The following is a 196576-nucleotide window of genomic DNA, read 5'->3' as shown; positions in this document are numbered from 1 at the left end:
ACGCGGTCCCTAGCTAGGCGTCATGTTCGGGGGCCATCGACTTCGCGTCGAGTCGCCAGTGAATCCCTGACCACCTCAGCGTGGTGTGCGTGGGCAATGTGCGCATGGGCAATGTGATGACGCCCGGCGGCGGCGTCCACCCCGTTGCGCACACCACAACGCAGTTCGGCCGGCTAGATCGGGGTGAACGATGAGATCAGCCAGTTCCCATCGACTTTCGTGAGCCCGACCTTCACGGCGCTGGCCGCCTGCGCCGGCTCCGGGTTGTCGCGACTGGTCGTCGCCTGGTTCAGGTAGACCAACACCTCCGCGGTATCGGACTGCACGGCGATCGGAGCAGCGCGCACGACCGAGGCGGTGGCGCGGATGTCTTTCTGTTTGGCCGCGGGCGCCACGAACTTGTCGGCGAACTCGCTGTAGTACGTCAAGAAATCGCCGGTCAAGCGGGAACGCGCGTCGGCGAAGTCCTGATCCAAACTGTCTGGCGCATAAGACAACAACGCCACCGAACCGTCGGACGCCGCGTCGACCACCGTCGTGGACGCGGCGGCGATCCCATGATCCACGCGATACATGGCGAAATAGAGTGCCGCGGCAGAGCTCGCCGAAGCCAGCAGCACGCAGACGACCGCGATCGGTCGCCATCGCCGGGCAACGCGATGGATCCACCGCTCCCGGGGAGCGGCAGCCTCGTCGGCACCCTCATCGGCTACCGTCTGCTCGGCCTCGATCTCGCTGGCACAGTCGGCCTTTGACTCCTCGATATCAGCTTCGGCTGTTGTCGCGCTCACGGGACGAACTCCACTTTCGACATCTTGATCTGTCCCCCGTCTTTGACCATGGTGAGGCTCAAGCGCCAGTTCCGCGGCTGCTGATTGGCACCGGCCGAGTTGCTGACTGTGGTTGCCGTGCCGACGAGGACGACGGCGGAGTCCCCGTCCATCGACTGCACTGCCGAGGCCTTCGCAGTCGCCTTCGTCGTGGCTTTCGAGTCCTGCGCCGCTTTCACCAGATCTTCGGCGGTGGACTGGATGTCGTCCTTGAACTGACCGGTCGAGTTGTCGATGATCTGCTGGACGTTCTGCTGTGCCGTGGCGCTGTCGATCGACATCAGGGTGACGGCGGCCTGCGACGCGGCGGCCGCGAATTCCGCGCGGCGCTGCTGCTCACGGTCGGCCTGCTGGTGAGACCAGATCATGTATCCGCCGGCCGCCAGCAACGCACCGCTGACCAGGATGGCGATGCCGGCGAGCAACGTCGCGAGACGCGGACGCCATCTACGTTTTTCGCCCGCGTCCGACGGTTGGGCCTCGTCCTGGTCCTCGTCCTCATCGGCGGGGTCGGCGGTTTCAGCCTGATCCGGTGACTCCAGGTCGTCATCGCTCAGCTGCGAATTGACCTCGTCGGCCTCGTCGAGTTCGGCTGTCTCAGTTTCCTGGTCGGAGCGGCTGAGTAACCGCATAGTGCACCTCCGGTTGGTCTCGGCCAGTCGCGGATGGCACCAGTTACTGCGGTCGCCTCATGGCCGATGTGACTGCTGCCGCACGGTAGTGCGGCGACGGGCCGCGTCGGCGCCGCTGTCCCACCCAGCGGTCACCAGCGCGCCGATCACCAGTTCCGCAGCGAACACAACGCCCCTTTGGGGCCGGCAGCACGGTCGACGACGACTCCGTCGATGGCCAGTTCGCAACTCAGGGCGCGCGGAGATTGCGGAGCCAGCCCGGCGGTGCTGACGGTGACCATGGCCCATTTCATGGGGTCGGCGAGCGTGGTCTCGCGGATCCATGGCTTGCCCGGTTCCAGCGTGAGGTCGTCCTTGGGGCTGAACTCGTACGGGTTGTGGCTGTAGTCCGCCCACGTCGGTGGGTCGACCTCGCGGAAGTAGATGCCGACGGTCGTCGGCTCCTCGGCGGTGACGGTGTAGGTCACGCGGTGCAGCAACGGGCCCTCGTCCGCATGTGCCGGTGTCGCCAACGGAAGGCACGCACCGAGCGCGACGGCCAGCACCGCGCCCGCGCGGCGCCTCGACACCGCACCACGTGACGCGTCAGAGATCGCCACGAAGCCACCTGCTCGCGCCGTCACTGGACACACAAGTCAAGAAGAGCCCGTCGGGCGCCTGGGCGACGGAATTTTCGAAGCCGGTACATGGGGTGTTCTCCTCGCGAATGCCTTTCAGCGGCGGTGACCGGAAGTAACGCGGCTCGTACCGGCGCGGCGACCCGCAGAAGACCAGCCGGCCCCACGAGGTGGTGCCGAAGACGTAGTACGCCGTATCCCCACACGGCGCGCCGAGCACGACCCCGCCGACGATCCCGGGTACGCACGAGGGTTCACTGCATCCGGCAGGTTCTGCGCTCGCCGGGGCTGGGGCGGTCATCGCCCCCGCGACGAGCAGACCTGCCATGGCTGCCAACGGTATCCGCACGCACGACACTGTGGCACGGCCGAATCCGGCTGCCATCGCAATGCCCACTAGGTGGGAGGTTGTCCGTCAAAAGGCGCCAGAAGTTGGACAGTGAAGGCTTGCCACGGCGACCGCCGGCGGCCGGTGTACGGAGGAGTTTGGTGATGCGGGTGTCGACGGCATTCATTGGGGCAGGGGTGCTTACCGCCGCTGTGGTGGGCGGTTTGTGCAGCCCTGTCGCCGAGGCATCTCCGAGTAACTGGGGTCTCAACGGGACGTACATCGCCACGTCGAACGGTGAGTGGGCCAAGTCGAACGACATCTTCCACGACGAGGCCAGCATTCGTGGCACCTGGACGATCTCCACGACATGCAGTTACCCGAGCGAATGCACCGGCACGGTCGACACCGACTGGGGTTGGAGCGCACCGATATACAAGAAGAGCGGAGTCTGGTACGTCAAGAGGACGGTGGACAACTGGCAGACGTGCGGCGACGGCACCGCCGGCCCGGGTCTGCAGGTCTACCGCTTCTTCCCCTCGAACGAGAGCGCCACCGCAGTCGATCCGGCGTCGACCACCTTGGTGGGCGAGGATTCGACCACCGGCGTCAGCGGGTCGTGCGGCACCAGCAAGGTGGTGTTCATCACGATGCCGTTCAAACTCGTGAAAACGGCCTGACCGGACAGCTTTTCAGCTGTCCGGCCAGTTCCGGTACCGGCCCCCGCAATGGATCCCGTTGCGGGGGCTTTTCGGATCAGGTGGTGAACAGGTCCTGCCAGGTCTGCCCACCGGTGCGCGGTACGAGGTCGGACTGCCGGTACACCTTGCCGTCCGGGGTGGCGTACCGACCCGTCTGCGGATCGTAGGTGGCAATCGCAACCGATGGACCGGCAGATTCGCCTGGGCTGAACGCACTTGGCGCCACTGTCGGAGCATCCGGGCTCGGCGGTGCCTCAGCAGCCGGTGCCTCGGCCGGCGGTGCGGCAGGCGCCTCGGCAGGCGGCGGCGCCTCCCCCGGCGGCACCGCGGCCGGCGGACGTGGCGTGCCCTCTATGGGGCCGTGGATGAACTTGTCATGATCGACGCGGGAGTCCGGCGCGATCCCCTGAGCGAGCAGGTTGGGATCGATCGGGTAGGGGCCGAGGGCGTGCTGCCGCATCGACAATGGCTCGTAAGGTCGGTCACTGTCACAGATTTCGACTGTGGGAGCCCGTTTTCCAGGTTTCCCCATGCACGGGTAGTTACGGGCGCCGCGGACGCCGATCGGCGAATCCTGCGGCAGCTTGCAGTACAGCCCGTCGGGGGTATCGATGTCGGTGGTGTCCTCCGGAGACCGCCACGACGACGGCGGCAGGAACCCGACGGTGCACGCCGGCGGGTCGCCCATCGTAAGAGTGAAGTCTCCCAACGACATTCCGATTGGATTGTTCTTCGGCGCACCGTATGACTGCGTCGCCGAGATCGACGGCGGCAGAAGCACCAGTAGCTGCTCCAGCGACGGGTGGTAGGTCACCCCGACCTGGCCCAGACTGGTGAGGTTGGCCAGCAACAGCGGCAGCGTGGGTTTGACTTGATTGAACAAGCGGGAGGCTTCGTCTGCGGCTCCCGGCCCTTCCTTGAGCAGGGTGCGCACGTGCTGGTCGTCGTCGGCGACCTGCTTGGTGATTCCGGCCATGCTGCGAGCCCAGGTACGGATCGCATCGACCGATTCGGCCTGCCCGTCGAGAAGTGGCGCGCCGTCATCGATGAGCGCACGGGACTGATCGGACGCGGCGTTCGCCTCGGCGATCAGTCTCGACGACGAGTCCAGCAACGCCCCCATATCGTTTCCAGAGCCGTTGAAGGCCTTGAAGGTTTCATCGAGCAGTGGGCTGATCTTGTCCTTGGGGATGCTGCCCATGAGTGAACTGACCTGATCGAGCATCGGCCCGACGGCCTGGGGGATCGATGTGTTCGACGCCGGGATCAACGAGCCGTCGTGCAGATACGGTCCCGAGTCGTTGCGGGGTTGCAGATCGACGTACTGCTCGCCCACTGCCGACACGCTCAAGACCGCTGCGTGCAGGTCTGCGGGAATCTTGGGTGAAGTGTTCAGCGACAGTGTCGCTTCCGCTCCGTCCCGGGTGGGCCGCACCTCGGTGACCTTCCCCATCTGAACACCGCGATAGGTCACGTTCGAGAACTGGTAGAGCCCACCGGTTCCCGGCAGTTGCAGGGTCACCGTCATTCGCCCGATGCCCAGGAGGGTGGGGGCCTGCAGGTAGACGATGCCCATCAGGGCCACGCCGATCACCGACGCCACCGCGAAGATGGCCAGCTGGATTCGGACGAAACGGGTGAGCATCAGTTGCCTCCGTTCGGCGCTACAGGGTCAGAAGGCGCCACTGCCGCAGGCGGATCGGGCTGCGGTTCCGGTGCGGGCGCCGCGGCCTGGTCCACCGGGGCCGCCTGACCATTGGCCGGAGCCTGGTCGATCAGCGGCGGCACGGTGGCCACCGCGGCCGGTGGCGGCGTCAATGGCATGCCGAGCGGGTCCTTCGTGTAGTTGGCGAAGAAGGGGTCTCCGGGCGCCGGGGTGAGGGGCAGCCCCTCCTGGCCCCACCGGGTGCCCAGGAACAATCCCCGCTTCAGCCTCGGAATCGTGAAGTCGAAGGTGATGAACTGGTTGAGGTAGTCCCCGCGGATCGCCCGGTCGATGAAGTTCTGCGGGTAGGGATATGTCGGCGCGAATGCCAGCACGGTGCCCAGATTCGGGCCGACGTCGGCCAGCGCCTTTACCGTCGGTTCGAGGTTGCGCAGGTTGGTCAGCAGGTCGTCCCGGGTCGCGTTGACGAGATTGGTCGCGGTGTCGCTGAACTTCCCGAACTTCTCCAGCGCGGTGGTGATGCGCGGGCGTTCCTTGACCAGGACGTCCAGTGCCGGCGGTATCCGGTTCAACGCCGTGGTGATCACCTCCTGCTGTCCGGCCAGCGTGCCGGCCAGCAGGTTCAGTGCCGTGATGGAGGCGTTGATGTCGTCCCGCTGGTTGGCGAACATGCCGACGATGTCGTCGAGGCGGGTGAGTAGATCGCGGATCTTGTCTTCGCGGCCGCTCAGCGCGGCGTTGAATTCGGTGACCAGGTCACCGATCTTGCCGAGGCCTCCGCCGTTGACGAGCACAGACAGCGACGACAGGGTCTGTTCGGTCGACGGATATGTCGAAGTCTGGTTGAGCTCGAGGGTGGCGCCCGGGGCAAGCCGCCCGGACGGAGACTGCCCGAGCGGCGGATCGAGGGCGATGTGCATGGAGCCCAGGAGGCTGGTCTGCCCGACGGTGGCGATCGCGTTGACCGGAACGACGACGTCGGGCTTGACCGAGACCTCCACGTCCGCATGCCAGCCCTTGACCACCATGCGGGAGACGCTGCCCACGATGACGTCACCGATCATCACGGGCGAATTGGATTCCAGTGTCCCGATATTGGCGAGTTCGACGTGATAGACCGTCGCGTCCGGCCCGCGCCCCACGGTGCCGGGCAGGGGCAGGGAGTTCAGCCCGTGGAACGCACATCCGGTCAGCGTGGCCACCGAGCAGGCGGCTACCGCGGTCAGGCGCGTGAGCGACCGCCGAGTGATCATGGGGTGCCTCCTGGGGCGGGCGGTGCGGGGACCGGTGCAGCTTCGGCAGGAAGCAGCATGTCCCGCAATGTCTTCGGTGCTTGCACGGGCGGGTCCGAGACGATCGGTGATCCGGGATACGCCGCGGGCGAGGTATTCGCGGGCAGTCCGTTGGGTGCGTACGCACCAGGTGCCCCCGGGGTCGCACCCCATCCGGCCGGTGGCGCCATGTCATCGGCGCCGGTGTAGGCCGACACAGCAGGCGGTAGATCTTCGTACGGCTGCGGACGCCCGCCGGCCCCGCCCGGTGCCAGGTTGGGATCGGTGTACACCAGGTTCTCCGGGCTGGGCGACTTCTTCAGATAGGCGTTGAACGGCATCGGCATGTGGTTGAAGTTGAGCAGCGACAGGGCCGGTCCGAGGTACTGCGCGCACAACTTGCCCGATTCTGCTGCGGTGGCATTCTTGACCGCGCCGATCGCCGAGCACACCACAGACAACGGATCGGAGAAGTTCGCCAGCGAGAACGCGCCGACTGCGGTACCGCTGTCGGGGTTGTAGATGTTGTAGCCGTTGGCGATCGCGTTGGGCGCGACGTGCAGGACGTTCTCGAGCTTGGTCTTGTTGTCCACCAGATTCTGCGTGACGTTGGTCAGCCGCTCCAGCTGCTCGGCCGTCTGGTCACGGCTGCCTGCGACGAATCGCCGGACGTTGCCGACGGCGTCGGCCAGGTTCGTCAGGGCGCCGTCCAGATCGGAGCGGCTCCCGTCGACGACGCTGGTCACGTTCGCGAGATGGCCCTGGAATTCCACGATCTGGGCGTTGCTGTCCCGCAGCGCCGTCACGAAGACCTGCAGATTCTTGATGATGCCGACGACATCGCCGCTCCCCTGGCCCAGAATCTTTGCGACACCGGACAACTGGCTGATGGCCTCGTGCAGTTTCTCGCCGTTGCCGTCCATGGCTGCGGCGGCACTGTCGACAAAGCGGCTCAGCGAGGTGGCCGACGCTCCGTTGATCGGCCCCAGATCCGACGCCAACCGCATCAGCTGGTCCTTGACCTGGTCCCACTCGACGGGCACCGCGGTGCGTTCCACCCCGATCTGCGAACCGTCGGCCATCGTCGGACCGGCATCTTCATAGGCCGGGGTCAGCTGGACGTACCGGGCGGCAACGAGGTTCTGCGCCATGAGGATTGCCTTGGCATCGGCCGGGATCTTCACCCCACGATCGACGGCGAGGACCATCCGCGCCTGCCCACCGACCGGTTCGATGCTCTTGATGGAGCCGACCTTGACCCCGGCGACGCGAACCTCGTCACCCGGGTAGATCGCGGTGGCCGAGGTGAAGTACGCGGTGATGGTGGTCGGCTTGAAGACGGTCTGCCGGACGATCACCACCGTGCCGGCCAGCGCCAGCACGGCGAGCAGCACCAGCGCGACGCGGCTGATCCTCTTCCGGTTGCGGGCGATCATCGACTTCCTCCAGGAATGCCGTTGTAGGGGAAGGGGAATTCGGCGCGTGGGCCGGCATTGTCCGGTGGTTGTCCGGCGTTGGTACCGCGCCGGAATCCGAAGGCGTAGTCGAAGAACGGCTGGATGGTTTGCGCAGGATTGAGGTTCGAGACAAAGGCGTTGTAGTAGAAGCCGTTGTTCACCGATTCACCCTGGGTGACTTGGTATTTGGCCAGGCCCGCCAGTGCGCCCGCGATGTTGTCACGGTTCTTCTCGAGCATCGCGCTCACCGAGTTGAGCTGTTTGAGGGTGGGTGCGAGCTCTTCTTCGTTGTCGTGGACGAGTCCGGAGAGCTGCTGGGACAGCGCCGAGGTGTTGGCCAGCAGGTTGACGACCGCGTACCGGCGTTGGTCTAGCACCCCGGTCAACGCGTTCGCGTCCAGCAACAGCGTGTTGACCTGCTCGCTTCGCTTCGACAGGATGCCGGTCACATCGGCGGCGCTCTTGAGCAGATTGGACAGGGACTCGTTGCGGCTGTTCAGCGTTTCCGACAACCGGGACAGGCCTTCGAACGTGGGCCCCAGCTGCGGCGCCATCCGGTCGATGGTGTCCGACAACGTATCCAGGGACTGGGTGAGCGCCGCTGTGTCGGTGCCGGCCGTGTTGTTCGTGAAGTCGCCGACGGCGTTGGTCAACGAATACGGCGACGCCGTCCTGGTGATGGGGATCGTTTCCGAAGCGTGCATCGTGCCGGCGCCGGCCGGTTCCAGGGTCAGCATCCGGGCACCGAGCATCGTCCCGGTGCGGATGTGCGCCGTGGTGTCGGAACCGAGACGGACCTTGCTGTCGAGGGTGAAGGTCACCAACGCCTTCCCATGGCTCAGGCTGACATCGGTGACGAGGCCCTTGGTGACCCCGGAGATCTTGACGTCGTTACCGGTGGTGAGCCCACCTGCCTCGGCGAACAGTGCGTTGTATTTGACCGAAGTGGCCCATGACCACAGCGCCTGCGGCTGGAGACCGACCGCGATGATCATCGCGATCAGCACGATGCCGATGAGTCCGCTCCGGATGAGGTGCGATCCACGGTATTTCAGCATCAGGGCTCCCCACAGCGTCCGGAGTTCTGGATGATCCACGGGAAGTACGCGGTACGCCCCTGTAGGTCGGTGACGCGGACATTCATGCCACACACGTACTGGTTGATGAAGCTGCCGTAAGCGCCCAACCGGACCAGCTTGCGGTAGTTCTTGGGCGCGTTCTGCAACGACAGGTCCAGCCGCGCCATGTCATCCTCGTTGGAGAGCAACGGCGCCAGGCGGGTGAGTTGATCGACGGTGCCCGACAGCGGAGGCCGGGCCTGTGTCATCAAATCCGCCAGGGAGGCGGTGCCGTTGTCCAGGGCGTTGATCGCCTCTCCGATGGGATCGCGTTCCTGCGACAGACCCGTGATGAGTTGTTGCAGTTGCTCGACAGCACCCGAGAACTTGTCGCCGTCCTTGGCAACCGTTGCCACGGCGGTCTTCAGGTTGTCGATCAGTTGTTGCACGGTCTGTCCGTTGTCGGCGAGTGCCTGGGTGAACGAAGTCGTGTGGGCCATCAGCGATTCCACCGTGCCGCCCTGGCCCTGCAGGATCTGGATCAACGAGTTGGTCAGGGCGTTGACGTTCTGGGCGTTGAGCCCCTGGATGACGGGCTTGAGCCCGCCGAGGAGAAGGTCGAGATCCAGCGCCGGCTCGGTGCGCTCGACCGGTATCTGTGACCCGGGCGGCTGGAGCTTGGTCGAGCCGGGGCCCTCCAGCAGCTCCAGATACCGGTTGCCGACCAGGTCCAGATAGCGCACCGCGATCTTGGTGCCAGTCGTCATGACGACTTCGCGGTCCGCGTCGAAGCGCACCAGTACCTTGTTGTCAGGTTGCAGGACAACGTCATTGACCGTACCGACGCGGATACCGGCGACACGTACCGAGTCACCGGCCTTCAGGCTGGACGCATCGGTGAACATGGCCGAATAACCGTTCGTCGACCCGGTGCGGTACTGGCCCATGATCGCGAACAGCGCTCCGGTCAAGAGCAGCATCGTCAGTCCGAACACGCCGAACTTCACAGCGGTCCCGCGGCTGCGCGTCATCCCGGTTGTCCTATCTGGGCGGTGTTGCGTGGCGGGCCGTCGAGCGGGCCGTACAGCGCTTGCTTGAGTGCGTCGGAGTTCAACAGGATCCCCTGATTGCCGTACTGCGCGGGGTTGGCGTTGATATCGGTCACGATGAACGGCGGCCGCTGCTCGAAACCGACCTCGGGCAGGCCCTGGCACTGCGGGCCGCCGGTGGCGGCCACCTTCGGCAGGTTGCCCGGGTAGCGGTAGCGTTCGGTGCCCAGCAGGAACGAGTCCAGCAGCATGACGCCCGGCAACGGTGTCGGCGGACCGAGGGCCAACGGCTCCAAGCCCTTCAGCGCACAGTTGAGCGCCGGGTTGTACTGGTTGAGCAGGTTCGTGGTCGGCACCAGCAGTCGCATGGCGTCGGTCACCGCAGCACTGTTGGTCGCGACCACGTCGTTGCCGACATCGGCCAGCCCGATCGCGCTGACGAGCAACGCATCCAGATCGTTCCGTTGATCGAAGATCGTGTTGCTGAGCTGCGTCGAATTGCGGACGGTGTCCATCAACTGCGGTCCGGCGTCGGCGTACGCGTTGAACACCTGTGGTGCGACAGCCATCTCATGGCTCAGCGTGGGAAGGCTGGGGGCGATCTTGGCCAGCAGGGCGTCCAGATCGACCAGGGTCTGCCCCAGCTTGTCGCCGCGGCCATCGATCGCCTGGGCCATCGCACCCAGCGTCTCGTTCAGCTTTTCCGGCTGGATCTGCGCCAGCACCGACACCAACTGCTCGAACACCGTGTTGATCTCGACGGTGGTGTGGGTCGCGTCGAGGACCTGGCCGGCGTACATCGATTCCTGCGACGGTTCCGCCGGCGGGACGAGCTGGACGAACTTGGCGCCGAACACGGTGCTCGAGGCAATCTCCACCCCCGTGTTGACCGGAATCAGCTGCAGATCATCGGGATTCATCGCGAGCTTCAGGGCCGCCTGCCCGTCGGGCAGCATCTCGATCGAGACCACTTTGCCGACCTGTGCACCGTGCAGTTTGACCTTGGCGTCGGGATTCATCACCAGACCGGCGCGCGGAGAGATGACGGTCACCGACGCTGTGGGCGCGACCCCACCGCGGAACGCCACGATGGCGCCGACGATGATCGCGGCGATCACCACCACCGTGATCAGTCCGCTCAGTTGACGTTTAGCGTCACGCGACATCAGATACCTTCTCTAGCCGGAGAGGTTGAAGTTGCCGTTGGAGCCGTAGACGGCCAGCGAGATCAGCAGCGTGATCGAGACGACCACGATCAGCGACGTCCGCACCGCGTTTCCGACCGCCACTCCCACGCCGGCCGGGCCCCCGGTGGCGAAGAAGCCGTAGTAGGTGTGCACCAACAGGATCGCCAGCGCCATCAGCAGCGCCTGCAGGAAGGACCACAGCAGGTCGATCGGGTTGAGGAAGGTGCTGAAGTAGTGGCCGTACAGACCACCCGACTGCCCGAGCAGCACAACGGTGGTGAACTGGCTGGCCAGGAACGACAGGATCACCGCGATCGAGTACAGCGGCGTGATGGCGATCATCCCGGCCACGATGCGGGTGGACACCAGGTACTCGACCGGCCGGATGGCCATCGACTCCAAGGCGTCGACCTCTTCGTTGATCCGCATCGCGCCGAGCTGCGCGGTGACACCGGCACCGAAGGTGGCGGCCAGACCGATACCGGCGACGATGGGCGCCGAGATCCGGACATTGATGAAGGCCGCCAGGAACCCGGTGAGCGCTTCGATCCCGATGTTGCCCAGCGAGCTGTACCCCTGGATCGCCAGGACCCCGCCGGTGGCCAGGGTCAGGAACCCGACGATGACGACGGTTCCGCCGATCATCGCCAATGTTCCTGCGCCCATGCTGATTTCAGCGATCAGCCGGACGACTTCCTTGCGGTAGTGCGCAGCCGCGAACGGCACGCCCGCCAGGGCCCGACCGTAGAACAGGACATGGTCACCGATGCCGCTCAGCACCGCCCCGGGCCGTCGCACGGCGCGGGACAGTCGCGGGTAGGCCGACTGGAGTACCGCCGTCGATGCCGTCATCGGGTCGTCATCTGGATGCCGATGGCGGTGACCACCACGTTGACGACGAACAGTGCCATGAAGGCGTACACCACTGTTTCGTTGACGGCGTTGCCCACCGCTTTGGCACCTCCGCCCGAGACGGTCAGACCGCGGTAGCAGGCGACCAGGCCGGCGATCAGGCCGAACAACGCGGCCTTGACGCAGGAGATGATCACCTCGGGAACGCCGGTGAGCAGGGTGATGCCCGCTGCGAACGCACCGGGGTTGACGTCCTGGACGAACACCGAAAACAGGTATCCGCCAAGGATTCCGATGATCACGACGACGCTGTTGAGCAACAAGGCGACCAGCCCTGATGCGAGCATTCTGGGGGTCACCAGGCGCTGGATCGGGTTGATGCCCAGAACCTCCATGGCGTCGATCTCTTCACGCACGGTGCGGGACCCGAGGTCGGCACACATCGCGGTGGCCCCGGCGCCGGCCACGATCAGCACCGTCACCATCGGTCCGACCTGGGTCACGGCACCGAAGGCCGCACCCGCCCCGGAGAGGTCTGCCGCACCCAGCTCGCGAAGGAGGATGTTCAAGGTGAACGACACCAGCACGGTGAACGGGATCGCCACCAGGAGGGTCGGCGCCATCGACACCCGTGCCACGAACCAGGACTGGTCGAGGAATTCACGCCATTGGAAGGGTCTGCGAACCACGAATCTCGCGGCGTCCACCGACATGGCGAACAACCCACCCACCCCTTCGAGTGGGCCGGCGAGTTGTCGCTGCAGCATCGGATTCTCCGTTCTGTGTGTGAATCACGCGAGGGGTCGTATGACCCGGACCACTCGTCTCGACCGGGAACAATCGCAGTTAATTTCGGGGCTTGGCATGGCGTATCCCGCCTATCGGGAGACCGACGCGACGGGGAGCGGAAGCGTCTGTCGCCGGCCCCCGGAAGCACACCCGTGAGCAGATATGGCAACAAATTTCACTCACTGAGACTCAGGCCACATCACCGGCGCGAAGCGGTACACCATTTATGACAGCCCTCGACGGATAGGACCAGATGATGACCGACCGGGTGATCGACCGAGTGCGCGAGAACGCCGATCAACTACGCAGCCAGGGTCCCGAGGCGGAGAAGATCGGGAAGCTCACCGACGAGACGGTCAAGCTGATGAAGTCGGTGGGCAACATCCGGCTGCTGCAACCGAAGACCCACGGCGGCTTGGAGGTCCATCCGCGCGAGTTCGCCGAAACCGTGATGGCCACCGCGGCGCTCGACCCGGCCGCCGGCTGGATCAACGGTGTGGTGGGTGTCCATCCCTATCAGCTGGCGTACGCCGATCCCCGGGTCGCCGCCGAGATCTGGGCCGACGACGTCGACACCTGGGTCGCCTCGCCGTATGCGCCCCAGGGTGTGGCCACGCCCATTGAAGGGGGAGCTGGCGGCTACCTCCTTACCGGCCGCTGGCAGTTCAGCTCGGGCACCGACCATTGCGATTGGATCTTCCTGGGCGCCATGCTCGGCGGTGCGGACGGCAAGCCGTTGATGCCGCCGCAGATGCTGCACATGATCCTGCCGCGCCGGGACTACGAGATCGTCGAGGACTCGTGGAATGTCGTGGGCCTGCGCGGAACCGGCTCGAAGGACGTCATCGTCACCGATGCCTTCGTTCCCTCGTACCGGACGATGGACGCGACGAAGGTGATGGACGGTACGGCCCAGCGCGAGGCCGGGATGACCGACACCCTCTACCTGATGCCGTGGTCGACGATGTTCCCGCTCGGCATCAGTGCGGCGACGATCGGGATCGCCGAGGGCGCGCTGGCGGCCGCACTCGATTACCAGCGTGAACGGGTGAATGCCAGCGGAGTGGCGATCAAGGACGATCCGTACGTCATGTATGCGATCGGCGAGGCCGCCGCGGATATCAACGCCGCCCGCCAGGAGCTGTTGGCCAATGTCGACCGCATCTACGACCTCGTCGACTCGGGCGGGGACGTGTCTTTCGAGGACCGTGCCGCGGGCCGGCGCACCCAGGTCCGGGCGGTGTGGCGGGCCGTGTCAGCGGTCGACGAGATCTTCGCGCGCTGCGGCGGCAACGCCGCCCGGATGGACAAGCCGCTGCAGCGGTACTGGCGCGATGTCCACGTCGGGCAGGCGCACGCCATCCACGTTCCCGGCACGGTCTATCACGCCTCGGCCCTGAGCTCTCTGGGCGTGGACCCACAGGACCCGCTGCGCGCGATGATCTGAGAGACACCGACCGCATTCAGCGATTAGTGTGACAGCGCCCACACTGCTATGTTACAAACAGTCATATTCCTAATAGTCATACTTCGATTAGGCATGTAGCTCACGGTGGGAGGTTTCTGATGACAACGGCTGTCGAGAAGACGGGCGAGACGCCCAGCGCCGTCATCGACCGGATTTCCCTGGTCCTCGATGCCTTCGACGGGCCCGGATGTCTGACGCTGGCTCAGATCGTCCGCCGCACCGGCCTGCCGCGTTCGTCGGCGCACCGCATGCTCGAACGTCTCGTCCACCTGCGGTGGCTTCGCCGCGAGGGCCGCGATTACCAGCTGGGCATGCGACTGGTCGAGCTCGGATCGCTCGCGCTGCATCAGGACCGCATCCACCAGGCGGCGATTCCGCTCATGCGCGATCTGCACCGGGCTACCGGGCTGGTCGTCCACCTCGCGGTCCTCTGCGGCTCGGACGTGGTGTACCTGGAGAAGATCGGTGGTCAGATGGTGACCGCCATCCCGACCCGCGTCGGCGGACGCCAACCCGCGCATTGCACAGCGGTGGGCAAGGCGATACTGGCCGACAACCCGTCCGTCGAGATCAGCCTGACCTCACGCAAGACGCGGTTCTCGATCGCGACGGAACAGCAGTTGACCGCCGAGCTGGCCAAGACCCGCGCCCGCGGAGTGGCCTTCGAGCGCGAAGAATCGCTGCCGGGATTCGGTTGTGTGGCGGCGCCGATCGGCCCGGTCGGCGCCGCCGTCGCGGCAGTGTCGGTCTGCGGCCCAATGAACCGGATGACGTTCGACCAGCGGCTGACCGCACCGGTGCGGATGACGGCGATGGGCATCTGGCGCAGTGCGGAAGACGGTCCCGACCGTGCGGCGCCGACCTTGCAGCCGTTGCGTCCGCTGCGCGGTGGCCCCGCAGCACCCAGCCCCGCGGACCCGCGGACCGGGGCTACTCTGCAGCTGGTGTAGCCCGCCGATCATGGGCTGATTTGCGGCTTTCGGCGGCCACTCGCTTCTCGAATTCTTCCCAATATTCGGGTCCGGGCAACGGAATTCCCTCACCCACCTTCGGGAAATTCGCATCGGCGTCATCGAGGTCCTTGATCATCCTCAAGGTGAGTTCCCGCTCGGACGCGTAATACCGCTCCGCCCAATCCAGGGCGATCCGGGCGTAGGTCCATGTCGGATCGGCCGCGGCCCATCGTGCGCCCTTGGCGGCGTCCTGATGCATCTCATCGACGTAGGCGATGTGCTCCTCGAGCATCTGCTTGAGTGCCGTTGGGTCACTGAGGTGCCCCAGGGTCACCCGCATTATCGCGGCGTGCTTAAGCGTCGGAGGATCTGCCGGCGTATCCCGCGCCCATCGGGTGACGGCATCGAGACCGGTCTCGGTGATCTTGTACAAACGGCGGTTGCGCGGGCCGCTGTCATCTTCGCGAGAGGTCAGGAAGCCCATCTTCTCGAGCTTCTTCAGATCGGAGTAGATCTGACTGAAGGCCGGGCTGCCGTAGTAGTAGCGCACGCCGTAGTGGAGCCATTTGCGGATGTCATAGCCCGAGAGTTCGCGCTGGTAGGACAACATCCCGAGCAGCGCCCAACTATTGGCGGCTAGCGCCGGCGCGGCTGCTGACTCGGATTCTCCCACTACTTGAGCGTAACAACCGAGGTCACGCCGTGGTTACCCGTGAACCGCTGGCCGGGAGACTCCAGCGCTGCCGCATCGGCGATCACACCTTAATATCGCCGGGTGACCACCCCCGGCGGCCTGCAACGCAGGCTCGGGACAACTGACGCCGTCGTGATCGGCCTGGGGTCGATGGTGGGGGCGGGCATTTTCGCTGCTCTGGCCCCCGCGGCCGCCGCGGCCGGAAGCGCGCTGCTGATCGGCCTCGCAGTCGCGGCCGTCGTGGCCTACTGCAATGCGACGTCCTCGGCGCGACTCGCCGCGCGCTACCCGCAATCCGGCGGCACCTACGTCTACGGGCGTGAACGCCTCGGCGAGTTCTGGGGTTACACGGCCGGGTGGAGTTTCATCGTCGGCAAGACCGCGTCGTGTGCGGCGATGGCGCTGACGGTCGGGATGTACGTGTGGCCGCAGTGGGCGCATGCCGTCGCGGTGGCCGCGGTGGTGGCATTGACCGCGGTGAACTACACCGGAATCCAGAAGTCGGCATTGTTGACCCGCGTCATCGTCGCGTGCGTGCTGGCGGTCCTGGCCGCGGTGGTGGTGATCATCGCCGGGTCCGGCACCGCTGATTCCGCCCGCCTGGTGATCGGTGACGACACCGGTGCCGGCGGTGTACTGCAGGCCGCGGGGCTGCTGTTCTTCGCATTCGCCGGATACGCCCGGATCGCCACGCTGGGCGAAGAGGTCCGCGACCCGGCCCGCACCATTCCGCGTGCGATCCCGGTCGCACTGGGTATCGCGCTGGTGGTCTACGCGGTGGTCGCGGTCGCGGTGCTCTCCGTACTCGGCGGTTCCGGGTTGGCATCCGCACCCGCGCCGCTCGCCGATGCGGTCGCGGCGGCCGGCGCTCCGCAGTGGCAGCCGGTGGTGCGGGCCGGGGCCTCGGTGGCGGCACTCGGCTCGCTGCTGGCCCTGATCCTCGGGGTGTCGCGCACCACCCTGGCGATGGCCCGCGATCATCACCTGCCCCACTGGCTGGCCGCGGTTCATCCCCGGTTCGCCGTCCCGCACCGGGCCGAGGTGCTGGTCGGCATCATGGTGGCAGCGCTGGCCGCGGTGGCGGATCTTCGTGGGGCGATAGGGTTTTCGTCGTTCGCGGTGCTGCTGTACTACGCCATCGCGAATGTGTCGGCGTGGACGCTGCGGACCGAGAACCGGTGGTCCCGCGTGGCGCCGGCCGTGGGCCTGATCGGCTGCCTGGTGCTGGCCTTCTCACTGCCCCCGACCTCGGTGCTCACCGGGCTTGTCGTGGTCGCCGTCGGGGTGGCGATCTACGCCGTCCGGTCGTACACGACTCGAACCGGGCATAACTAGAGTGAATTTCAGGCGTGCTTCGCGGCGGGCACCTCGCCGAGCATGACCCCGCCGGCCTTCAGCCACGCACCGACCGTGCGCGGTGCGTCCCGGTTGGGGTTGTAGACGTCTTCCTCACTGGAGAACAAGTTGTCCCCGGCGTAGACGAGGCGGGTGACGTTGGGAAAGCCGAACTCACGCCCGGGCTCGGTCGGATGATCGAGGACATTCAGGATCTCCATCACGATCGCGCCGTTTTCCTCGTCATAGGCCACCCAGGTGTGTGGGAACCGCATGTGCGGGAACGGCGCCATCGTGGCGGTGATCCACTCCCTGACCGCCTCGCGGCCCTCGAAGACGCCGTAGGCGTGCTCGATGTAGGTGACGTCCTCGGTGAACAGGTCCGCGAACGGAGCCCAGTCGCCCGTCTTGGAGCAGGCCTCGACGGTCCTGGTGTAGTGATCGAGCGCGCCGGCCAGCTCATCACGGGTGAATTTCGGCATGCTGAGCCTCTCGCCTAAAACTAGAATGAATTTCAATTTTGAGTGACGTTACAGCGCAAGTGGACTGTGTTCTAGTGTGAGTTCGCCATCGACAGGGAGAAGCAGCGTTGCCGAGGATCTGGGAACCACGCCCCGCAGCGGAGCCCAGTTCGGAGCTCCAGCAGGAGCGGCGTGAGGCGATAGTGCGCGCAGCCGCGGTGCTGGGCGCACTGCGACCGGCCGAGCAGGTCCAGATGCAGGAGGTCGCGAAGTCGGCAGGGGTGGCGCTGGGCACGCTGTACCGGTACTTCCCATCCAAGACGCACCTGTTCCTTGCCGTGATGGCCGACCGGGTCGAGGGGATGCAGGACGGCATCCATCGCCGGTCCACCCCATCGGGAACGGCGGCCGACCGGGTCTTCGACGTACTGGAGCGGGCCACGCGCACGATGCTGCGCCAACCCCACCTGAGCGCCGCCATGCTCAACTCCCTCAACACCGCCGATGGGGCGGTGGTCGCCGAGGTGGGCAGGATCGACCAGCTGGTGCGCACCATGCTCTTGGACGCCTCCGGCGTGAACGAACCGAGCCCACAACAGATCTCATTGGTGCGCCTCGTCCAACAAACCTGGCACGGGATCCTGCAGTCCAGCCTGAACGGGCGCATGTCCGTCACCGAGGCGCAGGACAGCCTCAAGACGGCCTGCGCGCTTCTGCTCGCGCCGCTCTGAGCGGACCTCAGGCCGAACGGTTACGGAATGCTTCGACGGCGGTCGGCAGGGTCGGAAAGATCCGGTCGGTGCCGATCCGGTCGAGAAAGCCCGCGGCCACCAGATCGTCGCGCAGATCCGCCTTCACCCGGGCCATTGCGAACACGATGCCCCGGGCGGTCAGCTCCCGGCGCAACTGTTCCAGCGCGTCGACCGCGGTCAGGTCAGGATCGACGTTGGCCTCGGCGCTGTAGATGAACCATTCGACCTTGCCGGGGGCGTTCTCGAGCACGGCCAATGCACGCTCCCGGAAATCCTCGGCGTTGGCGAAGAACAGCGGGGCGTCGTAGCGGTAGACGACCAGCCCCGGAACCACCTGGGCGTCCGGATAGTCGTCAACGTCATGCATCCCGGCGACCCCGGGGACATAGCCGAGGACACTGTCGTGCGGGCGGGCGATCCGCCGCAGCGCGTCCATGAGCGACAGGGCGATCGCCACCAGCACTCCGTAGAGCACACCGAGGCCCAGCACCGCGACCGTGGTGGCCACCGCCAGGAACAGCTCGCTGCGCCGGAAGCGTGCCAGACGCCGGAACTCTGCCACGTCGATCAGCCGTAGGGCCGCGTAGACGACGAGTGCACCCAGCGCGGCCATCGGGAAGTGCTCCAGCAGGTCACGGCCGGCCAGCATGACCAACAGAACCGTCGCCAGCATCACCAACGAGTACAGCTGCGTGCGGCTGCCCACGGTGTCGCCCAGTGCGGTACGACTTCCGCTGGAACTGACCGGAAAGCCTTGCGTGACACCGGTCGTCAGGTTGCACACACCCAATGCCCGCAGTTCCGCGTTGGCGTCGATGGTCTCTCCCTTGCGCACCGCGAAGGTGCGGGCAGTCAGGGCGTTGTCGGAGAACGCGACAACCGCAATGCCGACCGCCGGGATCACCAGAGCCACCAGCTCCGTCATCGCGACCGGTGGAAGGGCGGGTTTCGGCAGCCCGGCGGGGATGCCGCCGACCACCCGAATCCCCTTGTCATCCAAGGAGAACAGCCACACCACAGCGGTCGCCGCCAGCACCGCGACCAGCGGGCCGGGGAACCGCGGCGAGATCCGGTACAGCACCAGCAGCAGTACCAGAACCGTGGCCGACAGCACGACCGTTGGTACGTGCACCGATTCGAGGCCGCTGACGAAAGAGCGGATCTGATCGACGAACTCGTCGCCGGTGACCTCGATGCCGCTGATCTTGCCGAGTTGGCCGCTGATCATGATGACGGCCACCCCGGTCATGTAGCCGACCAGGACCGGGCGCGACAGCAGGTCGGCCAGGAACCCGAGCCGACACAGACCGGCCACCAAGCAGATCGCTCCCACCAGCAGTGCCAGCACCGCCGACATCGCGGCGTAGCGCGCCGGGTCGCCGATGACCAGTGGAGCCAGCGCCGTGGCCGTCATCAGGGCCGTGGTGGATTCCGGCCCGACCGACAGTTGGCGTGAAGAACCCAGTAGCGCGTAGACCGCCATCGGGACCAGCGCGGCCCACAACCCCGCGACCGGCGGCAGGCCGGCCACGGTCGCATAGGCCATCACCTGCGGCACCAGGTACGCCGCGACCGTCACCCCGGCCAGCACGTCGCCGCGCAGCCAGGACCGCCGGTAGCCGGTGAACTGTTCCAGTCCGGGGACCCAACGCGCCACGTTCGGTTTCATCACGATTGATTGTTGCCGCAGTCCGCGTGCGCGGCAGCCGATCATGGTGTGTAGTCACATGCGTGATTCCGCTGAGTTGGAAGTACGTCGAGACCCGCAACGATGACGACTTCGTCGTCAACCCCGGGGAACGGCTCAATTGGTCGAGCACCATCGGTATCGGGGCCCAGCATGTGGTGGCCATGTTCGGCGCCACGTTCCTGGTCCCGGTGCTCACCGGTTTTCCGCCCGCGACCACGCTGTTGTTCTCCGGGATCGGCACCGTCCTGTTCTTGATCATCACCGGCAACCGGTTGCCGAGTTACCTGGGGTCGAGTTTCTCCGTGATCGCCCCGGTGACCGCGGCGGTGGCATCGCACGGAACCGGAAGTGCACTCGGCGGTTTGATCGCCGTCGGGGTGTTGTTGATCCTCATCGGCGCGGTGGTGCACCTCGTCGGTACCCACTGGATCGACGTCGCACTGCCGCCGGTGGTGACCGGGGCGATCGTCGCGCTGATCGGCTTCAACCTCGCTCCGGCCGCCAAGTCCAACTTCGAGAAGGGCCCCTTGGTCGGAATCGTGACGTTGGTGTTGCTGGTCGCCACGCTGGCCTTCTTCAAGGGCTTGATCGGCAGGCTGGCGATCTTCGGCGCGGTGCTGATCGGGTATCTGCTGGCGCTGGCCCTGGGCGACGTGGACACCGCGGCGATCGCGGCGGCACCGTGGCTGGGGCTGCCCGAGTTCCACACCCCGAGTTTCAACCTCGCGGTTCTGCCGCTGTTCCTACCCGCGGTGATCGCATTGGTCGCCGAGAACATCGGGCACGTCAAGTCGGTGGGGCAGATGACCGGGACCGACCTCGATCCGATGATCGGCCGCGCACTGGCCGCCGACGGTGTGGCCACCGTGCTGGCGGGTGCCGGTGGCGGCTCGGCCACCACCACCTACGCCGAGAACATCGGGGTGATGGCCGCCACCCGGGTCTACTCGACCGCGGCCTACTGGGTAGCCGCCGCAGTGGCGATCACATTGTCGTTGTGTCCCAAGGTCGGAGCGGCGATCTCAGCGATCCCTCCTGGCGTGCTCGGCGGGGCGACCATCGTGCTCTACGGCCTGGTCGGCATCCTGGGCGTGCGGATCTGGCTGACCAATCACGTGGACTTCTCCAAGCCGGTCAACCAGATGACCGCCGCCATTCCGCTGATCATCGGGATCGCGGACTTCACCTGGCAGCTCGGTTCTCTGACGTTCACCGGGATCGCGCTCGGCTCCATCGCCGCGCTACTGGTCTTTCACGGCATGAGGTTGTTGGAATACCTGGGGAACCTGGCACAACCTACTCGCCAAGCGCGTTGACCACACGGGTGAACACCGAGGGCAGCGCCGCCGACGCCGGGGTGATGCAGGCCCGCACCGGACCAAAACCGCTGCCGTGCAACAGGGCTGCGGTGAGCAACCGGTAGCGGCGGGTCAGCGCACGCCATTGCCGGTCATAGTCACCGGGCCGGTCCGCGCGTACACACCCCACGAGGAGTTCGGCCGCACCGAAGGCCAGGCCCATCCCCTCGCCGGTGAGCGCGTCGACGTAGCCTGCCGCATCGCCGACCAACAGCACCCGGCCCGCGCTCCGGTTACGGACCTTCTGCCGCAACGGTCCCGCGGCCCGGTCGTGGCCGTGCTCAAGTCCGTGAATCCGCTCGGCCAGCAACGGGAATGCCGCCAGGTGCTCGTCGAAGCCGCCGCGCGCCGAGGTCAGGATCGCCACCCCGACACAGTTCTCCCCGACCGGCGTCACGTACGCCTCGGCATCAGGGCCCCAGTACACCTCGACACAGTCCGACCACGGCGCGATCAGGATGTGGCGCCGAATTCCCCAGCGGCGTCGCCTGCCCTCACCGCCGCTCAATCCGAGCGCGCGGCGGATCGGTGAATGCAGGCCATCGGCGGCCGCAAGGTAGCGGGCCCGAAAACCGGCCGCGCTCACCGACGTCGAGTCCTGGGTCACCGGGCCCACCTCACCCTGGACCACCCGGACCCCGGCTTCGGACGCGGCCTCAGACAGTGCGGCATGCAGAACCGTACGACGCACTCCGCGGCCGGCGCCGTCGCGGAACCTGGCCTCAGCGGTGCGGTGGCCGTCCAGATAGCGGATGCCCCGAAAGGGTCGGCCCTCGGGTTGAGCGCCCAGGCGTTGCAACTGCCGGACCGAGTGCGGCATCAGGCCCTCACCGCAGGCCTTGTCGATCGGGCCCTGGCGGCGTTCCACCACCACGGCCTCCAACCCGGCACGCGCTGCGTGCACCGCGGTGGCCAGCCCGGCCGGGCCGCCACCTGCGACGAGCAAATCGATCACGTCAAACCTTGCAGTGCTTCGTTTTCCACGCGGATCCGGGCTCGCAGTAGCGCGGCGTTGGCCACCGTGAACACCAGGGCGGTGATCCACGCGCCGCCGGCCAACGGCAGTGCGGCCCCCTCGGTGACCACGGCCACGTAGTTCGGGTGCGGCAGCACGCGGTACGGACCGTCGACGACGCGCGTTGCGCCCGGCACCACCACGACCCTGGTGTTCCACTGCCTACCCAGCGTGGTGATGCACCACCACCGCAGCGCCTGGGCGGCGAGTACCACCACCACCATGATGCGGCCGAGCACGGGTGCCGCCCGGCGGCGACGTGCCTCCACCACCGCACCCACCAGCAGCGCGCTGTGCAGCGCCACCATCACCGGATAGTGGCCGGCCCCGAATTCCTTGCCGCCCTGGGCAATGCTCCACTTCAGGTTGCGTTTGGACACCACCAGTTCGAGGACCCGCTCGACGGCGACGAGGGTGATCAGCGCGGTGTATCTCTTGGCTGTCATCAGCGCCAACGCAGCAGGACGAGCTCCGAGCAGAACCCCGGCCCCATCGCCATCATCACCCCGGGTGTGTCCGATTCCGGCCGTTTACAGATGGTTTCACGTAGCACGTGCAGCACCGAGGATGACGACAGGTTGCCGACGTCGGCGAGCGACTGCCAGGTGAGATCCAGTGCGTCCTCAGGCAATCCGAGGGTTTCGATGATCGCCTCGATCACCTTCGGCCCACCGGGATGGCTCACCCAGGCGGATACGTCGTCGACGGATAGACCGTGATCGCCGAGGAACCCGGTGACGTCGTCACCGAGGTAGCGCCCCACGAAGCCCGGGACTTCAGCGCTCAGTACGATCTCGAAGCCATCGGAGCCGATGTCCCAGCCCATGGCGTGCAACGAGTCTGGGTACAGATGACTGCGGGAGTCCAGCACATCGGGTCCGGTCGGGTTGAGCCTATGGGCGCGTTGTTCACCGACCGCGACCACCGCGGCGGCTCCGTCGCCGAACAGTGCACCGGCCACCAGCGTCGGCATCGAGGGATTGTGTTTGCGGGTCAGCGAACACAATTCAACCGACACCAGGACCGCCACCTTGTCGGGCGCGCCACGCAGGTAGTCGTTGAGCCGCGCGATACCGGCGGCACCGGCCACACACCCCAATCCGAAGATCGGGATGCGGCGTACGTCGGGCCGCAGTCCCAGCCGTCCGGCGATGCGCGCGTCCAGGGACGGGACGGCGGCGCCGGTGACAGTCGTGGTGACGATCAGGTCGACGTCCTGCGGGCGCAGGCCGGCCTCATCCAGTGCCCCGGACAGCGCGGCGCAGCCCAGCTCGGTCGCATGCTCGATGAACAGGCTGTTGCTCTCACCGAAATCATCGAGATTCGCATATTTCTCGAGCGGCAGGACCAGATACCTGCTGTTCACTTTCGCGCTCTTGTGCAGGGCCCGCACCACGTCCTCGACCTCGGCGTATCCCGGCAGGTCCAGCAGGGCGCTGGTGACCTCGTCCTGGGTATACCGATATGGAGGCAGGACGGCATGGACGCCGGCAATCGTGCTGCGGCTGGGCATTCTCGCGACGTTAATTCCCATACCCGTATCACGGGGGCCTACGGTCGCCGGTTCAACGCTCCCTCGACCAATCCGGGTTCAGCCGCGGTGACGCTTGTCACGTGCCGGCACACCATTGGGGCCCTCGATCGACCGGGCGTACGTGCCGACGGTGAACGCGATCGCCGATCCCATGATCCCGAGCGCGCGGGCATCGACGTTGTCGATCGTGTCGCGGGCCGTGTGATTGTTGGGATCGAACGCCACCCCTGCCCGTCCGCCCCACAGCCTGGCCTGCACCTCGGTCTTGCGTTGCGACGCCCCGGTGGTCGTGCCGCCGATGGGCACACCGGCCTGCAGGAACGGGTGATAGTCGGTGTTGGCGCTGATCGGCATGTCCGCGGGCCGCGCCCCGGCCAGGTTGAGGTAACCGGCCATGGTCCTTTCGATACCGGCCGATCCTTCGGGGATCGGCTTGGGATCGGTGGCCTGGCCGGACTGGTCGCCGTCATAGGTGAAGAACCCGGCGTTGGGCGAGCCGACCATGTCGAAGTTCAGATACAGCGCGAGGTCGTCGAGCTGGTCCAGCGGGAGGTTCCGCACATACTGCGTCGACCCGTCCAACCCCATTTCCTCGGCGCCCCAGAACGCGAACCGCACCGCATTGCCCGCGTTCGGCGAACTGCCCAGCTGCAGCGCGGTTTCCAGAACGGCCGCCACCCCAGAGCCGTTGTCGTTGATGCCCGGACCGCCGCCGACGCTGTCGAGGTGCGCACCCACCAGCACCACATCGGACCCCGACCCGGTCTTGGTCTGCGCGGTCACATTGCGGGATTTGACCATCTCGGCCTTGCCGTCGAGGGTCAGGCGCACCGGCGCGCTCGTGCGTCGCAGCGCCGCGTCCGCGTTCTCGTCGATGACGCCGACCGGGACGGTGAGTTGTCGGTAATAGCCGGTGGTGAACAACCCGCCGGGAGGGGGCTGGTGCCCGCTGTTGACCACCAGCAGGCCCACCGCGCCCTTGGCCAGCGCGGTGTTCTGTTTTGCCACAACCGAACACCCGGTGTCGTCGACGACCGCGATGGCACCGGTGATGTCGACCGACCCGTAGTCGGTGGCCGCACATCCGGACGGCTTGCCCGGGCGCAGCGTCGGAGCATTCAGCCCGCCGGGTGCCGTCGTCACCAGCATCGACGCCTGGTCCACCCGGTACACGGTCCCGGACACGCTCAGCGCGGGGTTACCCCCACGCATCGTGCCCATCCGCTCGAACTCCGGCGTCTGTACATCAAAGCCTTTGTCCCGCAGAACTTCTGCTACATAGTCGACACTGGCGTCGTACCCGGGGCTGCCGACCGCCCGGTTTCCGTCATGACTGTCGGCGATCTCCTGGAGCTTGCGCAGGTGGGTGAACATGGCGTCGACCGTGATCTTGCCCGCCAGTTCCTGCGGCTCGACGGCCTTCGGCGATGACTGCGTCGAGCATCCCGCCAGTGCGGCACCGAGCAATATGACAGCGAGTCGACGTCCCGTCACTGCGCGGTGATCTGGTGCCGGGTACGGTCCGAACGAACCGGTAAACCGTTGCGGCCCCGCTGATCTTGGGCATACAACCCCACAGCGAATGCGACTCCCTCACCATGTATCTGCAATGCGTCCCGGTTCACGTGGTCAAGGGTATCGGTGTTCTTGTGATAGTTCGGGTCGAACGGTTGATCCACCTCGCCGGTCCACAATTTGGCCTCTTCGGCGTTCATCTTGTCCTCGGCACCGGAGAACAATCCGCCGGAGGGAATGCCCGCCATGGTGAACCCGTCATAGTCGGACCGACCGTCAAAACTGGTGTCGCGCGGCGTCTTTCCGGCATTTTGCAGATAGGACGCCAGGGTGCGCTCGATTCCCGCCGAACCCTCGGGGACCCGGGGGCGGCCCTGCTCCTCCAGAGGTGCGGACTGGTCGCCGTCGTAGGTGAAGTAGCCCGCGTTGGGCGAGCCGAGCATGTCGAAGTTCAGGTACATGGCAATGTCCTTGAGGGCTTCGGTGTCCAGGGATTCGACATAGTTGGTCGAACCGAGCAGACCTTCTTCCTCGGCTCCCCAGAACCCGAACCGCACCGCGTTGGCCACCTGTGGCGAATCGCCCAACTGCAGAGCGGTTTCCAGCACGGCGGCCACGCCGGAACCGTTGTCGTTGATGCCGGGGCCTTCGGGAACGCTGTCGAGATGGGCGCCGACCATGACCACGTCGGAGGTCGATCCGGTCTTGGTCTGGGCGATGATGTTGCGCGTGTGCTCGGTGCGCACGCCGGCGACGAGCTTGATCGTGGTGGGTCCGGGCGCGTTGCGCAGCCGGGTGCCCTCATCCTTGGTCACGCTGACCACCGGGATCTTCACGTCGGTGTCGCGACCCAGCGTGCCGCCCATCTTCTCGTCGTTGTTGGTGTTGACGACGATCATCGCGACCGCGCCACGCTCGGCGGCTGCGGCCTGCTTGTCCGCGAAGGGGCATGAGCCGCGATCGACCAGCACCACCGCACCGGCAACCGGGAGCCCGTCGTAGTCGGCGGCCTCACACCCCGGGGTGTCCTCCACCTTGGCCGGTACCAGCGGCGCGGACACCCCCGCTTGGTCGGTACCGATGGTGAACTCCAGCGGCTTGGCGCTGACGGCCTGGCCGCCGACGGTGACCTGGGGGTCCTCGGCGAACGGGAGTTTCACCTCGAACTCCGGGGTTTCCACGTCAAACCCCTTATCGCGCAGCGCGTTGGCCACGTAGTCGACACTCGCGTCGTACCCCGAGCTGCCCAGCGCCCGATTGCCCTTGTTGGCGTTGGCAATGTCCTGCAGCTTGCTCAGATGCCCCATCATGGCGTCGGCCGAGACCCGCTCACGCAACTGGTCGGCGAACTGCACCGCCGCCGGTGACGACTCCTGGGACTGCCGCCCGTCGGTCTGCAGTTCGGTCTTTGCATCACAGCCGGCCAGCCCCACGGTCAGCGCCAGCGCGCCCAGAACCGCCCCCGTCGAAGTACGTCGCATTGCACCCACGGTAGCGGCTCCCCCGAACTGCCTGGCGGATAAATCGGTTGCCTGGTGATTTGCTGTGCTGGCATGGTGTTCCCCGGCGCCGGCAGGGAGGCAGGCCGAGCGGGGTACCGCAACGTTTCTGCGTGTTGCCGCGGCGTCATGGCACAGGTAAAGGGCCTGAGGTTCGAATCCTCTCCTACAACCCCGATACCGTCGCCGGGATCACGCAGTCGACGGCCTTGCGGCCCGCATCCGCCGGTATGGGGATGTGACGCCCCGCCACCGATTGCGTCCGGCGGCGGTATCCCTTTGCCGCACAGACACATACACCGGAAGGAGGACACGACATGGGTATCTTCATGTTCAACCGAATCACTGTTTCCGCAGGCCAGTGCGCACTGGAGTACCGGGACGGCACGCTGGGTCGTGTCCTGCCCCCGGGCCGCCACCGCATTGATGTGGCGGCCTCGGTGGTGCGTGTCGAGATGCGTGAGCAGGTGCTGACGCTGGCCCCGCAGGAGGTGCTGACCTCGGATGCGGTGACGCTGCGTATCACCGTCGCACTGCAGTTCAAGGTCAGCGACGCCGTGGCCTACGTGGAGGCGGCGGCCGATCCGATGGCTGCGGTGTACCTGGCCGCGCAGATCGCACTGCGCGATCTCGTCGCGGCGGTGACCGCCGACGAGGTGATGCAGCGCGGCAACCGCATCGATGCCGGGGCGATCGCGGCGGCGGCCCGTGCTGCCGGTGCCCGTACCGGGGTCGAGGTGATCGACGCCTTCGTCAAGGACGTGATCATCCCGGCTGAGATCCGCGCCGCGGCCATGCAGCTGGTGACGGCCAAGGCCACCGGCGCGGCGAAGCTGGAAGCCGCCCGTGCCGAGACCGCGGCGCTGCGTGCGCTGGCCAACGCCGGCAAGCTGCTCGACGCCCACCCGGCGCTGGCTCAGCTGCAGCTGATCCAGCGGGTGCCGTACGGGTCGAAGGTGGTGCTGGCCCTGGGCAGTAACGATGCGATCTCAACGGATGTGGCGTCTGACCCGGAGTAATTCCGGGTCAGGCGTCACGCCTGTTCAGCACCACCGCGGCAGCAATGAATGCCACCGCCACCCACACCAGGAAATAGAACAGCGAGCCCAGCTCGCTCCACGACGTGTAATAGGTCGGGAACAACCACTCGACCTCAAGGAACCGGAACATGTTGGCGAACGGCAGCCACGGTCCGACCTTGGGGCCGGAGTTGGGCATGTTCCCCAGCAGCGGCTCGGCCACCAGCGGCCACAGCAGCAGGACCGCCACCGCACCGGCTGAAAATCGCACCAGCGCGCCGACGGCCACCCCGAGCACCGCGGCCAGCGCGGCGTACAACGCGAACCCGCCGGCCACCCGCCAGGTCGCCGGATTGGCCACCGACAGTTGGGTACCGACCACCGGGTCGGCGGCCATCCGGGCCACCAGCACCGATGCCAGCACCATGATCACCGCACACACCGAGGAGAACGCCGCGCACACCACCGCTTTGGCGGTCAGCACCTGTGTCCGGTTGGGCGTGGCCAGCAAGGTGGTGCGGATCAGCCCGCTGCGGTATTCGCCGGTCATCGTCATCGAGGACAACACCATCAGCACGGGAACCCCGAACACCGCGACACCGAGCGCGGCCTTGGACGGGGGCAGCCCGGTGTAGTGGTTCACCGTCATGCCCTGTATCGCTGCCAGGCCGAGGCTGAGCACCGCCACCCCGACCGTGGACCACAGCGGGGAGCGGGTGGTGGACAGTTTGATGCGCTCGGCGTCGAACGCGGCCAGCGCGCTCACGCCTGAGCCGCCCGGTAGTCGACCGCGTCATCGGTGAGTTTCAGATATGCCTCCTCCAGCGAGGCCTGCCGCTGGCTCAGCTCGTGCAGGGTGATGGTGTTGCGCGCGGCGAGGTCACCGATCACCTCGATGGCCGCGCCGTGCACCGCCAGCGCATCGCCGTCGGCGGCGGCCTCCACCTCGAACCCCGCGTCGGTGAGGACCTCGCGCAGTGTCTCCAGTTGTGGTGTGCGCACCCGCACGGTGTCGGCGGATGTCCCGCTGACGAATTCGCTCACCGTGGTCGAGGCGATCAACTTGCCCTGACCGATCACCACCAATCGATCGGCGGTGTTGGCCATTTCGGCCAGCAAGTGACTGGACACGAACACCGTGCGGCCCTCGGCGGCCAGACTGCGCATCAGGGTGCGCACCCAGTGGATGCCCTCGGGGTCCAGGCCGTTGACCGGTTCGTCGAACAGCAGCACCGGCGGATCACCCAGCAGCGCGGCGGCGATCCCCAACCGCTGGCTCATGCCCAGCGACAGCGTCCCGGCGTTGCGGTCCTCCACCGACGTCAGCCCGACCATCTCGAGCACCTCGTCCACCCGGGCCGGCGCAATCCGGTTGGCTGCCGCGATCCAGCGCAGGTGGTTGCGGGCTGAGCGGTTCGGATGGGCCTGACGGGCGTCGAGCAGGGCGCCGACCGTGCGCAGCGGATCCCGCAGTTCCCGGTACTTCTTGCCGTCGATGGTCGCGGACCCGGCGTTGGGATGGTCCAGTCCGAGGATCAGCCGCATCGTGGTGGTCTTGCCCGCACCGTTGGGCCCGAGGAATCCGGTCACCACGCCTGGTTCGACGGTGAACGTCAGATCGTCGACGGCGCGGTGGGTCCCGTAGAGCTTCGTCAGCCCGGCCAGTTCGATCATGGCTCCCATGGTGTCAGCGCCACCTCACGTGTCGGGGCCTGCCTGCGCCACCACCATATCGGCGACCGCCCGCATACCGGCGGCGTTCGGGTGCAGCGGGGCGGGCCGGCCCGGCCATGGCAAACCGGGCCGCGTGGTCCATGGCTGGGCCGACCAGGCATGGTGCGGCAGGCTGGCCTGCGCGGCGCGAACCCAACCGCAGCCAGTTTCAGCCGCAGCCTTTCCGGTGAGTCGTTCCAGCGTGGCCGCGACGTGTCGTCCGAGTTCCACGTCGGCCTCCGACAGCGGCGTGGCCGCGACGCCCTGCGGCGGTAGCAGCGTCAGATAGTCCACGAACAGCACCCGGGCCGCAGGAGCGCGTTGCCGGATCTCACGCCCCACCGTCACCAGCGAGTCGGCCACCTGCGTCAACGCCGTCTCACGCGCGCCGGGATCCAGCAGGCCGCGAAGGAACGACCCCACCAGCGGCAGGGACCGGGTGAACCGCGGCAGCGCAGCCGCCATCAACTGGGGCACATAGCCGGCGTCATTGCCGCCGATCGTGACCGTGACCAGAACCTCAGACCCGTCGAGCGCGCCGATCTGCGGCGCCGCACCGTTCTGAGGCTCATGCAGTATGTGCGCGGTGGTGGCCCCCGAGTAGGTCACGTCCACCAGGTCGAGCCCGAGTCGGGCCGCCGCCAGATGCGGGTAGTTGCGTGCCGAGCGACCCGCCTGCCACGGGGCACCCGGAGCGGACGGTTTGATGCCCGGCCCGGCAGCCATCGAACTGCCCAGGGCGACATAGCGCTTCATAACACCGCTCCCCCGCATCGAGCCTGCGCCCAGATCGCGATTTTGTTCATTTTCACGATCTCAACGCAGACTCGGCGCACTCACTGCCGCCTCGGCGCGAAATCACAGCGCCGGGCTCGACGCCTGTGCCCAGAATCGCTTCGGGATACGCCCCGCCTGACGCGCCAGATATCCGGCGGTGACGGCTGCCGACATCGCGGCGGCCATGGTCGGCGGGTCGGAGGCACGAGTGACGGCGGTGGCCAACAGCACGGCGTCACAACCCAATTCCATCGCCATCGCGGCATCCGAGGCCGTGCCGATCCCGGCATCGAGCACCACCGGCACCCCGGCCTGCTCGACGATCATCTCGATGTTGTGCGGGTTGGAGATGCCCAGACCGGTGCCGATCGGCGAGCCCAGCGGCATCACCGCGGCACAGCCGGTGTCCTCCAGCCGGCGGGCCAGCACGGGGTCGTCGTTGGTGTAGGGCAGCACGATGAACCCGTCATCGACCAATTGCTCTGCGGCCTTGACCAATTCGATGGCGTCGGGCAACAGCGTGCGCTCGTCGGCGATGACTTCGAGTTTGACCATGTCGGTGCCCAGCGCCTCGCGGGCCAGCTGCGCGGTCAGCACAGCCTCGGCGGCACCGCGACAGCCCGCGGTGTTCGGCAGCGCCGCGATGCCGAGCCGGTTGAGCAGGTCGAGCACCCCGGTACCGGTCTCGGCGTCAACCCGCCGCATCGCCACGGTCGTCAACTCTGTCCCCGAGGCCACCAGAGCCTCTTCCAGCACCGCCAGATTCGGCGCGCCGCCGGTTCCCATGATCAGCCGGGAGCCGAACTCCCGGCCGCCGATCCGCAGAACTGAATCACCCACCCTGCACCGCCGTCACGACCTCCACCCGGGCTCCGTCGGACAGGGTCCGATCCCATTCCGAGCGGGGCAGCACCGTCCAGTCCAGCGCGACGGCGATGCCCTTCTCGGGGAAGCCCCGGGTTTCCAGCAGTCCCTCGACGGTGGTCTGCTCGTCCACCTCGAGGGTCTCGTTGTTGACCGTGATGGTGATCATTTCGCTCCCACGCCTACCTCGAGTTCAGCCGCGATCCGCTCAGCGGTCCACGGCGCCAACAGAAATCCGTTGCGGCCGTGTCCGACGGCCACCAGCGTGCGCTCGTCGACACGTTCGACGATCGGCAGGCCGTCCGGTGTCATGGGCCGCAGCCCCGCCGCCGTCTCGGCCAGTTCGTACTCGCCCAGCGCCGGCATCACCGCGCAGGCGTCCTCGAGCAGATCACGCACCCCGCTGACCACCGGCGCGGTGTCGCGGCCGTGCTCGTACTGGGTGGCGCCGACCACCACGCCCTCGGCACGCGGCACCAGGTACACCGGCCGCCCGTGCACGCGGGCCCGGATCACCCGCTGCGGCACCGGCATACAGCCCTTACGCCACCGCAGCCGCAGCACCTCGCCCTTCACCGGACGCACCGGCAGGCCCGGCAGGAGCTTCGGGGCGTCGATCCCGTTGGCAACCACCCGCACGTCCGCTTCGACATCGGCCAGATCCTCGACGGGCCCGGCCCAGCGCACGGCCAGTCGCTCGCAGTGCGCGGCCAGCCCGTCGACTACGGCGCGGTTGTCCACGGCGAGTTCGGTGGTGGCCCGGAACCCGTGCCGGATGCCTTGGGCCAGCAGGGGCTCCACGTCACGGGCAGCCGTGATCAGTTCGACGGGCTGCCCCTGGGCCGACAGCCATTCGGCGACGGTACGCAGGTCGGCCACGTCGGCCCGGTCGACGGCGACGACGAGTGACTCACGCGCGGTGACCACCTCGGGCGCCAGCCCGTCGAGGAATCCCGAGTGCCACAGCTTCAGTGATTCCAGGCCGATCTGCAGTATCTGTTCCTCGCCCGGCCAGCCTTCGCTGTGCGGGGCCAGCATTCCGCCGGCCACCCACGACGCGCCGCGCTCACGCGTGCAGTGCAGCCGCACGGTCCAGCCGTCCAGCGCCGCCCGCCGTGCCACCGACAGCCCGATCACACCGCCGCCGATGACGGCAAGTGTTCGCGCCATACCTGCTCCCTTCGCCGGCATGACCCGGATCAGGTGTGACGGTCAGGGCCGGTCCGGATGCCCACTCTCAGCCCCTCGTCCCCGGGGCTCCCGTATTGCCAGTCCAGGGTACTCGGGCGGAACCGGCTACCGTCGCGGTGTGGAATCACCCGCCGACCGTCTGCAGCGCGCCACCCTGTACCTGTGCACCGATGCCCGCCGCGAGCGTGGTGACCTGGCCGAATTCGCCGATGCCGCGCTGGCCGGCGGGGTTGACCTGATCCAGCTGCGGGACAAGGGCTCGGCCGGGGACAAGCAGTTCGGGCCGCTGGAGGCCCGTCAGGAACTCGAGGCGCTGGAGATCCTGGCCGACGCGGCCCGCCGCCACGGTGCGTTGCTGGCGGTCAACGACCGGGCCGACATCGCCCTGGCGGCCGGGGCCGACGTACTGCACCTCGGCCAGGACGATCTGCCGCTGGACATCGCCCGCGGCATCATCGGCGAGCGTCCGGTGATCGGCCGCTCCACCCATGACGCCGGGCAGGCCGCCGCCGCGATCGATGAGCAGGTGGACTACTTCTGCGTCGGCCCGTGCTGGCCCACCCCGACCAAACCCGGCCGGTCCGCACCGGGCCTGGACCTGGTGCGCTCGACGGCCGCGTTGAACCCGGCCAAGCCGTGGTTCGCGATCGGCGGGATCGATCAGCAGCGACTGCCCGAGGTGCTGGCCGCCGGCGCCCGGCGCATCGTGGTGGTCCGCGCGATCACCGCCGCCGAGGATCCCCGGGCGGCGGCCGCGGAATTGAAGGATGCGGTCACTCAGGCTCGTTGAGGGCCTAGTGATGCCGGTTGTGCTCCAGCGGCAGGGACGCCGTCACCGCCCGCAGCTGCTGCCAGCTCGCGGCGAACCCGGGATGCAGCGGCAACTCGGCCACCTCGTCCTCGGCCACCCAGCGCAGCTCCGAACTCTCCCGGTTGGGGATGGTCTCCAGCGGCTCGGGGACGTCGGCGATCACCGTCGTGTAGGACCAGTGCGTGCCGCCGATACCGGCCACCTCGGCCGTCACCACGGTGGTCCGCACGGTGAGCTGCTCGGCCGTCACCCCGGCTTCCTCGTGGGCTTCGCGGACCGCGGCCTGCTCGGCGGTCTCATGACTGTCGCGGGCACCGCCGGGCAACGCCCACGTTCCGCCCTGATGACTCCACGGGGCCCGGTGTTGCAGCAGCACCGCCGCCGATCCGCCCGGCCACGGTGCCCGCAGCAGCAGGCCGGCCGCACCGTGGCGCCCCCAGTACCGGGCGCCGTTGTCGGAGAACACCCAGCCGTCACCGTCGCCACGCACCCGTACAGGATAAGGAACGTCGCGAGTTTCGGTGGGTGCCAATTTCTCAGCGAGCCTAAGCGCGGCGCTCTTAGAATTTTTTTATAGTGGTGGGACGCCCCGTTTGTACCGAAACTAAATGAGGTCCGTGCGCAGGTGACTGTGGAGTTGGCACATCCCTCGACCGAACCACTCGCGTCCCGGTCGCCGACCACTCCTGCCCACCCGCGCTGGTGGTTTCTGTGGACCACTCCCGGACGCATCCTGACGATCGGGCTCGTGTTGTCGGCCCTCGTGCTCGCCAGCGCGTTCGCGACGTCCACCACGATCAACGACCGCCAGCAGGCATTGACCACGGTGCTCGACCACACCGAGCCGCTGGCGTTCGCGGCCGGCCAGCTCTACACCACGCTGTCGGTCGCCGACGCCGCCGCTGCCACGGCCTTCATCGCCGGAGCCGAACCCCGCGACGTGCGCCAGCGGTACGAGCAGGCCATCACCGACGCCTCGGTGGCGGTGACGCGGGCATCGAGTGGGTTGACCGACGAAGCGCTGGTGCAGCTGCTCGGCCGGATCAACGCACGGCTCGCCGTCTACACGGGCCTGGTGGAGACCGCACGGACCAACAACCGGGCCGGCAACCCGGTGGGTTCGTCGTATCTGTCGGAAGCCTCGGCGCTGATGCAGTCGCAGATCCTGCCCGACGCGCAACGCCTGTACGAGGAGACCTCGGCACGGGTGGACGCCGAGACGACGGCCTCCACCCGGATCCCGACCGCGGTGATGTTGGTGGTGCTGGCCACGTTGATGTTCGGCGCGTTCGCCAACCGCTGGCTGGCCCGCCGGACCCGGCGACGGGTGAACATCGGTTTCGTGGCGGGCGGCATGGCCGTGCTGATCATGCTGATCTGGGTGACCACAGCTCTGGTGATCTCGACGTCGGACAGCCGCAACGCCAAGGACACCGCCGCCGAATCCCTCAAGACCGTGACCAACCTCGCCATCACCGCCCAGCAGGCCCGGGCCGACGAGACGCTGGCCCTGATCCGGCGCGGCGACGAGAACCTGCGCAAGCAGTCCTACTACCAGCGCATCGAGGCCATGCAGCAACAGCTCGCGCAGTATCTGGCCCGTGACACCCGCATCGACAAGAGCGATCTGACGGGTGCCGAAGACCTGCTCACCAAGTGGCGTGCGGCCGATGACCGGATCAACGCCTACATCGCGGTGGGCAATTATCAGGCCGCGACGCAGGTGGCGCTGGGCACCGGCGAGGACGATTCCACCTCGGCCTTCGACAAGCTCGACGACGCGTTGTCCAAGGGCATCGAGCAGAGCCGCAGCCAGTTGCGCAACGACATCGCCAATGCCCGCCGGGTGCTGTCCGGCGCGACCGTGGGTGCCGCCCTGCTCAGCGTGGCCGCGGCGCTGGCGGTGGCGCTGGGCCTGTGGCCTCGACTGAGTGAGTACCGCTGATGAGGAAGATGAAGAAGACGTTGGCCGTCCTGACCGCGGCCCTGGCGGTCGCCGGGTGCAGTCAGAGCGCGCCGGCCCTGACGTTGCCGACGATGACGCTGGCGCCGCCCAGCCCGGCCGGCATGCAGGAACTCGCCCCCCAACCGGTGCGGGTGCCGGAGCCGGAGACCGACCAGTGCAACCGCACCGCGAGTCTGCGGCCGTTCAGCAATCAGGCCGACGCCGACGCGGCAGTGGCCAAGATCCGCGACCGCGGACGGCTGGTCGTCGGCCTCGACATCGGCAGCAACCTGTTCTCCTTCCGGGATCCGATCACCGGTCAGATCAACGGGTTCGACGTGGACATCGCCGGGGAGGTCGCGCGCGACATCTTCGGCACGCCGTCACAGGTCGAGTACCGCATCCTGTCCTCGGCCGACCGCATCACCGCCCTGCAGAACAATCAGGTCGACATCGTGGTCAAGACCATGACGATCACCTGCGAGCGCCGCAAGGAGGTGAACTTCTCCACGGTGTATTTCATGGCCCACCAACGCATCCTGGCCGCGCGTGACTCCAACATCTCGCAGGCCTCCGACCTCTCGGGCAAGCGGGTGTGCGTGGTGGACGGCACCACGTCGCTCAAACGGATCCAGCAGATCAGCCCGTCACCGATCATCGTCTCGGTGGTGACCTGGGCCGACTGCCTGGTGGCGCTGCAGCAGCGCCAGGCCGACGCGGTCAGCACCGACGATTCGATCCTGGCCGGGCTGGTGGCGCAGGATCCGTACCTGCACATCGTCGGCCCGAGCCTCAATGAAGAGCCCTACGGCATCGGGTTGAACCTGGAGAACACGCCGCTGGTCCGGGTCGTCAATGCGACGCTGGAGCGCATCCGCCGCGACGGCACCTGGAACACGTTGTACCGCAAGTGGTTGACGGTCCTGGGTCCGGCGCCCTCTCCCCCGGTCGCGAGGTATGTCGACTGATGAAGAAGCCCGACGACACTGAGCTCCCCGAAACCCCCGACACTGCGGGCGGTCCCGGGACACAGCCGGCGAGCCTGGAAGACCTCGACATGGATTCGCAGTCGACCATGCGGCCCATGGCGACCCAGGCGGTGTTCCGCCCGGAGTTCGACGATTCCGACGACGGTACGTTCGGCGGCGGCGATACCGAACCGCAGAACCTCGCCACGATCGCCACCCGGATACTCTCGCCGATCCGCAGACTGGGCGGCGGGCTGGTCGAGATCGCGCGGGTGCCCGAGCGGGATCCGTTGACGGCGTTGATGACCAACCCGGTGGTGGCCGAGCAGAAGCGGTTCTGCTGGAACTGCGGCAAGCCGGTCGGCAGGTCCTCGTCCGACGGGCACGCCCTGTCGGAGGGCTGGTGCCCGCACTGCGGCAGCGCGTACTCGTTCCTGCCGCAGCTGTCCCCGGGCGAGATCGTCGCCGACCAGTACGAGATCAAGGGCTGCATCGCCCACGGTGGATTGGGCTGGGTGTACCTGGCCTTCGACCACAACGTGAACGAACGTCCGGTCGTGCTCAAAGGCCTGGTGCATTCCGGTGACGCCGAGGCCCAGGTGATCGCGATGGCCGAGCGCCAGTTCCTGGCCGAGGTGACGCACCCGGGAATCGTGAAGATCTACAACTTCGTCGAACACGATGACAAGCACGGCAACCCGGTCGGCTACATCGTGATGGAGTACGTCGGCGGAACATCGCTCAAACAGGCCAGGGGCACCCGACTTCCGGTCGCCGAGGCGATCGGCTACATGCTCGAGATCCTGCCCGCGCTGGGCTATCTGCATTCGATCGGGCTGGCCTACAACGACCTCAAGCCCGAGAACATCATGATCACCGAGGAACAGCTCAAGCTGATCGACCTCGGTGCGGTATCGAAGCTCAACTCCTACGGATACCTGTACGGCACACCGGGATTCCAGGCCCCCGAGATCGTGCGCACCGGGCCGACGGTGGCCACCGACATCTACACCGTGGGACGCACGCTGGCGGCGCTGACGATGAACCTGCGGACCCGGCGGGGTCGCTACGTCCTGGGGCTGCCGTCCGAGGATCCGGTGCTCGACACCTACGATTCCTTCGGCCGGTTCCTGCGCCGCGCCATCGATCCCGATCCGCGGCGGCGGTTCCGCAGCGCCGAGGAGATGTCGTCGCAGCTGCTCGGTGTGCTGCGTGAGGTGGTGGCGGCCGACACCGGGATCCCCCGCCCCGGTCTGTCGACCGTGTTCAGCCCGTCCCGGTCGACTTTCGGAGTCGATCTGCTGGTCGCCCACACCGATGTTTATGTTGACGGGCAGGTGCATTCGGAGAAGCTGACGGCGCAGGAGATCGTGCGGGCGCTGCCCGTACCCCTGGTTGATCGCACCGATGTCGGGGCCCCGATGCTGGTCGCCAGCGTGCTCAGCCAACCCGTTCATACCCTGGACCAGTTGCGCGCGGCGCGGCACGGCGCCATCGACTCCGAAGGTGTGGACCTGTCCGAATCGGTGGAGCTGCCGCTGATGGAGGCGCGCGCCCTGCTCGATCTGGGTGACGTCGCCAAGGCCACCCGCAAGCTCGACGACCTGGCCACCTGGGCCGGCTGGCGCTGGCAACTGGTCTGGTTCCGCGCGGTGGCCGAGATGCTGTCGGCAGACTATGACTCGGCGACAAAGCATTTCACCGAGGTGCTGGACACGCTGCCCGGGGAGCTGGCGCCCAAGCTGGCGTTGGCGGCGACGGCCGAGCTGGCCGGCACCGCCGACGAGCTCAAGTTCTACAACACGGTGTGGAGCACCGACAACGGCGTGATCTCGGCCGGTTTCGGATTGGCCCGCGCCGAGTCGGTTGCCGGAACACGGGACAAGGCGGTCGAAACCCTCGACGAAGTTCCGCCCACCTCGCGGCATTTCACCACAGCCCGGCTGACCAGCGCGGTCACCCTCCTGTCCGGCCGGTCCACCGGCGAGATCACCGAACAGAACATCCGCGATGCGGCCCGACGCGTGGAGGCACTTCCCGATTCGGAGCCGCGCGTGCTGCAGATCAGGGCGTTGGTACTGGGCACCGCGATGGACTGGCTGGCCGACAACTCGGCGAGCAGCAATCACATCCTGGGATTCCCGTTCACCGAGCACGGTCTCAAGCTGGGCGTCGAGGCGTCACTGCGTGCGCTGGCCCGGGTCGCCCCAACGCAGTCGCACCGCTACGCACTGATCGACCTGGCCAACAGTGTGCGGCCGATGAGCACGTTCTGAGTTCCTCAGCGGTGATAGCGGTCCCGCAGTTGCGGGTCGGATTCCCACCAGAGTGCGGAAGCGCCGGTAGCGCGCTGCTCCTCGACTCCGGCGTCGATCTCGGCGTCCACCTCGGCGGCGTGCCTGCGCTCATGCGAGCCCAGCGCCCGCATCAACACCATGATGAACGGGATGCCCAGCACATCGCCCAGAATCCACAGCACGCCGGCGCCCAGCGTCTGGTCGTCGCGCAGGGAGGGCCCCCAATCCCGGTGCAGCGCAGAGTAATAGTCGTAGGCGATCAGCGGCCCCAGCCACAGCACCAGACCGAGGACGCCGTCGCCCAGACCCTCGGCGACGCTGATACCGATGGACAGCAGGGGCGAGTACCGCCGCGGAACGGGATCCGACTGCAAACGGGTGTAGAAGTAACAGAAACCTATGGCGGACAACGCGATGTTGGTCAGATCCGCGATCACCGGGTTGACCAGCGAGGCGACGTACCACGGAGTCAGGTAGAGCAGCCACGGCGTCGCCAGCATCAGCACCGACGTCACCGGCGGTGACAGCACCACCCGGGCGACCCGCGACCCGAGCATCGCGTCGAGTTGCGCGCGGGCATTCGGGCTCGAGGCCTCGCGAACAGCGGTCACCGGCTGGCCCAGCGCCAGCAGGAACGGCACCACGTACAGCAACAGCAGCACCTGCAGTGCCCGCACCCAGAACAAGACCGGGGCGTACACCCCAACGGGACCCTGGGTGGCCAGCAGCCACCACACCAGGCCGGCGCCGAAGCACCAGGCCTGGAGCCGCCCCGCACCAGCGATGCCCCGGGCGCGCCGATGGCACAGGTAGTAGCCCACCCCGATAACGAGGATCAGCAGGAGAGCCGCCCCAGACACAGCGTGAACGTACGCCGCGAACCTGGCAGCATTCCGCCAGGTCATTGTGCTGGCGTTGTGAGGCCTGCGGTCAGACCCTCTGGGCGTGAGCGCTTTGTCGTTGTCCGGGTTCCAACACCGCTGGTTCTTCCTGTGTGCACTGGTTGCCGTCGGAATGCTCGCCCTCTACGTTCAGCGGTACCGGGCGAAACGCATCCCCGTGCTCAGGTTCGCCAACATGGATGTGCTGACTGCGGTCGCCCCTTCGAGGGTGCAGCGACTGCGGCACGTGCCCGCGGCCCTGCTGCTGATCTCTCTTCTGCTGCTGACCATCGCCCTGGCCGACCCGACGCGCGATCACCTGATACCGCGCAATCGTGCGGTGGTCATGCTGGTCATCGATGTCTCAGAGTCGATGGCGGCCGACGACGTCGCCCCCAACCGGCTGGCGGCCGCCAAGGAGGCGGGCAAGAAGTTCGTCGACGGACTCAACCCGAGCGTCAACCTCGGGTTGATCGCATTCGCCGGTACCGCCACGTTGTTGGTACCACCGACGACCAAGCGGGCTCCGATGAAAGCCGCGATCGACAAGCTCGAACCGGCCGAACGCACCGCGACCGGCGAGGGCATCTACACCGCACTGCAGGCGATCGCGACGGTCAGCGGGGTGATCGGCGGAGGTGACGGCCCGCCGCCCGCACGGATCGTGCTGGAGTCCGACGGCAAGGAAACCGTGCCGCTGGACCCCGACCAGCCACGAGGGGCGTTCGCCGCCGCACGCGCCGCCAAGGCCCAAGGAGTCCCGATCTCGGTAATCTCCTTCGGCACCCCCAACGGCTACGTCACCCTCAACGACCAGAAAATCGCAGTACCCGTCGACGACCAAACCTTGCAGGAGATCAGCAAGCTCTCCGGAGACGGCCGGGTGTTCCACGCCGACACCATCGGCTCCCTGGAGGAGGTGTACAGCACGTTGCAGCAGCAGATCGGGTTCCAACTGGTCCCTGCCGATGCCAGTGCCGGATGGATCATTCTCGCCACCCTGACGCTGGCCGCCGCGGCTGTCGCCGGGCTCGCGCTCAATCGGCGGTTGCCGGGCTGATCCCGGTCAGACCAAGGCCGCGCTGGCCCGCGCGATCGCCAGCTCCTCATTGGTCGGCACCACCAGCACCGTCACCGCCGAGTCCGGTGTCGAGATCCGTCGGGCTTCGGGTGACCGCAACGCGTTGAGTTCCTCGTCGATCTCGATCCCCAGCCCGGTCAGCCCGGCCAGCGCGTCGCGGCGTACCCCGGCGTCGTTCTCGCCGACTCCCGCGGTGAAGCTGATGACATCGGCGCGGCCCAGCACCGCCAGGTACGCACCGACATACTTGCGGAGCCGGTGGATGTAGACGTCGTAAGCCAATTGTGCGTTCTGATCGCCGGATTCGATCCGGGCGCGCAATTTGCGGAAGTCGTTCTCGCCGCCGAGGCCACGCACCCCCGACTGGCGGTTGAGCATCGTGTCGACGTCCTCGACACTCATGCCGGCCTCGCCGCACAGATACATGATGATGCCCGGGTCGACGTCGCCGCTGCGGGTGCCCATCACCAGGCCCTCCATCGGCGTCAGGCCCATCGACGTGTCCACCGGCCTGCCACCGGCGATCGCCGATGCCGACGCACCGTTACCCAGATGCAGGACAATCTGATTCAGCGACTCGTAGGGCGTACCGAGGAACGCGGCGGCCTGCCGGCTGACGTACTCGTGCGAGGTGCCGTGGAAACCGTAACGCCGGATACCCCAGCGCTCGGCGACCTCGCGATCGATGGCGTAGGTCGCCGCGGCCTGGGGGAGGTTGTGGAAGAACGCGGTGTCGAACACGGCCACATGCGGCAGGTCGGGCAGCAGCTTGCGCGCCACTTCGATACCCAGGATCGCCGGCGGATTGTGCAGCGGGGCAAGTGGAGACAGCTCTTCGAGCTTGGCCACCAGCGTGTCGTCGATGACGGTCGGCCGGTAGAAGGCGGTCCCGCCGTGCACCACCCGGTGACCGACCGCGGACAGTCCCAGCGTGGCGATGTGCAGGCCCTGGGCGGCGAGCGCCTCGTGCGCCGCGTGCAGCGCGGCCTCATGATCGGGCACCTGCGCCGAGCCGATCTGCTCGATGATGCCGTCGGCCAGGAACTCCCCTGAATCCGGTTTGACCACCGCGTATTTCAGCGACGACGAACCGGAATTGAGCACCAGAACCGTCATGAGTTTCCTTGCGCCTGAATCGCCGTGATCGCCACGGTGTTGACGATGTCCTCCACGAGCGCCCCTCGAGACAGATCGTTGACCGGCTTGTTCAAACCCTGCAGCACCGGGCCGATCGCGATGGCGCCGGCACTGCGTTGCACCGCCTTGTAGGTGTTGTTGCCGGTGTTGAGGTCCGGGAAGATCAGGACGGTAGCGCGCCCGGCCACTGGCGAATCGGGCATCTTGGTCGCCGCCACCGACGGCTCCACCGCGGCGTCGTACTGGATCGGCCCCTCCACCAACAGGTCCGGCTCCCGCTGGCGCACCAGTTCGGTTGCGGCCCGGACCTTGTCGACGTCGGCACCGGTACCCGAGGTGCCCGTCGAGTAGGACAGCATGGCCACCCGCGGATCGATGCCGAACTGCGCGGCGGTGCGTGCCGAGGAGATCGCGATGTCGGCAAGTTGTTCGGAGGTCGGGTCGGGCACGATCGCGCAGTCGCCGTAGGCCAACACCCGGTCGGCCAGGCACATCAGGAAGATGCTCGACACCGTCGAGATTCCCGGCGCGGTGCGGATGATCTCGAAGGCCGGACGCACGGTGTGCGCCGTGGTGTGTGCGGCACCCGACACCATGCCGTCGACCATCTCGTTGTGCACCAGCATCGTGCCGAAGTACGAGACGTCATGGATGATCTCGCGGGCCTGCTCGACCGTCACACCCTTCTTGCGGCGCAGTTCGGCGTACTGCTCGGCGAACTGGTCGCACAATGCGCTGGTGCGCGGATCGAGCACCACGGCCGCATCGATGTTCACCCCGAGTTCCGCTGCGCGGGAACGGATCTGGCTTTCCTCACCGAGGATGGTCAGCTCGGCCACCTCGTGCTGCAGCAACCGGCCCGCGGCCTTGAGGATGCGGTCGTCGGTGCCTTCGGGTAGCACGATGCGCCTGCGGTCGGAGCGGGCCTGGTCGAGCAGCTGGTAGGTGAACATCTGCGGCGTGGTGACCGCGGGGATCGGGATGCTCAACTGTGCGATCAGATCGTTGACGTCGACGTGCTTGTCCATCAGCGCCAGCGCGGTGTCGATCTTGCGCTGCGATTTCGCCGTGACCCGGCCGCGAGCGCCTGCGACCCGGCTTGCGGTCTCGAAGGTGCCGTACTTGGTGGCCACGATGGGCAGCCGCAGCCCGAGCCCTTCCACCAGCGACGCGACGGCCGGGTGCAGATCGAGGCCGCCGTTGAGGATGATGCAGGACAGTGACGGAAAGCCTTCTGCCGCATGAGCACTCACGACTGCCAGCACCACGTCGGACCGGTCACCCGGGGTCACCACCGCGACGCCCTCGGTCAGCCGCTCCAGGCAGTGCTCGGCGGTCATACCGGCGACCATCACGCCCATCGCCTCACGGGACAGCAGCTCAGGATCCCCGGCGATCATCGTGCCGTCGACCGCCACCTTCAGTTCGGCGACCGACGGGGCGACCAGCAACGGCTCCTCGGGAAGCACGTAGGCGGGCGGGCCGAGCGGTTTGAGGGCCTCGGCCACCGCGGTCAACTGGGCCGGGTCGCACCGGTTGGCGACCACCGCCGCGGCGTGCGCATGCTGGTGGTTCAACTCGGCCAGGCACACCTCGACCACGTGGGCAACCTCGTCGGGCGTGCGGTCGGCGGCCTTGACCGCGAGCACCACGGGCGCGCCGAGGTTGACCGCGATGCGCGCGTTCATGCTCAGCTCGCTGGGGGTGGCGACGTCGGTGTAGTCACTGCCGACGATCAGCACGGCGTCGCACTTCTCGGCCACGCGATGGAACCGGTCGACGATTTCGGCGATCGCGACGTCGGGGTCCTCGTGCACCTGCTGGTAGCTGACGCCGACGCAGTCGTCGTAACTCAGCCCCGCGGTGGTGCCGGCCAGCAGCAATTCGAGGATGTAATCGCGATCCTCACCCAGGCGCGTGATGGGCCGGAATACGCCCACCCTGGGTACGGTCGCAGCAAGCCGATGCAGCATCCCGAGTGCGATGGTCGACTTGCCGGTATCACCTTCTGGTGACGCAATGTAGATCGCGGTAGCGACGACTGCCTCCGGCACTGATACAGCTTCCCTCATCAGGGTTTGGACGGCCAGATGCTCTGCTTTTTGCTCAGCGCAGCTGACGCAGCGCATCGGCGAATTCGGTGCAGAACCAGTCCACATCCGACAAAGAGAATACCAGGGGGGGTCTCACCTTCAGCACACTGCCCTGTGTCCCGCAAACCGAGATGAGTACGCGCCGGTCGCGCATCGCGTTGACCAGATCGTGGGCGCCGGCCCGATCGGGGGTCAATAGATCAGGGTCGGTCACCATCTCGATCCCGACGTACAGCCCGGCGCCACGGACATCGCCGACGCGCGGGTTCTCGGCGGCCACCCCGGTGAGCTCGTCACGCAAGACGGTGCCGACCTTGGCCGCGTTGGCCATCAGCTGCTCGTCCTCGATGACGTCGAGCACCGCGCCCGCCGCGGCCATCGACACCGGATTGCCGCCGAAGGTGTTGAAGTACGGCACCTCGCGGGCGAACGCCTCGAGCACCTCACTGCGGGCGGCCATCGCCGCCACCGGCAACCCGTTGGCCATCGGCTTGCCCATGGTTACCAGGTCGGGCACGACGCCGTGGCGGGTGAAACCCCACATCGCCTCCCCGGTGCGGCCGAAACCGGGTTGCACCTCGTCGGCGATGAACACCCCGCCGGCCGCGCGCACCGCCGCCACCGCCGGCGCCAGCACCGCGGGGTCGGGGTAGATGCCGTCGGAAGAGAAGAAGGTGTCGACGATCAGGCAGCTCAGCCCGTGACCGGCCGCCTTCAGATCAGTGATCGCGGCGTCGACATCGGCCAGGAACCGGCCGGCCACATCGTCGCCCGAGCGGTAGCTGTCCGGCGCGGCCACGGCGCGCACATGCGGACCGATGCTGGTGGCGCCGCCGATCGACGGTGAAATCGCCGTCACTGCTTCGGTATTGCCGTGGTACGCATCGCGGGTGACGATCACACCGCGTGCCCCGGTACACATCTGGGCGACCCGCAGGGCCAGATCGTTGGCCTCCGAGCCGGTGCAGGCATACATCACCCGGTCGACTTCTCCTGGGAGCGTGGCCAACAACCGTTCCGAGTACTCCACGATGCCGTCGTGCAGGTATCGGGTGTGGGTGTTGAGCGTCTCGGCCTGGCGGGTGATGGCGGCGACCACGCGCGGGTGACAGTGCCCGACGCTGACGACGTTGTTGTACGCGTCGAGGTAACGCTCGCCGTCCGCGTCGAACAGGTGGCTGCCGCTGCCCCGGACCAGGTGTACCGGCCGTTCGTAGAACAGCCGGTACGCCGGGCCCAGCAGGTGCGAGCGGGCCTCGATCAGCCTTTCGATATCAGGATCGGTCGCCAGACCCCCCGAATAGCTGTTGGAGTCCATGATGTTCGAGAAACCCATGGCACTCGCATTCCTTTCACTAACCGCCGGCGCGGCCCGCCGCTAACGTTCGTGCGCTTCCTCCAACACTGTGCGCCCCAGATCGGAATAGCGTTGCGGATCCCTGAATTTCAGGAACAGCGCCCACAGCACCCCACCGATTCCGGCGATGCCGACAACATACGGGATCGACGTGAAGATCCAGTCCGAAGCGGCTGAACCCGCAGCGAACGACGCGTTCTTGGCGAGCAGGTAGATGACGTAGAGCATGCCGACCCCGCCCAGCAGCGGCGCCAGGAACGTGGTGAACCAGTTCGCGGTCTCCGGATGCCGCTTCTGCACGTGGAAGAACGAGATCACGGAGAATGCCGCCAGGGCCTGCACGATCATGATTGCCGTGGTGCCCAGCAAGGCCATCAGGCCGTAGAGCCCGGTGTAGGGGTCACGCCCGGTGATGTCGAAGAACAGCACCAACGCGGTCGCGAATCCGGTCTGTACGAATCCGGCGATGTGCGGTGAGCCGTGCACCGGATGGGTGGCGCCGATGGTCTTGCGCATGCCCGGGATGACGTTCTCCCGCCCGAGGGCGTACAGGTAGCGGGCGGCGCAGTTGTGAAACGCCATGCCGCACGCGAATGAGCCGGTCATCAACAGGATCTTGAACAGGTCCACGGCCCACTCACCGAGATGCTGCCGCACCGGGGTGAAGAAGATATCGCCCGCGGTGGTCGAATCCTGCGCCAGCGCAATCGCATTCTGCGGACCGGTGCCGACGATGGCCAGCCACGAAACGATGATGTAGAACGCGCCGATGCCGACGACCGAGCAGATCACCGCAATCGGGATGATCTTCTTGGGGTTTCGGGACTCCTCGCCGTACATGGCGCTGGACTCGAAGCCCACCCACGACCAGAACGCGAAGAACAGGCCGACGCCGGCCGATCCGGCGACGGTGATCATGCTGCCGTCGACACCGGCCACCTCACCGGAGAGACTCTGGAAACCGTTGAGCGGGTTGAGCGATCCCAGCGACCAGCCCTGCGGACCGCCGCCGGTGAACACCACGGACAGCGCCATCATGGCGAGCATGATGATCTCGGTGATCAGGAACACCCCGAGCACTTTCGCCGCCAGATTGATGTCGAAGTAGGTCAGCACGGCGTTCACGGCCAGCATCACCACGGCGAAGATGACCCACGGCACGTCGATGTTGAAGAACGACTTGAACAGATCGTTGCCGAAGAACGAGAAGATGCCGATCAGCGACGCCTCGAACACCATGTAGGCCAGCGCGGTGAGGAATCCCGCACCCAGGCCGACGACGCGTCCCAGGCCGTGCGAGATATATCCGTAGAAGGCGCCGGTGGCGGTGATGTGCTTGCTCATCGCCGCATAGCCGATGGCGAACAGGGTCAGCACGATGGTGGCGACGAAGTACCCGGCGGGCGCGTAGGCGCCGTTGCCGAAGCCTACCGCGATCGGCACGTTGCCGACCATGGCGGTGATGGGAGCGGCCGTGGCGACCGCCATGAACAGCACGCCGACCAGTCCCACGGCGTTGGGTTTGAGGCGTTGGATAGAGGTGCCGGACGGGGCCGGCGGATCGATGATCTCGCTCATTGCGGGTCCTAACTGAAGGACGGTTTTCGGACCACTATTTGGTCTGATTGTTTGGTGTCGACGACGGCTTTGTAGTGCGACGCAGCACATTGTTATCCCGCCCAGATCATCGGGCAACTCGAAACTTGTTGCGGGTCAAGCGCTTTGTTGCCGTTATGTTTCGAACCTGGGAGTCGTGCAACGAGCAGGTTAATCGGTGGGTTTTGGTCTGCTCTCGGGCGTCGATTTGGTCCACACTCGGAACATGTCCCTGACATCCGGCGGCCCCGTCGCCGAGGACGTGCGTCGACGCATCCTGTCCATGTTGGCCCTGGGCACCCTGCGCCCCGGCTCGCGACTGGGCACCGAGCGTGAGATGGCGGAGAGCTTCGCGGTGTCGCGATCCACCCTGCGCAGCGCGCTGCTGCCGTTGAGCCAGGCCGGTGTGCTGGAGCGCCGGACCGGGCGCAACGGCGGCACGTTCGTGCGGGCCGACGTCGTGGAACGCAACGCAGCGGAGTTGGCCGGGCTTCCTGCCCGGCTGCGCAGCAGCGGTCACAGCAGCGCCACCCGGGTCCTGGCGACCGATCGCAGACCGGCCACCCAGGTGGAGTCGCGTGCGCTCGAAATCGCCGATGGCGCAGAGATATTCACGGTCCGTCGGTTGCGCTACGCCGACGGTGTGCCGCTGTCGGTGGACCTGTCCTGCTTCGTGGCCGAGCGCATGGAGGACCTGCTGGAACAACCGCTCGGCGGTTCGCTCTATGAGTTGGTGCGGGTGCGGTACGGCCTGACGCCCGCTGTCACCACCGAGACCATCGAAGTGGTCAGCGCCAGCCCTCGCGAGGCGCAATGGCTCGGCATCGCCCAACGCAAGCCACTATTGGCGATCACGCGCATCACGCGCGACAGCAGTGGCGAGCCATTCGAGTACGCCTCCGACCTGTTCCGCGCCGACCGGGTCCGGCTCACAGCGACGAGCCATGGCGCGGTCGGCGCGGTGCAGCGCTCAGTGAGCAGCGCCTGAGCCGCCCAACTCAGCCCAGCTTGCGCAGCCGGGGCTCCAGGTCCTTCTTGAACAGGTCGAGGAACCGGCGCTGATCGTGCCCGGGCGCGTGGAACACCAGGTGGTTCAGGCCCCACTCGACGTACTGGCCCACCTTCTCGACCGCCTCGTCGGGATCCGACGCGACGATCCAACGCTTGGCGACCTGCTCGATGGGCAGGGCGTCGGCGGCCTTCTCCATCTCGATCGGGTCCTCGATCGAGTGCTTCTGCTCGGGCGTCAGCGACAGCGGCGCCCAGAATCGGGTGTTCTCCAGGGCCAGCTTGGGGTCGGGATCGTAGGAGATCTTGATCTCGATCATCCGGTCGATGTTCTCGGCATTGCGCCCGGCGGCCTCGGCGCCTTCCTTCACGGCGGGGATGAGCTTGTCCTTGTACAGCTCCGCACCCTTGCCGGAGGTGCAGATGAAGCCGTCACCCGCGCGGCCCGCGTACTTGGCCACCACCGGCCCGCCCGCGGCGATGTACACCGGGATGCCGCCCTCGGGCACGTCGTAGATCGAGGCGCCCTTGAGCTTGTAGTACTCGCCGTCGAAATCGACGCGGTCACCCACCCACAGCTCGCGCATGAGCTTCACCGACTCGCGCAGCCGCGCGAAACGCTCCTTGAACTCCGGCCACTCCCCGATGTAGCCGGTGGCGATCTCGTTGAGCGCCTCACCGGTGCCCACCCCGAGGAAGATCCGGCCCGGGTACAGGCAGCCCATGGTCGCGAACGCCTGCGCGATCACCGCCGGGTTGTACCGGAACGTGGGCGTGAGCACCGATGTGCCCAGCACCAGCCGCTCGGTCCGCTCGCCCACCGCCGTCATCCAGGCCAGTGAGAACGGTGCGTGCCCGCCCTCGTGGCGCCAGGGCTGGAAATGGTCGCTGACCGTCGCACTGTCCATTCCCGCCGCTTCGGCCAGCACTGCCAGCTCGACGAGTTCACGCGGGGCAAACTGCTCCGCCGATGCCTTGTATCCCAGTTTCAGTTCAGCCACGGTTCGTTTCTACTCCTACGCCTAAACTCGCGACATGGCAGCAGCCCTGACCGCGATCACCGAGCATGTGCACTTCGCACAAACCGACTTGGTCAACTGGACGCTGGTGACCGACGGAAACCGGGTCATGCTGATCGACGCGGGGTTCCCGGGGCAGCGCGAGGACGTCATCGGCTCGGTCCGCCAACTGGGGTTCACGGTCGACGACATCGCCGCCGTCCTGCTGACCCACGCCCACATCGACCACTTCGGAACCGCCATCTGGCTGGCGAAAAACCATGGCACACCGGTCTTTTGCCATTCCACCGAGCTCGGGCACACCAAGCGTGAGTATCTCGAGCAGGCCGCGCCGGCCGATGTGGTGCGCAACATCTGGCAGCCCCGCTGGCTGAAGTGGGCGGCCACCATCACCGCCAAGGGCGGGATGAACCACGCCGGCATCCCGACCGCGCGGGCGCTGACCGACAACGAAGATCTCCCGGGCAATCCGGTGCCGGTTCCCACCCCGGGGCACACCGGCGGACACTGTTCCTTCATCGTCGACGGGGTTCTGGTCAGCGGCGACGCCCTGGTCACCGGACATCCCCTGCTGCGGCACACCGGCCCGACGCTGCTGCCGGCCCTGTTCAACCACGACGAGGAGGGCTGCCTGACCAGCCTGAAGACGCTGGCGGCAGTCGATGCCGAGGTGATGCTGCCCGGACACGGCCCGCTGTGGCGCGGATCGATCGCCGACGCCGCCTCCGCCGCGGCGGCCCGGCACGCCTAGTGCTGCAAGATGCGGTACCCCAGCAGGAAGAACCCGGTCAGGCACAGGCCGCAGGCCAGCACGATCGTCGGCATCAGGACCAACTGATCGAGCTCGTCTGGGTCGAACACCTCGTCGTCGTACACCGACCCGAACAGCACCTTGGCAAACGTAGTCCGGCGAAAAGCGTGCATCCGTCGTTGTGATTCCGCCGAGTCCGCCCGACGACCGATGAACAGCCGCAAAGCCACCCCGGTCGCGAACACCACCGCAGCCGCTGCCAGCAGCAGCGATCCCACGATTACCTGCAGACTCGGCATCGCAGGCCAGCCTAGCCGCTAACCGCCCCACCGCTGCGCTATCAGCCGGTGGGAGCGCAAACGGTCCTCGTGCCGGTGCGTCACCGAGGTGATGACGAGTTCGTCCGCCCCGCTCACCCGTTGGAGGGCCGCCAGCCGCGCGGCCACCTGATCGGGGTCTCCGACGAATTGCGTTGCGGTACGGTCCCGGACCACCTCCAGCTGTTCGTCGGACAGCGGTCCGCAGTCGGCCGGATCCGGGTAGGGAATCGCGCCGCCGCCGGCCCGGATCGAGTACACCCAGTGGCCGTAGCTGGACGCCAGATACCGCGCGGTGGCTTCATCCTCGGCCACCACCACGTCGGCCGATACCGCCACGTACGGCTCGGACAGGTACTCCGACGGGGTGAATCCGTTGCGGTACACCTCGATTGCCTCCAGCGCGGTGGCCGGGGTGATGTGATAACTCGCCACGAACGGCAGCCCACGCGCGGCGGCGACGCGGGCGCTCTGTCCCTTGCTGCTGCCGAACACCCACGGGGTCAGGCCGGCGCCGGCGCCGGGCACGGCTGTGCCCAGCTCGTAGCGGCCGGCGAGCATGGCCAGGATGTCATCCAGCTGTTCGGCGAAATCCGGTGTGACGGCTTCGGGTTGCTGCAACACCGCCATCCGGGACCGCACCTGCGGGTCCCGCATCAGCGCGCTGACATCGTACGGAGCCGGGACCACCACTCCGTCGACCTCGTGCCACTCCCTCGGCGGCCGTGGCTCACGGGGTTTGTCCCGCACCGCTTCGGCGCGTTTCTGCCCCGAGCGGCCCACCCCCAGATCGATCCGGCCGGGATGGAACGCGGTCAGTGTGCCGAAGCTCTCCACCACGGCGACGGCGGTCGTGTGGCCGAGTTGCACGGCGGCGGTGCCGACCCTGATCCGTTCGGTGGCCGCGGCGATCTGCCCCACCAGAACGGCGGGTGACGAGCTGGCCACCGATACGAAATGATGCTCGGCGACCCAATACCGTTGAAAGCCCCACTGTTCGGCGCGCTGAGCCAGGTCGACGGTATTGCGCAGTGCGGTCACCGCGTCGCTGCCGGCACTGATGGGAGCCAGGTCGAGAATCGATAGCGGCACCGTCATGTGCCGTCCTCCCTCGACAGCTCCTTCTCGAAGGCGATCGGACAGACCGCCCCCTCCCCCTCAGCCGGCATCGGGGCGATCAGCCGGCGGTAGCCCGCCGAGTCGTAGAGCGCTTCAGCCTCGGGCTGGAGGTGACCCGTCGTCAGATAGACCCGCCGGTACCCGCGTGCGGCGATCTCGCTTTCGAGGTGGGCCAGCAGCACCCTGGCGTATCCCCGCTGCCGATAGCGACTGTCGGTCCAGATGCGTTTGAGCTCGGCGGTGTCGGCGTCGAATCGGGTGAATGCCCCGCCGGTCACCGGCACGCCGTCGAGCACCCCGATGTACAGGCCACCGCCGGGCGGGGCGAACTCGTCGGCGGACTTCCCGCGCAGCCAAACCATCATCTGTTCGGGTGTTCCGCCGTAGCGCCCCGAGTACTCCACCGACAACTCGGCCAGCAGCGGGGCGGCCAGTGGATCATCCAGGCCGACCGCGGCAAACCGCACACCACTCACGGGGGCTGACTTAACCACCGTTCCGACATTCACGCCTGCTTCAACGCACAGTGCCGGCCGGGATATGCCCACAGGCTCAGCCTGAACAAAACCCTGCCGAGCCGCTCATTTCCTGGCGAGGTAGTAGTAGTTCGCCGGGTCCTGCTCGATCTCGGTGACTTCCACATCGGTGAATCCAGCGTCGGTCAGCATCGACACGGCCAACTGCCTGCCCCACATCGTCCCCAGCCCGGCGCCTCCCAGGCCGAGCGAGACCGACATGCAGTGCGTCAGCGAAACCGCGTAGCGATACGTGCTCATCGCGGCGCCGATGTTGTCCTCCAGCCGGCTGGAAGCCTTGATGTCGGCCATCACCAGGACTCCCCCCGGCCGCAGGGAGCGATGGATGTTCTCCAGTACCCGAGCCGGCTGCGCCTGGTCGTGGATCGCGTCGAAGGCGGTGACGAGGTCGTACGCCGCGGTCTGGTCCAGGTCGGCCAGGTCGGCAGGCAGGAACGAGACATTGGTCAAACCACGTTGCGCCGCATCGGCGGCCCCGGTGCCGACCGCTTCCGCCGAGAAGTCGATACCGGTGAATCGGCTGGCCGGATAGGCCCGGGCCATCAGGCCGATCGCGTACCCACTGCCACATCCGAAATCGGCGACGTCGATTCCGCTCTCGAGCCGTCGCGGAAGGCCATCGACCAATGGCAGCACGGAACTGAGCAGGGCGGCGTCGAAAACCTCTCCACTGCGTTCGGCCATCACGGTGTGGAAGCGCGGATAGTCGTCATAGCTCAGACCGCCCCCGTCGCGGAAGCAGCCGAGGATCTTCTGTTCGACTTCGCACATCAGCGGGACGTACTGGGCCAGGCGCGCCAGATTGCCCAGGCCGGCGTCGCGCGTCAGCGCCGCGGCACGGTGACCGGGCAACCGATACGTCGAGGACTCCGCGTCGTAGTCGACCACCCGCGCCGCGGCCATCCCGCCGAGCCATTCACGGACGTAGCGTTCGTCGAGGCCGGCTGCGTCGGCGATCTCGGCGCTGGTTGCCGACGGCAGGTTCGCCATCGCGTCGAACAGCCCGGTCTGATGGCCGAGGCTCATCAGCAGGACCAGGCCCGCGCTGTCGATCGCCGAGGTCATCCGTTCGGAGAAGTCTTCAACCGTCTCGGTAACTGCCTGCTGGTCAGTGCCATTCACCATCACGCCCGCCCAGACTACGCGGCCTCGGCCACCCCCTTCCGCGCAAAACTTGACACGTGTAAAGTTCGCCGCCATGGACAACATCAGGGGCAAGACCATCGCGATCACCGGCGCCGCGCGCGGCATCGGTTACGCCACTGCCAAGGCCCTGCTGGCCCGGGGCGCCCGCGTCGTGATCGGCGACCGTGACGTGGCGCTTCAGGAGGCGGCTGTCGTCGAGTTGGGCAAGCTCGGCCCGGTGTCCGGCTACCCGCTCGACGTCACCGACCGCGAATCGTTCGCGACGTTCCTGGACAAGGCCCGCACCGACGGCGGCGGGCACATCGATGTGCTGATCAACAACGCCGGCGTCATGCCGATCGGCCCGTTCCTGGAGCAGTCCGAGCAGGCGATCCGGTCATCCATCGAGGTCAACGTCTACGGCGTGCTCACCGGTTGCCAGTTGGCATTGCCCGAGATGGTGAAGCGCCGCAGCGGCCACGTGATCAACATCGCGTCGCTGTCGGGACTGATCCCCCTGCCCGGCCAGGTGGTCTACGTCGGCGCGAAGTACGCCGTGGTCGGACTGACCACCGCGCTGGCCGACGAAATGGCCCCGCACGGAGTGGACGTGTCGGTGGTCATGCCGCCGTTCACCAATACCGATCTGATCGCGGGCACCAAGTCCAGCGGGGCGATCAAGCCGGTCGAGCCCGAGGACATCGCCGCCGCGATCATCAAGACGCTCGACAAGCCGAAGACCCACGTGTCGGTGCCGCCGCCCCTGCGTTTCACCGCGCAGGCCGCCCAGATGCTGCCGCCCAAGGGCCGGCGCTGGATGAACAAGAAGCTGGGCCTGGACAGCGTGTTCCTTGAGTTCGACGCCGCCAAGCGCAAGAGCTACGAGGACCGGGCCCAGTCAGCCCGGGGCGTCATCGACTCCGACGGGAAGACCTAGCCGAAGGTCGGCAGCTCGGCTCCGTGACGGTAGCCCTCGATCACATCGAGGGCGCCGTCGAGCAATTCCTCATGGGTGAATTCGTAGCGCTCGACGCTGCCGACGAACACCACCCGCACGATCTCGCCGTCCTCGGCCGCATCCAGCCACAGTGAGGTCACCGCGAGGCCGTCCTGGACCTGAGCCCCGGACGGCTCGTAGAACCACACGGCGTAGTCGTCGTCCGACTGTTCCTCGTCGAACTCCCAGCCGCGCTGCGTGATTCGCTCGTCGAACTCGGCCAGATCGGCGACCACAGCGTCGGGGATGTCCGCCAGTTCGTCGACGGACTCCGCCGACACCCGGTTCACACTCCGGACGGCCTGCCGCTTGCGGCGGCGGGCCTTCTTCTCGTCGGATCCGCGTGACACGGGCTAGCCCAGCGCCTGGTCCAGGTCGGCGATCAGGTCCTCGGTGCCTTCCAGACCGACGGAGATGCGGACCACGCCGTCGCCGAGCCCGATGGCCGCGCGCCCCTCCGGGCCCATGGCCCGGTGTGTGGTGGTGGCCGGATGGGTGATCAGGGACTTGGCATCGCCCAGGTTGTTGGAGATGTCGATGACGCGCAGCTTGTCGAGCACCTCGAAGGCGCGGTCCTTGCCGCCGTCCAGCTCGAAGGTGACCACGGTGCCGCCGCCGCGCATCTGCCGCTGGGCCAGGTCGTACTGCGGATGCGACTCCAGGAACGGGTATTTCACCCAGTTCACGCCGGCCTTGGACTCCAGGAACTCAGCCACAATGTGCGCCGAACGGTTCGAGTAATCCACCCGGACCGCAAGCGTCTCAAGGCCTTTCAGCAACGTCCAGGCATTGAAGGCGCTGATCGCCGGGCCGGTGTGACGCATGAGCTTCTGCACCGGACCGTCGATGAACTCCTTGTCACCGAGGATCGCCCCGCCGAGCACCCGGCCCTGACCGTCGATGTGCTTGGTGCCGGAGTACACCACCACATCCGCACCGAGCGGCATGCCCTGCTGCAGAAGCGGAGTGGCAAAGACGTTGTCCAGCACCACCTTTGCGCCGGCAGCATGCGCCAGCTCGGACACCGCGGCGATATCCACCAGGGACTGCATCGGGTTGGACGGCGTCTCGAAGAAGACCGCCTGGGTCGGGACCGACAGTGCCTCTTCCCACTGCGAGAGGTCGTCACCGTCGACGAACACCGTCTCCACGCCCCAACGCGGCAGGATCTCGCTACACACCACGAAGCACGACCCGAACAGGCTGCGGGCGGCCACCAGGCGGTCGCCGGCCCCCAACAACGCCCCCAACGCGGTGAATACCGCCGCCATGCCGGTGGCAGTGGCGAAGCACGCGGGTGCACCCTCGATCAGGCGCAAGCGCTCCTCGAACATCGAGATGGTCGGGTTGCCGTAGCGCGAATACACGAAGCGGTCGATCTCGCCGGTGAACGCCTTCTCGGCCGCAGCGGCGGTCTCGTAGACGTAGCCCGAGGTCAGGTACATCGCCTCGGCGGTTTCCTCGAACTCCGACCGCAGCAGACCGCCGCGCACACCGATGGTGGCCTGGCTGACGCCCTCGGGCAGCGCAGCCGGGATCCGGACAGATGGGATGTCGGTCATGCGGCTCTCAGCTCTGTTTCCAAGGCAGACCGACGGCCTTCCAGCCGGTACCGCCGCGGTGGCGGTGCTCGTCGAGATTGCCCTCGAATCCGTCGAGGATGTTGTAGGACGGCCCGATGCCCGCCGCGGTGGCGGCCTCGGCAGCGCCGATCGAACGGTTGCCGGAGCGACACAGGAAAACCACCGGCCGTTCGCCCGGCGTCACGCCGGAGGCCTGAAGATCGTCGACGAACGCATCGTTATGGCTGCCGTCGTTCCGGTTCCATTCCACGTAGACCACGTCACGCTCGAGGGTGGACAGATCCGGCACGCCGACGAAGCGCCATTCGGCGTCGGTACGACAATCCACCAGCACGGCCTCGGAATTCTCACTCAGAAGTTTCCAGGCCTCCTCAGGCGTGATGTCTCCTGCATAGCTCACGGGCGTGAGTCTCCCATACTCGAACAGACGCGCCATTGGCCGTCCTCACGCACGAACGACGTCTCGGTGTTCACCTTGGCGTCGGGGGTGTTACCGAAGTGGTAGACCACCGTCGCGGTGGCCCGATCCCCCTCGACCTTGACCTCCGTCACGTCGTCCACATACCTGGCGCCCTGCCTGGCCACCGAATCACGCTGCCGGGCAATGAAATCTGCCTCGGCCCCACGCTGGACGGTGCAGGTGTAGTCCGAGAATTCGCCGAAGTTCTCCCGCTGCAGCGCGTCATTCTGGCCGACCGCCGCGAGGCTCACCTTCTGCTCCTCGCTGCGCCCGTCGGTGCCGAAGACGTTGAGCAGAACGACAACGATCACCACGAGCACAATGACGGCCAACGCCCCCAGGAACGGCGCCATCGTGGGCCGATCGGATTGCGAAAACTCGGTGCCTTCTGTGTCCTCAGCCATATCCCGACCTACCACAGCTTGCGCAGCGCGGTGCCGACGCGGCGGGCACGGTCACGGGCGATGATCACGTCAGGCGCGGTGGCCAACGCGACCCCGAGGCGGCGAGGAGCGTCGGATTCGCCCGGGCGACCGAACAGCCGCACATCGCTCTCCGACGTGGCAAGCGCTTCGGCCAGCACCGTGCTGATGTCGGCCGACGGCTCGCCGGCGTCGGCCCCACCGTAGGTGACCTCGGCAGCCGCCGGGGAGATCATGATGGTGTCCACCGCCAGGCCCAGGATCGCCCTGGCATGCATCTCGAACTCCGACAACCGCTGCGACCGGAGCGTCACCAGCCCGCTGTCGTGCGGACGGATCCGCACATCGGAGAAGTACACGTCATCGCCCTGAACCAGCAGCTCAACCCCGAAAACCCCGCGACCGCCCAGTGAGTTGACGATCCGCGCGGAGATCGACTTCGCGGCATCGAGCGCCGCCGGCGACAGCGGCTGAGGCTGCCAGGACTCCAGCACGTCGCTCCCCACCTGCCGGTGCCCGATCGGCTCGCAGAACTGCACGCCGGGCCCGGTCGGACCGGTGGTGCGCACAGTCAGCATCGTGATCTCGTATTCGACCTCGACGACGGACTCGGCCAGCACCCGGTTCTGAGCGATGTGTCCGGCGGTGGTGGCACGCTGCCAGGCCGGCTCGACGTCGTCGGGACGGAGCAGCACCGACTCGCCGTCGCGCTGGGCGCCCATCACCGGCTTGACCACCAGCGGGAAGCCGGCATGCTCGGCCACCGCGGTCAGCTCCTCGACCGACCCGGCGAACCAGAACGGCACCGTAGGCAGGCCCAGCTCGTCCGATGCCAGCCGGCGCAGCCCCTCCCGGTCCTGGCTGAGCCGGATGCTGCGCGGGGCCGGCAGAACCTCGATGTCGCCCCGCTCGGCCACGGCGACCAATGCGTCGGCGGCGATGACGCCCGACTCGGCCACCACGTAACGCGGCTTCTCCCGCTCGATCAGCGCGGTGAGTTCCTCGGCGTCGTTCATCTTGATCACCGCCGAGCGGTCCGCGACGCTGTGTGCGGGCGCGTAGTACCGGTCGGCGGCCACCACGACGCCGCCCAGCCGCTGGAACGCCAGCGCGAGCTCACGGCTCAGGTCACCCGAACCCAGCAGCAGCACTGTCGCCGCAGGGTCCGTGGGCTTACCGGCGCCGGCTTCTGATCCGTCGTTCGCGGCCTCGGCCGGAGCATCTTCGGCGCCGTCGACCTGATCGTCTGTCAGGTCATCGGTCTGCGCGTCCTCAATCGATTCACTCATCGCACGCACCAGCCTGCCAGATCGTCACCCGACTCGATGGTCGATATAGCACCAACGCCAACTCTCGCCGGGTTCCGCCGAACGCATGACCGGATGACCGCTCTGCTGAAAGTGCTTGGTGGCATGCTGATGCGGGCTCGAGTCACAGCAACCGACGTGGCCGCAGGCCAGGCACATCCGAAGATGCGCCCAGTTGTTCTCGCCGTCTTCCTCGCATTCCTGGCAGCGACCGGGGGTCAACGGTTGCGGCTCGTCGACCGCTGCCTCGAGATGTTCGCAGGTGCGAGGCGCCGGATTCTGCTCCCGTCGGCGTGATCTCCTCAACATGTTGATCAAGGATAGGCACGGCACACGAAGGAGGAACGACAACGTGGGTGCCTCACTCCTGGCGGCACTGGTCGCCGCAATTCTGCTGGCCGCCGTGGCCCGCCGCTTCGACGTCTCGGCACCGCTGGCGCTGGTGGTGGCCGGGCTGGCCAGCAGCGCGATACCGGGCTTCGACGACGTGCACCTGGATCCCGACCTGGTGCTCTTCGTGATCCTGCCGCCGCTGCTGTGGTCGGCGGGACTGGAGAGCAGCTACCTGGCGATGCGCAAGAACGTCAGGACGATCGGGCTGTTGGCGATCGGTCTGCCGTTGGCCACGACAGTGGTCGTCGGCGTGGTCGCGTTTCACACCGTGCCCGAGCTCACCATCGCCGCCGCACTCACCCTGGGCGCCATCGTGGCGCCGCCCGACGCCGTGTCGGCGACCGCAGTCGGCCGCCGGCTCGGGCTGCCGCGCCGCATCATGACGCTGCTCGGCGGGGAGAGCCTGCTCAACGACGCCACCGCGCTCACCGCGTACAAGGTGGCGCTGGCAGCCGCAATAGGCGCATCGGCCACCTGGGCACGCGGTCTCGGCACCTTTGCCCTGGCCGCAGTCGGCGGTGTGGTGGTCGGCGTCACGCTGGGCATGGTGGTGCACTACATCCGGACCAGGCTCGACGATCCGCTGGTGGAGAGCGCCATCGGCCTGGTGGCACCTTTCACGATCTACCTCGTGGCCGAAGAAGTGCACGGCTCCGGGGTGATCGCCGTGGTGGTGGCGGCATTGCTGCTGGGACAGCGCGAGACCGACGCCGGCTACGCGACCCGGCTACAGGACTCTGCGGTGTGGAAGGCATTGCAGCTGGTGCTCGAGTCGTTCGCCTTCTTCCTGATCGGGCTGCAACTGCCCAAGGTGATCGGCGAACTCACCGGGATCTCGGCGGCCACCCTGGCGATCTCGTCGGCGGCGGTGCTCACGTCGGTGATCATGGTGCGGATCATCTGGGTGTACTGCTTCGCCTATCTGCCGCGGCTGCTGTCCAAGAAGGTGCGGGCCCGTGAACCGATGCCGACCCCGGGGCAGGTGTTCATCCTGGCTTGGGCGGGCATGCGCGGGGTCGTCTCGCTCGCCGCGGCGTTCGCCGTCCCGGCCACGACGCTGTCCGGTGACCCGTTCCCCGGCCGCCCGCAGTTGGTGTTCCTGACCTTCGTCGTCGTGGTCGGCACGCTGTTGCTGCACGGTTTGACGCTGCCGTGGTTCATCAGGGTGCTCGGGGTGCAGGGCAACGAGGAGCATGCCGACGCGATCGCAACCGCGGCCGCACAGGACCGGGCGGCCCGGGCCGCCGCGGCCCGGCTCGACGAACTGCTCTCCGAACAAACCCCCGGCAGTGACGTACCCGAACGCGCCGGCGAGATCCTGCGGGCCTGGAATACCCGGCGCCGCAATGCCGCCTGGGAACGGCTGGGCCGCGGCGAAGACGACATCGGAGAGAGCCCCGCCTCAGCCTTCCGCCGTCTACGGTTGGAAATGCTTGCCGCCGAACGGCAGACATTCATCGCCGAGCGCGATGCCGGGCACATCGACGATGAAGTACTGCGCACCGTGCTGCGCGGTCTCGATCTGGAAGAGGCGACACTGAACCGTGATTAGGCGTTTGGCGTGGCTGGCCGTACTGGTCGTGGTCGTCTCCGGCGGACTGCTGGGCCTGCTGAGCGGAGGCGACGCCGCCTCCCAGTCGCCGGTCGCCGTTCCGTCCGACGCCGAATCGGCCCGGGCCGACGCCCTGCGGGCCGATTTCCCCGGCGGAGATCAGGTTCCGGCGATCCTGGTGGTGACCCGTACCGACGGCGGTGAGCTCACCATGGCCGACGTCGACGCCACCGCCGATGCGCGCCACCGGATGACCGGTTCGCCCGGACCGCCCGTGGTGGTCGCCGACGACGGCAAGGCGGCAGTGGCCACGGTGCCGTTGAAGGCCGACCTGTCCGGTTTCGGTCTCAACGACGCGGTGAAGGATCTGCGCGCGACCGCTGCCAGCGGCTTGCCGCCCGGGCTGCGGGCCGAGATCACCGGTGGCCCGGCGTTCGGTGCCGACATTGCCAATTCGTTTGCCGGAGCGAACATCACATTGCTCGCGGTGACCGCGACCGTGGTGGCGCTGCTGCTCATCATCACCTACCGCTCGCCGGTGCTGTGGCTGGTGCCGCTGCTGGTGATCGCTTTCGCCGACCGTGTCGGCGCCGTCGTCGGGACCGCGGTGGCCTCCGGATTCGGCCTCAGCCCGGACGGTTCGACATCGGGCATCACGAGCGTGCTCGTATTCGGTGCGGGCACCAACTATGCGTTGCTGTTGATTTCGCGGTACCGGGAGGAGCTCGGGCGCACCGAGCAGCACCGCGAAGCCCTGGTGGTTGCGGTACGTGCCGCCGCCCCGGCGATCGTGGCGAGTAACGCCACCGTGGTGCTGGCCCTGCTGACCCTGCTGTTCGCCTCCGCACCGAGCAACCGCAGCCTCGGCGTGCAGGCCGCATCGGGCCTGGTGGTCGCCGCGATCTTCGTCCTTGTCGTGTTGCCGCCGCTGCTCGCCCTGTGCGGCAAGCGGTTGTTCTGGCCCTTCATCCCCAAGGTCGGCGCCACGCCGCTGACGGAAAGCGGTGTCTGGCACCGGATTGCGGACTCCGTGGCGCGCAAGCCCGCCCGCGTCGCGGTGGCCTCGCTGGCCGGCCTGGCCGTGCTGTGCACCGCCCTGCTGGCCACGCCGATCGGGCTGACCCAGACCGAGCAGTTCCGGGTGCAGGCCGAATCGGTGACCGGATACCAGACACTGGCCGCGCATTTCCCGAGCGGCCTGACCGACCCCACTCGCGTCATCGCCTCCACCGCCAAGGCAGGTGAGGTACAGCGGGCGATCACCGACACCCCCGGCGTCGTCTCCGCCAACCCCGCCGGTCAGTCGCAGACCGGGCTGACACAGTGGTCCGTGGTGCTCAAGGCCGAACCCGCCTCCGATGAGGCGTTCGAAACCATTGACGCGCTGCGTGATTCGGTCCGGTCCGCCGACCCGACCGCGGTCGTGGGCGGGTCCGACGCCCAGGCCAGGGATGCCGCCGCGGCAGCCAAGCGCGACCGGCTCGTGGTGATCCCGGCGATCCTGGCGGTGGTTCTGGCAGTGCTCTACGTGCTGCTGCGCTCGGCGTTCGCACCACTGGTGCTGGTCGGGGTCACCGTGCTCAGCGCGCTGGCCGCACTCGGCCTGGGCGGCTGGGCCAGCGTGCATTTGTTCGGCTTCCCGGCACTGGACAACAGCACCCCGCTGTTCGCGTTCCTGTTCCTGGTGGCGCTCGGAGTGGACTACACGATCTTCCTGGTGACGCGGGCCCGCGAGGAGACCCCGGAATACGGCACACGCCAAGGCATCGTGCGCGCGGTGTCGGCCACCGGCGCGGTGATCACCAGTGCCGGTGTGGTGCTGGCGGCGGTGTTCTGCGTGCTGGGCGTACTGCCGCTGATCGTGCTGACGCAGCTGGGCATCATCGTCGGACTGGGCATCCTGCTCGACACGTTCGTGGTGCGCACGGTGATCATCCCGGCGCTGTTCACGTTGATCGGCCCGCGGATCTGGTGGCCGGGCCTGAACGCCGAGCACTAGGGCTGCCTACCATGTCGCACGTGGAGGAGTTGACGCTGCCGACCAAGCTCGGCCGGCTCCGGGTTCAGGTCACAGGTCAGGGTGAGGCGATCCTGTTCTGGCCGAGCCTGTTGATGACGGGCGACATGTGGGCCGCGCAGGCAGCCGAGTTCGGCACCACCTACCGGGTCATCGTGGTCGACCCACCCGGCCACGGCGGCAGCGAAAAGCTGACCGCGCCATTCAGTTTCGCCGACTGCGCAGATACCGTCGCCGACATCCTCGACGGCGTGGGGGTCGAACGCACGCATTTCGTCGGCAACTCGTGGGGCGGAATGATCGGCGGGACATTCGCGGCGCTGTACCCGAACCGCATCGGCCGGGCCGTGTTGATGAACTGCACAGCGTCGGCTGCCGGCCGGCGTCAACGGTTCGAATACGGGCTGCTGCTCCGCGCGGCAAAAGTGCTCAACGGCATTCGCGGCCCCCTCACCCGGTCAGTGCTCAAGGCGTTCCTGGGGCCGACATCGATGCGGGTACGCCCGGAAGTCGTCGCATTCGTCGGCGACGCCGCGCACCGGGTCGACATCGACTCGAGCGCATGGGCGGTGCAAAGCGTGGTGCCGCGACGCCCGGATCAGCGGGCCCTGCTCTCACAGGTACGAACCCCGGTGCTCGTGGTCGCCGGCGCCGAGGACGCGACGTTCCCCCTCTCCGAGACCAAGGCCATGGCCGATTCCATCCCCGGCGCCGAGTTCGTAGTTCTCGACGGCGTCGCACACCTGGCCGCCCTGGAGAATCCCGCCCTCGCCAATACGCTGATCAGGGACTTCCTCGGGCGCGCGTAGCGTCGAAGCATGACTGAGCCGGTCACCCTGCCCCTGCACATGCGGCGCAACGCCTTCGACCCGACGTCCGATCTGAGCGAGATCCGCGAGACCGACGGCGTACGCACCGTCATCAGCGCGCTCGGCAACCCGGTGCACCTGATCACCCGCCACGAGGACGTCAAGGCGGTGCTCAGTGACCACGAACGGTTCTCCAACAGCAGGCCACCGGGCTTCACCCTGCCCGGGGCGCCCGAGATGTCCGAAGAGGAGCTGGCCAGCGCACGGGCCGGCAACCTGCTGGGCCTCGACCCACCCGAGCACCAACGGTTGCGCCGCATGCTCACCGCCGAGTTCACCATCCGCCGGATGAAGCGACTCGAACCGCGCATCGTCGAGATCGTCGCCGCCCGGCTCGATGCGATGGCCGCGGCCGGCCCACCGTCGGATCTGGTGGCCGACTTCGCGCTCCCCATCCCGTCGCTGGTGATCTGCGAACTGCTCGGGGTGCCCTACGAGGACCGAGACGACTTCCAGCACCGCTCGACGCTCCAGCTCGACCTGTCCCTGCCCATCGCGGAACGCCTTGCGCTGCAACAGCAGAGCCGTGACTACATGCGCGGCCTCGTCGAACGGGCCCGCCACGCCCCAGGCGAGGACATCCTGGGCATGCTGATCCGCGACCACGGCGCCGAGTTGTCCGACGACGAACTCGTCGGCATCGCCGGGCTGCTGCTGCTCGCCGGACACGAAACCACGTCGAACATGCTGGGCCTGGGCGCCCTCGCACTGTTGCGCCACCCCGAACAGCTGGCCGCGATGCGCGACGACCCGGAAGCCGTCGGCCCCGCCGTCGAGGAACTCCTTCGTTGGCTGTCCATCGTGCAGAACGCCATCCCCCGCTTCACCACCACCGACGTCGAGGTGGCCGGCGTGCGGATTGGCGCGGGCGAGTTGGTCTTCGCCTCACTGCCCGCAGGCAACCGGGACCCCAACTTCATCGACAGCCCTGACGTGCTCGACATCCGCCGCGGCGCACCCGGACATCTGGCCTTCGGCCATGGCGTGCACCACTGCCTCGGCGCCCCGCTGGCCCGCATGGAGATGCGGATCGCCTTCCCGGCCCTGCTGCGGCGATTCCCCACCTTGACGCTCGCGGAACCGTTCGAAGCGGTGCAGTACCGGTCTTTTCACTTCATCTACGGGTTGAAATCGTTGGCGGTAACGTGGTGAATGCCATGAAAGTAGAAGCAGATCAGGACGCCTGCATCGCATCGGGCAACTGCGTGATGATCTCTGACGTCATCTTCGACCAGGACGAGGACGGTGTGGTCGAAGTCCTCGTCGACGAAGTGCCCGACGATCAGATCGACCAGGCGCGCCAGGCCGTCAAGCTGTGCCCCGCGTCGGCATTGAAGCTCACCGGGGAGTGAAGCGGGCGATACCGCTCAGAAGGGTGGGGGTGGTCCGTATTTTTCGGCGAGCCAGGCTTGGTATTGGCGTTCGATGTCGAGGTCGGTGTTGAGTTCGGCGCGTAGGCATCGTTCGGCGTTGATCCGGTCTCGGCGGTCCTGCTCGCGGGTTTGGCGGCGGGTCGGCATCCTCGCGCCCCGGTTCGGGTGGTGGGCCGGCGGTTCGGGAAGGTTCAGCTCCCCAGTGGGTTGCGCGAGGGTCGGGAACATGCCGGCGCCGTGCGGTTCGGTGACATAGGTGTGCCCCGTCGGTGCGGTGAATTCGACGGTGCCATCGGGCAATTGACGGTCCGACCAGCCCGCGCAGAACGTCTTGACCAAGTGGTGGGCGCGGCAGTAGAGCTTGTTGTTCGACGGATGCGTGGGCCCCAGCGGATAGGGCATCGTGTGGTCGATGTCGCAGCGCTCGACCGGGGCATCGCAGCCCGGGAAGCGGCACGTCAGGTCCCGCCAGCGGATAAACTCCGAGAGCGCCACCGATGGGCGATAGCCAGGCTCAGACCCATCAGACGCATCACCCGGCTCGCTGGGTTGGTCCGGCCCGGCCGGCACGTGCAGCGGCTTGATCTTCGCCGTGGCCGCGAGGTCACGCACCGACTCGGCGGGCAGGATCCCATGCCCCGGTAGATATCCCGGATCATCCGAGCTGCCATCGACGGTAGCCCGATCGGCCAGCACATGAACCACCGCCGCATCGGCCGCGGCCCGCTTCTGCGCCGCGGGGCACTCGTCACGACCACACCGGCAGGGCAGTTGGGATTCCAATCGGGCCAACGGCCCCACCGCATCCGCGCGGCGCTGCTCACGGGTCCGCGGATCGTGCTCACACACCGTCGCCGCCAGCGCGTTCAGGCGTTGATCCAACGCTGCCCCGTCGACGGCATCCAGGTTGGCCCACACCGTCGCCTTGCCCGGGCTGCCCGCCTCGATCTGCACGAACCGCTCCTCAGCCACATCCGGCGGCACCCGCACCCCATTCGGATCCAGCTTGGCGATCCACTGATCCACCCGATCGCGCAACTGCCGCTGCGAGAACCGCATCCATCTGTGTGCCCGCGCCGCCAGTTCGGCATCCAACCCGGCCCACACCGCTTGGTCCACGATGCCGGTGCGGGCAATGATCGTGCACACCACCCGATAGTCGATATCCCCGACCGCGAACCGTGCCGCCACCAACGGCAGCTTGTCCCGCAACACCCGGGCATGGTGAACCTGGGTACCGGCCCGACCCCGACTGATCCGCAACGCCGCCGACACCTCCGCGGCCACTTCTTCGAACGGATCAGTCCGCCACAAAATGCTTTCGACCAACTCCTGTTCCCGCAGGCTGTCCAACGCCCCGATCGCTGCCAACCGGCCCGCGATCGCCACCGACTCCGCCCGCGCCCTGGCACTGATCCTGTCGATCAGCTCCACATCCGACACGGTCTCGAACATACGTTCGAGTATGCCACCACCCACCGACAACCGTGGGCGATCACCCCTCGGGCTGTGCGGGATGCTCTCGCTCGCCATGCAGGTCGATCACCCCGGCCCGGATCAGGATCAGCACACTGACGGCGAGCACCCAGAGCGGGAACGCCAGAACTATCCACATGCTGACATCGCCGGCGATCAGAAGGCCCAGTGCGACAAGGTAAGTCGTGTACACCAGCGGACGTGGCATCAGACCCGTCTTCAACCAGATCGTCGCCAGCGACATCATGAACACCGCCGCCATTCGGACGCCGTAGGTCTTACTCAGCGCCATCAACACCATCTGTCCGAACGTGGCGACGTGGCTGTAGGCGGTGGCGTCGGTGATCCCCGCCCGGCTGGCGATCAACCCGGCACCGACGGCCGATGAAACGAACATCATCGCCAGAAACAGGATTCCGCTGCCGAGGAACACCGACGAGAAGAACCGGTCCTCGTAGCGGCCGAAGCCGTCACGCACCACCCCGATGAACCACAGGAACGCGATACCGGCGAACGGCATCAACACCGACGCGACCCGCAGTCGAGTAGTTGCGCCGTCGACCCATTGCGAACCGGGCTCGGCCCCTTCGGGCAACGCGGTGCGGATCAATACGAGGGCCGCACCGAACAGCAGCGCGAACAACACGCCGGCGAACGCTGCTGCACGCGGCGTCGACAGGCGGTGCAACTGAAGTGGCGTGGTCACCGCGTCATCGTGACACGGCTCAGGGCTGGCCGGGCAACAATCTGAGCATCAGTCCATGGGCCTCGGCCAGCAGATTCTCGTCCGGGTCACGCAGTTCGGCGTTCACGAATGCCTTGCGCCCCTCGGACTCACGCACCCAACCGCGGGCGGTCAGCACCGTGTCGATCGGCGTCACCTTGCGGTAGTCCACATGCAGGAAAGCCGTGCGGCTGATCGGCCGGCCCGCCGCGTGGATCACCATGCCGAACACCGAGTCGAACAGCAACGGCAGCACACCACCGTGCACCGCATAGTTGCCGCCGACGTGGAACCGGCTGAACTGCACGTGCAATTCGACGCCCTCGGGCTCGAACTTCGACATGGTCCACGGCGCCATCAGCAAGCTGCCCGCACCTGGCAGGGACGGCACCCGGTTGGCCGGGCCCACACCCTCCGCCGCCTCGTACGGGTCGAGCAGTTTGACGAGTTCCTCGGCCCGGTTGGCCGCGTCGTCCCAGGTGTCGCTGTCAGGGTCGGCCGATACCGCGAGATCCTGGACGCGACGCATCGCGGTCAGGAACCGCCCGAATCCGGGACCCGGGTCGGCGGCTTCGAAAACCGGGAAACCGCCGTGCTGTTCGAAGACCGATGGTTCGTCGCTCACTTGGCGGCCAAGATGTCACGTCGCACGATCGTCTGCTCGCGGCCCGGACCCACGCCGATGCACGAAACATGGGCGCCGGCAAGCTCTTCCAGCCGCAGCACGTAGTCCTGCGCCTTGGCGGGCAGATCAGAGAACTCACGCGCGGCCGAGATGTCCTCCCACCAACCGGGCAGCTCCTCGTAGATCGGCTCGGCGCGGTGAATGTCGGACTGCGTCATGGGCATCTCGTTGGTGCGCTTGCCGTCGACCTTGTAGCCGACGCACACCGGCACGGTCTCCAAGCTGGACAGCACGTCGAGCTTGGTCAGGAAGTAGTCGGTGATGCCGTTGACCCGGGTCGCATAGCGCGCGATCACCGCGTCGAACCAGCCGCAGCGCCGGGCCCGGCCGGTGGTCACGCCGACCTCGCCGCCGGTCTTGGCCAGGTAGGCGCCGTGCTCGTCGAACAGCTCCGTCGGGAACGGACCGGACCCGACACGAGTGGTGTAGGCCTTGAGGATTCCGAGCACCGTGGTGATCCGCGTCGGCCCGATCCCGGAACCGACCGCAGCGCCGCCGGCCGTCGGATTCGACGAGGTGACGAACGGGTACGTGCCGTGGTCGACGTCGAGCAGGGTGCCCTGCGACCCCTCCAGCAGCACGGTCTCGCCGCTTTCCAGCGCCTGGTTCAGCAGCAGCCTGGAATCGGCGATGCGGTGTTTGAAGCCTTCGGCCTGGGCGAGCAGATTCTCGACCACCTCGGCCGGTTCGAGCGCCTTGCGGTTGTAGATCTTGACCAGCACCTGGTTCTTGAATTCCAGTGCGCCCTCGATCTTCTCGGCCAGCAACTGCTCGTCGAGCACGTCGGCGACCCGGATGCCGATGCGGGCGATCTTGTCCTGGTAGCAGGGACCGATGCCGCGTCCGGTGGTGCCGATCTTCTTGCTGCCCGCGTATCGCTCCACGACCTTGTCGATGGCGACGTGATACGGCATCAGCAGATGCGCGTCGGCGGAGATCAGCAGGCCCGAGGTGTCGACGCCGCGATCTTCCAGCCCCTTGAGCTCGGTGAGCAGCACACCCGGATCGACCACCACGCCGTTACCGATGACGTTGGTGACCCCTGGTGTCAGGATGCCCGAGGGGATCAGGTGCAGTGCGAAGTTCTCCCCCGTGGGCAGGACGACGGTATGCCCGGCGTTGTTACCCCCCTGGTACCGAACGACCCACTGCACGCGTCCACCGAGCAGATCGGTGGCTTTACCTTTGCCCTCGTCGCCCCACTGGGCGCCGATGAGGACGATTGCCGGCATGGCGTAATCTCCCGCCTAATCTTCCGCACTAATGTGATGCAGCCGGTAGGTCACCTTATCCCAGCTCACGCCAGGAACACATTTGTCTGACCACAAGGAGCAGTTTTGACCACCTCCGACGGGGTTGCGGTGGTCGGCACGGCGCGTGTTCCGCGCCCGCTCCGCGGCCTGCCGAGGGTCGATGTCGACGACCTCGGAACGCACCGCAGACTGGTCGTGACCGGCGGCGAAGCCGATCTGGCCGCCGTTCTGACCGCGCTGCTGCGCACCGATCGGCTCGACGTCGAGGTCGCGGCGGCCACCGGCAGTTGGTCGGCGCGCCGCGCACTTCGCGCCCCGGCCCGGCGTGTCCCACTGATCCGCGACGAGACGGGAACAGTGCTGGTAAGCGCGGCGCAATGGCACGGGGCCGACAGTGCGCCGCTGCAGGGCGAAGCCATCGTCGACGACGTCGTGCTGTTCGACGGCGAGGCACCGGGCGTCCGGGTCGAGCCCACGCTGGACATGCCGGGCCTGCGCGCGAGCGTGCTGTCGGACCGTGGCCGGCCCCAGCGCTGGGTTGCCGGACGCGCCGCGCAGCTGGGCACGCCGGGTGCGCAGGTGATCCGCGACGGGGTGTCCGCGCCGCGGACGGTACGGCGCTCGACGTTCTACCGGCACACCGAGGGTTGGCTGCGAGTCGGCTGATCGACCAACACTGCAGGTAGCGTCGAATCGTGAACATCCGCCCGCTGCATCAATCGGTACGGCCGAGCCCGGTATTCCTGGCCGTCGTCGCGCTCACTGTGGCCGGTGGAGTGCTGGCCTGGCTCGCCGGTATGGAGCGCACGACGCTGTCCTACGTCGGCGTCTTCATCCTGGTCATCGCGGGCTGGTTGGTGTCCCTGTGCCTGCATGAATTCGGCCACGCCTTCACCGCATGGCGGTTCGGTGACCACGACGTCGCGGTACGCGGGTATCTGACGCTGAACCCGCTCAAGTACTCGCATCCGCTGCTGTCGCTGGGGTTGCCGGCGCTGTTTATCGCGCTGGGCGGCATCGGTTTGCCCGGCGGGGCCGTCTACGTCCGCACCTCGTGGATGACGGCCCGACAGAAAACCCTGGTCAGCCTGGCCGGCCCGGCCGCGAACCTGGTACTGGCGGTGATCCTGCTGGCCGTCACCCGGATCTTCTTCGACTCGGCCCACGCGGTCTTCTGGTCCGGGCTGGCCTTCCTGGGATTTCTGCAGGTCACCGCGCTCGTACTGAACCTGCTGCCGATCCCCGGGCTGGACGGCTACGGCGCACTGGAACCACACCTGAGCCTCGACACCCAACGAGCGGTGGCGCCCGCAAAGCAGTGGGGTTTCCTCATCCTGATGGTCCTGCTGTTCACGCCCACGCTCAACCGCTGGTTCTTCTCGGTGGTCTTCTGGTTCGTCGACCTCTCGGGAGTACCGAGCCAACTGGTGTCGTGGGGCAGCGCGCTGACCCGGTTCTGGTCCGCCTGGCTCTGACGCATCGTCGCCGACGGTGGCCTCGCCACTTGCCACATATGCGTATTTCCGCATATATTTCGGGGCATGGGTGCCGGCCACGATCACAGCCACAGCAGCGATACCCGCGTCAGCAGGATGATCCTCGCCGCGGTGATCCTCAGCGCGTTCTTCGTCCTCGAGCTGGTCACCGCACTGCTGATCAACTCGATCGCACTGCTCGCCGACGCCGGCCACATGCTGACCGACCTGGTCGCCATGTTCATGGGATTGACCGCGGTACTGCTGGCGAAGCGCGGTAGCTCATCGCCGGCCCGCACCTACGGCTGGCACCGAGCAGAGGTTTTCACCGCCGTGGCCAATGCCGCCCTCCTGCTGGGAGTGGCGGGCTTCATCCTCTACGAGGCCTTCGAACGCCTCGGCGATGCTCCCGACGTTCCCGGCGTGCCCATGATCGTCGTGGCCCTGGCGGGCCTGGCCGCCAACGCCGTCGTCGTGATGATGCTGCGGTCGCACTCCAAGGACAGCCTGGCCGTCAAGGGCGCCTACATGGAGGTCGTGGCCGACACCGTCGGCAGCATCGGAGTCCTGGTCGCCGGCATCGTCACCGTCACCACCGGCTGGCCCTACGCCGACGTGGTGGTCGCGGTCCTGGTGGCCCTGTGGGTGCTGCCCCGGGCCATCGCGTTGGCCCGCGCCGCGCTGCGGATTCTCAGCGAATCCTCTCCGCAGCACATCGACGTCGAGGAACTCCGAGCTGCGCTCGAATCGGTGGACGGTGTGACCGAGGTGCACGATCTGCACGTGTGGACACTGGTCCCCGGGAAGGACATGGTCACCGCGCACCTGACCAGCAATGCCGACGCCGTCCGAGTGCTCGACGACGCACGCGCGGTACTCAACGCCCGGGGCCTGGCTCACGCCACCGTGCAGGTGGAACCGCCCGAATCAGCAGACGACTGCTCGTGCGAGGCGAAGGACTGAGGCTCAGGCCAGGCCGAGCTCGGCCCGCGCCGACGGATCGCAGTCGTCGAGCAGATCCAGGCACCGCTGGAACTCGTCGGTCTCGCCGATGTCGTCGGCGGCCCGGGCCAGCGAGGCCACGCACCGCAGGAATCCCTGGTTCGGCTCATGGGCGAACGGCACCGGGCCGAACCCCTTCCAGCCGTTGCGGCGCAACTGATCCAGCCCGCGGTGATAACCGGTGCGGGCGTACGCGTATGCGGTGACGGCCTTGTCATCGGCGAGCGCCTTCTCGGCCAGTACCGCCCAGGCGATCGACGCCGACGGGTGGGCGGCGGCCACCACGGCCGCCTTCTCCCCCGCAGCCAATTCGTCCTCGGCCTCAGGGTCCCCTGGAAGGAAGACCGGTTCCGGCCCCAACAAATCACCCATCCGTGTCATGGGCCTATTGTGCACCGACCGATAAGCTCCACCGGTACCGACGTACGGGGAGGACCGCACCAGGGATGTCGAACCCAACGGGACCTGACGAGGACCGCACCGACCACAGCGACACACCGACCGAGAAGGTCGAGTTGCCGAACATGTCCGAGGTGACCGAACCGGCCACCGAGATTTTCGGCTCAGCCGACGAAGTCACCGGGGAAGTGCACCTCAACGAAGAGCGACGATTCACCGCACCGTCCGGATTCGACGGGTCCACGCAGAAGATCGACACCCCTCCCGACCCGGAGACCGAGATCTTCGCGCCGCCCGACGAGGGCGATACCGTCGCCGCCGAGGCGCCTAAAGGTGCTGCCCCACAAGTCATTCCGCCGCGCGAAGAACCAGATCAGGAGCCACAGCCCGCTGCCCGCCGCAGCTGGGGGTGGGTGGTCGCAGTCATATTGGTGATCGCGGCCCTGGTAGCCATCGCAGTACTCGGCACCGTCCTGCTGACCCGCACATCGTCGACGGCCGCCTCCCAGGACGACGACGTCCGCACGACGATCCAGAACTTCGACTCAGCCATCCAGCGCGGCGACCTGGCCGCCCTGCGGTCGATCACCTGCGGCACCACCCGCGACAACTACGTCAAATACGACCAGAAGGCCTGGGATGAAACCCACGCCCGGGTGGAGGCCGCCAAGCAGTACCCCGTGGTGGCCAGCATCGACCAGGTGGTCGTCAACGGCGACCACGCCGAAGCCAACGTCACCAGCTTCATGGCCTTTGCCCCGCAAACGCGATCCACCCGCAGCTTCGACCTCCAGTTCCGCGACAATCAGTGGAAGATCTGCCAGGCGCCCACCGGTTGACCTGATCGGGTGACGCTGCGCGGACGCAAGCTCTGGCTCCGCCTGGCCACCTAACCGCCGGTGACGCTACGCCCGGCGCTGTGCAGGTCGTTGCAGGCCTCGATGACGCGCTCGGACATCGACGCCTCGGCCTTCTTCAGGTAGCTGCGCGGGTCGTACACCTTCTTGTTGCCGACCTCGCCGTCGACCTTGAGCACCCCGTCGTAGTTGGTGAACATGTGCGCGGCCAGCGGACGGGTGAAGGCGTACTGGGTGTCGGTGTCGACGTTCATCTTCACCACACCGTATTTGAGGGAATCTTCGATCTCGGACTTCAACGAACCCGACCCGCCGTGGAAGACGAAGTCGAAAGGCTTTGCATCACTGGGCAATCCGAGCTTGGCGGCGGCCACCCGCTGCCCCTCGGCCAGCACGTCGGGCTTGAGCACCACGTTGCCGGGCTTGTACACGCCGTGCACGTTGCCGAACGTCGCGGCCAGCAGGTACGCCCCCTGCTCACCGGCGCCGAGCGCGTCGATGGTCTTCTCGAAGTCCTCCGAGGAGGTGTAGAGCTTCTCGTTGATCTCGGCCTCGACGCCGTCCTCTTCACCGCCGACCACGCCGATCTCGACCTCGAGGATGATCTTGGCCGCCGCCGCGAGCTTCAGCAGCTCCTGGGCGATGGTCAGGTTCTCGTCGATCGGGACAGCCGAGCCGTCCCACATGTGCGACTGGAACAACGGATTGCGGCCGGCGGCGACTCGCTCGGCGGAGATGGCCAGCAACGGCCGCACATACGTGTCCAGCTTGTCCTTCGGACAGTGATCGGTGTGCAGGGCCACCGTGATCGGGTACTTGTCGGCGATCACGTGGGCGAACTCCGCCAGCGCGACGGCGCCCGTCACCATGTCCTTGACGCCGAGCCCGGAGCCGAACTCCGCCCCACCGGTCGAGAACTGGATGATGCCGTCGCTGCCCGCGTCGGCGAAACCCTTGATGGCGGCGTTGATCGTTTCCGACGACGTGCAGTTGATGGCCGGGAATGCGAAGGAGTGCTCCTTGGCCCGGCCCAGCATCTCGGCATAGACCTCAGGCGTGGCGATCGGCATGGCTTGTCCTTCTATCTTGTCGCGGGTTGTCGCAGGTGAAGACCGGTGGTGGGACCCAGGTACCCTAGGGAGTCGTGATCGACATCGCCCTCCCTGAGGCTACGACCAATCTGGCGCTCATGCCGGATTTCATGGATCCGGTGCACCTCATCGGATCCTTCGGCACCTGGGCCCTGGTGGGCATCCTGGTCGTCGTCTTCGTCGAGTCCGGGGTGTTGTTCCCAGTCCTGCCGGGTGACTCGTTGCTGTTCGTCGCGGGCATGCTCGCGGCAGGCACTGCCGCCCAGGGAACGGCGGTCAACGCCAACTTCGAACTCTGGCAACTGCTGGTGTTCATCCCGGTGGCGGCGATCCTCGGCGGCCAGGTCGGCTACTTCATCGGCCGGTTCATCGGTGTCGAGATGTTCAAGCCCGACGCCCGGATTCTGAAGCAGAAGTACCTCGACGAGGCCCACGCCTTCTTCGAGCAGCGCGGTCCGTTCGCGATCGTCATCGCCCGTTTCGTGCCGATCGTGCGGACCCTGGCACCCATCGTCGCCGGCGCCGCCAAGATGCGTTATTCGGTGTTCACGACGTTCAACGTCCTGGGCGCGATCGTGTGGGGCGTCGGCCTCGTGCTGCTCGGCTACTGGCTGGGCCAGTTCGAGATCATCCAGAAGCTGCTGGAGCCGATCTTCATCCTGATCGTCGTCGCCTCGGTGGCACCGATGTTCATCGAGTGGTTCAAGCGCCGCCGCGCCGCGAAGAAGTCCGCCGAGCAGGTCTAACCACCGAGTACATCGAAGACCTCCCGCAAGCCGGTGAGCGTGTGTGCCGGTAGAAAGTGATCGCACAGCGGCAAGGCTGCCGCCATCGACCCGGCCAGGGGCGCATATCCCGGTGCCGCCGCCCGCGGGTTGAGCCACACCACCAGGTGTGCCCGCCGGCGCAACCGGACCATCTCGCGCCGCAGTAGTTCGGGCGGGTCCGAATCCCAGCCGTCGGAGGCGATCACCACCACGGCACCGCGCAACGCATGACCGTGCGGACCGCTCAACAACGCACCGATCGACCGGGCCAGGCGCGTACCGCCGTAGCGGTCGGCCACCTTCTCGTTGGCCCGGGCCAACGACACCTCGGCAGACCGGTGCGACAGCACGGCGGTGAGCCGGGTGAGCGTGGTCGCGAACGCGAACACCTCAGGTCCGGTCCGCCGGTGGACCGCCGCCGCGCGCATCAGATGCAGATACACCGCGGCATACGGCTGCATCGATCCGCTGACGTCGCACACCAGCACCACCCGCCGGGGGCGGAGCCGGGCCAGTGTCCTGGCCACCCGCAACGGCTCCCAACCGGTGGTCCGGGAGGCCCTGATGGTTTCCCTGAGGTCGACGCGCCGGCCGGCCGGGTGACGGCGCCGCCGCAGCGTACGGCGGTGCGGCCAGCGGGCTTCCGTGCTTTCCAGCCAGGCTCCGATCCGTCTCAGTTCGTCGGTGTCGAACCGATCGAACGGTTCGTCAGCCCGCGCGGCCATCCAGCTTGGCATCAGCTCGGGCAATGCACTGCCCTCCGGCGCCCCGGTCGCCGCGGCGACGGACGCCGGCCTGGTCGTCCACGGCAATTCGTCGTCGTCGATGGCCTCACCGTCCTCGGGCCTCGGGTTCTGAGCGGGCGCGGTCGACGACAACGCCGACCGCTTGAGACCCGGCGGATCCAGGCCGACCACGGCGTCGGCGAAAACCGCGTCGAACACGGCGTCAAAGGCAGGCAGATCCTCGACACGGGTGACGAGTGCGAGCCGCGCCGCCCAGTACAGCCGAGACCGGGCAGCGGGCACCAGCTCGTGCATCGCCTGGACCAGGGTTGAGGGACCGACGGCGGACACCGTCAACCCGCCCACGCGAAGCCGGTCGACCAGCGCGACGGCGAACGCCGCCAGGTCGACCCCGCGTAGCAGGGACGACGTCACCGGCGAGCGTGCCTGGCCATCCGCAGGCGGCCGATCGTGAACACCAGGGCCGCAAGCAGAAAGGCACCGGCGACTCGCGGGCCATATCGCTTGAGTGCGCTGCCGCCGGCCAGATCCAGCAGATCGATCGGCTGGGGTTCGGGAGTGGCGGCCGCTACGGGCGTGTCGGCGGGCTTCACCGGAGCTTTCTGGCCGGCGAGCTTGGCCTCCAGCGACTCGACGAACTGGCCCAGCAGTTTCTCCGAAACGTCCTGCAGCATGCCGCTGCCGAACTGCGCGAGCTTGCCCACGACCTTGAGGTCGGTGTCGACGGTGACGCGGGTGGCCTGCCCCGCGTCGTGCAACCGGGCGGTCACGGTGGCGGCGGCATTGCCGGTACCCCGCGCTTCCTTGCCCAACGCATCGATGACGGCCCGATGCTCGTCGCGGTTCTGCTCGACGAAGTGGACCTTGCCGGTGAACTCACTGGTGACCGGGCCGACCTTGATCTTCACCTTGCCCAAGGTGTCCTCGCCCTCGTGACCGGTCAGCTGTGCGCCCGGCATCAGGGGGACCACCTGCTCGAGGTCGGTGAGCAGGTCCCAGGCCTCGTCGACGGGCACGCTGACGGTGAACTCGTTGGCGATCTTCATAGGGCGCTTCCTCTCAGTTCCAGCAGTGCGTCACGGAGCAGTCCCGTGTCGTCGGGGGTCTTGGCCAGGGCCCCGAGGGTCTCCAATGCGGCGGGGTCCACCAGGTCACCGACTCCCAATGTCACCAGGGCGGCCACCCAGTCGATGATCTCGGCGATACCTGGCGGCTTGTCGAGGTCGAGATCCCTTGCTGCGCCGACGAATTGGGCAGCCCGCTCGATGAGCGGGTCGGTGGCACCGGGCACCGTGCGGCGGACGATCGCGACGGCGTGGGCGCGCTGCGGGTATTCGATCCAGTGGTAGAGGCAGCGACGGCGCAACGCATCGTGCAGATCGCGGCTGCGGTTCGACGTCAGCACCACGATGGGCGGTCGCTCGGCGACAAAGGTACCCAACTCGGGCACGGTGACCGCCGCCTCGCCGAGGAACTCCAGCAGCAGCGCCTCGAATTCGTCATCGGCCCGGTCGATCTCGTCGACCAGCAGCACCGGCGGCCGCGGTCCGCGGTGCCGCACGCATTGCAGGATCGGCCGGTCCATGAGGTAGGCCTCGGTGTAGAGGTGTGCCTCGTCGAGCTGTTCGCCGCCGCGAGCTTCGGCCAACCGGATGGACAGCAGCTGGCGCTGGTAGTTCCAGTCGTAGAGGGCCTCGCTCGTGGTCAGCCCTTCGTAACACTGCAGCCTGACCAGTGGGGTATCCAACACGGCCGCCAGCGTTTTGGCCGCGGTGGTCTTGCCGACGCCCGGCTCGCCCTCCAGCAACAGCGGGCGTCCCATCGTCACGGCGAGATAGATGGCTGTCGCGGTGCCTTCACCGAGCAGGTAATCGCTGGCGTCGAACCGCCGCACCACATCCTCGACGCAGGAGAAGACCGGGTCAGTGTTCATGCGCCGCGGAGCCCGCCGACCCTGATGCCTTCGATGACCTCGGCGACGATCGAAACAGCGATCTCGGCCGGGGTTTTCGCGCCGATCGCCAGGCCGACCGGGGTGTGCACGCTGGCACGTTCGGCTTCCGTCAATTCCAGTCCGTCCAGGATGGACGCCCCGCGCACCCGGCTGGCGACCAGCCCGATGTAGCCGACCCCGGCGTCCAGCGCGGCCCGGATCACCTGGCCTTCGGGACCACCGAGACTGGCGATCACGACGGCGGTGGCATCCCCGGGGTCGGAGCCGGGATCGTCGAGCCGCCGCACCTCATAGCCGAGGATCGCGCACAGCTCGACCATGGCGTCGGCGATCGGTGTGCCACCGAAGATCTGTACCAGCGGCGCGGGCACCTCGGGCGCCAGGAAGATCTCCAACGCGCCGCCGGACAGACAGGGATTGACGACCACGCAGGCACCCGGGGCCTCCGGGAAATGCACATCGCCGTCGGGTAACACGCGCAGAAGTACACTCTCGCCCACCTGCAGCGCCCCCAGCGCTGCCTTGCGGACCGAGTTCTGAGCGCAATGTCCGCCGACGAACCCCTCGATTGTGCCGTCGGCCAACAGGATCGCCTCATCCCCGGAATGTACCGAGGTGGGCTGCTGCGCGCGCACCACCGTCGCATGCACGAATGGCGTTCGTGCCCGGCGAAGTTGCGCGACGCGCTCACTCAAAGTCATCTGCACTCCATCTAGATGGGCGGCCTGGCCCGCCCCTGCATGGCTTCCCACACCCGCGACGGGGTCAGCGGCATGTCCGCGTGCCGAACCCCGAACGGCGCCAACGCATCCACCACGGCATTCACCACGGCGGGCGGTGAGCCCACCGTCGCGGACTCGCCGATGCCCTTGGCTCCGATCGGGTGGTGCGGCGACGGGGTGACGGTGTGCCCGGTCTCGAAGTGCGGCACCTCCATCGCGGTGGGGATGAGGTAGTCCATCAACGATCCGCCCAGGCAGTTGCCGTCTTCGTCGAAGGCGATCATCTCCATCAAGGCCATGCCGATGCCGTCGACCAGACCGCCGTGCACCTGCCCCTCGATGATCATCGGGTTGATCCGGGTGCCGCAGTCATCGACCGCGAGGAACCGGCGCACCTTGACCACGGCGGTACCCGGGTCGACGTCGACGACGCAGAAGTACGCCCCGTAGGGATAGGTGAGATTCTCCGGGTTGTAACAGATCTGGGCGTCCAGACCGCCCTCGATCCCCTCCGGAAGATCGCCCGCACCGTGGGCGCGCATCGCGATGTCGGCGATGGTGACCGACGCCGTCGGATCGCCCCTGACGTGGAAGCTCCCCTTGTCCCATTCCAGGTCGGCGACCGAGGCCTCCAGCATCCCGGACGCGATGATCTTGGCCTTGTCACGGACCTTGCGCGCGACGAGCGCGGCCGCCGCGCCCGACACCGGTGTCGACCGGCTGCCGTAGGTGCCCAGGCCGAACGGGGTCTGGTCGGTGTCGCCGTGCACGACATCGATGTCCTCGGGCGGGATCCCCAGTTCCTCGGCCACGATCTGGGCGAAGGTCGTCTCGTGGCCCTGTCCCTGGGTCTGAACACTCAACCGCACCACAGCTTTTCCGGTCGGGTGCACCCGCAGTTCGCAGCCGTCGGCCATGCCGAGACCGAGGATGTCCATGTCCTTGCGCGGGCCGGCGCCCACGGCCTCGGTGAAGAACGACATGCCGATGCCCATGAGTTCTCCACGCTCGCGCTTCTCCCGTTGTTCGGCGCGCAGGCCCTCGTAACCGATCATCTCCATCGCGAGCCGCATCGTCTTCTCGTACTCGCCGGAGTCGTACACCCAGCCGGTCTTGGATTTGTACGGGAACTGCTCGGGTTTCAACAGGTTTCGCAGCCGCAGCTCCGCCGGATCCATCTTGAGTTCATAGGCCAGGCAGTCCACCAGACGCTCGACGAAGTACACCGCCTCGGTGATGCGGAACGAGCAGGCATAGGCCACGCCGCCGGGCGCTTTGTTGGTGTACACCGCGGTCATGTGGCAGTAGGCCGCCTCGATGTCGTAGCTGCCGGTGAACACGCCGAAGAAACCCGCGGGGTATTTCACCGGGGCCGCGGTGCCGTTGAAGGCACCGTGGTCGGCCAGCACGTTGGACCGGATCGCCAGGATCTTGCCGTCGGCGGTCGCGGCGATCTCACCGACCATGATGTAATCCCGCGCAAACCCTGTGCTGGTGAGGTTTTCGCTGCGGTCCTCCATCCATTTGACCGGCTTGCCCAGCAGCAGTGACCCGACGATGGCACAGACGTAGCCGGGATAGATCGGCACCTTGTTACCGAACCCGCCACCGATGTCCGGCGAGATCACCCGGATCTTGTGCTCGGGTAGGCCGGCGACGAGCGCGTACAAGGTGCGGTGCGCGTGCGGGGCCTGGGAAGTGCACCACAGGGTGAGCTTGCCGGTCACGGGATCCAGATCGGCGACCGCACCGCAGGTTTCCATCGGTGCGGGGTGCACACGCGGGTAGACGATCTCCTGTTTGACCACCACATCGGCTTTGGCGAACGCCGCGTCGGTGGCCGCGGCATCCCCGGTCTGCCAGTCGAAGCAGTGATTGTCCGTCTTGCCGTCGAGGTCGGTGCGGATCACCGGGGCGTCCGCGTCCAGTGCGTGACGGGCGTCGATCACCGGGTCCAGCGGGTCGTAGTCGACGTCGATGAGTTCCAGGGCATCCCGGGCCGAGTACCGATCCTCGGCGACCACGAAGGCCACCTCCTGTCCCTGGAAGCGGACCTTGTCGGTGGCCAGCACGGCCTGTACGTCGTTGGACAGCGTCGGCATCCAGGCCAGGCCCTTCTCGGCCAGGTCGGCACCGGTGACCACTGCATGGACCTTCGGATGTGCCTGCGCCGCAGTCACATCGATGCCGGCGATCCTGGCGTGCGCGTATGGCGAGCGCAGAATGGCCAGATGCAGCATGCCGGGGAGCGTGACATCGTCGACGTAGGTGCCGCGGCCCCGGATGAATCGCGGGTCCTCCTTGCGCAGCATCCGGCCGTGACCGCAGGGTTTCGCGTCGTTGGTTGCGGTGTCCTCGGGTCGGCTGACCGGGTTCTCCAGCGTCGTCATGCCTTCGCCTCCTCGCGAGCGTGCCGCGCGGCCCACAACACGGATCGCACGATCGTGGTGTAGCCGGTACAGCGGCAGATCTGACCCGAGATGGCCTCGCGGATCTCATCTTCGGTCGGGTCCGGGTTGCGATCGAGCAGCGCGCGGGCGGTGATCATCATGCCCGGGGTGCAGAACCCGCATTGCAGTCCATGGCACTGCATGAACCCTTCCTGCACCGGATCGAGATGGCCGTCGACCTCCATGCCCTCGACCGTGCGGATCGCATGCCCGGAGGCCATCGCCGCCAGCATGGTGCAGGATTTCACCGGTTCGCCGTCGACATCGACGACACACGTGCCGCAGTTGGACGTGTCGCAGCCCCAGTGGGTCCCGGTCAGCCCCAACTGGTCGCGCAGGAAGTGCACCAGCAGCATCCGCGGTTCGATCTCGGCGCTGACCGCTTCGCCGTTGACCGTCATGTTGACCTGCATGGTTAATTCCCTTCCAGCGCAGGGGCGTTGCGTACCCGCTCCACGGAGGCGCGCAGCGTGCGGATGGTCAGTTCGGACGCCAGATGACGCTTGTAGTCAGCGCTGCCGCGCATGTCGCTGACCGGGGCGCAGGCCTGTGCGGCGGCCGCACCCGCGTCGGCGAAGGTCTCCTCGACGGGGGGTCTGCCCACCAACGAGTCCGATAATGCACGGAGAGCGTCCCAGTCGGCGTTCACCGCGGTCAGACCGACGCGGGCGGCCGCGATCGAACCATTGTCCAGCGTGACCTGGACGCCGGCGGCGGTGACGGCCCAGTCCCCCACGCGGCGTTCGACTTTCGCGTATGCGCTGGAGGTGCGGTGGCGCACCGGGATCCGGACCTCGATCAGCATCTCGTTGTGGGCCAGCGCGGTCTCGTAGGGCCCCACGAGGAAGTCGTCGATGGGGATCTCCCGGTCTCCGGCCGGTCCGTGGGCCAGGCATACCGCCGAGAGGACCCTGCATACGGTGCTCAGGTCCTCGGCCGGGTCGGCCTGGCAGAGCGAGCCGCCGAGGGTGCCGCGATTGCGCACGACGGGGTCGGCGATCACCCGTTCGGCGTCACGGAAGATCGGGCACATCGCCGCCAACCGATCGGACTCCAGCACCTGGCGGTGCCGAGCCATCGCCCCGATGCGGACCAGGGTGGGATCGGCGACGATATAGCCGAGCTCGGCGGCGAGGTCGTTGATGTCGACGAGATACTCGGGGTTGGCGATGCGCAGTTTCATCATCGGCAGCAGGCTGTGCCCGCCGGCGACGATCCTGGCGTCCTCGCCCAACCGGTCCAGCAGTCCGACCGCGTGGTCGACGCTGGTGGCGCGTTCGTACTCAAAGGGGCCGGGAACTTGCATGTGAGCCAGCTCACACCCTGCTGACGCGGGCGTCAACAGCCAGTTAAGCGATTACTTAACTGGCCGGCAGCACCCGGCGTTCGCCCTGCTCATGGTGGATACGACCGCCGGTCTGGGCCAGCGGTCGCCCGCCGCCTCCCCAGCGCTGGGCGATGATCTCGGCAGCGATGGACACCGCCGTCTCCTCAGGGGTCCGGCCGCCGAGGTCCAGCCCGATCGGGCTGGACAACCTGGCCAGCTCGGCCTCGGTGAGCCCGGCATCACGCAGCCGGGCCAACCGGTCCTCGTGGGTTCGCCGCGATCCCATCGCGCCGATGTAAGCGGCCGCGGGCAATCGCAGCGCCACCTCGAGCAGGGGCACGTCGAACTTGGGGTCATGGGTCAGCACGCAGATCACCGTGCGGGCATCGATCGAGCCTGCCTCAGCCTGGGCGGTCAGGTACCGGTGCGGCCAGTCCACCACCACCTCGTCGGCGGTCGGGAACCGCGCCGAGGTGGCGAACACCGGGCGGGCGTCGCACACCGTAACCCGGTAACCCAGGAACGCGCCCTGCTGGGCGACGGCTGCCGCGAAGTCGATCGCGCCGAACACCAGCATCCGGGGCCGCGGGGCGTGGCTCGCGACGAAGACCTCCATGCCCTCACCCCGGCGCTGACCGTCGGGACCATAGGTCAGCACCTCACTGCGCCCCGCCGCCAGCAGCCCACGGGCGTCGTCGGTGACCGCGGCGTCCGCGCGCGGCGACCCCAGCGAGCCGTCCGAGGCGTCTCGATGCACCACCAGCCGCCTGCCGACCCACGACGCGTCGGGATGGGCGATGACCATGGCCACCGCGACCGGTATGTGCGCGTCGATGTCCTCGGCGATGGCACTCAACTGATGAAACGTCTTCTGCGACACCGGTTCCACGAACACGTCGAGGATGCCGCCGCACGTGAGGCCGACCTCGAAGGCGTCGTCGTCACTGACCCCATAGCGCTGCAGCACCGGGGTGCCACTCGCCATCACCTCGGTGGCCAGTTCGTACACCGCTCCCTCGACGCAGCCGCCCGACACCGACCCGGCGACGGTTCCGTCGGGAGCGACCACCATCGCCGCACCCGCAGGGCGCGGTGCCGACCGAAATGTGCGCACCACAGTCCCGACACCTGCGGTGTCACCTGCACGCCACACCGCTAACAAGGTGCTCAGCACATCTCTCACGGTTTCAATCTAGAGCGTGCCGGGCCACTCCGTTACAAGGATCTCGGCACCGCCTGCGGCGCGACTCAACCGCACGTCCCTTTCGTTCGACGCGTTCTAGGCTTCAATCGTGACACCCGCGCAGCTGCGTGCGTTTTCGGCGGTCGTCCGGCTGGGCTCGGTGCGGGCCGCGGCCGAGGAACTGGGTATGTCCGATGCCGGGATCTCGATGCACGTCGCCCAACTGCGCAAGGAACTCGACGATCCGCTGTTCACCCGCACCGCGGCCGGCCTGGCCTTCACCCCGGGCGGCCTGCGCCTGGCAAGCCGCGCCGTCGAGATCCTCGGCTTGCAGCAGCAGACGGCCATCGAGGTGACCGAGGCTGCGCACGGTCGACGGCTGTTGCGCATCGCGGCATCCAGCGCGTTCGCCGAACACGCGGCACCGGGGCTCATCGAGCTGTTCTCCTCACGCGCCGACGACCTTTCGGTCGAGCTGAGTGTCCACCCGGCCAGCCGCTTCGCCGACCTGATCGCCACCCGTGCGATCGACATCGCGCTGGGCCCGCCACCGGAGGGCGATGACGCCACGCTCGCCGTGCGCGCATTCCTGAAGTACCAGATCATCACGGTGACCAGCCCGGACAGCCCGCTGGCCGGACGGTCGCCGAGCCCGGGTCAGTTGCGGGACCAGCAATGGACGCTCGGCCCGGCCGGCGGCAGCGTCGACGGTGAGATCGCCACCATGTTGCGACACCTCGCGATCCCCGAGGCCCGGCAGCGAATCTTCCAGAGCGATGCGGCCGCACTGGAGGAAGTGCACCGGGTCGGCGGGGTGATGCCGACGATCGGGTTCGCCGTGGCCGCCGACCTGACCAGCGGCAGGCTTGCACAGGTCAAGGGTCCGGGCCTGCAGATCGCCGGGGAGTGGTTTGCCTCGACCCTGCCCGCGGCGGCCCGTCAGCCGGCGGTGTCCGAACTGGTGCGGTTCATCACGACCCCGCGTTGCACCCAGGCCATGATCCGGGGAACAGGGGTGGGTGTCACCAGGTTCCGGCCCAAGGTCCACGTGACCCTGTGGAGCTGACTGACTGAACGCCGAGTGGCCAGTTATTACACGGCTCTTCGCCGACAGCGTGCAATAACTGGCCATTCGCGCCAATTGGCTACCCCAGGCCGAAGGCCTGGGCCAGTTCACGGAGCGCCGGACGCGGATCCGCCATCGGGTTGTCACCGAGCACCTGCAGCACGACGTGATCGGCACCGGCGTCCAGATGAGCGGTCACCGCCTTGGCCGCACTGTCGACCGATCCCATCCCGACCACGGCACGGGCCAGCCGGTCGGATCCGCCGCGTACCAGATCGGACTCGTCAAAACCCTGACGCAGCCACGAGTTCCGGTAGTTCGGCAGACCGCTGTAGACATCCAGGTGCGCGTGCGCGCGGCGAAGTTGATCGTCATCGGTTGATCCGATGGCCACCGCCTGTTCGGAGACGATCCATTTCTCCGGGCCGAGGATGTCGCGGGTGACGCGGGTCTGCTCGGGCGTCACCAGGTACGGGTGGGCGCCATCGGCATGGGTGCCGGACAACTCGATCATCTTGGGGCCCAGCGCGGCCAGCAGCCGCGGCGGGCGGCCGACGCCCGGCTCGATCTGTTCGGGGACCGCAGCCATCCGGTCCAGATAGTCGCGCATGGTGGCCAGTGGTTTCTGATAGACGCCACCCAGACCGTGTTCGACCAACGGCCCGTGGCTGACACCGAGACCGAGCACGAACCGGCCCGGGTACAGCGCGGTGAGGGTGCGCGCACCGGTCTCGGCCGCACTGGGCACCCGGACGTGAATGTTGGCGATGCCGGTGCCCACCACCAGACGCTGAGTCGCGGCCAGGAAAGCCGCCGACTGCGTCAGGCATTCCTTACCGGTGACCTCGGGCAGGAACAACGAGCCGAAGCCGAGTGCCTCGATCTCTCGGGCGACCTCCTGCGCATCCGGCATCGACCAGGTTTCGCTGGCCCACCACACCCCGATCCGGGACGGAAAATCGATCCTGGCTCGCTGCGCCTGGGTCAAGTCCTACTCCTCGCCGTCTGCGGCCAGCGTGTGCGCGGCCTCCATCAACATCCAACCCGACACCTGAACCGACAGGTCACGTTCGGGGATCGCCGAGGCGTTGACCGCGCCGTCGACGAACTGCGCCTGCTGGCCTTCGGCCCCGGGCACCTCGGCGGTCTGCTCCCAGAACGCTCCGAACAGCGGCAGCCCATCGACGGTCTGGCGGTTGTCCCAGGCGGCCTGCGCTGATTTGAGGACGAGCGATCGGGCCGTCTCGCGCGCGGCGCGATCGTCGGCCGTATCCCCCGGCAAGGTACTCGCCACGAGCGCCAGGTACCGCGCCGTGATGCCGTTGAACAGCCCCCCGTCGCCGCCGCCGGCGCCTTTGATAACTCCGTCGGTGGCCATCTCCTTGTCCACCGCGGCCACCAGGCGGCGCACCCGCTCGGCGTGCCGGGCATCCTCGGTGCGCACCGCGAGTTCGACCTCCAGCCCGAGCACCACGCCTTGGCAGTAGGTGTATTGAGCGCGCACCATCGAACCGGCCTTGATGCCGTCGAACACCAGGTGCGTTTCCGGATCGATCAGGGTGTCATCGATCCAGTCGGCCATCTGCTGGGCCCGGCGCAGCCGGTCGTCATAGCGGGCCAGAAAGATCCCTGCCGGACCATTGGCCGGAGCGTTGAAGAACTGATCCTGTTTGCGCCACGGGATGCCGCCGCCGTCCTCGGGTACCCAGGCGTCGACGAACTGCGCGCATAACTTCTTGAGCGCGTGGGGTTTCTCGACCCCGACCAGCCGGCTGGCCCGTTCGAGGGCAAGCGCCAGCCAGGCCATGTCGTCGTAGTAGTTGTTGGTCCAGGACAGGTTGTTGCGGATGTGGTGCGCCCGGATCTGCCGTTCGATGCGGGTTATCCGCTCGGGCTGCGGATCACGCACCTGAGCGTCGACCAGAGTGTCCAGCAAATGCGCCTGCCACCAGTAGTGCCAGGTTCCGAACTTGCGGTACTTCTTGGTCGCCGGCCAGGCCACCACACCGAGTTGGGTACCCGGCAGACCCCAGAGCTTCGTCAGGTGTCGTTGGGTGATCGCAGCTTCGGCGCTGGCCGCACGGTTGGCCCATAGCTGATCCATGCTGACGATCCTGCCTTACCAGGCCGCCGAATTGTCGGCATGTCGAGCAGTTTCCGCGCGTGCATCGTCCTACCAGGCCCGCGAGAAATCCGCGTGGCGAGCGATCCATGCGTGCATGACGATTCCGGCGGCAACGCCTGCGTTGATGCTGCGGGTCGACCCGAACTGCGCGATGGATACCGTCACCGCCGCCCCGGCCTGCGCCTCCGGGGTGATGCCCGGGCCTTCCTGACCGAAAATCAGCAGGCAATCGCGGGGTAGTTCGGTCTGTTCCAGCCGCACGGCGCCGGGCACGTTGTCCACTGCGACGACGGTCAGCCCGGCGTCGGCGGCGAAGGACAACAATTCGGCGGTGGTGTCGTGGTGACAGAGCCGCTGATAGCGGTCGGTGACCATGGCGCCGCGCCGGTTCCACCGGCGCCGTCCGACGATGTGCACGGTGTCGACGGCGAAGGCGTTGGCGGTGCGCACCACGGCACCGATGTTGGCGTCGTTGCCGAAGTTCTCGATCGCGATGTGCAGCGGGTGCCGCCGCTGGTCGATGTCGGCGATGATCGCCGCCCGGGTCCAATACCGGTAGGCATCAACGACATTGCGGGTATCTCCGTCGCGCAGCAGCTCGGGGTCATAACGCGCGGCTTCTTCCCCAGAGGGCAGCGGGCCCTCCCAGGGCCCCACTCCGGGGGACTCTCCCCATTCGGTGGGGCCGACGGCCTCAGCCACCGGTGGTCCACAGGGCCGCGTGGGTGCCGATCACCGAAACCGACGCATACAGCAACGCCGCGTTCATCTCTCCCTGGGTGCACAGCGACGCCCGGACGTTCACCGCCTCACGCGAGGCCTCCGGCAGGAGCAGCAGCGACGAGCCGTACACCGTGCAGGCATGGCTGAGTCCCGGGGGCGGCAGCGTCGGGCCTGCCACCACCATCAGCGGGCCGCCACGCGCCGCCGAATCCTCCGCATAACGCTTTGCCGCACCATCGATTTCGAGGCCGAGCAGCATGGAGCCCTTGCCATTGAAGGCCGTGGGGTCACCGATCGCCGTCGGCGCCAACTGTCCGCCGTCGGCACTGAATGCATCGACGCTGGAGGTCTTGACGGTGACGCCGGTGTCGTTGACGCTGGTGGGCAGCATGCCCACCGGAAAGGCCGCCGGGTAGGCCACTGTGGTACCCGGGATGCGCTCGCGCGGCGAGTACACATAGATCCCGCGCACCTGGTTCTGTTCGCGTTGCGGCCCCAAGCAGACTGTGCCGCTGAGCTTGTCGGGCGCCGGCGCGGACAGCGGCCGGATACCCAGGTTGGTGATGTCGTCGCAGCCGTGCAGCGCGTCGGCCTCGATCGGGTGCGCGAGGGCACCGTACAGACCGAACCGGATGTCCTCTGGTTTGGCGTGGGCATCGCCAGATGCGGTGCCCTCGACGTCGACCAGTACATGTTCGGAGTCGAACCGCAGATCCGACACCTTCAGGCGCCAGCCGAGGATGTCCAACGATTCCCCGAGTGCGGCGGTCGACGCTTCATACGTGCGGCCCGGTTGATCGGATGCGCAGCCCGCGGTGACGGCGAGAAGTACCGCCATCACCGCCGCGATCAGCGCCCGCACCGGCACAAGAATTCTGTTCTAAGTTCTCCCACGACCTTTTCCCACTGCTTTTGTCATGGCGCGCACCAGGTTTCGTGGAACCATCCGGCCCCCGGTGGTGAGCACCTTGTACTGCAGGCCGGGCACGATGACCACCTTGCCGGCGGCCACGTCGGCCAGGCAGTCGCGCACCACGTCCTCGACCTGCAGCCACAGGAACGACGGTGTGCCCGCCATGTCGATGCCCGCGCGGGCATGAAACTCGGTGTGGACGAACCCCGGGCACAGCGCGTGTACGCCAACCCTGGTGCCGCCCAGTCCGTTCGCCAGCCCCTCGGTGAACGAGACGACCCAGGCCTTGGAGGCCGAATATGTCGATCCGCGGCCGGGCACCAGCCCGGCGACACTGGCCACGTTGATGACGGTGCCGCTGCCCGCCTCGATCATCGCCGGCAGCGCGGCGTGCGTCAGCTCCATCACCGCGGTGACGTTGACATCCAGTTGGGCCTGCAATTGGGCGAGATCGGCGGTCCAGAACTCACCGGAGGTACCGAAGCCGGCGTTGTTCACCAACACCTGCACACCGGCGCGCAACCGGTCGGCGACCTTGGCCCGGTCGGGGGCGCACGCCAGGTCGGCGGGAAGCACTTCGACGTCTACGCCGGCCTCGTCGTGCAGTTCGGCAGCGAGTTGTTCCAGCCGGGCGCCGTCCCGCGCCACGAGGACGAGGTCATAGCCGTCGCGCGCGTACCGGCGGGCGAACCCGGCACCGAGGCCCGAGGTTGGTCCAGTGATCAGCGCGACGGGGCGAGGCATGCCGACAGGTTACTGAACTGTTCCGGTGCGCTGGCTAGCGCTGGTAGTGCGGTGCGTGACGGCCGTTGCGTGCCGGCGGCGGGGTCCGACGGACCGCATCCGGACGGCCGGGCTCCTGGCGCGGCTGGGTGTAGCGGCTCACGTCACCACGTCCGGGTGCCGCGTCAGCCCGGCCCGGAGGCAGCTCCCGACGCCCGGCGGGGGTCGGCGCCAACGGGCGGCTGGGCGAGCCTGCGCGACGTGCCAGCGCAGCTTGGCTGCCCTGACCCGACTGCGGTGCCACACCGTTCTGCGGAACCGGCGGCAGTACCCGCAGCAGGTCGTTGAACTGACGCACAGTGCGCAGCCCCTCGTCCCATTGGGCGCGGGTACTCGTGACCGGCATGCTGACGAGCGTCCAGTTCTGCTCGTTCCACATGATCTCGGCGCAATCGGGAGCGGTGTGGGCGAACGTGACCATCCGGCGGTCGCAGGCGCGGCGAGCGGCGTCGAGGTTGGTGGAGTACACCATCCGCGGACCGATCGCGCCGAGCAGCCAGATGTCGCTCTCCCGGGGCTCCTTGATGCCCTTGAGTCGCAGATCGACGACGACGTTCGTGCCGACCTTGCGGTGCAGCGCGATCACCGTTGCCACTTCTTCGATGTCAAAGATGAACACCGCCTCGCCACGGATCTGGCCGAGCACGACGTTCTTGGCCGTGACGTCACCGACGGTCGACATCACCCCGCGCTTCCAGCGCTTGAGGATCTCGTGCGACTCGTGCTCGTAATCGAAGCCATGCGACTTCGCCCACGACTTCCGGCGCCGTCCCAACCCACGTCGACGGTCGATGTCGACGTACAGCAATACGGCCGCACCCACGAAACAGAGTGCGGACAGCGTGAACCAGAGCGGGACCATCGGGCATAGCCTACTTGTTGACGGCGGGAATGCCTCCACCTTGTGAGGTCACAACCCGATTACTGGTGATCAGAGCGCCGTGACCGGGACTCTTCGAGGTACGTGACGATCGCGTTTGTGAGCCCTCGCCTGGCGACATCGAGGTCTGTATATGTGCCGAGTTGCCGCTCAGAGGTGATACCGCGCATCGCGCCGGGGATGAACGAGGCAACTTCACGTACCCGCTCGGGGTCCACGTCGAGGTCGGCAAAGGCCTGCTGACAGGTCTGCAGCCAGCTGTGCCCCCATGACGACAGCTCGGCGGCGGTCTTCGGATAGAGCCGTTCGAGTTCGGCATGGTCCCGTGGCAGCGCCGCGCGCAGATTCTCGATCGCCCGCGAATCGCTGGCGGTCAACCCGTCATAGAGCAGGTCGATGATGCCGGCGACGCGCTCACGCAGCGGCGCGCTGTCGTGACGGTGGCTCAGCATGCCCGCACGGCGCTCGGCGGTGCGCTGCAGGACCGCAGCCCAGAACCCGTCGATATCGCCGAACTGGTATTTCACCGCACCCCAGGTGGCGCCGATGTCTTTGGCGATCCGGTTGGCCGAGACCGCCCCCGGATCGCCGGTTGCCAGCGCCTTGCGCGCGGCCTCCAACATGCTCTCCCGGGTGGCTTCACCGCGCCGATTGGTTCGGCGCGCGCTCACCTCGGTCATCTCAGGAGATTACCTCAATTTCACAGAACCCTCTTTCAAAGTTTCACAGAACCTCCTACGATTCGCGTCATGGCAAAACCACCGTTGTCGATGAAACCGACGGGATGGTTCCAGGTCGCCTGGTCGGACCAGGTCAGCGTGGGTGCGGTGCACGCCATGAAGTACTTCGGCGAGGAGATGGTCGCCTGGCGCGCCGAATCCGGGGCCGTCACCGTCATGAACGCCTACTGCGAGCACCTCGGCGCGCACCTCGGCTTCGGCGGTCACGTCGTCGGCGAGACCATCCAGTGCCCGTTCCACGGCTGGCAATGGAATGCCGAGGGCCGCAACGTCTGCATCCCGTACCAGGACCGGCCCAACCGCGGCCGCCGGATGCGCACCTACCCCGTCGTCGAACGCAACGAGGCCATCTATGTCTGGCACGACATCGAAGGGCGTGAGCCGTTCTTCGAAGCGCCGGATGTGTTCGCGTCCTTCGGTGACGGCAGCACCGCCGCCGACTACTACCCCCAGCAGCGGTTGTTCCGCGGGGGGCTCGAGCTGCATCCGCAGTACGTGCTGGAGAACGGCGTCGACTTCGCGCACTTCAAATTCGTGCACCAGACCCCGATCGTGCCGGTGTTCACCCGCCACGACTTCGCCGCGCCGATCTCCTACGTCGACTTCACCATCACGTTCGAGGGCGACGATCAACAGTCGATCGATGATGTGCGCAGCGGCGTCGAGGCGATCAACGGCGGTCTGGGCATCGCGGTGACCAAGAGCTGGGGAATGATCGACAACCGCACCATCTCGGCGGTCACCCCCGTCGACGATTCGACCTCCGACGTGCGGTTCACGGTCTACATCGGCCGAACCCCCGGCAAGGACAGTCCCCGGGCTGCCCAGCGCGCCACCGATTTCGGCGACGAGGTGATCCGCCAGTTCACCCAGGACATCCACATCTGGTCACATCAGCGCTACTCCGATCCTCCGGCGCTGGCCACCGCCGAGTACGAGGGCTTCACCGCAATCCGCAAGTGGGCCATGCAGTTCTATCCAGACGGTCGGGGCGGTAGTGCCGCAGACCTGTCGCTTATACGGAAGGCAGACACCCTATGACCGAGAAGATCCGCGTTTTCCAGGTGGCGACCGGCAACGTCGGCACCGAGATGATCAAGCGCATCGGCAAGCGACCCGACCTGGAACTTGTCGGATTGCATTGCTACACAACGGAAAAGGTGGGCCGCGATGCCGGTGAGATCGCCGGCATCGATCCGATCGGGGTGACCGCGACGGGCTCGATCGACGAGATCATCGCCGCCAAGCCTGACGTATTGACGTTCCACGGTGTCTTTCCGGATGAGGACCTCTACGTGAAAGTCCTTGAGGCCGGGATCAACATCGTCACCACCGCCGACTGGATCACCGGCTGGCACCGCGACACCAACCACCCGCATCCGTCCGGCAAGCCGGTGTCTCAGCTGCTGGCCGAGGCGTGCGCGAAGGGTGGGTCGACGTTCTACGGCACCGGGATGAACCCCGGCGTCAACCAGATCCTGGGCGTGGTGTGCTCGGCCGACGTCGCCGAGATCGAGAACGTCACCACCATCGAATCCGTCGATGTGTCATGCCATCACAGCAAGGACACCTGGATCGAGGTCGGCTACGGCCTGCCCGTCGACGATCCGTCGATCCCGGCCAAATTGGAGAAGTACACCCGGGTCTTCGCCGACAGCGTGCTGATGATGGCCGACTGCTTCGGGCTGGAACTCGACGAGGTCAAGTTCAGCTACGAGCTCGGCGCCTGCACCAAGGATGTCGACCTGGGCTGGTACACGCTGCCCAAGGGATCGCTGGGCGGCAACTACATCAAGTACCAGGGCATGGTCGACGGAGTGCCGCGCGTCGAAACCCACCTGGAATGGCAGATGACCCCGCACACCGATCCGAGCTGGGATATCAAGGGCTGCTACATCACCCAGATCAAGGGCGATCCGTGCGTTTACAACAAGCACATGATCTTCCCGAAACCCGGTGTGGACCTGTCCGATCCGGCCTCGTTCGCCTCGATCGGCATGACCGTGACCGGCCTGCCCGCACTCAACGCCATCGCGTCGGTGGTCAAAGCACCGCCGGGACTGTTGACGAGCGCCGACGTGCCGCTGCGCGGATTCGCCGGCAGGTTCAACATCTGACGGCTGGGAACATCGCGGCCGCGAGCTCCAGAATCTCCGGGCGGTCCGCGGGCAGAAGAAATCCGGCCTCGATTGTCCGGTCAAGCGCATCGGTGAAGCGGTCGAGATATTCGTCGACGCCGTCGGGGTAGAGCTCGCACAGCCTCGCGGCGTCGAACACCTCGCCCGACCCGAAAAGGAAGGACATGTGGCTCTCGTCCTTCGCGAGTCCCGACGTCCGCGCGATCGGGACATCGACCCACGGCGTGCGGACTCCGCCCTCGGCGAGCCCGTTCGCATCCAGGACGAGTCCCGGCGGGTCGCCTCCGGTCAAGGCGATCGGCGGTGCGCTCGGCGCGGGAGTGCCGGTGTGAACCCAGGTATTGAGTGCGGCGATCGCGGCCTGCAGCGCATAGTGATGTTGGGGAGCGAAGTTGATGTAGTACGACAGTCGCGTGCCCATCAGCTCATTTGTGGGTGCGTACGCCGCGACGATGTCGGCCAACGGCGTGGACCCGTCATCGATGAAACCGACGCGGATGGTGTAGTTGTCAGCGTGCGCGGTCCCCGGCACCTCCCAGGCCCGCAGAAACTCGTTGTCCGCCTGCCGCGCAGCGTGATAGCCCACGCGGAAGCCCCCGACGATATCCGTCTCGGCGAGCACGGTGAGCACTGGAACACGCAGATCCGGGCGGAAGGGCACGGCCACATCCGACCTGGCCTCGTCGAAGACGTCGGTGTCGTCGAGGGGTGCGGCGCTGCCGAATCGCGAATGCACCAGAAAGCCGTCATACGTGGCGGCGCTCGGGTCCACGGCGTTGACGTACGTCGTCAGGAATGCCGCGGATTGCGACTCACCCACCGCCAGAACGGTCTCCGGGCGCAGACCGTGGATCGCGCCATCGCGGATCAGACGGCCGATCTGGGTGAAGATGTCGTAGGCGAAGGCGTCTCCCGGGTGGTTTAGCTCGGAATAGCGCTGCGGGTCTTGTGCTTTCAATGACATCTCGGCGCCGACAAGGCTCGTTCCGCCCTGGATGCCGACCTGTTGGACCGAGACCGCCACGTAGGTGTAGCCCGCACGGGCGATCTCCCGATGCGCCATGAACCAGACCGCGGGCGCGTCGATCCCGCCGCTGACATTCAGCCACTCGACGATCACGGTGCCGTTGGAGTTCGCCGCATCCGTGGGCGAGATGACGACGATGCGGGTGGTGTAGTCCGCCTCGGACGGCACGGTGTCCGAATAGGACCTGGCCGTTCCGGACACGAAGAACTCCTCGGCGCCGTAACCCAGGTCGGCCAGGCGATAGGCACCGAGGAGCAGATTGGGTTTACCGGGGACCTTGGTGATCACCCGCCCATCTTTGCGCGAGCGGAAACAAAAGTGCCCAATTCCGATGGGAATTGGGCACTTTTGTGTCTTCCGTCAGGCTGGCTCAGCCCAGAACGAGGCTTTCGCCATCCGCGCTGACGTTGACCGGCACCACATCACCGTCGTGCACCTCGCCGGCCAGCAGCATCTTCGCCAACTGGTCGCCGATGGCCTGCTGCACCAGGCGGCGCAGCGGACGGGCACCGTAGAGCGGGTCGAAACCACGCTCTGCCAGCCAGGTCTTGGCGGGCAGCGACACCTCGAGGGTGAGCCGGCGCTGCGCCAGCCGCTTCTGCAGCTGTTGCAGCTGGATGTCGACGATCGACACCAGCTGCTCGGGGTTGAGCGCGTCGAACATGATCACGTCGTCGAGCCGGTTGATGAACTCCGGCTTGAACGCCGCCCGCACCGCGGCCATCACCTGCTCCTCTGTGCCACCGGCACCCAGGTTGGAGGTCAGGATCAGGATCGTGTTGCGGAAGTCGACCGTGCGACCTTGGCCGTCGGTCAACCGGCCCTCGTCGAGCACCTGCAGCAGCACGTCGAACACGTCCGGGTGCGCCTTCTCGATCTCGTCGAACAGGACCACCGTGTAGGGACGCCGGCGCACGGCCTCGGTCAGCTGACCACCCTGGTCGTAGCCGATGTACCCCGGAGGCGCACCGACCAGCCGAGCCACCGAGTGCTTCTCGCCGTACTCGCTCATGTCGATGCGGACCATCGCACGCTCGTCGTCGAACAGGAACTCCGCCAACGCTTTTGCGAGCTCGGTCTTACCGACACCGGTCGGGCCCAGGAACATGAACGAACCTGTCGGCCGGTTGGGGTCGGCCACCCCGGCCCGGCTGCGGCGCACCGCATCCGACACCGCGGTCACCGCCGCCTTCTGGCCGATGACGCGCTTGCCCAGCTCCTCCTCCATGCGCAGCAGCTTGGCGGTCTCGCCTTCGAGCATCCGGCCGGCGGGAATGCCGGTCCACGCCTCGACCACGTCGGCGATGTCGTCGGGGCCGACCTCCTCCTTGAGCATCACGTTCTCGCGAGCCTCGGCAACGGGCAGCGCGGCGTCGAGCTTCTTCTCGACCTCGGGGATACGCCCGTAGCGCAGCTCTGCGGCCTTGGCCAGGTCGCCGTCGCGCTCGGCCCGGTCGGCCTCACCGCGCAAGGTGTCCAGTTGCTCCTTGAACTCACGGACGATGTCGATGGCGCCCTTCTCGTTCTGCCAACGAGTCGTGAGCTCCGCGAGCTTCTCCTTGTAGTCGGCCAGCTCACCGCGCAGCTTCTCCAGCCGGTCCTTCGACGCGTCGTCCTCTTCCTTGGACAGCGCCATCTCCTCGATCTCGAGGCGACGGACCAGCCGCTCGACCTCGTCGATCTCGACAGGCCGGGAGTCGATCTCCATGCGCAGCCGGGACGCGGCCTCGTCGACCAGGTCGATGGCCTTGTCCGGCAGGAACCGGCTGGTGATGTAACGGTCACTCAACGTCGCCGCGGCGACCAGCGCGGAGTCGGTGATGCGCACGCCGTGATGCACCTCGTAGCGGTCCTTGAGGCCGCGCAGGATGCCGACGGTGTCCTCGACAGACGGCTCGCCGACGAGCACCTGCTGGAAGCGACGTTCCAGAGCGGCGTCCTTCTCGATGTACTTCCGGTACTCCTCGAGGGTCGTCGCGCCAACCAGTCGCAGCTCACCGCGGGCCAGCATAGGCTTGATCATGTTGCCCGCGTCCATCGCGGACTCGCCGGTGGCACCGGCGCCCACGATGGTGTGCAGCTCATCGATGAACGTGATGACCTGGCCGGCCGAGTTCTTGATGTCGTCGAGGACAGCCTTGAGGCGTTCCTCGAATTCACCGCGGTACTTGGCACCGGCCACCATGGACCCGAGGTCCAGGCTGATGACGGTCTTGTCTCGCAGGCTTTCCGGCACATCACCCGCGACGATGCGCTGGGCCAGGCCCTCGACGATCGCGGTCTTGCCGACGCCGGGCTCGCCGATGAGCACCGGGTTGTTCTTGGTGCGGCGGCTCAGGACCTGTACGACACGACGGATCTCGGTGTCGCGGCCGATGACCGGATCGAGCTTGCCCTCACGCGCGGCGGCGGTCAGGTCGGTGGAGTACTTCTCCAACGCCTGGTAGCTGCCCTCGGGGTCGGGGCTTGTGACGCGCGCGCTGCCGCGCACCTTGGTGAACGCCTCACGCAGCGCCTGCGGCGACGCGCCATGGCCCGTCAGCAGCTTGGCTACCTCGGAATTTCCGGTGGCCAGGCCGACCATCAGGTGCTCGGTGGAGACGTACTCGTCGTCCATCTCGGTGGCGAGGTGCTGCGCCGTCGTGATCGCGGTGATCGACTCGGGCGACAGCTGCGGCTGCGAGCTGGATCCACTCGCACTCGGCAGGCGACCGACTATGCGCTCGGCTTCTGCGCGAATGGTTGCGGGCTCAACTCCGACCGCCTCCAGCAGTGGTGCGGCGATACCGTCGTTCTGCGTCAGCAACGCCATCAACAAATGGGCGGGGGTGATCTGCGGATTGCCTGCGGCGGTCGCCGCCTGCAACGCCGAGGTCAGCGCCGCCTGGGTCTTCGTGGTCGGGTTGAACGAGTCCACGACACCTCCCCTTCTGTGTCTATCCACGGCCATTTCGGCTACGTGGAAAATGCTTGTCGCGATGTACAACGTAGTCAAGGTTGAGTCTGTTCCGCTCAACTTTAAAAATTTTTCCCGGGCAGACTTGGTCGCGTGCACATCGCCCTCGTCGCCGCATCCGCTCCCAGCCACATGTACCCGCATTTGGCGGTGGTTCACGAGTTGACGCGCCGCGGCCATCGGGTGAGTTACCTGGTCAGCGGCCACCTGAGCGGGCTGGTTCGCCCGACCGGCGCCGACGTCATCGCCTGCACCTCGGTGCTGCCGGGGGCGCCCGGCGCGCCGGAGTCCTTCGCCGAAGCCGACCCGGTGGCCGGCATGCGGATGTTCCTCGACGAGGCGGTGCATGTCCTGCCGCAGGTTCACGCGGCCCTCGACGCCGACCGACCCGACCTCATGCTCTACGACATCGGCGGCATGGCCGGCCCGGTGGCTGCGGAGCAATGGGGCGTGCCGTCAGCTCAGCTGTCCCCGAGCGAGGTGGCCTGGGAGGGCTACCACGACGACATGGCCGAGATACTCGATCCCATTCTCAACAGCCCAAGCGGCCTGGCCTACCGCCAGATGTTCGATGACTGGCTCACCGATTCGCGATCAGGGTTGACGTTCGACGACGTAACCGGTGTGCCGCGACGTTGTCTGGCACTGATCCCCCGCGTCATGCAACGGAACGCCGACCGGGTCGGTGACCGCTACCGGTTCGTGGGGCCGTGCATCGATCCACGTCGCGCAGGTCCGCGTGACTGGACCCCGCCGAACGGCGACGGCCCGCTGGCCCTACTCGCCTTCGGCACTGCCTACACGGAACGAGCCGATGTATACCGCAACGTGATCGAGGCACTGAACGGACAGGGTTGGCGGCTGGTGCTGTCCACCGGCCGCGCCAAGGCCGACGATCTGGGCCCGGTACCTGATTGGGTTCAGCTGCGTGAATCCGTTCCCCAGCCGGCAGTGCTGCAATTGGCCGACTGTTTCATCACCCACGCCGGCATGGGTTCGTGCACCGAGGGGTTGTGGTTCGGGGTGCCGATGGTGGCGATTCCGCAGGCCGTCGATCAGCCGGCCAACGGCGCGCGCCTGGAGACGATCGGCGTCGGCCGTCACCTGTCGGACCTTCGGCCCGGTGCGGACGAGATCCGCGACGCCGTACTCGGTGTCGTGGCCGATCGACAGATCCGGCGCAACCTCGACACCATCCGCGCGGAGATCCACGCTCACGGCGGGCCGGGACATGCCGCCAACGCAGTTGAGGACATCGCGGCCGGATATTGGTGAGCGTTGCTAGGTTTTGCTCATGACGGAAAGCTGGGGCTCGGTTTTCGCCGAACTCATCCCGCTGGCACTGGTGGTGGCGCTGTCGCCGCTGTCCATCATTCCGGCGGTGCTCGTGCTGCACACACCGCGTCCCCGGCCGACGGGCCTGTCCTTTCTCGCCGGGTGGTTTCTCGGCCTGGCCGCGCTGACCGCGATCTTCGTCGGCGTGTCCGGCCTGTTCGGCCGGCTCGACGAACCTCCGACGTGGGCGTCGTGGTTACGCATCGCGGTCGGCGTCGCCTTGATCGCCTTCGGCGCGTATCGCTTTCTCACCCGGGCAAAGTCAGAGCACAGCCCCAAGTGGATGGCTAGCCTGAGCAAGCTGACGCCCGTGAAGGCCGGAGCTGCCGGCGCCGTACTCACCGTGGTGAACCCCAAGGTGCTGTTCATCTGTGCGGCAGCAGGATTAGCCATCGGTAGCGCCGGCCTCGGTCAACCCGGGGTGTGGGCAGCGGGGCTCTACTACGTGGCGTTCGCGGGGTCGACGGTGGCCCTGCCGATCCTCGCTTACGCGGTATCGGGTGATCGTCTCGATCCCACACTGGCCCGACTCAAGGAATGGATGGAACGCAACCACGCAGTCTTGGTTGCGGCGATTCTCGTGGCGATCGGCCTCCTCGTGCTCTACAAGGGAATTCACGCCCTATAGACGACGTTTTCGGCGCGGATCGGGCTACGGTGTGCGCATGTCCGAATCCGGTTTCGGTGATTTCGAATTCGAGCGGAAGTTCTTTGTCCGCGAATTGCCCGCGGTGGCAGCATCAGATCCGATGCCTGCCCTCATCGTGCAGGCATATCTGTTCGCATCCGATGGATACGCGGTGCGCGTCCGGGTACAAGGGCCTGCGCCCGCAGAATTGGATGCCACTCCCGCCGAGCTCGTAGAAGCCTTGGGCGACGAATCGCTGGGGACCATGACCGCCAAAGGTCCTGCCGTCGGCGGCACCCGCTACGAGGCCGAACGCGAACTCGATCCATCGGTCGCGGGGCAGATCGTCGGCCGATCGGAACATGTCGTCGCGAAGATTCGCTACTCGATATGGCTGGGCGAGGACGGCTGGATCATCGACCAATTCCTTGGGCGAAACGCACCACTACTGCTCTCCGAAGTCGAGCGCGGCGGCCCGGTGGTCGATCTCGCCATTCCCTCTTTCTGCGCTTCCGAGGTATCCGAGGATGACCGGTTCCGCAACGAATACCTGGCGCACTTTCCATTCGGCACCTGGGCCGACGAGTATCGGCTTGAGCTCGACCGCCGCGGCCCTACCTTTGTGGATACCTTGGGCCAGAATCAGTTCGAGGGCACCTGAATTCACGCGCCGTAGGGCTGCTGCGGGCCGCGGCCCTGGCTGGCGGCGTAGTGCATCGCATTCTGCACCGTGCCGAGCATGCCCTGGTAGACAGCGATCTGGTGGTTGGCTTCGTCGTAAACTTCACGAGCCGGCCCAGGCGCCGGCCGGATATTCGTACCGCGCTGGCGCTGGTAGATCTCAATGACCCGCTCGCACCTGGCTCCTTCGGCTGCCAGCTGATCGTAGGGCGCTTCGAAGAGACGATATTTCGGCCAACGAATCCAGAACAATTCGGAGTCGATGTACAGCCGCGCCCCGTTCAGCAGCCAACTGATCCCCCGCGGCTGACGGAATCAAGGCGATAGCAACGAACACCACGGCAATGACGGCGGATATCGCCAGACCGACAACCAAGTACGTAACGAAGCTCTTGGGTTCATGTGATGCGTCAGCGAGCACTTGGTCGACCATCTTCTGGCTTCTCACCTGTGGATTCTCGGAGTGGACCGATGCATCGAGACGGCGTTTACCGCGCTCGGGAAGTGACAGCGTTCATCGCATTGACCACCGTGGTGATCCAGCCACGCAGAGCCGCGATTTGGGCGTCAAAGTCACCGCGTCGCCCTCGGCCGTCGCTGTCGCGTCGCTGTTCCAGAACGAAAATGATGCGCCAGCACCGCTCCGCCTCTGCTTTGAGGTCAGCATAGGGCGCCTGCCACAGCTGCTGGGCCGGCCATTGCGACCTGAACTGCACCGACTCGGTCCTGAGCCGTACTTCCTGCGCCCCCAACTGAGCGGACCCTCTCCGACCGACCCAAAAGTGCATCAGTGCAAAGGTCGTGCCGATCACAGCGAAGAAGGTCAACACGCCGAACCATTCCCCGGGAGTACTCGGCAGACGCCCCCGCGCCACAAACTCCACCGTCAGCGTGTCCCCTCGCACGACCACAGCCTAGCCAGGAAGTTCCGGTCACCTGGGGGGTTGGCCCTACCTCAAACCAGGTTCGTGGCGGACATTGCTGCGCCACATGACGGTCGGACTTCCGCTGTTCGGTTGAGGAGAACTCACGCGCCATACCGCGGCGCCTCCTTGCGAGATCGCGTGACTAATCGCCTGGAGTACGGCGCCACGCTTAGCCCGACCACCGCGCCCAGAATGCCGGCGAGTCGGTGCGGACAGCGGTTCGATCGCTCCATCCAGCGCCAGCATGCCGAGCGCCTACAGGGCCCTGGTCTCCGACCAGCAGCACTGACCGCCTAGAGCTCCGGCAGCCCCAGCTCCGCGGCATCCGCCGTGAGGTAGCGGGTCACCGTCGGCGCGAGCAGTCGCACGACCTCTTCACCGTCGAGGGTCGCCATCGGCGGCACCGCCATCACGTAACGCAGCATCGCGGTGCCGACCAGGTTGGATGCGGCGAGCATGGCCCGCAGTCGGGCCTGCTCGCCACCGCCGAGCACGCCTGACACCGCGGCGAGCACGTAATCCTGCATGAACGTTCGAAATGCCACGTGCGCATCGGAATTCGATGTTGCCGACTGCAACATGACCCGCATGCTGGCTGCGGTGTCGGGTGTCTCCCACATCTTCAGGTAGACGCGGACCATGCGCTCGCCGATCTCCTCGGCCGGCCCTTCCAAGGCAGCCACCAGCACGTCGGGATCCAGGATCAGGCGCAGCGATTCCCGGAACAGGTCGGCCTTCGAGCCGAACAGGTAGAGCACCATCGACGCGTCGACGTGCGCATCCGAAGCTATGGCCCGAAGCGTCGTCTTCTCGTATCCCTCGGCCGCGAAGCGCTGCTTGGCCGCGGCCAGCACAGCGTCGCGGGAGACCGGGTCACCCTGGCGACGCCCGCGCCGCGTGACGGTTTTCCCAGGTGAAGCCATACATCGACACTATCATTTCAATGACTGTTGAAAACCGGACTCATCAGGCTTACCCTCACACCAACCGATTAATTCAACATCGGATGAAAAGAGGGAACATGCTCTCGACACAGAGCCCCACGCCCGTCCACCACGCGGCACCCGAACACGAACCACCCGCCGCCCTGCGTGCGGCAGGCATCGTCACCGTGCTGACCATCGCGATCGCCATCGTCGCCATCGCGTTCGCCCTTCCCGCCTCGCGGTCCAAGCCCCACGACATACCGATCGGCGCCGCGGGACCCCAGGCCGCCACCAGTCAGATCGCCGAGCGCCTGGAACAGCAGGCCCCAGGCGCTTTCAAGGTGACCTATTACCCCGGCGAGGACGCCCTGCGCGAGGCGATCCTCAACCGAAACGTCTATGGCGGCATAGCGTTCGGCCCGGAGGGCCCGACCCTGCTGACCGCCACCGGTGGCAGTCCCGCCGTCGCGCAACTGCTCACCCAGATCGGCAACGGCATCGCCACACACTCGGGGGTTGCCCTGCACACCGAGGACCTGGCCCCGCCCACCACCCAGGATCCGCGCGGAACCGGCCTGGCCGCCTCCGCCCTGCCGATCACGCTGGCCGGGATGCTGCCGGCCAGCGCGCTGGTGCTGATACTGCGGCGCGAGGTGTGGACCCGCCTGACCGCCACGATCGTGTTCGCCGCGGTCGCAGGCACCACCGTCGCGGCCCTGCTCCAGTACGTATTCGGCTCGATCGACTCGAACTTCTGGGGCGTGGCCGCGGGCCTGACGCTGGGAATCGCGGCGACCGGTTTGTTCATGCTCGGCCTGGGCTCGATGTTCGGCAAGGTCGGCCTGGCCGCGGGCGCCGCACTGGCCCTGTTGCTGGGCAACCCGCTGTCCGGGCTGACGTCCGCACCGGAGGTGCTGCCCACCGGCTGGGGCCAGCTCGGGCAGCTGTTGCCCCAGGGCGCCACCGCCACGCTGCTGCGATCCACCGCATACTTCGGCGGCGCGGGCGCGGACCTGGCGATCATCGTGCTCAGTTGCTGGGCCCTCGCCGGGGTGACGTTGGTGATCATCGCAGGATTGCGGCGGCCTGAGCGCACCACGCCTAGACTGCGACTCCGTGGGACTCGATGACCGTCAAGCACTGGAGACGCTCCAGCACGCTGTCGACCCCGAGCAGGGCTCCGCGACGCTGATCCGCAACTTCTACACCCGGTGGTTCGCCACCGACCTCTCGGCCCGCGATCTGTTCCCTCCCGACATGGACAGCCAGCGCGATGTCTTTGCCCGCGCCCTGACCTGGCTGTTCGGGGAGTTGATCGCCCAGCGCGCCGAGGAGCCGGTGGCATTCCTGGCTCAGCTCGGCAGAGATCACCGCAAATACGGTGTGACGCAGAGCCATTACGACTCCATGCAGGATGCGCTCTACAACGCATTGCGCGGTCACCTCGAGTCCGAATGGGACGAACGACTGGCCGAGGCCGCCCACGATGCCGTGGCCCTGATCATCGGGGTGATGCGCGGGGCGGCCGATGCCGAGGACTCCCCCGCCTACTGCGACGGCACCGTCATCGAGCACCACCGGGTCACCCGCGACGTCTCGGTGATCCGGCTGCAACTCGACCAGCCGCTGTTCTACCACCCCGGCCAGTACGTCACCGTCCAGGTGCCGCAGTGGCCGCGCCGGTGGCGCTATCTGAGCCCGGCCGTCCCCGCCGACCGGTCCGGGGGCATCGAGTTCCACATCCGGTCGGTCCCCGGCGGCATGGTGAGCACCGCGATCGTCGCCGAGACCAAGATCGGGGACCGCTGGCGCCTGTCCAGCCCGCACGGCGGATTGCACGTCGACCGCGACGGCGAGGACGTGCTGATGGTGGCGGGCAGCACGGGCCTGGCCCCACTGCGCAACATCATCATGGACATGTCGCTGCACGGCGAGAATCCGCGTGTGCACCTGTTTTTCGGTGGCCGTTATCCGTGCGACCTGTACGACCTGAAGACGCTGTGGCACATCGCTTCCACGAATCCGTGGCTGTCGGTGACCCCGGTGTCCGAATACAGCACCGATCCGCCCTGGGCGGGCCAGTATCCCAACGTTCAGCCGCCGCGCGGCCTGCACGTCCGGCAAACCGGAACCCTGGCCGAAGTGGTGACCAGGTACGGCAACTGGGGCGATCGGCAGATCCTCGTCTGCGGCGGCCCGGACATGGTCACCGTCACCAAAGCCGCCCTGGTCGAGCGGGGAGCGCCGGCCGACCGCATCCAGCACGACCCGCTGACCCGCTGACCCGTGCCAGACTGGCGCCATGGCCGAGGTTCAACCCGTCACCCTGCATGACCCCTCGTCGTCGCTGACCGCCACCTACGTTCCGGAGGCGGGGATGATCTGCACCTCGCTGGCGGACAAGGACACCGACGTCGAATACCTGGGCCAGCGGCGCGGGCTGCAGGCTTACCTCACCGACGGTAAGACGATGGGAATCCCGATCCTCTACCCGTGGGCAAATCGCTTGAGCGCCAACGAGTACCGCGTCGACGACACCGCGGTGCACTTGACCCCCGGGGTCAACGGCGTCCGCGCCGACGCGCACGGGGCGCCGATGCACGGCGTGCTCGCCGCCAATCCGGACTGGCAGGTGATCGAGAAGTCCGAGAACACACTGGCAGCCGCACTGGACTGGGGCGCCGAACCGGGCCTGCTGGCGACGTTCCCGTTCCCCCACCGCCTGACCATGGCGGTGACGCTGGCCGATCGGACCCTCACCGTGTCCACGACGGTGGCGCCGACCGCCGAGCAGCCGGTGCCGCTGTGCTACGGCTACCACCCGTACGTGATGATTCCCGATGTGCCCCGCCAAGATTGGCAGCTACAGACCCCGACCATGCGGCATCTACTCGTGGATGACCGGGGCCTGCCCACCGGCGAATCCCGGGAGTGGCCGGGTGGGGCGAGACGCCTGGGCACCACCGAACTCGACGACGGTTTCGACGACGTGCCCCGGGGTGCTGTGTTCACACTGTCCGGTGGCGGCCACCGGGTCGACGTCACCTTCGACGAGGGTTATACCGCCGCACAGCTTTTCGCGCCGGGCAGCGACAACGTGGTGGGCATCGAGCCGATGGCCGCACCCACCGACGCGTTGCGCCGGGGGAAATACATGATGGCCGCCCCCGGAAATCCGGAGACGGCCACCTTTTCGATCAGAGTCGGCTAACGCGCGCCTCGGCTACGGCCTATGTCGCCGCCGAGCGGCTCCGGGCTGCCACAGCACCACCGCTTTGGATGCCACCGAAACGTCGCGGCGCTGATCACTGAGTTGTTCGACCTGCTGGGTCAGCTCGGAAACCCGTGTGCGCAACGCATCAACCTGATTGGTCAGCTCGATGATGCGCTTGATCCCGGCGAGGTTGACGCCCTCGTCCTGTGACAACCGCTGCACCTCACGGAGCAGGTCGACGTCACGCTCGGAGTAGCGGCGCCCGCCGCCGGAACTGCGCTGCGGGCTGACCAGGCCGAGCCGGTCGTATGTGCGCAGGGTCTGCGCGTGCATACCGGCCAGCTCGGCGGCCACCGAGATCAAAAACGTGCGGGCTTCGTCTTTGCGCTGACTCATATGTTGCCTGCCCATCCGGCCCGCGGATCGAATCCGCTGGCTCGTTCGGCTTTCGCATATGCCTCCAGCGCCTCTGCCGCTTCACCTTCCAGGTTCGGCGGCACCGCGACCTTCACCGTGACCAGCAGGTCACCGTGGCCGCCGGAGCGTTTGGGCACCCCGCGTCCGCGCACCCGCAGGATCCGGCCGTCGGAGGTGCCCTTGGGCACCCGCACACCGACCTTGCCGTCCAGGGTGGGAACGGAAAGCGTTGTCCCCAGAGCCAACTCGTGGAAGCTGACCGGAACGCTGACGGTCAGGTCGTCGCCGTCACGCCCGAACACCTTGTCCGGACGCACATGCACGGTGACGTAGAGGTCGCCCGAGGGCGCACCCCTTAGCCCGGCTTCACCCTGGCCGGCCAGCCTGATGCGCTGACCGTCCTCGACACCCGGTGGGATCCGCACGTTGATCGTGCGGGTCCGGGTGGTGACGCCGGTGCCCTGACATTCGTCGCAGGGGTGCTCGATGATCGAGCCGCTGCCCCGGCATTCGGTGCAGGGCTCGGAGAATCCGAACGCCCCCTGGTTGCGGTTGACCACACCCGAGCCGTTGCAGTTCGGGCACACCTTGGGGCTGGTGCCCGGCCGCGCACCGCTGCCATGGCAGTTGGTGCACGGTGCCGGGCTGGTCAGCCGCAGCGGCATGGCCACGCCCTTCGTGGCTTCCAGGAAGGACAACTCAGTTTCGGTTTCCAGGTCGTTGCCCCGACGCGGCCGGCTCGGGCGCGGTTGTGCACCACGCCCGAACAGCCCGCCGAAGAGGTCACCGATGTTTGCGCCGCCACTCTGGCCGGCAGCGTCGAACAGGTCGCCCAGGTTGAATTCGGCTCCGTCGGAACCGAATCCGCCACTGAAGTTCCCGCCCGGGTTGAACCGACGCCCACCCCCGGCGAACAGCCGGCGGGTCTCGTCATACTCCTTGCGCTTCGCGGGGTCCGACAGAACACTGTTCGCCTCGGAAACCGCCTTGAACCGCTCGGCCGCTCCCGCATCAGGATTGCGGTCGGGATGCAGTTCGGAGGCCAGTTTCCGGTAGGCCTTCTTGATCTCGTCGGCGCTGGCGTCAGAGGAGACGCCGAGTTCTTTATAGAAGTCCTTCTCGACCCACTCGCGTTGGGCCATGCGCCACCTCCTTACCTCTTCTCTCTAGTTGGATGGACTAATTGTCTGATTCTGCGGCCTGATCGCCGGTGGCGTCAGTGTTATCTGCCGTCTGTGCACCAGCTTCGGCCTCGGGCACCGTGTCGACCACGCCGACGAGGGCGTGCCGGATCACCTGGTCACCGATCTTGTAGCCCCGGCGCATCACGGTCCCGACCACGGGATGAGTGCCCTCCCCCTCGTGCTGCACAGCCTCGTGCAGCGACGGGTCGAACTCGTCACCCTCCACGCCGAATCCGGAAAGACCCTGTCCTTCAAGGGCACCGACGAGCTTGTCGGCGACCGACTTGAGCGGTCCGGATTCCAGGTCACCGTGGCTGCGGGCGCGGTCCAGGTCGTCGAGGACACCCAGCAACTGAGTGATGACGCCCGCCTTGGCCCGGTCAGCCGTGACCTGCTGATCACGCAGAGCCCGTTTGCGGTAGTTGTCGTATTCGGCCTTCACGCGTTGCAGCGTGGCCTTGAGCTCGGCAACCTCGTCGCTCTCGCTCGCCGACTCTCCAGCGGCGGAGGCGGCCGACGCCGGCCCACCTGGGGCCGGCGCCTGCTCACGAACCTCACCGGTGTCGGGATCGATGCGCCGTTTGTCGGTGATGGTCACCGGCTCGTGCGAATCGTTCTCGCTCACTTGGTCTCCTGGTCGTCGTCGACAACCTCGGCGTCCACCACGTTGTCGTCCGCGGCGGCCGAAGCACCGTCTCCACCGGCGGCCTGCTCGGCCTGGGTGGCCTCGTAGATCGCCTGGCCGAGACCCTGGGACTCGACACCGAGCTTCTCCATGGCCGCCTTGATCGCCGAGATGTCGGTGCCTTCCAGCGCCGACTTGGCCTCGGCGATGGCACCGTCGACCTTGGCCAAGGTGTCCTCGGGAACCTTCGATCCGCCTTCAGCCTCGCGCTGCTCCTTGACGAACTTCTCCGTCTGGTAGACCAGCGACTCGGCCTGGTTGCGGACGTCGGCCTCTTCGCGACGCTTCTTGTCCTCCTCGGCGTGCGCCTCGGCGTCCTTGATCATCCGGTCGATCTCTTCCTTGGACAGGCCGGAGCCTTCCTGGATCTTGATCGTGTTTTCCTTGCCGGTGCCCTTGTCCTTGGCGGTGACGTGCACGATGCCGTTGGCGTCGATGTCGAAGGTGACCTCGATCTGCGGGACACCGCGGGGGGCCGGCGGGATACCGGTCAGCTCGAAGGAACCGAGCAGCTTGTTGTGCGCGGCGATTTCACGCTCACCCTGGAAGACCTGGATCTGCACCGACGGCTGGTTGTCGTCAGCGGTGGTGAAGGTCTCCGACCGCTTGGTCGGGATGGTGGTGTTGCGCTCGATCAGCTTGGTCATCACGCCACCCTTGGTTTCGATACCGAGGGACAGCGGGGTGACGTCAAGCAGCAGAACGTCTTTCACCTCGCCCTTGAGCACGCCGGCCTGCAGCGCAGCGCCCACCGCGACAACCTCGTCGGGGTTGACGCCCTTGTTGGGCTCCTTGCCGCCGGTCATTTCCTTGACCAGCTCGGTGACCGCGGGCATACGGGTCGAGCCACCCACCAGAACCACGTGGTCGATCTCGCCGACGGAGATGCCGGCGTCCTTGATCACCGACTGGAACGGCTGACGGGTGCGGTCGAGCAGATCCTGAGTGATCTTCTGGAACTCGGCGCGGGTCAGCTGCTCGTCGAGGAACAGCGGGTTCTTGTCGGCGTCGACGGTGATGTAAGGCAGGTTGATCGAGGTGCTCTGCGAGGAGCTGAGTTCGATCTTGGCCTTCTCCGCGGCTTCGCGCAGCCGCTGCATCGCCATCTTGTCCTTGGTCAGGTCGATGCCGCTGGTGGCCTTGAACTTGTCGACCAGCCACTCGACGATCCGGTCGTCCCAGTCGTCGCCACCGAGGTGGTTGTCACCGGAGGTGGCTCGCACCTCGACGACACCGTCGCCGATCTCCAGCAGCGAGACGTCGAACGTACCGCCACCGAGGTCGAAGACCAGGATGGTCTGTTCCTTGCTGCCCTTGTCCAGGCCGTAGGCCAGGGCGGCCGCGGTGGGCTCGTTGACGATGCGCAGGACGTTGAGGCCGGCGATCTGGCCGGCTTCCTTGGTGGCCTGGCGCTGGGCGTCGTTGAAGTACGCGGGCACGGTGATGACGGCGTCGGTGATGTCCTCACCGAGGTACGCCTCGGCGTCGCGCTTGAGCTTCTGCAGCACGCGAGCGCTGATTTCCTGCGCCGTGTAGTTCTTGCCGTCGATCTCGACGGTCCAATCGGTGCCCATGTGACGCTTGACCGAACGGATGGTCCGGTCGACGTTGGTCACCGCCTGGTTCTTGGCGGGCTGACCGACCAGCACCTCGCCGTTGCGCGCGAACGCGACGACGGACGGAGTGGTCCGGGAGCCCTCGGAGTTCGCGACGACGACGGGGTCGCCGCCTTCCAGGACCGCGACGCATGAGTTGGTGGTCCCGAGGTCGATGCCGACCGCACGAGCCATGGTGTTGCCTCCTGTTAGAGATAAGGGGTCTGAGCGGACTGCGCTCAAGCTTGCTCCGGGTAGGCATAGATTGTCAACCCATACTTGAGTCTGTATCGCTCAACTTGCTGTCGATGTGGTCAACGGGGGTTTCCGCGGTTTTGTTCCCAGACGCTGTAGGAAACCCGGTTATCTTGCCGGATCGTCATCAAGCTGTCGGCGGGGCAGCGCCACTAGCCCAGACATGTGGGCGGACGTGAAGCGGCGCTTCACACTCCACAGCGCCAGCCGGGGGCCGGACTGCCCGCTGGTGCTGCGTCTGGCGCGCGCCGGCGGCGACCGAGGAGGTTCGGTCAACTCAATTCGCTCGCCAGACTGTCCAACTACTATTTGAGGCGAGATTCGGGAACAACCGGGATGGGTTTTTGGAGGATCTCGTGACAGCCGAAGCGCCCTTACTGCATGGACTTGAGGCCCGCCGTCCGTTCCCGGCGCGCCAAGGCCCCAAGGGCAATCTGGTCTACAAGCTGTTGACTACCACCGATCACAAGTTGATCGGCATCATGTACTGCGTCGCCTGCTTCATCTTCTTCTTCATCGGCGGTCTGATGGCGCTGCTCATGCGCGCCGAGCTGGCGGCCCCCGGCTTGCAGTTCCTGTCCAATGAGCAGTACAACCAGCTGTTCACCATGCACGGCACGGCGATGCTGCTGTTCTACGCCACCCCGATCGTGTTCGGGTTCGCCAACCTGGTGCTGCCGCTGCAGATCGGTGCGCCCGACGTGGCGTTCCCGCGGCTGAACGCATTGTCGTTCTGGCTGTTCCTGTTGGGCGCGACGATCGCGCTCGCCGGGTTCATCACCCCGGGGGGCGCCGCCGACTTCGGCTGGACCGCCTACTCGCCGCTGACCGACGCGATCCACTCACCGGGCGCGGGCGGTGACCTGTGGATCCTGGGCCTGGCAGTCGGCGGCCTGGGCACCATCCTCGGTGGCGTCAACATGGTCACCACCGTGGTCTGCATGCGGGCGCCGGGCATGACGATGTTCCGGATGCCGATCTTCACCTGGAACATCCTGGTGACCTCCATCCTGGTGCTGATCGCATTCCCGATCCTGACCGCCGCGCTGTTCGGCCTCGCCGCCGACCGCCACCTGGGCGCACACGTCTACGACCCGTCCAACGGCGGCCCGATCCTGTGGCAGCACCTGTTCTGGTTCTTCGGCCACCCCGAGGTGTACATCATCGCGCTGCCGTTCTTCGGCATCGTGAGCGAGATCTTCCCGGTGTTCTCGCGTAAGCCGCTCTTCGGCTACACCACGCTGGTGTATGCGACGTTCAGCATCGCCGCCTTATCGATGGCGGTGTGGGCGCACCACATGTTCGCCACCGGTGCCGTGCTACTGCCGTTCTTCAGCTTCATGACGTTCCTGATCGCGGTGCCGACCGGTATCAAGTTCTTCAACTGGATCGGAACGATGTGGAAGGGTCAGTTGACGTTCGAGACGCCGATGCTGTTCTCGGTCGGCTTCCTGGTCACCTTCCTGCTGGGTGGCCTGTCGGGCGTGATGCTGGCCAGCCCGCCGATCGACTTCCATGTCACCGACTCGTATTTCGTCGTCGCGCACTTCCACTACGTGCTCTTCGGCACCATCGTCTTCGCCACCTACGCGGGCATCTACTTCTGGTTCCCGAAGATGACCGGACGTCTGCTCGATGAACGCCTGGGCAAGCTGCACTTCTGGCTGACCTTCATCGGCTTCCACACCACGTTCCTGGTGCAGCACTGGTTGGGCGCCGAGGGGATGCCGCGCCGCTACGCCGACTACCTGCCCAGCGACGGCTTCACCACGCTCAACGTGATCTCCACGATCGGATCGTTCATCCTGGGTGTCTCGGTCCTGCCGTTCGTGTGGAACGTGTTCAAGAGCTGGCGTTACGGCGAGCCGGTGACGGTCGATGACCCCTGGGGTTACGGCAACTCGCTGGAGTGGGCGACCTCTTGCCCGCCGCCGCGGCACAACTTCACCGAGCTGCCCCGGATCCGTTCGGAGCGACCGGCGTTCGAGCTGCATTACCCGCACATGGTCGAGCGGATGCGTTCCGAGGCCCACGTGGGCCGGGACCATCATCGGGTGAACGTCGAGGCCGAGCTCCATTTCAGCTGATGGGTCGAATCACCGACGAGTTCGATGACTTCCCACAGCGATTTCTTTTGGGGATGGGCGTGGTGCTGCCGGGCAGGTGCTTCTCGCGGGTCATCGCCGCTGTACTCGCCCCCGCCCCGACCGGGTACCGTGCCCCATAATCAAATGCCGCCGGCAGCCCGACAACGTCGTGACATCCGGCGCGGACCTTCGCCCCCACGGGCGCAAGCAGCCACTCGAGGGGGATCGACCGGCGATGTCAGACGAGATGACGACGACCCAACCGAACGTGCCCGAGGACAAGCCTGCGAAGCACGGCTACCAGCGCCGGGCTTTCAGATGGGCCACCCCCGTCGGCGACATCGCCATTGCCATCCGCACCCCGCGCAACCCCCGCCCGCTCGTGCCGAAGCGCTACGACCCCTTCGGAATCGCCGATCGCGCGCTCGATGCCGCGAAGACCAGCATGAAGCTGGCCGCCTGGGGTGAGGAACAGCTGGCCACCCTGGTGAAGAACCGGCTGGAGGCCATCGATTCGGCAGCGACTTCCAGGCCGGTGACGATCGCCACGCCCGAGGAACCGACGTCGGAATCGCTCAACAACAAGATGGACCGGTTGCTGGACCGCGCCCTGGACCAGAGCACCACCGGCAGCCAGGTCGAGCTCTACCACCGCCTGCTCGACCAGTTGGTCGCCGACGAAGCACGGATCATCGGCGCACTGTCGGAGGGCGCGGCTTCGCCGCTGGTCAACGTCTATACCTGGACCCGGGCCCGGACCCCGGGGCAGGCCGTTCTGGAGAACGCCTGCCTGATCGGTCGCACCGCCAATGTGGCGTTGCCTGCCATGGTCCCGCAGTACGTCGGCCATCTGCTGTCACTGGGTCTGGTTGAGACCGGTCCAGAGGATCCGTCGCAGAAAGCGGAGTACGAGGTGCTCATGGCGGAGCCCATGGTGTTGCGGGCGATCAAGAGTGCGTCGCGCGGTCCCCTCACGGCCCGGGTGGACAAGCTGACCCTCACGCTGTCAGGCCTGGGTCGTGGCCTGTGGGAGGCCGCGGTGCAACGGGACGGTTCGTAACCGCATGAGCGGCAGCGAGACATTTCTCGCGATCCAGACCTGGCAGGAGATCAAGGCAGATTTCGGCGTCAATTGGCTGATTTATCTGTCCATGCCGTTCGTCGCCGCCTTCGTCGGGTGGAGCACCAAGATCGTCGCGCTGGAGATGCTGTACCGGCCGATGGAGTTCAAGGGCATCGGCCTGTTCGGTTGGCAGGGCATCGTGCCTCGCCGCGCGGGCAAGGTCGGGTCCAAGACCATTGAGCTGCTCACCCAGAACCTTCTGAAACCCGAAGAGCTGCTGGAGAAGGTCGACGCCAGAGAGGCCGTCGACACTTTGCGCGAGCCGCTGACCCAGGCAGTCGACGAGATCTCCCGCGACATCGCCGAGCAGATCCGCCCCGGGCTGTGGGATTCGCTGCCCGATGCAGCGCGTAAGGCGATCATGTCGCGCGTCCACGAACAGACGCCGAAGATCGTGGAGAAGATGCTCAACGAGATGCGGTCGGACCTGAACCGGTTCGTCGACATCCAGTACCTGGCGGTCACGACGCTGGTCCGGAACAAGGACAAGCTCAACAAGCTGATGCGCGGGCTCGGCGACAACGCGATGGCCTTCGTGCGTCGCAGCGGAATCTATTTCGGGCTCGCGATCGGCGTGGTCCAGATGGTCGCGTGGGCGTTGTTCCAGAATCCGTGGATCATGCCGGCCTTCGGCTTCGGCGTCGGCCTCATCAGTGACTACATCGCGCTCAACATGTTGTTCCGGCCCGTGCAGCCGACGAAGTACCTCGGCTTCATCCCGTTCCAGGGGTTGCTGCATGCCGAGCGCGACAAGATCACCGCGGACTACGCGCGGATCCTCGCCGAGGACCTGTTCTCACCCGAGATCCTGTTCGACGGCGTGCTACGCGGCCCGGGCTCCGACAAGCTGTTCGCGCTGGTGGGCAAGGAGGTCGAAGCAGCCATCGATGCGCAGACCGGCATCGCGACCCCGCTGGTCAAGTTCGCCGTCGGCACGCAGCGCTACAACGCCTTCAAGGACAACATGGTGAAGATGGTGCTCGAACGGCTCCCCACCACGATGGTCGAGGCCCAGGACTACGCCATGCATGCGCTGGACCTGGAGAAGACCATCATCGACAAGATGGGGCAGCTCACCAACGAGGAGTACGAGTCGATCCTGCGGCCGGTCTTCAAGGACGACGAACCGACCATGATCGCCGTCGGCGCAATCCTCGGCGGCGTCGTCGGCGAAATCCAGGTGCAGGTCATCGAGCACTTCGGCAATGACCCCGAGGCCATCGCGCTGCGCACCCTTCTGCATCACTAGCGATCCCCGGCCGGACCACTGCCGCCGGCCAGCAGGTCGCGGGACTGCAGAGCCAGCCAGAGTTGGGCGATGTCCGCGGTATCGGACAAGCGGGCGCCGGTGAGCTCCTCGACCTTGTGCACGCGGTAGAGCACGGTCTGCCGATGGACGTTCATCGCGGCCGCCGTGCGCTGCCACGACCGTTGGTTGGCCAGGAACGCCTCCAGCGTCTCGACGAGGCCGGTCCGGTGCTGGGCGTCATGCTCGATCACCGGACCGAGCCAGCGTTCCACCATCGCCCGGGCGTCCTCGACACCGCCCATGCCCACCCACGATGTAGCGGTGCCGTAGCGCACGACGGGATCCCCGGTCCGCTGCGCGGTACCCAGCGCCCACGTCGCCTCGCGGGCGGATTCGGCCGAACGGGCCACGGTCTTGATCACCCGGCCCGCACCGACCCTGGCCGTCGGCCCCAGTGAGGCGGCGATCGCCTCGACCGCATCATCGGATGCCGGCACCACGGCATGGGCGACTCCCGACCGGAACGCCGACACATGGGGAATTCGGCGGCGCCACAACGCCACGTGCAGATCCCGCAACCGCCGTTCGTCATCACACGTGACCGAGACGAACATCGATGTCGCCGGGTCCAGCCCCGAGGACACCAGCTGACGACGCCCGACCCGTTGATCCATCCGCCCGTCGATGAGCTGCGCGGTGAGCTCGGCACCCGAGCGCCGGGCGTGTTCGAGCGCGAGGTGGGTCTGGGACAACTCCAGCGCGACGACAGTTGCGGCGTGCTGTATCAGCACACCGTCGAGCGCGGCACCGCCTTCGCGGATGACGGCCAGCACCGCGTCGTCGTGCGTGGGCACCTCCCCGACCAGAACCTCGGCGCCGCCGTCGGTGAGGACCGATCGTGCTCCGGCGGCCAGTGTGCCCTGCGACGCCGTCCGCACCGTCTCTTTCACGTCGTCCGACGGGTGCGGGCCGTCAGGGTGATAAGCGTCTCCGGTGACCCGGTCGCACACGTACACCGCGCATTTCAGTTCCTTTGTCAGGGCGTCGGCGATGCGTGATCGCCCCGCATCGCCTGTGGTGGAGTGGCGCAGCGCGTCATAGATGCGTGCCGTCTGCATCAGCCGCTGGGACTGCTCGAGCAGGGTGGCCTCGGCGACGGCGCGCGAGATCGCCACGAACGGCATCGGATAACGAATCCACAGCACCGGCAACTCGAGACGCTCGCTGGCGCGGGTGAACCGCTGGGTCAGTCGCGGGCAGAACATGTCCTCGCCGATGGCCAGTCCGCTGGCCCCCACGCGATGGAGTTCCTCGAGCAGATTCTCCTGGTCGTCCGCCGCTGCCGGGAACGACATGCCGTTGGTCATGAGCAGTTCCCCGGCGCTGACCCACTGCCACGGCTCGGGCAGATCCGACGTGTGGGTCCAGGTCACCTGTCGATCCAGTCCGGACTTGCCGGAATGCAGTCGCAGCTGCAGGTGCGGCATGTCCAGCAATTCGCGCACCGTGATACTCACATGCCAACCGTATCGACTCGACGACACATCGGGTAGCGCCATCAGCCAGATCCGAACAGCCCGACCCGATTACGGATTGCCCACCAGGGCTGCATCCCTGGCCTTGCGATGGGCCTGCGGCCCGAATACCGCGTACAGCGTGGCGGCCACGATACCGCCGGCCAGCCAGGACAGATCCAGTCCGCCCAGCGCGCGGGCTCCGAAGCCCTGCATGACGCCTGTGGTCCCGTACATGAACATCCAGGTGGACACGATGCCGGCCGCGAAACACCCCATCGTCACCCAGTTCACATCGGGCAACCGCGGTGACCCGATCGGGTCGAACAGTCGCTGCGAATCGAGACGGCCCTTCTCGATGAAGAAGTAGTGCACCAGCATGATGCCCGCCCAGCTCGCCACCCACGCCACGATTGAGGCCAGCCAGGTGTCGAGCACGGCGGCAAGGCTGGACTGGAAGATGAAGAAGACGATGGCAAACAGAGCCAACACACCGACGAACACGTTCAGCTTCCGTCGGTGCACCTTGATATCGAGGGCCTGAGCGGATACGGAGAACGAGTAGATGTTGAGGATGTTCGTCGCGATCGGACCATGAATCACCAAGAACAGCACCGGTATCGCCAAGGCACCGTAATTCTCCACGATCAGCTTGCCCGGATCGACCGAACCATTCGTCGTCGCCAGACTCGCCCCCAGTACGCCGAGCCAGACCACCGGGATGAACTGGCCCAGCACGCTGGCCAGATACAACCGACGCTTCGGCACCGTGGTGCTGACGAACCGCGAGTAATCACACGCGTAGGCGAACCAGGTGATTCCCCAACCAATTCCGATCACCGTCATCACCGCGGACATGGCTGCGACGCGTTCGCCGCCGTGCAGCACGTGGCCGGCGGGCCCGGCGTACGACCAGTCGATCGGTAGGTGAACCCACGCCACCACCGACATCAGCACCAGCACCGCCAGGGTCGGTGGAACCGTCCACCGCTCGAACCTGGCGATGGTCCGATAGCCGAACCAGGCGATGGTCACCTGGATGGTCATGACCGCCGCGGCGACCAGGATCTTGGCCGTGATGTTCGGCGCGTCCGGATCGACCAAACCGAGGCGGCCCAGCAGTGCCATCACCAGATCCAGCACGATCCAGGTGTTGACCGCACACCAGCCCACGGCAAGCGCCGCCTGGATGGCGGCCGGCACATAGGCGCCACGTCGGCCGAATGCGGCCCGGGACAACACCATCCCCGTGACACCGGCCTGTTGGCCCATCACCACGAACACGCCGAACAGCGCCATCCCGACGACGTTCCCGGCGATCAGGACGATCAGTGTGTCACGCAACCCAAGGCCGAGCCCGATGCCGAGCGCGCCCAGCACCCAGTTGATGGGCGCGATATTGGCGCCGGCCCAGATCCAGAACTGCCCTGAAACTCGTTTGGTGCGGACCGATTCGGGGATCGGTTGGAGAATCTCTTCGAACTCGTGGATATCGGCCTGCGTGGTGGTTGTCACGGTGATCAGCGTGCGCTCTCGGTCGCGAGCGCAGGCTGCAACTCTTCGACTTGGCGTGCCTGCCACAGCTTGATCAGGCCGAGGTAGATGAAGAACGTCGCAACCGTCCCCACGATCCACGCCGTATCGATGCCACCGATCTTGCTGGCAACCACGCCCTGATAGAACGCCGTTGACATGAACGGGATTTGGACGACGAAGCCGAGGAAGTAGCTGAGCACCGCCGGGACATTGAAGGCACCGTAGCCACTCTTCGGATCGCTGAACGAGGCCGGGTCGTAATGCCCCTTCTTCACCACGTAGTAGTCGATCAGGTTGACGATGCTCCACGGAATCAGCAGATAGATCAGGATGCTGATGAAGTTGGAGTACTGCACGAGGAAGTCGTCAGAAAATCCGATGGCGGCGACGAAGACCACTACCGCGATCGCTGTCGCGGTGATGTTCCTGGCCGAGGACTTCGGCGACCACTTCAGTTTGAAGGCCTGGATACAGGTCAGAGTGCACAGCGACGATCCGTACATGTTGATGACGCCGGCGTCGATCGCGCCGAAGAAGAACACGAGCATCACGAACACGAACAGTGGGCCGGGCATGATGTGCGACAGACTGGCCAGTTGGGCATCGGATCCCAGGCCCGCAACGAGGAGCGCACCGACGATCATCGCTCCGGCAGCGCCGAGGAGCGTGCCGAAGTACGTGTACCAGAAAGCGGAACGGGGGGTGGTGGACGACGGCAGATAGCGTGAGTAGTCCGAGACATAGGGCGCGTAGGAAAGCTGCCAGATCCCGGCAACCGATGCCATGCCCAGGAAGCCGGTCCAGTTGAAGGCGCCACCGCCGCCACCACCGATGTCGCCGACGCCACCATGCACCGCAGCGACTGCGGTGTAGCCGAGGGTGAACAGCAGGGCGAGACCCGAGAGCCAGACCATCACCCGGTTCATCCGCAGAATGAGCTGGTAGCCGACCACCACGGTGACCAGGGTGAGACCCGTGCTGACGGCAAGCGCCACAACGGCATTCAGCGATGGGAAGACCGCCAGCAGGGTCTGCTGTGCCAATATCATCAGGGAGACGATCCAGCCGACATAGGCAAGGATGACGACGACGATCACCAGCAGCGACCCGTACATCCCGAACTGGGCGCGCGCCTGAATCATCTGCGGTACACCGAGGCCCGACCCCTGCACCGAGTGCAGCGCCATGAACACCGCGCCCACGACGCTACCGAGAAGGATCGCGATGATCGTGGATGTGACGTCCAGCTTGAAGATCGTCGGTCCCAGAAGACCCGTGACCACGGCCAGCGGGATGATCTGGACGGTAAACCAGAACGAGAAAAGGTGCCTCACCTTTCCGGTGCGCTGCGATTCCGGCACCGGCTGGATGGTCAGATACTCGACCCTCGGGGCACTGTCATGCGACATGAGATACGTCCTTGTCTGGTGGGTATCGGGCCGGATCAGCGGATCGTGAAGCCGCGGTCGACGACGCTCTCGAGCATGTCCACATAGGTGTCCATGTCATCGCGCGCCGGCCGTGGTGCGGCGTCGTAGGGCATGGCAGCTTTCACGGCCGGGCTGAGGAAGTAGGCCCCCGCCGCCAGGACGGTCAGCGCTTCGAACTGGTCCGGCTGCTCGGCGGACAGGCTGTCCAGCGCAGCTTCGGGATCCTTGCCTGCGCTGGAGTCCAGCGCCGCGGTGAGCGCGCCGACGAGGTCGGGCCGGTAACCCAGGACCTGGTCGAGCAGCGCGCCGGACACCTCCGCGGTGGTGGCCGACGGCATGGTGTCACTTGCGGGGATGAGGGTCTCGGCCAGAGTGGCAAACACCTGGCGCTGTTCGGAATTGAGCATGACGGTCCTCAGAATGCAGTCGGGATGCTGGAGCGGGTCTCGGCCAGATGCCGCATGGACCGCAGGGCGACCGCCATGATGGTGGCGGTGGGATTCATACCGGTCGACGTGACCATGGTGCTGCCGTCCACGATGAACAGGTTCGGGACGTCATGTGTGCGGCACCATTCGTCGACGACGGAGGTGGCCGGGTCGGTGCCCATCTTCGTGGTGCCCAGCAAGTGCCAGGCACTGTGCCGAACCACCGGAACCGGGTGCACGTCAACGGCTCCGGCGGCCTCGTGGGCCTCGACCGCCCGCGCGACGTTGAACTCGAGCATGCGCTGGCAGTTCTCGCCGATCTCGTAGTGGATCTTGGCCGCGGGGATGCCGTCGGAGTCGGTGACATCGGGATCCAGTGTCACGGTGTTGGATTCGTCGGGCAGGTCCTCGGTGGTGATGCCCCATTCGGTGTAGCGACCGAAGGTGCTCGCCAGCCGCGGATGGAAGTTGGCGCCGAAGCCGTCGCGCCAGTTGTCGCCGGGCTCCCACAACGTCTGGGCCAGCGGGCCACCGGTCGGCATCAGGTTCCACTTCGCACCGCGCACGAATCCGCGGTCGGTGTCGGTCTCGTAGAACTGCAGGGACTGAATGGCCTGGCCGGCCGGGCCGAGCCAGGTCTCCATGTCTTCGTCGTATGCGCCGTAGACCGAGGCGTAGGGGTGCGTCATCAGCCGCTTGCCGACCAGGCCCGACGAATTGGCCAGGCCGCCCTCGGCCGAGTTCAGCAGCAGCCGGGGCGTGCCGATTCCGTTGGCCGCCACCACGGTCACCCGCGCGGCCTGATGCTGCAGCATGCCGTCGCGGTCGATGTACTCGGCACCGGTCGCCAGTCCGCGGTCGTTCGTGGTGATTCGGCTGACCCGGGCTCCGGTGACCAGCTGCACCCCGAGCTTGATCGCGTCGCGCCAGTGGGTGATGTCGGTACTGGCCTTGGCGCCGACGGGGCAGCCGGATTCGCAGGCGCCGTAGCGCATGCAGGCTTCCTGGTTCTTGTACTTGCGCGAGGCGATGGCGTTCGGCGCGGGCCACCAGTGCCAGCCCAGCTTGTTCATTCCCTTGGCCGCGACGAGGCCGTACTTGCCGATCGGCAGCGGGGGCAGCGGGAAGGTGTGCGGGTCCGGATAGGCTGGGTCGCCTTCCAGTCCGGACGCCCCGATGTGGTGGGTGACCTCGTCCAAGAACGGCCGCAGATCCTCGTAGGTGAACGGCCAGTCCTCGGCGACGCCGTCGAGGGTCTTGACCCGGAAGTCTGACGGCATGGGGCGCACCCAGTGTCCGGAGAACATGATGGTGCTGCCGCCCACACCGTTGAACATCAACGGTTCGACGGGGCTCTCAGTGCTGTCGATCGGATAGTCGGCGGAATTCTGCCGCACGTTGGGGCTGGCATTCCACTGCTTGAGGCGGGTGAGCTCCCACTCCGGCTTGCCGGCGGTGAAGTCGTCGGGCAGGTTCCAGTCGCCCTGCTCAAGGCAGACGACCTTGAGTCCGTGGCGGGCCAGTTCGAGGGCCGCCACCCCGCCGGAGGCTCCGGCCCCCACGATCAGGACGTCGGGTTCGTCATGGATTTCTCGGGTGTTCACTCGTCGCACTCCAGGTCAGATGGGCTGCTGTGCGAATAATGATGCGTGCGTCACACCTTGGAGGGCGAGAATTGATCCGCACAAAGTGCAGGACCCGCCTTGTGCAGGCGCACAAACACTGTCAACGCCCTGTCAGTTTGGGCTGATCAGCCGCCTCAACGGGACATGTGCTGTAACCGGCGGGCCGCAATGGCGACCGCCAGGGTGGTCAACTGCCCGGGTTCGTCGAGGTCGACCTCGAGCAGCCGGGCCACCTGGTCGAGCCGGTAGTAGAGGGACTGCCTGCGGATGTGCAGGCGTTTGGCGGCCTCCGCCTTGCTACCCGCGCACGCGATCAGCACTTCCAGGGTGCGGACCAGCTCGCTCCCCTTGGCTCCGTCGCTGCGTTCCAGCGCGCCGATCTGGTCGTCGACGAATTGGCGCATGGCATCGGCGTCACCGTGGTGGGCCAACAGCCGCTCCAGCACGAGTGCCTGCACGCCGATCACCGGGCCGGCCTCCCTCAGCCCCTGACCGAGCCGCAGCGTCTCACGCGCCTCCACCATGGCCCTGGGCAGCAGGTCGATCTCGCCCACCACACGACTAGCTGTGGCGCACAGACGGTTTCGTGGAAGTCGGGCAACGCGCGCGGCCTCGCGCACGGCATCGAGGACTTCGGTCGACGGCACCCCGGCGGGCATGGCCAACACGCCGCACAACAGACCGTCGACGAGGCCGAAGATGCCGTGGCCGACCTGACCCATCAGGGCATCCGCCACCGAGGCAACCGATTCGACGCGCTCCGGGTCGATCGCGACGCATACGTAGCGTTGGCCCGTCGTCGCGATGCCCGCCGCGCGCAGCCGCGATTCCAGCGCGCTGTGTTCGACGGGTTGATTCGCCACCAGCTGATCGAGCACCAGCTGCTGCGCCCGGAGCGTGCCCGCGATGCCCGTCTGCTCCCGCATCAGGCACAGCCCCAGCACCGTGGGCGCACGGTCGAGCACGGCGGCGCAGAGCAGTTCGGGTACGCCCTGCGGATCCACCGACAGCCGGCCCCAAGCCGTTCCGTCGACCATGACCGGCACCTCGGAGCGCTCGGCACCGGCGCCGTCGCCGGCACTGGACTCGACCATGACGCGTCCCGCATAGTCGCTCAGCCGGGCCGACGTCCCGAGCATCGAGGCGACCTGATCGATCAGTTCATTCAGGGTCGCGCCCCGGGCCAGCGCTTCCGACAGCGCCCGCGACGTCTCGTCGGCGTAGCGCAACCGCGAGACCGAACGATTGATCAGCTCACTGTTGACCGCCTCGGCCACCTCGGTGAACCGAAGGGTCGGCGCCAGCTCGACCACCGTGAACCCCAGCGGCAGCGCCTCCTCGACCATCTCCGGCGGTACTTGCGCGAATGTCCTTCCGACCTCGAAGAACAGCCCGGCCACGCCTCGCTCGGCCAATCGCCGGACGTACAGCCGGCGACCGGCCTCGCCCACATCGATGAGGCCGACGCCGTTGGTCAACAGCACTTCATCGCCGCGCAGCAGGCCCGCGATGTCGTAGAGGTCGGTGGAATGAACCCAGCGCACGGGGTGATCGAGGTTGTCGCCACCGCTGAGCACGGCGGGGCCGGCCGACTGCAACGACGGGTGCGCCAGCACGTCTCTCACGGTCAAGGACATACGACAGTATGACCTATGACAGCCGCTAAACGTATGACAATACGTCTGTTGTCGCGGGGCAGGCAGCGGGGCATTCTGGTCCACACGGGACCAAGGAACGTGCGCGCCGGCCAAACCGGCACCAACCGCTCCGACCAAATATGTTGCAGCACAATCTAATTACCACCAATAGAGGAAGATTGACATGACCACACTCGTCACCGGCGGCCGCGGCTTCGTCGGCCGTCACCTGGTGGACCAACTGCTCGCCGGCGGCGAACGCGTCATCATGTACAACCGCGACTACTCCGTCGACCCCCGCGACGGGGTAGTCCCGGTGCTTGGCGAACTGTTCGACATCCCGCGCCTGACCGAAACCCTCCGCACCTACGAGGTGGACCGCATCATCCACACCGCCGGGCAGAGCCACCCGGCGATCTCGATCGAGCTGCCGGTCACCACCTTCGCGGCGAATGCCGATGGCACGCTTGCGGTGTACGAAGCGGCCCGGATGACCGGCGTCCGTCGCATCGTGTTTTTCTCCTCGGAGTGCGCCCTGGGCAACATCACCGAGGCCGGCCCGGTCACCGAAGACATCAAGCCGGCCCCCACCACCGTCTACGGCGTGACCAAAGTGGCGGGCGAGTTGCTGGGCAGCACGTACAACTCGCTCTACGACATGGAAATCGTGTCGCTGCGCATCACCGAGGTGTACGGGCCGGGCCTGTGGATGCCCAGCCTGCTCGGCGACATGATCCGGGCCGGACTGCGCGGCGAGACCTTCGCCCTCGAATCCGGTGGTGATCACGGGTTCCAGTTCGTCTACGTCGACGATGTCGCCACCGCTGCCCGGCTGGCGTCCACCACCGCCAACCTGACCCAGCAGGCCTACTTCGTCTCGGGCGGCGACCGCATGACCGTCTTCGAAACCGCCGACCTGCTGAAGAAGTTCCTGCCCGATGCCCGGTTCGAGATCGGCCCGGGCTACCTGCCCGACTGGGACCGCCAGGTCCAGTTCGATCTGGGCCGGTCGGAGCGCGACCTCGGCTACGTGCCGGCCTGGACGCTGGAGAAGGGCCTGGAGAAGCAGATCGAGTGGATCCGGGCGACCGAGAAGCTGTGACGGACCGAGACGAAAAGGACACGCACATGGGTGAGATGACAGGCCGCATTGCCCTGGTGAGCGGAGCCTCCTCAGGCATCGGGCTGGCCACCGCCGCCACCCTGGCCCGCGAAGGTGCCGACGTGGCGGTGCTGGCCCGGCCGCAGGACGATTTGTCCGAGGCCGTCCGGCTCGTCGAAGGACACGGCAGGCGCGCCCTGCCGGTCAGCGTCGACGTGCGGGATTCGGCCGCGGTGCGCGCGGCGTTCGACCGGGTCGAGGCCGAGTTGGGTCCCATCGACGCCGTGCTCAACAACGCCGGAATATCCCGCGTCGCGCCGCTTGTCGAGACCACCGACGAGGCCCTCGACGATCTGATGTCGATCAACGTGGCCGGGTCGTTTTACGTGCTGCGCGAGGCGGCCCGCGTCATGCAGCCCCGGGGCGCCGGCGCGATCGTCAACACCGGCTCCGAACTCGCGCTCATGGGCCAGCCCGGTTTCGTCGCCTACACCGCGACCAAGGGCGCCATCGTGGCGATGACCCGCAGTGCCGCAGCGGAACTGGCGTCCTGGGGCATCCGGGTCAACTCCGTGTGTCCCGGCACCACCCGCACTCCGCTGCTCATGGTCGAGTTCGAGGACAGCGCCGACGCCGAGGCCGAGATCGCCGAGATCGAGTCCAGCGTCGCAGTCGGACGGTTCGGTGAACCGCAGGAGATCGCCGAGGCCGTGGTGTTCCTGCTGTCCGACCGCGCCAGCTACGCCGTCGGCACCCACCTCGTCGTCGACGGCGGACGCTCGAGCTGCATTCCCGCCGGCAACATCGGCGTCTCCCACAACAACTGACCTACAAGGAGTTTGACTATGGCTGAGCAGAAGCCCCGGATGTACCGGGACATGACGTGGTCGGAGATCGCCGAGGCGGCCCGCGCCGACATCCCGGTCGCCATCCCGATCGGTTCGACCGAACAGCACGGCCACCACCTGCCGGTCTGCACCGACTGGCTCATCCCCGAGAAGCTGCTGGAGGAGGCCAGCCGTCGGACCGACCTGGTCGTCGGCCAGTTCGTTCCGTTCGGCTATCGCAGCCGACCGGGTAGCGGTGGTGGACAACATATCCCAGGCACCCTGTCGCTGCGGGCCACCACTTACATCGCGCTGCTCGAGGACATCCTCAGTGAGCTGAAGCGGGCCGGGTTCCGCAACATCGTGCTGTACAACTGGCACTACGAGAACAGTGGCTTCATCTACGAGCCGGCGTTCCTGATCTCCGAGAAGCACCCGGAACTGAAGATCCTGGTGATGGAGGACGCCAACCCCGATTTCACCGTGGACCGCCAGCAGGCCATCTGGCCCGAGGGCTTCCCCGGTCTGGCGCTCGAGCATGCCGCGGTCATCGAGACCTCGCTGCTGCTGCACCACGCACCGCACCTGGTGCGGACCGAGCACATCAAGGCAGATGCACCCGAGCGGGTCGTCAACCACGATGTGCTGCCGATCGACACCCGGATGTCCACGGCCAGCGGTGTTTTGTCGTCTCCTGAGGCGGCCACCGCCGAGAAGGGCAAGATGCTCACCGAGTGGATGGTCGACCGGTTGGTGGCGATCTTGGATGAGGAGTTCGGGGACCGCCGCTGATTTCCTTTGTCCCCTCGCGCCGCGAGCGACCGTGCCTGTACGCCAACACGCCGTAGATTGCGTACTTTTACGGTCGCTCGCGTTGCTTGATTGGTGTGCGGGCGCTGACCACCACAACGCCGAGGATTGCTGCCACATACTGACCGCAATCCTCGGCGTTGTTGATCGCCTGCCTGAGCAGACCCCGGCGCAGCGTGCTGTCGGCCTCAATATTCCTTCAACACAGCGTCATCCAACGCCGTTCACCGGCAAAGGCAGCCGTGATGCGGCGCGAGCGTGCGCGGCGTGCTACCTCAGTGTGTCGGGCAGCAGACATGCACGCTCGCGGGTCTCATCCTCAGCCGTGCAGGTGAAGCGGCGCGCCGGACACAGCCATCAGCGCCTCTCCCAATGCCTCGTTCTGGGTGGGGTGGGCATGCACGAATCGTGCGGCCTCGTCGGCCTTCACACCCAGGTTGTACAGCATCTGGGCCTCACCGATCAGTTCCGAGACCCCGTGGCCGATCATGTGCACACCCGCCACCGCGCCGGCCGGGTCGACGACGAGCTTGATCGCGCCGGACGCCTTGAGGATCTGGCTGCGCCCGTTGCCGGCCAGGTCGTAGGTGACGGTTTCCACGCCGTCGCCGTAGCGTTCCCGCGCCGCCTCCTCGGTGAGCCCCACCGAGGCGATCTCAGGGTTGCAGTACGTGACCCGTGGGATACCGAGGTCCGCGACGGGCTGAGGGTTGCGGCCGGCGATCTGCTCGGCGACGAAGATGCCCTGCTGAAATGCCCGGTGCGCCAACTGGAGTCCACCGACGATGTCGCCGATCGCGTAGACGCTCGGCACGCTGGTACGCAGCGCGTCATCCGTCACCACGAACCCACCGTCGAGGGTCACTCCGGCCTCGTCGAGCCCGAGATCGGCGGTACGCGGGGCCCGGCCGACGGCAACCAGCAGCACATCGGCGGACAACTCGTCGCCGGATTCCAGGGTCACTCGCACGTCGCCGTGATCGGTGGCGACCGCGGTGACGCGGGCTCCGGTCTTGGCGGTGATGCGGCGGCGACGGAACAGCCGCTCCAGATAGGTGGAAATGGCGGCGTCCTCGTTGGGCACCAGCCGTGGCAGCGCTTCGACGATGGTCACCTTGGTGCCGAACGAAGCCCAGAGACTGGCGAATTCGACGCCGATCACGCCGCCACCGAGGATGATCGCCGATTCGGGGATGGTCTCCAGTTCCAGGGCCTGATCGCTGGTGAGCACCCGCTCGGAGGGCGCGATGAGTCCAGGGAGCTTCGGCGCCGATCCGGTGGCCAGCACGATCGATTTGCCGGTGATGGTGGTGCCGTCCACCTCGACGGTGGTGGGCCCGGTCAGCCGGCCGCGGCCGTTGACGACGGTGATACCCAGGGCGTCGATCAGCCCGGACAGTCCCTTGTGCAGCCGTGACACCACGGTGTTCTTGAAGCCGTGCAGCTTCTCCGGGTCGATGCTGTCGAAGGTCGCGTTGACCCCGAATTGTGCAGCGGTGCGCGCGCTGTCGGCGACCTCGGCCGCATGCAGCAGGGCCTTGGTCGGGATGCACCCGCGGTGCAGGCAGGTTCCGCCAACCTGGGCCTCGTCGATCAAGATGACCGACAAGCCGAGCTGGGTCGCGCGGATCGCGGCCGCGTACCCGCCAGGGCCGCCGCCGAGGATGACGATATCTGCTGTGCTCACGAGACGCTCCTTGAAAGTTCGATAGCGGTACGGGCCTGGGTGTAGAGCCACCCCGCTCGGTAGGACGAACGCACCAGCGGGCCGGACATCACTCCGAGGAAACCGATCTCGCGGGCGATGCCGTCGAGTTCGGTGAATTCATCTGGGGTGACCCAGCGTTCGATGGGGTGGTGCCGCGGTGTGGGCCGCAGGTACTGGGTGATGGTGACCAGTTGGCAGCCGGCAGCGTGCAGATCCCGCAGGGCAGCCACGATCTCCTCGGTGGTCTCCCCCATGCCGAGGATCAGGTTCGACTTGGTGATCAGGTCTTGACTGCGGGCCCGCTCGATCACTGCGAGCGAGCGTTCATAATCGAAGCCCGGCCGGATCCGGCGGAAGATACGCGGCACGGTTTCCAGATTGTGCGCGAGCACTTCCGGTGCCGCATCGAAGACTTCGTCGAGTTGTTCGGGAGTACCGGTGAAATCCGGGATGAGCAGTTCGACGCCGGTGCCCGGGCATGCCGCGTGGATCTGCCGCACGGTCTCCGCGTACAACCAGGCGCCGCCGTCGGGCAGGTCGTCGCGTGCCACCCCGGTGACGGTGGCGTAGCGCAGCTGCATGTCGGCCACGGATTCGGCCACGCGCCGCGGTTCATCCCGGTCCAGCGGCTCGGGGCGGCCGGTGGCGATCTGGCAGAAGTCGCAGCGCCGTGTGCACTGGTCACCGCCGATCAGGAAGGTCGCCTCCCGGGCTTCCCAGCATTCGAAGATGTTGGGGCAGCCCGCTTCCTGACACACCGTGTGCAGGTCGTTGCGCTGCACCAGGGAGGCCAGCTCACGGTATTCCGGGCCCGTCCGCAGCTGGGTCTTCATCCAGGCCGGTTTGCGTTCGACCGGGGTCTGCGCGTTGCGGACCTCAAGTCGCAGGAGCCGGCGGCCTTCCGGGGTGACGGTCATTTCCTCAGCATTCGACGATGTTGACAGCGACGTTGACAGCCAGCCCACCCATGGATGTCTCCTTGTACTTGGAGCTCATGTCCATTCCGGTGGCACGCATGGTCTCGATGACCTGGTCCAGGCTCACCCGGTGGGTGCCGTCGCCGCGCAGCGCCATGCGGGCCGCATTGATCGCCTTACCCGCCGAGATGGCATTTCGTTCGATGCACGGGATCTGCACCAGGCCACCGATCGGATCGCACGTGAGGCCGAGGCTGTGTTCCATGGCGATCTCGGCGGCGTTCTCCACCTGTTGCGGTGTGCCACCCAGGATTTCGGCCAGACCTCCGGCAGCCATCGACGCCGCCGAGCCCACCTCACCCTGACAACCGACCTCGGCACCCGAGATCGAGGCCCGCTCCTTGTACAGCGATCCGATGGCCCCGGCGGTCAGCAGGAAGCGGACGGTGGTGTCGTCCGGGTCGGCGATTCCGGCCGGGGTGTAGCGCAACGCGTAGTGCAGAACCGCCGGGATGATCCCGGCCGCACCGTTGGTGGGCGCCGTCACGATCCGTCCGCCCGACGCGTTCTCCTCGTTGACGGCCAGCGCCACGAGGTTCACCCAGTCCTCGGCGAAAGCCGGGTCACGCTGCGGGTCTTCGGCATTGAGCCGCACGAACCAGTCCCTGGCGCGCCGCCGGACCTGCAGGTTGCCGGGCAGATAGCCGTCGCGGGCCATCCCGTTGGCCTGGCACGCGACCATCACGTCGCGGATGTGCAGGAGGCGTTCCCGCACGTCGGCTTCGCTTCGGTTCACGCATTCCTGCCGCATCATCGCCTGGCTCACCGACAGCCCGTCCCGTTCGGTCAGGGCCAGCAACTCCGCGGCCGAACGGAAGGAACCGGTGGCATCTGCTCCCGCCCCTTCCCGCTGGGCTGGTGCGCTTTCAGTGACGACGAAACCGCCACCGACCGAGAAGTACGTCTCGCGGTACGCGACGTCACCACCGGCCGAAAACGCCGTCAGCGTCATGGCATTCGGGTGCTGGGCGAGCTGCCGGCCCGGCTCCAGATGCATATCGGATTCGGTCAGCGCGATGACGATCCGGCCGGCGAACAGGATCTTCCCGTCGGCGCGAATGGTCGCCAGCCGCCGTTCCATCTCGTCGGTCTCGATCGTCTCGGGCCGATAGCCCTCGAGACCCAAGAGGATGGCGGGCATCGTGCCGTGCCCGGCACCGGTCGCTGCCAGCGAGCCGAACAGATCCACCCTGACCTCGGCGACACGATCGACCATGTCGCGCCCGGCAAGTTCGTCGACGAACATGCCGGCCGCCCGCATCGGGCCGACGGTGTGTGAGCTCGACGGGCCGATCCCCACCGAGAACAGGTCGAACACGCTGACCGGCATGGCTACAGCTCCGGGTACAGCGGGAACTGCTCGGCCAGCGTACGAACCTGCGCCGCAAGCTGTTCGGTGTCGGCATCGGCCTCGGCGATCAGCGCGGCGGCGATGACGTCGGCGACGCGCGCGAAGTCCACGTCACCGAACCCGCGAGCGGCCAGCGCCGGGGTGCCGATGCGCAGCCCGGAGGTGACCATCGGCGGCCGCGGATCGAAGGGCACCGCGTTGCGGTTCACGGTGATGCCGACGGCGTCGAGCCGGTCCTCGGCTTGCTGCCCGTCGATCGCGGCGTTACGCAGATCCACCAGCACCAGGTGCACGTCGGTGCCGCCGGTGAGGACTGTGATTCCCGCTTCCTTCACGTCGGGCCGGCTCAGCCGCTCCGCCAGGATCCGCGCACCGCGCAGGACCCGCTGTTGGCGTTCGGCGAACTCCGGCTGGGCAGCCATCTTGAATCCGACCGCCTTGGCCGCGATGACGTGCTCCAGCGGTCCGCCCTGTTGGCCGGGGAACACCGCGGAGTTGATCTTCTTGGCGATGTCGGCCTCGTTGGTGAGGATGACGCCGCCCCGGGGCCCGCCCAGAGTCTTGTGCGTCGTGGAGGTCACGACGTGGGCGTGCGGCACCGGCGACGGGTGCAGACCGGCGGCGACGAGGCCCGCGAAGTGAGCCATGTCGACCATCAGGTAGGCACCGACCTCGTCGGCGATCTCACGGAACCGGGCGAAATCCAGCTGCCGCGGGTAGGCCGACCATCCGGCGATGATCAGCTGCGGCTTGTGCTCGCGCGCCGCCTCGGCAACGGCATCCATGTCGATGAGGAAGTCCTCCTTGGACACCCCGTACGCGGCGACGTTGTACAGCTTGCCGGAGAAGTTCAGCCGCATGCCGTGGGTCAGGTGCCCACCGCAGTCCAGGGACAGGCCGAGAATCGTGTCGCCCGGCTTGATCAGCGCGTGCATGACCGCGGCGTTGGCCTGGGCACCCGAATGTGGTTGCACATTGGCGAATTCCGCCCCGAACAACGACTTCACCCGGTCGATGGCGAGCCGTTCGACCACGTCGATGTGTTCGCAGCCGCCGTAGTAGCGCCGGCCCGGATACCCTTCGGCGTACTTGTTGGTCAGCACCGAGCCCTGGGCCTGCATGACCGCGAGCGGTGCATGGTTCTCCGAGGCGATCATCTCCAGGCCCAACCGCTGCCGGTGCAGCTCGTCGCCGATCGCCGAGTAGATCTCGGGATCGAAGTCGGCCAGGCGTTCGTCGAGGATGCTCATGGCTAGGCCTCGCTCTTCTCTGTGTACTCGGCTGCGGTCAACAGGTTTCCCGCCTCGGTCGCCTGGACCTCGAACAGCCAGCCCGATCCGTACGGATCAGAGGTGACCAGGGCGGGATCGTCGACGGCTGCGGTGTTGACTGCCGTGACGGTGCCGCTCACGGGCGGATACAGCTCGGACACGGTCTTGGTGGATTCCACCTCACCGCAGCTTTCGCCCGCGGTGATGGTCGACCCGACCTCGGGCAGGTCGAGGAATACCAGGTCACCGAGCGCGGCGGCGGCGACCGAGGTGATGCCGACCTTGACCGGGGTGTCCGACAGTGCGGCGCCCGGGGCGATCAGCACCCATTCGTGTTCCTCGGTGTAGCTACGGTCATCGGGGATTGTCTGATTCGTCATGTCGGGGGTCCTTTCAGCTGCGGCGGTAGAACGGGGCGGGGGTGACTTCGAACTGCTCTTTGTTGCCGCGGATGTCGACCTGCAGCACAGTTCCGGGTTCGGCCAGACCCGTGTCGAGGTAGGCCAGTGCAATCGGGTAACCAAGGGTCGGCGACAACGCGCCTGACGTCACCATTCCCACCGCGGCCCCGTCGTTCTCGACGGTGTAACCGGCCCGGGCCGCGCGACGGGTTGCGCCCTTCAGCCCGACCAGGACGCGCGAGACCGGCTGCTCGGAAAGTCCTTGCAGCGCCTCACGTCCGATGAACTCCTTACCCAGGCGGACCACCTTGCCGAGGCCCGCCGCATACGGGTTGAGCTCGCGGGTGAGCTCGTGTCCGTAGAGCGCCATCCCGGCCTCGAGCCGCAAGGTGTCGCGGCAGGCCAGACCCGCAGGCAGCCCGCCGACCTCGCTGGTCGCGGCCAGCAAGGACCGCCACAACGCCACGGCCTGCGCGTTGGGCACGTAGAGCTCGAAGCCGTCCTCGCCGGTGTAGCCGGTACGCGCCAACAGCACATCGATGCCGTCGACCTGTGCCGCGGTCACCGCGTAGTACTTGAGGTGCGCGACCAGTTCCAGCTGCTCGTCCGGCACCAGTGAGCTCACGATGCCTTCCGCTGCGGGCCCCTGAACTGCGATCAGTGCGGTACTGGTGGACTGGTCGTCGACGTCGGCGTCGAATTGTGCCGCGCGTCCGGCCAATTCGCGTGCCACGGTCGGGGCGTTCGCGGCGTTGGCGACCACCAGGAAGCGGTCGTCGCCGAGCCGGTACACCACCAGATCGTCGATGACCCCGCCGTCGGCGTCGCACATGAGCGAGTACTTGGCCCGGCCGATAACGATCTTGGACGCCTCGCCGACCAGCGCGAAGTCCAGCGCCTCGGCGGCCCGGGGTCCGGTGACGGAGATTTCGCCCATGTGGGACAGGTCGAACAGCCCGGCAGTCTCACGGACCGCCTTGTGCTCGGCCAGTTCACTGCCGTACTTCAGCGGCATTGCCCACCCGGCGAAGTCGGTGAATGCGGCGCCCAGTCCCCGATGTTCGTCGAGCAGCGGGGAAGCCGGGGTGTTGTTGTCGGTCATGCAAAAACCTCCTGAAGGCTATCGGCGATGTCGGTCTGGAACGCCTCGGGTGCAGGGCACGAGCAGGCGAGATTGCGGTCGCCGTGCACGCCGTCGATGCGGCGAACCGGTGGCCAGTACTTGTTGAGCCGCAGGGACGCAACGGGATACGCCGCGTACTGCCTGCTGTAAGGCAGGCCCCACTCGGCGTCGGTGACCTGTTCTGCGGTGTGCGGGGCCTGCCGCAGCGGGCTGTCCTCGAGCGCCCACTCCCCCGAGCCGACGCGGCTGATCTCGTCGTGGATGCTGATCATCGCCGCGATGAACCGGTCCAGTTCGGCCAGGTCCTCGGATTCGGTGGGCTCCACCATGAGCGTTCCGCTGACCGGGAAGGACAGTGTCGGAGCGTGGAAACCGTAGTCGATCAACCGCTTTGCGACGTCCTCCGCGGTCACTCCGGTGCGCTTGGTGATCTCCCGGAGGTCGAGGATGCACTCGTGCGCGACCAACCCGGTCTCCCCGGTGTAGAGCACCGGGTAATGCCCGGTCAACGACTTCGCGAGGTAGTTGGCGCCCAGCACCGCGGCCTTGGTGGCCGCGGTCAATCCGTCCGGACCCATCAGCGCCAGGTAGGCCCAGGTGATCGGCAGAATGCCGGCCGAACCGTAGTTGGCCGCCGAAACCGGCGCCGGGCCGTCCTGCAGCGGGTCGCCGGGCAGGAACGGTGCCAGATGGGCGCGGACCGCGACGGGCCCGACGCCCGGGCCACCGCCACCGTGCGGGATGCAGAACGTCTTGTGCAGGTTGAGATGTGAGACGTCGCCGCCGAACTCGCCCGGTTTGGCCAGCCCCACCAGTGCGTTCAGGTTGGCGCCGTCGACGTAGACCTGCCCGCCGGCGCGGTGGACGAGATCGCACACGGTGCGGACATCGGTTTCGTACACACCGTGGGTGGACGGGTAGGTGAGCATGATCGCCGCGACCTGTCCGTCGTGGCCGGCCAGCTTGGCCTCCAGGTCATCGTGGTCGATGTTGCCGTTGGCGGCCGTCTTCACAACGACCACCCGCATCCCGGCCAGGACCGCCGAGGCCGCATTGGTGCCGTGTGCGGACTGCGGGATGAGGCAGACGTCGCGGTGGTCCTCGCCGCGCGACCGGTGGTAGCCGTTGATCGCCAGCAGGCCGGCGAGCTCACCCTGAGATCCGGCGTTGGGCTGCAACGAAACCCGGTCGTAGCCGGTGATCTCGGCCAGCCAGGTTTCCAGGTTGCCGATCAGCTCGACGTAACCCGCGGTCTGCTCGGCCGGCGCGTACGGGTGGATACCGGCGAACCCGGGCCAGCTGATCGGCTCCATCTCGGCAGCGGCGTTGAGCTTCATGGTGCAGGATCCGAGCGGAATCATGGTGCGGTCCAGTGCCAGATCCCGGTCCGAGAGCTCCCGCAGGAAACGCAGCATCGCCGTTTCCGACCGGTGCGAATGAAACACGGGGTGCTGCAGGTACTCCGAGGTGCGCAGCAGGTCGGCGGGCAGCGCGAACAGATGATCGGCGGCTGCCGGCGATGCACCGAACACGTCGAGCACGCGCCCGACGACCTCGTCGGTGGTGCACTCGTCGCAGGAGATGCCGACGTGGTCGGCGTCGACCAGCCGCAGGTTGATACCGACCCGGTCGGCCGCCGCCACGATCTCGTGAGCGGTGCCCGGGGCACGCACCAGCACGGTGTCGAAGAACCCGTCGTGGACGATCTCGCGACCGGCGGCCCGCAGACCGTCGGCCAGCGCGGCGGCGTGCCGGTGGACGCGGGTTGCGATGGCGCGCAACCCTTCCGGTCCGTGGTAGGCGGCATACATGGCGGCGACGTTGGCCAGCAATGCCTGCGCAGTGCAGATGTTGCTGGTCGCCTTGTCGCGGCGGATGTGCTGCTCACGGGTCTGCAGTGCCAGCCGGTAGGCGGGCTTGCCGTCGACATCGACCGATACGCCGACCAGGCGGCCGGGCAGCATGCGTTCCAAACCGGACCGCACCGCCATGTACCCGGCGTGGGGTCCGCCGAAGAACAGCGGCACACCGAATCGCTGAGCCGAGCCGACCGCGATGTCCGCGCCCTGCTCGCCGGGGGCCGTGATCAGGGTCAGCGACAGCAGGTCGGCGGCGACCGTGGTGAGCATGCCGCGTTCGCCCGCCGCGGCGATGAGCGGGGCGAGGTCACGGACCAGTCCGCTCGCACCCGGGGACTGGAAGACCACACCGAAGGCGTCACCGTCCGGCAGCGCCTCGGTCAGATCGGCGACCACGACCTCGATGCCGACGGCCTCGGCCCGCCCGCGCACCACCGCGAGCGTCTGCGGCAGGCAATCGGCGTCCAGAACCACACGGTTGGAGGACACCGTCTTGTTGGCCCGTCGCATCAACAGCATCGCCTCCACCACCGCGGTGGCCTCATCCAGCAGCGATGCACCGGCCACCGGCAACGCGGTGAGGTCTTCGATCAACGTCTGGAAGGTGAGCAGCGCCTCCAGTCGGCCCTGCGAGATCTCCGGCTGGTACGGCGTGTAGGCGGTGTACCAGGCAGGCGACTCGAGCATGTTGCGGCGCAGGACAGCGGGAGTGATGGTGTCGGAATACCCCAGACCGATCATCTGAATCCGCTGTTGATTGCGGTCGGCCAGCTCGCGCAGCGCCGCGAGCACCTGCTGTTCGGACCGCGCGGCGGGCAGCCGCAAGTCTTCGGGGCAGCGGATCTGCTGCGGCACCGCGCTGTCGATCAACTCATCGGTGGTTGCGAACCCGAGAACATCCAGCATGTGCCGCTCGCCCACACGGTCGGGGCCGATGTGTCGGTCGCGAAAAGAGCTGTCGTCGTTGACAATTGCGGTGCACTCAGGCATGAGGTGACTCCGGTTTCGGGCATCGCGATTACACGATGCGTCGTGAAGTGACACCTCCCCGCTCTGTCCTGAAACCTGAGAGCTTTAGCGCGTTGCGCTTGTCCCCTTCGGTAAGCGCGATAGCGCTGTTCTCCAGAGTTGTCTCGACACTGCGGTATTGGGCCTGAGAGATTCCCGGGGAGGAGTTGCTCCTACGGCGCCTCCGGAATCGGAGGTTCTCCCACAATGCGTCAACGACGTATTGAGTTATGTGACGGATGCTACTCGATTACGGCGCTGTGGCCGCAACTTCTCCGTTGACGGGCAGATTTGACACCCGTCCAGCGACCATGAGCGACACGATGTCGAACACCACGGTGGCCGCTGCCACGGTCGTGATCTCGGCATGGTCGTAGGCGGGGGCCACCTCGACGACGTCGGCGCCGACGATGTTGAGCCCGGACATCTTGCGCAGCATCTTCAGCAGTTCGCGCGAGGTGAGGCCACCGGCTTCGGGAGTGCCGGTGCCCGGGGCGAAGGCCGGGTCGAGCACGTCGATGTCGATCGACAGGTACACCGGGAGGTCGTCGACCCGGCGGCGCACCACGTCGACGGCCGCGTCCGTGCCGATCACGTCGAGGTCACCGGCCCGGATGATCTTGAACCCCATGCGGGCGTCGTCGTCGAGGTCGATCTGGTCGTAGATCGGGCCGCGGATGCCGACGTGGATCGAGTGATCCTCGATGAGCAGCCCTTCCTCGAACGCCCGCCGGAAGATCGTGCCGTGGGTGACCGGGGCGTTGAAGTAGGTGTCCCAGGTGTCCAGGTGGGCGTCGAAGTGGACCAGCGCGACGGGACCGTGCTTGGCGTGCAGGGCACGCAGGTTCGGCAGCGCGATGGTGTGGTCACCGCCGATCGACACGATCCGGCGGTCGCCGCCGGCCAGGATGTCGGAGGCATGATCCTGGATCTGCTGGCAGGCCTCGGCGATGTTGTACGGCGTGACCGCGACGTCACCGGCGTCGACCACCTGCACATGGTCGAGCGGCGCTACGCCGAGTTCGACGTGATAGCCGGGGCGAAGCGTGCGCGCGGCCTGGCGGACGGCCATCGGACCGAACCGGGCACCGGGCCGGTAGGAGGTGCCGCCGTCGAAGGGCACGCCGAGGATCGCGATGTCATAGTCGGACACCTCGTGGATGTCGGCGATCCGGGCGAAGGTGCCCTTCCCGGCGTAGCGGGGGACCTTGGTGGCGGGCAGTGCGCCGATGATGCCGTTCTGCGTGCTCATCTGTGGTTTCCAGCCTTTCGACTCGCCGGTTTGTTGAGAGTCAGCATCACTCCCGGCGCACACCCGTAGCGAGCAGATAATGCCCAAACACTGACGAGTCACTTTGAGCAATTGCACAATCACTATCGTCAGAGCCGCACGTCAGCCATTGATCGATGGAGGTCCGCGATGCGTCTGTCCACCCGTAACCAGCTCACCGGCACGGTCACCGAGGTCACGATCGGCGCCGTCATGGCGACCGTGAAGGTCAAGCTCGACGGCGGTGACCAGATCGTCACGGCCTCCATCACGAAGGAGGCCGTCGAGGAGCTGGGCCTGGCGCTGGGCACCGCGGCGACGGAGCTGGTCAAGTCCACCGAGGTGATGCTCGGCGTCGACTGACGTCGGGGAATACCCGCCTAGCTCACGCGCACCCGCAGGTCTCCCCCACCCGCAGCGTGGGCACCAGGCCGTCCCCGGCAACCGGGGCATCCCCGAGCAACAGGCCGAGCGCCTGGCGCGCCAACGCATCGACGGGTTGTTGCACCGCGGTGAGCCGCAACTGCCCGTAGTCGACGGCGCCGCCGTCGAAACCGACCACCCCGATGTCGCCGGGCACCCGCAGTCCCGCATCGCTGATCGCCCGGATCGTGGCGGCCGACTGTCCGTAGGTGCCCACCACAAACGCGCGAGGGACGTGGTCTGCGCGACGCAGAAACTCGCCGACCGCGGCGTACGCGCCGGCAGGGGTGAGATCGGTCCGGATGAGCGGGAGATCCTGACCCACGGCGGAGGCGACGCCCTCGAACCGTTGTTGCACGGTTTCGCGGTCACCGTGCTGGACATCGTCCTCGGTGAAACCGCCGACGAACGCGATGTCACGACAACCATGGACATCCAGGAGGTGCCGGGTGACGAGTTCGCCGGCATTCACGTGATCAACCCCGACGATGTCGGCTTCCACCTCACCGCGGATGTTGTGCATCCACACCACCGGAATACGTTCCTGCCGACAGAGATTCGCCGTTTTCGGAGCGTTCGCGGCACCGACCACCAGCAGTCCGTCGACACCGACCTCGGAGAACGCGGCGGCGAACTCAAGTTCCCGCTCGGGGTCGTAACCGGTGTTACCGATCAAGGTCAGATGGTCGCGCGCCCGGGCTTCGATCTCGATCCGCCCCACGAACTCGCCGAACAGAGGCAACGTGAGGTCGGGGACCAACAGGCCGATCTGCCGCCATCGCCGCGACCGGCGCAGCGCCCTGGCCCGCACATCGGGCCGGTAGTTCAGCTCGTCGATCGCACTGATCACCTTGGCCCGCAATAATTCTGACACCGGACGCGGACCGTTGTTGAGCACGTAGCTCACCACCGCCGTCGAGGTGCCGGCGCGGCTGGCCACATCTGCCAGTGTCGGACGTTTCCCACTCACAACGGCTGGACCCTCCGCTCGTCGATGACCGCTCGAAAGAGTTTCAATCACCTCGATTGTGACGGTTCCGCCCACGCTTCGCTTGCCTCACGCTAATCGATTAGAACCGTAACGAGGAGGACCCGTGGTTGTAACCGGACGTTGGTGGAGTGACTGACATGGCATTCGTACGTCCCAGTGGAGTCAGCTACCTCGATCCCGAACTTGTCCACGACAGCTACATCCTGTTCACCGGCGCCGACGGAACGACCCGGGTGATCAACCTCAACGGCACCGTGGTGCACGAGTGGCCGTATGCCGGTGTTCCACCGCGCATTCTGGACCCTGCGCTCAACGGCGGGCGCCTCGGCGACGTCGGGGTGCAACTGTCCGACAGCGGAGACGCTCGTGGCGGCATCTACGCCAACGGCACCGTCGGCCAACTCGACTGGAACGGCGAGGTCGTCTGGGAGTGGGGCACTCAGGCACCTGGTGGCGCGGCCCGGCAGAACCACGACTGGGAGCTGCTGCCCAACGGCAATCGCCTGATCCTGGTCACCGTTCCCCGGGTGGTAACCGCTCTCGGCGAGCACACCGTGGGTGATCAGGGACTCTACGAGGTCACACCCGACGGCCAGATCGTCTGGCAGTGGCTGGCCGGGGACCACCTCGATGAGTTCGGATTCTCCGAGGCGGGTTGGGATGCCCTGCGCCAGACCGTCGCCCGCGACCCCGACGATCCCTGGGGTTATCTGGAGATGAACAGCGCCAAGCCCCTCGGACCCAACCGGTGGTACATCGACGATCCGGACTCGGTCTTCCACCCCGACAACATCCTGATCAGCTTCCGCAAGGCCAACATCATCGCGCTGATCGACAAGTCGTCCGGAACCATCGCCTGGCAGCTGGGGCCCTACTACGACGCCGAGCCCGGCGCCCAGCACCAGCGGATCAACGTGCACAAGGTCCCACGTCCGGTCGATCAGACCTCCGGGCAGCACAACCCGCACATGATCGCCGCGGGCCTTCCCGGGGAAGGCAACATCCTGGTGTTCGACAACCAGGGCGGCGCCGGGTACCCGGCCGCATCGCTGGGTATCTACGCCGGATCCAGAATTCTCGAAATCGACCCCGTCACCAAGGAAATCGTGTGGCAATACACCGCTGAAGACTCGGGTCTGCCGTCCTGGACCTTCTTCAGTTCGTTCGTCAGCAATGCCCAGCGGCTTCCCAACGGCAACACCTTGATCACCGAAGGGATGCAGGGGCGGCTGTTCCAGGTCACGCCCGACGGCGATGTGGTGTGGGAGTACCACAGCCCGTACCAGGGCTACGGCGTGGCCGGTGAGCCCGAGGTCAAGCAGACCAGGGTGCCCGGGGTCGACCGGCTCACCCAGACCGCGCTGGTGTACCGGTCGCAGGCCGTGCCGTTCGACTGGGTGCCCGCGGGTACCTCGCGCGAACCGCTGCGCGCAGTAGGCACCGAAGCGGGAAGCCATCCATGACAGCCGGTTTGGCGGTCCGGGCACCGGCCGCGAGCGCGCGCCGATACCCGGGCCCGGCCCGGGTGCGGTCGGCGTTCGCGCGGTTGGGTGTCCTGGGTTGGACGGTCGCCGGCCTTGGGATCGCCGCGGCGTTGTGGTCGCTGATCGTGGCGACCGGACGGTTCCCGCGGCAGCTGTTCCCGAGCGTGCCCGAGATCCTCGCAGCCGGGCAGACCCTGTGGACCGAGGGCCTGCTGGCCGACGACATCGTCGCCAGTTTGCGCAGGGCGGCAGTCGGTTTCGCGATCGGTGCCGCCGCCGGGATCGTCGTCGCGGTGTTCACCGCGACCACCAAGCCGGGGCGCAACCTGCTGCAACCTGTGCTCCGGGTGTTCTCGCCGATCCCGACGATCGGCCTTGTCCCCTTGGCGATCCTGTGGTTCGGGCTCGGCGAGAACAGCAAGCTGCTGGTGATAGCACTCGGCGTCTTCGTCCCGGTGTGGATCAACAGCCACTCTGGTTTGGCGAGCACACCGGTCGACTATCTGAAGGCTGCCCGGTGTCTGGGTGCCGGCCGCTGGCAGACGTTGTCCAAGGTGGTGCTGCCCGAAGCCGCCCCCGACATCGCATCGGGTCTGCGGGTGGGGGCTGCGATGGCCTTCGTGCTCATCGTGGTGGCCGAGATGACCGGCACCACCGCGGGTATCGGGTACCGGATCTCCCAGGCGCAGCTCTTCTCCCAGGCCGACCGGCTGATCTTCTGCCTGATCATCCTTGGCATCGTCGGCGCGCTGTGCGACCTGCTGGTCGCCTCGGTCACGTCCCCGTTCACCCGTTGGGCTCAAGAGGAGCGCTGATGGCCATCCAGACCCACGACCTCGTGGTGCAGTTCCCCGGCAAGCAGGAGCCGACGCTCAAGGGCATTTCCCTGACCATTCCCGACGGGTCGTTCTCCGTCCTCGTCGGCGCCTCGGGCAGCGGCAAATCGACACTGCTGCACTGTCTGGCCGGGCTCATCACCGCGACCGCAGGATCGGTGACCGACAGTGACGAGGCGGTCACCGCACCGCATCCCCGGCGCGGCGTCGCCTTCCAACGCGATGTGCTGTTCCCGTGGATGTCGGTCGCCGACAACATCGACTTCGCCCTGACCGCCCGGCGGCTGTCAAAACCTGAGCGCCGGGACAAGATTCACGAACTGCTGGACTTGGTGGGCCTGCGGGACGAGGTGGCCACCCAGCGCCCCGGTGAGCTGTCCGGCGGTATGCGGCAACGGGTCAGCATCGCCCGCGTGCTGGCCGGGGAGCCGACGGTGATGCTGATGGACGAACCGTTCGCAGCGCTCGATGCACTCACCCGGCTGCGCATGCAGGATCTGCTGATCGATCTGTGGACGCGGTTGAACCGCACGATCGTCTTCGTCACGCACGACATCGACGAGGCGATCCGGCTCGGCGACACCGTCAGCGTGCTGCGCGACGGGCAGATCGCCGATCAGATCACCAACCCGTTGAGTCGCCCCCGGCCGGCCGACGCGCTGGCAGATCAACCCGGCTACAGCGAGATCCGCAAGACCCTGCACCACCAGCTCGGTATCGACCACGCCGTCCACTGATCCCCCACCCCCACAAAGGAACCCATACCGTGAAGACTCCTCTTCGGCGTATCGTCGCCGCAGCAGTTGCCGCTGCCGCACTCACTGTGGCAGCCACCGCGTGCACCGACTCGGGTACCGCGAACGCCGATCAGCTGACCGTCGGATTCGTCGTCGACCCGTCCTGGGCACAGATCCCCGTCGCCGCCGACACCGGCCTGTTCGGCAAGCACAACGTGAACGTCAAGGTGGTGAACTTCCAGTCCGGCGTGGAGGCACTGCAGGCCGCGGCCGCCGGTCAGGTCGACATCACCACCGCGGCCGATGTGCCGACCTCGGCCGCGCTGACCCGCACCCCCACCTTGCGGGTGATCGCCGACGGTTCCCGCTGGGAAGGCTCGCGTATCGTCGCCCGGCGCAGCGCGGGCATCAACACCGTCGCGGATCTGGCCGGCAAGTCGATCGGCACTCCGCTGGGCACGAGTGCTGCCTACTTCGTGTCGAACGCCTTGGCGCAGAACAACATCAAGGCCGAGCTGGTCCAGGTCGCGCCGTCGGCGATCGTCACCGCCGCCACCCGGCGCAATGTCGACGCCGTGTCGATCTTCCAGCCCTACCAGGCGCAGACCATCAAGGCCCTCGGCGACGACGCCGTGGCGCTGACCGGCGGAACCTACAACCAGCACAGCCTGTTCGTCGCCACCGAATCGGCCGTCTCGACCAAGGGCACGGCGATCACCGCCTTCCTCGCCGCACTCGGTGACGCCGGCACTGCCCTGTCCCAGCACGACAAGGCCGCCACCGACGCCGTCGCCAAGGCCACCCAGCTGGACCCCGAACTGTTGGGCACCGTGCTCGACGAGTTCGACTTCACCCTTCAGCTGAAGCCGGACCTGGCCGCCAAGCTGGCCGAACTGGGCGCGTGGGCCAAGACGCAGAAGTCCATCGACCCGGGCACGCAACTGCCCGACTACGCAAAGTTCCTCGACAACCAGTTCCTGCCGCAGTCGGCCCCGTAGGCACGGAGCCGATGACGGAAACACCGCCTTCCGGTAGTGCAGCGGTCGACACAATGGCAGCCATGACCAGAAATCGCCTACTAGCCGCTGCGGCCGCGCTCACCGGCTGTACGACAGCCACCCAACCCGGGCTGCATCCCGGGCAGTTACTCACCGCACGGCCGCTGACCACCACCGCCGCGCTGCCCAGCGGTGAGACCCGGTTGATCACCTACGTCTCCGACGATGCGCACGGCCAACCCATCGTGGTGTCAGGCACCGTGGCCGTCCCGAAGTCGCCGCCGCCCGAGGGCGGCTGGCCGGTGATCTCCTGGGCCCACGGCACCACCGGCTACGCCGACACCTGCGCCCCCTCGGTCGATACGCCCGACGGTCTGGCCCACGACTACCTCGGACCGGTGACCACGATGCTCGACACCTGGGTGGCGCGCGGCTACGCCGTCGTCCAAACCGACTACCAGGGGCTGGGCACCCCCGGCGGGCATCCCTACGTCGACGGCACCAGCGAGGCGAACACCGTCACCGACATCGTGCGGGCGGCCCGCGAACTGAACTCCGGCATCGGCACGGACTGGGTTGCCATCGGCCACAGCCAGGGCGGGCAGGCCGCGCTGTTCACCGCGCAGGATGGTGGGCAGCGCGCACCCGAACTCGATCTGAAAGGCGCGGCGGCACTCGCACCCGGCGGGGTGGGGATGAGCCAGGCAGTCGACTTTGCACGCTCCGGAAGTCCGGAAGCCGTTGGAACACAAGCTTTCCTACCACTGCTGGTACTCGGCGCCGCCGTGGTCGATCCGGCCATCGAGCCGGATGAGATCTTCACACCGCAAGCGCAGCCCTTGTTGACCGCGGCCCGCACTGCGTGCATCGGTCAGATCCGCGCCGTCGCACCGGTGCCGTCGGCACAGGTCTTCGCGGCGGATGCGAATGTGACCCCGCTGCAGGACTACCTCGGCCGCCAAGATCCGACCCGCCTCAGCCCGGGGGTACCGGTCTTGATCGGGCAGGGCACCGCCGACACCGCGGTTACCCAACCTGGTGTCGACGCACTGGCAAAAGCCCTGTGCGACAAGGACGTCGCAGTCGACTACCGGGTGTATGCCGGCCAGGACCACCGTGGCGTCATCGGCGCCTCACTACCGGACGTACAGGACTTTGTGAACACCGTGATGGCCGGGAAAACGGTCAGCACCTGTCCACGCTGACACCTACCTACAGTGCCCGAGCCCGCTGGTCACGCAACCGCAGCAGTGCCGTCCCGAACGCGCCGACCACCACCAGGTCAGAGGCCACCCCGCTGCTGACCGTCGCCAGCAGCCACCCGGCGACGCCGGTGGCCAGGACGAACGGCGGCAGCCACTCGAACACCTGCGACCATGACGGCACCGGATGGTGGGTGTGCGCAGCGTCCTTGGCGCGGGCGTACTCGGGATAGAACTCGGTGACGGCCACCGCGAAGAACAGCGCGGCCAGCTGAAGAATCCACCCGGTCCAGAAGTTGTCGGTGCTGCCGTAGACCACATCGCCGAGGAAGCCGACCGAGGCCGAGAAGCCGAATGCCGCCGCCCACACGGCGGTCACCACCATGTTGGTGCGCTTGAACAGCGGCGTGTCCCAATGGTCCGGCGGGGTGACGTCGCGCGCGTACGCCGTCGTGTACGGCCGGCCGATCATCAGGCTGACCAGGGCGAAAATCGCCAACGAGGCGTTCGTGATCTCCCCCGACCACATCTCCAGCCACGTCTTCTGCCCTCTGGAGGCCACCAGGCCGACGACGGCCAGCACCACGAAGAAGGCCACGCCGAGCATCTCGAGCACGTGCACCGGAATGTTGCGGCGACGGTCCAGTGCCAGCACCAGCAGCGAGAATCCGAGCGCACCCCACACGGCGATCTCGTAGCGGCCGGGACCGGCAAGGATCGCCATCAGAGCCCACGGCACGATTCCGGACAGCGGGGAGTCCAGAAACGCATCGAGGGCTTTTCCGGGCACGCGACGACGGTAGGGGACGCGGCTGGGAAAATCCCAAGACTTCAGGTTCCCCGGAGGCGGACCATGGAGTCATGGCCTCCGACCTGGAAACCCGTGTCGACGAGATCGCCCCGGACATCTACCGGCTGTCCACCTGGATACCCGGGATCACCGAGCACGGCTTCACCTTCAACCAGTTCCTGCTGACCGGAGACGAACCGTTCCTGTTCCATACCGGTCAGCGGTTCCTGTTCCCGCAGGTCTCCGCTGCCATCGATCGGGTCCTGCCGCTGGCCCGGCTGCGCTGGATCTCGTTCGGGCACCTGGAAGCCGACGAGTGTGGCGCGGTCAACCAGTTCCTGGCGGCCGCACCGCATGCCGAGGTGATCCACGGACCGCTGGCCATCATGTTGTCGCTGAACGACATGTGCGACCGTCCTCCCGTCACCGCGCCCGCGGAGACCCCGCACGACGTCGGCGGACACCGCCTGCGCTTCATCGCCACACCGCACGTGCCGCACAATTGGGAAGCCGGGCTGTGGTTCGACGAGGCGACGTCGACGCTGCTCGCCGGCGACCTGTTCACCCACACCGGCCAGTGTCCGGCCCTCACCGAGTCTGATTGTGTGGCACCGGCATTGGAAGCCGAGGCGCTGTTCCAGGCCACCGGCCTGACCACGAATCTGATGCCCACTTTGGCCCAGCTCGCCGAGCTGAACCCCACCACCTTGGCGATCATGCACGGCGCGTCGTACCACGGCGACGGGGCCGGGCAGCTGCGCGCGCTGGCCGACGGTTACACAGGGTTTTTCGGCGCGTCATAACCCGCCCTGATTACGGGCGATGCGTAGCCTTGGCGCGGTGAAGGCGTGGCAACCGGTGGGCGCCCTGCTGGCTGTGGGTGTGCTGTTGTCGGGCTGCCAATCGAGTATCGAAGGCACCCCGAGCACCAGCCCGCAATCACCGACCGAGCCCAGTTTCCCGACCGCGCGGCCCTCGCCGAGCACCACCGCCGCGGCCCCGCCCAGCAGCTCCCATGCGCCGTCCGGCGCCACCCCGCTGCAGCCGGAGAACGGGTACGTCTTCATCGAGACCAAATCGGGGCGGACCCGCTGCCAGCTGTCCAAGCAGGATGTCGGCTGCGAATCGGACTTCACCAATGCACCGGTGATCGACGGCGAGCACGCGAACGGCATCAGGCTCACCCCGGATGGCCAGATCAAGTGGGTAGTGGGCAACCTCGGTGACATTCCGGTGGTCACCCTCGACTACCGCACGTACAGCGCGGTGGGCTGGACCATCGATGCGCGCGAGGACGGTACCCGCATCAGCAATGACCGCAGCGGGCACGGAATGGTCGTCGCTGTCGAAGGGGTGAAAACCTTCTAGAGCTTCTAGAGTTGGTCAATGACTATCGCTCAGCGGGAGCGTGCCGCCCTGGTCGAGTCCATGCGCGCCGCGGGCCCTGATGCGCCCACCCTCTGTGAGGGCTGGACTGCCCGTGACCTGGCCGCCCATCTCGTCGTGCGCGAGCGTCGACTCGACGCCGCCCCCGGCATCCTGGTGCCTCAGCTCGCGGGCTACACCGAGCGCGTGCAGCAGAAGGTCACCGAAAGCACCGAATGGGGCGACCTGGTGGACCAGATCGCTGCGGGCCCTCCGCTGTACTCCCCGTTCAAGCTGTTGGACCCGTTGGTCAATGTGGCCGAGATGTTCATTCACAACGAGGATGTGCGCCGGGCCCAACCAAACTGGGAGCCAAGGGATCTCGACAGTGCGACGGTATCCGCGCTGTCGCGCGGGATCGCCGCGATGGCCCGGATGTCGATGGGCAGATCCCCGGCCCGGGTGGCATTGACCACCCCCGCGGGCAAGACGCTGGCCACCGTCGGCGCCGGTCCGGCGGTGACGGTGACCGGGGAGCCGGGCGAGCTGCTGTTGTTCGCCGCGGGCCGAGAGCCGGCCCGCGTGACGTTCGCGGGCGACGACGATGCCGTCGCCGCGCTGCGCGCCGCCCGTCGCGGACTGTAAAACACCAGGCAGTCCCCCGCTTTACTCCTTCTTGATCATGCGTTGAATCGCCACCCCGACGATTAGCGCGTGAGTACGCTTTCATCGGTGGAACTGGAGGTTTTGGGACCTCTTCAGGTCCGATTGGACGGTGCGACCGTCGTGATACCGGGCGCGAAGCCGCGCGCCATCCTCACGATGCTCGGTCTGCACGGTGGTGCGGTGGTACCCGCCGACGTGCTCATGGAATTGCTCTGGGGCGACGATCCGCCACGCACCGCCGCCAAGGCCCTACAGACCCATATCTCCGCATTGCGTCACGCCCTCGGCGACGGCTTCGTGCTGACCGAGGGCATCGGGTGGCGTCTGAACACGGCCGAGACTGATGCCTCGCGATACAAGTCGCTCACCAAATCGGGCCGGGACGCCTTCAGCTCCGGTGACACCAGCGGTGCGGTGGCCCGGTTCGATGAGGCGGTAACCCTGTGGCGGGGAATCCCGGAACTGCCCGACGGCCGGCCGGGAGCATCCGAGAAGACCCGGTGGATCGAGAGCCACGCCGCACTGATCGAGGACCGGGCCGATGCACTCCTTGCGACTGGCCGTGCCGCGGAGATCATCGGCGATCTCGAAGCTGCCGTTGCGGATGCGCCGTTGCGCGAAAGACGTTGGGGCCAACTGATGCTCGCGCTGTACCGTGCCGGCAGGCAAGGTGAGGCGCTCGGCGCCTATCGACGGGCCCGCTCGCTGTTGGCCGATGAGCTCGGAGTCGACCCCGGACCCGAGCTTCGGCGGCTGGAGGCCGCGATCGTCGCCCAGGATGCCGAGCTCGAGGTCCCTGCGACGCAACATGTTCCGTCAGTGACGCGGGCAGTGACCTTCCTGCTGACGGATATCGAGGGGTCGACCGCCGCGTGGGAGGCAGACGCCGATGCCATGGCGCTCGCCCTGGCGCGGCACGACGAGCTCGTCGAACAGGTTGTCACATCGCGCGGCGGACGGCTGATCAAGACGCGTGGCGAGGGTGATGCCACATTCTCGGTCTTCGACCGCCCGTCAGCGGCCGCGGCCGCCGCGATCGAGTTGCAGGACGCGATCTTCCACGAGCCGTGGGAGCTGGCCGAGCCGATGCGCATCCGTGTGTCGCTGCACACCGGCGAGGCCGAGCTCCGTGACGGCGACTACTTCGGTCGCGCCGTCAACCGCGCCGCCCGGCTGCGGTCGCAGGCCTCGGGCGGTCAGATCCTGTGTTCGGGTGCGACTGCAGAGCTGGTCATCGATTCCTTGTCCGACGACGTTGTGCTCGCCGATCTGGGCATGCACCAGTTGAAGAACCTGGCACGGCCCGAGCACATCTTCGAGCTCCGCCTCCAGACCGCCGAAAGCTCACCGCCGACAGGTGATACGCCGATCGAGCGGCCGGCGATGCCCGCGGTGCTCGGCGGGCCCGGCCCGTTCGTCGGGCGTGGTCGTGAGCTCGCAGAACTTCTCGCCGCCTGGCAGTCGGCGCTCACCGGTGGCACGGCCGCGGTCCTGATCGCGGGCGAACCAGGTGTGGGCAAGACCCGCCTGGCCGGCGAATGGTGCCGGCAGGCCTATGAGCAGGGCGCGGTCGTGCTGTACGGCCGTTCCGACGAGGACCTCGGTGCCCCCTACCAGCCGTTCGCGGAAGCCCTGCGCACACTCGTGCCCTGCGTCGGCACGAACCAGCTGCGCGGAATGCGTGGCATCGAGGCATTACTGCCCCTGGTTCCCGGTCTGACCGACGTCCTCCCCGATCTCGCCGCACCGCCCCACGGCGACCCGGACACCGAACGCTATGCACTGTTCGATGCCGTGGTGGCGCTGCTGGGCATCGCCTCGGTCGACGTACCCATCGTCCTGGTACTCGACGACCTGCACTGGGCGGCCAAGCCCACCCTGCTGCTGCTTCGCCACCTCCTTCGCTTCGGCGAGCACGCCCGAGTGCAGATCATCGGCACGTACCGCAGTACCGACCTCGACCGTTCACACCCGCTGGCGGCGATGCTCGCCGACCTTCACCGCGATGGCAGCGCCAACCGCATTACCCTGGGCGGCCTCGACGAGAACGACGTCAGCACTTACGTTGCCGAGGCCGGATACCACGACGAAGAGTTGGCCCGCGCGTTGGCGTCGGTCACCGGTGGCAACCCGTTCTTCCTCATCGAGGCATTGCGCCATGTGGACGAGAGCGGTGGGCACTGGGACCCGAGCACCCTGCCGCAGGGTGTCCGGGAAGCCGTGAGCCGCAGACTCTCCCGGCTTCCGGTTGAGACGAACAAGGCACTGGCCGCGGCAGCGGTCGTCGGCAGCCAGTTCGCCCTAGAACTGGTCGAGCACGTGGTCGGCCAGGATCTGGTCGACGCGTTCGACGAGGCATGCCAGGCCGGCATCGTCATCGAGGAGCCAGGTGGGCTCTACCGCTTCAACCACGCCATCGTCCGGCAATCGCTGCTCGCCGAACTGGCATCCGTGCGGCGCATGCGGCTGCACCAGCGGATCGCCACAACGTTGGAGACGATGCCGGGCGCCGATGACGAGCTGCTGGCTGAACTGGCCCACCACTACTTCGAATGTGCTTGGGCGGGAAACGCGGTCAAGGCCGTCGAGTACTGCCGGCGCGCTGCGGACCAGGCGATGGCGCGACTGGCATACGAGGGCGCCGCCGACCTCTACGACCGTGCCCTGCACGCGCTGGAGGAACTCGACGACGAGTTGCCTGACCGCGACGAACTGCGCGTCGAGCTTCTGGTGGCGCGCTGTGAGGCGCTGCTGGCTGCGGGCGATGTGACGTCGGCGGCGGGTGTGGTCACGCAACTGAAAGAGGGAACGCGTGATTCAGCCCGTCTCGCGGCATGGGCCACGTGCTTCGACGGCCAACTCTCGATGCTCGTCGATCCCGAGCACTTGGACGAGATCGAATCCTCGGTGGCGGCCGCCGCCGCAACGCTGGCCGAATTAAACGACCCCGCAGGGGAAGCCAAAGCCCACACAGTTCGGGCGGGGTGCCTGGCACGCCTCGGGCGCGTCGCCGACTGCGAAGTCGCGTTGGACAACGCGCTCACCGCAGCACGCCAGGCGCATGAGCACCGCTTGGTGAACGCGGTGCTTGTAGGCGCCCCGTTGGCCGCGCTGTGGGGGCCCAATCCGGTTCCGCGTGCGGGCGGGCGGTGCCTTGACGTGGTGCGTCTGCTGCGGATCACCACCGATTCCCCCGCAGTAGAAGCGACGTCGACGCGCTGCCAAGCGGTCCTGGAGGCGTTCCGCGGGCGGGCCGCTGCCGCCCGGCGGATGATCGACTCCGCGCGACGCACGGTCACCGAACTGGGACTGCGCCATGCGCTTCTAGAAGTCGAGCACTTCGCCGGCATCGTCGAGTTGGTGCTCGACGATCCTGACGCAGCCGAGCTGCATCTTCGCCTGGCCTACAACGGCTTCCGCCGGATGGGCCTCGACGCAGACGCCGCCGAGACAGCCGCGCTGTTGGCCCGTGCTTGCCTCTTGCTGGATCGAGACGTTGAGGCCGACGAACTGTGTTCGGAGAGTGAGCGACTGGCGGGGCACGCTCTGAAGGCGTCGATCACCTGGCGGACGGTCCGGGCACAGCTGTTGGCCCGCCGCGGCGCGCACGATGAGGCCCGGCGGGTGGCCGAGGAGGCCGTAGCCATTGCCGAGCGCACCGACGCGTTGGTCGATCACGGTGACGCGCGCCTTGCCTTGGCAACCGTCCTGGGTGACGCCGGCGACGTTGCCGGCGCACGGGCCGCCGCCGAGCGTGCAGCCGAGCTGTACGAGCTCAAAGGAGCTGTGGCACTGGTCGAAAAGGCGCGCGACCATCTCGGTATGCCGGTGCACCCGGCTCCCCCGGCTGCACCCGCTCAGCCCGAAGCGCCGGTCGAGATTCACACCGCGGCCATCGAAGCGACCGAACGTGCTACGGCACTTGTCGAGGCCGGGGCGTGGGACGAATTCGAGCGGATGTTTGCACCCGAAGGATCAGTAGAGAGTCGGCGCAAGCTCGTCGGCTTCGAGCGGACCGCATTCACACCATACGAAGTGATGCACCAGACGCGGTGCGACCTCGAGAGCGGGGTCATGCGGGCAGATTTTGTCATCTCTGCCGTACGCGGCGAGCAATTCGCAATCGCACGGGTGAGCATAGGCACCGCTGATGAAAGTCCTGGTGCGCCGGAGGACGAGTTTCTACAGCTGTATGGCATCGACGAGGAAGGTCGAATCGCCCTGCAGATTTGGTTCGACCTCGACGACATGGATGCCGCACTCGCCGAACTCGACGCCCAGTACGCGCGATTCGAGCAAGAACGTTCGCGAGCGTCATTGGAGAACAGCGCGACCCAGATCAACGATCGGATCAATCAGCTGTTCGCCGCCGGCCGTTGGGACGAAATCGGTCCGCTGTTCGCCGACGGAGTCTGGATCGATGATCGGCGGCGGGGAATCCGCGGAGAGCACCACGGCCGCGCCGGCGCACTCCGCAACATCCGCGCGGTCGCCGACTTGGGCGCCGTGAACATCTCGACAACAACTCTTGCGGTGCGGGGCCAACATCTGTGCCTCAGCCATGCAAATGTCTACGGGCGCGACGGTTTCGACGCAGAATCGCTCAACGTAACCGAGGTAGTTGACGGGTTGGTCGAGACCGTCGTCGCTTTCGACGTCGACGACCTCGACGCCGCCATCGCGGATCTCGACGCTCGATACGTCGCCGGTGAAGCGGCGCCTTGTTCGGAAACATGGTCCGCCATCGCGCGGGCCCTTGCTGCATTCAACAGGCGCGAAATGCCCGAGTTCATGCCGGACTGGGTCAACATCGATCACCGGCGAGCGAGAGGGTTCGCGCCCGGCGACCTGACCGCATACATACGTGCCACGTGGGATCTCGCGCCGGACGTCAGCATCTACGCCGAGGCAGTTCTTCGGCTCAGCAGCCTTGGAGCGGTCTTCACTCACGCGGTCAGCGGTAGGTCGCAAGACGGCTTCGATGCCGAATGGCGGGAAATCTGCCTTGCGAACGTCGAAGGCAACCTGCTCAGCCGCATCGAGATGTTCGACGAGGCCGACCTCGACGCCGCGCTGGCTCGCTTCGATGAACTCAGTCGGTCTGCCCCGAAGCTGGAGAACACGGCAAATCGCAGGTACGAACTTCTCCAGAATTACTTGGCGGACCGTGATTTGGATGCGATAGCGACCATGTTGGCCGACGACTTCTGCGGCGACGATCGTCGTCAGTTCGTAGGCTCCGGAGTCCGGCACGGTCGGGTTGCCGCGCTCGAAGACGCACGCGCGGCCGGCGACATCGGCGTCGGGAATACGGCGGCAACCGTCGTTGCCACGCGCGGTGAGCGCCTCGTGCTCAGGCGCTCCCGCTACGAAGTCGGCGACGAACAGGCCGACGCGTTCCAGGTCAACGTCCTCGAAGTCGTCGTCGTGGATGCCGACGAGCGCATCTCCGCTCTAGTCACCTTCGACCCCGACGACCTCGACGCCGCCTTCGCAGAGCTCGACGCTCGATACCTCGCCGGTGAAGCCGCACCGCATGCGCAGACGTGGTTGCGCACCATGCAGGTTTTTGCCGCGCTCAACCGGCGCGAACTTTTCCCGACCACGCCAGATTGGGTGAACATCGATCATCGGCGGGGGACCCCAGTCGCACCCGGCGAGATGCCTGCGTTGCTAAGCGCCGCATGGACTTTCACGTCTGACCTGAGCCACTTCGTCGACATGGTGCATCGGCTCAACAATCTTGGAGCGGTCTACACCTATATGGCGCACGAAACCTCCCAAGACGGTTTCCACGCCGAGTGGCGAGCGATCAGCGTGATCACGTTCGAAGGAGATCTGGTCAACCGCTGCGAAGTCTTCGACGAGGAAGACCTCGACGCTGCGCTGGCGCGGTTCGAAGAGCTGCTTCCGCCGGTTCGACGTCTCGGGAACACCGCGAGCCGGACATACGACAAGTTCAACGCGTATCTCGCGGGCCGCGACTGGGATGCCATGGCGGCGATGATCGCCGACGATGCCCTCAGCGACGATCGCCGTCGGGTCATCAACAGCGGTATCCAACGCGGTCGGGACGCCCAGATCGCGAATCTGCACGCCGTCGTCGGCCTCGGGGTCAAGAACTCGGAGTCGGTCGTGGTCGCGACCCGCGGGGACCACCTCGCGCTCACTCGTGTTCGCGTATCGGGTGGCCGGCACCGGCCTGAAGCGTTCGGCATCGAGCTGCTGACCATCATCGGAACCCGCACCGACAACAGGATCACGACCAGCGTCTTGTTCGACCCCGACGACTTTGACGCTGCTTCCACCGAACTCGAGGCTCGCTATCTTGCCGGCGAAGCAGCGCCGCATGCACATTCGTGGTCGGCGGTCGTGGGCGCATATGCTGCGCTCAACCGGCGCGAAATGCCCCCGACAACCGCCGATCATGTGAGCGTCGACCACCGGCGAGTGACATCATTCGCACCCGGCGATATCAAGGACTACACCCGCCGCGCCTGGGACCAGATTCCGGACATCAGCTTCCGCATCGAGGCCGTACATCGGTTGAACGATCGCGGCGCAGTCGTAACCCATGCGTTGCACGGAACTTCGCGGGAGGGTTTCGAGGCGGAGTGGCGCGAGATCCACCTCATGACCCTCGAAGGCGAGCTGTTCAACTGCAGCGAGATGTTCGACGAGGAAGACCTGGACGCTGCGCTCACGCGATTCGACGAACTCAGTCGGCCGACGCCGCACCTCGAGAATGCGGCAAGTCAAGTAGACCAACGATTCTGGGGGTATTTCCCGGATCGGACCTGGCACGCCATGGCCGAAATTCTGACGGAAGACTTTTCCCTTGACGATCGTCGTCAGACGTTGAACGCGGGCCTTCGAAAAGGCCGGGAGACCGAAATCGAGAACGTCAAGGTCATCGCTGATGTCACCGAGCGCGTAGAGGTGACGGCGAATGTCATCGCAACCCGCGGCGAACGCCTTGCCCTTCGTCGTCTTCGCTTCTCCGGGCAAGACCAACAGCCCGACTCGTTCTATACCGAGATGATCGGCATCGTCGAGATCGATGCCAATAGTCAACTAGCGGCTCACGTCGTGTTCGATCCCGACGACATCGACTCCGCCTTCGCAGAACTCGACGCGCGATACCTCGCCGGTGAGGCCGCTGCGCACGCGCGCACATGGTCGGTCATCACAGGCGCCCAAGCAGCGTTCAAACGGCACGAGATTCCCGCGACAACGCCGAACATGCCGTACATCGATCATCGACCGGTCCTGTCGGTCGATGCGGTCGATCTGGCCACATTTGTCGGTGTCGCGTGGGCCGTCATCCCAGAACCCAGCGTCTGCATCGAGGCAGTACATCGGCTGACCGAACTCGGAGCCGTCGTTACCCAGGTGCTGAAAGGAACCTCGCGAGAGGACTTTGACGGTGAATGGCGGCTGATCGACCTTTTCACAGTCGAAGGCAACCTGATCAGCCGCTGTGAAGTGTTCGACGAGTCCGACCTCGACGCCGCGCTCACCCGCTTCGACGAGCTGAGTCACCCGACAACGCCCACTTGAGATCGCCGATAGGCTGGCCCCGTGGACTTCCGTGTGTTCGTCGAACCCCAGCAAGGCGCTACCTACTCCGATCAGCTCGCGGTCGCCCGCGCAGCCGAAGCTCTCGGTTATTCGGCGTTCTTCAGGTCCGACCACTACCTGGCGATGAGCGGCGACGGCCTACCCGGGCCGACCGACTCCTGGGTGACGCTGGCCGGCATCGCACGCGAAACCTCGACGATCCGGCTGGGCACGATGGTCACCTCGGCCACCTTCCGCCACCCCGGACCGTTGGCTATCTCCGTAGCACAGGTCGACGAAATGAGCGGTGGCCGTGTCGAATTGGGCCTCGGCGCCGGCTGGTTCGAGGCCGAACACCAGGCCTACGCCATCCCGTTCCCGCCACTGGGTGAGCGTTTCGACCGGCTCGAAGAGCAGCTGCGCATCCTCACCGGCCTGTGGGACACCCCCGTCGGCGAGACGTTCGACTTCGCGGGCAAGCACTACACGGTCGTCGACTCACCGGCGCTGCCCAAGCCCACCCAGGCTCCGCACCCGCCGATCGTCATCGGTGGCATGGGGGCCAAGCGCACACCGGCACTCGCCGCCGAGTTCGCCTCTGAGTTCAATGTGCCGTTCGTACCGCTGGACCTCCTCAAGACGCAGTTCGCGCGGGTCTCCGACGCGGTGACCGCGGCTGGACGAGCAGCGGACTCCCTGACCTACTCGGCGGCGTTCGTGGTGTGCGCGGGCCGCGACGAAGCGCAGATCACCAAACGGGCCGCGGCGATCAACCGCGAGGTGGACGAGCTGCGCAGCAATTCGCCGCTGGTCGGCACACCCGCCGAGATCGTCGACAAGCTGGGGCCGTTCTTGGAGGCCGGGGTGCAGCGGGTCTACCTGCAGATGCTCGACCAGTCCGATCTCGATCACATCGAGCTGTTCGCCAGCGATGTCATCCGTCAGCTGAGCTGACCGAGGCCCGCTGGAGGGCCGGGCATAGTATCGGTGCCCGTGACCGGTGACGACGATCAAGGGCGGCCTCCCGAGGTGCCCTGGCATCATTCGACGCCGGCGGTTGCCGGGGCCAGCGCGGCGGCCCTCGCCGTGATCGGCCTGGTGGTGTGGATGGCGATCGCGCTGACGGGCTCCGGCGGCCCCGAGGACGCACCGATAGATTTCGTCCCACCCAGCTTTGCGTCGACTTCGGTGAAGACCTCGAAGTCCACCACGACCCGGACCACCACCAGTCGGCTTCCGGTGACCACCGAGTTCGGCGTGCCGGGCGAGTCCGACACCACGACGACGTCGCCCTCGGACACCTCCGGGACCTCGACCACGTCCGAGACTTCGCCCACCTCGACGACCACGACAACTACCACGACCACTACGACCACGACGACGGAGTCGAGCAGCGCCGGTTACGGCGAGTACCCGACCACGACGCACAGCAGGCCCCGCACCAACGTGACACGCACGCTGTATCCGGCACCTGGCGGCTGAACCCGCCTACCATCGGCGCGTGTCGAACTATTACGACGACGACGAGCCCACCCAATACGCCCCGAGCTACGGCGAGTACTCCGAGCCTTCCGCGCCGCCCACTCCCGAGCCCGTTCCCTGGTACCGCAAGCCCGCCGCACTGATCGGCATGGGCGCCGGGGGCACAGTCATCGCGGCGCTGGTCATCTATGCCCTGGTGCAGCTGTTCTCGTCAGACTCCCCGTCGACGTCCACGACAACCACCACGTCGACCACACCGACAACCACCACATCGGTCGTCACCACGGCGCCGGTGGTTCCCGCACCCACTCAAACCGTCACCGAGACCGTGGCGCCGACCACCACGACGGTCGAGGAGACCACCACGACCACAACCACAACAACCACCGAGACCACCACCACGACCACGACGACCGCGCCGACAACAACCACCACGACAACTGCGCCGGTGACGACGACAACGCCTGCGGGTAATCCCTAGCCTGACGCGGCGCAGCTGGTTATCCACATGTCCTCGAAATGCTGCTGGCCGCCGTCGCAGCTCTCCAGAAGTATCGAGTCGGTGGACGTTGACGATGTGCTTCGCCAACAGGATGGGGTGATCTCGCGCCGGCAGGCGTTGGACGCGGGCCTGCAAGAGCACGAGATCCGGCGACTACTCAGACGCAATCAGTGGGCGCGGGTCCACGTGGGCGTGTACGTCGATCACACCGGACCACTGACGTGGTCGCAACGCGCTTGGGCAGCAGTGCTTTACGCGGCTCCGGCTGCACTGTGCTTCGATTCTGCCCTTGGAGCCGACGCGTTGCCCATCCATGTAGCCGTCGCGCAACAGCGCGCGATGTTGGCTGAACCGGCGGGAGTCCGCATTCACCACCTTGCGAACCTTCAGGCGCGGGTGCTGTGGAACGTCAGCCCACCGCGGATGCGCTACGACGAAGCCGCGCTCGATGTCGCGTGCCGCGCCGCGTCCGAACTCAATGCCATCGCGGTCCTGGCCAACGCCTGCCAATCGCGGCGAACCACTGCGCATCGGCTGCTGCAAGTGCTCGATTCTCGGGCACGGGTACGCCATCGCCGGTGGTTACGCGCGGTATTGGTCGATATCGCCGACGGCACCTGCTCGGTTCTCGAGCATGGCTATCTCGTTCGCGTCGAGCGCGCGCATGGTCTACCCAAGGCAAAGCGGCAGAAGCGGGCCGCGTCATCCATCGGTGTCTGCTATCGCGATGCCGAGTACGGCGAACAGCTCATCGTCGAGCTCGACGGCCGGGTCTACCACGATTCGACGACCAGGCGGGATGCGGATTTCAACGGGATCTCGACGCCGCCGTCGACGGCCGTTCGACAGTCAGGCTCTCCTACGGGCAAGTCTTCGACCGGCCGTGTCAGACCGCGAGCAAGATCGCTCAGGTGCTGCAGCGGCACGGGCTCGCAGTGGCCGGCCACCCGTGTGGGCCGCGGTGTGAGTTCACTCGACTCGACCGCGCCGCATAGTCGTCAACACCGAGGATTCCAGTCAACATCAAGCAGGAATCCTCGGTTTAAGTCCGTATCAGGGTGACGGCGCCACCGATGTGGGTGTGGGCTCTGGCGCCTTGGTCGGCTCTGGCGAATGCGTGGGCTCTGGCGAATGTGTGGGCTCAACCGTCGGCTCAGGGGTATGTGTGGGCTCCGGCGAAGGTGAAGGAGTCGGCGACGGGCTTGGTTCCGGCGTGGGCGACGGCGACGGACTCGGCGAAGGCGACGGCTCAGACACCGGCGGCTTGAACGTCGGGATCGGCAACTGCGGGAGCGTCACCGGCGGAAACACCAATGGCGGCACCGGAATCGGCGGGATCGCGACAGGCACAGGCACAGGCACTGGAGCGGGCGCCGGCGCGGCCGGTCGAGGCTGAGGCTGGGGCGCCTGTGGGGCCGGGGCAAGCGGCGCGGTCTGACGACTCTGCACCAACCGTGGCGCAGCTGCGGGCTGCGGCGCGGATTGCGCGGGCGCGCCAGGGCCTGGCCACGACGGATCGCGCACCACCACGGTCCGGGTCGGCGGTGCGGGCGCGGCCTGGACCAACGGGGACTCGGCCGGAACCGTCTGCGGCGCCGCAAGGCTGGATCCGGTCGCGGCGGCATCGAGGCGGTCGGCCCGTGCCGACAACACCATGCCGACCGTGCCGACGACGGCCAGGAACACCGCCGCGTACGCCACCACTCCCCCGCGCCGATACCAGCGAACACGTGCGGCAGCGGGCGGCAAAGGCGGCTCGGAGAACACGAACTCCGGCCGGGCCGAGTCGTCGGTCACCGATGCCGGGACGAACTCGGCGACCTCAGCCGATGAGTCAGACACCGACCACGCCAGAGCAGATGCCGCGATCGTCCCGGTGCCGAGGACGGGAGCAGACGCGTACGCCACCTGCGTCGCGGTCTCGTCGGCACCGCGTCGGCCCAGCAGCGCAGCCCCGACTGCCGCGATCACCTGGGCCTGCGGCACGGTGCTGACCGGCAATCGGAAAGCATCGGAAAGATGTTGGGTGACAAGGGGTATCCGCGCTCCGCCACCGACCGTCACCAGAGCAGCCAGCTGCGCCGGGTGAATACCGTTGCGGCGCAGCAGGTCCAGCAGAGCCTCGATCACGCCGCCCAGCGGCTGATCCACAACCGCGTCCAGCTCAGGGCGGGTAAGTCTGATCGCGCCCGCAGGACCGGCCAGGCTGGTGGCGCTCTCATCGCTCAGCCGTTCCTTGGCGGCCCGGCACTGTTCGCGCAGCCGGCCCAATGCGGCCACCCCTGCGGTCCCGGCCGGTTCGGCATCCAGGTCGCTCAGGACGTGTCGCAGCACTTCCTGGTCGATCAGATCGCCGGAGAAGTCCTGGTATCGCACCGTCTGCCCGATGGTCGCGTACCCCGCCCCAGCGTCGGCAAGCGTCAGGCTGGTGCCGGAACCGCCGAAATCGCACAGGGCGACGACGCCGCGGGCGGGCAGACCCGGATGCGACTGGATGGCCGTCAACGCCGCGACCGAATCGGGAACCACCCGAACGCCGGGCATCGCGCGACGCACGGAATCGAATGCCGCAGGGCTCCAATGCGCGGGCACCGCCACAACCGACACATTGGGCCGATGCGTCGGGCTGGTCTCACGCGTCAGCGCCTCGACGGCGCCGGCCAGTAACCGTTCCGCGTGATGGGTCGAACCGTCGGCGGCGACCAGCGGCACCGGGTCGCCGACCCGTTCGACGAATCCGCCGATGACCGAGCCGTCACCGAGTGCGGACACCGCCCGCCGCACCAGCGGCGCATGATCGGCGATCGCCACCAGATTGGTCGCCCCCACGGACAACCCCAGGCAATCACGCATACCTGTATGTCGACGGAGAGCCCTGATTCGTTAGTGGCGCGACGAGTACTCGGCGACCAGCGCCTCGGCACTGCGCACCGCGGCCCGGCAGGCCCGCGTCGTAAATGGATCGTTGAGCGGATGATCGGCCCGCCGCCGCCAGCGCTGCGCCGCCGCGAAGGCCGAGCGAGGCCCGTCGAACGGGGCGTCGGGTTGCAGTCCCAGCCGGCTTGCCGCATCGGTACCCGAGCCGCCGATGATGCGGCGCAGTGAGGCCATTTCGTCCTCGTTCAGCGTCGTGGGCCGCGAGCGCAACAGGCTGAGCAGCCGCAGCTCCTCGAAGGCGTGCGTATCGGCGAGCAGCGGATCGATGTCGGCAAGGATGTACGGCGTCGCATAGATGGGATTCGCCTGCACGAACTGCCGCAACGACAAAAGAGCCGTATGTGCCTTGAGCAGCTCCGAACGTTGCGCGAACTGCTGGTCGATCACGTCGCGCAGCGCGATCAGGCCGCTGCGTTCCAGCAGTTCGTCGGCCAGGGCGACGGAGTCGGACACCCCGGCGTGCATCACCGCGATCGAGATTCGGATGCCGAACATGCCGAACCGGTCCAGCAGCGCGGCGCGGGTGGCAGCGTCGACCGGCAGTGCACTGTCCTCGCGCACGAACCGGTCCACCGAAAGCATCGCCTTCGTCAGATCAGCGGGCTCGATACTCGCGAGCTTCTGCAGCGCGACGAATTCGCTCTGCCGCAGGGTGCGGGCGGTCAGCGCGAGCAGTCCGGACACCGGGACGACGGCCTGGCAGATCCCGGTCTTGTCCATCTCCTCGGTGAACCGCTTGGCCACGTCCTTGGCCGACATCATCGCGTCGATGCGGCCGGCACCGATCTCATCGGCCCGGGAGGCCACTCCGATCACGCCGAGTGCGCCCGACGACCCGCCGACAAGCTCGCCGATCTGCTTGAGCAGGGCGATGTCGGCGGCGTTGAGCGTGCGCAACAGGAAGACCACCGCGTCGACGCGGGGCACGCCGTCCTCGGGGACGAGTAGCCGGTGGGTCCGCATCGACACGTCTCGCGACAGCGACGAGGTTCCCGGGGTGTCGATGATCGTGGTGTCGATGAGCTCGGCGGCGGGCCACTCGACGTCGAGGTCCACTACGTCTTCGGGATTGAGCCCGGCGAAGCTGAAGGTGAGACCGCGATCATGTGGATCCCGCGCGATCGGCACGTTGGCACGCCGCCCGCCACGGTGATTGGCGGTCACCTTGGGGGTGGGCCCGTGCCGGAACCAGGTGACGATGCGGGTCGCCTCGGTGGCATCGGTGGGCGCGATGTCCTCCCCGACCAGCGCGTTGACGAGCGTCGACTTGCCGGCCTTGAGCGTGCCGGCCAGCGCGATACGGATCGGCTGGTTGAGCCGGCGCCCGATGCGGTCGAGCTCGTTGTACACGTCGGGCCGATTGCGATAGGCCGGGTCACCTCGGTACGCCTTGATGGTGCCGCTCAGAATCGAACGCACCTGATCCGCCGTGCTCACGCTGCGGAGTCCAACCTTTCGCCGCCAGTCAACCCTTCGAGCTTAAAGCGTGCCGAACACGGTTGAATGTTCACCGAGGCGATCACGCGGTCAGCCTCTCGGTCCGCCGGCACGGAGGTGCAGCACATGGAAACTGCGAGCAGAGTCAGTTCCGACACATGGCGGACAGCCACCTGGTCGGTACCGCTGGTGTTCCAGTTGGTGCTGACACTCTTCCTGGCGACCACTTGGGCGGCGGGAAAGTGGGTGTTGGTCGGCGACCCGCACCGGACAATGATGTCGGCCGGGGCTGCGACGTCAACTGTGGTTGCCCTCGTGATGAGCATCGTGCTCTTCAAAGCTCGGTCTTCGCGTTTGCGCGGCGTCGGCCTAGCCGTCGCCGGCTCGGCGGCAGCGGTGTTGATCGGTTGGCTGGTCGCTGCATTCTGGATCTACGAATGACGGACAACCCCGCGCCGACCAAGTTCGGCCCCCTCAGCTTCGTCGCGGCTCTCGTCACCAGCCTCATATTCGAATTCGCCGCTGTGACAATGGGATACTTCGTGATCTTTCTGCTCTACTTTGTCTTGCCCGCACTCCTGATCGTGGCCGCAATCGGGGGCCTGTTCTACTTCTCGGGCGGCAAGACAACGCAGGTCGGCCTCGGAATGCTGATCGGCTGCCTGGCAGCTCCGTTGACCGCGACGATCGCGGCCATCGTCCTCGCTGTCTCCTAGGCCGGAGCCTAGGCGCCCTCGGCCGCGAGATTCGTGGCGTGGTGGACGACCTGTTTGAGGATGTTCTGCTGACGTTCCAGTTCCGCGACGCGGGTATTGCGTTCGTTTTCTTCGATCTTCGCGGCCATCAGGGTGGCCTGTAGCGATTCGTTGAGCGAGCGCGTGGTCTGGTTGGCGATCCCGCGGTAGTGGTCGCGCAGTTGACGTTGGATGCCTTTGAGCCGGTCCCGAGATTCCTTGCCGACGACGAACGCCACGTCGTCGACGAATTTGCGGGTGTTGGTCTTGGCCTCACCGCGCACCCGGAGCATGCGGTTCTCCATGTCCTCCTTGTAGGCCTTGCGGCCCAGAACCAGGCCGGCGCCGAGGGACAACGGATTGAACATGCCCAGCCCCGCGAAGGAGGTGAGCATGCCGAACATCAGCACACCGCCGTAGGAGCCGCGCATGCCGGTGATGACCTTGTGCCCAGCCTTGATCGGCTTGGCCTCCAGGCGGGCCAGCGATTTCATCTCGCCGAATCCAGCGCCCATATCGCGGGCGTCGATCTGCGGCAGTTGCACCGCCTCCAAACCGGCCTCGGTGAAAGTGCGAGCCACCTCGGCCGCGAGGGCCTCGGCCCGCTGGTACGCCCATACGAAGTTGTCGCCGACCGCGATGGCCACCGCTTCTTCCAGTTCCGCGCCGATCTCGGCCCAGTGCAGGGTGGGGTCGCCGGAGTCGATGACCTTCTCGGTGTGTGCGGTGATATTGCGGAACCGGTGGCGCAGATCGTGATCGACGTCGGCGGTCAGATCGGCGATACCGTCATTGAGCACCTGCTGCCACAGTGCCGTCTGCTGCAAGGCCTCCTGGGCTTCCTCCTTGCGCCGTTCCAGGTCCGCGGTCAGCCGCTCGCGTTCGCCCGGATCGTTGAAGGCCGATAGCTCGGAATCCACCGCCAACAGAAGATGCTCTGCGGCCGAATGGATTTCAGCCACCACCTGATCGCGAATGCGATCGTTCTCGCGCGAGAGCACGCGGTCGGACAGGAACTTCACGATGGCCGGGAAGTTCGACTCCTCGTTGAGTTCCTTGTCGTTGAGTTGGATGGCATGACTGCGCAGCACCGAAGACACCGGAGTGACCGGGGTCGTTATCCCGGCCCGTTGCAGATGACGGGCGTTGGCGCCGACGATTTCCCGCCAGTGCGGATACAGGTCGGTCTTGGTCGCGACAATCGTTGCCACGGGGCAGATTTCGATCGCCTGCCGGATGAAGATCATCTCTGGCTCGGTGAATTCCTGGCTGGTGTCACTCACCATCAGCAGTGCGTCCGCATCGGGCAGCAGCCCCAGCGTGGACGACAGGTGGGGCTGCCCATGCCCGCCCACACCCGGGGTGTCGATGAATGCGAGCCCGCCTTTGAGCAACGGGCTGGGCGCGGTCACCTCGACACGCAGCACCTCACGGCCGCTGGCTTCGGGCGCCCGGCGCAGATCCTTGGTCAGGTCCGAGGGCGAAATGCTGATCAGCTCGGGTTCGGCGCCGTCGGGTCGCGCCACCACAAGCCGCGCCGTGGGCTGGTCGCCGTAGGAGACCACGGTGGCCAGCACGGTGCTTTCGTCGTCGCCGACGCGGGCCACCGGGACGTTGAGCAGCGAGTTGAGCAACTGGCTCTTGCCCTGTTTGAGCTGACCGGCGATGACCACCCGGATCTGCGGATCGTTGATCCGCACATTGGCCACTTTCAGCCGTTCCACGAGATCGCCACGATCCCGCGCGGCGGCGATCTTGGTGGTGTGGTCGATGAGCTCGACGATCACCTTGACCTTGCGGGGGTCAGTCGGTTGCGTCGGTTGGGTCATGGAAGTTCCCTCCTGCGGAATCCACCGTAAGCGCACGAACGGGGCGGGGACTCCCCAGGTGTGGGAGTCCCCGCCCGTCGCTGACTGGTGCGGATCAGAACCCGTGGAAACCGACGTCGTTGTGCGACGAGGTGTCCAGGTGGGTGTTGGTGTGGGTCTCAGGCGCGAAGCTGCTGTTGAGCCCGCCCACCTGGTGCACGGAGTCGTCGGTCACCGAGCTGTGCACGGAGCTGGAGCTGTGCACCGAGCTGTCCTCGTGGATCGAGTTGTCGGTGACCGAGTGGTCGGACAGCGAGGTGTTGGTCGAGGTGGTGGTCGAGCTGGTGGTCGTCGTCGAGCTGTGCACCGACGAGTCGATCACGCTGCTGTTGCCGCTGCCCACGTCGTGACCGGCGGTGGTCTGGTTGCCACCGACAGCGTGGTTGGAGCTGTCGCTGATCACGATGCTGCCCGCGTTGCCGCCGTCGCCGCCGCTGGCGTGTCCGCCACCGATGCCGAGCAGGCCGCCGCCACCGCTGGCGCTGGCGCCACCGCCATGACCGCCGCTCATGTCGACATCGCTGATCACCGGTCCGTCGTTGCCGGAGATGACATTGCCGCCGGCGTGCTGCGAGCTGTCCTGGATGGCATTGCCCTCACCCACGTTGACGTGGGAACCCGAACCTGCCCAGACATCGCCGTTGTTGACGGTGTTGCCGTGGCCCAGCACGGCGCCGTCGCCGGTGACGATGGGACCGCTGGAGTGACCGGTGTTGACGACGGCCCCGTCGGTGGCGGTGTTGGTGGTGGTGGTCTTGTTGCCCAGCGTGATGTCACCGAAGCCCAGGTTGAACGCGCCCTGCTGAGCGTTGGCGCCCGCGTCCTGGTTGGGGCTCATGATCGGGGTGTTGTTGTGGCTGGCCAGATCCGTGGAGTTGCCGCTCATGAAATCGGTGTTGGTCTCCGGCGCGAACGTCGGCTGAGAGGTGAAGGCCGTCTGCGGGGAGAACGGGGAGCCGATGCTGTGGTAGTCGGCCACGGCTCGCTGCAGCCCGTACACCGGGTCGCCGTTCCCCAACGCGATGCCGGCCGGAGCGGCCGATGCCGCCACGGAGGCGAGCTGGGCGGCCGACACGTTGGGCAGGCCCGCGTCCCGAAGTGCGCTCTCGGGATTGGCGACGTAGGCCGCCGCGGCGGCCGGGCTGCGGAAGAGCTCGAGGATGAAGTCGATCAGAGTGGTCATGTCTCCAACCTTTCGGATGTTTCTGGGAGTTTCTGGTGAGTCCCCCCGCCGGGCTGTCCGGCGATCTGGAGACAACGTTATGGATTCGCCGCAGCCGCAACAAGCGCACGACCACTTGGGTCGTGCGCTTGTTGGAACGCTGGGGCAGATCAGTCGAAGATGTCGAATCCGCCACCACTGTCGGTGTGGTGTTGGTCGTCGACGATGGGCTGGGCCCAGCCGTCAGCCTGCATCGCATCGACGACCGGTGCATCCTCGATGACAGGTTCGTTGAGCTGCAGAGATACGTCATCGAACGGCTGATTGACGAGGCCGGGATCGTCGATGGCCGACGCAGAGGACACGAGGTGGTCCAGGGAGCCCGACTGATCGATGACCTGGCCGGCCGTCGAGTCCCAGGCATCGTCGGGGGAATCGAGCGGCACGTGATCGCCGAAGGCGTCGAACGCCGCCGTCGCCGCACCGCTGGCCCAGACGTTGCCGCCCGGGTCGGCCGCACCGAGATCGCCGAACCCCGTGTTCGTGCCGGTCATGGACAGCGACTCTGACACGACGGGAATCAGGTTGTTGACGTCCGCGCTGGTCACATCGGTCAGATGGGCATCGGCAATGGCCTGGGCCGGATCGGCGGCATAGTGGGCAGCGGCATCGGGGTCGCGTACCAGCGACATCACAAAGTCCAGCAATGTGTTCGCCATGCTCCACCTCCTCAACAGTTCGATTTGAATGTTAGCCAGCTGTGAGGGTGCTGGGATCGGTGCCGAACCCACCCCTGCCCGCCCGCCATTAGGGGGGTGAACATTAGGGGATCGACGCCACTAGGGGATCAATCACGGGCTCTGGCGGTCTCAGCCGTTAGGGTGAGGTTCGGCCGAGACAACAGGAGTGACGCCTGATGACCGACTCACTGGGGTTGTCGATCGGGATGACCAACCTGGTGGCAGCCCGCGAGGGCCGCCAACCGGTGATCCGCCGATCGATCCTCACCCTGCACAACGACCGTGCCCCCGACGTGGGCGAGTACACCGGCAGCGGGTTGCCGCTGGCCGGCTTCGTGGAACGGGTGGGCGACCCGGTTCCCCTGGTCGCCGCCGACGGGTCCCAGCACCGCGGCGAGCTGGTGCTGGCCGAGGCGTTGGCCGCGATGGCCCGCCTGGCCGGTGGCGGTGCGCCGGTGGTGATCGCCGTCCCGGCGCACTGGGGTCCGAGCACCGTCGGCGCCTTGCGCGATGTACTGCCTCGTTATCCCGGGCTGGCCCCCAATGGCACCGCGCCAGGCCTGGTGCCGGACTCTCTGACCGCGCTGGCGGCCCTGCAGGCCGATCCGGGGCTGCCCGCCGACGGCGTCGTGGTGTTGTGCGATTTCGGCGGCAGCGGCACGAGCGTGACACTGGCCGACGCCGGTGCGGCGTTCGCCACCATCGGTCCGACCGTGCGCTATCCCGATTTCTCCGGCGACCTGATCGACCAGGCCCTGCTGAACCATGTGCTCAGCGGGGTCGCGTCGGCCAACGATGCCGACCCGGCGGGCACCGCGGCCGTCGGATCGCTGGCCCGGCTGCGGGCTGAATGCCGTCAGGCCAAAGAGCAGTTGTCCGCCAACACCGCCACCGTGATCCGCACCGAGCTGCCGGGATTCAACTCCGATGTCCGGGTGACCCGCCCCGAACTCGAGCAACTCGTGTCCGCGCCGTTGGCGGGCCTGCTGGATGTCATCGAAGACACGTTGCAGCGCAACAACATTGCGCTGTCGAGTGTGACCGCGGTGGCGACTGTGGGCGGCGGTGCGGCGATTCCTCTTGTTACCCAGCGGCTGTCGGAACGGTTGCGGGCAGCGGTCGCCACCACCGCACGCCCGCAGTTCGACGTCGCGGCCGGGGCAGCGCTGGTCGCCGAGCGGGTCGTCGACGCGGGCGCGCCGACGGGGATGGCCCCCATGGTGGCGGCTGCCGACGCGCCGACGGGTTTGGCTCCCGAGGTGGCCGCCGCCGATTTACCGACCGGGATGGCCCCGACGAGTCAGGCTCCGGCCGCCGACGCGGGGAATGTCGGCGCCCTGGCCTGGTCGCAGGACGACGCGCCCGGCAACGAGCCGGTGCCGTACGCGGGCGGCGACTACCAGACTCCCGCGGGCACGACGGCGGCGCGACCGTCCGTCGAGTTCAGCCACGACGAGGAGATGTTCGACGCCGGTCCGGCGCCGCTGGCCTGGTACAAACGCCCGCCGATCCTGTTCGGGGCCGCAGCCGCGGCCGCTCTGTTGGCTGCGGGCGGCCTCGCGGTGACCTTGACGAGCACCACCGGTGATTCCACGCCCGTGACTGAGACCAGCACCACCTATTCGATGGGCCCGTCTCCGGAGGGGCCGCCGCCTGAGCCGGTCACCACCGTGACCGAGGGCCCCGACGGGGTCAAGACGACCACGGTCGTGGTTCCGCCACCGCCACCGCCGGAGACGACGACGTCGGCACCGGAAACCACCACCACGACCAGTCCGACCACAACCACCACGACAACGACGACCACCACAACGACTACGACAACGCCGCCGACGACAACGACCACCACGACGCAACCGCCGACGACGACCACGCAGCCCCCGACGACAACGAAGCCGCCGACCACCACCCAGCCGCCGGTCACGACCACTGCGGCGGCCGAGGGTGCCGACGACGGCGTCTCCTAGGCAGTCACCATGACCGCCCCGGCACCGGAGTCCGTTCCGGAGCTTCCGTTGGCTGCCCGATCGGCGATCGCTGCGGTGTTGGCCGACCCGACCGCACCGGTCAAGCTGCTGCTGTCCGGCGGGATCGGAACCGGGAAGAGCACGGTGCTCGCCGCGGTCCGCACCGCACTGCGCGAGGCCGACCGTGTTGTGTTGACCCGTGCGCCCCGGCCGGACGACGCACCTGAGGCGGCGTTCGTCGTCGACGACGCACATCTGCTCGGTGACAGCGAAATCGGCTTTCTCACAGAGAAAGTCGCCGATCCAGCGTCGACCGTCGTGGTGGCGAGCGAGCCGTTGACACATCGCCCGCCGTTGGTCACGTTGGCCACCACGCTGGAGCGGGAGAACCCGGTGGCACGCCTCGGGCCCATACCGACAGCCGAGGTGGGTCGGCTTCTGAGCACGGCGCTGGGAGCCCCGGCCACCCAGGAGACCGTCAGATCGGTGTTGGCCGCGACAGCCGGATTGCCATTTCTGTTGCAGGCGGCCGCGGATGCGGTCGATGCGCCGGCCGATGCGGCCCGGTTCGCGTTGCTGCAGCGGTTGCGTCGGGTTGACGACGACACTCGCGATGCGCTGCTGATCCTGTCGCTGAGTCACGATCTCGGTCCCGACGACGTCGCGGCGGCGCTGCGGTTGACCGGCGCCGAGGCGTCGGTCCTGGTGGATCGGGCCCGGGCCGGCGGGTTGGTGGAGCCGTCGCATGACCGGCGGTTCGTGCGGATGGTTCACGAGTCACTCGCCCAGATCGCCGGCGCCGCCCGCCACCACGAGATCGAAACCTCCCTTCTCGCTTCGCAACTCGAGCTGTCCACATTGTCGGCCGACCTCGCGGTGGGGCTGGCCGAGCACGGATTACGCGACGATCGGCTGGCCGAGGCGCTCGCCGAACACGCCGCCCACAGCCGCGCCCGGCCCGCGCGGGCGGCCCGCCTCTACCGCGCCGCGGTCACGGCCGGCGCGGCGGCGGTGAGCACCCGCCTGGCCGATGCCCTGGCACTGGCCGGGGACTGCACCACCGCGGCGCGGATGGCCGACGAACTGCTCGGCTCCGAGGACCCGGCCGAACGGGCCACCGGTGTGCGGGTCGCGGCCAGTGTCGCCATGCACGACGGCGGCGCCGCCCAGGCCGCCGACCTGTTCCGGTGGCTCGGCCCGTATCCGGATGTCCTGGTCAGTTCGGCGAGCACGACGGCGTTTCTCGCGGCCGGCGACGGCGAGGCCGCGCGGGCATCGGCAGGCACAGAGGCGGCCGGGCCGCCCACCTCGACCGCACGGGCGGCCCGCAGCCTGGCCGAAGGTTTGGTGTTGTCGCTGGATCAGCCGTTCTCCGTGACCGTGGCCCGGCTGGGACAGGCCGTCACGACCGAATATCAGGCCGGTGGCGTCGCTCCCGATACGCCGGCGGCGTTGGTGACGCTGGCGGCGCTGCACGGTGGCGACTCGGTGCGGGCGCGCAGTGTGATCAGCCGCGCAGTGCGTGCGGGCGGAAAAGACGAGGCCTTCAGCGCGGCTCGGCACCGCTTGCTGTTGGGCTGGGTCAAGATGCAGGACGGTCAGCTCGGTGCGGCCGGCGCGGACGCTGCCGCCGCCGAGGCGGGTGAGGATCTGCACCGGCGCGACGCGTTGTGGGCCGCCGCGCTGCGTACCGCGATCGCCCGGCGCAGCGGTGACAGCGGCGCGGTACAGAAGTATTGGTATGCCGCGGTGGAAGTCCTGGCTGAGTATTCGATCGACCTGTTCTCGCTGCTGCCGCTGGGCGAGTTGTGGGTGGCCGGTGCCCGCATGCGTCAGGTCGACCGGTTGGAGCACACGCTGGCCGAGGCGTGGAATCTGCTTGCGGCCCTCGGTAATCCGGTGTTGTGGTCGGTGCCGCTGCACTGGGCGGGTGTGCATGCCGGGATTCTGGCCAATTCCCCCGGCGCGGTCGCCCCGCATGGGCAGGCATTGACGGCCGCGGCCGGGCAGAGCGCCTTCGCCCGGGCGCTGGCCAATGGCGGGCGGACCTGGTTGCGGGTGCTGGCCAACCACGTCGACATCGACGAGGTGACGGCCGCTGCGCGGGCGCTGTCCCAGTTCGGCCTCACCTGGGATGGCACCCGGCTGGCCAGCCAGGCCGCGCTGCAGACCCCTGACGCCCGGGTGTCGCAGGCGATGCTGCAGCTGGCCCGCGATCTCAAGCAGACCAGTGCGGTCGAGGAAGTCGAGGTTGCTTCAGGCGCCCCGGTCGCCGCCTCGACGCAGGCCGCACCGACGCCGTCGTCGACCAAGTTGTCCGATCGCGAGCGTGAGGTAGCCGAACTGCTGCTGCTCGGGATGCCCTACCGCGATATCGGCAGTCAGCTGTTCATCTCGGCCAAGACTGTCGAGCACCATGTCGCCCGCATTCGACGACGCCTCGGCGCTGAGTCCCGCTCGGAGATGATCTCGATGTTGCGGGCGATGTTGGCGCCCCGGGGCTAGAAGGCGTGGTGCCGCGGATTGCTGTCAACATGTGGCAGCCATCCGCGGCGTAGTGCTATTCGTCAATGCCCTTGGCGGCCTTGGCGTCGGAACGTGGCGCCATCGCCGGGAGGGTTGAGACCCGTACCACAGTTACCTCAAAGTTAGGTAAGCCTCGGTAGCGGTGAGAAACACCTAAATGTCACTATGAGCTGAAGGAAGCTAAGTTACCCACGGGTAACTATGCCTAAGTTACCGGCTGGTAACTCGCGAAATGGAGGCGTTTCTGTGGGGAGTCTCGAACACACCCTGACTCTGTCACGGCTGATTATCGGTGTGCTCGCCACGCTCGTCGTTTTGGCGTTCGCCGCCAAGCGCGTGCTGTGGCTGACCAAGCTGATCAGCTCGGGACAGAAGGTCGGCGACGAGCGTGGCCGCAAGGACCATCTGGTCCAGCGCTTCCTGAACCAGAACAAGGAAGTCTTCGCGCAGTCGAAGCTTCTGAAGTGGTCGATCCCCGGTATCGCGCACTTCTTCACCATGTGGGGCTTCTTCGTCCTCGCCACGGTGTACCTCGAGGCCTACGGGGTGCTGTTCAACCCCGAGTTCCACATCCCGTTCGTCGGCCGCTGGGCGGTGCTGGGCTTCCTTCAGGACTTCTTCGCCGTCGCCGTGCTGGCCGGCATCATCGTCTTCGCGATCATCCGTATCCGTAAGAACCCCGAGCAACTGGGCCGCGAGTCCCGCTTCTACGGCTCGCACAACGGCGGCGCCTGGACGATCCTCATCATGATCTTCCTGGTCATCGCGACCTACGCGGTGTTCCGTGGTGCGGCCGTCAACGTGCTGGGCGAGAACTTCCCCTACCAGTCCGGCGCCTTCTTCTCCGACGGCATGGCCGCGCTGCTGGCTCCGCTGGGCCACACCGCCAACGTCTGGCTGGAGAGCCTGGCACTGCTCGCCCACCTCGGCGTCATGCTGGCCTTCCTGCTGATCGTGCTGCACTCCAAGCACCTTCACATCGGCCTGGCCCCGATCAACGTCACCTTCAAGCGTCTGCCCGACGGCCTCGGCCCGCTGCTGCCGATGGAGTACAAGGGCGAGAAGATCGACTTCGAGGATCCCGCTGAAGACGCGGTGTTCGGCAAGGGCCGCATCGAGGACTTCACCTGGAAGGCCAACCTCGACATGGCGACCTGTACCGAGTGCGGTCGCTGCCAGTCGCAGTGCCCGGCCTGGAACACGGGTAAGCCGCTGTCTCCCAAGCTCGTGATGATGAACCTGCGCGATCACCTGTTCGCCAAGGCTCCCTACATCATCGAGGGCAAGCCGATGCCCGAGGACGGCTCGGTCGACTTCGCCAAGCTGGGCGACAGCCTGCACGGGCACGGCGTGCCCGAAGACGGCTTCGCCCGCATCGAGGGCTCCGGCCCCGAACAGGCGCTGCGCCCGCTGGTCGGCACTGCCGAGCAGGGCGGCGTCATCGACCCCGACGTGCTGTGGTCCTGCACCAACTGCGGTGCCTGCGTCGAGCAGTGCCCGGTGGACATCGAGCACATCGACCACATCGTCGACATGCGCCGCTACCAGGTCATGGTCGAGTCGGAGTTCCCCGGTGAGCTCGGCGTGCTGTTCAAGAACCTGGAGCTCAAGGGCAACCCCTGGGGCCAGAACGCCAAGGACCGCACCAACTGGATCGACGAGGTCGACTTCGACGTGCCGGTCTACGGCGAGGACGTCGAGAGCTTCGACGGCTTCGAGTACCTGTTCTGGGTCGGCTGCGCCGGCGCCTACGAGGATCGCGCCAAGAAGACCACCAAGGCCGTCGCCGAACTGCTCGCCGCCTCCGGCGTGAAGTTCCTGGTCCTGGGCACCGGTGAGACCTGCACGGGTGACTCGGCTCGCCGCTCCGGCAACGAGTTCCTGTTCCAGCAGCTGGCCGCGCAGAACGTCGAGACCATCAACGAGCTGTTCGAGGGTGTCGAGACGGTCGACCGCAAGATCGTGGTGACCTGCCCGCACTGCTTCAACACCATCGGTCGCGAGTACCCGCAGCTTGGCGCCAACTACACCGTGGTGCACCACACGCAGCTGCTCAACCGTCTGGTCCGGGATAAGAAGCTCGTGCCGGTCAAGTCCACCGGTGGCCCCGAGGTCACCTACCACGACCCGTGCTTCCTGGGCCGCCACAACAAGGTCTACGAGGCTCCGCGTGAGCTGGTCGAGGCCTCCGGCGTGACGCTGAAGGAAATGCCCCGCCACGCCGACCGCGGCCTGTGCTGTGGTGCCGGTGGCGCGCGCATGTGGATGGAAGAGCACATCGGTAAGCGCGTCAACGTGGAGCGCACCGAAGAGGCGATGGACACCGCCTCGACCATCGCGACCGGCTGCCCGTTCTGCCGCGTGATGATCACCGACGGTGTCGACGACGTGGCCGCTGCCCGCAATGTCGAGAAGGCCGAAGTGCTCGACGTGGCCCAGCTGCTGTTGAACTCGCTGGACAAGAGCGCCATCAAGCTGCCCGAGAAGGGCACGGCGGCAAAGGAATCCGAGAAGCGGGCCGAGGCACGCGCCGAAGCGGAGGCCAAGGCCGAAGCTGCGGCACCGGCACCCGCGGTCGCCGAGGAAGCCGCCCCGGCGGCTGAGGCGGCACCTGCTGCCTCAGCATCGGTAGCGACTGCCACCAAGCCGGTCACCGGGTTGGGTATGGCTGGTGCCGCGAAGCGTCCGGGTGCGAAGAAGGCTGCGGCTCCGGCCGCTTCGGCTGCCCCGGCTGCCGAAGCACCTGCCGCTCCGGCTGCCCCGGTCAAGGGTCTGGGCATCGCTGGTGGCGCGAAGCGTCCGGGCGCCAAGAAGACTGCTGCTCCGGCCGCGTCGGCCGCTCCCGCTCCCGCCGCTGAAGCTCCCGCCGCCCCGGCTGCGCCTGCGGCCCCGGTGAAGGGTCTGGGCATGGCGACCGGCGCGAAGCGTCCGGGTGCCAAGAAGGCAGCTGCTCCGGCGGCACCGACCGCCGCTGCGGCTCCGGCTGCTGAAGCTCCCGCCGCACCGGCAGAACCGGCCAAGCCGGAACCGCCGGTCGTGGGCCTGGGCATCGCCGCGGGCGCCCGTCGTCCGGGGGCCAAGAAGGCCGCCCAGGCTGCGCCCGCAGCTCCGGCCGCCCCGGCGGCACCTGCTGCCGAGCCGACGCCGGAACCGGCAGCGGAGACGCCCGCCGAGCCTGCCAAGCCGGAACCTCCGGTCGTCGGCCTGGGCATGAAGGCCGGCGTCAAGCGTCCCGGTAAGCGCTGAGCACGTCCCTAACGCACCGAACGGCCATCTCCATCACGGAGGTGGCCGTTCGGCGTATCGGGATCAGCTCTTGGCGCCGTAGGGCGGGGCCTTCACCGGAGGCACGGCGACCACCGGGGCGATCGTGCCGGTGTAGGTGACGGTCGTGGTCTCACCGAGGGTCATCGATCCGCCGGAGACGACGGTTGCCGGACCTTCCGGTGCGCCGCCAAACGTCGCGGCAATGACTCCCATTGCGACGACGGCGCTGCCGCCGACTACCGCGGCGAGCGTCTGGACCCGGATGTTGCCGCTGATTCGTGCCATGTGGACTGCCAATCGTGTCGGAGGATTGCGGCACGAAACATCCCCTGACCTGGGGAAATCAAGCGCCGTTTGCGTTGCAGCCATGGTTTCGTAGCTTTTTGGCCCACGCGTGGCCACCCAAGCGAACCCACAGCGGGTTGCCATTCGAATGGCAGGTGCGCCCACAGATCATGTGCTCTGGCAACTCGAACGGCTGTGGCGGTGGCCACCTACTGGTTCGGCAAATTCCAAATTCAGTGGACGGTGATGAGACCATGGTGAGCGTGACTACCCATCAGTTGCCGTGGCAGACCGGTCAGCACCCGAAGCCGCGTACGTTCGCCCAGTCCACGAAGCTGCAGGACGTCCTGTACGAGATCCGTGGACCGGTACACGAACATGCCTCACGGCTGGAGGCTGAAGGTCACCGCATCCTCAAGCTCAACATCGGCAACCCCGCGCCGTTCGGCTTCGAGGCACCCGACGTGATCATGCGCGACATGATCCAGGCGCTGCCGAACGCGCAGGGCTATTCCGACTCCAAGGGCATCGCCAGCGCGCGCCGCGCGGTATTCACCCGGTACGAACTGGTCGAGGGTTTCCCCCGGTTCGACATCGACGACGTGTATCTGGGCAATGGCGTCTCCGAGCTCATCACCATGACCCTGCAGGCGCTGCTCGACAACGGTGATCAGGTGCTCATCCCGGCACCGGACTACCCGCTGTGGACAGCCTCGACCGCACTGGCCGGTGGCACCCCGGTGCACTACATGTGCGACGAGACCCAGGGCTGGAATCCCGATGTCGCCGACATCGAGTCAAAGATCACCGAGCGCACCAAGGCGCTCGTCGTGATCAACCCGAACAACCCCACGGGTGCGGTGTACAGCCGCGAAACCCTGGAGCAGATGGTCGAGTTGGCCCGCAAGCATCAGCTCTTGCTGTTGGCCGACGAGATCTACGACAAGATCCTGTACGACGACGCCAAGCACATCTCGCTGGCCACGCTGGCCCCCGACCTGCTGACCCTCACCTTCAACGGGCTTTCCAAGGCCTACCGCGTGGCCGGCTACCGCTCGGGCTGGCTGGTCATCACCGGCCCCAAGGAGCACGCGAGCAGCTTCATCGAGGGCATCAGCCTGCTGTCGAACATGCGGTTGTGTCCGAATGTGCCTGCGCAACACGCGATTCAGGTCGCCTTGGGCGGTCATCAGAGCATCGACGATCTGGTGTTGCCGGGCGGGCGGCTGCTCGAGCAGCGCGACATCGCCTGGACCAAGCTCAACGAGATCCCCGGGGTTTCCTGCGTGAAACCGGCCGGTGCGCTGTACGCGTTCCCGCGCCTGGATCCCGAAGTGCACGACATCCACGATGACGAGCAACTGGTGCTCGATCTGCTGTTGCAGGAGAAGATCCTGCTGACGCAGGGCACCGGATTCAACTGGCCCACACCGGATCACCTGCGTATCGTCACCCTGCCGTGGTCGCGGGACCTGGCCCACGCGATCGAGCGGCTGGGCAACTTCCTGGCCAGTTACCGCCAGTAAGGCCCACTACCACCCGTTGTTGCGCAGTCCGCACATCCACCATCCGTCACCGAGATCGACGGGATTGGTGCAGATGTCGCCGTAAAGGTCGGCGCCTTCAGGGGATTCGTTCGGGTCGTACAGATAGCCGCCCGCATCGTCGGGAATCCCGATCCATTGCGGAAAGAAGCGGCTACCCCCTCGATTGGACACTCTCCCCTCAGCCACGAGGAACCGTAACGCCCAAGGCAATTCGTTGCCGTAATACGCCGCCCCGGGATCGGTTTCGAGTGCCCGCTCGAACAACGGCCGGTGCATCGAAAACCAGGTTCGCGGTGCCACCATCCATGTCGAGTTCACCACTACGGTGACGACAACCAGTACCGGCACCACCGTCGCGAGAACTACCCAGCGGCGGCCTCTGGTCGCCGCGACAACCACCGCCACCAGCCCAAACACATACAGCGCGCCCATGAGTGGGATCATCAGGATGTCGAAGATCCACCACGAGGTGTGCGACCAGTGCCACCAGAACCCGACCAGCCAGCACGCCAGACCGCCCCAGAGCAACCACACCCACCACCTACCCACTCGCTGAGTATCGCTGCCGCACGCGCGTAGGCCCGCGTATGTAGCGTGGTGGCGGAAAATCGCGCCAGATCCCGCCACTGCGTTACGCACGCGGAGGCCAGGAACCCGACAGCCACCCGCTCTAGGCTGTCCGGGTGGCGCACACGCATTCCCACTCCCATTCGCTGGCCGGCCCGTCTCCGCTGGGCCCGTTGGCCGCACGCATCGTCGTCGGCCTGTTGGTGGCCATCGGGCTCGCGGTCCTCATCGGCGCGGCCGTGCTGTGGCCCAGCCACCAGAGGGTCGACATCCCCCTGCCGTTCCAGAACGCCGCGGGCGGAGCCGTCACCACCGAGGCCGGGCACGTGGTGTCCAGCACCCTGGCCGATTGCGGCAGCCCGTCGGCCGGAGGTGTGCTGACGGCCAAGCCGCAGCCCGCCGAGCCGGGTGCCGGCACGTGTGTGCAGAACCTGGTCGCCATCGATTCCGGCCCGAACAAGGGCGCCAAGACGTTGCTGGAGTTCACCACCGGGCCCGGGCAGCCGAATCTTGTTGCCGGAGACAATATCCGGGTGAGCCGGCAGGTCGATGCCGCCGGTACGACGAGCTACGCATTCTTCGACTACGAGCGCACCTGGCCGTTGATCGCGCTGGCCGCGGCGTTCACCGTGGTGATCGTGGCGGTGGCACGCTGGCGGGGCCTGCGTGCGATCATCGGCATCGTCGTGGCGTTCGCGGTGCTGATGCTCTTCCTGTTGCCCGCGCTGCGCGACGGTGCCCCGGCGGTCCCGGTGTCGCTGGTGGCCTCGGCGGCCATTCTCTACGCGGTGATCTATCTGGCCCACGGTGTCAGCCTGCGCACCAGCGCGGCCCTGCTGGGCACCCTGACCTCACTGCTGTTGGCGGCCATATTGTCCTGGGCGGCAATCGAACTGGCTCACTTGACGGGGTTGTCCGAAGACCAGAACAACGAGGTCGCGGCGTATCTGGGCAACGTGTCGATCACCGGCCTGCTGCTGGCCGGGTTCATCATCGGCTCACTGGGCGTGCTCAATGACGTGACCATCACCCAGGCCTCGGCGGTGTTCGAGCTCGCCGAGCACGGCGGCACCAGGCGCTCGGTCTTCGCCGGTGCCATGCGGGTGGGCAGCGACCACATCGCCAGCACGGTCTACACCCTGGTGCTGGCCTATGCCGGCAGCGCGTTGCCGCTGCTGCTGTTGTTCAGCGTGGCCAACCGGTCATTGGCCGACGTGCTGACGGGTGAGAGCGTGGCCATCGAGATCGCCCGTTCCGCGGTCGGCGGTATTGCCCTGGCCCTGTCGGTCCCGTTGACGACGGCGATCGCGGCGGTGCTGGCGACGCCGACGAAATAGTGTCAGCCGGCGAGATCCTTCTCGGTGAGCTCGGTGGCGGCCAGAGCGGCAGCCAGGGTGTCATGGCGGAACACCGAGGTGACGTGGTCGTGCACCACCCGGAAGGCAGCGGCTCCGGCGTGAGCCGTCCCGTCAGAGGCCCGGACGGTCTGCTCGACGACGACCACACCGTCGTGCACGAACATCCGTCCCGGCGTGACGGTGTCGCCGACAGATGCGGCCCAGTCGCTCAGTGCGGCATGCCCCTGGGTGGCCCCGTTGGCATCGCCCAACTCGATGTCATCGCTGGACAGCGCGGTCAGGGTGTCGATGTCCTTGTCGTTCAGCGCGTCATGCCAGGCCAGAACCGTGGCGATCTCGGATGTGGTCATGAACGAAACGTACGCCACTCAGAACGGTGTGCGGTCGAGCCAGGCGTCCCAAGTTGCGGTGTCGCCGAACACCTCGAGCCCGAGTTCGGCCGCGGTCCGCCGGCGCGTGACGGCCAACAGCAGGTCGTTGGCCGGCCCGCGCAGCGCGACGGTGCCCTTGCCGTGGCTGTGTGACCACCCGAGGCCGTCTTCGTCGTGCTCCACCGTCCATTCGCCGGTGGGGCCCAGACCGTCGTCGGTGGCATGCAGGTGGATGCTGGCGCCGAACGCGAGCGGTTCGCCGTGCCGCTTTTTGGCCATACCGGTGGAGATCTCGAGCCACTCGCTGACCGCGTCGGCGGCGAGGTCGGCCGGCAGGACGAACGTGGTTCCCACGGCCAGCGCGGCGTCGGCGTGGTGAACCGCCACCTCGTGTACGCGTCGCCGGATCCACCAACCCCCGGGTTTGGGGCCCAGGAACGTCCACACCCTGGTGTCGGTGCCGACCTGGTCGACGGCCTTGAGGATCTGGGTCGCACCCGCATTGAGCCACTCGAGCGCGGCGTCGGGATCATCGGGCGGCCTGCCCTCGTGAACCTCGCGCGGATCGAGGGCCGACACCCGGCGCTCGGAGATAATCTGTGCCGCCCAACGGTTTCCGCGCCCGACGTGGCGGAACAGTTGCTTGATTGTCCAGTCCGGGCACGTCGGCACCGGTGTATCGGGATCGCTGGAGGCGATCAGCTCCCCGAAGCTCCGGGTCTGGTCGAGGAGTGCTGTGTGGAAGTCCACGTCACGAACTTACCGCTGTGCGTGCCTTCCCGAGCGCGATCGGCAGAGTCGACCAGCCGCGCAGGATGCGGGTCTCGCGACGGCTGCCTTCGCCGGCCGCCCGGGCATCGGGGAACCGGTCGAAGAAGGTCTGCAGGCCGACCTGACCTTCGGCCCGGGCGAGGGCCGCGCCGAGGCAGAAGTGCCGGCCGCCGGAGAACGACAGGTGCCGTCCGGCGTTGTCCCGTTCGATGTCGAAGCGGTGCGGATCGGTGAACACCGCGGGGTCTCGATTGGCCCCGGCCAGATGGATGATGACGAGTTCTCCGGCCTGCACCGGGGTTCCGGCCACTTCGGTGTCGCGGAGGGCTACCCGCGCGCTCATCAACACCGGTGAGTCCAGTCGCAGGATCTCCTCCACCGTGTTCGGCCACAGCTCGGGCCGCGTCGCCAGGGTCTGCAGGTGTTCGGGATGGTCGAGCAGCATGCGGATGCCGTTGCCCAACAGGTTGACCGTGGTCTCGAATCCGGCCGCCAGCACGAGCCCGGCCAGGGCCCGCAGTTCCGACTCGTTGAGCGGTTCCCCGGCCGCACCGGCGTCGGAGGCCTGGATGATCTGGCTGAGCAGGTCCTCACCGGGGTTGCGCCGCAGTTGACGCAGGTGACCGGTCAGCCAGGTCTCGAATCCGTGGATACCGGAGTTCACCTCCTGGTACTGCCGCCAAGTCAATCCGATGTCCAGGCTGGGCGCGCCGAGCTCACCGAAGCGCAGGATCTGGGACCGGTCGGCGTCGGGCACACCGAGGATGTCGCTGATCACGGCGACCGGCAGCTGTGCGCAGTACCGGTCGACGATCTCGACCACGCCGTCGTCGTCCATCGAGTCCAGCAGTTCGTTGGCCGTTTCCTGGACCCGTTCGCGCAGCCGGGCGACGGCGCGGGTGGTGAACACCGAGGAGACGAGCTTGCGGTAGCGGGTGTGATCGGGCGGTTCCACGGCCAGCAGCGACGGGGGCAGCAGCGGGTGCAGCGACCCGTTGTCGGTCTTGTCGGCGACCCAGCGCAGCGGCTTCGGCAGGTTGCCGCCGAGCCGCGAAACCCGGAAGTCATCGGAGCGCAGCAGCTCGGTGGCCACGTCGTGGTTGAAGGTCATCAAGATGGCGCGGCCGCGCACAATCGATCCGCGACGGCGCATTTCGTCGGCGAAGGGTGCCGGGTCGGCCCGCACCGCGGGGTCGGCGATGAGCCGAGCCTGCGGATCCCCATGACGCATCCCATACGCAGAGATGCCTCGAACCACCCCGTGCAGGGCCATCCACCGGATTCGTTCCCGCATGGCCCGAGCCTACGACTGCGGAATTTGTTCTACAAGCGTCAAACAGTGGCGACTGGACGGCCCAGCGCGTACACGCGCCATCCGGCGTCCCGCCACCGCTGCGCGTCCAGGCAATTGCGGCCGTCCACAACGACTTTGACGCGCACCGTGTCGGCCAGCTCGGCCGGGTCCAGGTCGACGAACTCGGCCCACTCGGTGAGCACCAGCACCGCGTCGGCCCGATCGCAGGCTTCGATGACCGAGGTGGAGTAGTTCAACGTGGGGAACACCCGCTGCGAGTTGTCCATCGCCTTGGGGTCATACACGTTGACCGCAGCGCCGTTGAGCTGCAGCATGCCGGCGACGTTGAGTGCGGGCGAGTCGCGCACATCGTCGGATTCGGGCTTGAACGCCGCGCCCAGCACCGCGATGTTGGCGCCCAGCAGCGAACCACTGCAGGCCCGGGTGGTCAGTTCCACCATGGCGGTGCGGCGGCGCATGTTGATGCTGTCGACCTCACGCAGGAAGGTCAGCGCGTGGTTGGCGCCGAGCTCGCCGGCGCGGGCCATGAACGCCCGGATGTCCTTGGGCAGGCAGCCACCGCCAAAGCCCAGACCCGCGTTGAGGAATCGTCGTCCGATACGCGGGTCATAACCCAGCGCGTCGGCCAGCATGGTCACGTCGGCGCCGACGGCTTCACAAACCTCGGAGATCGCGTTGATGAACGAGATCTTGGTGGCCAGGAACGCGTTGGCGGAAACCTTGACCAGCTCGGCGGTCTCCAAGTCGGTGACCAGGAACGGCACCCCGTCTGCGATCAGCGGCGCGTAGAGCTCACGCACAGCCGCCTCGCCCCGCACCGAATCATGCTGCACGCCAACCACAATGCGATCCGGGTGCAGCGTGTCGTGCACGGCGTACCCCTCGCGGAGGAACTCCGGATTCCAGGCCACCTCGACGTCCACATCAGCGGGTGCCAGGCCGCGGGCCCGCTCGGCCAGGTCGGCGGCGGTACCGACCGGGACGGTGGACTTGCCGACGATGACCGCCGACCGGCGCAGCCGTGGCACCAGGGTGTCGATGACGGCGTGCACGTGGCGCAGATCGGCGCTGTATTCGCCCTTCTTCTGCGGGGTGCCGACGCCGAGGAAGTGCACATCGGCGAAGTCGGCGGCCTCGTCATAGTCGGTGGTGAACCGCAGGCGCCCGGCAGACAGGTTGTCGTTCAACACCTTGCGCAGCCCGGGTTCGTAGAACGGGATGTCACCGGCGGCGAGTTTGGCCACCTTGCCCGGGTCGATGTCGACCCCGATCACCTCGTGGCCGAGCTCGGCCATACCCGCCGCATGTGTCGCGCCCAGATAGCCGGTACCGAAAACGGTGCATCGCATACTGCCTGGATAGGCGGCCAGTATGAGCTAGCTGCTACGCGACACTGAGCGGCAGGCCAACGTCAGGTGACGGTTGATCGCGCATACCGTCCGGGCGGTCGCACGATAAGTTGGGCTCTGACCCCAGAAGCCCCGAAGCAAGGACGTCCGCGATGCCGACCAACCCGTACGACGTTGAACGGTCCTGGCCGGACTACTTTCTGGAGCACCGCCGCAGAACCGTCGACCAGGCAGGAACGTATTCGTGCGGAGACCTGCCGGTGTGGACGGTGTACTGCCCGGGCGGATCACTGGGCAACAGCACCATCATCGAAGGCGACGACGGTCTCATCGTCTACGACACGGGCGTCAACCTGGAGTCCGGAACGGTGATCGCCGCCGAGATCAAGAAGATCTCGGACAAACCGGTCAAGGCTGTCTTCTATTCACACCACCACACCGACCACTACAACGGCACCACAGCCATCGTCGACCCGGCCGACGTGGCGTCCGGCGCCGTCCCGATTTACGCGTGGGCGAACTTCGAGGAAGAAAAGCGAGCCGAGTTCGGCGAGATCGCCGTGCGCCAGGCGATGGGTGCCGCCTATTACGGCGGGATGCTCCTGGGTCCCGAAGAGCGCCACCACCACGGCATCGGACTGGTCCCCCGCGGCGGCGAGACCGGCTACCTGCCGCCCACCCGGCTGCTCTCCGGTGACACCACGCTGACCATCGCCGGCATCACCCTCGAGATCTTCTACACCGGTGGGGAGGCGATTTCCGAATTCGGCATCCACATCCCCGCCTTCGACCTGGTCATCATCGCCGACGAATTCTTCACCGGGTTGCCCAACATGCACACGATCCGTGGATCCAAACCGCGCATCCCGAACAACTACCTCGGCGCACTCGACCGCGTCCTGGACCTCGAGCCGCAGTGGCTGCTTGGTTCGCACATCATGCCGATCGAAGGCCGGCAGAACATCATCGACACCGTCACGCGGTATCGCGATGCCACGCAATGGATGTGGGACCAGTCGATCCGGCTCATCAACAAGGGCTATACACCGACCGAGCTGCAGCGTGCCCTGAAAGACATTCCCGTCGACGTGTACGACCCGCCCTACACGGTGCCGATGTACGGCACGCCGTTCACCACGGTGCCCGAGTTCTTCACCGGCTGGGTCAGCTGGTTCAGCGGCGATGCCACCGATCTCTACCCCAGCGTGCCCGCAGTCAAAGCCGCCCGGTTCGTCGAGCTGATGGGCGGCGCCGACGCGGCGCTGGATGCGGCCAAATCCGCCCACGCCGACGGCGATCACCAGTTCGCGGCCGAACTGGCGCAACTCGTCGTGCGCGCCGCCCCCGACAACGACGATGCGAAACTAGTCAAGGCGGCCGCCCTCCGCGCTCGCGGATACCAGGAAATCAATCCGATCGCCCGGTCCTGGTACCTCACCGGGGCGCTCGAACTCGAAGGCAGCCTCGATCTCGACGCGGTGCTTTCCCAGACGATGCACGTGATGGGGACGCCCACGGCCGGCGAACAGATCCGCGGTTGGCGCTACCACGTCGACACCGACAAAGCGGCCGGCGCAAACCTGATCATCGGGATCAAACTCAGCGACATCGGTGAGGATTTCACTGTCCGGGTCCGTAACCGCGTCCTGATCGTCGATGACGGTATCGCCGACGACACGCAGGCCGTCGTCTCGACGACGTCCGACAAGCTCACGATCGACACTGCGCCCGAGACGCTGTCGGGAGACCCAGCCGCCTACGAGTCACTGCTCGGCATCCTCGACCTCGGTGTCACAGCCTTCAACATGCATCAGCGTTGAGATAAAGGGGCGTCCGGAATGACAGGTGCACCGAACATTCTGTTCTTTCACGTGGACAACCTCGGGTTCGGCGAGCTCAGTTGCTATTCGGGCGGCCCGTTTCGTGGCGCACTGACGAAGCGGATCGACGATTTCGCGAGGGAAGGGCTTCGCCTCACCAACTACTGCCCGGAGTCGCAGTGCACCCCCACCCGGTCGGCGTTGCTGACCGGACGGCACGCGATTCGGTCCGGAACCCACAGCGTTCCCCTCGGTGTCCCCGGCCCGTGGGGGCTGGTCGCGTGGGAGCGAACACTGGGTGACCTGTTGTCGGCACAGGGCTACACGTGCGCCGTCTTCGGGAAGTGGCACGTCGGCGAGGGGGCTGGGCGTTGGCCGACAGACAAGGGATTCGACGAATGGTACGGGCCGCCCCGCACCTACGATGAGGCGCTGTGGCCGACGGACCCGTGGTATGACCCGGCCCGCGATCCGGTCAGCCGGATGTTGGAGATCCGCCGTGGCCAGCCTGACGTCACCGAGCTCGACCAGCTGACACTGGAGGTTCGGCGGGACTGCGACATCGAGTATCTGCACCGCGCCGAGACGTTCATCCGCCGGGCGAAGAACGCTGACACGCCGTTCTTCCTGTACTTCAATCACTCCTTGCTGCACATGCCGGTGATTCCGCGTGAAGAGTTCAAAGGTCGGACACAGCAAGGCGATTGGGCGGACAGCCTGTTGGAACTGGACACCGATTTCGGCGCGGTGCTGCGCCTGCTCGACGATTTAGAATTGGCCGACAACACCTTGGTGGTGTTCGCCGGCGACAACGGCCCGGAGGATGTGCTGTTGTGGCGCGGGTCGCCCGGCTTCTGGGAAGGCTCCTACTTCGCCGGGGGCGAGGGCAACCTTCGCACGCCCTGCATCGTCCGGTGGCCCGGGCGGGTTCCGAACGGCGGCACCAGCGACGAGATCATGCATGTCACCGACTGGTTCACCACGATCCTGCGGGCCGCCGGCGCCCCGATACCCGATGACCGCGTGATCGATGGAGTCGATCAGCTGGACTGGCTCACCGGCGCCACGACGAAGTCGAACCGCGATGGCTACATCTACTGGATGGGTCCGGAGATGTACGGCGCGCGCTGGCGAAACTTCAAACTCGTTCTCGTCGAACAGAAGTACATGTCCGACGCGGCCGCCAGACTCCCCACTCCGCGCCTGATCAACCTCACGACCGATCCACACGAGCGAGAACGTGTCAGCCTGCCACATCTGCACACCTGGGCTGCCTATCACTTCTCGGCCTTGACAACCGCGTTCGAGGCCAGTGTTCGGCGCGAGGCGCTCATCCCGATGGGCGCCTCGCTGGAGCATGTTCCCGTCCACGCCGCCGATACCGATTTCTGATGTGATGGGGTTCGGACCGACTTGAGGGAGGCAACGATGGCAACCGCCAACGGCAACGGCACGTTCAAAGGCACGATCAAGCTCGACATCCGAGACTCCGTTCCGGACTGGAGTGCATTCACCGCCAAACCGGCCCCCGTGGACGCGCCCAACGTGCTCGTGGTGCTTTACGACGACACCGGCATGGCCGCTTGGTCGCCGTACGGCGGGCGGATCAACATGCCGACCATGGACCGGTTGGCCGCCAACGGATTGACCTACAGTCAGTGGCACACCACGGCCCTGTGTTCACCGACGCGGTCGACGTTCTTGACGGGTCGCAACCATCATCTCAACGGTTTCGCGTCGATCTCGGAGACGGCCATGGGCTTCCCGGGCTACTGCTCGCACATCCCGCCGCAGAACGCCACCATGGCCACCGTGCTGCGTGACGCAGGCTGGGGCACCTACTGGGTGGGCAAGAACCACAATGTCCCGATCGACGCCTGGACCGCTGGAGCCTCGAAGAAGGAATGGCCGCTGGCGAAGGGCTACGACCGCTTCTACGGTTTCGTCGGCGGTGAGACCAACAGCTGGTTCCCGTCGCTGGCCGAGGACAATCACTACATCGACCAGCCGTACGGACCCGAAGACGGCTACCACCTCTCGAAAGACCTCGCCGACAAAGCCATTGGGTTCCTCCGGGATTCGCGTCAGACCGAGCCCGACAAACCGTGGTATTTGTGGTTCTGCCCGGGCGCCAACCATGCCCCGCACCATGCGCCGAAGGAGTACATCGACAGGTACAAGGGCGCGTTCGACGATGGTTACGAGGCCTACCGGGAGTGGGTGCTGCCCCGGATGATCGAGCGCGGCATCCTTCCGGAGGACACCGAGCTGACGCCGATCAACCCGATGACACCTGGAACATTCGCCGAGGCAGACACCGTGCGCCCATGGGACACGCTCAGCGACGACGAGAAGCGGCTGTTCGCCCGGATGGCCGAGGTGTTCGCCGGTATGTCGGAGTACACGGACGCCCAGGTCGGCCGGATCGTCGACTACCTCGAAGAATCCGGCCAGCTGGACAACACGCTGATCATCTACGCCGCCGACAACGGCGCCTCGGGGGAGGGTAGCCCCAACGGTTCGGTGAACGAGGGCAAGTTCTTCAACGGCTGGCCCGACGACATCGAGGACAACCTCGCGATGATCGACCAACTCGGCACACCGAACACCTACAACCACTATCCGACGGGGTGGGCGGTCGCGTTCTCGACGCCGTACCGGATGTTCAAGCGCTACACCTACCAGGGTGGTGTGTGCGATCCGCTGGTCATCTCCTGGCCGAAGGGCATCAGGGCGCGCGGCGAGGTGCGCGAGCAGTACCACCACTGCACCGACATCGTGCCCACGATCCTCGACGTATGCGGCGTAGAGATGCCCGAAGTGGTGGACGGCGTTGCACAGCATCCGCTTTCGGGGGTGTCGATGCGGTACTCGTTCGATGACGGCGGTGCCGACACGCACAAGGAAACCCAGTACTACGAGATGATGGGCAGCCGCGGCATCTGGCACCGGGGCTGGAAGGCCGTCACCGAACACGGGCCCATCAGCGGCGTCGGCAACTTCGACAAGGACCGCTGGCAACTGTTCCACACCGACATGGATCGATCCGAGTCCCATGACGTGGCAGACCAGTATCCGGAGAAGGTCAAGGAACTCGTCGATCTGTGGTTCCGCGAAGCCGAAGCCAACAATGTGTTGCCACTCAACGACTTGGCGGCGGCAGGCGATGACCTGGCGGAGTACATGGCGCTGGAGTTCAACGTTCCGGTTCCACCGAGCGGACAGTACATCTACTACCCCGGTACGACACCGATCCCGGAACGATCGGCCGCCAACACCCACGCGGTGTCGTTCAAGGTGCTGGCCGACGTTGTCGTGGAAGCCGGCACCGAGGGAGTTATCTTCGCCCAGGGGTCACGGTTCGGCGGTCAGGCGCTCTACGTCAAGGACGGCAAGGTCCGCTACGTCCACAACTTCCTCGGTATCCCGCCCGCGCAGGTGCTCGAGGCTCCGCTGCCGGCCGCAGGGCGGCATGTCATCGGGGTGGATTTCGCCAAGCAGCGCAGCGGGGAGCACAACGAATCCTATGGCACGGCAACGCTTTACATCGACGAGACCGCGGTGGACAGCAAGGAGATCCGGACGATGACCGGCCACTACGCACTATGCGGCGAAGGCCTGTGCATCGGCTACGACAGTTCCGACCCGGTCACCACCGACTACAGCGGCCGCTTCGACTACACCGGCGGTGAGATCGTCAAAGTGGTGTTCGACGTCGCCGACGACGCCTACATCGACGTCGAGCGGCACTTCGCGGCGGCGATGTCGAGGGACTGACTCCGACTGGTGTCAGTGCCCGCCGAACGACGGGAACGGCCACAGCGGTCCGCCGTCGCCACCCGACTTGTGAGAACCACCGGAACGACCGGGGTTCCAGTCGCCGGATCCCGAGCCACCCGGATTCCAGTCGCCTGACCCGCCTGAACGGCCGGGGTTCCAGTCACCGGATCCCCGGCCCGGGTTCCAGCCCGAACTCGGACCCGAACCCGATCCCGGGCCCCAGTCATCTGAGCCTGAACCGGGCCACTGCGGGGTTTCCTGTTCGTGGCGCGACGGCGGGTCCCACCGCGGAGACTGCTCCCACGGCGGGCGGAAGATGTTCGGCAGCCGCGGCGCAGGCGGCAACACGACCAGCGGCGGGATGTACGGCGCCGGCGGGTTGTAGATCGGTGGCGGCGGCGCGGGCGGAGCTTCGGGTGCCGGAGCAGGCGCCTCAGGCGCGGGCGGCGGGGCCGCGGCGGGCTGTTCGACGTAGACCGTGCGCGGCGGAGCCTGCGGTGCGGGCGCCGGGGCTTCCTGCACCACCGGGATCGGGGCCTTGATGGTCTCTGGCGGCGGGGCCGGTGGCGGCGGTACGGCAGCTTCTGGCGGCGGCGCCGGGGCCGGCAGCTTGGCCGGGGCGCTGGGCGCCACTGCGCCCTGCGCCGGGGCCGGACGCTGATCAACCGTCGGCCGGATGCTCACCGCAAGCGAAATAACCAGGGCCACAACGCCAACCACGAACACCGACGTCAACGCCGAACCCACCAGGAGGAAGGGTTTGCGCTCCTCGTCCATCGGCATCTCGTCGGCGACGAGGTCCACCCCGTCGATGGCATCGGCACCGGCCGGGGCCATCTCGGTGGCCAGGCCGGCCAGCGCGTAGGCGCTGCCCGCGGTCGACCCGTCGGGATCTTGCGAATAGGCCAAACCGACCGTGGTGGCCTCGAACGCCGGAGCATTGGCCGACGCGAGTGCGGCACCGCGCGCCAGCGCCATCTCGGGCTCGTCCGGGGCGCTGACGGGTAGCGACACCAGAGGCTCCAGGTGCGCCTTGACCGAGGCGACGTCGACGCCTGAGCCGAGAACGAACATGCCCCGCGGTGCGGAATCGGCGGCGTCGACGGCGGCGGCCATATCGGTGAGCACGGCCATGGCGTCGGCGCTGTGCAGGGAGCGGCTCAGCACCTTGACCACAGAACCGTCGTCGGTCTTGACCACGGACAGCGTCGCGGCGTCACGGTCGATGAACAGCAGCGCCGTGGTGTCGTAACCGACCGCGCGGCCCACCGCCTGAGCCAGCGCGGCGGCGGCATGGCTTTCGGAGACCAGCATGACGTCGTCGATGCCGTGCGCGGACAGGGTGTCGCGCAGTGCGGCGGCGTCGGAATGGTCGGTCCAGGTGACCCCGATCGACTTCAGATGGTGCCCGCCCGCGGTCGCGCTCTCCTGGGTTCCGAGGATCGCGGCGACCACCTGATCGGCCGCGCTGATGGTTGCCGAATCTTCACCGGCGGTGACGTCGAAGACGTCGTGATCGACGGTAACTCCGTCGGCCTTCTCCCCCTCGACCAGCACCATGCGGACCGTTGTAGGTGCCATCGCCACACCCAATACGATGTCCACCGAGCCCTCCAATGTGTTTGCTACACTGCGTTTGTCGCCATTGCGCACACATTCCGCACGAACCGACAACTAGAACCTTCATCGGCGTAACCAGCTCGATCGTTACACCTGCGCTCGTTAGCTACAGCGCTTGGACTCCGGTCGGACCGCGGCGGCGTTGTGCGTGCCGGCGCCGGTTAGTTAGACCCTACTCGGCATTACGACAAAGAGCGCCGGCCGGTTCATCCCGCGCTGTCTTCCTCGGCCGGATCGGGACGCTGTTCGTGGTCTCCGAGCTGGCCAAAGTGCCCCAACTGCCCCAGCGTGCCGCCGAACAATCCCGGTCGGCGCTGCGGCAGGTGCCCGTGCACACCCTCGGCGTATGCGGACTCGGCATGCTGGGTGAAGTCGACGCCGGTGGTCTCGTCTTCGGGGCTGAGCCGGAATCCCATGAACCGGTCGATCGCCTTGGCGAGTCCGTACGACACCGTGAACGCGTAGACCGCCACGACGACCACAGCCAGCAGCTGCTTGCCCAGCTGGGTCAGCCCGCCGCCATAGAAGAGGCCCTGCGGGCCCTGGGTCATCACCTCGGTGGCCAGGAAACCGATCAGCAGCACGCCGACCACGCCGCCGACGAAGTGCACACCTACGACGTCGAGCGAGTCGTCGTACCCGAACCGGAACTTGAGGCCGATCGCAAAGGAACACACCACGCCGGCAGCCAGGCCCACTACGACCGCGCCAAGGGTGTTGACGGTGCCGCACGACGGGGTGATCGCCACCAGGCCGGCCACCACACCGGAGGCGGCGCCGAAGGTGGTGGGCTTGCCGTCGCGGACCTGCTCGACCGTGAGCCAGCCCAGCATGCCCAAACAGCCCGCGACCAGGGTGTTGAGGAAGATCGCGGCGGCGGTGCCGTTGGCGGCCAGCGCCGAACCCGCGTTGAAACCGAACCAGCCGAACCACAGCAGACCGACGCCGAGCAGCACGAAGGGCAGGTTGTGCGGGCGCATCGCGTCCTGTTTGAAGCCGATGCGCGGGCCGAGCACCAGGGCCAGCGCCAGGGCCGAGGAACCGGAGACGATCTCGACGACGAGGCCGCCGGCGTAGTCGAGGACGCCGAGGCCGGCCAGCCAGCCGCCCGGGCCCCAGACCCAGTGCGCGACGACGGCGTACACCGCGACCGCCCAGAGCGGGACGAACAACATCCAGGCGGCGAACTTCGCCCGGTCCGCGATGGCCCCGCTGACCAGGGCGGCGGTGATGATCGCGAAGGTCAGCTGGAACGTGGCGAACAGCAGTTCGGGTACCGCGCCGTGGGAGGTGCTGGGCGTGATGCCGAGCATGCCGAAGTGCTGCAGGCCGCCGATCAGACCGCCACCGGCGTCGTCCGAGAACGCCAGGGTGTAGCCGACCAGCAGCCAGGCCACCGTGACCAGCGGGATCGAGATGAAGCTCATCATGATCATGTTGAGCACGCCGGTCGTGCGGACCATGCCGCCGTAGAAGATGGCGAGGCCGGGGGTCATCAACAGGACCAGCGCGGTGCTGGCGAGCAGCCAGGCGGTGGCGGCCGGATCGATTTCGGGCACGTCGAGCTCCTTTGGTCTCGACGAGAATGTCGGGCGCGCGTTTCAGCCACGCGGCGCGCGTGTTTCAGCCGTGTTTCGTGTTGCGGTGTGGTTACTGAAAGTTCACCGGGCTTGGGTTTGGGCTGCCGAGTGTGCGCATCTGCCTCGCGGTCGCGGCGGCCCCGCGGTCGCGGCGCCCAGCCGCGCCGAAGCCTCGCCGCTTTCTACACCTGCGCTGTTGATCACCAATTCCACAACGCACACGTAGAAAACCACGCAGAAGCAGGCCAACCAGGCATGCTCACCCCGCGTCGCAGCGCCCAGCCCCCGCCGAAGCCTCGCCGTTTTCTACACCAGCGCTGTTGATCACCAATTCCACAACGCACACGTAGAAAACGACACAGACGTAGGCAGCCAGGCCCCGGATGCACGCCGAGTGGCCACTTATGACACGCGAATCGCCCGTTTACGTGTCATAACTAGCCACTCGGCAAGAGCGCCTACGACTTGATGAAGTTCAAATGCGAACGTGACGGCGTCGGCCCACGCTGACCTTGATATTTCGAGCCGACCTTGTCGCTGCCATACGGGTGCTCGGCCGGGCTGGTCAGCCGCAGCAGGCACAGCTGGCCGATCTTCATGCCGGGCCACAACGTGATCGGCAGGTTGGCGACGTTGGAGAGCTCCAGGGTGATGTGCCCGGAGAACCCCGGGTCGATGAACCCGGCCGTCGAGTGCGTCAACAATCCGAGACGGCCCAGCGAGGACTTGCCTTCCAATCGACCGGCCAGGTCGTCGGGCAGCGTGCACACCTCGAGCGTGGAGCCGAGGACGAACTCGCCCGGGTGCAACACGAACGGCTCACCCTCCGCGGGTTCGACCAGGCTGGTCAGCTCGTCCTGCTGTTTGGCCGGGTCTATGTGGGTGTAGCGGGTGTTGTTGAAGACCCGGAACAGGGTGTCCAGACGGACGTCGACGCTCGACGGCTGCACCAGGGCATCGTCGAACGGCTCGATGGCCAGGCGTTTCGCGGCGATCTCGGCCCGGATGTCCCTATCGGAGAGCAGCACCCGACGAGCGTATCGGTTACCGACGGACCACCTGCGGCAACGGCGGCAAGGCGGTGTCGGCGTCGGGCCCCACCAAGGATTTCCCAGCCGCCCTCCCAACCAGTGGCACCACCTTGCGCACGACGGTGTGGATCGGCAGCTCGGGCGGCGAGATCGGCGCGGCATGTTCAACCGGGGTCGACGCCTGCGGCGGCGAGTTGCGAGGGCCCCCGCGCATGGTCACCGCCAGGAACACCGCACCCGCCACGATCAGCACCGCTGTCGCCACGACCATCGCCAAGGTGTGCGTCAGAGGGTCACGCTTGACTGCCGGCGCGGCCTCGTGGCGACGGTCTGCACTGGCGAGCAACGCGCCGCGTGCCAGCAGCAGGGCGGCGTCGTCACCGAGGACGACCGGCCGCGACATCACCGAATTCGCTTCCTCGACAAGACTTTCCGCATTGGGTTTCGAACCCGCGATGGCAACCGCGGAGATCGGTTCGGAGAAGCCGTCACAGACGCCGCGCAGCGCCAACACTGCGGTGGCCGCATCAGGTCCAACCAGACGGCGGCTGTGTGTTCGGCGCGTACCGTCCTCGCCCTCGGCGCCGATCGCGGCCAACATGGTCTCGTCGGGTTCCATCACGCACAGCGCGATCGAGTCGCAGTCGGCGATCTGAACGGTGTATTCGGCGACGGCTGCGAGCGCGTCGTTGGTGGAGACCACCTCGACGTTGGCAATGCCCAGCTCCTTGAGGGCGTCGAGGATCGACTTGGCCTCGCTGGCCACCTCGTCGGTCCAGGTCAGGGCGACGCGGTCGACGACGTATCCGTTCGCCGGGGCGGCGGCGCAGGTGCCGAGCACCGCGTTGACGACGTGCTCACTGAAGTCGGGGTGCTCGACGCCGATGCGGGTGTGCGCGTCGAAACCGTCGTGGTCGATCATCGCGCCGTCGCCGCGAGTGCCCTCCACCAGGAGAAGTCGGGCATCGCGCGAGGTCATGGCGATACCGATAACAACATCCATGGGAAAACCCCTCGATAGACTGGGCCCGTCGCGCGGGCCTGCTCGCTCCATTCAGCGCCGGATGGAGCCCAGGACGACCGACGGTAGACAGGGCGCCTGAGAGCGAAAGCCCAAGCTGTTATGCGACTCTCAGGGACGGGCGCGAACAGGAATCATGTTCTGGGGTCGTATCTTTCGCCATGCCGCCCGAAGCACCGGGTCCGCACTGGGCAACGGTCGAACGGCCGCGTCGACAACCTTCGCCAGGCGGGGGCTGCCCCACGGGTCAGCCGGCGTCAATTTCTCAGACTCGTGGCGGCGTTGTCCGCCCGCCTTACCCACAACCCAGGCCGAGTTGCTATCCTTCGTCAGCACCATGCCGATGTAGTTCAATGGCAGAACATCAGCTTCCCAAGCTGAATACGCGGGTTCGATTCCCGTCATCGGCTCCATACATACGAGTCAGCGGCGTATAGCAAATTGCCAGCTAACTCGAATCGGCGGAATCCTTCCTGCTCACCTAAGCAAATCTGGCGCGCGATCACCGGAAACGATTTAGACCACACGAGTAGCATCAACACTTGTCGGGGGCCATCGGCCGGAGGTACCGATCATGATCGACGCGACCCGCTCACTCGTTGTTACTGCCGCAGCAATACTGACGCTGGGCGTCAGCACCGCCGTCGCCAATGCCGACCCACCAGCACCCGGCTCCGCCTGCGGCCCCGACAAGGTGATCACGTCCGTCAACACCTGCGAGCCGCTCAACTCATCGTGCACGGGGTATGACGGCATGGTGATTGGGCGGGTGGCCGCTGACGGCCGGTGCGTGATTCCGGGGCTCGACGGCACCCGGTGGTAGGCCGGACCGGTAGCGGGAGAGTCGTCACCGACCGTCGATGATGGCAGCTGCTTCAGCACCAGAAGACCACGAGAGTGGTTGCAGCACAATACTTCAACAAACCACGGCGGACGGCATTCTTCACCGTCGCGCACGCGGCTGATCTTGCCGGAACCCGGCTCACGCCGCCACACCCTCCCATTCATTGAGAACCCTCATTGACAATCGCCGTCGCCGTGGCAGACAGTGCTAGACGTCCGCGGAACGAAAGGCACGTCATTGAGTACGAACCAGCCAGAAGACCAGCTCAACGAGCTCGGCTATTACGCGGTGACCCGTCACCCCGCGGATGTCCGGGTGGTCCTGCCCGAGGCCCGTACGGCCGAAGGCCTCGGTTTGGGTTCCTGCCACATCGGTGAGCGCTTCACGGTGAAGGACGCAGCGGTGCTCTCCGGCGCGGTGGCGGGCTGCAGCACAAGCCTGGGGATCGCGCCGTCGACCAACTACCACACGCGTCACCCAACGGTCACCGCCACAGTGGGATCGACGATGCACGCGCTCACCGAGGGCCGCTTCGCCATGGCGTTCGGCCGTGGAATGGCGGCGTACTGGAACGCGATCGGTCTTCCGGTGGTGACCGAGGCCCGACTCCGTGACTTCTTCGGCATCCTGCGCCGGCTCTGGGCCGGCGAGATGATCCTGAACCATGACGGCCCGGCCGGAAAGTGGCCGTTCCTGCGCCACGCCAGCGGCCTGCCCGACGGACCTCCCATCGGCTTGGTGGCGGTCGGCCCCAAGACGATGGAACTCGCCGGTGAGATCGCCGATTTCGTTGTGCTCCATACCTTCTTCTCCGATGAGGCGACGACATCGTCGGTCGCGGCAGTGCGCCGGGGCGCGGAACGCGCGGGCAAGGATCCCGACAGCGTCCGCATCTGGGCGTGCCTGGCAACAGTCCCCGACGCGTTGTCGCCGGAGGACCAGATGCGCCGCGGAGTTGGCCGGCTGGCGACGTATCTGCAGGCCTACCCGGACGTGCTCGTCACGGCCAACGGCTGGGATCGTGCGGTGTGGGACCGGATCAGGCAGTCCGAGCTGTTCACCAATGCCGCCACCGCCGGGCCCATCGACGCCAGTGCCTCATTCGAGACGCTGCAGCGGATCGCCGAGCTGATTCCCACCGAATGGTTGGATTCGGTGGCCAAGGGGTCACCGCAGGACTGCGCGAAGACGATTGCCCGGCAGTACGACCTGGGCGTGCACTCCGTCATCATGCATGGGGCGAGCCCACACGAACTCGCGCCCGTGGTGCAGGCCTACCGGGCGGACCGGCCGACGCTGCGGCGAGCTGTCGCGGCGAACCCGGGCAGGTTTGCCTGAGCGCCCGCGAATCCCCGCAGGCCGCCCGTGCTCTGGAGCAGTGGCAGGCCGCGGTTCCGTCGGCGGTCGTCCAGTCGGCCGCGGGCACCCGGCTGAACAAGCGCGGCCTCGAGACCCGCGCGCGTCTGCTCGACGTCGCCATCCGCTGTCTGGCCGACAGCGGTGGCGAGCCGGTGTCGGCGAACCGCATCGCCAAAGATGCGGGCGTCACCTGGGGCACGGTGCAGCACCAGTTCGGCGACCTGGACGGGCTGTGGGTGGCGGTGATCACCGAGATCCATTCCCGCAGTTGGGCATCCAATCCGGGTGCCCGGCCGTCGCGCAGCGGCACCCTGCGGGAGCGGGTCACCGCGGCCATCGACTCCACCTGGACGTACCTGGACACCACCGAGGGACGGGCGCTCACGGCGTTGCGCACCTCGCTGCCGCCGCGGCGTTCGGATATCGCCGCCGAATACCCGCAGACAGCAGCGGCTTTCGCGGCGCGCGAACTCGATTGGATTCAAGGCTTCGACTATCTGATGGACGGGCTCGACCTCGACCCGGACCAGCTGTACCGGGTGCGGTGTCTGCTTCCCGCCGCGATCCGGGGCCTGAGCAACGAACGCCAAGTTGGTTTCACCTCGGATCTCGAGATCGCCCGTGCCACGTTGACCGACGCGGTGGTGGCGTTGTTGTCCCAGCCGCGGGCGTGAGGGCGAGCCGGGGCCGCGCCGGTTTCTACACCAGGGCTGTTGATCCGTCGCGGTCACGACCCTGCGGTAGAAAGTGACGACGCGGCCCCAGCCCGCGCCCGCGCCCGCCGCGTCAGCGGATAACAGCACAGCCCGATCAACAGCGCCGACACATGCCCGATCGCGGTGAAGTTGATATTGCTCACCAACGCGGCGCCACAGAAGATGAACGCCGCACCCAGGTACAGCCACCGCCACGGCCGCGCGAAGCGATAGGCCAGCACGGCGCCCACCCCGGCGAGGAAGTAGCTCACCCCGACGTCGCGGACATGGACGAGCCGCTCAGGCGCGAGGTGATCGTGGATCGCCAGGTACAGCAAGCCCTCGCTGATGTAAGTCGCCAGCACATGAGAAATCAAACCGACTGCAAGCCAACGAATTTGGCCTAGCCAACGTTCAGCCGGCGCGAGAATGAGGGTAAAGAGCACCAGGTACGGGGTCCAGAACCGGCCATCGATCCAGAACAGGCTCGTCAATAGCACGTAGAGCGGATCGGTCCCCAGATGGTGGATGTTGGTCGAGCTCTGGACCAGGAGGTCGTGCAGCTCCCGACCATGCGTCTGGCGCTGGATGATCGTGGTGACGAGCAGAATCGCCAACCACGCATAGGTCAGCGGGGCGCTGCGAACATATCGCCACACCGCCGTCGACCATGACTTCAGGCGCACGGTAATCAGTATGGGCACGGCGGCTGGACGTTCGCCGAGATTGTGCCGAAGACAATGGAGGCTGCACGACCGGCAAACGAGCGCTTCGCGAATCACATTGACATAACAGGTTTTTGCATACAAAACGATCCGCAATTGACGTCACCGCAAGGATCCGGGCATAGCCCCATGCCCATGCCCACGCCAGAAACTCACAGCCACCGCACCGGCTCTCCGTGGGATACTCACTGGATGGGCAGCGCGCCGCAGCACGATATGACCCGAACTCCGGTCGACGAACTATCGGCATTCGAAGTGGCAACCCGAGATCTGGTGGGCGTTGCGCTGCGCAGCGTGGAGCAACTGGAGATCTCGCTTCCGCAATTCCGGCTGCTGCTCGTGCTGCAGGAGCGCGGGAAGTCGACATCGACGGAGTGCGCTCAGGCGCTCGGCGTGGTCGGGTCGACGGTGACCCGACTGGCCGATCGGTTGGACGCCTCCGGTCATCTGGTTCGCGGTTCCGACCCCACCAACCGCAGCGTCGTCACGCTGTCGCTGACCGACCGCGGCCGCAAACTGGTCCGGCAGATCACCACCCGACGCCGGCGCGAACTGAGCCGAGTACTGGACCGCCTCGACCCGACCGAGCGCGCAGCGTGCGCCGCGACGTTGCGGAGCGTCCACGAGCTAATCACCGATGACGACCACGACGACCTGAACCGGCCGATACCCCTGTAGAAATACCACCCCCAAAAGGGCGATCGACAAGCCTGTGTGCGGCCCTCGCAAGCACCGGTCTGCCGCAAGAGATGTCATGGCACACAACGCTTGTCGACTGTTGCAAGGTCGTGCGGCGATTTCCCGGGACAGTGCACCTGATCGGGCCTAGTGTCAGCCAACATGGAATCGAACCACGATGACATGACCGAGACCGATCGCAATCAGCGCGGCAAATTATCGAGACGTTCGATGCTGGGAGGCATCGCTGCCGCCGGAGTAGGTGCGGCCACCGTGGGTGCGTTGACCTCCGGCTGCGACGACACAGGAAAGCCCAGTGCCGGCGGACACACCGGCCCGCCCGACTACGGCACGGGCATCAACGAGGGCTTCAACGGGAAGATCGAACTCGACATTCGTGATTCGAAACCGGATTGGAAGCCCTTCGAACTCAAGCACGCGCCCGAGGGTGCACCCAACGTTCTGGTGGTGCTCTATGACGACACCGGCATGGCCTCATGGTCGCCCTATGGCGGCCGGATCAACATGCCGACGCTGCAAAAGCTGGCCGACAACGGACTCACCTATTCGCAGTGGCACACCACGGCGCTGTGCTCGCCCACCCGGTCCTGCCTCTTGACCGGCCGTAATCACCATGTGAATCGGTTCGCGAGCATCACCGAGGGTTCCGAAGGTTTCCCGGGCGCGGCAGCCCGGCTGCCTGCGCAGTGCGCGACGGTCGGCCAGGTGCTCCAGGAGAATGGCTACAGTACCTTCTGGGTCGGCAAGAACCACAATGTGCCCGAAGAGGACGTCTCCAGCGGCGGCAGCAAATCAGAGTGGCCGCTGCAGAAGGGATTTGACCGCTTCTACGGATTCCTCGGTGGGGAAACCAACCAGTGGTATCCCGGCCTGACCGAAGACAATCGGTTCATAGACCAGCCGTATACCCCTGAACAGGGTTACCACCTGTCGAAAGACCTTGCCGATCAAGCGCTCCGAATGTTGCGTGATCAACGGTCCAGTAACCCCTCCAAGCCCTGGTACATGTGGTTCTGCCCCGGCGCGAACCACGCGCCACACCACAGCCCCGAGGAGTACTCGGCCAAATACAAGGGCAAGTTCGACGACGGCTACGAGGCCTACCGCGAATGGGTGCTCAACCGAATGATCGACAAGGGCATCATGCCCAAAGGCACTGAGCTGACCCCGATCAATCCACTGCCAGAAGACGTGGCCGTGGAGGCGGACGCGGTACGCCCATGGGATTCCCTGAACGCAGACGAGAAGAAGCTGTTCTCCCGGATGGCGGAGGTGTTCGCCGGCTTCTCCGAGTACACCGATGCCCAGGTCGGCCGCGTGGTCGACTACCTGGAGCAGACCGGACAGCTGGACAACACCCTCATCTTCTACTGCGCCGACAACGGCGCATCAGGTGAGGGGTCGCCCAACGGCTCGGTCAATGAGAACAAATTCTTCAACGGGTACCCCGACGACTTGGCCGAGAACATGAAGATGATCGACAAGCTCGGCACTCCCGACACCTACAACCACTATCCGACGGGCTGGGCGGTGGCGTTCTCCACACCGTTCCAGATGTTCAAGCGCTATTCGCAGTTCTCCGGCGGAACCTGCGACCCGATGGTGATCCACTGGCCCAAGGGCATCAAGGCCAGGGGTGAGGTGCGCCATCAGTACCACCACGCAACTGACGTTATGCCAACCATTCTCGACGTCGCGGGTATAGAGATGCCGGAGGAGTATCGCGGCATCAAGCAGTACCCGATAAATGGGGTGTCGATGCGGTACACCTTCGACGGTGCCGATGCGCCCACCACCAAGAAGCGTCAGTACTACGCGATGCTGGGCACCCGCGGGATCTGGCAGGACGGCTGGAAGGCGGCGGCGCTGCACGCACCGATCAGCGGCAAGGGCCATTTCGATCAGGACAAGTGGGAGCTGTTCCACGTCGACGAGGATCGTTCCGAGTCGAAGAACGTGGCCGATCAGAATCCGGCCAAGCTCAAGGAGCTGATCGACGCGTGGAACGAGGAGGCCAAGAACAACTACGTGCTTCCCCTCGACGACCGCACCGCGGTCGAGCTGATCACCATCGAGCGGCCGCAGTTCGAACCGTCCCGCACTCGTTACCTCTATTACCCGGAGACTGCGCCGGTGCCTGAGGGCGTGGCGGCCAACATCCGCGGCCGGTCCTACAAGATCATCGCCGACGTCGACATGACCAAGGACGCTCAGGGCGTGCTGTTCGCGCACGGTTCACGCTTCGGCGGGCATGCCCTGTTCATCAAGGACAACAAGCTGCACTACGTCTACAACTTCCTGGGCATTCAACCCGAGCAGGTCTTCGTCTCCGGTCCGCTGCCGGAGGGCAAGCACGCACTGGGCATGGAGTTCAAACGGGAAGGAAAGGGCCCGAACGGCGAATCCACCGGCACCACAATCCTTTACGTGGACGGCAAGGAAGCGGCCAGGGGTCCGATGCGGGCACAGATCGGCAAGTTCGCGCTCGCCGGCGACGGGTTGTGCGTCGGGTTCGACAGTGGCGACAACGTGTCGTCGCTGTACCAGAATCCGGGTCGGTTCACCGGCGGCACCATCAGAGGCGTCGCGGTCGACGTCAGCGAGGAGTCCTACGTCGACCTCGACAAGGAAGCCCAGGCCGCGTTCGCGACGGACTGAGTCCAAACGAGAGTTCCCCTAGCCGCCCGAGCATTCCCGCTCGGGCGGCTACGACGCGGCAGACAGCCCTGCACTTTTCAATCCGTCGCTGATTCGCCAAAGTACTTCCAACTCCGCAACTCCCGTCAGCCAGGCGAACTCCCGCTGTTGCGATCACAGCGCAGCGAACGAACGCGGTCTATGCAGATTGGGACAGCCACCCACTCTCACAAGCTGATTCGAGAAGCACCCGGCGCGGCGATCAACGGCACGACCGATGCCACACGGAACTGGTTTCAGTTCGGTGCTGATGAATCCCGCTCGTAGGCACCATGTTTGAATCTTGAACGTTCATGCGCGCTGCCGATCGAGCAGCCGAAGCAGTGAATCCCCAGCTCACCGGCGTGATATCGACGCACCCACACGTCGCGGCTTCAATCGAAATTCCCCGAGATCATGTTCCTAGAGCCTCTCACTGGCTACCTTCAGGCGTCCCCAGCCCGTGCCAGGAAGGAACACACCTTGCAAATCTCCCTACGGCCCTACATGACCGCCGGGGTCACCCCGGCGGGTGTGCCAGCGCCATCCCCGCCACACCCATTGCGCCGCCCCCGCTAACAGCGTCGGCCACACACGTCTCGGCCCCCGGCAAGCGATTTCATCACACCCGTCTGCCATTTTCACATCCCAGCTATTCGGCGAAATAGCATGTGCAAGTAGGCAATTCGACACTGAAACGTGTTTCAGCAAGGTGCTCATCTCGGCGCGTAGGCCGGACTGCATTTCGCCCGTCGGCCCGAACATCGGCATTCAGTTCGAAAAAGCAACCGCACCAATGTCCAACGTCATCTACGTCTAGAAGGGAAAGTCCAAGTGGAAGTATCCGTTCGGCCATATCTCACTGCCACCACCGCGCTTGTTGGTGCTGGTGCCATAGCTTTGAGTCCAGTCAGTCCCGTTGATTCGAATGTGAGGGATTTGCGGGCTCCTGTGGTGGAGGCGGACGTCGGGTTGGTGGCGGCGCCGTTCCCGTTGCAGACGTGGTTGAACACCGGCATGAATGCGGCAAACAACGTGTATGCCGTCGGTCAGGGAATGTGGGCGGTGCCGGCGCCACTGCTGCGGCAGATGACGGCCAATCTGATCGAATACGCCGCGATCGATATCGGCGCGTACCAGGCTGCGGCCACTGCTGCGGTGAAGTATTTCGGAACGACGTACCCCGCGACCATGCAGACCGCGGTCGCCGCGTTGGATGCCGGTGATTTCGTGGGGTTCATGACTGGTGTGAACAGCGCGATCTTCGACACGTTCTTGTATGTGTTGATGCCGATGCAAGGGGCGCTGGCGATCCCACAGCACATCGCGACTAGCCTCGCGGCCGCGGCCGTCTACCTCACGGGCGCATTTGTGACCGCTGCGGGGGCGGTGGTGGTGCAGGGGACGCTTCCCGCGGTCACGGCTGCGATCGGTGCCGACCTGCAGGCAACCTACGACGCCGCCACCAGTGGCAATTTGGTCGGCACGATCGTTGCCCTGGCGGACCTGCCGGCCGCGGTGAGCAACGCAGTCCTCAACGGGGTGGGCGGAGTCGGGGGCGTGCTTGGGCCCGGCGCCTCGATCATCACCGGCGGAGGCTTCTTGGGCCTGCTTGCGCAGACCCTGCCACAAGGAATCGCCTCGGCCATCGCGGACCCGGGCGCACAGAACATCATGACCGGGGGCACCGTGCAGGCGGCGTGGCAGGACCTTGTCACGCAAATGACCACCCAGTGGCCCACGCCCGACGAGTTGGCGACCATCCCGGCGGGTATCGCGGCAGGGCTTCAGGGCCTGCCGGAAGCAGCGCTGAATGCGACCGGCAAAGCGTTGGGCGGGTTGATCGGCGGCGGCGGCAGTCCTGCGATCGCCCCGGGAGAACAGATCGATGAGCTAGTTCTGTCTGGTGGTGGGGAGTCCTTGGCCGCGGCTGTCAGCGCAAAGGCGTCCTCGGCCGCGCCCGCCACTGGTGGTCCGGCCGACAGGCCGGCCGGTCTGAATCTTGATGGCCTCGACACGGGGGGCCGCGGACTGATTGGGATGTTCATCGGTGACGGGACTGCTGAGAATCCCAACGCCGGGATCCTGATCGGGAAGGGCTACAGCTACGGCACCGTGGCCGGGGACTGCGCAGCCAGCTGTAACGGTGGTAGCGGCGGGATGTTGTTCGGTCAGGGCGGCAACGGCTTCGGTGGCGGCACCGGCGGCGGCGTCGGTCTGATCGGCAATGGTGGCGCCGGTGGTGCGGGCACCGTCGGCAATCTCGATGGTGGCGCCGGCGGGAAGGGCGGCATCTTCGGCAACGGCGGCGCCGGAGGGGCCGGGTTCGACACTGGCAAGGGCGGCACCGGTGGCAACGCCGGCGTGATCGGGAACGGCGGCACCGGCGGGGCAGCCGGTGCGACCGGCGGGACCGGCGGGACGGGCGGCCTGGGTGGGTTGCTCACCGGCAACGGTGGCACCGGCGGGGCTGGTGGCGGAGTTGGTGGTGATGCCCGCGCCCTCGGCAACGGCGGCACCGGCGGTGCCGGCAACGTCAACAACCCCACCGGTGGT

Annotated in this window: 173 protein-coding genes, 1 tRNA gene, 2 pseudogenes and 2 riboswitches; of the genes and pseudogenes, 70 read left to right on the top strand and 106 right to left on the bottom strand. The window is 66.8% G+C overall.

The genetic code is table 11. The annotated features are described in order from the left end of the window. Positions 1–173 precede the first annotated feature (173 nt). The 4 genes from EYZ64_RS04565 to EYZ64_RS04550 all read right to left on the bottom strand — a co-directional run bounded on the left by EYZ64_RS04565 (position 174) and on the right by EYZ64_RS04550 (position 2407). Positions 174–791 (bottom strand): twin-arginine translocation pathway signal, encoded by a 618-nt coding sequence (locus tag EYZ64_RS04565; protein ID WP_135452203.1) that lies wholly within the window; start codon positions 789–791, stop codon positions 174–176. Further along, positions 788–1462 carry an Rv1363c family protein gene (locus tag EYZ64_RS04560; RefSeq protein WP_135452202.1) on the bottom strand — a complete coding sequence of 225 codons (675 nt, stop codon included), beginning with the start codon at positions 1460–1462 and terminating at the stop codon, positions 788–790. The genes EYZ64_RS04565 and EYZ64_RS04560 overlap by 4 nt, the downstream gene beginning before the upstream one ends. Positions 1463–1608: 146 nt before the next feature. Then, the gene (locus tag EYZ64_RS04555) at positions 1609–2055 is read right to left on the bottom strand and encodes an Rv2576c family protein (protein ID WP_502703005.1); all 447 of its coding nucleotides are present in this window, start codon (positions 2053–2055) and stop codon (positions 1609–1611) included. Next, positions 2048–2407, bottom strand: a complete 360-nt coding sequence (locus tag EYZ64_RS04550) for a hypothetical protein (RefSeq protein WP_135452201.1) — start codon at positions 2405–2407, stop codon at positions 2048–2050. Before EYZ64_RS04550 ends, EYZ64_RS04555 begins: the two co-directional genes overlap by 8 nt. Positions 2408–2571: 164 nt before the next feature. Between EYZ64_RS04550 and EYZ64_RS04545 the strand changes: the two genes are divergently transcribed. Then, complete coding sequence (locus EYZ64_RS04545; protein WP_135452200.1) at positions 2572–3087, top strand: Rv2253/PknI dimerization domain-containing protein; 516 nt, start codon at positions 2572–2574, stop codon at positions 3085–3087. 76 nt (positions 3088–3163) lie between these two features. On the opposite strand, the gene EYZ64_RS04540 is transcribed toward EYZ64_RS04545, so the two are convergent. The 8 genes from EYZ64_RS04540 to EYZ64_RS04505 are packed head-to-tail and all read right to left on the bottom strand — an operon-like array spanning position 3164 to position 12415. Continuing rightward, on the bottom strand, positions 3164–4753 hold the full coding sequence (locus EYZ64_RS04540) for an MCE family protein (RefSeq protein WP_135452199.1): 1590 nt from the start codon (positions 4751–4753) through the stop codon (positions 3164–3166). After that, entirely contained in the window at positions 4753–6027 is a 1275-nt protein-coding gene (locus EYZ64_RS04535; protein WP_135452196.1) for an MCE family protein, read from the bottom strand. Before EYZ64_RS04535 ends, EYZ64_RS04540 begins: the two co-directional genes overlap by 1 nt. Next, the gene (locus tag EYZ64_RS04530) at positions 6024–7481 is read right to left on the bottom strand and encodes an MCE family protein (protein ID WP_135452194.1); all 1458 of its coding nucleotides are present in this window, start codon (positions 7479–7481) and stop codon (positions 6024–6026) included. Before EYZ64_RS04530 ends, EYZ64_RS04535 begins: the two co-directional genes overlap by 4 nt. After that, positions 7478–8560 carry an MCE family protein gene (locus EYZ64_RS04525; protein WP_135452192.1) on the bottom strand — a complete coding sequence of 361 codons (1083 nt, stop codon included), beginning with the start codon at positions 8558–8560 and terminating at the stop codon, positions 7478–7480. The genes EYZ64_RS04530 and EYZ64_RS04525 overlap by 4 nt, the downstream gene beginning before the upstream one ends. Further along, the gene (locus EYZ64_RS04520; RefSeq protein WP_135452190.1) at positions 8560–9591 is read right to left on the bottom strand and encodes an MCE family protein; all 1032 of its coding nucleotides are present in this window, start codon (positions 9589–9591) and stop codon (positions 8560–8562) included. Before EYZ64_RS04520 ends, EYZ64_RS04525 begins: the two co-directional genes overlap by 1 nt. Then, positions 9588–10775 (bottom strand): MCE family protein, encoded by a 1188-nt coding sequence (locus EYZ64_RS04515; protein WP_135452188.1) that lies wholly within the window; start codon positions 10773–10775, stop codon positions 9588–9590. The genes EYZ64_RS04520 and EYZ64_RS04515 overlap by 4 nt, the downstream gene beginning before the upstream one ends. A 12-nt stretch (positions 10776–10787) precedes the next feature. Beyond that, entirely contained in the window at positions 10788–11648 is an 861-nt protein-coding gene (locus EYZ64_RS04510; protein ID WP_135452186.1) for an MlaE family ABC transporter permease, read from the bottom strand. Next, entirely contained in the window at positions 11645–12415 is a 771-nt protein-coding gene (locus EYZ64_RS04505; protein ID WP_135452184.1) for an MlaE family ABC transporter permease, read from the bottom strand. The genes EYZ64_RS04510 and EYZ64_RS04505 overlap by 4 nt, the downstream gene beginning before the upstream one ends. Before the next feature lie 278 nt (positions 12416–12693). Here EYZ64_RS04505 and EYZ64_RS04500 point away from each other — a divergent pair, with 278 nt between their 5' ends. Then, positions 12694–13884, top strand: a complete 1191-nt coding sequence (locus EYZ64_RS04500; RefSeq protein WP_135452182.1) for an acyl-CoA dehydrogenase family protein — start codon at positions 12694–12696, stop codon at positions 13882–13884. 119 nt (positions 13885–14003) lie between these two features. Then, positions 14004–14855 (top strand): IclR family transcriptional regulator, encoded by an 852-nt coding sequence (locus EYZ64_RS04495; protein WP_135452180.1) that lies wholly within the window; start codon positions 14004–14006, stop codon positions 14853–14855. Here EYZ64_RS04495 and EYZ64_RS04490 read toward each other — a convergent pair. Then, the gene (locus EYZ64_RS04490; RefSeq protein WP_286174615.1) at positions 14836–15531 is read right to left on the bottom strand and encodes a PadR family transcriptional regulator; all 696 of its coding nucleotides are present in this window, start codon (positions 15529–15531) and stop codon (positions 14836–14838) included. The two genes, EYZ64_RS04495 and EYZ64_RS04490, sit on opposite strands and share 20 nt — an antisense overlap. A 102-nt stretch (positions 15532–15633) precedes the next feature. On the opposite strand from EYZ64_RS04490, the gene EYZ64_RS04485 reads away from it, so the two are divergent. Beyond that, positions 15634–16887, top strand: a complete 1254-nt coding sequence (locus tag EYZ64_RS04485) for an APC family permease (protein WP_135452178.1) — start codon at positions 15634–15636, stop codon at positions 16885–16887. 8 nt (positions 16888–16895) lie between these two features. Here EYZ64_RS04485 and EYZ64_RS04480 read toward each other — a convergent pair whose 3' ends face one another. Next, entirely contained in the window at positions 16896–17369 is a 474-nt protein-coding gene (locus EYZ64_RS04480; protein WP_135452176.1) for a nuclear transport factor 2 family protein, read from the bottom strand. A gap of 107 nt (positions 17370–17476) precedes the next feature. Here EYZ64_RS04480 and EYZ64_RS04475 point away from each other — a divergent pair, with 107 nt between their 5' ends. Then, entirely contained in the window at positions 17477–18079 is a 603-nt protein-coding gene (locus EYZ64_RS04475) for a TetR/AcrR family transcriptional regulator (RefSeq protein WP_286174614.1), read from the top strand. A 7-nt stretch (positions 18080–18086) separates the two neighbouring features. On the opposite strand, the gene EYZ64_RS04470 is transcribed toward EYZ64_RS04475, so the two are convergent. Further along, positions 18087–19769: a SulP family inorganic anion transporter gene (locus EYZ64_RS04470; protein ID WP_135452174.1), complete on the bottom strand. Its 1683-nt coding sequence runs from the start codon at positions 19767–19769 to the stop codon at positions 18087–18089. Positions 19770–19831: 62 nt separating this feature from the next. Here EYZ64_RS04470 and EYZ64_RS04465 point away from each other — a divergent pair, with 62 nt between their 5' ends. Then, a complete protein-coding gene (locus EYZ64_RS04465; RefSeq protein WP_135452172.1) occupies positions 19832–21106 on the top strand; it encodes a uracil-xanthine permease family protein in 1275 nt (424 codons plus the stop codon). On the opposite strand, the gene EYZ64_RS04460 is transcribed toward EYZ64_RS04465, so the two are convergent. From EYZ64_RS04460 to EYZ64_RS04440, 5 genes are all read right to left on the bottom strand, one after another. Beyond that, positions 21087–22103, bottom strand: a complete 1017-nt coding sequence (locus tag EYZ64_RS04460) for an NAD(P)/FAD-dependent oxidoreductase (protein ID WP_135452170.1) — start codon at positions 22101–22103, stop codon at positions 21087–21089. The genes EYZ64_RS04465 and EYZ64_RS04460 overlap by 20 nt on opposite strands. Further along, positions 22100–22609: an isoprenylcysteine carboxyl methyltransferase family protein gene (locus EYZ64_RS04455; RefSeq protein WP_135452168.1), complete on the bottom strand. Its 510-nt coding sequence runs from the start codon at positions 22607–22609 to the stop codon at positions 22100–22102. The genes EYZ64_RS04460 and EYZ64_RS04455 overlap by 4 nt, the downstream gene beginning before the upstream one ends. Further along, entirely contained in the window at positions 22609–23676 is a 1068-nt protein-coding gene (locus EYZ64_RS04450) for a type III polyketide synthase (RefSeq protein WP_286174613.1), read from the bottom strand. The genes EYZ64_RS04455 and EYZ64_RS04450 overlap by 1 nt, the downstream gene beginning before the upstream one ends. Positions 23677–23754: 78 nt before the next feature. Next, the gene (locus EYZ64_RS04445) at positions 23755–25191 is read right to left on the bottom strand and encodes a M28 family metallopeptidase (RefSeq protein WP_135452164.1); all 1437 of its coding nucleotides are present in this window, start codon (positions 25189–25191) and stop codon (positions 23755–23757) included. Continuing rightward, positions 25188–26693: a M28 family metallopeptidase gene (locus EYZ64_RS04440; protein WP_210115460.1), complete on the bottom strand. Its 1506-nt coding sequence runs from the start codon at positions 26691–26693 to the stop codon at positions 25188–25190. The genes EYZ64_RS04445 and EYZ64_RS04440 overlap by 4 nt, the downstream gene beginning before the upstream one ends. 335 nt (positions 26694–27028) lie before the next feature. Here EYZ64_RS04440 and EYZ64_RS04435 point away from each other — a divergent pair, with 335 nt between their 5' ends. Next, positions 27029–27730, top strand: coding sequence for a slipin family protein (locus tag EYZ64_RS04435; protein WP_286174612.1), 702 nt, complete (start codon positions 27029–27031; stop codon positions 27728–27730). A 7-nt stretch (positions 27731–27737) separates the two neighbouring features. On the opposite strand, the gene EYZ64_RS04430 is transcribed toward EYZ64_RS04435, so the two are convergent. From EYZ64_RS04430 to thiO, 6 genes are all read right to left on the bottom strand, one after another. Next, the gene (locus tag EYZ64_RS04430) at positions 27738–28496 is read right to left on the bottom strand and encodes an ABC transporter permease (RefSeq protein ID WP_135452160.1); all 759 of its coding nucleotides are present in this window, start codon (positions 28494–28496) and stop codon (positions 27738–27740) included. Next, positions 28493–29404: an ABC transporter ATP-binding protein gene (locus EYZ64_RS04425; RefSeq protein ID WP_135452158.1), complete on the bottom strand. Its 912-nt coding sequence runs from the start codon at positions 29402–29404 to the stop codon at positions 28493–28495. Before EYZ64_RS04425 ends, EYZ64_RS04430 begins: the two co-directional genes overlap by 4 nt. 24 nt (positions 29405–29428) lie before the next feature. Next, positions 29429–30199 (bottom strand): SGNH/GDSL hydrolase family protein, encoded by a 771-nt coding sequence (locus tag EYZ64_RS04420; RefSeq protein ID WP_135452156.1) that lies wholly within the window; start codon positions 30197–30199, stop codon positions 29429–29431. Between the two features lie 102 nt (positions 30200–30301). Continuing rightward, positions 30302–31060: a thiazole synthase gene (locus EYZ64_RS04415; protein WP_135452154.1), complete on the bottom strand. Its 759-nt coding sequence runs from the start codon at positions 31058–31060 to the stop codon at positions 30302–30304. Beyond that, on the bottom strand, positions 31053–31253 hold the full coding sequence (thiS, locus tag EYZ64_RS04410) for a sulfur carrier protein ThiS (protein ID WP_135452152.1): 201 nt from the start codon (positions 31251–31253) through the stop codon (positions 31053–31055). The genes EYZ64_RS04415 and thiS overlap by 8 nt, the downstream gene beginning before the upstream one ends. Next, the gene (thiO, locus tag EYZ64_RS04405) at positions 31250–32254 is read right to left on the bottom strand and encodes a glycine oxidase ThiO (RefSeq protein ID WP_135452150.1); all 1005 of its coding nucleotides are present in this window, start codon (positions 32252–32254) and stop codon (positions 31250–31252) included. Before thiO ends, thiS begins: the two co-directional genes overlap by 4 nt. Then, a riboswitch (TPP riboswitch) is annotated at positions 32244–32358 on the bottom strand. It overlaps the preceding gene by 11 nt. Positions 32359–32393: 35 nt before the next feature. On the opposite strand from thiO, the gene thiE reads away from it, so the two are divergent. Beyond that, the gene (gene thiE / locus EYZ64_RS04400) at positions 32394–33065 is read left to right on the top strand and encodes a thiamine phosphate synthase (RefSeq protein WP_135452148.1); all 672 of its coding nucleotides are present in this window, start codon (positions 32394–32396) and stop codon (positions 33063–33065) included. 4 nt (positions 33066–33069) lie between these two features. Here the strand turns inward: thiE and EYZ64_RS04395 are convergent, their stop codons facing one another. Beyond that, entirely contained in the window at positions 33070–33576 is a 507-nt protein-coding gene (locus EYZ64_RS04395) for an NUDIX hydrolase (protein WP_167857704.1), read from the bottom strand. 135 nt (positions 33577–33711) lie between these two features. Here EYZ64_RS04395 and glnX point away from each other — a divergent pair, with 135 nt between their 5' ends. From glnX to EYZ64_RS04380, 3 genes are read left to right on the top strand one after another with little or no spacing between them, the layout of a single operon-like run. Next, positions 33712–35031 (top strand): protein kinase G-activating protein GlnX, encoded by a 1320-nt coding sequence (glnX, locus tag EYZ64_RS04390; RefSeq protein WP_135452146.1) that lies wholly within the window; start codon positions 33712–33714, stop codon positions 35029–35031. Further along, positions 35031–35999, top strand: a complete 969-nt coding sequence (locus EYZ64_RS04385; RefSeq protein ID WP_135452144.1) for a glutamate ABC transporter substrate-binding protein — start codon at positions 35031–35033, stop codon at positions 35997–35999. Before glnX ends, EYZ64_RS04385 begins: the two co-directional genes overlap by 1 nt. Then, positions 35999–38275, top strand: coding sequence for a serine/threonine-protein kinase PknG (locus tag EYZ64_RS04380; RefSeq protein ID WP_135452143.1), 2277 nt, complete (start codon positions 35999–36001; stop codon positions 38273–38275). Before EYZ64_RS04385 ends, EYZ64_RS04380 begins: the two co-directional genes overlap by 1 nt. Before the next feature lie 5 nt (positions 38276–38280). Here the strand turns inward: EYZ64_RS04380 and EYZ64_RS04375 are convergent, their stop codons facing one another. Further along, complete coding sequence (locus EYZ64_RS04375) at positions 38281–39201, bottom strand: cytochrome c oxidase assembly protein (protein ID WP_135452141.1); 921 nt, start codon at positions 39199–39201, stop codon at positions 38281–38283. A 40-nt stretch (positions 39202–39241) separates the two neighbouring features. Here EYZ64_RS04375 and EYZ64_RS04370 point away from each other — a divergent pair, with 40 nt between their 5' ends. Continuing rightward, positions 39242–40237, top strand: a complete 996-nt coding sequence (locus tag EYZ64_RS04370) for a VWA domain-containing protein (protein ID WP_502702936.1) — start codon at positions 39242–39244, stop codon at positions 40235–40237. Positions 40238–40243: 6 nt separating this feature from the next. On the opposite strand, the gene EYZ64_RS04365 is transcribed toward EYZ64_RS04370, so the two are convergent. Genes EYZ64_RS04365 through EYZ64_RS04350 form a run of 4 tightly spaced genes read right to left on the bottom strand, consistent with a single transcriptional unit; the run spans position 40244 to position 46423 of the window. Continuing rightward, positions 40244–41374, bottom strand: coding sequence for an acetate kinase (locus tag EYZ64_RS04365; RefSeq protein WP_135452139.1), 1131 nt, complete (start codon positions 41372–41374; stop codon positions 40244–40246). Beyond that, positions 41371–43467: a phosphate acetyltransferase gene (gene pta, locus EYZ64_RS04360; RefSeq protein ID WP_167857703.1), complete on the bottom strand. Its 2097-nt coding sequence runs from the start codon at positions 43465–43467 to the stop codon at positions 41371–41373. The genes EYZ64_RS04365 and pta overlap by 4 nt, the downstream gene beginning before the upstream one ends. Before the next feature lie 34 nt (positions 43468–43501). After that, a complete protein-coding gene (locus EYZ64_RS04355; RefSeq protein ID WP_135452136.1) occupies positions 43502–44824 on the bottom strand; it encodes an aspartate aminotransferase family protein in 1323 nt (440 codons plus the stop codon). 42 nt (positions 44825–44866) lie between these two features. Beyond that, on the bottom strand, positions 44867–46423 hold the full coding sequence (locus tag EYZ64_RS04350; RefSeq protein ID WP_135452134.1) for an APC family permease: 1557 nt from the start codon (positions 46421–46423) through the stop codon (positions 44867–44869). 244 nt (positions 46424–46667) lie between these two features. Here EYZ64_RS04350 and EYZ64_RS04345 point away from each other — a divergent pair, with 244 nt between their 5' ends. Beyond that, on the top strand, positions 46668–47429 hold the full coding sequence (locus tag EYZ64_RS04345; RefSeq protein ID WP_135452132.1) for a GntR family transcriptional regulator: 762 nt from the start codon (positions 46668–46670) through the stop codon (positions 47427–47429). A gap of 10 nt (positions 47430–47439) precedes the next feature. Here the strand turns inward: EYZ64_RS04345 and fgd are convergent, their stop codons facing one another. Next, positions 47440–48450 carry a glucose-6-phosphate dehydrogenase (coenzyme-F420) gene (gene fgd, locus EYZ64_RS04340; RefSeq protein ID WP_135452130.1) on the bottom strand — a complete coding sequence of 337 codons (1011 nt, stop codon included), beginning with the start codon at positions 48448–48450 and terminating at the stop codon, positions 47440–47442. 34 nt (positions 48451–48484) lie between these two features. Between fgd and EYZ64_RS04335 the strand changes: the two genes are divergently transcribed. Further along, a complete protein-coding gene (locus EYZ64_RS04335) occupies positions 48485–49219 on the top strand; it encodes an MBL fold metallo-hydrolase (RefSeq protein WP_135452128.1) in 735 nt (244 codons plus the stop codon). Here the strand turns inward: EYZ64_RS04335 and EYZ64_RS04330 are convergent. The 4 genes from EYZ64_RS04330 to EYZ64_RS04315 all read right to left on the bottom strand — a co-directional run bounded on the left by EYZ64_RS04330 (position 49216) and on the right by EYZ64_RS04315 (position 52316). Further along, on the bottom strand, positions 49216–49518 hold the full coding sequence (locus EYZ64_RS04330; protein WP_135452126.1) for a hypothetical protein: 303 nt from the start codon (positions 49516–49518) through the stop codon (positions 49216–49218). The two genes, EYZ64_RS04335 and EYZ64_RS04330, sit on opposite strands and share 4 nt — an antisense overlap. 18 nt (positions 49519–49536) lie before the next feature. Beyond that, positions 49537–50634, bottom strand: a complete 1098-nt coding sequence (locus tag EYZ64_RS04325) for an LLM class flavin-dependent oxidoreductase (protein WP_135452124.1) — start codon at positions 50632–50634, stop codon at positions 49537–49539. Next, positions 50631–51131 carry a GNAT family N-acetyltransferase gene (locus EYZ64_RS04320; protein ID WP_135452122.1) on the bottom strand — a complete coding sequence of 167 codons (501 nt, stop codon included), beginning with the start codon at positions 51129–51131 and terminating at the stop codon, positions 50631–50633. Before EYZ64_RS04320 ends, EYZ64_RS04325 begins: the two co-directional genes overlap by 4 nt. A gap of 105 nt (positions 51132–51236) precedes the next feature. Next, positions 51237–52316 (bottom strand): class I SAM-dependent methyltransferase, encoded by a 1080-nt coding sequence (locus tag EYZ64_RS04315; protein ID WP_135452120.1) that lies wholly within the window; start codon positions 52314–52316, stop codon positions 51237–51239. A 73-nt stretch (positions 52317–52389) separates the two neighbouring features. On the opposite strand from EYZ64_RS04315, the gene EYZ64_RS04310 reads away from it, so the two are divergent. Further along, positions 52390–53253, top strand: coding sequence for an SDR family oxidoreductase (locus EYZ64_RS04310; RefSeq protein ID WP_135452117.1), 864 nt, complete (start codon positions 52390–52392; stop codon positions 53251–53253). On the opposite strand, the gene EYZ64_RS04305 is transcribed toward EYZ64_RS04310, so the two are convergent. The 6 genes from EYZ64_RS04305 to EYZ64_RS04280 are packed head-to-tail and all read right to left on the bottom strand — an operon-like array spanning position 53250 to position 57394. Further along, positions 53250–53663, bottom strand: a complete 414-nt coding sequence (locus EYZ64_RS04305) for a hypothetical protein (RefSeq protein WP_135452116.1) — start codon at positions 53661–53663, stop codon at positions 53250–53252. The two genes, EYZ64_RS04310 and EYZ64_RS04305, sit on opposite strands and share 4 nt — an antisense overlap. 3 nt (positions 53664–53666) lie before the next feature. After that, positions 53667–54875, bottom strand: coding sequence for an O-succinylhomoserine sulfhydrylase (locus EYZ64_RS04300; protein ID WP_135452114.1), 1209 nt, complete (start codon positions 54873–54875; stop codon positions 53667–53669). Between the two features lie 7 nt (positions 54876–54882). Beyond that, positions 54883–55296 carry a rhodanese-like domain-containing protein gene (locus EYZ64_RS04295; protein ID WP_135452112.1) on the bottom strand — a complete coding sequence of 138 codons (414 nt, stop codon included), beginning with the start codon at positions 55294–55296 and terminating at the stop codon, positions 54883–54885. Further along, entirely contained in the window at positions 55293–55760 is a 468-nt protein-coding gene (locus EYZ64_RS04290) for an Rv0361 family membrane protein (RefSeq protein ID WP_135452110.1), read from the bottom strand. Before EYZ64_RS04290 ends, EYZ64_RS04295 begins: the two co-directional genes overlap by 4 nt. 8 nt (positions 55761–55768) lie before the next feature. Then, positions 55769–57067, bottom strand: a complete 1299-nt coding sequence (gene purT / locus EYZ64_RS04285) for a formate-dependent phosphoribosylglycinamide formyltransferase (protein ID WP_135452108.1) — start codon at positions 57065–57067, stop codon at positions 55769–55771. Between the two features lie 24 nt (positions 57068–57091). Next, positions 57092–57394 carry a UBP-type zinc finger domain-containing protein gene (locus EYZ64_RS04280; RefSeq protein WP_135452105.1) on the bottom strand — a complete coding sequence of 101 codons (303 nt, stop codon included), beginning with the start codon at positions 57392–57394 and terminating at the stop codon, positions 57092–57094. 43 nt (positions 57395–57437) lie between these two features. On the opposite strand from EYZ64_RS04280, the gene EYZ64_RS04275 reads away from it, so the two are divergent. The 5 genes from EYZ64_RS04275 to EYZ64_RS04255 are packed head-to-tail and all read left to right on the top strand — an operon-like array spanning position 57438 to position 63268. Further along, the gene (locus EYZ64_RS04275; protein WP_135452103.1) at positions 57438–59030 is read left to right on the top strand and encodes a Na+/H+ antiporter; all 1593 of its coding nucleotides are present in this window, start codon (positions 57438–57440) and stop codon (positions 59028–59030) included. After that, positions 59023–61029: an MMPL family transporter gene (locus tag EYZ64_RS04270; RefSeq protein ID WP_167857702.1), complete on the top strand. Its 2007-nt coding sequence runs from the start codon at positions 59023–59025 to the stop codon at positions 61027–61029. The genes EYZ64_RS04275 and EYZ64_RS04270 overlap by 8 nt, the downstream gene beginning before the upstream one ends. Before the next feature lie 11 nt (positions 61030–61040). Then, a complete protein-coding gene (locus EYZ64_RS04265) occupies positions 61041–61856 on the top strand; it encodes an alpha/beta fold hydrolase (RefSeq protein ID WP_135452101.1) in 816 nt (271 codons plus the stop codon). Positions 61857–61865: 9 nt separating this feature from the next. After that, entirely contained in the window at positions 61866–63068 is a 1203-nt protein-coding gene (locus EYZ64_RS04260) for a cytochrome P450 (protein WP_135452099.1), read from the top strand. Between the two features lie 5 nt (positions 63069–63073). After that, positions 63074–63268, top strand: a complete 195-nt coding sequence (locus EYZ64_RS04255) for a ferredoxin (RefSeq protein ID WP_077740216.1) — start codon at positions 63074–63076, stop codon at positions 63266–63268. 15 nt (positions 63269–63283) lie between these two features. Here EYZ64_RS04255 and EYZ64_RS04250 read toward each other — a convergent pair whose 3' ends face one another. From EYZ64_RS04250 to EYZ64_RS04235, 4 genes are read right to left on the bottom strand one after another with little or no spacing between them, the layout of a single operon-like run. Beyond that, positions 63284–64744, bottom strand: a complete 1461-nt coding sequence (locus EYZ64_RS04250) for an HNH endonuclease signature motif containing protein (RefSeq protein WP_135452097.1) — start codon at positions 64742–64744, stop codon at positions 63284–63286. Positions 64745–64784: 40 nt separating this feature from the next. Further along, on the bottom strand, positions 64785–65471 hold the full coding sequence (locus EYZ64_RS04245) for a hypothetical protein (protein ID WP_502702934.1): 687 nt from the start codon (positions 65469–65471) through the stop codon (positions 64785–64787). 19 nt (positions 65472–65490) lie between these two features. Beyond that, positions 65491–66114: a PaaI family thioesterase gene (locus EYZ64_RS04240; protein ID WP_135452095.1), complete on the bottom strand. Its 624-nt coding sequence runs from the start codon at positions 66112–66114 to the stop codon at positions 65491–65493. After that, positions 66111–67406, bottom strand: a complete 1296-nt coding sequence (locus tag EYZ64_RS04235) for an adenylosuccinate synthase (RefSeq protein ID WP_135452093.1) — start codon at positions 67404–67406, stop codon at positions 66111–66113. Before EYZ64_RS04235 ends, EYZ64_RS04240 begins: the two co-directional genes overlap by 4 nt. A 105-nt stretch (positions 67407–67511) precedes the next feature. Between EYZ64_RS04235 and EYZ64_RS04230 the strand changes: the two genes are divergently transcribed. From EYZ64_RS04230 to EYZ64_RS04220, 3 genes are all read left to right on the top strand, one after another. Beyond that, on the top strand, positions 67512–68093 hold the full coding sequence (locus EYZ64_RS04230) for a hypothetical protein (protein WP_135452092.1): 582 nt from the start codon (positions 67512–67514) through the stop codon (positions 68091–68093). Between the two features lie 29 nt (positions 68094–68122). Beyond that, entirely contained in the window at positions 68123–68902 is a 780-nt protein-coding gene (locus EYZ64_RS04225; protein ID WP_135452090.1) for a site-2 protease family protein, read from the top strand. Between the two features lie 66 nt (positions 68903–68968). Beyond that, entirely contained in the window at positions 68969–69865 is an 897-nt protein-coding gene (locus EYZ64_RS04220; protein WP_135452088.1) for a cation diffusion facilitator family transporter, read from the top strand. A 3-nt stretch (positions 69866–69868) separates the two neighbouring features. Here the strand turns inward: EYZ64_RS04220 and EYZ64_RS04215 are convergent, their stop codons facing one another. Then, entirely contained in the window at positions 69869–70285 is a 417-nt protein-coding gene (locus EYZ64_RS04215; RefSeq protein WP_167857701.1) for a DUF3151 domain-containing protein, read from the bottom strand. Between the two features lie 65 nt (positions 70286–70350). Between EYZ64_RS04215 and EYZ64_RS04210 the strand changes: the two genes are divergently transcribed. After that, on the top strand, positions 70351–71142 hold the full coding sequence (locus tag EYZ64_RS04210; protein ID WP_135452086.1) for an Rv0361 family membrane protein: 792 nt from the start codon (positions 70351–70353) through the stop codon (positions 71140–71142). Between the two features lie 50 nt (positions 71143–71192). Here the strand turns inward: EYZ64_RS04210 and fbaA are convergent, their stop codons facing one another. After that, the gene (fbaA, locus tag EYZ64_RS04205; RefSeq protein ID WP_135452084.1) at positions 71193–72230 is read right to left on the bottom strand and encodes a class II fructose-bisphosphate aldolase; all 1038 of its coding nucleotides are present in this window, start codon (positions 72228–72230) and stop codon (positions 71193–71195) included. 74 nt (positions 72231–72304) lie between these two features. On the opposite strand from fbaA, the gene EYZ64_RS04200 reads away from it, so the two are divergent. Then, positions 72305–72997, top strand: coding sequence for a DedA family protein (locus EYZ64_RS04200; protein ID WP_135452082.1), 693 nt, complete (start codon positions 72305–72307; stop codon positions 72995–72997). Here the strand turns inward: EYZ64_RS04200 and EYZ64_RS04195 are convergent. Genes EYZ64_RS04195 through EYZ64_RS04160 form a run of 8 tightly spaced genes read right to left on the bottom strand, consistent with a single transcriptional unit; the run spans position 72994 to position 81400 of the window. Continuing rightward, a complete protein-coding gene (locus EYZ64_RS04195; RefSeq protein ID WP_135452080.1) occupies positions 72994–74178 on the bottom strand; it encodes a vWA domain-containing protein in 1185 nt (394 codons plus the stop codon). The two genes, EYZ64_RS04200 and EYZ64_RS04195, sit on opposite strands and share 4 nt — an antisense overlap. Continuing rightward, positions 74175–74810, bottom strand: coding sequence for an SRPBCC family protein (locus EYZ64_RS04190; RefSeq protein ID WP_135452078.1), 636 nt, complete (start codon positions 74808–74810; stop codon positions 74175–74177). Before EYZ64_RS04190 ends, EYZ64_RS04195 begins: the two co-directional genes overlap by 4 nt. Continuing rightward, a complete protein-coding gene (locus EYZ64_RS04185) occupies positions 74807–75697 on the bottom strand; it encodes an AAA family ATPase (protein ID WP_135452076.1) in 891 nt (296 codons plus the stop codon). The genes EYZ64_RS04190 and EYZ64_RS04185 overlap by 4 nt, the downstream gene beginning before the upstream one ends. Next, positions 75694–76419, bottom strand: a complete 726-nt coding sequence (locus EYZ64_RS04180) for an XdhC family protein (RefSeq protein ID WP_135452074.1) — start codon at positions 76417–76419, stop codon at positions 75694–75696. The genes EYZ64_RS04185 and EYZ64_RS04180 overlap by 4 nt, the downstream gene beginning before the upstream one ends. A gap of 11 nt (positions 76420–76430) precedes the next feature. Further along, a complete protein-coding gene (locus EYZ64_RS04175) occupies positions 76431–78830 on the bottom strand; it encodes an aerobic carbon-monoxide dehydrogenase large subunit (RefSeq protein WP_135452072.1) in 2400 nt (799 codons plus the stop codon). Next, entirely contained in the window at positions 78827–79303 is a 477-nt protein-coding gene (locus EYZ64_RS04170) for a (2Fe-2S)-binding protein (RefSeq protein WP_135452070.1), read from the bottom strand. Before EYZ64_RS04170 ends, EYZ64_RS04175 begins: the two co-directional genes overlap by 4 nt. Positions 79304–79305: 2 nt before the next feature. Further along, positions 79306–80196, bottom strand: coding sequence for an FAD binding domain-containing protein (locus EYZ64_RS04165; RefSeq protein WP_135452068.1), 891 nt, complete (start codon positions 80194–80196; stop codon positions 79306–79308). 55 nt (positions 80197–80251) lie between these two features. Continuing rightward, a complete protein-coding gene (locus EYZ64_RS04160) occupies positions 80252–81400 on the bottom strand; it encodes an XdhC family protein (RefSeq protein WP_135452066.1) in 1149 nt (382 codons plus the stop codon). A 109-nt stretch (positions 81401–81509) separates the two neighbouring features. On the opposite strand from EYZ64_RS04160, the gene EYZ64_RS04155 reads away from it, so the two are divergent. Beyond that, positions 81510–82466, top strand: a complete 957-nt coding sequence (locus EYZ64_RS04155) for a LysR family transcriptional regulator (protein WP_135452064.1) — start codon at positions 81510–81512, stop codon at positions 82464–82466. 79 nt (positions 82467–82545) lie between these two features. Here EYZ64_RS04155 and EYZ64_RS04150 read toward each other — a convergent pair whose 3' ends face one another. The 7 genes from EYZ64_RS04150 to EYZ64_RS04120 all read right to left on the bottom strand — a co-directional run bounded on the left by EYZ64_RS04150 (position 82546) and on the right by EYZ64_RS04120 (position 88570). After that, positions 82546–83454: an LLM class F420-dependent oxidoreductase gene (locus EYZ64_RS04150; protein ID WP_135452062.1), complete on the bottom strand. Its 909-nt coding sequence runs from the start codon at positions 83452–83454 to the stop codon at positions 82546–82548. A 3-nt stretch (positions 83455–83457) separates the two neighbouring features. Beyond that, positions 83458–84570, bottom strand: coding sequence for a glycoside hydrolase family 76 protein (locus tag EYZ64_RS04145; protein ID WP_135452060.1), 1113 nt, complete (start codon positions 84568–84570; stop codon positions 83458–83460). A 69-nt stretch (positions 84571–84639) separates the two neighbouring features. Beyond that, complete coding sequence (locus EYZ64_RS04140) at positions 84640–85293, bottom strand: TrmH family RNA methyltransferase (RefSeq protein ID WP_135452058.1); 654 nt, start codon at positions 85291–85293, stop codon at positions 84640–84642. Continuing rightward, positions 85286–86176: a hypothetical protein gene (locus tag EYZ64_RS04135; protein ID WP_135452056.1), complete on the bottom strand. Its 891-nt coding sequence runs from the start codon at positions 86174–86176 to the stop codon at positions 85286–85288. Before EYZ64_RS04135 ends, EYZ64_RS04140 begins: the two co-directional genes overlap by 8 nt. 18 nt (positions 86177–86194) lie before the next feature. After that, positions 86195–86971: an SDR family NAD(P)-dependent oxidoreductase gene (locus tag EYZ64_RS04130; protein WP_135452054.1), complete on the bottom strand. Its 777-nt coding sequence runs from the start codon at positions 86969–86971 to the stop codon at positions 86195–86197. A gap of 34 nt (positions 86972–87005) precedes the next feature. Further along, positions 87006–87872 carry a trehalose monomycolate transport factor TtfA gene (gene ttfA / locus EYZ64_RS04125; RefSeq protein ID WP_135452052.1) on the bottom strand — a complete coding sequence of 289 codons (867 nt, stop codon included), beginning with the start codon at positions 87870–87872 and terminating at the stop codon, positions 87006–87008. Between the two features lie 59 nt (positions 87873–87931). Further along, on the bottom strand, positions 87932–88570 hold the full coding sequence (locus EYZ64_RS04120; protein WP_135452050.1) for a TetR/AcrR family transcriptional regulator: 639 nt from the start codon (positions 88568–88570) through the stop codon (positions 87932–87934). 69 nt (positions 88571–88639) lie between these two features. Between EYZ64_RS04120 and EYZ64_RS04115 the strand changes: the two genes are divergently transcribed. Both EYZ64_RS04115 and EYZ64_RS04110 read left to right on the top strand, forming a co-directional pair. Continuing rightward, complete coding sequence (locus tag EYZ64_RS04115; protein WP_135452048.1) at positions 88640–89671, top strand: Rieske 2Fe-2S domain-containing protein; 1032 nt, start codon at positions 88640–88642, stop codon at positions 89669–89671. Next, positions 89668–90747 (top strand): NAD(P)H-dependent amine dehydrogenase family protein, encoded by a 1080-nt coding sequence (locus tag EYZ64_RS04110; RefSeq protein WP_135452046.1) that lies wholly within the window; start codon positions 89668–89670, stop codon positions 90745–90747. Before EYZ64_RS04115 ends, EYZ64_RS04110 begins: the two co-directional genes overlap by 4 nt. Here EYZ64_RS04110 and EYZ64_RS04105 read toward each other — a convergent pair. Both EYZ64_RS04105 and clpB read right to left on the bottom strand, forming a co-directional pair. After that, positions 90737–92083: an alpha/beta hydrolase domain-containing protein gene (locus EYZ64_RS04105; RefSeq protein ID WP_135452044.1), complete on the bottom strand. Its 1347-nt coding sequence runs from the start codon at positions 92081–92083 to the stop codon at positions 90737–90739. The genes EYZ64_RS04110 and EYZ64_RS04105 overlap by 11 nt on opposite strands. A gap of 82 nt (positions 92084–92165) precedes the next feature. After that, positions 92166–94712 carry an ATP-dependent chaperone ClpB gene (gene clpB, locus EYZ64_RS04100; RefSeq protein ID WP_135452041.1) on the bottom strand — a complete coding sequence of 849 codons (2547 nt, stop codon included), beginning with the start codon at positions 94710–94712 and terminating at the stop codon, positions 92166–92168. Positions 94713–94844: 132 nt separating this feature from the next. Between clpB and EYZ64_RS04095 the strand changes: the two genes are divergently transcribed. Genes EYZ64_RS04095 through EYZ64_RS04085 form a run of 3 tightly spaced genes read left to right on the top strand, consistent with a single transcriptional unit; the run spans position 94845 to position 97375 of the window. After that, a complete protein-coding gene (locus EYZ64_RS04095) occupies positions 94845–96026 on the top strand; it encodes a macrolide family glycosyltransferase (RefSeq protein ID WP_286174610.1) in 1182 nt (393 codons plus the stop codon). Positions 96027–96045: 19 nt separating this feature from the next. Next, complete coding sequence (locus EYZ64_RS04090) at positions 96046–96714, top strand: GAP family protein (protein ID WP_135452039.1); 669 nt, start codon at positions 96046–96048, stop codon at positions 96712–96714. Positions 96715–96751: 37 nt separating this feature from the next. Beyond that, positions 96752–97375, top strand: a complete 624-nt coding sequence (locus tag EYZ64_RS04085) for a CYTH domain-containing protein (protein ID WP_135452037.1) — start codon at positions 96752–96754, stop codon at positions 97373–97375. Positions 97376–97377: 2 nt separating this feature from the next. On the opposite strand, the gene EYZ64_RS04080 is transcribed toward EYZ64_RS04085, so the two are convergent. From EYZ64_RS04080 to EYZ64_RS04070, 3 genes are all read right to left on the bottom strand, one after another. Next, positions 97378–97647, bottom strand: a complete 270-nt coding sequence (locus tag EYZ64_RS04080) for a hypothetical protein (protein WP_135452035.1) — start codon at positions 97645–97647, stop codon at positions 97378–97380. Positions 97648–97883: 236 nt separating this feature from the next. After that, the gene (locus EYZ64_RS04075) at positions 97884–98300 is read right to left on the bottom strand and encodes a hypothetical protein (RefSeq protein WP_135452033.1); all 417 of its coding nucleotides are present in this window, start codon (positions 98298–98300) and stop codon (positions 97884–97886) included. Positions 98301–98614: 314 nt separating this feature from the next. Further along, positions 98615–99244 carry a TetR/AcrR family transcriptional regulator gene (locus EYZ64_RS04070; RefSeq protein ID WP_135452031.1) on the bottom strand — a complete coding sequence of 210 codons (630 nt, stop codon included), beginning with the start codon at positions 99242–99244 and terminating at the stop codon, positions 98615–98617. A 98-nt stretch (positions 99245–99342) separates the two neighbouring features. Here EYZ64_RS04070 and EYZ64_RS04065 point away from each other — a divergent pair, with 98 nt between their 5' ends. The 3 genes from EYZ64_RS04065 to EYZ64_RS04055 are packed head-to-tail and all read left to right on the top strand — an operon-like array spanning position 99343 to position 102458. Next, a complete protein-coding gene (locus EYZ64_RS04065) occupies positions 99343–100377 on the top strand; it encodes an ABC transporter permease (RefSeq protein ID WP_135452029.1) in 1035 nt (344 codons plus the stop codon). Continuing rightward, the gene (locus EYZ64_RS04060; RefSeq protein ID WP_135452027.1) at positions 100364–101530 is read left to right on the top strand and encodes an FAD-binding oxidoreductase; all 1167 of its coding nucleotides are present in this window, start codon (positions 100364–100366) and stop codon (positions 101528–101530) included. Before EYZ64_RS04065 ends, EYZ64_RS04060 begins: the two co-directional genes overlap by 14 nt. Before the next feature lie 19 nt (positions 101531–101549). Further along, entirely contained in the window at positions 101550–102458 is a 909-nt protein-coding gene (locus tag EYZ64_RS04055; protein WP_135452025.1) for an aldose 1-epimerase, read from the top strand. A 12-nt stretch (positions 102459–102470) separates the two neighbouring features. Here EYZ64_RS04055 and EYZ64_RS04050 read toward each other — a convergent pair whose 3' ends face one another. From EYZ64_RS04050 to dnaK, 4 genes are read right to left on the bottom strand one after another with little or no spacing between them, the layout of a single operon-like run. After that, complete coding sequence (locus EYZ64_RS04050) at positions 102471–102857, bottom strand: heat shock protein transcriptional repressor HspR (RefSeq protein ID WP_135452023.1); 387 nt, start codon at positions 102855–102857, stop codon at positions 102471–102473. Next, a complete protein-coding gene (gene dnaJ, locus EYZ64_RS04045; protein WP_135452021.1) occupies positions 102854–104020 on the bottom strand; it encodes a molecular chaperone DnaJ in 1167 nt (388 codons plus the stop codon). Before dnaJ ends, EYZ64_RS04050 begins: the two co-directional genes overlap by 4 nt. A 37-nt stretch (positions 104021–104057) precedes the next feature. After that, on the bottom strand, positions 104058–104687 hold the full coding sequence (gene grpE, locus EYZ64_RS04040) for a nucleotide exchange factor GrpE (RefSeq protein WP_135452019.1): 630 nt from the start codon (positions 104685–104687) through the stop codon (positions 104058–104060). After that, positions 104684–106537 carry a molecular chaperone DnaK gene (dnaK, locus tag EYZ64_RS04035; RefSeq protein ID WP_135452017.1) on the bottom strand — a complete coding sequence of 618 codons (1854 nt, stop codon included), beginning with the start codon at positions 106535–106537 and terminating at the stop codon, positions 104684–104686. Before dnaK ends, grpE begins: the two co-directional genes overlap by 4 nt. Before the next feature lie 416 nt (positions 106538–106953). On the opposite strand from dnaK, the gene ctaD reads away from it, so the two are divergent. From ctaD to EYZ64_RS04020, 3 genes are all read left to right on the top strand, one after another. Further along, entirely contained in the window at positions 106954–108684 is a 1731-nt protein-coding gene (ctaD, locus tag EYZ64_RS04030; protein ID WP_135452015.1) for an aa3-type cytochrome oxidase subunit I, read from the top strand. A gap of 247 nt (positions 108685–108931) precedes the next feature. After that, positions 108932–109744, top strand: coding sequence for an Abi-alpha family protein (locus EYZ64_RS04025; RefSeq protein WP_286174609.1), 813 nt, complete (start codon positions 108932–108934; stop codon positions 109742–109744). Positions 109745–109748: 4 nt separating this feature from the next. Then, positions 109749–111056: a DUF445 domain-containing protein gene (locus EYZ64_RS04020; protein ID WP_135452013.1), complete on the top strand. Its 1308-nt coding sequence runs from the start codon at positions 109749–109751 to the stop codon at positions 111054–111056. Here the strand turns inward: EYZ64_RS04020 and EYZ64_RS04015 are convergent. The 6 genes from EYZ64_RS04015 to EYZ64_RS03990 form a co-directional block, all read right to left on the bottom strand. Next, a complete protein-coding gene (locus EYZ64_RS04015) occupies positions 111053–112573 on the bottom strand; it encodes a PucR family transcriptional regulator (RefSeq protein WP_167857700.1) in 1521 nt (506 codons plus the stop codon). The genes EYZ64_RS04020 and EYZ64_RS04015 overlap by 4 nt on opposite strands. 69 nt (positions 112574–112642) lie before the next feature. After that, positions 112643–114085 carry a purine-cytosine permease family protein gene (locus EYZ64_RS04010; protein WP_286174607.1) on the bottom strand — a complete coding sequence of 481 codons (1443 nt, stop codon included), beginning with the start codon at positions 114083–114085 and terminating at the stop codon, positions 112643–112645. Positions 114086–114090: 5 nt separating this feature from the next. Further along, the gene (locus EYZ64_RS04005) at positions 114091–115515 is read right to left on the bottom strand and encodes a purine-cytosine permease family protein (protein ID WP_135452009.1); all 1425 of its coding nucleotides are present in this window, start codon (positions 115513–115515) and stop codon (positions 114091–114093) included. Positions 115516–115550: 35 nt separating this feature from the next. Beyond that, positions 115551–115943, bottom strand: coding sequence for a hypothetical protein (locus tag EYZ64_RS04000; protein ID WP_135452007.1), 393 nt, complete (start codon positions 115941–115943; stop codon positions 115551–115553). Between the two features lie 8 nt (positions 115944–115951). Continuing rightward, entirely contained in the window at positions 115952–117577 is a 1626-nt protein-coding gene (locus EYZ64_RS03995) for a GMC family oxidoreductase (protein ID WP_135452004.1), read from the bottom strand. 146 nt (positions 117578–117723) lie between these two features. Then, positions 117724–119226 (bottom strand): PucR family transcriptional regulator, encoded by a 1503-nt coding sequence (locus EYZ64_RS03990; RefSeq protein ID WP_135452002.1) that lies wholly within the window; start codon positions 119224–119226, stop codon positions 117724–117726. A 184-nt stretch (positions 119227–119410) separates the two neighbouring features. On the opposite strand from EYZ64_RS03990, the gene EYZ64_RS03985 reads away from it, so the two are divergent. From EYZ64_RS03985 to EYZ64_RS03975, 3 genes are read left to right on the top strand one after another with little or no spacing between them, the layout of a single operon-like run. Beyond that, the gene (locus tag EYZ64_RS03985; protein WP_135452000.1) at positions 119411–120328 is read left to right on the top strand and encodes an NAD-dependent epimerase/dehydratase family protein; all 918 of its coding nucleotides are present in this window, start codon (positions 119411–119413) and stop codon (positions 120326–120328) included. A gap of 26 nt (positions 120329–120354) precedes the next feature. Further along, positions 120355–121155, top strand: coding sequence for an SDR family NAD(P)-dependent oxidoreductase (locus tag EYZ64_RS03980; RefSeq protein ID WP_286174606.1), 801 nt, complete (start codon positions 120355–120357; stop codon positions 121153–121155). 18 nt (positions 121156–121173) lie between these two features. Further along, positions 121174–121947 (top strand): creatininase, encoded by a 774-nt coding sequence (locus tag EYZ64_RS03975; protein WP_135451998.1) that lies wholly within the window; start codon positions 121174–121176, stop codon positions 121945–121947. A gap of 337 nt (positions 121948–122284) precedes the next feature. On the opposite strand, the gene lpdA is transcribed toward EYZ64_RS03975, so the two are convergent. The 8 genes from lpdA to speB form a co-directional block, all read right to left on the bottom strand. Further along, the gene (gene lpdA, locus EYZ64_RS03970) at positions 122285–123652 is read right to left on the bottom strand and encodes a dihydrolipoyl dehydrogenase (RefSeq protein ID WP_135451996.1); all 1368 of its coding nucleotides are present in this window, start codon (positions 123650–123652) and stop codon (positions 122285–122287) included. Beyond that, complete coding sequence (lipA, locus tag EYZ64_RS03965; RefSeq protein ID WP_135451994.1) at positions 123649–124590, bottom strand: lipoyl synthase; 942 nt, start codon at positions 124588–124590, stop codon at positions 123649–123651. The genes lpdA and lipA overlap by 4 nt, the downstream gene beginning before the upstream one ends. A gap of 4 nt (positions 124591–124594) precedes the next feature. Then, entirely contained in the window at positions 124595–125980 is a 1386-nt protein-coding gene (locus tag EYZ64_RS03960; RefSeq protein ID WP_135451992.1) for an L-serine ammonia-lyase, read from the bottom strand. A gap of 2 nt (positions 125981–125982) precedes the next feature. Next, entirely contained in the window at positions 125983–127251 is a 1269-nt protein-coding gene (gene glyA / locus EYZ64_RS03955) for a serine hydroxymethyltransferase (RefSeq protein WP_135451990.1), read from the bottom strand. Positions 127252–127253: 2 nt separating this feature from the next. Next, on the bottom strand, positions 127254–127652 hold the full coding sequence (gene gcvH, locus EYZ64_RS03950) for a glycine cleavage system protein GcvH (protein ID WP_135451989.1): 399 nt from the start codon (positions 127650–127652) through the stop codon (positions 127254–127256). 13 nt (positions 127653–127665) lie between these two features. After that, positions 127666–128775 (bottom strand): glycine cleavage system aminomethyltransferase GcvT, encoded by a 1110-nt coding sequence (gcvT, locus tag EYZ64_RS03945; protein WP_135451986.1) that lies wholly within the window; start codon positions 128773–128775, stop codon positions 127666–127668. Beyond that, positions 128772–131645 (bottom strand): aminomethyl-transferring glycine dehydrogenase, encoded by a 2874-nt coding sequence (gene gcvP, locus EYZ64_RS03940; protein WP_135451984.1) that lies wholly within the window; start codon positions 131643–131645, stop codon positions 128772–128774. Before gcvP ends, gcvT begins: the two co-directional genes overlap by 4 nt. Before the next feature lie 53 nt (positions 131646–131698). Next, positions 131699–131791, bottom strand: a riboswitch (glycine riboswitch). 122 nt (positions 131792–131913) lie between these two features. Beyond that, the gene (gene speB / locus EYZ64_RS03935; protein WP_135451982.1) at positions 131914–132915 is read right to left on the bottom strand and encodes an agmatinase; all 1002 of its coding nucleotides are present in this window, start codon (positions 132913–132915) and stop codon (positions 131914–131916) included. 168 nt (positions 132916–133083) lie between these two features. Between speB and EYZ64_RS03930 the strand changes: the two genes are divergently transcribed. Then, a complete protein-coding gene (locus EYZ64_RS03930) occupies positions 133084–133296 on the top strand; it encodes a TOBE domain-containing protein (protein ID WP_135451980.1) in 213 nt (70 codons plus the stop codon). 22 nt (positions 133297–133318) lie between these two features. Here EYZ64_RS03930 and EYZ64_RS03925 read toward each other — a convergent pair whose 3' ends face one another. Further along, complete coding sequence (locus EYZ64_RS03925; protein WP_135451978.1) at positions 133319–134296, bottom strand: LacI family DNA-binding transcriptional regulator; 978 nt, start codon at positions 134294–134296, stop codon at positions 133319–133321. 188 nt (positions 134297–134484) lie between these two features. On the opposite strand from EYZ64_RS03925, the gene EYZ64_RS03920 reads away from it, so the two are divergent. The 5 genes from EYZ64_RS03920 (at position 134485) to EYZ64_RS03900 (ending at position 139607) form a co-directional block, all read left to right on the top strand. Further along, the gene (locus tag EYZ64_RS03920) at positions 134485–135810 is read left to right on the top strand and encodes an aryl-sulfate sulfotransferase (protein WP_135451976.1); all 1326 of its coding nucleotides are present in this window, start codon (positions 134485–134487) and stop codon (positions 135808–135810) included. Beyond that, positions 135807–136646 carry an ABC transporter permease gene (locus tag EYZ64_RS03915; protein WP_135451974.1) on the top strand — a complete coding sequence of 280 codons (840 nt, stop codon included), beginning with the start codon at positions 135807–135809 and terminating at the stop codon, positions 136644–136646. Before EYZ64_RS03920 ends, EYZ64_RS03915 begins: the two co-directional genes overlap by 4 nt. Further along, entirely contained in the window at positions 136646–137404 is a 759-nt protein-coding gene (locus EYZ64_RS03910) for an ABC transporter ATP-binding protein (RefSeq protein WP_135451971.1), read from the top strand. Before EYZ64_RS03915 ends, EYZ64_RS03910 begins: the two co-directional genes overlap by 1 nt. Positions 137405–137433: 29 nt before the next feature. Further along, positions 137434–138402, top strand: a complete 969-nt coding sequence (locus tag EYZ64_RS03905; RefSeq protein WP_135451969.1) for an ABC transporter substrate-binding protein — start codon at positions 137434–137436, stop codon at positions 138400–138402. Between the two features lie 62 nt (positions 138403–138464). Next, positions 138465–139607: a lipase family protein gene (locus EYZ64_RS03900; RefSeq protein ID WP_135451967.1), complete on the top strand. Its 1143-nt coding sequence runs from the start codon at positions 138465–138467 to the stop codon at positions 139605–139607. 7 nt (positions 139608–139614) lie between these two features. Here EYZ64_RS03900 and EYZ64_RS03895 read toward each other — a convergent pair whose 3' ends face one another. Then, on the bottom strand, positions 139615–140394 hold the full coding sequence (locus EYZ64_RS03895) for a hypothetical protein (RefSeq protein ID WP_135451965.1): 780 nt from the start codon (positions 140392–140394) through the stop codon (positions 139615–139617). Between the two features lie 83 nt (positions 140395–140477). Here EYZ64_RS03895 and EYZ64_RS03890 point away from each other — a divergent pair, with 83 nt between their 5' ends. From EYZ64_RS03890 to EYZ64_RS03870, 5 genes are all read left to right on the top strand, one after another. Beyond that, a complete protein-coding gene (locus tag EYZ64_RS03890; RefSeq protein ID WP_135459799.1) occupies positions 140478–141197 on the top strand; it encodes an oxygen-binding di-iron domain-containing protein in 720 nt (239 codons plus the stop codon). Between the two features lie 37 nt (positions 141198–141234). Further along, complete coding sequence (locus EYZ64_RS03885; RefSeq protein WP_502702931.1) at positions 141235–141762, top strand: hypothetical protein; 528 nt, start codon at positions 141235–141237, stop codon at positions 141760–141762. Between the two features lie 18 nt (positions 141763–141780). Then, positions 141781–142404 (top strand): TIGR03085 family metal-binding protein, encoded by a 624-nt coding sequence (locus EYZ64_RS03880; protein ID WP_135451961.1) that lies wholly within the window; start codon positions 141781–141783, stop codon positions 142402–142404. A gap of 87 nt (positions 142405–142491) precedes the next feature. Then, positions 142492–149985 (top strand): ATP-binding protein, encoded by a 7494-nt coding sequence (locus EYZ64_RS03875; protein ID WP_135459798.1) that lies wholly within the window; start codon positions 142492–142494, stop codon positions 149983–149985. Positions 149986–150006: 21 nt separating this feature from the next. After that, positions 150007–150939, top strand: a complete 933-nt coding sequence (locus EYZ64_RS03870) for an LLM class F420-dependent oxidoreductase (RefSeq protein ID WP_135451959.1) — start codon at positions 150007–150009, stop codon at positions 150937–150939. 86 nt (positions 150940–151025) lie between these two features. On the opposite strand, the gene EYZ64_RS31970 is transcribed toward EYZ64_RS03870, so the two are convergent. Continuing rightward, positions 151026–151361, bottom strand: coding sequence for a hypothetical protein (locus tag EYZ64_RS31970; protein WP_167857699.1), 336 nt, complete (start codon positions 151359–151361; stop codon positions 151026–151028). 125 nt (positions 151362–151486) lie between these two features. Here EYZ64_RS31970 and EYZ64_RS31965 point away from each other — a divergent pair, with 125 nt between their 5' ends. Together EYZ64_RS31965 and EYZ64_RS03860 are read left to right on the top strand one after the other, a co-directional pair. After that, positions 151487–151948 (top strand): hypothetical protein, encoded by a 462-nt coding sequence (locus EYZ64_RS31965; RefSeq protein WP_167857698.1) that lies wholly within the window; start codon positions 151487–151489, stop codon positions 151946–151948. 81 nt (positions 151949–152029) lie between these two features. Further along, positions 152030–152964: pseudogene (locus EYZ64_RS03860) on the top strand (type IV toxin-antitoxin system AbiEi family antitoxin domain-containing protein). A 58-nt stretch (positions 152965–153022) separates the two neighbouring features. On the opposite strand, the gene EYZ64_RS03855 reads toward EYZ64_RS03860, so the two are convergent. Further along, the gene (locus EYZ64_RS03855; protein WP_353653662.1) at positions 153023–154798 is read right to left on the bottom strand and encodes an Hsp70 family protein; all 1776 of its coding nucleotides are present in this window, start codon (positions 154796–154798) and stop codon (positions 153023–153025) included. 54 nt (positions 154799–154852) lie between these two features. Then, a complete protein-coding gene (locus EYZ64_RS03850; RefSeq protein WP_135451955.1) occupies positions 154853–156343 on the bottom strand; it encodes a dynamin family protein in 1491 nt (496 codons plus the stop codon). Positions 156344–156409: 66 nt separating this feature from the next. Between EYZ64_RS03850 and EYZ64_RS03845 the strand changes: the two genes are divergently transcribed. Together EYZ64_RS03845 and EYZ64_RS03840 are read left to right on the top strand one after the other, a co-directional pair. Beyond that, positions 156410–156784 (top strand): hypothetical protein, encoded by a 375-nt coding sequence (locus tag EYZ64_RS03845; RefSeq protein WP_135451953.1) that lies wholly within the window; start codon positions 156410–156412, stop codon positions 156782–156784. Then, positions 156781–157059: a hypothetical protein gene (locus tag EYZ64_RS03840; RefSeq protein WP_135451951.1), complete on the top strand. Its 279-nt coding sequence runs from the start codon at positions 156781–156783 to the stop codon at positions 157057–157059. Before EYZ64_RS03845 ends, EYZ64_RS03840 begins: the two co-directional genes overlap by 4 nt. Positions 157060–157067: 8 nt before the next feature. Here the strand turns inward: EYZ64_RS03840 and iniA are convergent, their stop codons facing one another. The 3 genes from iniA to EYZ64_RS03825 form a co-directional block, all read right to left on the bottom strand. Beyond that, complete coding sequence (gene iniA, locus EYZ64_RS03835; RefSeq protein ID WP_167857697.1) at positions 157068–158906, bottom strand: isoniazid-induced dynamin-like GTPase IniA; 1839 nt, start codon at positions 158904–158906, stop codon at positions 157068–157070. Between the two features lie 94 nt (positions 158907–159000). Beyond that, positions 159001–160128: an IniB N-terminal domain-containing protein gene (locus EYZ64_RS03830; RefSeq protein WP_135451949.1), complete on the bottom strand. Its 1128-nt coding sequence runs from the start codon at positions 160126–160128 to the stop codon at positions 159001–159003. Between the two features lie 149 nt (positions 160129–160277). Beyond that, positions 160278–160826, bottom strand: a complete 549-nt coding sequence (locus EYZ64_RS03825) for an Rv0340 family IniB-related protein (RefSeq protein ID WP_135451946.1) — start codon at positions 160824–160826, stop codon at positions 160278–160280. Between the two features lie 197 nt (positions 160827–161023). Between EYZ64_RS03825 and EYZ64_RS03820 the strand changes: the two genes are divergently transcribed. The 3 genes from EYZ64_RS03820 (at position 161024) to EYZ64_RS03810 (ending at position 168586) form a co-directional block, all read left to right on the top strand. After that, positions 161024–162814: an Hsp70 family protein gene (locus EYZ64_RS03820; RefSeq protein WP_135451944.1), complete on the top strand. Its 1791-nt coding sequence runs from the start codon at positions 161024–161026 to the stop codon at positions 162812–162814. A gap of 9 nt (positions 162815–162823) precedes the next feature. Continuing rightward, entirely contained in the window at positions 162824–165319 is a 2496-nt protein-coding gene (gene iniR, locus EYZ64_RS03815) for an isoniazid response ATPase/transcriptional regulator IniR (protein ID WP_135451943.1), read from the top strand. Between the two features lie 267 nt (positions 165320–165586). Then, complete coding sequence (locus EYZ64_RS03810) at positions 165587–168586, top strand: heterodisulfide reductase-related iron-sulfur binding cluster (RefSeq protein WP_286174605.1); 3000 nt, start codon at positions 165587–165589, stop codon at positions 168584–168586. A 63-nt stretch (positions 168587–168649) separates the two neighbouring features. On the opposite strand, the gene EYZ64_RS03805 is transcribed toward EYZ64_RS03810, so the two are convergent. Next, positions 168650–168892, bottom strand: coding sequence for a hypothetical protein (locus tag EYZ64_RS03805; protein ID WP_135451939.1), 243 nt, complete (start codon positions 168890–168892; stop codon positions 168650–168652). A gap of 236 nt (positions 168893–169128) precedes the next feature. Here EYZ64_RS03805 and EYZ64_RS03800 point away from each other — a divergent pair, with 236 nt between their 5' ends. Then, a complete protein-coding gene (locus tag EYZ64_RS03800) occupies positions 169129–170418 on the top strand; it encodes a pyridoxal phosphate-dependent aminotransferase (protein ID WP_167857696.1) in 1290 nt (429 codons plus the stop codon). Positions 170419–170424: 6 nt separating this feature from the next. Here the strand turns inward: EYZ64_RS03800 and EYZ64_RS03795 are convergent, their stop codons facing one another. Continuing rightward, the gene (locus EYZ64_RS03795; protein ID WP_135451935.1) at positions 170425–170988 is read right to left on the bottom strand and encodes a hypothetical protein; all 564 of its coding nucleotides are present in this window, start codon (positions 170986–170988) and stop codon (positions 170425–170427) included. A 134-nt stretch (positions 170989–171122) separates the two neighbouring features. On the opposite strand from EYZ64_RS03795, the gene EYZ64_RS03790 reads away from it, so the two are divergent. Beyond that, the gene (locus EYZ64_RS03790; protein WP_135451934.1) at positions 171123–172343 is read left to right on the top strand and encodes a YibE/F family protein; all 1221 of its coding nucleotides are present in this window, start codon (positions 171123–171125) and stop codon (positions 172341–172343) included. Between the two features lie 2 nt (positions 172344–172345). On the opposite strand, the gene EYZ64_RS03785 is transcribed toward EYZ64_RS03790, so the two are convergent. Genes EYZ64_RS03785 through EYZ64_RS03770 form a run of 4 tightly spaced genes read right to left on the bottom strand, consistent with a single transcriptional unit; the run spans position 172346 to position 176170 of the window. Then, complete coding sequence (locus tag EYZ64_RS03785; protein WP_135451932.1) at positions 172346–172714, bottom strand: nuclear transport factor 2 family protein; 369 nt, start codon at positions 172712–172714, stop codon at positions 172346–172348. Between the two features lie 18 nt (positions 172715–172732). Next, positions 172733–173485: a maleylpyruvate isomerase family mycothiol-dependent enzyme gene (locus tag EYZ64_RS03780; protein WP_135451930.1), complete on the bottom strand. Its 753-nt coding sequence runs from the start codon at positions 173483–173485 to the stop codon at positions 172733–172735. A gap of 1 nt (position 173486) precedes the next feature. Next, positions 173487–174800, bottom strand: coding sequence for a cytochrome P450 (locus tag EYZ64_RS03775; RefSeq protein ID WP_167857695.1), 1314 nt, complete (start codon positions 174798–174800; stop codon positions 173487–173489). 38 nt (positions 174801–174838) lie between these two features. After that, positions 174839–176170 carry a UDP-glucose dehydrogenase family protein gene (locus tag EYZ64_RS03770; protein ID WP_135451928.1) on the bottom strand — a complete coding sequence of 444 codons (1332 nt, stop codon included), beginning with the start codon at positions 176168–176170 and terminating at the stop codon, positions 174839–174841. Between the two features lie 152 nt (positions 176171–176322). On the opposite strand from EYZ64_RS03770, the gene EYZ64_RS03765 reads away from it, so the two are divergent. Genes EYZ64_RS03765 through EYZ64_RS03755 form a run of 3 tightly spaced genes read left to right on the top strand, consistent with a single transcriptional unit; the run spans position 176323 to position 181767 of the window. Continuing rightward, positions 176323–177990, top strand: coding sequence for an alkyl sulfatase dimerization domain-containing protein (locus tag EYZ64_RS03765; RefSeq protein WP_135451925.1), 1668 nt, complete (start codon positions 176323–176325; stop codon positions 177988–177990). Between the two features lie 18 nt (positions 177991–178008). After that, positions 178009–179382 (top strand): sulfatase-like hydrolase/transferase, encoded by a 1374-nt coding sequence (locus EYZ64_RS03760; RefSeq protein WP_135451924.1) that lies wholly within the window; start codon positions 178009–178011, stop codon positions 179380–179382. Positions 179383–179418: 36 nt separating this feature from the next. After that, positions 179419–181767 (top strand): arylsulfatase, encoded by a 2349-nt coding sequence (locus EYZ64_RS03755; RefSeq protein ID WP_135451922.1) that lies wholly within the window; start codon positions 179419–179421, stop codon positions 181765–181767. A gap of 12 nt (positions 181768–181779) precedes the next feature. Here EYZ64_RS03755 and EYZ64_RS03750 read toward each other — a convergent pair whose 3' ends face one another. The 4 genes from EYZ64_RS03750 to EYZ64_RS03735 form a co-directional block, all read right to left on the bottom strand. Further along, complete coding sequence (locus tag EYZ64_RS03750; RefSeq protein WP_135451920.1) at positions 181780–183375, bottom strand: DUF7159 family protein; 1596 nt, start codon at positions 183373–183375, stop codon at positions 181780–181782. 221 nt (positions 183376–183596) lie between these two features. Then, positions 183597–184949, bottom strand: a complete 1353-nt coding sequence (locus tag EYZ64_RS03745; protein ID WP_135451918.1) for an ammonium transporter — start codon at positions 184947–184949, stop codon at positions 183597–183599. Positions 184950–185428: 479 nt separating this feature from the next. After that, positions 185429–185998 carry a dCTP deaminase gene (dcd, locus tag EYZ64_RS03740; protein WP_039313451.1) on the bottom strand — a complete coding sequence of 190 codons (570 nt, stop codon included), beginning with the start codon at positions 185996–185998 and terminating at the stop codon, positions 185429–185431. A 16-nt stretch (positions 185999–186014) separates the two neighbouring features. Beyond that, on the bottom strand, positions 186015–187004 hold the full coding sequence (locus EYZ64_RS03735) for a DUF7159 family protein (protein ID WP_135451916.1): 990 nt from the start codon (positions 187002–187004) through the stop codon (positions 186015–186017). Between the two features lie 357 nt (positions 187005–187361). Between EYZ64_RS03735 and EYZ64_RS03730 the strand changes: the two genes are divergently transcribed. The 4 genes from EYZ64_RS03730 to EYZ64_RS03715 all read left to right on the top strand — a co-directional run bounded on the left by EYZ64_RS03730 (position 187362) and on the right by EYZ64_RS03715 (position 189899). Further along, positions 187362–187435: transfer RNA gene (locus tag EYZ64_RS03730), tRNA-Gly, on the top strand. Positions 187436–187596: 161 nt separating this feature from the next. After that, on the top strand, positions 187597–187845 hold the full coding sequence (locus tag EYZ64_RS03725) for a hypothetical protein (RefSeq protein WP_135451914.1): 249 nt from the start codon (positions 187597–187599) through the stop codon (positions 187843–187845). A 258-nt stretch (positions 187846–188103) separates the two neighbouring features. Beyond that, positions 188104–189204: a TIGR03857 family LLM class F420-dependent oxidoreductase gene (locus EYZ64_RS03720; RefSeq protein ID WP_135451912.1), complete on the top strand. Its 1101-nt coding sequence runs from the start codon at positions 188104–188106 to the stop codon at positions 189202–189204. Positions 189205–189377: 173 nt separating this feature from the next. Next, positions 189378–189899, top strand: a complete 522-nt coding sequence (locus tag EYZ64_RS03715) for a TetR/AcrR family transcriptional regulator (protein ID WP_353653661.1) — start codon at positions 189378–189380, stop codon at positions 189897–189899. A 53-nt stretch (positions 189900–189952) separates the two neighbouring features. Here EYZ64_RS03715 and EYZ64_RS03710 read toward each other — a convergent pair whose 3' ends face one another. Next, positions 189953–190600: a rhomboid-like protein gene (locus EYZ64_RS03710; protein WP_286175252.1), complete on the bottom strand. Its 648-nt coding sequence runs from the start codon at positions 190598–190600 to the stop codon at positions 189953–189955. 237 nt (positions 190601–190837) lie between these two features. Here EYZ64_RS03710 and EYZ64_RS03705 point away from each other — a divergent pair, with 237 nt between their 5' ends. The 3 genes and pseudogenes from EYZ64_RS03705 to EYZ64_RS32290 form a co-directional block, all read left to right on the top strand. Then, a complete protein-coding gene (locus tag EYZ64_RS03705) occupies positions 190838–191323 on the top strand; it encodes a MarR family winged helix-turn-helix transcriptional regulator (protein ID WP_135451910.1) in 486 nt (161 codons plus the stop codon). 162 nt (positions 191324–191485) lie between these two features. Further along, positions 191486–194002, top strand: coding sequence for an arylsulfatase (locus EYZ64_RS03700; RefSeq protein WP_135451909.1), 2517 nt, complete (start codon positions 191486–191488; stop codon positions 194000–194002). A 957-nt stretch (positions 194003–194959) separates the two neighbouring features. Continuing rightward, a pseudogene (locus EYZ64_RS32290) lies at positions 194960–196576 on the top strand (hypothetical protein); the annotation flags it as partial.

Origin of the sequence: Mycobacterium sp. DL99, assembly GCF_004762045.1 — a bacterium.
In the GTDB taxonomy this organism is placed as follows: domain Bacteria; phylum Actinomycetota; class Actinomycetes; order Mycobacteriales; family Mycobacteriaceae; genus Mycobacterium.
The sequence above is the reverse complement of the archived record's forward strand: the minus strand, read 5'-3'. Positions and strand labels throughout refer to the sequence as shown.

Excerpts from the sequence above, each read along its gene's own strand:
- EYZ64_RS04560 (WP_135452202.1), bottom strand. The coding sequence starts at position 1,462 with ATGCGGTTACTCAGCCGCTCCGACCAGGAAACTGAGACAGCCGAACTC.
- EYZ64_RS04550 (WP_135452201.1), bottom strand. The coding sequence starts at position 2,407 with ATGGCAGGTCTGCTCGTCGCGGGGGCGATGACCGCCCCAGCCCCGGCG.
- EYZ64_RS04545 (WP_135452200.1), top strand. The coding sequence starts at position 2,572 with ATGCGGGTGTCGACGGCATTCATTGGGGCAGGGGTGCTTACCGCCGCT.
- EYZ64_RS04540 (WP_135452199.1), bottom strand. The coding sequence starts at position 4,753 with ATGCTCACCCGTTTCGTCCGAATCCAGCTGGCCATCTTCGCGGTGGCG.
- EYZ64_RS04535 (WP_135452196.1), bottom strand. The coding sequence starts at position 6,027 with ATGATCACTCGGCGGTCGCTCACGCGCCTGACCGCGGTAGCCGCCTGC.
- EYZ64_RS04530 (WP_135452194.1), bottom strand. The coding sequence starts at position 7,481 with ATGATCGCCCGCAACCGGAAGAGGATCAGCCGCGTCGCGCTGGTGCTG.
- EYZ64_RS04525 (WP_135452192.1), bottom strand. The coding sequence starts at position 8,560 with ATGCTGAAATACCGTGGATCGCACCTCATCCGGAGCGGACTCATCGGC.
- EYZ64_RS04520 (WP_135452190.1), bottom strand. The coding sequence starts at position 9,591 with ATGACGCGCAGCCGCGGGACCGCTGTGAAGTTCGGCGTGTTCGGACTG.
- EYZ64_RS04515 (WP_135452188.1), bottom strand. The coding sequence starts at position 10,775 with ATGTCGCGTGACGCTAAACGTCAACTGAGCGGACTGATCACGGTGGTG.
- EYZ64_RS04510 (WP_135452186.1), bottom strand. The coding sequence starts at position 11,648 with ATGACGGCATCGACGGCGGTACTCCAGTCGGCCTACCCGCGACTGTCC.
- EYZ64_RS04505 (WP_135452184.1), bottom strand. The coding sequence starts at position 12,415 with ATGCTGCAGCGACAACTCGCCGGCCCACTCGAAGGGGTGGGTGGGTTG.
- EYZ64_RS04500 (WP_135452182.1), top strand. The coding sequence starts at position 12,694 with ATGACCGACCGGGTGATCGACCGAGTGCGCGAGAACGCCGATCAACTA.
- EYZ64_RS04495 (WP_135452180.1), top strand. The coding sequence starts at position 14,004 with ATGACAACGGCTGTCGAGAAGACGGGCGAGACGCCCAGCGCCGTCATC.
- EYZ64_RS04480 (WP_135452176.1), bottom strand. The coding sequence starts at position 17,369 with ATGCCGAAATTCACCCGTGATGAGCTGGCCGGCGCGCTCGATCACTAC.
- EYZ64_RS04470 (WP_135452174.1), bottom strand. The coding sequence starts at position 19,769 with ATGAAACCGAACGTGGCGCGTTGGGTCCCCGGACTGGAACAGTTCACC.
- EYZ64_RS04455 (WP_135452168.1), bottom strand. The coding sequence starts at position 22,609 with ATGACAGCCAAGAGATACACCGCGCTGATCACCCTCGTCGCCGTCGAG.
- EYZ64_RS04450 (WP_286174613.1), bottom strand. The coding sequence starts at position 23,676 with ATGCCCAGCCGCAGCACGATTGCCGGCGTCCATGCCGTCCTGCCTCCA.
- EYZ64_RS04440 (WP_210115460.1), bottom strand. The coding sequence starts at position 26,693 with ATGCGACGTACTTCGACGGGGGCGGTTCTGGGCGCGCTGGCGCTGACC.
- EYZ64_RS04435 (WP_286174612.1), top strand. The coding sequence starts at position 27,029 with ATGGGTATCTTCATGTTCAACCGAATCACTGTTTCCGCAGGCCAGTGC.
- EYZ64_RS04425 (WP_135452158.1), bottom strand. The coding sequence starts at position 29,404 with ATGATCGAACTGGCCGGGCTGACGAAGCTCTACGGGACCCACCGCGCC.
- EYZ64_RS04420 (WP_135452156.1), bottom strand. The coding sequence starts at position 30,199 with ATGAAGCGCTATGTCGCCCTGGGCAGTTCGATGGCTGCCGGGCCGGGC.
- thiS (WP_135452152.1), bottom strand. The coding sequence starts at position 31,253 with ATGATCACCATCACGGTCAACAACGAGACCCTCGAGGTGGACGAGCAG.
- thiO (WP_135452150.1), bottom strand. The coding sequence starts at position 32,254 with ATGGCGCGAACACTTGCCGTCATCGGCGGCGGTGTGATCGGGCTGTCG.
- EYZ64_RS04385 (WP_135452144.1), top strand. The coding sequence starts at position 35,031 with ATGAGGAAGATGAAGAAGACGTTGGCCGTCCTGACCGCGGCCCTGGCG.
- EYZ64_RS04380 (WP_135452143.1), top strand. The coding sequence starts at position 35,999 with ATGAAGAAGCCCGACGACACTGAGCTCCCCGAAACCCCCGACACTGCG.
- EYZ64_RS04375 (WP_135452141.1), bottom strand. The coding sequence starts at position 39,201 with ATGACCTGGCGGAATGCTGCCAGGTTCGCGGCGTACGTTCACGCTGTG.
- EYZ64_RS04365 (WP_135452139.1), bottom strand. The coding sequence starts at position 41,374 with ATGACGGTTCTGGTGCTCAATTCCGGTTCGTCGTCGCTGAAATACGCG.
- pta (WP_167857703.1), bottom strand. The coding sequence starts at position 43,467 with ATGAGGGAAGCTGTATCAGTGCCGGAGGCAGTCGTCGCTACCGCGATC.
- EYZ64_RS04355 (WP_135452136.1), bottom strand. The coding sequence starts at position 44,824 with ATGGGTTTCTCGAACATCATGGACTCCAACAGCTATTCGGGGGGTCTG.
- EYZ64_RS04350 (WP_135452134.1), bottom strand. The coding sequence starts at position 46,423 with ATGAGCGAGATCATCGATCCGCCGGCCCCGTCCGGCACCTCTATCCAA.
- EYZ64_RS04345 (WP_135452132.1), top strand. The coding sequence starts at position 46,668 with ATGTCCCTGACATCCGGCGGCCCCGTCGCCGAGGACGTGCGTCGACGC.
- EYZ64_RS04335 (WP_135452128.1), top strand. The coding sequence starts at position 48,485 with ATGGCAGCAGCCCTGACCGCGATCACCGAGCATGTGCACTTCGCACAA.
- EYZ64_RS04330 (WP_135452126.1), bottom strand. The coding sequence starts at position 49,518 with ATGCCGAGTCTGCAGGTAATCGTGGGATCGCTGCTGCTGGCAGCGGCT.
- EYZ64_RS04325 (WP_135452124.1), bottom strand. The coding sequence starts at position 50,634 with ATGACGGTGCCGCTATCGATTCTCGACCTGGCTCCCATCAGTGCCGGC.
- EYZ64_RS04315 (WP_135452120.1), bottom strand. The coding sequence starts at position 52,316 with ATGGTGAATGGCACTGACCAGCAGGCAGTTACCGAGACGGTTGAAGAC.
- EYZ64_RS04310 (WP_135452117.1), top strand. The coding sequence starts at position 52,390 with ATGGACAACATCAGGGGCAAGACCATCGCGATCACCGGCGCCGCGCGC.
- EYZ64_RS04300 (WP_135452114.1), bottom strand. The coding sequence starts at position 54,875 with ATGACCGACATCCCATCTGTCCGGATCCCGGCTGCGCTGCCCGAGGGC.
- EYZ64_RS04290 (WP_135452110.1), bottom strand. The coding sequence starts at position 55,760 with ATGGCTGAGGACACAGAAGGCACCGAGTTTTCGCAATCCGATCGGCCC.
- purT (WP_135452108.1), bottom strand. The coding sequence starts at position 57,067 with ATGAGTGAATCGATTGAGGACGCGCAGACCGATGACCTGACAGACGAT.
- EYZ64_RS04280 (WP_135452105.1), bottom strand. The coding sequence starts at position 57,394 with ATGTTGAGGAGATCACGCCGACGGGAGCAGAATCCGGCGCCTCGCACC.
- EYZ64_RS04265 (WP_135452101.1), top strand. The coding sequence starts at position 61,041 with ATGTCGCACGTGGAGGAGTTGACGCTGCCGACCAAGCTCGGCCGGCTC.
- EYZ64_RS04260 (WP_135452099.1), top strand. The coding sequence starts at position 61,866 with ATGACTGAGCCGGTCACCCTGCCCCTGCACATGCGGCGCAACGCCTTC.
- EYZ64_RS04255 (WP_077740216.1), top strand. The coding sequence starts at position 63,074 with ATGAAAGTAGAAGCAGATCAGGACGCCTGCATCGCATCGGGCAACTGC.
- EYZ64_RS04250 (WP_135452097.1), bottom strand. The coding sequence starts at position 64,744 with ATGTTCGAGACCGTGTCGGATGTGGAGCTGATCGACAGGATCAGTGCC.
- EYZ64_RS04235 (WP_135452093.1), bottom strand. The coding sequence starts at position 67,406 with ATGCCGGCAATCGTCCTCATCGGCGCCCAGTGGGGCGACGAGGGCAAA.
- EYZ64_RS04220 (WP_135452088.1), top strand. The coding sequence starts at position 68,969 with ATGGGTGCCGGCCACGATCACAGCCACAGCAGCGATACCCGCGTCAGC.
- EYZ64_RS04215 (WP_167857701.1), bottom strand. The coding sequence starts at position 70,285 with ATGACACGGATGGGTGATTTGTTGGGGCCGGAACCGGTCTTCCTTCCA.
- EYZ64_RS04210 (WP_135452086.1), top strand. The coding sequence starts at position 70,351 with ATGTCGAACCCAACGGGACCTGACGAGGACCGCACCGACCACAGCGAC.
- fbaA (WP_135452084.1), bottom strand. The coding sequence starts at position 72,230 with ATGCCGATCGCCACGCCTGAGGTCTATGCCGAGATGCTGGGCCGGGCC.
- EYZ64_RS04190 (WP_135452078.1), bottom strand. The coding sequence starts at position 74,810 with ATGAAGATCGCCAACGAGTTCACCGTCAGCGTGCCCGTCGACGAGGCC.
- EYZ64_RS04185 (WP_135452076.1), bottom strand. The coding sequence starts at position 75,697 with ATGAACACTGACCCGGTCTTCTCCTGCGTCGAGGATGTGGTGCGGCGG.
- EYZ64_RS04180 (WP_135452074.1), bottom strand. The coding sequence starts at position 76,419 with ATGACTTTGAGTGAGCGCGTCGCGCAACTTCGCCGGGCACGAACGCCA.
- EYZ64_RS04175 (WP_135452072.1), bottom strand. The coding sequence starts at position 78,830 with ATGACGACGCTGGAGAACCCGGTCAGCCGACCCGAGGACACCGCAACC.
- EYZ64_RS04170 (WP_135452070.1), bottom strand. The coding sequence starts at position 79,303 with ATGCAGGTCAACATGACGGTCAACGGCGAAGCGGTCAGCGCCGAGATC.
- EYZ64_RS04165 (WP_135452068.1), bottom strand. The coding sequence starts at position 80,196 with ATGCAAGTTCCCGGCCCCTTTGAGTACGAACGCGCCACCAGCGTCGAC.
- EYZ64_RS04145 (WP_135452060.1), bottom strand. The coding sequence starts at position 84,570 with ATGGATCAGCTATGGGCCAACCGTGCGGCCAGCGCCGAAGCTGCGATC.
- EYZ64_RS04130 (WP_135452054.1), bottom strand. The coding sequence starts at position 86,971 with ATGCCTCGCCCCGTCGCGCTGATCACTGGACCAACCTCGGGCCTCGGT.
- ttfA (WP_135452052.1), bottom strand. The coding sequence starts at position 87,872 with ATGGTCCCGCTCTGGTTCACGCTGTCCGCACTCTGTTTCGTGGGTGCG.
- EYZ64_RS04120 (WP_135452050.1), bottom strand. The coding sequence starts at position 88,570 with ATGACCGAGGTGAGCGCGCGCCGAACCAATCGGCGCGGTGAAGCCACC.
- EYZ64_RS04115 (WP_135452048.1), top strand. The coding sequence starts at position 88,640 with ATGGCAAAACCACCGTTGTCGATGAAACCGACGGGATGGTTCCAGGTC.
- EYZ64_RS04110 (WP_135452046.1), top strand. The coding sequence starts at position 89,668 with ATGACCGAGAAGATCCGCGTTTTCCAGGTGGCGACCGGCAACGTCGGC.
- EYZ64_RS04090 (WP_135452039.1), top strand. The coding sequence starts at position 96,046 with ATGACGGAAAGCTGGGGCTCGGTTTTCGCCGAACTCATCCCGCTGGCA.
- EYZ64_RS04085 (WP_135452037.1), top strand. The coding sequence starts at position 96,752 with ATGTCCGAATCCGGTTTCGGTGATTTCGAATTCGAGCGGAAGTTCTTT.
- EYZ64_RS04070 (WP_135452031.1), bottom strand. The coding sequence starts at position 99,244 with ATGGCTTCACCTGGGAAAACCGTCACGCGGCGCGGGCGTCGCCAGGGT.
- EYZ64_RS04065 (WP_135452029.1), top strand. The coding sequence starts at position 99,343 with ATGCTCTCGACACAGAGCCCCACGCCCGTCCACCACGCGGCACCCGAA.
- EYZ64_RS04055 (WP_135452025.1), top strand. The coding sequence starts at position 101,550 with ATGGCCGAGGTTCAACCCGTCACCCTGCATGACCCCTCGTCGTCGCTG.
- EYZ64_RS04050 (WP_135452023.1), bottom strand. The coding sequence starts at position 102,857 with ATGAGTCAGCGCAAAGACGAAGCCCGCACGTTTTTGATCTCGGTGGCC.
- dnaJ (WP_135452021.1), bottom strand. The coding sequence starts at position 104,020 with ATGGCCCAACGCGAGTGGGTCGAGAAGGACTTCTATAAAGAACTCGGC.
- dnaK (WP_135452017.1), bottom strand. The coding sequence starts at position 106,537 with ATGGCTCGTGCGGTCGGCATCGACCTCGGGACCACCAACTCATGCGTC.
- EYZ64_RS04025 (WP_286174609.1), top strand. The coding sequence starts at position 108,932 with ATGACGACGACCCAACCGAACGTGCCCGAGGACAAGCCTGCGAAGCAC.
- EYZ64_RS04020 (WP_135452013.1), top strand. The coding sequence starts at position 109,749 with ATGAGCGGCAGCGAGACATTTCTCGCGATCCAGACCTGGCAGGAGATC.
- EYZ64_RS04005 (WP_135452009.1), bottom strand. The coding sequence starts at position 115,515 with ATGTCGCATGACAGTGCCCCGAGGGTCGAGTATCTGACCATCCAGCCG.
- EYZ64_RS04000 (WP_135452007.1), bottom strand. The coding sequence starts at position 115,943 with ATGCTCAATTCCGAACAGCGCCAGGTGTTTGCCACTCTGGCCGAGACC.
- EYZ64_RS03990 (WP_135452002.1), bottom strand. The coding sequence starts at position 119,226 with ATGTCCTTGACCGTGAGAGACGTGCTGGCGCACCCGTCGTTGCAGTCG.
- EYZ64_RS03985 (WP_135452000.1), top strand. The coding sequence starts at position 119,411 with ATGACCACACTCGTCACCGGCGGCCGCGGCTTCGTCGGCCGTCACCTG.
- EYZ64_RS03980 (WP_286174606.1), top strand. The coding sequence starts at position 120,355 with ATGGGTGAGATGACAGGCCGCATTGCCCTGGTGAGCGGAGCCTCCTCA.
- EYZ64_RS03975 (WP_135451998.1), top strand. The coding sequence starts at position 121,174 with ATGGCTGAGCAGAAGCCCCGGATGTACCGGGACATGACGTGGTCGGAG.
- lipA (WP_135451994.1), bottom strand. The coding sequence starts at position 124,590 with ATGACCGTCACCCCGGAAGGCCGCCGGCTCCTGCGACTTGAGGTCCGC.
- EYZ64_RS03960 (WP_135451992.1), bottom strand. The coding sequence starts at position 125,980 with ATGCCGGTCAGCGTGTTCGACCTGTTCTCGGTGGGGATCGGCCCGTCG.
- glyA (WP_135451990.1), bottom strand. The coding sequence starts at position 127,251 with ATGAGCATCCTCGACGAACGCCTGGCCGACTTCGATCCCGAGATCTAC.
- gcvH (WP_135451989.1), bottom strand. The coding sequence starts at position 127,652 with ATGACGAATCAGACAATCCCCGATGACCGTAGCTACACCGAGGAACAC.
- gcvT (WP_135451986.1), bottom strand. The coding sequence starts at position 128,775 with ATGACCGACAACAACACCCCGGCTTCCCCGCTGCTCGACGAACATCGG.
- gcvP (WP_135451984.1), bottom strand. The coding sequence starts at position 131,645 with ATGCCTGAGTGCACCGCAATTGTCAACGACGACAGCTCTTTTCGCGAC.
- speB (WP_135451982.1), bottom strand. The coding sequence starts at position 132,915 with ATGAGCACGCAGAACGGCATCATCGGCGCACTGCCCGCCACCAAGGTC.
- EYZ64_RS03930 (WP_135451980.1), top strand. The coding sequence starts at position 133,084 with ATGCGTCTGTCCACCCGTAACCAGCTCACCGGCACGGTCACCGAGGTC.
- EYZ64_RS03920 (WP_135451976.1), top strand. The coding sequence starts at position 134,485 with ATGGCATTCGTACGTCCCAGTGGAGTCAGCTACCTCGATCCCGAACTT.
- EYZ64_RS03915 (WP_135451974.1), top strand. The coding sequence starts at position 135,807 with ATGACAGCCGGTTTGGCGGTCCGGGCACCGGCCGCGAGCGCGCGCCGA.
- EYZ64_RS03910 (WP_135451971.1), top strand. The coding sequence starts at position 136,646 with ATGGCCATCCAGACCCACGACCTCGTGGTGCAGTTCCCCGGCAAGCAG.
- EYZ64_RS03900 (WP_135451967.1), top strand. The coding sequence starts at position 138,465 with ATGACCAGAAATCGCCTACTAGCCGCTGCGGCCGCGCTCACCGGCTGT.
- EYZ64_RS03880 (WP_135451961.1), top strand. The coding sequence starts at position 141,781 with ATGACTATCGCTCAGCGGGAGCGTGCCGCCCTGGTCGAGTCCATGCGC.
- EYZ64_RS03845 (WP_135451953.1), top strand. The coding sequence starts at position 156,410 with ATGTTCACCGAGGCGATCACGCGGTCAGCCTCTCGGTCCGCCGGCACG.
- EYZ64_RS03840 (WP_135451951.1), top strand. The coding sequence starts at position 156,781 with ATGACGGACAACCCCGCGCCGACCAAGTTCGGCCCCCTCAGCTTCGTC.
- iniA (WP_167857697.1), bottom strand. The coding sequence starts at position 158,906 with ATGACCCAACCGACGCAACCGACTGACCCCCGCAAGGTCAAGGTGATC.
- EYZ64_RS03830 (WP_135451949.1), bottom strand. The coding sequence starts at position 160,128 with ATGACCACTCTGATCGACTTCATCCTCGAGCTCTTCCGCAGCCCGGCC.
- EYZ64_RS03825 (WP_135451946.1), bottom strand. The coding sequence starts at position 160,826 with ATGGCGAACACATTGCTGGACTTTGTGATGTCGCTGGTACGCGACCCC.
- EYZ64_RS03820 (WP_135451944.1), top strand. The coding sequence starts at position 161,024 with ATGACCGACTCACTGGGGTTGTCGATCGGGATGACCAACCTGGTGGCA.
- iniR (WP_135451943.1), top strand. The coding sequence starts at position 162,824 with ATGACCGCCCCGGCACCGGAGTCCGTTCCGGAGCTTCCGTTGGCTGCC.
- EYZ64_RS03805 (WP_135451939.1), bottom strand. The coding sequence starts at position 168,892 with ATGGCACGAATCAGCGGCAACATCCGGGTCCAGACGCTCGCCGCGGTA.
- EYZ64_RS03785 (WP_135451932.1), bottom strand. The coding sequence starts at position 172,714 with ATGACCACATCCGAGATCGCCACGGTTCTGGCCTGGCATGACGCGCTG.
- EYZ64_RS03775 (WP_167857695.1), bottom strand. The coding sequence starts at position 174,800 with ATGCGGGAACGAATCCGGTGGATGGCCCTGCACGGGGTGGTTCGAGGC.
- EYZ64_RS03770 (WP_135451928.1), bottom strand. The coding sequence starts at position 176,170 with ATGCGATGCACCGTTTTCGGTACCGGCTATCTGGGCGCGACACATGCG.
- EYZ64_RS03765 (WP_135451925.1), top strand. The coding sequence starts at position 176,323 with ATGCCGACCAACCCGTACGACGTTGAACGGTCCTGGCCGGACTACTTT.
- EYZ64_RS03760 (WP_135451924.1), top strand. The coding sequence starts at position 178,009 with ATGACAGGTGCACCGAACATTCTGTTCTTTCACGTGGACAACCTCGGG.
- EYZ64_RS03755 (WP_135451922.1), top strand. The coding sequence starts at position 179,419 with ATGGCAACCGCCAACGGCAACGGCACGTTCAAAGGCACGATCAAGCTC.
- EYZ64_RS03735 (WP_135451916.1), bottom strand. The coding sequence starts at position 187,004 with ATGGATGTTGTTATCGGTATCGCCATGACCTCGCGCGATGCCCGACTT.
- EYZ64_RS03725 (WP_135451914.1), top strand. The coding sequence starts at position 187,597 with ATGATCGACGCGACCCGCTCACTCGTTGTTACTGCCGCAGCAATACTG.
- EYZ64_RS03705 (WP_135451910.1), top strand. The coding sequence starts at position 190,838 with ATGGGCAGCGCGCCGCAGCACGATATGACCCGAACTCCGGTCGACGAA.
- EYZ64_RS03700 (WP_135451909.1), top strand. The coding sequence starts at position 191,486 with ATGGAATCGAACCACGATGACATGACCGAGACCGATCGCAATCAGCGC.